Source organism: Pantoea sp. 1.19, assembly GCF_001922585.1.
Classification (GTDB): domain Bacteria; phylum Pseudomonadota; class Gammaproteobacteria; order Enterobacterales; family Enterobacteriaceae; genus 1-19.
In genome coordinates this window covers 57,672-252,181 of record NZ_MRBS01000005.1, presented here as the reverse complement: position 1 = coordinate 252,181, position 194,510 = coordinate 57,672, and the positions used below count along the sequence as shown (strand labels likewise).

Below are 194,510 nucleotides of genomic sequence, written 5' to 3'. Positions count from 1 at the left end.
TCCGGAGTCTCTACTTCAACCTTCATGATCGGCTCAAGCAGAACTGGTTTTGCTTTCTTAAAGCCTTCTTTAAAGGCGATAGAAGCGGCCAGTTTAAACGCCAGTTCAGAGGAGTCAACATCATGGTAAGAACCGAAGTGCAGGCGAACCCCCAGATCCACTACCGGATAGCCGGCCAGCGGACCAGACTTCAGCTGCTCCTGGATACCTTTGTCCACCGCAGGGATGTATTCGCCAGGAATCACACCGCCTTTGATGTCGTTGATGAACTCGTAACCTTTCGGGTTGGAGCCCGGCTCCAGCGGGTACATGTCGAATACGACGTGACCATACTGACCGCGACCACCCGACTGTTTAGCGTGCTTACCTTCAACGTCGGTAACTTTGGAACGGATCGCTTCGCGATACGCCACCTGCGGCTTACCAACGTTTGCTTCTACGTTGAACTCACGCTTCATACGGTCAACGATGATGTCGAGGTGCAGCTCACCCATACCGGCGATGATGGTCTGGTTTGACTCTTCGTCAGTCCATACGCGGAATGACGGGTCTTCTTTCGCCAGACGACCCAGAGCCAGACCCATTTTTTCCTGGTCAGCTTTGGTTTTCGGCTCAACGGCGATAGAAATTACCGGCTCAGGGAACTCCATACGTTCCAGAATGATTGGCGCGTTCGGGTCACACAGGGTGTCACCGGTCATCACGTCTTTCAGACCGATCGCTGCAGCGATATCGCCTGCGCGAACTTCGCTGATCTCTTCACGCTTGTTGGCGTGCATCTGAACGATACGGCCCAGACGCTCGCGCGCTGACTTCACGGAGTTCAGCACGGTGTCACCGGAGTTAACCACACCGGAGTAGACGCGGAAGAAGGTCAGGTTACCGACGAACGGGTCGGTAGCAATTTTGAACGCCAGCGCAGAGAACGGCTCTTTGTCGTCAGCATGACGCTCAGCCGGGGTATCTTTGCCGTCATCCAGCATACCGTTGATTGCCGGTACGTCAGTCGGTGCTGGCAGGTACTCAATGACCGCATCCAGCATCGCCTGGACACCTTTGTTCTTAAACGCAGAACCACAGGTAACCAGAATGATTTCGTTGTTCAGTACGCGCTTACGCAGTGCGCCTTTGATCTCTTCTTCAGTCAGCTCTTCGCCGCCAAAGAATTTCTCCATCAGCTCATCAGACGCTTCTGCCGCAGACTCAACCAGCTTCTGGCGCCACTCTTCGGCCAGTTCCTGCATGTCCGCCGGGATCTCTTCGTATACGAAGGTCACGCCCGCATCTGCATCGTTCCAGTTGATGGCTTTCATCTTGATCAGGTCAACAACGCCGGTGAAGTTCTCTTCCGCGCCGATAGCCAGCTGCAGAGGAACCGGCGTGGCACCCAGACGTGATTCGATCTGGCCAACCACTTTCAGGAAGTTCGCGCCCATACGGTCCATTTTGTTAACGAACGCAATGCGCGGAACTTTATATTTGTTCGCCTGACGCCATACGGTTTCAGACTGAGGCTGAACACCACCAACCGCACAGTAAACCATCACTGCGCCGTCGAGAACACGCATGGAACGTTCTACTTCGATGGTGAAGTCAACGTGTCCCGGGGTGTCGATGATGTTTACGCGGTGTGGCTCGAACTGCTTAGCCATACCAGACCAGAATGCCGTGGTTGCGGCGGAGGTGATGGTAATACCACGCTCCTGCTCCTGCGCCATCCAGTCCATGGTGGCCGCGCCATCATGAACTTCACCGATTTTGTGGTTAACACCGGTGTAGAACAGAATACGTTCGGTAGTGGTGGTCTTACCGGCGTCGATGTGTGCGCTGATACCGATGTTACGGTAGCGCGTAATGGGTGTTGTACGAGCCATTTGATTCCTCTGATTCTCGGACGTTCTAAGTTAGTCAATCCCAGCGGGTTGGCTTGCTTAGCGCCCGCTGGGTTAATAACAACTACTGAGCTGTTACCAGCGGTAGTGAGCGAACGCCTTGTTGGCTTCGGCCATACGGTGAACGTCTTCACGTTTCTTCACTGCAGTACCTTTGTTTTCTGCAGCATCAGAAAGTTCGTTCGCCAGGCGCAGAGCCATAGATTTATCACCGCGTTTACGAGCAGCTTCTACGATCCAACGCATTGCCAGCGCATTACGACGGACCGGACGGACTTCAACTGGTACCTGATAAGTCGAACCACCTACGCGGCGGGATTTTACTTCCACGGTAGGGCGGACGTTGTCCAGGGCGACTTCGAAAGCTTCCAGTTCGTTTTTACCAGAACGCTGAGCCAGGGTCTCCAGCGCGGTATAGACGATTGCTTCAGCAGTAGATTTTTTACCATCTACCATCAGGATATTTACAAATTTGGCCAGCAGCTCTGATCCGAACTTAGGATCCGGCAGGATTTTACGCTGACCAATGACGCGACGACGTGGCATGGAAATACTCCGTTGTTAATTCAGGATTGTCCAAAACTCTACGAGTTTAGTTTGACATTTAAGTTAAAACGTTTGGCCTTACTTAACGGAGAACCATTAAGCCTTTGGCTTCTTCACGCCATACTTGGAGCGAGCCTGCTTACGGTCTTTAACACCGGAGCAGTCCAGCGCGCCACGAACAGTGTGGTAACGCACACCTGGCAGGTCTTTAACACGACCGCCACGGATCAGGATCACGGAGTGCTCCTGCAGGTTGTGACCTTCACCACCGATGTAGGAGGTGACTTCAAAACCGTTGGTCAAACGAACACGGCAAACTTTACGCAGTGCGGAGTTCGGTTTTTTCGGGGTAGTAGTGTATACACGAGTACATACACCACGTTTCTGCGGGCAAGCTTCCAGCGCTGGCACGTTGCTCTTTGCAACTTTGCGCGCGCGTGGTTTGCGAACCAGCTGGTTAACTGTTGCCATTAAATAGCTCCTGGTTTTGCTTTTGCTTCGTAAACACGTAATAAATCCGCCTCGTAAGAATACGAGGACGCGGAATTTTAGGGCTGAGCGTTAAGGGTGTCAAGAAATAACCAGGTTTCCGCCATCACCAGGCCATCTGCTGACGGTGGCGGGTGGTCATTGCGACAAACTCAGTATAGCTGATCGCGGCAATGTCGCTCACTATTTGCTCAGACAGCCCCCGCGCCGCAACATCATCAGCCAGCACGCTTACCGCCACGCCCGTCTGCGACAGTTGCGCCCAGGCTCGACTCTGCGCCAGCGCGCCAAGTACACCATCCTGAAACAGCAGCAGCTCATCGCCGGCGCGCAGGCTGCGCAGCAATAGTTGAAAATCGCAGCGGGTCGGGGAACGGCTCAGCGTATGCAGCATCGGGACTCCTTAAAAGGTCAGCACTACGTCAAACCCGGCCAGCTTGTCGCGCCACGCGGCATCACCAAGCACCGCGGCCGGCAGCACAAACGGGCCGTTTACCGGCAGTCCGCGTTCAGCCAGTGAGGTGGCACACAGGTAATACTGCTCTACGTCATACAGCGGCAGTACCCCAAAGGTAGCGATATAATCGCGTGACCGAATACGCTGCGGCTGCTGTGCCGGCAACAGTTGCAATACGCCATCCCCGATAAAGAACAGGGCAATCTCCTCGCTCAGCGCCGACAGTGCCAGTACGGCGTCCAGCCCTTCCCGGCCGGCGCTGCTGCCGTGCGGCGGTTGGGTAAAAACGACGGCAACGGTATTCATCAGAATTGCACCACCCGGTCACAGGTCAGACTGGCTTCAGCCAGCGCTCCCAGGCCGCTGAGCATAAAGCCGGGCTGGAGATTAGCCGCCGGCAGCGCCAGATTTTGCGCCTCCTGCGCGTCAGCCACGCCGCGGCGCAGCGCGGCCGCTACGCAAATATTCAGGCTCACTCCGTGCTCCTCATGCAGCCGCTGCCAGCCACGTACCAGATCAAATTCATCACTGGCGGGCGACGTCAGCTGGTTCCCGTTGAGCACCCCTTCGCGGTAGAAAAAAACGCTCTCCAGCTGATGCCCGGCGGCAATCAGCGCCTCGGCGAAGCGCAGCGCGCTGCTGGCATGCTGGGTGCCATAGGCCGGGCCGGTCACAAGCAGGGCGTAGCGCATCAGCGATCCTGCCCGCCAACGTCGCCACTTTTAAACTGGCGAATGTACAGATAAACCGTGTGCTTAGAAATATTCAACCGCTCGGCCACCTGGTTAATCGCATCTTTAATATCGAAGATGCCCTTCTCATAGAGATTCAGAACAATCTGGCGATTCTTGGCGTTGTTGGAGACCGTGCGATCGGCACTCACCTCTTCGATGGTAAACTCCAGCGTCTGCGTCACCAAATCCTCTACCGAGCTGGCAAAGTTGACTGAGGAGGCCATCTCCAGCTGCTCCGGCGGCATAAAGGTCGCCATCACCTGTGAGAAAGGCACATCCAGGTTCATATTGATACACAGCAGGCCGATCACCCGCTGCCGGGCGTTGCGAATGGCGATGGTAACCGATTTCATCAGCACCCCGCTCTTGGCCCGCGTAAAATAGGCGCTCGACACATTGCTGTCCGCATCGGTCATGTCGTGCAGCATGCGCAGCGCCAGATCGGTGATCGGTGACCCCACCTGCCGTCCGGTATGCTCACCGTTGGCGATCCGCACCGCCGAACACTTTAAATCCTCCAGCGAGTGCAGCACGATCTCGCAGTGGGCGCCGATCAGCATCGCCAGGCCATCCACGACCGCTTCATACGACTTAAGTATCTCGCGATCGCCTGCGTTAAAAGGACGCGGTTCCAGTACCTCGGTGTCGGAAAACTCACCGGGCAAAAGCGAATTTGACATGACAAGACCATCCAGGGTGACAGAGAGTAAATTCAACACCGTCTCACTGCTGCAGCGTGGCGTCGACGTCAGGAGGCACGCGGCGGACAGCAAGGCCATTGCGACATTATGGGTTATTTGCCTGGCGGGCGGAAGGAAGAAAATCGGGGACAAGTGCCTGCCCCCGCGGGGGCAGGCGCAGGACTTATTTTGCCGCCGGTTTGGCCGCGTCAGCAGCCGGTGCGGCCGCTTTATCATTGCCTTTGGCAGCCGGCTTAATGTCCAGCAGTTCGACATCAAACACCAGCGTGGAGTTGGCCGGAATGCCCGGTACGCCGTTTTTACCGTAGGCCAGGTCCGGTGGGATAACCAGGGTAATTTTACCGCCTTTCTTCACGTGCTTAAGGCCTTCAGTCCAGCCAGGGATCACGCCATCAAGGCGGAAAGAGAGCGGCTCGCCGCGGGTGTAGGAGTTATCGAACTCGGTACCGTCGGTCAGGGTACCTTTATAGTTCACCACCACGGTATCGCTGTCTTTCGGTGCGCTACCGGTACCCTCTTTCTCTACTTTGTACAGCAGGCCGCTGTCCGTCTTTTTCACGCCCTTCTCTTTGGCAAACTTCGCGGCGTAGGCTTCGCCCTTCGCGGCATTCTCAGTGGCGTCTTTTTCCATCTTCGCCTGGGCTGCGCCCTTCACCTGGCCTTCAAAGGCCTGCAGGGTCTGCTCAATTTCTTTGTCGGACAGCTTGCTCTTACCGGCAAACGCATCCTGAACGCCGGCAATCAGCTGAGATTTGTCGAGCTTGATACCCAGTTTTTCCTGCTCTTTCAGAGAGTTATCCATATAACGACCCAGCGATGCACCCAGCGCGTACGCGGACTGCTCATCACTGTTTTTAAACGCAGCGTTCTTCGGCGCGGTCTGGGCAGCAGCGGCATCAGCCGGGGCCGCTTTATCGGCAGCGCTCACCAGCGGCGCATTGAACGCGGTGGCCATTACGGCGGCTAACATCGTGACTTTAAATAACGCTTTCATCCATTTTCTCCAAACCCGAAGCCTCTCACCTCGGAAATCATTATGCAGCCCTGTCGGGGCCGTCGATACAGGATGCGAGCAACCTGTGGTTGGCTCGCAACGCCTTCGCTGAGTTAACTTCGGACTCCGGTTTTTCCGGGAAGTTTCACCCCAGAGATGATGACGGTATCCTCTTTTTTCAAGCGCACTGGCGAAAGTAGCGGTAATTTGCTTCTTTGCGCAAGTGATTTCGCCTTAAAATAGCGTATACGCCCCGCTCGCGCGGCAACCGGTCACAAGAGGATACTACATGCCACATGCCAGTCTGGAAGATCGCCTGGAGATGCTGGAAAGCCGACTGGCTTTTCAGGAAGACACCCTTGAGCAGCTTAACGAAACGGTGGTCCAGCACGAACTGGAAATGGCGCGACTGCGGGAACAGATGCGTCTGTTAACCGACAAGCTGAAAGCGGCGGCGCCCTCGCTGATCGCCTCACAGTCCGAAGAGACGCCGCCGCCGCACTACTGAACCGTTCGGCGCAGCGCAAAAAAAAAGCCACCCGTCGGTGGCTTTTTTTGGTCGACAGCGATCAGTGCTTGCAGCCGCAGCCGCCCGTACCACAGCCTTCTTCGCCGTGATCGTGATCGTGATGATGATCGTGTTCGCCGTGGACGTGTCCGTGGGCGATCTCTTCTTCTGTGGCTGCGCGAATCGCGACGACTTCCACGTTGAAGTTCAGGTTCTGCCCGGCCAGCATATGGTTGCCATCAACGGTAACGTGGTCGTCTTCAACGGCGGTGATTTCTACCGGCACCGGACCCTGGTCAGTCTCGGCCAGGAAGCGCATGCCCACCTGCAGCTCGTCCACGCCCATGAAGACGTCTTTCGGTACGCGCTGCACCAGGTTTTCGTCGTAGTCGCCGTAGGCATCAGACGAAGCGATGTTCACTTCAAACTTCTCGCCAACGTCGCGGCCTTCCAGCGCTTTTTCCAGGCCGGAAATCAGAGAGCCATGGCCGTGCAGGTAATCCAGCGGTGCGCTCACCGGAGACTCATCAACCAATACACCGTCTTCTGAACGTACCTGATAGGCCAGGCTGACCACCAGGTCTTTTGCTACTTTCATGATATCTCCTAAGCGTTAAATTCTGTATACCCTGCCAGCGCGCCTGGGCCGCCGACACAGAGGGTATGGCGGCAATTGTAACGGAAATCAACGCCGCTGTATGGTTTCAGGCAAAAAAACGGCGTAAGTGCGCTATTTTGGGCGGAAAATACCGATTACCGTTTCCTGCGGACGCACCTGTTTCTGCGCCTGCTTATCCGCTTCACGCATCTGATGGCCGCATGTTACGCAAGCGACCACGTCCACATCGTTTTCCCGCCATAGGGCGAGCGTGTCTTGTTGTTGACACTGCGGGCAGGTAGCGCCCGCGATAAATCGTTTACGCATCGTATTACCTTTTCAGAGGCGGCGTGCCCCGGTCTGCCAGCGGATCATGCTCGTCCCAGTCGTCGATTTGCCGCCGTTCATGCTGCATCTCAGTCTGGAAGATATCTTCCAGTTCGCGCCGCGCTTCCTTCACGCGAGAGATCTGCGCGCTGTCGTCATGATTCGGCATCAGCTCGCGCAGCATGCGCATGTCCAGCCGGCGAAAATGCTGCTGCGCGCGAAACGCCTGATGCGGATGCATACCCAGCGTCATTAGCGTCTTGCGTCCCAGCTCCAGCGCACTGGAGAAGGTCTCTCGGGAGAACTGCGACACGCCGGCCTGTAGCAGCTCATGTGCTTCTACGCGTCCGCGCGCCCGCGCCAGAATTTGCAGATGCGAAAAGTGCTGCTGGCAGAGATGAACAATGGTCATCGCATCTTCCGGATCGCTGCAGGTAATGACGATCGACTGCGCGGTATCGGCACCGGCGGCCCGCAGCAGCTCCAGCTCGGTCGCATCGCCATAGTACACCTTATAACCGTATTTACGCATCAGGCTCACGGCACTGATATCGCGTTCCAGCACGGTGATCCGCTTTTTATTGGCCATCAGCAGACGCCCTACCACCTGGCCAAAGCGACCAAAGCCCACCACAATCACCTGCGGCTTATCGTCTTCCACCCAGGGTTTCTCATCATGGCCGTCCGGCTCGTTAAACCGCCGCGCCAGAATGCGGTCAATGCCCTGCATTAGCAGCGGCGTAGTCATCATCGACAGCGTGACGGTCACCAACAGCAGCGGCAGCTGATCGCCTGTAAACAGCTTCGCCGAGGCCGCCGCCTGAAACAGCACAAAGGCAAATTCACCGCCCTGGCTGAGCACGGCACCGAACTGCAGCCGCTCCGAACTGCGCAGGCCGTAGATCCGCGCCAGCAGATACAGCACCAGCGCCTTTACCGCCACCAGCGCCACCACGCCGATCACAATCTCCAGCAGGTGGGTGTACAGTACGCCCAGATTCAGCGCCATCCCGACCGAAATAAAAAACAGGCCGAGCAGCAATCCCTTGAACGGTTCAATCGCCACTTCCAGTTCGTGGCGGTATTCGCTCTCGGCCAGCAGGATCCCGGCAATAAAGGTCCCCAGCGCCATCGACAGACCCAACGTATTCATAAACAGTGCCGATCCCAGCACCAGCAGCAGCGAGGCGGCGATGAATACCTCACGCACCCCGGACGCCGCAATAAAGCGCAAGATGGGCCGCAGCAGGTAGCGTCCGCCCACCAGCATGCCGCCAAACGCCAGCACCTTCATCCCCACTTTCATCCAGTCAGTATGACCGCTGTCACCGCCGGCCAGCAGCGGTACCAGCGCCAGGGCAGGAATCACCGCGATATCCTGGAATAGCAACACGGAGAAGCCCAGCTGGCCGGATTCGTTATGATTCATCCCCTTATCGCGCATCAGCTGCAGCGCCATTGCCGTTGACGACATCGCGAGGCCGATACCGCCGATCAGCGCTGCCTGCCAGGCAAAATCCGTCAGCAGCAGCAGACTGCCCAGTACCGCTGCGCTCAGCAACACCTGAGCGGCGCCGACGCCAAAAATCGATCGCCGCAGCTGCCAGAGTTTGGCGGGATTCAGCTCCAGCCCGATGATAAACATCAGAAACACTACCCCCAGTTCGGAGAAGTGCAAAATCTCGTCGACGTCGCTGATAAAGCTCAGCCCCCAGGGGCCAATCGCAATGCCCGCCAGCAGGTAACCGAGTACCGCCCCAATCCCCAACCGCGAGGCGATCGGCACCATTAATACGGCCGCGCAGAGGAAAATCACGCCCGCGGTCAGTAAAGTATCTCCTTCCACTTACGCGCCTCCCAGCGGTAACGGCGACGCCAGCCAGTCGCCGTAGGCGCGCGCAGCGTGCTGCATCACCTCACGAGACTGGCGGCGCGCCCAGTAGATGATCATCGGCGACAGCCAATGCATTTGGCACATTTGTGCCGTCAGCTCAAACGGACGCATAATGTCCGACATCGGGTAGCGGTTCAGCCCGTGCTGGTGATAGGCCGTTTCCGGCTCGCCGGTGGTGATCACGCTGCGCCAGTACTTTCCCGCCAGCGCCGTGCCGTTAGCGCCATTGGCAAAGCCGCGCGACAGGACGCGATCCATCCACTCTTTCAGCAGCGCCGGACAGCTGTAGGTATAGAGCGGATGCTGAAACACAATCACCTCGTGCTCGCGCAGCAGCTGCTGCTCATGATGCACGTCGATGAAAAAATCCGGATAGTGCGCATACAGGTCATGTACGGTGACATGGCTTAAGCGCTGCGCCGCCTGCAGCAGGACGCGATTGGCGATGGAGTCCTGTGATTCCGGATGCGCATACAGCAGCAGCACCTTTGGTGGCTGAGACATCATTCCCCCTTAAATCGTCGTCACGGAAGCTTTTTTTCGCTACCATGCTGACGCAACTTCATTACGCCCGCAGGCGTAGAATACGTTCTGAATAAGACGATTAATTTAACACGATACGGCGCTTTATGATCCTCTTCTCCTCCCTGCAAATTCGCCGCGGCACCCACGTTCTGTTGGATAACGCCACCGCCACTATCAACCCGGGCCAAAAAGTGGGTCTGGTGGGAAAAAACGGCTGTGGAAAATCCACACTGCTGGCGCTGCTCAAGCAGGAGCTGGCGCCCGATGCCGGCAGCGTCACCTGGCCGGGAAACTGGGCGCTGGCCTGGGTTAATCAGGAGACGCCCGCCCTCGATGTACCGGCGATAGAGTATGTTATTGACGGCGATCGCGAATATCGTCAGCTGGAGTCCGAATTACAGCGCGCGAATGAAAAAAATGATGGTCACGCCATCGCCACCCTGCACGGCAAGCTGGATGCCATTCAGGCCTGGAGCATTCACGCCCGCGCCGCCAGTCTGCTGAGCGGGCTCGGTTTTGCACAAGAGCAGTTACAGCAGCCCGTACGAGCCTTTTCCGGTGGCTGGCGAATGCGCCTTAACCTGGCGCAGGCGCTGCTGTGCCGCTCCGACCTGCTGCTGCTCGACGAACCCACTAACCACCTCGATCTTGACGCGGTCATCTGGCTGGAGCGCTGGCTGAAAAGCTACCCCGGTACGCTGATTCTGATTTCCCACGATCGCGACTTCCTCGATCCGGTGGTCGATAAAATCCTGCACATAGAGCAGCAGTCGCTCTGTGAGTACACCGGCAACTACAGCGCCTTTGAAGTGCAACGCGCCACCCGGCTGGCGCAGCAGCAGTCACAGTTTGAAAGCCAACAGCAAAAAGTTGCGCATCTGCAGAGCTTTATCGATCGCTTCAAAGCCAAAGCCAGCAAAGCTAAACAGGCGCAAAGCCGAATCAAAATGCTGGAGCGTATGGAGCGGATCGCGCCGGCTCACGTGGACAACCCGTTCAGTTTCAGCTTTCGTCCGCCGGAAAGCCTGCCCAGCCCGCTACTGAACATGGAGAAGGTCAGCGCCGGTTATGGCGAAAAGGTCATCCTTGAGGCCATCAAGCTAAACCTGGTTCCCGGCTCACGCATCGGCCTGCTGGGACGCAACGGCGCCGGTAAATCAACGCTGATCAAGCTGCTGGCCGGCGAGATGCCGCCGCTGCGCGGTGATATCGGCCTGTCAAAAGGCGTCAAACTCGGCTATTTCGCTCAGCATCAGTTAGAGTTTCTCCGGGCGGAGGACTCTCCGTTGCAGCACCTGGCGCGCCTGGCGCCGCAGGTGAGCGAACAGCAGCTGCGTGACTATCTTGGCGGCTTTGGCTTCAGCGGCGATAAAGTGACCGAGCGCACTGCGCGCTTTTCCGGCGGCGAAAAGGCGCGGCTGGTGCTGGCGCTGATCGTCTGGCAGCGCCCCAACCTGCTGCTGCTCGACGAACCGACTAACCATCTCGATCTCGATATGCGTCAGGCGCTCACCGAAGCCCTGATCGATTTCGATGGCGCGCTGGTCGTGGTCTCGCACGATCGTCACCTGCTGCGCAGCACCACCGATGATCTCTATCTGGTCCATGATGGCCAGGTCGAGCCATTTAACGGCGACCTGGATGACTATCAGCAGTGGCTAAGCGATCGGCAAAAACAGGACGCTCAGCGCGAGGTGGCGCCCAAAAGCGACGGCGCTAACAGCGCTCAGGCGCGGAAAGAGCAAAAACGGCGCGAGGCGGAATTGCGCAGTCAGAGCCAGCCGCTGCGTAAGCAGATTGAGAGACTGGAAAAGCACATGGCGCAGTGCGAAGCCCAACTGGCCGAGGCCGAGGGCCAACTGGCCGATACCGCGCTATATGATCCGGCGCGGAAAGCGGACCTCAGCGCAGTACTGAAGGCGCAGGCAGAAGCGAAATCCGCGCTGGAAACGTGTGAGATGGCGTGGCTCGATGCCCAGGAGCAGCTCGAAGCCCTACTGAATAGCTGATATGCGCCGCGTGGCCGCTACACCGGCTTATCCCCCAAAATGGTCGCGCGGTGCATAATGCGCCGCGCGGGCAGATAGTCCGCATTCGCATAATGCTGCGTCACCCGGTTATCCCAGATCGCCACGTCATCCTGCTGCCAGCGCCAGCGCACCTGAAACTCCGGTTTTGTCATATGGGCAAACAGAAAGTTTAGGATTGCCCGGCTCTCTTTTTCGCTAAGATCCACTATCCGCGTCGTGAAGCCTTCATTAACGAACAGCGCCCGTTTCCCGGTCACCGGGTGAGTGCGAACCACCGGATGCCGCAGCGGAGGGTTATTTTTCACCGCCTGCTGCCAGCGTGCATGCTCTTCCGGCGTGGCGAGAAACGTCTGCTCCGGAAAAGCGTGCGCAAAGCTGTGCTCCGCCTGCAGGCCGCTCAGTAATTGCTGGAACGGCGCCGAAAGTGCCTGCCAGGCCGCAATGCCGCTAGCCCACAGCGTATCACCGCCGCTCGGCGGCAGCTGCTTCGCAGCCAGAATCGCGCCGGCGGGCGGTGTCTTAATAAACGTGACGTCAGTATGCCAGTTATCGTTATCAGGCGGGTTATCGTTATGGGTATCCAGCACGATAATCTCTTCCACACCCTCCGCATGCGGATAAACCGGATGAATATGCAGATCGCCAAAGCGCCTCGCCAGCGCCCGCTGCTGCAGTGGGGTCAGCGGCTGCTGACGTAAAAACAGCACCTGATGCCGCAGCAGCGCATGGTACAGCTGTTCGAACTGTGCGTCGCTGAGTGGACGGCGCAGATCCAGCTGGCTCACCTGCGCACCGATATGCGGCCCGAGCGGCGTAATGACAATTTTCTCTTTCATTATTCCATTCCATGCCAGGGGGTCAGACGCCGCTGCAGCACGCGCAGACCCAGTTCTACACCACAGGCTACCAGGGCTATCACCGCGATCCCTGCCAGCACCACATCCGTCGCAAGGAATTCCCCGGCGGATTGCACCATAAATCCGAGACCGCGCGTGGCGGCGATCAATTCGGCCGCCACCAGCGTCGACCAGCCGACCCCCAGCCCGATGCGAATACCGGTCAGCATCTCCGGTAGCGCGCCCGGCAGAATCACATACCACAGTACCTGCCAGCGGCTGGCGCCCAGCGATTGAGCAGCGCGCAGCCGCGTCTGCCGGGCGCTGCGGACGCCGGCCAGCGTCGCCAGCGCGACAGGTGCAAAAATAGCTAAATAGATCAGTAAGATTTTTGCGGTTTCGCCGATGCCAAACCAGATCACCATCAGCGGTAAATAGGCCAGCGGCGGCACCGGTCGGTAGAGTTCAATCAGCGGATCTAGCACGCCGCGCAGGGTGGGACTCAGGCCCATCGCCAGCCCTACCGGCACCCCAATCAGCACTGCGGCCACCAGTGCCAACACGATGCGCAGCAGGCTGGCCGCCAGATGCTGCCACAGCGTGGCGTCCATAAAACCCGACGGCCCGGCAACCGTGATCAGCTGGTGCAGCACCTGCTGCGGCGGCGGCAAAAACAGCGGATCAATCCATCCCCGCGCCGTTATCGTCCACCACAGCAGGCACACCGCGATCGGCGTAAGCAGGCTCAGGGTACGCTGTCGCGAGGGGCGGCGGCGCGGGGCGGCGTGTGCGGTCGGCTTATCTTCAGAAACCAGACTCATGCAAAAGCCTCCCGCTGCTGGAAAACGCGGGCTAATACGTGCTCACGGCAGGCGATAAACGCCGGATCGGACTTCACCGCGCGGCAAGGTTCACCGTCGGCCACGCGCCGGCCAAAATTCAGTGACAATCGCTCCACGATGCGTCCCGGCCCGGGCGACAGCACAATCAGCTCGGAGGCAAGGAACACCGCTTCTTCAATATCGTGGGTGATCAGCAGCACCTGTTTGCCGCTGTCGCGCCACAGCCCCAGCAGCAGCGTTTGCATCTGTTCGCGCGTAAACGCATCCAGTGCGCCGAAAGGTTCGTCCAGCAGCAGCAGTTGCGGATCGGCAACCAGCGCCCGGGCAATCCCCACCCGCTGACGCTGGCCGCCGGAGAGCTGCCACACCGCCTTCCGTTCGGCGCCGGCCAGCCCGACGCGTGCCAGCATCCGCTGCGCGCTGAGGTGGCGTGCCGGCTTCGACACGCCGGCCAGCTGCAGACCCAGCGCCACGTTGTCCAGTACGCTGCGCCACGGCAATAGTCCTTCATGCTGGAATACCACGCCGCGATCGGCGCCGGGCGCCATAATCGGCTGACCATTCAGCGTTAGCGTGCCGCTGTCTGGCCGTTGAAAACCGGCTATCAGGTTCAACAGCGTAGTCTTGCCACAGCCGGAGGGGCCGAGCACAACCAGCAGCTCCCCGGATGCGACGCATAGCGACAGGTCGCTCAGCGCCAGCTGCTGGCCGTAGCGCGCCGTCAGGTGGGAGAGATTCAGCATTTATTCCTCCCGCTGCGCCAGCGGTTTAACAAAGCGATCGGTGACGAAATCGCGGTAGTCCGTAGCGACCCGCGCCACTTTGCCCTGCGCCTGCAGGAAGGTCGCGGTATCCACGATCGCCTTATTGACCGGCTGGCCCAGCTGCACCACCTGCTGCTGGGCCGTCAGATAGGTGTTGCCCTTGACCAGCTCCGGTACCTGCTCAATCGGTACGCCGCTCAGCCGCGACAGCTTTTCAAGGTGAGTGCGGTCCTGCAGCCAGCCGCTGGGATCCGCCAGATAAGCCTGCTGGGCGGCCAGCGCGCTGCGGGCAAAGGCCGTGACCACCTCCGGATGCTGACGGGCAAAATCGGTGCGTACCACCCACACGTCAAGCGTCGGCGATCCCCATTTGCCCACCTGTGCCGAGTCGGTTAGCACGCGACCGTTTTTCGCCAGCGCATTGACCGCCGGCGCCCAGACGTAAGCACCATCGATATCCCCGCGCTGCCAGGCCGCCACGATCGCCGGCGGCTGCAAATTAACAATCTGCACCTGTTTTGGGTCGATCCCCCAGTGTTTCAGCGCCGCCAGCAGGCTGTAGTGAGTGGTCGAAATAAACGGCACGGCGATGCGCTTACCCCGCAAATCCTGCGGCGAGGAAAGGTTATTTTTCACCACCAACGCCTCCGAATTGCCGAGCTGCGACGCCAGCAGGAACACCGCGATCGGCAGTTTTTGACTGGCGGCTATCGCCAGCGGGCTGGAGCCGATATTGCCGATCTGGACATCCCCGGAGGCCAGCGCGCGCAGTACGCCGGCGCCGCTGTCAAACTTACGCCAGTTCACCGTCGCTCCACTCTCGCGGGCAAAGGTGTTGTCAGCCTGCGCCACTTTGGCGGGTTCTGCGGAGGTTTGATAAGCCACCGTGACCGTCACCGCCTGCGCACTCAGTGCGCTCAGCGACAGCGCGGCCGCCAGTAACGATTGTGCGATTTTTCCTGTTAACATCCTTCACCCCGGTAGATAAACGTGGCCAGTAAGGCTACGGCCTGCGTGTTGTTATGGGATGAGTTGTACCGACGGTGACGGGCAGAATGAAGGAATTAAAACTTATCGGTTATACCGAATTATCCTTAGAACTTATTGCGCATTCGATTGCTGACATCCGGCAAGCGTAACGACCTTGCGCAGGATGCGTAACCGAGGCCATAACAGAAGCAGACGCGGACAGGATTTCTCCTTTCCTGCCGCGCAGGATGAACGGTCAGATGCCATTGCCAGCCGCGCCCCGTCTGAGCAATGCGGACGTTGACAGAGGAAGAGGCCAGCCGGGAAGCAGGACGGCTCCGGGAACGCCGGACTTCCCCCTTATACCGTGTAAAACGCCTCAGTGCCAGATCAGCAGCACGCAGGCGGCCGTCAGCAGCCCCATCGCCACATTGAACAGGCGCCAGGCGCGCGGCGATCCTAACAGGCGGCCAATCAGCGTGCCAAAGCCCAGCCAGGCAATACCGGCAACCAGATTCACCAGCAGCAGACCGCCGCTGATCGCCAGCACCGAGCCGCGATACGCCTCGCCCACCAGGCTAAAGCTGGCGACCGCGCCCAGCGCCATCAGCCAGGCTTTGGGATTGATCACCTGTAGCAGGCCGCCTTGCCAGAACGGCATACTCTTTGCCGGGGCGCCGGGGGTATCCAGGGTTTCAAACGGCGCGCTGGCAATTTTCCACGCCAGCCACAGCAGATAGAGGCTGCCGGCGATTTTCAGCAGCAGATGCAGCGCGGGGTAGAGGAGAATCAGGCCGCCCACGCCAAATGCCACCAGCAGCAGGACGATTTGCATCCCAATCATGATGCCGATCATCAGCGGCAGAGATCGCAGAAAACCAACGTTCGCCCCGGAGGCAGTAAGTAACATATTATTAGGGCCTGGGGTGATGGCGGCGACCCACAAAAAACCCAGCATCGACAAAAACAGACTCAGCTCCATGAATACGGCATCTCCACGCCAGAAAGGTAGCGAACCGGAAAAAATTAACAGTGTGATATGAATCGTACAAGCCCCCAACGCATAATTACGCCGCGCGACGACACCGCATTTGTGCCGCTGCGAGGATTCAGTAATCCTCATCTGCAAACGCTACTTCCGCGCCTGCTGCGCCGTCGCGTCACTTTTCATCCGCACTGGCAGCGTCTGGAGCTGCCGGACGGCGATTTTGTCGATCTGGCATGGAGTGAGGATCCGGCGCAGGCGGCGCATAAGCCGCGCGTTGTCCTGTTCCATGGTCTGGAAGGCAGCCTGCACAGCCCGTACGCTCACGGCCTGCTCTCTGCCTTTCAGCAGCGAGGCTGGCTGGGGGTGGTGATGCATTTTCGCGGCTGCAGCGGTGAGCCTAATCGTAACGCGCGCATTTATCACTCTGGAGAAACTGGCGATGCACGCTACTTTCTCGACTGGCTGCCGCGCCGCTGGGGACGGGTACCCACCGCCGCGGTTGGGGTGTCCCTCGGTGGTAATATGCTCACTTGCCTGCTGGCCGAGATGGGCGACGCCTGCCCGCTGGAGGCAGCAGTGGTGATCTCGGCCCCGCTGCTGCTGGAGCCCTGTAGCCGCCGTCTTGAGCAAGGATTCTCGCGGATCTACCAACGCTATCTGCTGGGGTTATTGAAGCAGAATGCGCGCCGCAAGCTGCTGGCCTGGCCCGGCACGCTGCCGGTGGATCTGCATCAGCTGCGTAACGTACGCCGCCTGCGCCAGTTTGACGATGCCATTACCGCCCGCGCCCACGGCTTTGCCGACGCCAGCGACTATTATCAACGCGCCAGCGGTCTGCCACGCTTGCACGCGGTGCGCAAGCCGCTGTTGATCATTCATGCGCAAGACGATCCCTTTATGACCGACGCAGTGATCCCCGATCCCCGCACCCTGCCACCGCAGGTCACGTGTCAGCTGTGTGAACACGGCGGTCACGTGGGCTTTGTTGGCGGTACCTTACGCCAGCCGCAAATGTGGCTGGAACAGCGCGTGCCGCAGTGGCTCGCGCCCTGGCTGGAGTCCTGAATGATTATCCCCTGGCAACAGATTGATCCGGCAACGCTGGAAAATGTTATTGAGGCGTTTGTCCTGCGCGAAGGCACCGATTACGGGGCGGAAGAGCGCTCGCTAACGCAAAAAGTCGACGACGTTCGTCGCCAGCTGCAGAGCGGCGAGGCGGTGCTGGTATGGTCAGAATTACACGAAACGGTCAACATCATGCCGCGCGGCGCGTTTCGCGGTTAGCCCATTTGCCCCCGTCGGGCAGGCGTGTTAACAATGAACCTGCCAACCATTCAGGGAGTTCGCTATGTCTGCCAAACATCCGGTCATTGCCGTCACCGGTTCCAGCGGTGCCGGTACCACCACCACCAGCCTGGCTTTTCGCAAAATTTTTCAGCAGCTGGACCTGCGGGCGGCGGAAATTGAGGGCGACAGCTTCCACCGCTACACCCGTCCGGAAATGGATATGGCGATCCGTAAGGCCCGCGATGCCGGCCGCCATATCAGCTACTTTGGCCCGGAAGCCAATGACTTTTCCCTGCTGGAAGAGACCTTTGCCGAATATGGCCGCAGCGGCAGAGGGCAGTCGCGCAAATACCTGCACACCTACGATGAGGCGGTTCCGTGGAATCAAGTGCCCGGCACCTTCACCCCGTGGCAGCCGCTGCCGGAACCAACCGATGTGCTGTTTTACGAAGGGCTGCACGGCGGCGTCGTCACCCAACAGAATAAGGTGGCGGATAAAGTGGATCTGCTGGTGGGCGTCGTACCGATTGTCAATCTTGAGTGGATTCAGAAACTGGTCAGAGATACCAGCGAGCGCGGTCATTCCCGCGAAGCGGTCATGGATTCTGTGGTGCGCTCAATGGAGGATTACATTAATTTCATTACGCCGCAGTTCTCCCGGACCCACATTAATTTTCAGCGCGTGCCAACGGTGGATACCTCTAATCCTTTTGCCGCCCGCGGGATCCCGTCGCTGGATGAAAGCTTTGTGGTCATCCACTTTCGCGGTCTCGACGATATCGACTTTCCCTATTTGCTGGCGATGATTCAGGGATCGTTTATCTCCAATATCAATACGCTGGTGGTGCCTGGCGGCAAAATGGGCCTGGCGATGGAGCTTATCATGGCGCCGCTGGTGCGGCGCCTGATTGAGGGAAAAACCATCAGCTGATCGCGTCCGCTCCCGCCGCCATGACGGCAAAACTGTGGGTTACGGTCACGCCGGCGCCTCCGGCACCCAGCATGATTGCCACCGAACAGTACTTGTCGGCCGACAGGGCTACCGCACGCGCGACCGCGCTTTCCTTAAGCGCGCGGCCGCTAACAATGAAATGCAGGTTAATGGCGGTAAAAATGCGCGGCGCGTCGTCGCGGCGCGTGGAGGTAAGTTTTACCTCGCAGTCGGTCACATCGTGACGCCCTTTTTGCAGGATCGACACCACATCAATCGCGCTGCATCCGCCCGCCGCTATCAGCACCATTTCCATCGGGCTCGGCGCCTTCTCACCGGAATTACCGTCCATCACCATCTGGTGGCCCGACGCGGACTCTCCCAGGAAGGTCATCCCCTCTACCCACTTCACGCGTGCCTGCATGATTCTCTCCTCAACGCGGCTTTGATCCCGGTTCAGACTACGCTTTCTGGTAAAAAACGGCAATTGCGACCCGCCCTGCGGGTGCTGAAGCGAGACAACAGGAGACACTCAGAGAAAGCTGTGCTACAACCATGGCTGTAATAATTTTTGTCTGCGCTTGCCGCACGATAAAAAAAACAGGACGACACGAAGAGCCTTGCCACCCCAGAGGCCCGCGTCATTTCCTGCAGGAAACGCTTGATTATTTCAACGCCTGACGGGGTATCCCCCTGATTTAGGGCACGATTACAATAAGAGGATAACAGCGAATGGTTCTCGGCAAACCGCAAACAGACCCTACACTGGAATGGTTCCTGTCACATTGCCATATTCACAAATATCCATCCAAAAGCACCCTGATTCACCAGGGTGAAAAAGCCGAAACGCTCTACTATATCGTCAAAGGTTCAGTCGCCGTGTTGATTAAGGATGAGGAAGGCAAAGAGATGATCCTCTCTTATCTTAATCAGGGGGACTTCATTGGCGAACTTGGCCTGTTTGAAGAGGGTCAGGAGCGCAGTGCCTGGGTGCGGGCGAAAACCGCCTGTGAAGTGGCGGAGATCTCCTATAAAAAATTCCGCCAGCTGATTCAGGTCAATCCCGATATCCTGATGCGCCTCTCCGCGCAAATGGCGCGTCGCCTGCAGGTCACGTCGGAAAAAGTGGGTAACCTCGCCTTCCTGGACGTGACCGGACGCATCGCGCAGACGCTGCTGAATCTGGCAAAACAACCGGATGCCATGACCCACCCGGATGGAATGCAGATTAAAATCACCCGGCAGGAAATTGGCCAAATCGTCGGCTGTTCCCGCGAGACCGTTGGCCGTATTCTGAAAATGCTGGAAGATCAGAATCTGATTTCCGCCCACGGTAAAACCATCGTGGTCTACGGTACGCGTTAATTCTGCTCTGCGGCGCGACGGCTCGCCGTCGCGCCCTGTTCTACGGCTGATGCACCATGTGGCGCCGAATTATCTATCACCCGGAAGTCAACTACGCTCTGCGCCAAACGCTGGTGCTGTGCCTGCCAGTGGCGGCAGGCTGGCTGCTGGGCGATCTGCAAAAAGGGCTGCTGTTCTCACTGGTCCCCGCCTGTTGTAACATTGCCGGCCTCGATACCCCACACAAACGCTTTTTTAAACGCCTGATCGTCGGAGGCTGCCTGTTTGCGTTTAGCAGCCTGCTGATGCAGTGGCTAACCGCCGAACAGCTCCCGCTGCCGGCGATTTTGTTTATGATGGCGATGCTACTTGGCGTGACTGGCGAAATTGGCGCACTGCACGCCCGCCTGCTGCCCGCCTCGCTGATCGCCGCCATTTTTACCCTGAGCCTGATTGGTCGTGCCCCGGTGTGGGAAGCACCGCTGCTCTATATCCTCGGCACCATTTGGTACGGGCTGTTCAACTGGTTCTGGTTTTGGCTCTGGAAAGAGCAGCCGATGCGCGAAACGCTGAGCCTGCTCTATCACGAGCTGGCGGACTATTGCGAAGCCAAATACAGCCTGCTCACCGACCTGACCGATCCGGAAAAAGCCCTGCCGCCGCTGCTGGCCCGGCAGCAAAAGGTGGTGGACTTAATTACCCTCTGCTATCAGCAAATGCACATGCTGGCAGCCAACCGCGATACGCACTATAAGCGGCTCACCCGCGCCTTTCAGGTGGCGCTGGATCTGCAGGAACATATCTCGGTCAGCCTGCATCAGCCTGACGAAGTGCAGCGGCTGGTGGAGCGCAGCCACGCCGAGGCGGTGATCCGCTGGAATGCCCGCACCATTGCGGCGCGCCTGCGCGAACTGGCGGATGACATCCTCTATCATAAGTTTCCGCCGCGCTTTGAGATGGATAAGCCGCTGCAGGCGCTGGAAAAGATTGCGCGCCAGCACGACGATAATCCGGTTGGCAGCTTCTGCTACTACCACTTCAGCCGCATCGCCCGGGTGTTAAAAACCCAGCGGCCGCTGTTCCAGCGCGATCTGATGGCGGACCGCCAGCGCCGCCTGCCGCTGTTGCCGGCGCTAAGAAGCTACCTGAACCTGAAATCGACGGCGCTGCGCACCGCGGCGCGCTTTGCGGTCATGCTGGCCGTGGCCAGCCAGCTGGCGCAACTGTTTGATATTCCCAAACCGTACTGGATTCTAATGACGGTAATGTTTGTCAGCCAGAACGGCTACCGCGCCACCCGCGTGCGTATCCAGCACCGCGCACTGGGCACGCTGGCCGGCTTGATCGTCGCCGCCGTCACGCTGCGCCTGCAGGTGCCGGAGAGTTGGGTACTGATGCTCATGCTGGCGATCACGCTGATAAGCTACCTGTTCATTCGCCAGTATTATGGCTGGGCCACCATCGGCTTTACCGTGACGGCAGTCTACACCCTGCAGCTGCTGACGCTGAACGGCGCACAGTTTTTGCTGCCGCGGCTGCTGGATACGGTGATGGGCTGCGTGATTGCCTTTGGCGGCATGATCTGGCTGTGGCCGCAGTGGCAGAGTGGCCTGCTGCGACAGAACGCCCACGACGCGCTGGAGGCAGACCAGGAAGCACTGCAGCTGCTGCTCAGCGACGATCACGACCCGGTAAAACTGGCGTATCAGCGCATCCGGGTGAATCAGGCGCATAATGCCCTGTTCAACTCGCTCAATCAGGCGATGCAGGAGCCTGGCTTTGATGCTAACTATTTGAAGGACATGCGACTGTGGGTCACCCACAGTCAGTATATCGTCGAGCACATCAACGCGATGACCATCCTGGCGCGCGAACATACCATGCTGACGCCGCGGCTGGCAGAAGGCTATCTGCAATCGTGCGAAATCGCGCTGCAGCGCTGCCAGCAGCGCCTGGAATACGATGGTGCCGGTGGCAACAGCAGCAGCGTGCTGGATACGCGACCGGACGTGAATGAAGGACCGATGACCATCATGGAGCGACACGTTAAGCGCATCCTTAGCCACCTCAGCGCCATGCACACCATCTCGTCACTGGCGTGGAGCCAGCGGCCTCATCACGGCAGCTGGCTCAAGCGCACGCTGCGCCGTCGTCCCCAGGCCTGAGTCTCAGGCCGCGACCAGCTTACCGATGGCCGTCTCCAGGCGCGCCATGCCCTCAGCAATCTCCTGCGGTGTGATCACCAGCGACGGCGCCAGACGCAGCACGTTTGGCCCGGCGTTCAGAATCATCAGGCGTTCCGCGGTCGCGGCGTTAAGCAGATCGCGCGCTTTTCCGGCCCAGGCCGGCGTCAGCTCAGCGCCAATCAGCAGCCCCATACCGCGGATCTCACTGAACAGCCCGAAGCGGGCATTGATTGCCTGCAGGGCCTCCACAAACTGGTGGTGACGCGCGGAGACGCCCTGCAGCACTTCCGGGGTGTTGATCAGATCCAGCGCCGCCTCAGCCACCGCGCAGGCCAGCGGATTACCACCGTAGGTGGTGCCGTGGGTTCCCGGGGCCATCACCTGAGCAATCGCGTGGGTCGTCAACATCGCGCTGACCGGAAAGCCCCCGCCCAGCGCTTTGGCGGTGGTCAGAATATCTGGCTGGATGCCGTAATGTTCATGGGCAAACAGTTTTCCCGTGCGGCCCATGCCGCTCTGCACCTCGTCAACCACCAGCAGCGCCTGATGGGCATCGCAGAGCGCCCGCAGCCCTTGCATAAATGCTGGCGTAGCGGGCGTGACGCCCCCCTCCCCCTGAATCGGTTCCACCACTACCGCACAGGTATGATCGTCCATCACCGCCCTGACCGCATCAAGATCGTTAAAGGGTACGTGGACAATATCGGCCGGTTTTGGCCCAAAGCCATCGGAATATTTTGGCTGTCCGCCGACGGAAACGGTAAACAGCGTGCGGCCATGAAACCCGTGGTGGAAGGCGATGATTTTGCTCTTGTACGGCGAGTGGATGTTCGACGCATAATAGCGCGCCAGCTTAAACGCCGCCTCATTGGCTTCCGCGCCGCTGTTGGCAAAAAAGACCCGATCGGCAAAGGTGGCCTGGGTCAGGCGCGTGGCCAGACGCAGGGCGGGTTCATTGGTAAAGACATTGCTGACGTGCCACAGCGCTTCACTTTGCGCGTGCAGCGCCGCCACCAGCGCCGGATGGCAATGACCGAGCGCCGTCACCGCGATGCCGCCGGCAAAATCGATGTACTCATTGCCCTGCTGATCCCACAGTCGGCTGCCTTTACCTTTTACGGGCACGCACTGGGCAGGTGCATAAACCGGTACAATCACCTCGTCAAAGGTTTCCCGCGTCACCGCCATTTTTTCTGCCGCCATTTCCCACCTCACTGAAATTTTTCTCTACCGCTGATGTGAAAATATAATCAACAAATATGCATAAAAAATCAAATCAATTCACGATGAAGGAAATTTGCCAGCAGCTGGTGCCCCTGTTCACTGAGGATACTTTCGGGGTGAAACTGCACACCTTCCAGCGGCAGCGTGCGATGACGAAAGCCCATGATTTCATCCGGCTCGCCATCACGCACGGTCCAGGCCGTCACGTCAAACTCTGCGGGCAGGGAGTCTCGCGCCACAATCAGGGAGTGATAGCGGGTCACATTCAGCGGCTGATTCAGGCCGCGAAACACGCCGCGACCGGTATGAACCACCGGCGACACTTTGCCGTGCATCACCTCGCGCGCGCGCACCACCTCACCACCGAAAACCTGTGCGATAGCCTGGTGCCCCAAACAGACGCCGAGGATCGGGATGCGCCCGGCGAAGTGGCGAATAGCCGCCAGCGAAATGCCCGATTCGTTCGGCGTACAAGGGCCGGGCGAAATCACCAGATGACTGGGGGCGAGGGCCTCGATGGCGGCCAGCGCGATTTCATCGTTGCGCACCACGCGCACCGTAGCGCCCAGCTCACAAAAGTACTGGTAGAGATTCCAGGTGAAAGAGTCGTAGTTATCAATAATCAGCAGCATGGGAAATCCGAAAAGACGCCAGGCCGCTATTCTACGCGGACTCCAGCTCACTCACCACTTTGCGAAAGAGGCCGGTTAATCCGCTGAGATCGCCGCTGGCTCCGGCGCGATTGGCGGCGATCCAGTCGCTGCGTTCGATAGGTGCCCAGTCCACCTGGTAACCGCGATGGATCAGCAGCTGCTCAACAAAAATGCGCAGCGCGCGGCCGTTTCCATCGCGGAACGGATGCAGCATATTCAGCTCGCAGTAATAGTGGGCCAGTCGGGCGGCCAGTTTTTCCACGGGCAGCCCGGCCAGGTATCCCTCGTCGGCCAGCTGGCGCATCAGTGTATTACCCTGCTTCTCCAGATACTCAAAATGACAAAACGGCGTATCGTCGAGGTAGAGGTCTACCTGCCGCATTTTGCCGGCCCAGTCGTAAAGATCCTGAAACAGCGCCCGGTGAATGGCGCACAAATGGGGCAGCCCCGGCTCCAGCGGACCGAGGGGCAGCTGGGCAAGGCGCAGCGTGGTTAATGCGCCCTCCGCTTCCGCCAGCCGCTGCGCCTCACGGATATTCAGGCGATTTTTTAAAACCTGAATGTCCTGCCAGTAGTAAGGATCGTGCGCACTCATCGCATTAGCGCTCATAGTGCCTCCTTAACGCCATCAGGCGGGCCGGGAGCGCCGCGTCATCCAGCGTCACCGGTACAATACTGATCCCATCCAGCCGGCAGCTGGCCTGGAAACTGTGCATGCGACGCTGTTGCCACAGCGTCGCTTTCTGTTTGTCGGTCAGAGTTCGGGCCATCGGTGCCTCCCGGTATTTTCGGAGTGTAGCCCTTAGTATAATGAGCCATGACGATTTTGCCGGAGAGGGGGAGACGCTGCCGCGCCCGATAAGACGCGGCGGGAGGATCAGGGCAGGACTTTCGCAGAGAGAATCACGATCGGTTTCACCGGCACATTCTGGAACGGCCCGACGTTTTGCGTCTGAGTCTGGGCAATCTTGTCCGCCACGTCCATGCCTTTTACCACTTTACCAAACACAGCGTAGCCAAAGTCACGCTGGCCGTGGTCGAGAAACGCGTTATCCGCCACGTTGATAAAGAACTGACTGGTGGCGCTGTCTTTTTCAGCGGTACGCGCCATCGAGATGGTGCCGCGCTTATTCAGCAGACCATTATCGGCCTCGTTTTTGATCGGCGCACCGGTGGGCTTTTGCTGCATATCCGTGGTGAAGCCGCCGCCCTGAATCATAAATCCGGGGATCACGCGGTGGAACGTGGTGTTGTTATAGAAACCGTTGTTCACGTAATCCACAAAATTTTTCACGCTTACCGGAGCTTTCTGGCTGTTCAGCTCCAGCTCGATGTTGCCGGCAGACGTGGTCAGCAGCACGTGGGGATCGCCTTTCGCCGCGCTGGCCGGGAGTGAAACGGCGGAGAAAGCCAGAGCGGCCACGACCGCGGTCAAAGTACGTTTCAACATGAAGTGTTCCTTTCTGAATGGCAATAGCCCGAAATAGCCATTAATTGTAAAGAGGCTGTTATATAAGAGCCAGCCTTTTACCTTTTTTTACCTTGCGACGATGTTACAGATTATGAAGACCCGATCGCGCGGCTTGGGCAATTTTAGTGATACTTATCACATTTCGCATGAATCCTGACAAATGTGTTTCACAATAAATAGGTCTGAATCACGATTATCGGTAGAATTTTCGGGCACCATTCTCGCAACGCACGTTTTTCTCACTACAGGTACAAGATGACCAACTTCAACCGCATCGGCCTCACTTGGGTCAGCTTCCTCTCTTATGCGCTTACCGGCGCGCTGGTCATTGTCACCGGCATGGTCATGGGCGACATTGCCGCCTGGTTCTCACTGCCGGTCTCGCAAATGAGCAATACCTTTACCTTTCTCAACAGCGGCATTCTGATTGCCATCTTCCTGAACGCCTGGCTGATGGAGCTGATTCCGCTGAAGCGTCAGCTGATTTTTGGCTTTGTCCTGATGCTGGCCGCGCTGGTTGCACTGATGGGCAGCCACAGCCTGGCGGTCTTCTCTCTCTGTATGTTTGTCTTTGGCGTGGTCAGCGGCATCACCATGTCGATCGGTACCTTTTTAATTACCCATCTGTATGAGGGACGTAAACGCGGCGCCTACCTGCTGTTTACCGACTCCTTCTTCAGCATGGCCGGCACCGTCTTCCCGATCATTGCCGCAGCGCTGCTGGCGCGCCATTTGCCTTGGTACTGGGTCTATGTCTGCATCGGCGTCATCTATCTGGCGATTTTCATCCTGACCCTGTTTATCACCTTCCCGGCGCTGGGCAAAAGCGCGCCGCAGGCCGCCGTGGCGCAGCCGCGAGAGAAGTGGGGCCCGGGCGTGCTGTTCCTCTCCATCGCCGCCCTCTGCTATATCCTCGGCCAGCTCGGCTTCATTGGTTGGGTGCCGGAATACGCCACCCGCAGCCTCGGGATGACGCTGCAGCAGGCCGGTGGCCTGGTTGGCAACTTCTGGATGGCCTATATGGTCGGTATGTGGGTATTTAGCCTGGTGCTGCGCTTCTTTGATTTGCAGCGCATTCTGATGGTGCTGACCGGCGCCGCCACGCTGCTGATGTACTGGTTCGTAAGCGATCGCGATGCCAGCCAGCTGAAGTGGGTCATCATGCTGCTCGGCTTCAGCTCCAGCGCGATTTACACCACCATCATCACCCTGGGCTCGCTGCAAACCCGGGTAAGCTCTCCGAAGCTGGTTAACTGTATCCTGACCTGCGGTACCATCGGCACCATGCTGACTTTCGTCGTCACCGGACCGATCGTTGAAAAAGCCGGCGCTCACGCGGCGCTCATGACGGCGAACGGGCTGTACGCGGTGGTCTTTGTGATGTGCGTACTGCTGGGCTTTGTCACCAAACATCGCCGCCACGCAGCGGCCTGACAGGCCCGCCGCCCGGAGTGAACGCTACGGGCGGCTGAAATCGACCCGCTCCTCCTGCGCCAGCCAGATACGCGTTTGCGCCGGCTCCGTGGCGGCAATCACCCGCCCGTTCCGCAGCGACCAGCGCACCGGCACCTGGCGGCGTACCGCATCAAATCCGCTGATGGCAGGCAGAACGATCAGGCTGGCCGGGCGTCCCGCTTCCACCCCATAGTCCGTCAGATTCAGGGTGCGGGCGCTGTTGCGGCTAATCAAATCCAATCCGCTATCGATCTGTTCATAGCCCATCAGCTGACAGACGTGCAGCCCCATATGCAGCACCTGCAACATATTGGCCGTCCCCAGCGGATACCAAGGGTCAAAGACGTCATCATGGCCAAAGCAGACGTTAATTCCGGCCGCCAGCATCTCCTTCACGCGGGTAATACCGCGCCGTTTGGGATAGTCATCAAAACGTCCCTGCAGATGAATGTTCACCAGCGGATTGGCGACAAAGTTGATGCCGGAGAGTTTCAGCAGGCGAAACAGGCGCGAGGTGTAAGCACCGTTATAGCTGTGCATCGCCGTAGTATGGCTGGCGGTAACCCGCGCGCCCATCCCCTCTCGCAGCGCCAGCGCCGCGACGGTTTCAACGAAGCGCGACTGCTCATCATCAATCTCATCGCAGTGCACGTCTACCAGACGCTGGTATTTTTGCGCCAGCGCAAACGCAATATGCAGGGATTCAACGCCGTACTCACGGGTAAACTCAAAGTGCGGGATTGCGCCCACCGCGTCAGCGCCCAGCCGCAGCGCTTCCTCCAGCAGGGCGGCACCGTCGGGATAAGAGAGAATTCCCTCCTGCGGAAAGGCGACTATCTGCAGCGCTATCCACGGTGCGACCGCCTCCTTCACCTCCAGCATCGCCTTCAGCGCCGTCAGCGTGGGATCGGAGACATCGACGTGGGTTCGCACATGCTGGATACCATTGGCAATCTGCCAGCGCAGGGTCTGCATCGCCCGGGTTTTCACATCCTCGTGGCTGAGCTGCGCCTTGCGATCGGCCCAGCGCTCAATGCCTTCAAACAGCGTACCGGACTGGTTCCATGCCGGCTCACCGGCAGTTTGGGTGGTATCCAGATGAATATGCGGCTCAACGAAGGGCGGCAGCACCAGCCCCCCTTCGGCATCAAGGCTATCCGCCTGCGCGGCGCCCTTCGGCTGCGGGCCAATATGCGTAATTAGGCCATCGCGGATGGCCAGTTGCCATAGGCCTTCCCGTCCGGGAAAGCGGGCGTGATGAATCCAGTGAACGGGCGGGTGTGGCATCGTAACCTCCAGCAGAACGGCAGTCGTTGCCTTCACGCTAGCACAGGTTAACGAGCCATGCCGCAGAGAAACGCCGCGGTGGGGGAATACACCGCGCGCGACGTCTGCCCAGCGACGTCACGTGCGGTGAGCGGGGTTACAGCGGGCTGGCAACGAATCCGACGGCGTCGTAGACCTTTTTCAGGGTCTCCTGCGCCCGGGCGCGGGCTTTCGCTGCACCGTCGCGCATGACGGATTCCAGATAGGCCTCGTCATTACGAAACTGCGTAAATCTCGTCTGCAGCCCGGTCAGCATCTCGGATACCGCATCGGCCACTTCACCTTTCAGGTGGCCATACATCTTGCCTTCAAAGGATTTCTCCAGCTCGCTGACCGGTTTACCGGTCACGCCGGAGAGAATATCCAGCAGATTGGATACGCCGGCCTTCTCTTTCAGGTCATAGCGCACCACCGGCGGCTCATCGGAGTCGGTCACTGCGCGTTTGATTTTCTTCACTACCGATTTCGGATCTTCCAGCAGGGTGATGACGTTGTTGCGGTTATCATCCGACTTAGACATTTTCTTCGTCGGCTCCAACAGCGACATCACGCGCGCGCCCGATGTAGGAATGAACGGCTCCGGCACCGTGAAGATATCGCCATACAGGGCGTTAAAGCGCGCCGCCACGTCGCGGCTCAGCTCAAGGTGCTGCTTCTGATCTTCCCCAACCGGCACCTGCTGGGTTTGATACAGCAGAATATCCGCGGCCATCAGCACCGGGTAGTCAAACAGCCCGGCGTTGATGTTCTCTTCATAACGCGCCGATTTGTCTTTGAACTGGGTCATCCGGCTCAGCTCGCCAAAATAGGTGTAGCAGTTCAGCAGCCAGCCCAGCTGGGTATGCTCCGGCACGTGTGACTGGACAAAAATGGTGCTTTTGTTGGGATCGATACCGCACGCCAGGTACAGCGCCAGCGTATCCAGGGTCGCCTTGCGCAGCGCCGCCGGATCTTGTCGCACGGTGACCGCGTGCAGATCTACGATACAGTAAATGCAGTGGAAATCGTCCTGCATCTGTACCCACTGCCGCAGCGCCCCCATGTAGTTGCCAATGGTCAGTTCACCTGAAGGCTGTGCGCCACTAAATACGATGGGTTTGCTCATTTTTCTGTCCTGATAATGACTGCCCGACGACGGGCAAAAGCTGATTGAAGTGATCAAAAATAACGTCGGGGCTACTGTCGGCAATCGGTTCGTCGTAGTTGTAGCCATAGGTCAGGCCAACGCAGGGGCATCCCGCCGCCTGCGCCGCCTGAATATCATTACGGGAGTCACCGACGAACAGCAGTTCGCGCGGCAGCAGACCCAACCTGCCCAGCACCAGAAACAGGGGCGCCGGATGCGGCTTCTTCACCGGCACGTCATCACCGCCGATCGCCAGCGTAAACAGCGAGGTCAGGCCGAGATCGTGCAGCAGCGGCGCGACAAACCGCGTGGGTTTATTGGTGACCAGCGCCAGCGGCCAGCCCGCCCCGGCCAGCGTCGTTAGCGTGGTTTTCACGCCGGGAAACAGCCTGCTGCCACCGGCGGCCGTCTGTGCGTAATGCCGATCAAAGCTGGCGCGCGCGGTATTCGCCTGGGCGGCGGTCGGTGCCCGCCCCAGGGCCCAGCTCAGCGCGCGGACGATCATCACGTCAGCACCGTTGCCAATCCAGGTGGCCACCCGAGCGATACCCGCGGGAGGCAGTTGCTGCTCAGCCAGTGCGAGATCGACCGCGGCGGCCAGTCCCGGCGCGCTATCGACCAGCGTCCCATCCAGATCAAACGCCAGCGCACGTAACTCAGTGAAAGGCGCCATGACGTGACTTCTCCAGCTCGGTCCGCATATGATCAATCACCGTCTTATAGTCCGGCTGACCAAAGATAGCCGAGCCGGCAACAAACATATCGGCACCGGCCGAGGCGATTTCGGCAATATTCTCTACTTTCACGCCGCCGTCCACTTCCAGACGGATATCGTAGCCGCTGGCATCAATCCGCTTGCGCACATCGCGAAGCTTATTCAGGGTGCCGGGGATAAAGGATTGTCCGCCAAAGCCGGGGTTGACCGACATCAGCAGGATCACGTCCAGCTTATCCATGACGTAATCCAGCACGTTCAGGGGCGTCGCCGGGTTGAGCACCAGCCCCGCTTTACAGCCGTGCTCTTTGATCAGCTGCAATGTGCGATCAATGTGCTCAGAGGCCTCCGGATGGAAGGTGATATAGCTGGCACCGGCTTTCGCAAAATCGGGAATCAGGCGATCGACCGGTTTGACCATCAGGTGCACATCAACAGGCGCGGTAATACCGAAATCACGCAGGGCTTTCAGCACCATCGGCCCCATGGTCAGATTGGGAACGTAGTGATTATCCATCACATCAAAGTGCACCACGTCCCCGCCCGCTGCCAGCGCTCTGGCGGTGTCTTCACCCAGACGCGCAAAATCTGCCGACAGAATTGAAGGGGCAATCAAAAATTGTTTCATCCGTTTCTCCCAGTTTGCGCGCCAGTGCGAGCGATTAATGCAAGTTAACGCGGCGGGCGGCCATAGAGCGCCAGCAGCTCATCAACCCGGTTGCGACCCTGAATGCGACTGCTGATGGAGCGGCGGGCCGACACCACGTGCAGTTCTGCTCCGGCGTACCATTGCCGCGTCAGCGCGGTATCGTGATTGGAAATCAATACCGGGATCTGGCGCTCTCCGGACAGTTTTTGCGCCAGCGCCGCCAGGTGCTGCTGCTCATGCAGTGAAAAACTGTTGGTATGATAGGCGGTAAAATTCGCCGTAGCCGACAGCGGCGCATACGGTGGATCGCAATACACCACCGATCCGTCCGCGGCATTGCTCAGCGTAACATCGTAGGCTTCACAGACAAAGGTCGCCTGCTGCGCTTTTTCCGCAAAGGCATACAACTCTGCCGCCGGAAAATAGGGGCGAACATAGCGACCAAAGGGGACGTTGAACTCGCCGCTCAGGTTATAACGACAGAGCCCGTTGTAGCAGTGACGATTGAGATACAAAAAAAGCAGGGCGCGCTGATAGCCATCGCGGCTGCGGTTAAACGCCTGACGGTGGGCATAAAAGACGTCGGCATCATTCGTCTCAGCGGTGAAGTAACCGGCAGCCTCACGAATAAACGCATCCGCCCGGGTTTTCAGAATGTTATACAGATTGATTAAATCGCTGTTGATGTCTGCAAGCACGTAGCGCGCATAATCTGTATTCAGGAATACCGAGCCGGCCCCAACGAAGGGTTCGATCAGGACCTCACCCTCCGGCAAGTGGCGACGGATGTCGTCCAGCAGGGGGTATTTGCCACCGGCCCACTTTAAAAAAGCGCGATTTTTCTTCATGCAACGTAACTTTTATTCTCTTTATAGCCGGACTTCGCCGACGGCTTTGTGCGCTTTTAACAAAAAGCGGGTTATACAACCCGCTATCCGTCAGCTGTGATCCGTTACCTGTCTGAACTACTGCAACTCTTTCTTCACCTGACTGACCGGCTTCACCCACGGGCTCTGTGCTCGCACGTCCGCAGGCAGCGCGGCCGCGGCGCGCCGGGCCTCGGCTGGCGTAGCATACGCCCCACTCACCAACACATACCAGGGCTGACCATTGCGGGTGGTTTTATAGACATGGTAACCGGACAGATTTTGCTTCTTCGCCCAGGCATTCAGCGTATCCGCACGGGAGGCACTGCTCAACTGGAGCGTATAATTACCTGACGGCACGCCGGCACGGCTGCCGCCTGCCGCCGCGGTGCCGGACGGTTTGCTGCTCGCGGTTTTACCGTCGCGCACCGGTGCCTCGCGGGTCGGCGTGCGACCGGGAGATTTTGCCGCCGTCTGTTTAGGTGCCGCGCTGGCATGCGCCGCGGTTTCGTTCTTCTTCACCGGCTGCAGAGACTCACTTTTACCGCTGGCGGCGCTGACGGTTGCCGGTGCGGTTGGCAGGCCTGCGTGGGTTGAAGGGGGCGTGACGTTGGCCATCGCGTCAGGGGAATTGCTCAGCGCGGTATTCAGATCGCCGGGCAGATCCACCCGCTGCTGATCCTCTACGACGGGCTGAGCGTGAGCGTCGGTAGGCGATGAGGCTATCGGCGGCATCGCAATGTCCTGCGGCGCACCCGGCGCCGCGGCATTCTCAGCGGACGCCGCAGGGGCCGGCGTCTCGCCGCGGCTCTGGCTCATAGAAGAGGAGCCGGAAAGATCAATCGCTTTCTCCCCGGCGTTGCTACCCGCGGTTTGCGGGGCAGAGGACGTCGTCTCACCCGGACCTTTCAGCGCCGAGCCCAGGCCAATGACCAACAGTAACAGCACCAGGATGCCCACACCCATCATCAGATGCTGGCGTGATACCGGTACTTTCGGCGTGCTCGCCGGGCGACGGGCACGCGCAGGGCGACGATCGCTGCTGTCAGCTTTTAATTCATCTTCCGGTTTAAATTCATCCATTTAATCCCTCCCCTCTGCGGCATGACCGCCCTCATATCGTGGACAATCCTGAACGTTTATCAGAGTTTTCACTGCGACAGACAATCAGCAATCGCGGCTAAAACAATAGCATGCGGCACGCCAGCGCGCACTTCCGCATCGCCAATATTGCGCGGCAGCACCAGCCGCAGCTCGCCGGCCAACACCTTTTTATCACGCAGCATGTGTGGCAAAAACGCCTCAGGCGTCATACCCGCCGGGCCGCTTACCGGTAAACCCGCGCGCGTTAGCAGCGCCATAATACGGGCGGTTTGCTCAGGGCTACACTGACCGAGTCGCTCAGCGGTGCGGGCGGCCATCACCATCCCGGCGGCAACGGCTTCGCCGTGCAGCCAGTTGCCATAACCCATTTCGGCTTCAATGGCGTGACCAAACGTATGGCCGAGATTAAGCAGCGCCCGCAGGCCGGTTTCCCGCTCATCCGCGGCCACCACCTGGGCTTTCAGCTCGCAGCAGCGGCGAATACACCAGGCCAGCGCGACCGTATCTAACGCCAGCAGCGCATCCAGATTAGCTTCCAGCCAGCTGAAAAAAGTATCATCGAGGATAATGCCGTATTTGATAACCTCTGCCAGACCGGAAGCCAGCTCGCGCGGCGGCAGGGTTTTCAGGCAATCGAGATCGATCACCACCGAGGCCGGCTGGTAAAATGCCCCGATCATGTTTTTGCCGAGCGGATGGTTAACGGCGGTTTTTCCCCCCACGGAGGAGTCGACCTGTGACAACAGCGTGGTGGGTACCTGAATAAAACGCACGCCGCGCTGATAGCAGGCCGCCGCAAAACCGGTCATGTCCCCGATCACCCCGCCGCCCAACGCCAGCAGCGTAGTATCGCGCCCGTGCGGTTTTTGCAGCAGCGCGGTAAAGATCTGATCCATCACCGCCAGCGTTTTAAACTGCTCTCCATCCGGCAAGATCACCTGATCCACCCGGATACCCGCACCGGTGAGGGTGGCCCGCAGCGCCTCAAGATAGCGCGGAGCCAGCGTCTCGTTGGTTACCACCATGACATTATCGCCCGCTGTTAACGGCCAAAAAGAAGCCGGATCCTGAAACAATCCGGCAGCGATGGTGATAGGGTAACTGCGATCTCCCAATGAAACGGTAATGCTTTCCATATCGTGGACGACCCTCTGTGCGTTATGCCGGAGAGCGCTGGGCTCAGCGTTTTTCCAGCAGGGTAATGATTTGGTTTGCCACCACTTTGGCGCTCTGATCGTCAGTGCGGATGGTAACATCAGCAATCTCTTCGTAGAGCGGATTGCGTTCGTCAGCCAACGCTTCCAGCACCTCACGCGGCGGACTTTCCACCTGCAATAGCGGGCGCTTTTTGTCACGCTGCGTACGGGCCAGCTGCTTCTCAATGGTGGTTTCCAGATACACCACGACACCTCGGGCGGAGAGACGGTTGCGCGTTTCGCGGGACTTTACAGAGCCGCCGCCGGTCGCCAGCACGATGCCCTGCTTTTCGGTGAGTTCATTGATGATTTTTTCTTCACGATCGCGAAAGCCAGCCTCGCCTTCGACATCAAACACCCAGCCCACATCAGCTCCGGTGCGTCGCTCAATTTCTTGATCGGAATCGAAAAACTCCATATTGAGTTGTTGAGCTAACTGACGACCAATAGTGCTTTTGCCGGCACCCATGGGTCCAACCAGAAAGATATTGCGTTTCTCTGCCATTTTTTCGGTATTACTAAGACAATTCGTTGATGATTCCCTGTTCGCTTTACTTCAGCGCGGACAGGACATGAACTGAAACCTCATGAGCGATAGTGCGAGAGTCAGATAGAAAAAATTATCTCAACACTCAAGGTCGTTTGGCAACCGGAATCCAACGCGGTAGTGCCGATTAAGATCGGTCAGTTCCGATCGTTATGCGGGTCAGGGAGCGCCTGCCGGGGTGATACTGGCTCACCAGGGACATTGAGCCACCTCCCCAAACATGACGTCACCGTACTAAAATCGCTAAACCTTGTAAGCCAATTCGTCGGCCACGTCAAATTTGATGCTGTTTTCTGAGCGATTTTTACCGCCGCGGTTCGATCAGGCGCGCGGGCTCACAGGGCGATCGGCAATCAGCCGCGGGGTAATAAAAATCACCAACTCCCGCCGTTTTCCCTCATGCATGTCGTGGCGAAATAGCCGCCCAACCAGCGGCAGCGCACCGAGCAGCGGCACCCGCTCGTCTCCGCGCATTCGCTGACGCTGAAAGATGCCGCCCAGCGCCAGCGTTTCCCCGTTGCGGACCACTACCTGCGTGTCAATTTCCTGCTTATCAATGGTCAACAGCTCCCTCTCCTCACCGCGCAGGCTGCGACCGGGAATATTTTGACTGATGTGCAGCTTCAGCAAAATACGATCGCCGGCCTGCACCACCGGTGTGACCGCCATGCCTAATACCGCCTCTTTAAATTCAATGGCGGTCGCGCCACTGTTGCCGCTGGAAACCTCGTAGGGTATCTCCGTACCCTGCTTGATGCTGGCCGGCTGCTGGTGCGAGGTAAACAGCCGCGGGCTGGCGATAATCTCCAGTTGATTCTGCCGTTCCAGCGCGCTCAGCTGCACTTCCAGCCGACGCGAATCGATGCGCGCCACGTTCATGCCCAGCACGCCGGCCGCCCGGCGCGCCGCCAGGTTCACCGCCGCATCGCCGACGCCGGGGACGCGCCCAACGCCATCGGCCAGGCCCCAGCTCACCCCCAGTTCACGCAGCCGATCCGCGCTGATGGTGACCATATGCGCCGCCAGCTCAACCTGCGGTACCGGCACGTCTAAGTCAGTCACCCAACGCTGCACCCGCTCGACGGCCCGACGCGTATCGCGGATCAGCAGCGAATTGGTGCGGCCATCCAGCGTCAGGCTACCGCGCGGCGTCAGCAGCTTATCACGCTCCGCCTGCAGGCTGTCCGCCACCGCGCCGGCGTCGGCCCAGCGCAGTGCGATGCGGCGGCTGATCAGCGGCATCCGCGCCTGCGCCGCCTCGCGCTGCGCGGTCAGCCTTTGTTGCTCCGCCGCCTGCCAGCCAGCGGGGAAAACCAGCAGCAGTGTCCCCTCTCGCTGACTGACCACGCCGCTCAATCGGGTGATCACGCTCAGCGCCTGGGGCCAGGGAACCTGATGCAGGTTCAGCGATAGCTGCCCCTCTACGCCGGGTGCCATCACCAGATTTAACCCCTGATGCCGCGCCAGCGCCTGTAAAATGCTGCTTACCGGTGCGCGATCAAATACCAGTGAAATCTTCGGCGCCGCCGCGGCGTGCAGGGCGATCGTCAGCCCGATCCATACCATCCTTTTCATCACTCACTCCCTGAAGTGACAGCCAACGCTGCCCGTGCTGGCAGGGCGGCAGGCCTTGCAATGATACGCCTCGCAGGCTGATCCGGTGGATACGCCATGGCGTATCGCCGAGCTGCGCACCGCCGGCCAGCCCGATCAGGCGGCCGGAGTCCGCGTGAAACCAGGCGATGTCCTCACCGCCGCGTCGGGTCACCCCGAGTAATCGCCAGCCCACCGGTGCGGCTTGCTGCAGCGCACAACGGGCACCGGGCGGGGCATAAAATGGATCGCGTCCCCACGCCGCCGCCGCGCACGCCATCGCTATCCACGCTATACGCCACCCGCTACGTTTCATCAGCTATCGCCAGTTGCAGCCGGAACCGCAGCCCTGCAGGCTGTGGCTCCACGCTAAATCCCACCGGCCGCCAGCCCGGCGCTGAGGTTGCCAGCGCCCTCGTTAAGCGCAGCAGAGCTGGCCAACTGAGCAAAAAGCCGGTCTGGACACCGTCCGGCTGCACCTGCCAGTGCTCGAGGTCCGCGCCACTCTGTGCCACCAGCCACGCCCGCAGTGCCGACGCCGAGCGGGCATCTTCCAACCGTTGCCGCCACAGGCGCAGCCCGGCATCCAGCGACTGCAGCCGCGGTTTTACCTGCAGCTGATGCAGCTGCTCCTGCCAGCGCGTCGCCAGCGCGGGCTCGAAAGACGCCGGCAGCCAGTCGGTACTGGCCTGCCAACACCACGCGCAGGCCGCCACCAGCAGCAGCGCCAGCGGACGAAGGCTGCGCTGAAAATACCGTGCCCTACTCATCGTCACCTGCCGGCGTCAGCGCGAGCGTAAAGGCCATCCCGCCGTCGGTCTCGCGCTGACGCTGCACGACGCTCACCTGTGCCCAGGTTGGCGCCTGCGTCAGCGCGGTCAGCCAGGCGTCAAAGCTGCGTTCGCTGACGATGATGCCGCGCAGGAAGAGACGCGGTGGCTGCCAGGAGATCTGCGTCAGCCAACCATCATCCGGCAGGCTGTCGGCCAGCATATCCAACCGGCGAAACCACTCCCGGGACGCGTCCTGAGCGCTGACCATCTGCCGCCAGCGGGCCTGCAATGCCACGAGCCGCGCCTGCCGCTGAACGATCTGACGCAGTCGCGCCTGCCACTCTGCCGTCGCCAGCTGATACTGGCGGTGCCAGACCCGATTCATCTGCTGCTGCTGTCGATCCTGGATCGCCGCCACCAGCAGCAGCATCACCAGCAGCAGCAGCGGCGGCAGCAGCCAGATGAAGGCCGCACGCACGGCCTGCCGGCGCTGCTGCTGGCGCCACGGCATAAAATTGACCGGCGTCACTGCGAATCGGCGACGCGCAGGGCCAGTCCCAGCGCCAGGGTAAAAGCGTCGGGGTAGTCAGGCAGCGGCGGCTGCTGCAGCGCCACCGCGCGAAGCGGCTGCAGTGGGTGGCTTCCGGCAGGCTGCGGCTGCGGCGTTGATGCGCTAAACCAGAACGGTCCGCTCCCGGGCAGCATCTGCTGCCGCAACCGTTCAACATCGGCGATGTCATCGCGCGAGGCCCAGCCCCATACGGGGCCCTCGGCAGCACGGCGCAGCCACAGCCAGTGATCGGCCAGCGCATACACCACCGCCTGATCCTGGGGGAGCGCCAATGCACCGGCCGTGACGCTCAGCGCATTGGGGGTCAGTTCCAGCACCTCTGGCTCCAGTTCGGCATCGGCCAGGCCGCTCAGCCAGCTGTCTATCGTCTCGCGTCGGGTAGCGGTCAGCACCAGGCTTTCCGCCGCACCGTCGCGCGCATCAATGGCTAATCCCGCGGGATCAATTGGGAATAATCGCCTCGCGCTGGCGGCCAGATAATGTTTACGATCCCGCGCGCTGATGGCCGGTCCCGGTGCAGCCAGCCGGTGTTGCTGTACCGCGTGCGGCGGATAGCCAACGCGCAAACTGTGCCGGCGCGGCAGCCGCCGGCGCAAGATCCGCAGCGCGTGGGTCAGCGCCGGTGAGCGCTGCAACTGTCCGTTTTGCACTATGCTGTCAGGCAGCGGCGTTCGAAACCAGTGGCGTAATTGCCAGCCCTGGCGGCGGCGCAATACCGCAAGTGCGCACAATTGCCCATTTTGAATATCAATACCCACTTGCCATGTGTGATAAGTCATCTCCGCATTCTCCCTGGCATGAGATTGTTCAAGCGGACGTATCAAAGCGTCCACGTTGCCTTTATACTAGCGCGCGGTTGTTTATAAACTGCCCAACGGTCATTTAATGGGAATTCTCAGGTGAAGTTCGTAAAGTATTTATTCATCCTTGCAGTCTGTTGCATTCTGCTTGGAGCCGGTTTGGTATTTGGCCTGTACAAATACATCGAACCGCAGTTACCCGATGTCGCCACGCTGAAAGACGTGCGGCTGCAAACCCCCATGCAGGTCTACAGCGCAGACGGCGAACTGATCGCGCAGTATGGCGAAAAGCGCCGTATTCCACTCCGGTTGGATGAGATGCCGCCGCTGCTGACCAAAGCGTTTATTGCCACCGAAGACAGCCGCTTTTATGAGCATCACGGCGTGGATCCGGTGGGGATTTTCCGCGCCGCCAGCGTCGCGCTGGTGTCCGGCCATGCCTCACAGGGTGCCAGTACCATTACCCAGCAGCTGGCGCGTAACTTCTTTCTCAGTCCGGAAAAAACGCTGGTTCGCAAAATCAAAGAGGCCTTCCTCGCGGTGCGCATTGAGCAGCTGCTGAGCAAGGATGAGATTCTCGAGCTGTACCTGAATAAGATTTACCTCGGCTACCGCGCGTATGGCGTGGGCGCTGCCGCGCACGTCTACTTTGGCAAAGACGTCAAGGACCTGAGCCTGAGCGAAATGGCAATGATCGCCGGCCTGCCGAAAGCGCCGTCGACGTTTAATCCACTTTATTCCATGGATCGCGCGCTGGCGCGCCGCAACGTGGTGTTATCGCGAATGCTGGATCAGGGTGACATCACTCGCGAGCAGTACGACCAGGCACGCAATGAGCCGCTGGATGCGCGCTATCACGCTCCCGAAATCGCTTTTTCCGCTCCCTATCTGACCGAGATGGTGCGCCAGGAAATGGTGAAGCGCTACGGGAAAAACGCCTATGAGGATGGCTACCGGGTGACCACCACCATCACCCGCAAGCTACAGCTGGCCGCCCAGAAATCCGTGCAGGATAATGTTATCGCTTACGATATGCGCCACGGCTACCGTGGCCCGGCCAACGTGCTGTGGAAAGTCGGAGAAGGCGCCTGGGATCGCGATAAAATCGTGGCCTCACTGCGGGCTCTGCCGGTGTATGGCCCGCTGATACCCGCAGCGGTTAATACGGTAAACAGCGATGAGGCTTCCGTTACCCTGCGTGATGGCAGCTCTGTCAGCCTGACGATGGCGGGCGTACGCTGGGCGCGGGCTTATCAATCTGATACCGCACAGGGACCAACGCCGCGTAGCGTCAGCCAGGTGCTTCAGCCGGGCCAGCAAATTTGGGTTCGCCAGGTGGACGATGCCTGGTGGCTGGCGCAAGTGCCGGACGTCAACTCGGCGCTGGTCTCCCTCGATCCGCAAAACGGCGCCGTCCGCGCGCTGGTCGGCGGCTTCGATTTTAACCAGAGCAAATTTAACCGCGCCACCCAGGCGTTGCGCCAGGTCGGTTCTAACATTAAGCCGTTCCTGTATACCGCCGCCATGGATCGCGGCCTGACGCTGGCTTCAATCCTCAACGATGTGCCGATTTCGCGCTGGGATGCCGGTGCCGGATCCGACTGGCGACCGAAAAACTCTCCGGCGCGCTACGACGGTCCAATCCGCCTGCGGCAGGGGCTGGGGGAATCGAAGAACGTGGTCATGGTGCGGGCGATGCGCGCCATGGGTGTCGATTACGCGGCAGAGTATCTGCAGCGCTTTGGCTTCCCGGCGCAGAATATTGTGCATACGGAATCACTGGCGCTGGGTTCCGCGTCTTTTACGCCGATGCAGCTGGTGCGCGGCTACGCGGTGATGGCAAACGGGGGATTCCTGATTGATCCCTGGTTCATTGCCAAAATCGATGACGAACAGGGCAACACGCTGTTCGAAGCGCGGCCAAAAATTGCCTGTGAAAGCTGTAACCTGCCGGTGATCTACGGCCAGACGCAGAAATCCGTGGCGCTGGGCGAAGAGAGCGTAGAAAACGTGGCGGTTTCGCAACAGGCACCGGCACCGGGGCTGCCACAGCCGGAACTGGAACAGATCGGCAATGCTCAGGCGCAGCAGCAGGCGCAGCAGCAGTACGCGCCGCACGTGATCAATACCCCGCTCTCCTTCCTGATTAAGAGCGCGCTGAACAGCAATATCTTTGGCGAACCGGGTTGGATGGGAACCGGCTGGCGGGCCGGCCGCGAACTCGGCCGCAACGATATTGGCGGTAAGACCGGCACCACTAACAGTTCCAAGGATGCCTGGTTCTCGGGCTATGGTCCCGGCGTGGTCACCTCGGTGTGGATTGGCTTTGACGATCACCGACGCAATCTCGGCCGTACTACCGCCTCCGGTGCCATCCCTAACCAAATTTCTGGCTATGAGGGCGGCGCAAAGAGTGCGCAGCCGGCGTGGGATGAGTACATGAAAGCGGCGCTGGAGGGCGTGCCGGTGGCCCCGCTGACGCCGCCGGAAGGCGTCGTCACTGTGACCATCGATCGCAGCACCGGTAAGCTCTCTAACGGCAGCGGTAATACACGCCAGGAGTTCTTCATCGACGGCACTCAGCCGACGGAATACTCCGTACCTGATGCGGGCACCACGGTGATCAGTAACGGCGAGTCTCAGGAGCTGTTCTGACGGACGTCAGCATTCAGCGACAGAACCGATGCCGGTGGCCATAGGCCACCGGCATTTTTTTCTCCCGCGTTCGCAACTCAGGCCAGCCGCCCCTGTTCGCGCAGCCACTCGCGCACCAGGAACAACGCACTCACGCAGCGGGCCTCGCGAAAGTCGGGTTCGGCCAGCAGCGCCATCAGATGGGTCAGCGGCCAGCGCATTACCGGTAAAGGCTCAGGTTCATCGCCCTCCAGCTTCTCCGGATAGAGCCCCTCCGCCACCACAATGTGCATCTGGCTGGAAAAGTAGGAGGGAGCCAGCGTCAGCTTGCTGAGGGTGTGAAGCCGGGTCGCGCCGAATCCCGCTTCCTCTTTCAGTTCGCGATCGGCCGCCTGATGCGGCGTTTCACCCGGATCGATCAGCCCCTTGGGAAAGCCGAGCTCATAGCTTTCGAGCCCTACGGCATACTCCTGAATCAACAGCAGGTGATCGTCAACGATGGGCACAATCATCACCGCTTCGCGACCGGAGGGCCGCATCCGCTCGTATACCCGACGCGCACCGTTGCTGAAGGCTAAATCGACCGCTTCAATAGCAAACAGGCGCGAGCGGGCAACCGTTTCGACATGAAGAATGGTGGGTTTTTGTAATTGTCTGGTCATAATGGCCCCAGGCTAGCGCCGTCAACAGGCGGTCACCGTCATCACAACGGCGGCGGAATGGGTCATTGTGCATGGCGGCACGCAGGATGCAATCATTGCACGCTTTTAATTCCTTTTCTTATAACAAATTGCGTCGTAGTAAAAAAAAGGGTTTTAACTCCGCTCAGGATTAGGTAAAAACTCAGAGTATGCCGATACTTAAGCAAAATAAAGGCCGCTATCATTCCGGCAAGGCTACTTGTATTAATTAACTGACTGATTCCGTGCGCGATTTATGACTATATACGCAATACGGCCCAGCCCTCGCGGTTGCGCAAAGGTGAGAAACCTGCGCGGCGATCGCGCGACGCGGCACTCTGTCGGGCAGGGTCCCGCGGGATGAGCCGGCTATGACGACCCTTGCGCTGATCTTCGCGATCCTGGCCGCTGTCTCACTGGCGGCGGGCGCGCTGTTCTGGTACGCCATGCGCCAGAGACCACCGCTGTCCCGCCCCCTGCCGTTTATCAGCCCACCCTGGCGTAAGCTGACGTCGGAAGAGCGCGAGGCGGTGGAGCGCTACGTCACGGCACTGGCGACCGCTTCCTCAGGGGTGCTCCCCGGCGGTGCCAGTAAGCCCGCGGAAAAGCTGGTGCTCACCTCGCAAAGTCAGCACGTCTATCCGGTCACCCGTGCCATTACTCGCTACGGTTTATCGACCGATGAGCCGCATAAGTGGCGCTATTATCTTGATGAGATTGAAGTCCACTTGCCTCCGCAGTGGGAGCAATACATCACCGACGAAAATTACGTCGAAATTATCCGTACCCAAACGATGCCGCTGGTCATTTCGCTGAATGGCCACTCCCTGGTGAACTACGCCCAGGAACAGGCGGCCCTGCCAGGCGTGCCGCGTGCCGCCGCGCCCAGCGCCTCTATCCGTCAGGAGGAGAGCGAGCATGTGGATCTGCTGCGGGTACGCCGGGAGACGCCAGAAGAGATGGCTCTGCGCCGTCCGGAAGGCACTCGCGAAGCGCTCGCCGCCTGCGCCGCGCTGCTGCTGTTCTTCTGTGCCCTGCTGGCACCGGCGGTGCTGATGCCGTGGCTGCTGCTGATCGGCAGTGCGGTTTTGGCGGTCAGCCTGGCATCGTTGTGGCGCCCCCTGCGGGAAAAATCACGGCGTGATATTCACTGTTTACGCGGCTCACCCAAGCGCTGGGGGCTCTTCGGTGAATCGAATCAGGGACAGATGAATACCGTTTCACTTGGCATCATGGATCTGATTTACCCCGCCCACTGGCAGCCGTGGGTCGGGCACGATCTGGGGCAACAAACAGAGATCGACATCTATCCCACTCGCCACGTGGTTCGGCAAGGGCGCTTTTTATCGTTACAGGACGAAGTACGTAACTTTCCGCTTCAGCGCTGGCGGAAAAATCGGGTGCTGGCGCTGGGCTCCCTGTTGGTGCTGGTGCTACTGATTGTCTGGGTTCCGCTGGGCATGCCGCTGAAGCTGAGCGCGGCGTGGCTGAAAGGCAGCGATCGGGTCGAAGTGACCAGCGTGGACGAACTGGAAAAAACGCCGCTGCGCGTCGGCGACCTGCTGTCGGTGCAGGGCACGGGAATGTGCTCCGTCCCGGCCAGCTATCAACATAATCGCGCGTACGCTTTTATGCCGTTTGACTGTTCGGCTATCTGGTGGAATAACGCCCGGCCCCTGCCCGCCCCGCAGTCGGATGTGATCGATAAAGCCGCTGCGCTGCTGACCACCACCCGCGCGCAGCTGCATCCGCCCTCCAGCACCGATCCCAAGATTAACCCGCAGCTGGCCAGCGCGATCCAGAAATCAGGGATGACGCTGCTTGATGATTTTGCCGATATCGTCCTGCGCGCCCAGGAGCTGTGCAGCGATCGTCAGGATTGCGTACGGCTGAAAAATGCGCTGGTAAACCTCGGTAATGCCAAAGACTGGGAGGCGCTGGTGAAGCGGGCGGATTCCGGCGCGCTTAACGGTACCAACGTCCTGCTGCGTCCGGTGAGCGCTGAGGCGCTGGAAAACCTGGTGAATACGGCCACCTCCGCCTTCTTCTACCGTGAAACGCACCGCGCCGCGGAAGCGCTGAACAGCCCGCCGCCGGGGGGATTTTTGATTTACAGCGATGAGGGACGCCAGCTGGTGAGCCAGCAGCCCCCGACCACGTCGCTGTATGATCTCAATCCGCTGGAGCAGTGGCGCGAGCTACAGCGGCTCTCCGGGCAGCTGCTGCACACGCCTTTTGCCGCCAACGGCATCATTACCAGCCTGAGCGTGGACGCGAATGGCACCCGACAGATCGCTATTCACAGCGCGCCTGATACGCTGACGCTGGGACGCTATATCGGCACCGCACTGCTGCTGGCGCTGGTGACCCTGAGCCTGATCATTAACAGCATACTGGCGCTGGTCCGTCTGCGCCGCGACAGGCTGCGTCAGGCCGCCATTCAGCACTATTATGAAAAGTGTTTTAATCAGACGCTGACGCCGGTAAAAAATCTGCGCTCCCTGTTTTAATCCGGTGAACAGTGAGAGCCATCGCCCGTCATGACCTATTCGGTTCACCCGGCGAATATGCTACGCTGTTGGCCTTTTCGTCACCGGGATGCGTTATCCCCGCTCGCGCATCGGGTCTACGATTAAACGCTGACTGGCGGCTGGCTTTGGCTTTGGCTTTGGCTTTGGCTTTGGCTTTGGCTTTGGCTTTGGCTTTGGCTTTGGCTTTGGCTTTGGCTTTGGCTTTGGCTTTGGCTTTGGCTTTGGCTTTGGCTTTGGAGCGACGATGACTGCAAAACCGACCGACGGCGTGCGCCTGGATAAATGGCTGTGGGCCGCACGCTTTTATAAAACCCGGGCGCTGGCCCGCGAGATGATCGAAGGCGGCAAAGTCCATTACAACGGCCAGCGCAGTAAACCCGGTAAGCTGGTTGAGTGCGACGCCGTGCTGACCCTGCGGCAAGGCAACGATCAGCGCACGGTGGTGGTGCTCGCGGTCAGCGATCGGCGTGGACCGGCCAGCGCAGCGCAGCTACTGTATCGCGAGACGGCAGACAGCCAGGAAAAGCGTGAAAAACAGGCGCTGGCGCGAAAAATGTCCGCGCTGACCATGCCGCATCCCGACCGACGTCCGGACAAGAAAGAGCGCCGTGACCTGATAAAATTTAAAAGTTCTGGCGAATCGTGATCGCCACAGTGAGAGAGAGTTATGTCCCAGCAAGATCACATCTACCGTTATTTGTTTGCCCAGCACGCCGTTCGCGGCGAGCTGGTCAATGTCTCCGATACCTGGCGCGCCATCATCGAGGGCCACGACTATCCGCAACCGGTTCAGGCCCTGCTGGGAGAGCTGCTGGTCGCAACCAGCCTGCTGACCGCCACCCTGAAATTTGATGGCGACATTACCGTCCAGCTGCAGGGCGATGGCCCGCTGACGCTGGCGGTCATTAATGGTAACCATCAGCAGGAGATGCGCGGGATTGCGCGGATGCAGGGCGAGATCGCCGAGGGCAGCAGCCTGAAAGAGATGGTTGGTAACGGCTATCTGGTGATCACCATCAGCCCCAGTAAAGGCGAACGCTATCAGGGCGTCGTGGGGCTGGAGGGCGATACGCTGGCCGCCTGCCTTGAGGACTATTTCCTGCGGTCCGAACAGTTACCGACCCGCATCTGGCTGCGCACCAGCTTCACTCACCCAGGTGCCGCCGGTATCCTGCTGCAGGTGCTGCCCGCTTCGCACAGCGATCGTAATGAGTTTGAGCATTTGGCGACGCTGACCGAGACGATTAAAACGGATGAACTGCTGTCGCTGTCGGCGACCGATGTGATGTGGCGCCTCTATCACGAGGAAGAAGTGACGGTCTACGACCCGCAGCCGGTGGTCTATCGCTGCACCTGCTCCCGCGAGCGCTGCGGTGAGGTGCTAAAAACACTGCCGCAGCAGGAGGTGGATGATATCATCGCCGAAGATGGCGAAATTGATATGCACTGCGACTACTGCGGAACGCACTACGTGTATGACGCGGTAGACATTGCGGCGATCCGCAATGCGGCGAGCGCCAGCGACAATCAGGTACATTAATCCGCTCTGGCGGCGCCCGCAGACGGGAGCCGCCCATTTTCTTCACTTTACCGGGTAAATCCTCCCTGAATTTAGTTAATTAAGTTATTTAATTAACTAAACTGCCGTCTCGTTACCCATTGAATCCAGCCGTCTTTCCGGCCGGACTAACATCATCTCTTTCCTATTTGCATCCCTTTTTCATGTTTTTCTGTCCTGGCTCTCATTTCCACCGCGTGCCGCTTTTCCTCATCGGCTACAGGTGTACACTGCGCGCGATCGCTTGTGCAACCGCAGGCAATCAGGATAAACATCGTTAGCCCTACCCTACACTTAAAAAGCAGTAAAAAAAGCTAAGGAGCAGTATCATGCACGCGAACGGCCTGACGCCCCAGGATCTCGTTGCTTACGGCATCACTGATACGGTTGAGGTGGTGTATAACCCCGATTATGACACCCTGTTTCAGGAAGAGACGCGCCCCGACCTGGAGGGGTATGAGCGCGGCATCGTCACACAATCCGGCGCCGTAGCGGTCAATACCGGCGTCTTTACCGGCCGCTCACCGAAGGACAAATATATCGTGCGCGACGATACGACGCGCGACACGCTATGGTGGGCCGATCAGGGAACCGGAAAAAACGATAACCAACCGCTGTCTCCCGCCGTCTGGTCGCAGTTAAAGTCCCGCGTCACCGCTCAACTCTCCGGCAAGCGCCTGTTTGTCGTCGATGCCTGGTGCGGCGCCAACCCCGACAGCCGGCTGGCGGTCCGCTTTATTACCGAAGTGGCGTGGCAGGCGCATTTTGTCACTAACATGTTTATCCGCCCGGATGCCGCCGACCTGCAGGACTTTACGCCGGACTTCGTGGTGATGAACGGCGCTAAATGCACCAATCCTGACTGGCAGGCGCAGGGACTGCACTCCGAGAACTTTGTGGCTTTCAACCTGACGGAAAAAATCCAGCTGATTGGTGGCACCTGGTACGGCGGCGAGATGAAAAAAGGGCTGTTCTCGGTGATGAACTACCTGCTGCCGCTGCGCGGTATCGCCTCAATGCACTGCTCGGCTAACGTCGGCGAACGTGGGGACGTTGCCGTGTTCTTTGGGCTCTCCGGCACCGGTAAAACGACGCTGTCGACCGATCCTAAACGTCAGCTGATTGGTGATGACGAGCACGGCTGGGATGATGATGGCGTATTCAATTTTGAAGGCGGCTGCTACGCGAAAACCATTAAATTATCGGCCGAGGCGGAGCCGGAAATTTATCAGGCGATCCGCCGCGACGCCCTGCTGGAAAACGTGGTGGTGCGCGCAGATGGCAGCGTCGATTACGATGACGGCAGTAAGACCGAAAACACCCGCGTCTCCTACCCCATCAACCATATCGACAACATCGTCAAACCGGTCTCCCGAGCCGGCCACGCGAAGAAAGTGATCTTCCTGACCGCCGATGCCTTTGGCGTGCTGCCGCCGGTATCGCGCCTGACGCCGGATCAAACGCAGTATCACTTCCTGTCCGGATTTACCGCCAAGCTGGCGGGCACCGAGCGTGGCATCACCGAGCCGACGCCCACCTTCTCCGCCTGCTTTGGCGCCGCCTTCCTGATGCTGCATCCGACGCAGTATGCCGAAGTCCTGGTGAAGCGTATGCAGGCAGCGGGCGCGGAGGCTTATCTGGTGAACACCGGCTGGAACGGCAGCGGGAAGCGGATCTCGATCAAAGATACCCGCACCATCATCAATGCCATTCTTGCCGGTGAGCTATCCGCGGCGCAGACGACCACGCTGCCAATCTTTAACCTGGCCGTCCCGGTCGCGCTGAACGGCGTCGACAGCCAACTACTGGATCCGCGTAGCAGCTGGAGCAGCGAGGAAGCCTGGCAGGATAAAGCGCAGGATCTGGCACAGCGCTTTATTGCTAACTTTGCCAAATATACCGACACGCCCGCCGGTGAGGCGCTGGTGAAAGCCGGTCCTTCGCTGTAATCTTGCGGCGGCTTCGTATCCGGCGAGGCCGCCCGCTATTTTTTTTCCCGTCGCGCTGCTGACAGGTTACACTCTCGCCATTCCCCTTTAACTGACGTACCGTGACTCCATGACGCTTTCTGTTAAACGCTGGCTGAGGTGGCTGCACCCCGTGCCGCTGTTGGCCGCGCTGGTCGCGCTCAATGGCCTGCTATTTCTGCACCCCACGCTGAAGCAGGCGCAGCTGGCGCTGCCGGGAGCTATCACCGATGTTAACGACTGGAAAAGCGCGTTGGAGCTGGTCGGCCTGCTGGAAATTCCTCGCTTTATGCTGGGTATCAGCTTGCCGGTAATGGCCGTCGGGCTGCTGCTGCGCGCCCGGCTGGCGTGGGCGTTTTCGCTGCTGCTGCTGCTGGCGGTACTGCTGCTCAGCCGCAGTACCAGTGGCAACCTGCCGGGGCTGCAGCCCTTTACGTTGGGGGTAATGCTGCTGCTGTTTTTGGGCTGGCGCAGCTTTCATCGCGCCAGCCTGGCCGCCGGCAGTCTCTTCGCGCTGGTCAGCATCAGCTCACTGATGCTTTACAGCGTACTCGGCTCACTGTGGCTGGGCAGCCAGTTTTCACCGCCGATTGCCAGCCTGACGACCGCGTTCTATTACGCGATAGTCAGCATGTCGACGGCTGGATTTGGCGATATCGTCCCGCAGACGGCAGATGCGCGCCTGTTTACCGTGTCGATTATCGTGCTAGGAATCACCGTCTTCGCGACGTCGCTTACCGCCGTAATCGGCCCGGCGATCAGCGGTAACCTGAAACGCCTGGTCAGAGGCAGGATGCTACATATGATGCGTAAAAATCACACGATTATCGCCGGGGCAACGCCGCTGGCACACAGCGTCTACGACGGTTTGCGCCAGCGCGGCGAAACACCGACGGTGATTGTGCCTGAACGGCTGCCGCATCAGTACCCGCCAGATGCTGATATCATCGTCGGCGATGCGACCCTGAGCGATGTGCTGCAGGAGGCCGGCGTGGCCCGTGCTAAAACGGTGCTGGCGCTGCGCGGCGATGACTCTGAAAACGCCTTTATCGTGCTGGCAGTAAAAGAAGTGGCCGGCAGTGGTACCCGTACGGTCTCGCTGGTTAATGACAGCCAGCACCTGCAAAAAATTCGCCGCGTGCAGCCGGATATGCTGTTTTCGCTGCAGATGTTAGGCAGCGAATTTTTAGTCCGCTCGCTAAACGGCGAGCCACTGGATAGCCGTACCCTGACCGACCTGTTCTTTGGGCTGGCGGAGCCCGGCGAGCCGGGATCCCCCCGACAACAACGCTGACCGCCGTGCTTATGCCGAGGCGGGAGGCAGCGCGTCGGCGGGCAGCGGCAGCCAGGCGCGAATGCGCAGTCCGCCCCGCTCGCTGACGCCAATTTCCAGCGAACCGCGATGGGCATCGATAATACGTTGCACAATCGCCAGCCCCAGGCCGGTACCACTGGTACTGCGGGCGCTGTCACCGCGCACAAACGGCTGGAACAGGTGTGCCAGCTGGTCGGGCGGAATGCCCGGGCCGTCATCCTCCACCTGAAACCACGCGCGCTGCAGCTCGCAGCCCGAGCTGACTTTGATCCAGCCGTTACCGTAGCGGGCAGCATTGACCACCATATTGGCCGCCGCACGCTTAATCGACAGCGGGTTAATCTCCAGCAACAGCTCGTCCGTCATCAGCTCGCTGTCGATTTCGCGTTCGTAGCCGCTCTCGGCGGCCACCACCTCGCCCAGTACACTGTTCAGATCGGCGCGTTCAGTTTGCATCTCCTGGCCAGTGCGCAGATAGTCGATGAACTGCTCAATGATGGCGTTGCACTCTTCAATGTCTTTGTTAATCGACTCGGCAAGATAGCCGTCCTCCTGCGACATCATTTCTGTCGCCAGCCGAATACGCGTCAGCGGGGTACGCAAATCGTGACTGACCCCGGCCATCAGCAGCGTGCGGTCATCCGCCAGCTGCTTCACCCCGGAGGCCATCTGATTAAAAGCGCGGGTCACTGAACGCACTTCCGACGCGCCATATTCGCGCAGCGGCGGCGGGATAATGCCTTTACCGACCTGCAGCGCGGCGTGCTCCAGGTCGACCAACGGTCGGTTTTGAATACGAATAAATAGCCAGGCGCCGCCGATAGCCAGCAGCATGATAGCCAGCGTGTAGCGGAACAGCGGGGAGAAATCGCCCTGATGAATTTCGGTCAGCGGCACGCGCACCCAGATATCGGGCGAGAGCCAGGTTTTCAGCCACACCACCGGCGAGTTCTTGTTTACCTCGACACGCACATCGGTCGGTCCGCCGAGCTGCTGCGCCATCTGCTCGCTGAGGAATTCATAATGCTGCGCCCAGCGCAGCCCACTCTCTTCCGCGGCGGCATTGGTATAGAGCGAGATCCCCAGCTCGCGGTAAATTTCACGGCGGAACGCCGGCGGCACCTCCAGCTGCGTGCCATCTTCCAGCTGAAGGCGGTCGGTCATCAGCATCCGCACTTCGTACGCCAGCACCTTATTGAACTGCTGCAAACTTGGCAGAATGGCAAAATTCAGCACCACCAGGTAGGTCGTCACCAGACTGACAAACAGCAGCGTAACGATCAGCAGCAGCGTTCGGGCAAATGAGCTGCGTGGCGAGAAGCGCAGTCGCCTCATGCTTTACTGCCGTCCGGAACAAAGACGTAGCCCAGACCCCATACGGTCTGGATATAGCGCGGATGCGCCGGATCTTCTTCCACCATGCGGCGCAGGCGGGAAATTTGTACGTCGATGGATCGCTCCATGGCGCTGTACTCACGCCCGCGCGCCAGATTCATCAGCTTATCGCGCGACAGCGGCTCACGCGGATGGCTAACCAGCGCCTTCAGCACGGCGAACTCGCCGCTGGTAAGCGGCATCGGCTCGTCCTCACGGAACATTTCGCGGGTGCCGAGATTCAGTTTGAATTTACCGAACGCGATCACTGCTTCTTCCTGCGACGGTGCACCCGGCAGTTCATTAGCCTGGCGACGCAATACGGCGCGAATGCGCGCCAGCAGCTCGCGCGGATTAAACGGCTTAGGAATGTAATCGTCGGCGCCAATTTCAAGGCCGACAATGCGATCCACTTCTTCCCCTTTTGCGGTAACCATAATGATCGGCATAGGGTTGCTCTGACTACGCAGGCGGCGGCAGATCGAGAGACCATCTTCGCCCGGCAACATCAAATCCAGCACCATCAGGTGAAAGGATTCACGGGTCAGCAGACGGTCCATCTGCTCGGCGTTGGCAACGCTGCGCACCTGAAAGCCCTGCTCGGTCAGATAGCGCTCAAGCAGTGCTCGCAGGCGCATATCATCATCCACGACCAGAATTTTATAGTTCTCTTGCATTTTGCTACTCCCAAAGGCGCAATTGCCCGTCCCGGCTATTCTTAAAAAGATTGCTTACATCTGACAATCTTTATTGGTGTATATTCTAGCCGAAATTGTTACAAAGCATATAAAACAGCAAGTTATACTTCATTTTCAGCGAACAGTGCGAGGAAAAAACCCGTCAGTTCACGGTGTTAAGTTCAGCGCCTTGTTCGACCGCAGCAAATCTGAAAACCCGTGCCAGATTTGGGTAATGCGCGGTGCGGACACCGGCCAGCGACAGCAAAACGCACCGCGGTCGCGCCGCCAGCATCCCTCCGACGTGGCTTTACCCTGCCTGCCCCGGCGTTTGTTCGCGCAGCCGGTCAGCGGCAAGCTTTGAAACCGCAGAGGGGTCTGCGCGCCGCTGGCTTGGCGGTCAGCGCGGCGTAACGGGACTCTGCCAGGCTGTACCCGTTACTCACGGGTCTTACCATCCGAGTGCCGCGCGCGGCAAAACCGATCGCGCCGATCGCGCGAAGCTCCGTCACGGCGCGCAATCTGGCTTCCCGGCCGCACCGCGAGCGCCTGATTATCATTCGGCGCCGCTGAATACGCCGCGGCCGCCACGCCAGCGGCGAGATTCAGCGTCCGCGCACGCGGCGGGCCTGACTGCTCCGCCAGGCGTAATGCACGCTGCCGCATTATGCCATTGGCCCCGATCCTCGCCTCCCCGCTTTTTCCCGTGCTCAGAAACCGCTCTGATAGCGAATGGCGTTAATAAACCAGGTTTTTGCCCCTTCCGGCGTCTGCACCACGCACTCGTCGTCAACCGCTTTTTTAATCAGCGCCCGCGCCATCGGCGAATCAATCGAGATATAGCCTTTGGCCTCACCGTAAATTTCATCCGGGCCGACGATGCGAAAGCGCAACACCTCGCCGGTTTCATTCTCAATCTCGACCCAGGCGCCAAAAAAGACCCGCCCCTCCTGCTGCGGCGCGTAGTCGACAATTTTCAACTCGGCGAGGCATTTTCGCAGATAGCTCACCCGCCGGTCGATCTGGCGTAGCAGGCGCTTGTTATAGGTGTAATCGGCGTTCTCCGAGCGATCGCCCAGACTCGCCGCCCAGGAGACAATACGGGTAATTTCAGGCCGCTTTTCATGCCAAAGGTGGTCATGCTCGGCTCGCAGTTTGTTGTAGCCCTCACGGGTAATCAGCAGCGTTTTCACAGCGTTGCTCCTGCGGGTAAAAAGCTCACTATACCGCAGACTGGCAGGCCTGCGTGAGCGACACCACGCTCAGAAAGGGGTGAAACACCGGCCGGCCGCTGGCATTTTTATGCCGCAATCCGTATAACTGTCGACAATTTCTGAAGCCGAAAAGACCACTGATGATGAAAGATTCGCTGAGCCGCATTATTGCAAGTGAACTCCAGGCCAGGGCTGAACAGGTTGATGCTGCCGTTCGCCTGCTGGATGAAGGGAATACCGTGCCGTTTATTGCACGCTATCGTAAGGAAGTGACCGGTGGCCTCGACGACACGCAGCTGCGTCAGCTGGAGACCCGCCTTGGCTACCTGCGTGAACTGGACGATCGCCGCCAGGCGATTCTGAAATCCATCGACGAGCAGGGAAAACTCACCGAGGCGCTGGCCGCCGCGATCGGCAGCACGCTAAGCAAGACCGAACTCGAGGACCTCTATCTTCCCTACAAGCCAAAGCGTCGCACCCGCGGTCAGATTGCCATTGAGGCGGGTCTGGAGCCGCTGGCCGATCGCCTGTGGCAGGATCCCACGCAGCAGCCGGAAACGCTGGCCGCCGGCTACGTGGACGCCGACCGCGGCGTCGCAGATGTCAAAGCGGCGCTGGACGGCGCGCGCTATATCCTGATGGAGCGCTTTGCAGAAGACGCCGCGCTGCTGGCCAAAGTGCGCGACTGGCTGTGGAAACAGGCGCACCTGGTCGCGCGCGTGGTGCCCGGTAAGGAGGAAGAGGGCGCCAAGTTTCGCGACTATTTCGACCACCACGAAGCCCTCTCCAGCGTGCCATCGCACCGGGCGCTGGCGATGTTTCGCGGCCGCAACGAAGGGGTATTGCAGCTGGCCCTGAATCCCGACCCGCAGCATGATGAACCGCCGCGCGAAAGCTACGGTGAGCAGATCATCAGCGATCACCTCGGTCTGAGGCTGAACAACGCTCCGGCAGACGCCTGGCGCAAGGCCGTGGTCAGCTGGACCTGGCGTATCAAGGTGCTGCTGCATCTGGAAACGGAACTGATGGGCAGCGTGCGCGAGCGCGCGGAAGAGGAGGCCATTAACGTCTTCGCCCGCAACCTCAGCGATCTGCTGATGGCCGCACCGGCGGGCATGCGCGCGACCATGGGCCTCGATCCGGGTCTGCGCACCGGCGTTAAGGTGGCGGTCGTCGATGCCACCGGCAAGCTGGTCGCGACTGACACCATCTATCCGCACACCGGGCAGGCCGCCAAAGCGGCAGCGGCAGTGGCAGCGCTCTGCACCCGCCATCAGGTAGAACTGGTGGCGATCGGTAACGGCACCGCCTCGCGCGAAACCGAGCGCTTCTTCCTTGAGGTGCAGAAGCAGTTCCCGGCGGTGAAGGCGCAGAAGGTGATCGTTAGCGAAGCCGGCGCCTCAGTCTATTCCGCTTCCGAACTGGCGGCGCTGGAGTTCCCGGATCTTGACGTATCGCTGCGCGGCGCAGTGTCGATTGCCCGCCGCCTGCAGGATCCGCTGGCGGAACTGGTGAAGATCGATCCGAAATCCATCGGTGTCGGTCAGTATCAGCACGACGTCAGCCAGTCGCAGCTGGCAAAAAAACTGGATGCGGTGGTGGAAGACTGCGTGAACGCCGTCGGCGTGGATCTGAATACCGCGTCGGTGGCGCTGCTGACCCGCGTGGCCGGCCTGACCCGGATGATGGCGCAAAACATCGTTAGCTGGCGTGATGAAAACGGGCGCTTCCGCAATCGTCAGCAGCTACTGAAGGTGAGCCGCCTGGGGCCGAAAGCCTTCGAGCAGTGCGCGGGCTTCCTGCGCATCAACCACGGTGATAATCCACTGGACGCCTCCACCGTACACCCGGAAGCCTATCCGGTGGTGGAGCGTATCCTGGCCAAAACCGAGCAGGCACTACAGGCGCTGATGGGCAACGGTTCAGCGCTGCGCTCGCTGCACGCGTCAGACTTCACCGACGCACAGTTCGGCGTGCCGACGGTGACCGACATCATTAAAGAGCTGGAAAAACCGGGACGCGATCCCCGTCCGGAATTTAAGACCGCGCAGTTCGCTGAGGGCGTCGAGTCCCTGAGCGATCTGCAGCCGGGGATGATTTTGGAAGGGGCAGTCACCAATGTCACTAACTTCGGGGCCTTTGTCGATATCGGCGTCCATCAGGACGGCCTGGTGCATATCTCGTCGCTGTCCGACAAATTTGTCGACGACCCGCACAAGGTGGTGAAAGCCGGCGACATCGTGAAGGTGAAGGTGATGGAGGTGGATCTGCCGCGGAAGCGTATCGCACTGACCATGCGCCTCGATGAGCAGCCGGGTGAAGGCAGCGGCCGCCGCCCGCCGGCCTCCACCGGTCGGGACACCGCGCGCCCCGCGGCGGCGAAAGGACGGGCGCGACCGGCGGCCGCGTCCTCCGGCAACAGCGCGATGGGCGATGCGCTGGCGGCCGCCTTCGGCAAAAAGCGCTGAGTCGGAAAGCAAAAAACCTGCCGCAAGGCAGGTTTTAGTCAGACGCTGCGTCGCGACTTACTTGTAGACCTCAGCGAGTACGTGGACGCGGTCCTTCTCGTCAGCGGCAATGATCACGTAATATTTCCCTCCCAAAGCATCGGCCTTTTGCGACAGCCGCGCGTTGGCATCCATCGGCGAACTCTGGGTTTCCGTGGTCACCGAGCCGAGCTTAACCAGATTCATCTCTTCAGCCTGATCGCGGGTAATTTGCTCCGCGGCAAGGGCATTACCTGACAGAATGGCGGCCAGCGCCAGCGGTACAGCGGTGAGTAAAGCTTTCATTATTATCCTCTCCTTAGGTAACGAGCAGGCCAGAGGCGTTGTCAGGCAGGGCCTGCACAAGACGCTCCTGCTCATCTTTCTTTATAGCGCCATCCCCACAGTGAGTAAATACGCGCCCTATTCGATCAGCGTGCTTCCGCACTAAACGCCAGCAGCGCGTCACAAAACGCCTCGGGATGCGAGATAAACGGCGCATGCGCGGCCTTATCGATCACCTGACTTCGGCTGGATGGCCACAGGGTATCCAGCGCGGTGGCAATGCGCCGCGGCACCAGACCGTCCAGGTGGCCATACAGACGCAGCGCGGGCGACGTCAACGTTGCCAGCTGCGGACGCAGATCCACGTCGCGCAGTATAGCCAGACCGCCTTCCAGCACGGCCACCGGCGGCTGCGGCTGCGATAATACCACCGCTTTCAGCCGCCGCGCATCGCCGCGGGCACTGGCCGTCCCAAGGGTTTGCAGCGCCAGAAAGCGCTCAACCGTTCGGGCATAGTCGCTGCCCAGCTGCTGGCTAAACTGATCCAGCGTTTCCGGCGCGATACCCGGCCAGTCGCGACAGGCGGTAAAACAGGGCGATGACGCGACGGTAATCAGTCCGCGCACTTGCGCCGGCTGGCTGAGCGCAAACTGGGTCGCTACCAGCCCGCCGAGCGACCAGCCGAGCCACAGCGCCCGCGCCGGCGCCCGGGCGCTCAGCGCCGCGGCCATCTCCGTCAGCGGCAAGGCCGGCCAGCCGCCGCTGCGGCCATAGCCGGGCAAATCCACCAGGTGCAGCCGAAAATGCGGGCGCAGCCGCGGCACAATGTCTTGCCACACTTCGGCATTCAGCCCCCAGCCATGCAGCATCACAAGATCGGTATTCCCTTCACCCAGGGTCTGCCAGTAAAGCGTGGTCATAGGTTACGATTCCGGTTTGACTCAGGAGGCCGCTATGCTATCAATGCCCGCCCGCTGTTGGCTATGCGAAATGCCGCTGCGGCTGCCCGGACACGGCATCTGTAGTCTGTGTCTGCGCAGCCTGCCGTCCCTCGCGGTGTGTCCGCGCTGCGGCCTGCCGTCGGCGCACCCCGCGCTCGCCTGTGGCCGCTGTCTGCTGCGTCCACCGCCGTGGCAGCGGCTGGTGGCGGTGAGTGATTACAGCCCGCCGCTGAGCACGCTGGTGACGCGCTTTAAATTCCACCGGACCACCGCACTCACCGCTCCCCTCGCCCGACTAATCCTGTTACGCTGGTTGTCTCTGCGCCGCGCGCAGGCGATTGTTGCGCCGGATCTGCTGCTCAGCGTGCCGCTGCACCGCCGCCGCGTCCTGCGGCGTGGCTTTAACCAGGCTGCGCTGCTGGCCCGGCAGTTAGCCCACTGGCTGGGCTGCGAGTATGCCGCCGACGGCCTGCGCCGCATCCGCCACGGTCGCGCACAGCGCGCGCTGTCTGCCGCCGGGCGCCGCCGGAATCTGCGCGGGGCCTTTCGCCTGGCCCTCGCCGTCGCAGGTCGCCACGTGGCGATCGTGGATGACGTCGTGACCACCGGCAGCACCGTGGGCGAGCTGTGTCGGCTGCTGCAGGCCGCCGGCGCTGCCAGCGTGCAGGTCTGGTGCCTGTGCCGCACCTTGTAGGGCACCGGCGATGGGCGTATAATAACCCAGTATTTTACTCAACTATTAAGCGTGAGCACTGCCATGATCCGTATTACTGAACCTGCGCAAGACCACTTTGCCAAACTCCTTTCCGGTCAGGAAGAGGGGACACAAATCCGCGTATTTGTGATTAACCCCGGCACGCCAGGCGCTGAGTGTGGCGTCTCCTATTGCCCGCCCGACGCGGTAGAATCCACCGATACCGAGCTGAAATTTGACAAGCTGTCGGCCTACGTTGATGCGCTGAGCGCCCCCTATCTGGAAGACGCGGAGATTGATTTCGTCACGGATAATCTCGGTTCACAGCTGACGCTGAAAGCGCCCAATGCCAAGATGCGCAAGGTGGCGGATGACGCCCCGCTGCTGGAGCGCGTTGAGTACGTCCTGCAGTCCGCGATTAATCCGCAGCTGGCCGGCCACGGCGGCAAGGTCTCCCTGATGGAGATCACGCCGGAAGGCTATGCAATTCTGCAGTTCGGCGGCGGCTGTAACGGCTGCTCAATGGTAGACGTGACGCTGAAAGAGGGCATTGAAAAGCAGCTGCTGGAGCAGTTCCCGGAGCTGAAAGGCGTGCGCGATCTCACCGAGCACCAGCGCGGCGAGCACTCTTACTACTGAGCCCTGCCCGGCAGCGCGTCGCCTCCCGTAAACGCGAGGCGACGGCGCTTCCGGCTACAGCCGGATGGGCGAAATATGCCAAATCTCGTCGGCGTACTCCTGAATGGTGCGGTCTGACGAAAAGTAGCCCATATTGGCAATATTCATCACCGCGCGGCGCGTCCACTCCTCCGGCTGGCGGAACAGATCATCGACGTCATCCTGGGTATCAACGTAGCTGCGGTAATCTGCCAGCAGCTGGTAGTGATCGCCCAAATTCACCAGTGAATCGAAGAGATTGCGGTAGCGTCCCGGTTCGTCAGGGCTAAATACGCCGGTAGCGATCTGATTCATCACCTGCTGCAGCTCTGCGTCGTTGTCGTAGTAACTGTGCGGGTTATAGCCCTGACTGCGCAGCGCTTCGACCTCCGGCGTGGTGTTGCCGAAGATAAAGATATTCTCTGCGCCCACGTGCTCGCGCATCTCGACGTTGGCACCGTCCAGCGTACCAATGGTCAGCGCTCCGTTAAGGGCAAACTTCATATTACTGGTGCCCGACGCCTCGGTGCCCGCCAGCGAGATCTGCTCGGAGAGATCCGCTGCCGGAATAATGATCTGCGCGCTGCTCACGCCGTAGTTGGGGATAAACACCACCTTCAGCTTATTCTTCACCAGCGGATCGTTATTGATCACCTTCGCCACATCGTTGATCAAATGGATGATGTGCTTTGCCATGTAGTAGGCTGACGCCGCTTTACCGGCAAAAATTTTCACCCGCGGCACCCAGTCGGCGGTGGGATCGGCCTTGATCCGGTTGTAATGCGTAATGATGTGCAGGACGTTCAGCAGCTGACGTTTGTACTCGTGGATGCGCTTGATCTGCACGTCGAACAGCGCGGTTGGATCGAGCACGATGTCGAGATGTTTCGCGACCCATGCCGACAGCCGCTGCTTGTTCTCCAGCTTGGCCTCAATCAGCTGGTGAATAAAGCTGGGATAGTCGATATTTTTTTCAATCTCTTTTAGCTGGCTGAGATCGGTGCGCCAGGTCTGGCCGATGGCATCATCCAGCACCGAGGAGAGCGACGGATTCGCCAGTGCCAGCCAGCGGCGCGGCGTCACGCCATTCGTTTTATTGCAAAAACGCCCCGGGAACAGCGCGGCGAAATCGGCAAACAGCGACTGCACCATTAAGTCGGAGTGCAGCTCAGAAACGCCGTTGACTTTATGGCTGACAATCACCGCCAGCCACGCCATCCGCACGCGACGACCGTTGTGCTCGTCAATGATCGAAATGCGCGAGAGCAGGCCGATATCGTCCGGGTGCTGTTCCTGAACCGTCTTCAGGAAGTCATCATTGATCTCAAAAATCAGCTGCAGGTGGCGCGGCAGAATGCGGCCCAGCATATCGACCGGCCAGGTCTCCAACGCCTCGCTCATCAGCGTGTGGTTTGTGTAAGAGAAGATTTGACAGCACATATCAAAAGCGTCATTCCAGCTGAACTGATACTCGTCGATCAGCAGGCGCATCAGCTCCGGTATCGCCAGCACCGGATGCGTGTCATTCAGGTGGATAGCAATCTTGTCGGCCAGGTTGGCCATACTTTTATGCAGCCGATAGTGGCGATGCAAAATATCCTGTACCGTCGCCGACACCAGGAAATACTCCTGGCGCAGGCGCAGTTCGCGCCCGGAATTCGTTGAGTCATCCGGATACAGCACCCGCGAGACGTTTTCAGAGTGATTTTTGTCTTCTACCGCCGCAAAATAGTCTCCCTGGTTAAACTTACCCAGGTTGATTTCGTTACTAGCCTGCGCGCCCCACAGGCGCAGCGTGGCCGTGGCATCGGTATCAAAACCGGGGATGATTTGATCGTAGGCGGTTGCCAGCACTTCTTCAGTTTCCACCCAGCGCATCCGGTGGCCTTCCTGCTGCAGCCGCCCGCCAAAGCGCACCTTGTAGCGGGTATTAAAGCGGACGAACTCCCACGGATTGCCATATTCCAGCCAGTAATCAGGCGATTCCGCCTGCCGTCCATCGACGATATTCTGCTTAAACATGCCGTATTCGTAGCGAATGCCGTAGCCGCGGCCGGGCAACCCCAGCGTCGCCAGCGAATCGAGAAAACAGGCTGCCAGCCGACCAAGACCGCCGTTACCGAGGCCCGGATCGTTCTCTTCGTCGATTAACTCTTCCAAATCCAGCCCCATCTCCTCCAGCGCGGCGCGAATGTCCTCGTAAATGCCGATGGCCAGCAGGGCATTGGAGAAAGTGCGGCCAACGAGGAACTCCATCGACAAGTAGTAGACCTGGCGGACTTCCTGCGAGTGCTGGGCGCGATTAGAGCGCAGCCAGCGTTCCACCATGCGGTCACGCACCGCCAGCAGGGTTGCGTTCAGCCACTCGTGCTTGTTGGCAATCGAAGGATCTTTGCCGATGGTGAACATCAGCTTATAGGCAATCGAGTGTTTCAGCGCCTCGACCGACAGCGTGGGGGCAGCATAGCTAAAAGGTGCATTCATGATCACGTTTCCTGATTCAGTCCGATCTTCCCCCGACCCGACCGGCGGGGGATAAACCTACATCAAACGCTGATAAAGATCGCGGTAGTCCCTGGCGGCGACCTGCCAACTAAAGTCCATCGCCATCGCCTGCCGCTGCACGAAGCGCCAGAGAGAGGGACGAGACCAGAGCACAAATGCCCGTCGAATCGCCCGGAGCAGCGACCAGGCGTTGCTATCTTCAAACATAAAGCCGCTGGCGATGCCGTCGGCCAGATTTTCCAGCGAACTGTCATTCACTGTGTCCGCCAGGCCGCCGGTGCGCCGCACCAGCGGTAAGGTACCGTACTTCAGGCCATACAGCTGAGTCAGCCCGCAGGGCTCAAAGCGACTGGGCACCATAATCACGTCTGCCCCGCCCATAATGCGATGCGAAAACGCTTCATGATAACCAATCTGTACGCCGACCTGCCCCGGATGTTCGGCCGCCGCGGCGAGAAACCCCTGCTGGAGCGCGGCGTCGCCGGCGCCCAGCAGTACCAGCTGCCCCCCCTGCTCCAGCAGGCCCGGCAGCGCCTCGAGGACCAGATCCAATCCTTTCTGGCTGGTCAGGCGACTGACCACGGTAAAGATCGGCACCTTGTCGTCAATTTTAAGCCCCATTGCCACCTGCAGCTGGCGCTTATTTTCCGCCTTGTTATCCAGGGTATCACGGGTGTAGGTCGCGTTAAGCAGTGTGTCATGTGACGGATCCCAGATCTCCGCGTCGACGCCGTTCAGAATACCGCTCAGCCGCCCCTCCAGCTGGCGCTGCCGCAGCAGTCCCTCCATTCCACAGCCATACTCCGGCAGGGTGATCTCGCGGGCGTAGGTCGGGCTGACCGCGGTAATATGGTCGGCAAAAAACAGCCCGGCCTTCAGGTAGGAGATTTGCCCGTGAAACTCCATGCCGTGCATATTGAAAAATGACCACGGCAGCTGGATCTGATCGAGATGGTGCGCCTGGAATAATCCCTGATAGGCAAGATTGTGGACGGTAAATACCGACTTCGCCGGCCGTCCGCGCGCCGCCAGATACGCCGGTGCCAGCCCGGCGTGCCAGTCGTGCGCATGTACCACGTTGGGATGCCAGAACGGATCGAGGCCGCAGGCCAGTTCGCAGCCAACCCAGCCCAGTAGCGCAAAACGCAAAAAGTTATCGGTGTAAGCAAACTGCGACTCATCGTGATACGGGCTGCCCTGACGATCGTAAAGATGGGGCGCGTCGATCAGGTATACCCCCACGCCGTTAAACTGGCCGTATCGCAGCTGCATAAAACCGGCGAAGGTATGGACCTCCGCTACCAGCTGGGTTTCAACAATGCCCCTGCGGATCTCCGGATAGGCCGGAATCAGCACGCGGGCATCAACGCCTTCCGCGATTTGTGCCGCCGGCAGCGCACCGACCACATCGGCCAGCCCCCCGGTTTTTAACAGAGGGAACAGCTCCGAACAGACATGTAATACCTGCATTGCATCTCCTTAAAAAGAACGGGCGCCGGTCCACGGTCCCCGATCTAAATGCCGTTACCCGGCGCGCTCTCCAGTTTGGCCAGCATGCGTCGGGTCACCAGAACAATTCCCTCTTCAGAACGGTAGAAGCGGCGGCGATCCTCATCCGGATTCTCACCGATCACCATTCCCTCGGGCAGTACACAAGCGCGGTCGATCACGCAATTACGCAGGCGACAGGAGCGCCCGACCACCACATCAGAAAGTAACACTGCGTGATCAATATTGCAGAAGGAGTTGATACGCACGCGGGAAAACAACACCGAATGCACCACGACCGATCCCGAGATGATGCACCCGCCAGACACCAGCGAGTTCATGGTCATGCCGTGGCTGCCGGAGCGATCCTGGACAAATTTGGCCGGCGGCAGCGGTTCCATATGGGTACGAATCGGCCAGTGCCGATCGTACATATCCAACTCCGGCGTGACCGAGGCCAGATCCAGGTTGGCGCGCCAGTAGGCTTCCAGCGTTCCCACATCGCGCCAGTAAGCCGGGGCTCCGTCGGTTTCCTGTACGCAAGACAGCGTAAAGGAGTGGGCGTAGGCCGCGCCGCTGGCAACGATTTTTGGCAGCAAATTTTTACCGAAATCATGATCGGTATCGGTCTGCATTAGCTCCGCTTCCAGCAGCTCAAACAGGTAATCGGCGTTAAAGACGTAAATTCCCATGCTGGCCAGCGCCTGGGTGGGGTCGTCTGGCATGTGTGGGGGATTGGCCGGTTTTTCGACAAACTCCACGACGCGATTCTCGTCGTCCACCGCCATCACGCCAAACGCGCTGGCTTCTTCAATCGGCACCGGCAGGCAGGCCACGGTACAGAGCGCGCCCTTCTCGACGTGATCGATAAGCATCCGCGAATAGTCCATTTTGTAGATATGATCGCCGGCCAGAATCAGAATATATTGCGCGCCGTAGCGCCGCACGATATCGAGGTTCTGCGCCACCGCGTCGGCGGTGCCGCGATACCAGTGCTCCGCGGTAGAGCGCTGCTGCGCCGGGAGCAGATCGACAAACTCGTTCATTTCTACATTGAGAAATGACCAGCCGCGCTGAATGTGCTGCACCAGCGTGTGCGACTGGTATTGCGTGATAACGCCGATACGGCGGATCCCGGAATTGAGGCAGTTGGAGAGGGTAAAGTCGATAATGCGGAACTTGCCGCCAAAGTGCACCGCCGGCTTCGCTCGCCGGGCCGTCAGATCTTTCAGGCGCGTGCCGCGCCCGCCCGCCAGGATCAGCGCTACGGTTTGGGTCGGCAGCTGACGCGCCAGCATCAGGGCATTTTTTTCTAACGTGACCATGTCTGACTCCTTCTCATCGCTTGTGGAAGACGCACGCGGCGTGCGCAGCACCATGCCAGACCGCTAACAGGATGGTACCCGGCTCTCCGTCGTCGGACGTTACCGGCAGCCATTCCCCCTCAGGGAGGATAAAGGCGGCGGGCTCCGCTTCACCGTTCAGCACGATCAACCCGCGCCCGGAGAGCATGATTTGTAAATGGCGCGGCCCCTGTTCCCAGTCGTCGCGCGTCATCGGTGTACCCCGGCCATTGAGCCACTCGACATTGCCGTCTCCCTCCTGCCACCAGCGGTTACCGGTCAGGGCCGGAATCCGTTTGCGCAGTTGGATCACACGGGCGGTGAAGGCCTGCAGCGCGGAGTCTGCTTCCTGCCAGTGAAGCCAGGTAGTGGGATTATCCTGACAATAAGCGTTGTTGTTACCCTGCTGGCTGTGCCCCAGCTCATCCCCGGCCAGCAGCATCGGCGTGCCCTGCGCCAGCAGCAGCGTGGTTAACAATGCCTGCATACGAACGCGCCGGGCCTGCTGGACCGCCGGCGGCGCGTCCAGCCCCTCAACGCCCTGGTTGCCGCTGTAGTTGGCATCGTGGCCGTCGCGGTTCTCTTCGCCGTTGGCCTCGTTGTGTTTATGGTCAAAACTCACCAGATCACGCAGGGTGAAGCCGTCATGCGCGGTGATCAGGTTGATACTGGCCGCCGGTCGGCGCGGAGGATTAAACAGGTCGCGCGATGCGCTAAGCCGGTTAGCCAGTTCGCCGCAGCCCGCATCGTCACAAAGCCAGAAGCGACGCAGGCCGTCGCGAAAGCGGTCGTTCCATTCAGCAAAGGGCGCGGGAAACTGCCCCAGCCGGTACCCTTCCGGTCCGATATCCCAGGGTTCGGCAATCAGCTTGCACGTCGACAGCAGCGGATCGGCCGCCAGCGCCTGAAACAGCGGTGCCGCCGCGTCAAACGCCGGCGTACGTCCCAGTACCGGCGCCAGATCGAAGCGAAAACCATCGATGTGCGCGTGTTCCACCCAGAAGCGCAGGCAGTCCAGTGTCCAGTCAATGACCGCCGGATGGCTGAGGTTCAGCGTGTTGCCGCAGCCGGTCCAGTTCGCATAGCGCCCTTCCTCTTCGTGCCAGTAGTAGCTTTTGTTGTCCACGCCGCGCAGGGAGAGCGTCGGGCCAATCTCTTCCAGTTCGGCGGTGTGGTTAAACACCACGTCCAGAATCACCTCGATTCCCGCCTGGTGCAGTGCCCTGACCGCTTCCTGCAGCTCGCGCAGCGGATCCACGCCGGCGGCGTAGCGCGCGCTCGGCGCGCTGAGCGCATACGGGTTATAGCCCCAGTAGTTTCGCAGCCCGCGTGCCTGCAGGCGCGGTTCATCCGCGAAGGTCGCCACCGGCAGGAGCTCCAGCGCGGTGATCCCCAGCCGCTGCAGGTAGGCAATCATCACCGGATGGCCGAGCGCCCGGTAGGTACCGCGCAGCGGAGCGGGTATCTCCGGATGCAGCTGCGTCAGCCCGCGCACGTGCGCCTCATAAATCACCGTCTCGCCCCAGGGCGTACGCAGCGGCGCGTCTCCCTGCCAGTCAAAATCATCGGCAATCACCACGCTTTTCGGCGCTACCGCGGCGCTGTCCTGCTCATCGCGCTGCCACTCACCGCCATACAGCTGGGCCTCCTGGCCCACTTCGCCAATCACCTGCCGGGCGCAGGGGTCCACCAGCAGCTTTGCCGAATTAAAGCGGTGGCCCTGCTCGGGTTGCCAGGGTCCGGCTACGCGATAGCCATAGCGCTGACCGGGGCGCAGGCCGGGAACAAAAATATGCCAGCGGTCGCCTGTACGCGCGGTTAACGGAATTCGAATTTCCCGCTGCCGATCGTCAAACAGGCACAGGATTACCTGCTCAGCATGGGCGGAGAACAGCACAAAATTGACGCCGTCACCCTGCCAGTGTGCCCCCAGCGGTTCAGGCTGTCCGGGATGCGATGCCAATCGTTCGGGCTCAGGCGTCATCTTGCGCCTCCCGCACCAGCCAGATCGTCGACAGCGGCGGCAGCGACAGGGAGAGCGAGTGCGCCCGCCCGTGGCTGGGGATCGCCTCACTATCGGTGCCGCCGAGGTTACCCAGGTTACTGCCGTGATAGTGTCCGGAATCGCTGTTGAGCACTTCGCTCCAGCGGCCGGGTTGATGGATGCCAAACCGATAGTGGTGGCGCGGCACCGGAGTGAAGTTACTGGCCACGATTATCTCATTACCGTCACAGTCGCGGCGCACAAAGACAAACACCGCGTTTTCGTGGTCGTCAACCACCAGCCACTCAAAGCCGCGTGGGTCATAATCCTGCTGCCACATTGCCGGGAAGCGGCGATAGGTGTGGTTGAGATCTTTCACCAACCGCTGCACGCCGTGGTGCCAGCTGTCTTCCCCCTCCAGCAGGTGCCAGTCGAGGCTGATATCGTGGTTCCACTCGCGACCCTGAGCAAATTCATTGCCCATAAACAGCAGCTTTTTACCCGGGAACGCCCACATCCAGGCGTAATAGGCGCGCAGGTTAGCAAATTTCTGCCAGGCGTCACCGGGCATGCGATCCAGAATTGAGCGCTTGCCGTGTACCACTTCATCGTGGGAAAGCGGCAGTACAAAGTTTTCGCTGTAGTTATACAGCATGCCGAAGGTCAGCAAATCGGGATGATAACGTCGCCAGATGGGATCGAGCTTCATGTAATCGAGCGTGTCGTGCATCCAGCCGAGGTTCCATTTGTACCAAAAGCCGAGGCCGCCGCCAGAGGGCGGACGGGAGACGCCGGGGAAGTCGGTTGACTCTTCCGCGACGGTAACGGCTCCCGGCACCGTCTGGCCCAGGGTGCGGTTGGTATTGCGCAGAAACGCGATCGCTTCCAGATTCTCCCGCCCGCCGAGGTGATTGGGAACCCACTCTCCGGGCTTGCGGCTGTAGTCGCGATAGATCATCGACGCCACCGCATCCACGCGCAGTCCGTCAATGCCAAATCGTTCCATCCAGTAGAGCGCATTGCCGGTCAGATAGTTACTGACTTCGCGGCGGCCAAAGTTGTAGATCAGCGTGTTCCAGTCCTGATGGTAGCCTTCACGCGGATCGCTGTGCTCATACAGCGACGTGCCATCAAACTGCGCCAGACCAAATTCATCATCAGGAAAATGGCCGGGAACCCAGTCCAGCAGTACGTTGAGGCCTGCCTCATGGGCGGCATCGATAAAGGCGCGGAAGTCATCGCGGGTGCCAAAGCGGCGAGTTGGCGCATACATTCCCAGCGGCTGATAACCCCAGCTACCGTCAAACGGATGCTCATTGATCGGCATCAGTTCGAGGTGGGTAAAACCCATCTCTTTGACATAGGGCACCAGCTGCTCGGCCAGTTCCCGGTAGCTTAGCCAGAAATTATTGTCGGTATGACGCCGCCACGACCCCAGGTGTACTTCATAAATCGCGATCGGTTGGTCCAGCTGATTTGCACGCTGGCGGGACGGTGAGGGCGTGACTTTCGGCGGGAGGCCGCAAATCATTGACGCGGTTTGCGGACGCATCTGCGCCTCAAAAGCGTAGGGATCGGCTTTGATCCGCAGCTGACCGTGGGCGTCGATAATTTCAAATTTGTACAGCTGGCCATTGCGCGCAGCGGGCACAAACAGCTCCCAGACGCCACTCTCGCGGCGAAACCGCATGGGATGACGCCGGCCGTCCCAGAAGTTAAACTCACCAACCACTGACACCCGGCGGGCGTTCGGTGCCCAGACGCTAAAACGGGTACCGATTACACCGTCGATTGTGGCGGCGTGGGCGCCGAGATTTTCGTAGGGCCGCAGATGGGTGCCCTCTGACAGCAACCAGCTATCCATCGCCTGCAGCAGCGGCCCAAAACGATAGGCGTCATCGATCAGATTTTGCTGGCCATGCCAGGTGACGGCCAACTGATAGCGGAACGGTTTTTTTCGCTTCAGCGTACCGCTGAAAAAACCGCGGGAATCGTGGCAGGTCAGTTGTACACACTGACGGCCAGTTTGCGTCTCCACCACCCAGACTTCGGCAGCATCAGGCAGTAAAGCGCGGACGACCAGGCCCTGTTCGGTTTCATGCATGCCCAGGAAAGCGAACGGATCGGCGTAGTGTCCAGAGAATAGGGCATTAATCACATGACGATCGGGAAGCTCTGACATAACTCACCCTGTTATTCCGGCAGTCATCTCAGCGCACGGAGATGCTGCTCTTCTATTGAGCTCAACACGTAACCGCTTCCTTCCCCGGCGCGGGGCACAGCAGACAGCACGCAATACGGTCAAACGAACAACCAAAACGGCAAACATTCAGGCACAGCGATATAAGCATAGCCAGGGCTGTTGGAAAGCCGCGGCAAAAAATGTCGAAACGCGTCAGAAAGTTATTGCCTGGCGGTATCCGGCGTCGGACGCACCGGAGAGCACCGCCATGGCGGCCAGCGGGAGCTGGCCTCAGTACAACTCAATCAACCAGCAGGCGCAGCATACGGCGCAGCGGCTCTGCCGCGCCCCACAGCAGCTGGTCGCCGACGGTAAAGGCGGACAGATAATCCGGGCCCATGTTCAGCTTGCGCAGGCGTCCCACCGGGGTAGTCAGCGTACCGGTCACCGCCGCTGGCGTCAGTTCACGCATGGTCAACTCACGATCGTTTGGCACCACTTTCACCCAGTCGTTGTGACTGGCCAACAGCTGCTCAATTTCCGCGAGCGGCACGTTCTGCTTCAGCTTCAGCGTGAAGGCCTGACTGTGGCAACGCAGCGCGCCCACGCGGACACAGAGCCCATCCACCGGAATAGTGTGGGTAGTGGCAAGGATTTTGTTGGTTTCAGCCTGCCCTTTCCACTCTTCGCGGCTCTGGCCATTGTCGAGCGCCTTGTCAATCCACGGGATCAGGCTGCCGGCCAGCGGCACGCCAAAGTTATCGACCGGCAGGGAGCCACTGCGGGTCAGCTCGGTCACGCGACGCTCAATGTCCAGAATGGCCGACGCCGGATTGTCCAGCGACGGGGCCACCTCATGATGCAGGCGCCCCATCTGGTTCAGCAGCTCGCGCATGTGGCGCGCGCCACCGCCGGAGGCGGCCTGATAGGTCGCTACCGAGGCCCACTCAACTAAATCGTGCGCAAACAGGCCGCCCAGCGACATCAGCATCAGGCTAACGGTGCAGTTGCCGCCGACGAAGGTGTTTACGCCACGGTCCAGCCCCTGTTTGATCACCTGATGGTTAACCGGATCAAGAATGATGATGGCATCATCCTGCATGCGCAGCGTGGATGCCGCATCGATCCAGTAGCCCTGCCAGCCGCTGGCGCGCAGTCTGGGGTAGACCTCACTGGTATAGTCACCGCCCTGGCAGGTAATGATAATGTCCAGCGCGCGCAGCGCGTCCAGGTCATACGCGTCCTGTAAGGTGCCCGCTGTATGTCCACCCAACGCCGGCGCCGCCTGTCCGTGCTGCGACGTTGAAAAGAACACCGGTTTGATCACCGCGAAGTCCTGCTCTTCTACCATTCGCTGCATCAGGACCGAACCCACCATGCCGCGCCAACCAATTAGCCCCACAGATTTCATCTTTTATCCTTTTCACCCACCTGACGACCAGCCGCACCGTGACGGCCGGCGTGAACCATGTAGAATATCGCTCTGCGATGCCTACCAACGTTACAAATTGCGTCCGGACTGGCAAGTGAATTAATTCGATGCGTGCGTTTTTTTATGCAGCGCCGCTAATGGCGGCGCCGCGGGCCGTTTACCGCCCGTGACTATTGAGAGAGAGCTGATGACTGAATTGATTTCGGCGACGATATTACTGCTGCTGATCATGGACCCGCTAGGCAACCTGCCGATTTTTATGTCGGTACTGAAGCATCTGGAGCCGCGACGTCGGCGCATCGTTCTGATCCGCGAAATGCTGATCGCGCTGGCTCTGATGCTGCTGTTTCTGTTTGCCGGTGAACGCATTCTGGCGTTTTTGAATCTGCGTACCGAAACCGTGTCGATCTCCGGCGGCATTATCCTGTTCCTGATCGCGATCAAGATGATTTTTCCGTCTCACGACAATAACAGCAGCGGGCTGTCGGCCGGTGAAGAGCCGTTCCTGGTGCCTCTGGCCATCCCGCTGGTGGCCGGACCGTCGCTGCTGGCCACGCTGATGTTGCTGTCACACCAGTATCCGGGTCAGATGGGCTATCTGGTCGGCGCGCTGCTGCTGGCGTGGGGCTGTACGGCGGTGATTCTGCTGATGTCCGGGCTGTTTCTGCGCCTGTTGGGCAGCAAAGGCGTGGACGCGCTGGAGCGCCTGATGGGGCTGATTTTGATTATGCTGGCCACCCAGATGTTTCTGGATGGCATTCGCGCTTATCTGAAGCTGTAATCATCGTGGGCGGCGCCGGCTTACTGCACCGGCGGCAGATCAAATAGCAGAATTTCCGCGTCGCTGTCGGCGACGATGGTGAGCGCATGCTCCCCGGCAATCGCCAGCCCATCGCTGGCCGCTGCCGACTGACCGTTGATCGTCACCTCCCCTCTTACGACCTGAATCCACACGTGGCGTTCGGCATCCAGCGTCACGCTATCCTGCTCACCCTGCTTCAGCGTCCAGCGCGACAGGGTCATGTCCTGACAGACCTTCAGGGAGCCTTCACGAGCGTCCGGCGTCAGGACAAACTGGCGGCCGGAGACGTCGGCAAAGCGGCGCTGATCATAGCGCGGCGCGATACCGGTCTCCTGCGGCAGGATCCAGATTTGGTACAGATGCAGCGGCTCGCGGGAGCTGGCGTTGTACTCGGAGTGACGCACACCGGTACCGGCGCTCATTATCTGGAACTCTCCGGCGGGGATTTGCGCTTTATTACCCATGCTATCCTGGTGTTCGACCGTACCGGACAGCACGTAGGTCAGGATCTCCATATCGTTGTGCGGATGGGTACCAAATCCCTGATCGGGATTGAGAACGTCTTCGTTAATCACGCGCAGGGCGGAGAAGCCCATAAAATTAGGATCATAGTAGTTAGCAAAGGAAAAGGTGTGCCAGCTGTCGAGCCAGCCGTGGTTGGCATGGCCGCGCTCTTGTGCCTTACGCAGGTAAATCATCTTCAATTCTCCTCACCGTTTTTTAGCAGTCTGAACCTGAAGCGAATGAGAAGATAGCGGAGAAAATTAACGTCTTTGTTCAAATAATATGAAAGCATTCGCGGGGATGGCCCCAAAAAAAAAGCCAGCACCCGAGCTGGCTAAAAAATTGGAAGCAATGTGAGCAATGTCGTGCTTTCTCTGCCGGCCAGCGGCCATGCCGAGAACGCATCGCAATAATAATCATTATCATTCGCACTTGTAAAGCGTTTCTGCCAAATATTTACGCTGTCGATAAAAATAAAGACCCTGATTTTAAAGCGGATTTATCACTGAAAAACGACGCCATGCGCCCGGCCATGCCACAGCTTCTGCCCCGGCTGCCGCCCCCGACGCAGTGGCTTAGCCAGCATCCCCTCCCGCTCCGGCATTCTGGCAGGGCCGCTGCGGTGACGCCCTCCGCGGCCGGCACGCACGGGTGACAGGGTATGACGACGCGATGAGGTGGGGCAGCGTAACCATCGCACACGCCGCCGTGCCGTTCCCTTTCGCCTGGCGGTGGGCCAGCAGCACGCTGGTCAGCGCGCGGATGACCGATCACGGTGATCCCCGGCGGAGCGCGAGGCGGATTGAACAGACCATACCTGGTGGATAACGCGATCTATATCAACGCGTTGGCTTTGCGCGACAGGACGCGCTGCGCGAAGGTGGGCCGGCAGACGCGCTGGATATGGCCCGGCTGCGGCCATGATGAATCGCCCCGCCGCGCGGGCAGCGGGGCGGGAACGATCAGTATCCGGCGGTCAGATCGCCCGGCGTACGCGGATCGGATGCGCCAAACAGGGTGCCATCCGGCCCGATCATGATGCTCTGGGTGCTGCCCATCGCCGGTTTAACGGCCACGTGCTGCCCCTTCTCTCTCAGCAACGTCAGCGTATCCGGGCTGAAGCCCTTTTCAACCCGCAGCTCATCCGGCAGCCACTGGTGGTGAAAGCGGGGGGCATTGGTGGCTTCAGCAATATTCATGCCGTAATCAATACTGTTCATCACCATTTGCAGCACGGTGGTGATAATCCGGCTACCGCCGGGACTCCCGGTCACCAGCCAGGTCTTACCGTCTTTCGCAATGATGGTCGGTGACATCGAGGAAAGCGGGCGTTTGTAGGGTTGGATCGCGTTAGCTTCGCCGCCGACCAGGCCATATACGTTAGGCGTCCCCGGTTTTGCGGAGAAGTCATCCATTTCGTTATTCAACAGAATACCGCTGTTACCGGCGACAATGCCGCTGCCGAAGTTCGTGTTCAACGTATAGGTCACCGAGACCGCATTGCCCTCTTTGTCCACGACCGAGAAGTGCGTGGTCTGATTGCTCTCGTACGGTGCCAGCTTGCCCGGTTTGATCTCGCCGGAGGGACGCGCCTTTTCCAGAGAAATCTGCTGCGCCAGCGATCTGGCGTAGGCTTTGCTGGTCAGCGCCTGCCACGGTACTTTCACAAAATCCGGGTCACCGAGATACTCTGAACGATCGGCGTAGGCATACTTTTCCGCTTCGGCGGTCGCCTGCAGGGCATCGGCGCTGCCGAATCCCATTTTTGCCAGATCAAAGTTTTCAAGAATGTTGAGGATCTGCACGATATGGATCCCGCCGGAGGACGGCGGCGGCATCGAGAACACTTCGTAGCCGCGGTAGGTCCCGCTCACCGGCTGGCGCTCAACCGCGCGATAGGCCGCCAGATCTGCCTTACTCATCAGCCCATTGTGCTGCGCCATTTCGCCGGCGATAGCATCGGCGATAGCCCCTTTATAGAAGGCATCCGGGCCCTGTCTGGCAATCAGGCTCAGGCTGCGCGCCAGATTGCGCTGCACCAGCCGCTCCCCCTTCTGATACGGCGCCCCGTCCGCTTTAAAGAAGATCGCCTTGCTGTTCGGATGGCTCAGCAGCACTTCTTTACCGTAGGTGTTCAGATCATCAGCCAGCCCGTCGTTAACGATAAAGCCCTCTTTCGCCAGGGTGATAGCAGGCTGCAGCAGCGTGGCCAGCGGCAGCGTGCCATATTTTTGTACCGCCAGCGCAAAGCCGGCGACGGTGCCCGGGGTACCGGATGCGAGATGGGAGGTCAGCGACAGCTTACTGTCGGCTTCCCCACTGGCATTGAGGAACATATCGCGGCTGGCCCGCACCGGCGCCATTTCGCGGAAATCGATGGCCGTGGTGCGGCCCGACGCGGTGCGCAGCAGCATAAAGCCGCCGCCGCCGAGGTTCCCCGCCTGCGGATGGGTGACCGCCAGCGCAAAACCGACCGCCACTGCAGCGTCCACCGCGTTACCGCCCTGCCTGAGAATATCGACACCAACCCGGGTGGCCAGCGCATCGACCGACGCCACCATCCCCTGCTTCGCCCGCACCGGATGGAAGGTATCGGTCTCTACGCCGTAAGAAACTGGCGGTGCCTCTGCCCTGGCCCAGGCGCCGCCCTGCCAGAGAAACATACATACTGTCACCATTCCCGCCCAGCGGCGGACCTGCATTTTTTTTCTGTCCATTTTTCATCCCATTAGCATTATTGTCGTTTTTTTCGCTTTCTCAGTTAACGGGAAAACGGACTTTCAGTCCACTCTGAAAGGCGCAGATGTGATGCCAGGATACACTTATACTGGTGGGAAAGGTGTCCGCGGTCCCTCGCGGGCATCCGCACAGTTCCTGCCCGTCACACGGAGGATACCTTGATGAAATGGTTAGTAATCTTGAGCGCCTTGCTTCCGCTCAGCGGAATGGCCAATATGTTGAATAATAACAATAATAATCCGCAGCAGCCGGGTTACAACCCCAGCCAACAGCGGATGCAGACGCAGATGCAAATACAGCAGCAAAACCAGCAAAGTAAACTGCAGCAGGATCAGCAACGCGATAGCCAGGCGCTACAGCGCAAGCTGCAGGAGCAGCGCGACGCGGCCAGCCAGCGCATCACCCAGCCGCAGTCGGGACAGCGCCCACTGCTGCGTAACTGAGCACCGTGGGAGGCCAGTGCCTCCCGTTTTTTCAACTAAAATCCGGCCCGATACGATCAATATTGTCGGTACAGATCGCATCCACGCCCCACGCCAGCAGCCGCCGCGCCGTCGCCGGATCGTTAACCGTATACGCCAGAATCCGCCGCCCGGCGGCTTTGATCGCCGCGGTGCGCTCCGCATCCAGCAGCCGATAATTCAGGTGCAGCGATATGCAACCCAATCCGGTGGCCGTCGCCAGCCAGTCATCGCGCCACTCATCCAGCAGCAGCCCGCGCGGCAGATGCGGCACCGCCGCCTGCGCCGCCGCCAGCGCCTCGACAGAGAACGATGACAGCAGCGGGGCCGGCTGCCCCTGCCACAGCGATTCGGCCGCCAGGGCCACCGCGTGCCCGGTCAGGGCGTCGCGCCCCGGCGAGGGTTTGATTTCGATGTTGGCCAGCATTCGGTGCTGGCGGCAGCGCCCGGCCACCTCGCGGAGTAGCGGTAGCCGCTCGCCGCGAAAGGCGTCGCTGAACCACTCGCCCATATCAAAGGTCACCAGCTGTGACCACGGCAGCGCCCCGGCATCGCCCCAGCCGTTGCTGGTGCGATCGAGGGTGTCATCATGCAGGAGAAAAATTTCGCCGTCGGCGGAAAGTTTGGCGTCACACTCAATCATCCGGTGGCCGTACCGGGCACCGACATCGATGGCAGCGAGGGTATTTTCCGGCGCCAGTTTGCCGCCGCCGCGGTGGGCGACGACGCGGGGGTAAGGCCAGGCAGTCTTCGTCATGGCAGGCGATATTCCTGTTCAGCATCAAGTCAGTGCAGGGCGTCGGGCGACAGCCATCGGATCTCCGCAGTCGCAGGCAGGACAGGCGGTAAATCCGCGGCCAGCCTCTGCGGCGGCGGGCAGAATCGCCCGTCCGCTCCCTCCGGCGTCTTCACCCCAAGGGTACGCCACCCGCTTCCCGGCTGGAAAGCAGAATATGCCCGAACGGATTGTCCGGCGCAATCGCACGCATGGAGAAAAGCGCGGTATTACCGGCGATAAAAACATCGCCGATCCCCGGCTGGGCAACTCCTGCCGCCAGACAGGCGGCCGTGCGATACGGCAGTACGCCCTCCGCGCACACACGTTTACCAACCCGCTGCGATCGCGAGTCGCGCGGAGATGGGCAAGACGAAAATGTGAAGCAAAAAAGACCCACCGGTTTTCATTGGCGAAACACCGCGCGATGCAAGCACCATCGCCGGTACACTTCTCATGTTAAGCCACGTCGGCAGACGCCGTCAGTAGGCACCGCAATGACGTCACTCAGGATTAAAGCGCAAAGGAAGGCGCACGACAAACGAGACGCATAGCCTCAGAGCACATCGGCAGTTAGAAGGAGGGTCCCTGCTTTCTCACCCACGGTTTTCCCTGCGTCCAGCAGCGTCACATTCAGATTAAACGCTTGTGGACCAGCTCCTTCTACGGTGATGTTTTTTTCAGCGCCCTGACCATCAATATCCATATTCAGTTTGGCGTCCGCAATGTTTAACACGCCGGGGGAAGAGGCCTTATTGACCGGATCGGTAAGACTCACATTGACCGTTGCTTTTTTATCACAGGTAATGATGCCCTGCAGCGTAGAGGTCACTCTCTGACCCACCATGACCGTCCCCAAATTGATCTCGCCTGGGATGCTGACATCGCAAAACGGCGAATTTTCATCCACGGGGGGCACGATGAGATCGTAAGGCGTTACCCATCCCCACTGTTTGTCACGCGGAAAACTATCAGGGGTCGCGGCACAAACTACACTCAGATGATACAGCTCCCGCGGTGTGTACGAGGCATAGCTATTGAGTGGAATACCGTTACCACTCAGCATACGGTTGATTAAATTGAGGGTTTCAGTTTTATCTTGCGGGCAAATTTGCTTAACCGAAGAGACATAGTATCCACCGGGTTTGTACTCATACTGAAACTCGAGTGGTCTGAGAGAACCTTTCCTCACCATCAGATCATTGGGTTCTAAGTAACCCGTCATACTGTACGTGCCGTCTGGCATTTTTACGATCCGGAGATTCGCCGCCATCGCAGGCAACACCATGCAGAGCGCCCATCCCAATAGCATCATATTAATACGCTTCATAACTTATCCATTACATTACAAGGATGTTACTAACAGCCTGAATGCGCAGCGCGACTGTGCAGTAACGATATCAGATACGCCACTGGATTTTACTCGTAATATACACTCAGCGTCGCCGAAGCACTGAACTCGCCGCCAGGCAGCTTAGCCCCGGAAGTTTTTACCAAGACGGCCTCCAGCGTCGGCATGGCCGAATAATCCACCGAAACCCATGTGCCGACAGGGAATGTCTGGCCATCCTGAAGGACCCGTACGCCAAGATCGGTCATATTAGTCTGGATCGCATTAGCGTCAAACTGTGTCGGCTGACCATCCAGCTTCATTTTTACTGCGCCGTATGGACTGTCGCAGGCTACTTTATAATCAATCGGGACGGTGTTGTATTTTCCGTCAATCCCAGCCGTCGAAATGCTGTCACCAAAATTAACCGAAATAACATTTCCGGCGTTAATAGAGCAAGCCGCTGCCACCACATTAAAATTAACATGGATAAATTTATTGACCGTCGCATTCAGATTTGCACTGAAAGCCAAAAGCGACATAATGATAACAAGCGGAACCGTTGAAGCGGTCGAAAAATATTTCAACAACTTTTTCATTATCAATGACCCTCTTATTTCCCACTGAAATAATTAAGCGTCTTTTATTAATCACAGCAGATATCAAATAGCACAACTCACCATCTGTACACGCTGATATTAAAAAAGAGATTTTTGTTATATCAGCCGCTGATTAAGAAGCGCCATCGTTAACAGGCTGGAAAGATACCAAAATCCTGGGCAACAGGACACAAAATCCGTACACAAACATTCAAAATGATACGTTATATCGCTTTGAGATTTTACTAATATAAATAATCTGGAAACTTTTAAAAATTATAATAATATATCGCAAAAAAACGCAGCCTACGACAGCGCATAGAGGAAATAATTTATCTGATTGATTTTAATTGTTTTTATGGATTGATTTCTGACGCCATCACCCTATCGCCGCATCATGAAGAGCGTACCCGCCCCGAATGGGGCGGGATTGGGAAACGTCAGGCGCCGAGGTAGGCGCTACGCACCGCTTCGTTACTCAGCAGGGCCTCACCGCTGTCTTCCAGCACCACGCGTCCGTTTTCCAACACATAGCCGCGATCGGCCAGCTTCAGCGCCTGATTGGCGTTCTGCTCCACCAGGAAGATCGTCATCCCCTCCTGGCGCAGCTGTTCGATGGTGTCGAAGATCTGCTGAATGATGATCGGCGCCAGCCCCAGTGAGGGCTCATCCAGCAGCAGCAGCCGCGGCTGGCTCATCAGCGCGCGGCCAATGGCCAGCATCTGCTGCTCACCGCCGGACATGGTGCCAGCGCGCTGGGTGCGGCGCTCCAGCAGGCGGGGAAACAGCTCCCAGACCCGCTGAAGGCGCGACGCGTACGCGCCGCGCGCGGCAAAAAAGCCGCCCATCGCCAGGTTCTCCTCCACCGTCATGCGGGCAAAGACTCGCCGTCCTTCCGGAACGATAGCAATGGCTTCACGCATAATGCGCGCCGTTGGCCAGTCGGTGATCGTCTGACCATCAAAGCTGATGGTGCCCGCGGTGGCGCGCGGCTCACCGCACAGCGTCCCCAGCAGCGTGGTTTTTCCCGCGCCGTTGGCGCCAATCAGGGTCACTATTTCTCCCTGCCGAATATGGATGCTGACGTCGTGCAGCGCCTGAATGGGCCCATAGTGGGCGCTAACGTTACTGAGGCTCAGAATCGGATTTGCCATATTATGCCTCTCCCAGATAGGCACGGATTACGTCCGGATGATGACGTACGGCATCGGGCGTGCCGTTGGCCAGCGGCGTGCCCTGGTTCACCACATAGATGCGATCGGAGATACCCATCACCAGTTTCATATCATGCTCAATCAGCAGTACCGACACGTTGTGCTCACTGCGCAGTTCGGCAATCAGCCGATCCAACTCGTGGGTTTCGCGCGGATTGAGTCCGGCCGCCGGTTCATCCAGCATCAGGATCGAGGGCTGCGTCACCATGCAGCGGGCAATCTCCAGCCGCCGCTGCTGGCCGTAGGCGAGATTACCGGCCGGGCGGTTAGCCATCTCCAGCAGGCCAACGCGCGCCAGCCAGACCGCGGCGCGATCCAGCGCTTCGCGCTCGGCGCGGCGGAAGGCCGGCGTTTTCAACAAGCCGGAAAAGACCCCGCTCTTCAGGTGCTGATGCTGCGCCACCAGCAGGTTTTCAATCACCGTCATCTCACGAAACAGCCGCACGTGCTGGAAAGTACGCACCACGCCCAGCCGGGCAATTTGCTGGCCGGAGAGCCCCGCCAGCTCACGATCTGCCAGCCTGATGCTGCCGCTGGTCGGCTGATAAAAGCCGGTCAGGCAGTTAAATACCGTGGTTTTCCCCGCGCCGTTGGGGCCAATCAGCGACACAATTTCCTGTGGATAAAGTTCGAGCCTGACGTTATTGACCGCCAGCAGGCCACCAAAACGCATCATCAGCCCCTCAACGGCTAACAGCGGCTGATTCATGGCTGCTCTCCTTTCGCCGTGGTTTTCAATTTCAGCTGCGGGCGCTTCATCGGCAGCAGCCCCTGCGGCCGCCAAATCATCATCAGCACCATCAGAGCACCCAGCACCAGCATGCTGTATTCGTTCAGGTCGCGCATCAGCTCACGCGACACTACCAGCAGGATTGCCGCGAGGATCACCGCAAACTGCGAGCCCATGCCGCCCAGTACCACGATCGCCAGCACAAACGCCGACTCGACAAAGGTGAAGGACTCCGGACTGACGAAGCCCTGCCGGGCGGCGAACAGGCTGCCAGCAAAACCGGCAAAAGCCGCGCTAATGGTGAACGCCGTCAGCTTGATGCGCGTCGGACTCAGGCCCAGCGAGCGGCAGGCAATCTCATCCTCCCGCAGCGCTTCCCACGCGCGCCCCAGCGGCATGCGCAACAGTCGGTTAATCACAAACAGGGTGATCACCACCAGCAATAACGCGACTAAATAGAGAAAAATTACCCGGTCGCTGGGATCATACTTCAGGCCAAAAAAGTGGTGAAAGGTATCCCAGCCCCCCTCCCGCGGCGTGCGGCCAAACTCCAGCCCAAACAGGGTAGGTTTCGGAATCTGGCTGATGCCGTTCGGCCCGCCGGTGATCTCGGTGTTATTCAGCAGCAGGATCCGCACGATCTCGCCAAACCCCAGCGTCACAATTGCCAGATAGTCACCGCGCAGGCGCAGTACCGGAAAGCCCAGCAGCAGACCAAACAGCGCCGCCATCAGTCCGGCCAGCGGCAGGCACTGCCAGAAGCCAAAGCCGTAGTAGTGATTCAGCAGCGCAAAGGTGTAGGCGCCAATCGCGTAGAAGCCGCCGTAGCCCAGCACCAGCAGGCCAGACAGCCCCACCACCACATTCAGCCCCAGCCCCAGCATCACGTAGATCAGCGTCAGCGTGGCGATATCCACCGTGCCGCGCGATACCAGAAACGGCCAGACCGCCGCCGCGACGATAATGGCGGCCATCAGCCACTTCTGCCGCGGCGTTGAACCGTCAAAGCCCGGCAGGATCAGGCCACCTTTCGCGCCGCGATTCAGCCTGCCCTGCAGCAGCGGACGCACCAGCTGAAACAGAAAGACCACGCCGCAGGCGGCAAAAATCCACTGCCAGCGCACCTCGCCGGCGTTATTGACTACCAGCCGGGTGCCGTCGAGATCGAGCCTCAGCCCCATAAAAAAGGCGGCGAGCACCAGCAGCATCAGCGCCGACACGGCGGCGTTCAGCAGAACGGAGCGCTTCATACTTTTTCTACCTCCGGACGGCCGAGGATACCGGTAGGCATGACCAGCAGTACCACGATCAGCAGTGCGAAGGACACCACGTCTTTGTATTCTGTACTGAGGTAAGCGCTGGTCAGGGCTTCAGCAATGCCCAGCACCAGGCCGCCGATCATGGCGCCCGGAATGCTGCCAATCCCGCCGAGCACGGCGGCAGTAAAGGCTTTCATGCCGGCCATAAAGCCGATAAACGGATTGATCACCCCGTAAAACTGGCCGAGCAATACCCCGGCTACCGCCGCCATCGCCGCCCCAATCACAAAAGTCAGCGAGATCACCCGGTCAGTGTTGATGCCCAACAGGCTGGCCATTTTCAGATCTTCAGCGCAGGCGCGGCAGGCGCGGCCCATGCGTGAATAGCGAATAAACAGCGTCAGGGCCAGCATCGCGAGAAAAGTCACGACCCAGATAACCAACTGCATCGTGGAAAGCGTGGCGGAGAAGCCATTGCTTTCTCCCAGCGACCACTGCCCGGTTATCAGACCTGGCAGCGCCAAATCCCGCGATCCCTGGGTCAGGCTGACGTAATTTTGCAGGAAAATCGACATCCCAATGGCGGAAATTAGCGCGATCAGACGCTTCGAGGCACGCACCGGTTTATACGCCACGCGCTCAATGCTCCAGCCGTAAGCGCTGGCAATCACAATCGCCACGATAAAGGCCGCGGTGATCAGCAGCCAGCCTACGTCAATACCCATCATCATCAGGCCAGCAATGACGATAAAGGAGACGTAGCTGCCGATCATATAGACCTCGCCGTGGGCGAAGTTGATCATGCCAATGATGCCATACACCATGGTGTAACCAATGGCGATCAGCGCGTAGGTGCTGCCCAGGGTAACACCGTTGAACAACTGCTGAATAAAGTAGAGTAACTGCTCGGACATACCTGCATACCTTACAAAGAAGGGCTGGGCAAGCCCAACCCCTGGGGGAGATCATCACGCGTCCAGGGGCCGGGCAATCCGGCCCGCCTGCTTATTTCACCGCGGTAGAAGAACCGTCTTTATGCCACTGGAACACGCCAAATTCGAATCCTTTCAGATCGCCTTTTTGATCCCAGCTCAGGTTGCCCATCACCGTCGGCACCGGCGCGCCGGTTTTCAGGTTTTTAGCGATGTCAGCCGGCTCCTCGCTTTTGCTGCGCGTCATTCCGGCCGCCAGCGACTGCAGTGCGGCGTAGGTGGTCCAGACAAACGGTCCGGTCGGATTGCCTTTGCTGGCCTGGATAGCATCGACGATGGCTTTGTTCTCCGGCAGTTGGTCATAACGCTTCGGCAGCGTCACCAGCATCCCTTCGGAAGCGTCACCGGCGATGTTCGACAGCGAGGCATTACCGACGCCTTCTGGCCCCATAAAGCCGGCTTTTAGTCCGGCAGCGCGCGCCTGACGCAGGATCTGCCCCATCTCCGGGTAGTAGCCACCAAAATAGACAAAATCAACGTTCTCTTTTTTCAGGCGCGCGACCAGCGTAGAGAAGTCTTTATCACCGGCGGTGACGCCTTCGAACAGCACGACGTTAGCGCCATGCTTCTTCAGGCTGTCCTGCACCGAACGCGCCAGCCCTTCACCGTACTGCTGCTTATCGTGGATAACCGCAATGCGCTGCGGCTTCACTTCGCTCAGAATATATTTCGCGGCGGTCGGCCCCTGGTCGGAGTCCAGGCCGGTGGTGCGCATAATCAGATCGTAGTCGGGACGCGCGGTCAGCTCCGGTGCGGTCGCCGCCGGGGTGATCATCAGCACGCCTTCATCCTGATAGATATCGKATGCCGGCTGGGTAGAAGAGGAGCAAAGGTGGCCGATCACGTAGCGAATACCGTCATTAATCACCTTATTGGCTACGGCCACCGCCTGTTTGGGATCGCAGGCGTCATCGTATTTGACCGCCACCAGCTTATTGCCATTCACGCCGCCCTGGGCATTAATGTCCTTGATGGCCTGCTGCGCACCGGTAAATTGCATATCGCCATACTGCGCGACCGGCCCGGACATCGCGCCCACGACGGCCACCTTAATGTCTTCCGCCAGTGCGGAGTGGCTGATGACCAGGGCAATACAGCCCGCTAACAGCGTGCGACCTTGACTGAATTTCATGCGACCTTCCCCATCTGTTGTGATTGCTGGTTTTATCACCGCTGGCCAGCGCAAACTTGTTATGGAATAACGAGTTAAGAAAGCCTGCGACATTTTTTAGAATAAGCGCTTATATTTCAGGTTATTAAACAGGAGTTTTCTTCTGTAAATCAACTCAAGGATTGCTAAAATCGCGGATGAAATAGCATGATACGCTGGACTAAATGGGTGCTTTTCCGCCACAAGGCAGTGTGTTGTGCTGGCTAAATGGCATACCATACGGTGAATACTCGGAGTAATCCGATGCTGAAAAACAGTTTGCGCCGTTTTTACCTGCTCACAGCGACGCACTGCCTGTGGGTTAAATCGTCACCCTTCCCCACCACTCTGGATGGACTTGCATCATGAAACTGACCATTGTGCGGCTGACGCAGCCGAGCGAGCAGGATCGCTGCGACCTGGCAAAAATCTGGCCTGACGCGCCCCTGCAGATTCCCCAGCTGGATGATGCCACCCAGCTGTGGGCGGCACGCTTTAATGACCGTCTGCTGGCGGCGGTGATCGTCAATCTCGACGGCGAGCGCGGCAGGCTGATGCGGCTGCGGGTGCGCGAAGTGACCCGCCGTCGCGGCGTCGGTCAGTATTTGCTTCAGGAGGTCATTGCCCACCACTCGTCCGTACGCAACTGGCTGCTGAGCGCTGAACACAGCGAGGATCCGGCCGCGCTGACGGGGTTTATGCAGCATAACGGCTTTCAGCCCACCGCGGACGGCTGGCAGCGCCGCCTTTAATGCCAGAGCAGCAGGCTGACCAGGCTAATCAGCACCAGCCCGCACAGCGCGCTGGTGAGAACAAACTGGCGCCTGACCCGCTCGCAGCGGCGGATAAATTCATCGTCATGGTGATCGCGGTAGCGCTGCGCCCAAATGTAGGCCACCAGCCGCACCTGCTTGCCGGGCTGCCCGTGTGAGGTAAAAAAACCGCCACCGTCGACGTACTGATACAGCAGCGGATCGCAGCCGCGGAGCACCACCAGCAGCGCACGCAGCGACGAGAAATAGCGCACCATGTTCAGCACGCACACTAAAAACAGGGCCCAAAATAGCGCTACGGTGCTAATAGTCATGATCCCCTCCCGATCGCGCGGCCACCGCCCACCGCGACGCGGGTGTGCGAGCCACCACCATGAAGAAACAAGCATCAGTCAGACGGCGAAGCCCGCCCTGAACGGCCGGGCTGCATGCCGCGCCGTTCGCGGTCACGTCCTGTTGAGTGTAGAAGATCTGCGCAAATCTTTTCCAGTGCGTCAGAGGGCATTCGCCATCCAGGCACCCGATACAGGGTGATCCCGTTCGCAACGGCTTGTCCTGCCGACACATTTTTTTATCATTCACGTTATACTCAGAAGCTGAAGGGACGCGCTCCCTGGCCATTTTTAAGACAATGGAAGGAGATTTATCATGGCGTACAAACATATTCTGATTGCTGTAGACCTCTCTCCCGAAAGCAAAGTGCTGGTGGAAAAAGCGGTATCCGTCGCCCACGCTGGCGAAACTAAAATCTCGCTAATACACGTCGATGTGAACTATTCCGATCTCTACACCGGGCTGATTGACGTCAACCTTGGCGATATGCAAAAGCGTATCTCAGAAGAGACCCACAGCGCGCTGACGGAACTGTCCAATTCTGCCGGCTACCCCATTACCGAAACCCTGAGCGGCAGTGGCGATCTTGGCCAGGTGCTGGTCGATGCTATCAAACAATACCATGTCGATCTGGTGGTCTGCGGCCATCACCAGGACTTCTGGAGCAAACTGATGTCCTCCGCCCGCCAGCTGATCAACACGGTGCATGTGGATATGCTGATTGTGCCGCTGAAGGATGAAGAAGACGAGTAACCCGCACGGCGGGGCGCAGAACGCGCCGCCGTTCACAGCGGCGCGTAGATATCAAAACGGTGATTTTTGGTGGTGACGTGGTTAGGTGTTGCTACGCCGGCCAGCGGCGGCGCGTAGTCTGGCCGCTTGACCACGACCCGCTTTTGCGCCAGCTGGCGCGCCGGTAACAGCAGCCCATCGGCGTCATGATCCGCGCCGACCAGCGACTGAAACACCCGCATCTCTTTCTTAACCAGCGCGCGCTTCTGCTTGTGGGGGTACATCGGATCGAGATACACCACCTCCGGTCTGGCCTGCAGGCTGCTCAGCGCCTGCAGGCTGGAGGCATGCAGCAGGGTCAGCCGATCGCGCAGCCAGCCGCCGATCTCCGGGTCACGGTAGCCGCGGGTCAGGCCGTCGTCCAACAGCGCCGCCACGACCGGATGGCGCTCCAGCATCTGCACCCGACAGCCGATCGCCGCCAGCACAAACGCATCGCGGCCCAGCCCGGCGGTGGCATCGACCACCTGCGGCAGATAATCCCCTTTGATGCCCACCGCTTTTGCCACCGCCTCGCCGCGCCCGCCGCCGAAGCGACGCCGGTGAGCCATCGCCCCGTCGACGAAGTCGACCCAGATGCCGCCAAGCTTTGGCTCATCGCGTTTGCGCAGCTCCAGATGGCGGGCGGTAAGCACCAGCGCCATGGGGCTGCTGTCGTCGTGGAGCAGCTGCCAGCGGGCGGCCAGGACAGATAAGGCGCCGTCACCGGCGCCCGTTTCATCGATCAATGCAATTTTCACGCGACGGCCGGTTCCTCAATGCCGTAGCTTTTCAGCATCGCATCCAGCTGCGGCTCGCGGCCGCGGAAGCGTTTAAACAGCGTCATCGGCTCCTCGGAGCCGCCGCGGGTGAGGATGGCGTCCAGGAACGCCTGCCCGGTCTGGCGATTGAAAATCCCCTCGGCGGTAAAGCGCGAGAAGGCATCCGCCGCCAGCACATCGGCCCACAGATAGCTGTAATATCCCGCCGCGTAGCCGCCGGCGAAGATATGGCTGAAAGCATGCGGGAAACGTCCCCACGCCGGTCCTGGCATCACCGCCACCTGTTTTTTCACTTCGGCGAGGGTGTCCAGGATCCGCGCACCGCGCGCCGGGTCATACTCGGCGTGCAGGCGGAAATCGAACAGGCCGAATTCCAGCTGACGCAGAATAAACAGCGCTGCCTGGTAGTTCTTCGCCGCCAGCATTTTCTCCAGCAGCGCCTGCGGCAGCGGTTCACCGGTTTCGTAATGGCCGGAAATAAACGCCAGCGCCTCCGGCTCCCAGCACCAGTTCTCCATAAACTGGCTGGGCAGTTCCACTGCATCCCACGGCACACCGTTGATTCCGGCCACGCCGGCGGTCTCAATGTCGGTCAGCATATGGTGCAGGCCGTGACCAAACTCGTGGAACAGGGTAATCACTTCATCGTGGGTAAACAGCGCCGGCTTCCCTTTCACCGGACCGTTAAAGTTACAGGTGAGGTAGGCCACCGGCTTTTGCAGACTGCCATCGGCTTTGCGCAGTTTGCCGACGCAGTCGTCCATCCAGGCGCCGCCGCGCTTGTGTTCGCGCGCATAGAGATCCAGATAGAAGCTGCCGCGCCGCTCGCCCTGCTCATCAAACAGATCGAAGAAGCGTACGTCCGGATGCCAGACGTCAACGTCTTTACGCTCTTTCGCGGTGATGCCGTAAATGCGTTTGACCACCTCAAACAGGCCGCTCACCGCCCGCGCTTCGGGAAAGTAAGGGCGCAGCTGCTCGTCGCTGATGGTATAGAGATGCTGCTTTTGTTTCTCAGCGTAGTAGCTCAGATCCCAGGGCTGCAGATCGTCCACGCCGTACTCCGCTTGGGCAAACGCACGCAGACGTGTCAGTTCAGCCTCTCCCTGAGGGCGCGCGCGCGCGGCCAGATCGCTGAGAAACCCCACCACCTGCTGCGGTGACTCGGCCATTTTGGTGGCCAGTGATTTTTCCGCAAAGGAGCCAAAGCCCAGTAGCTGAGCCAGCTCGTGGCGCAGTGCCAGCTCCTCCTCCATCACCGGCGTGTTATCCCACTGGCCCGCATTGGGCCCCTGATCGGAGGCGCGGGTGGAGTAGGCGCGATACAGCTCTTCGCGCAACGCCGCATTGTCGCAGTAGGTCATCACCGGCAGATAGCTGGGGATGTCCAGCGTCAGCAGCCAGCCCTGCAGGCCTTTAGCTTCGGCCTGCGCCTGGGCGGCGGCCAGCGCGCTTTCCGGCATACCGGAAAGCGCGTGCTCGTCGGTGATCAGCTTGCTCCAGGCCATCGTCGCATCCAGCACGTTATTGCTGTAGGTAGAGCCCAGCTCGGACAGCCGCGCGGCGATCTCACCATAGCGCTGCTGTTTCTCTTTGGGCAGGCCGATACCGGAGAGTTCAAAATCGCGCAGGGCATTGTCCACCGCCTTCTTCTGCGCCACGCTGAGTTCCGCGTAGTGCTCGCCCTCTTTCAGGTCGCGATACGCCTGGTATAGCCCTTCATGCTGGCCCAGCCAGGTGCTGTATTCTGACAGCAGCGGCAGCGTCTGCTCATACACTTCGCGCAGTGCCGGACTGTTTTGCACCGCGTTCAGGTGGCTGATGGGAGAGAAAATGCGGCCCAGTCGATCATCACTTTCGGCCAGCGGCTGGCACAGTGTCTCCCAGCGGTACGGCGCCCCCTGAGCCACCACCGCTTCGACCGTTTGACGGCAGTCGGCCAGCGCGGACGTCACCGCCGGCACCACATGCTCAGGCTGAATGGCGGAAAACGGGGGAAGCGAGAAATCGGAAAGTAATGGATTGGTCATAGCGCCGTCCTTATCTTTATCAGGTGTCGCGCGAGGCGCGCAATTCACTGAGCATGGGGGCAGCGTGGGGGAAAATCAATGCCGCACGGTAATTCCGCGCCGGCGGAGTGACGTCAGGGGCAGACTGGCCTCCGCTTGCTAGCCATGCTACCGACCCGGCCCGCAGCTTCACTGGCCGTTCGCCCGATAGGATCAAAGAACATAACGAGACAGGAAACGCCCTCCCTCTGCGTCAGCCGAAGTAATAAGGGCAGAAACAATGGCGGGGAGTCGCGCCATTACGGAAACGACCAGCGATCGGCTTTATACGCACCGTTAACAGGCGATCATTGAAATCGTAGGCAAAAAGTACAGGTTTACTGAACAAACGAAGGGGGAGTATCCACCAGTGCTTCACCGTTATCTGCAGACCATGAGGCGGGGTTTGAACCGATAGATGGCGGGGCGGCGCAGCACGTGCCGCCCGCTAACATCAGGATGAGGCAGCCTGAATAAGCAGCCTGGAAAGTTGATTTCTGATGCGAAAGCACAGTTCTCGCGACATGTATTCGTAACGAGGCGCAACCAAACGAACAATATCCGGACCAATGCTATCTTTTACCTGCATAAACTGCGTGTTTTTCATACCAATTAGCTGATATTCAGCAAGATACTTTTCATAATCAGCCTGATTGTAAGCGCGTATAACATCCAACTCCTGACGACACTGCTGGACGCGAGTGAGATTTGCCGACTCCATGTCGTCACGTGGCAAACTTCCCGTCAGCGTCCCTGACATCGGCGGCGCTTCAGCTTGAGCGGACGGCGGCGTCACCAGAGAACGCGGAGAAGAATGAGAGAGACATCCCGTTAACAGCACGATACTCACCGCTATCACGATCATTTTTTTCATCAGGTCATCACCAAATTATTTTCCGTTTTCACCGCCGCGCCAAAGAGTAAACCGGCAGAAGATGATTAAATGTAATAATATAAGTAATCTATACAAATAACTTATTCAGTTTACACATCAAGGTAATTCCAGACTACCACTATTTACTGATGGAAATCGGCTCAACTGCCTCCCGGCTAACCTGCCCGGTGATGAAGCGCACCCCCCGCTTTTGAGCCCGCTGCGAGGCATTACGAGACCACCTTGCGGCACCATCACCTCCCGGTAAGGCTTTTAACGGGTTGGTCAGGGAGCCAGTGCGGCGCCGGTAATTATGCTGATACCCACTGCGCGGGTGGTAGCGCCCGGGTGAATCCATCAGCGGAGGACTGACACCCGCCGGCCTTTCGTTATATACTGGCGACTCTTCGCGCGCCGGACGGCCGGTGCGCGCGCTGACGCCCCTCACCGGATTGATCCCAAGTTATGCTGAGTTATCGCCACAGTTTTCATGCCGGCAACCACGCCGACGTTTTGAAGCACACCGTACAGAGCCTGATTCTCACCGCGCTGAAAGAGAAAGAGAAACCGTTTCTCTATCTGGACACCCACGCCGGTGCCGGACGCTATCAGCTGAGCGGTGAACACGCAGAGCGAACCGGTGAGTATCTGGAGGGCATTGCCCGCCTGTGGCAGCGCGACGATGTGCCTGACGAACTGGCGCCGTATCTTTCGGCGGTGCGGGCGATGAATGCCAACGGCACCCTGCGCTACTACCCCGGCTCGCCGCTGATCGCCCGTCATCTGCTACGCGCTGACGACAAGCTGGAGTTGACCGAGCTGCATCCCAGCGACTATCCGCTGCTGCGTCAGGAGTTCGCCAAAGATGAGCGTGCCCGCGTCGCGCGCAGCGATGGCTACCAGCAGCTTAAAGCCAAACTGCCACCACCGACGCGCCGCGGCCTGATGCTGATCGATCCGCCGTACGAGCTGAAGAGCGATTATCAGACGGTGGTGAAAAGTATCCAGGAAGGCTACAAGCGCTTCGGCACCGGCGTCTTCGCCTTATGGTATCCGGTGGTATTGCGCCAGCAGATCAAACGCATGGTGGCCGATTTCGAAGCCTCCGGTATTCGGCGGATTTTACAGATTGAACTGGCGGTGCGCCCGGACAGCGACCAGCGCGGCATGACGGCTTCCGGCATGATCGTGATTAATCCGCCGTGGAAGCTGGAACAGCAGATGAACAGCCTGCTGCCGTGGCTGCATAAGGTGCTGGTCCCGGCCGGCACCGGGCACACCAAAGTGAGCTGGATCGTCCCGGAATAAGCGCCGGCGCCGCGCTAGCCCTCGCGGATCGCGGCCGGCAGACTGAACAGCGAAAAGTCATAGGCCAGCTCCGTCGCCGGAAAAATCGCCTGGCACTCCGCCAGCAGGCGCTGGCAGTCGCCGATGCTATAACGGGCGCTAAAGTGGGTCGCGATCAGCCGACGCGCCCCGGCGGCTTTTGCCAGCGCAGCGGCCTGTTCGGTCGTGGAGTGACCCCGCGCATTGGCCTTCTCCGCCATCGCCGCCTCCAGCGTGGTTTCATGCACCATCAAATCGACACCTTTCGCCAGCGCCAGCGCCGCCTCGCAGGGGGCCGTATCGCCAAAAATGGCCAGCTTACGCCCCTCCAGCGATCGCCCCAGATAGTCAGCGCCGCGCAGCACGCGTCCATCCTCCAGCGATACCGTCTCTCCCCGCTTTAGCCGCTGATAGACCGGACCCGGCGGTATTCCTTCGGCGCGAAGCCGCTCAACGTCCAGCCCGCCGGGGCGGTGATGCTCTTCAATGCGGTAGCCGTAACACGTCACCGGGTGATTGAGCGGCCAGGCGGTGACGCGAAACTGGCCGTCGTCACAAATCTCCCCGCCGCTGACCTCCACGATCTCCAGCGGAAACGTCAGCCAGGAGCCGCTCAGGCTGAGGGTGCTTTCCACCCAGGTTTTCAGCCCGGCCGGGCCGTACAGCGTCAGCGGCTCGGTGACGCCGAGCATCGAGCGGCTGGTCAGCAGCCCCGGCAGCCCAAAAAGGTGGTCACCATGCAGGTGAGTGATGAACAGGCGGGTGATTTTGCCCGGACGGATTGCCGTGCGCAGAATCTGATGCTGCGTGCCCTCACCGCAGTCAAACAGCCAGCTGATATTACGGTTGTCCTGAATATTCAGGGCAATACTGGTCACGTTACGCGCTTTGCTGGGTGTGCCGGCGCAGGTGCCCAGAAAAAGTAATTCCATGGATGACGTCCTGTGAGATGGCCTGTGGCGACAGTGTGGCAGTTTGTGTCGCCCGCTGACACCGCCGCCAAAACCATTCTGGCGGCCTATCGCAATCATAGACGCAAACTTTGCGATAAGCAGGGACCTGGCGTTACACTCTGTAGCCAAAATCACGACTAATCAGGACTGGATGATGACCCGACATTATGACTACCTCGCCATCGGCGGCGGCAGCGGCGGTATCGCCTCAATCAACCGCGCGGCGATGCACGGCCAGAAGTGCGCACTGATCGAAGCTAACGCGCTGGGCGGCACCTGCGTCAACGTCGGCTGCGTACCGAAGAAGGTCATGTGGCACGCGGCGCAAATTGCCGAGGCGATTCATCAGTATGGCCCCGACTACGGCTTCGATACCACCGTTAACCACTTCAGCTGGGACACGCTGGTGAAAAACCGCAGCGCCTACATCGATCGGATTCACGCGTCTTACGATAACGTACTGGGTAAAAACCAGGTGGAGGTCATCAAAGGCTTCGCCCGTTTTGTTGACGCCCATACGGTAGAAGTGAACGGTGAGCAGATCACCGCCGACCATATTCTGATCGCCACCGGCGGCCGTCCGGTGCACCCGTCGATCCCTGGCGCCGAATACGGTATTGATTCTGATGGCTTCTTTGAACTGACTGCTCTGCCAAAGCGCGTGGCGGTGGTCGGCGCCGGATACATCGCAGTGGAAATTGCGGGCGTGGTGAACGCGCTGGGCGCGGACACCCATCTGTTTGTGCGTAAGCATGCGCCGCTGCGCAGCTTCGACCCGCTGATTGTCGATACGCTGGTCGAGGTCATGCACAGCGAAGGGCCCACGCTGCACACCAACGCGACGCCAAAAGCAGTGGTGAAAAACGCCGACGGCAGCCTGACGCTGACCCTCGAGAACGGCGCCGAACACACCGTAGACTGCCTGGTGTGGGCGATCGGCCGCGAGCCGATGACCGACAACCTGAATATTGCCGCCAGCGGCGTAGCGCTGGATGAGAAAGGCTACATCAAGGTGGATAAGTTCCAGAATACGTCCGTGCCCGGTATCTACGCGGTGGGCGATAACACCGGCGCCATCGAGCTGACGCCGGTGGCGGTGGCGGCAGGACGTCGCCTCTCCGAGCGGCTGTTTAATCACAAACCGGACGAGCATCTGGATTACAGCAACGTGCCGACCGTGGTGTTCAGCCATCCGCCGATTGGAACCGTCGGCCTGACGGAACCGCAGGCGCGCGAGCAGTTCGGCGACGATGCGGTGAAAGTGTATCAGTCCGCTTTTACCGCCATGTACACCGCGGTCACGCAGCACCGCCAGCCGTGCCGCATGAAGCTGGTTTGCGTCGGTAAAGAGGAGAAGATCGTCGGCATCCACGGCATCGGCTACGGCATGGACGAGATGCTGCAGGGCTTCGCCGTGGCGCTGAAAATGGGCGCCACCAAAAAAGACTTCGACAACACCGTCGCAATCCACCCCACCGGCGCGGAAGAGTTTGTCACCATGCGCTAACGCACAACGGGCCGCCAGGCCCGTTTTTTATTGCATCAGCCGTGCACTGACGCAATCGCGGTTTCCTGCAGATAGCGCCAGCGCGGCTGGCCCCCCGCCACGTCAATCATCGCCAGCGACCAGCGTGACGATTCGCCCGTCGGATCGCAGTGCGTCTCGCGATAGCGGCACACAACGTGGCTGGCCGACTGCTGCAGGATGTCGCCGCAGTCAATGGTGATCTGCAGGCCGGGACGCGCCCCGCGCCGCCGGTGAAACAGCGCCAGTACCTCGCTCAGCCCCACGGTCGCGCCCGCGGTCGTCACCATGAGAAAGTCCGGATGGAAACTGACTGCCAGCTTCTCAAGCGATGCGTCCGCGTCCTCCGCCCCGTTAAAAACCGCCGCAATCCACTGATGTAACTCTGTCACGCTGCGGAGCGCGCAGCTGGCTTCGGGTGATAACATCGTGCCTCCTGATAGGTTTTCGCCACCATAGCGATTGCCGTCCGGACTGTCCAGCCGCCCGCACGCCGCTCCCGCCCCTTTACGCCGGGCGAAACGGAATATTCTGCCCCTTCCCCTTTATTCACCGGTGCGGAAATACGCCCACTGAAGATTAACCAATTGAAAAATAAGTGAAAACCATACTACAACCGATGAGTTAGCCCACGTAACTTACTAAAAAATCGGGCGTTTCATTTAATATTCGGCTAATTCGTCTGCATAGTGGCATTCATTCAACTTATCCGCGTTCATCACGCTTTTTTAAATTGGCTTCCGCAGTGCGGCGCAGGGAACGGAACACACACCGGCTGACGTCATGCGGCATGCCCTTATTGAGCCCAACACCATGAAATATCGTCTTGACCATCAGGTCATTTTTGATCCCGATGCCGGAACGCTTAACTCGACCCGGCACGGTAATGATCCTATAGCCATCTCCAATCCCACCAAGCGCCTGCTGCTGCTGCTGATCGCCCATCAGGGTGATGCCGTCAGCCGGGACCTGATCTTTAAAAAAGTGTGGGACGATTTCGGCATGATATCGAGTAACAACAATCTCAATCAGTGCATCAGCAAGCTGCGCCGGGTGCTCAAAACGCTTGGCCTTGAGCAGGATGCCATCATCACGGTGCCGAAGCTGGGATTTATGTGGCACGAAAATATCCGCGTCGAACCGCTGCCGGAGGCCTCACCGGGCACGTCGCGACCGGCGATCCCGGCGGCGGCCGCGCCGCCGCCGAAAAAAGAGCCCACACCGCCCACTACGCCGGCGGCTCCCGCTCGCCGATCGATCATGCGTCTGCGTTCCCTACTGCCACTGCTGCTACTGCTGCTGTGCACCGGCCTGCTGGCCGGCGGCGCCGTGCTGTATCATGAACAGCAGCATCGCGCGGCGCGCATCGAACTGTATATTGGCCAGGCCGGTACTTGCCAGGTCCTGGTCTCGCAAAATGTACTGCAAGACCGCGATCCCGCCCTGCTGCAAAACGGCCTGCTGGATTACGCCCGCCGCCTTGATCCGCACTGTAACAGCGGCGAATATCTGCTGGTGATCCGCAGCGAGGCCATTAAAAGCTGGGTCAGCGATCTCGCGCGCTTCTACTTTATGCGCTGCGGTAACCTGCGGGAGAGTAAAGCGGAGGTGTGCTGGAGCCTCACCGCCCCGCCGAAACCACTGCCCTGATCTGGTTGTGGCCGGCGATCTCCCTTATGCTGTCGGCCCGCAACTTTACAGGAGCTCAGCTATGAGCATCACTATTCGTTCCGCCACCGCCGCTGATGCACCAGCGATTTATCAGATGATTGTCGAGCTGGCAATGTATGAAAAGGCGCCGGAAGCGGTTGAAACCAGCGCGGAAGAGATAGCCGCGACGCTGTTTGCACCGGGCAGCCAGACCGAAGCGCTGATCGCGGAAGTCGATGGGCAGACCGCCGGGTACGCGGTCTTTTTTACCAGCTACTCCACCTGGCTGGGGCGCCACGGTATTTATCTGGAGGACGTCTACGTTTCGCCTGACTACCGCGGCGCCGGTGCTGGAAAAGCGCTGCTCCGACATATCGCCGCGCTGGCGGTGGCGCGCCGCTGTGGTCGTCTCGAGTGGAGCGTACTTGACTGGAATCAGCCAGCGATCGATTTCTATCTCAGCCTCGGCGCACAGCCGCAGGATGAGTGGGTACGCTATCGCCTTGACGGTGAAGCCCTGCAGGCCTTCGCCCGCTCCTGATCCCACGACCAGAACGCCCCCGGTCTCGTTTCGCCCGCCCCTGCTGCCAGCGTAGGTGCGGAGGTCGTAAAACCAGCAGGGTCGCAAGGACGTTCAGGCGCACCGCGGCGGACAACAGGCACAAAAAAACCCGCACAAGGCGGGTTTTTTTTCAACGGCGGCCTGACTGCTCAGGCGCTGGCCTTCATCGCTATCGCAGGCGGCCGCTGGGTTGTCGTCACTTACAGTGCGACAACGTTAACCGCTGACGGGCCTTTAGCGCCGTTCTCGGTAGAGAACTCCACTTTCTGACCTTCGTCGAGGGTTTTGAAATCGTTGCTCTGGATAGCAGAGAAGTGTACGAACACATCTTTGCTGCCGTCAGCCGGAGTGATGAAGCCAAAACCTTTCTCAGGGTTAAACCATTTTACTAAACCAGTCATTTTGTTAGACATTGAACTTTCCTTTCATGCATTTTGAGGCTGCGTTAAAGCAGCAAAGATGGCCTGTATTCCAGAATTTAACTTATGGGCGCTTAGGAGGAGGCTCATGATGAAAGGTATCAATGGATAACTCTGAGATGAGGACTGCTTTACTAAAACTGCTGTCATAAGGTCTGTATTCCAAACCGGTAAGGGCATACTACGCGCCGCCTGATGCTTTAACAAGCATTACTTTTATTAATTTCTTAATCGCGGCGCGAGGGAGGCTGCACGCGCAGATAAGCGGCCCGCCCGGCGCTGCGCCATACTGAGGTTTTGCCACCAGGAGAATGCCATGTCTCACTTTCAGCCCGTCGCCTTGCAACACGCTTCACGCCTGCTTAACCATGGCCCGACCATTTTAATCACCAGCCGGCTGCCGGAGACCGGCGAACGTAACGTGATGGCCGCCGCGTGGTCGATGCCGGTCGAGTTTGTCCCCCCGCGCGTCGCCATCGTGGTCGATAAAAAGACCCGTACCCGCGAGCTGATTGAACAAAGCGGCATGTTCGCGATTTGCATTCCGCTGGTGGCGTTTCGAGAGCAGACGGTGGCCGTTGGCAATGTCAGCGGGCGCGAAGGCGATAAATTTGATCGCTACGCCATTCCGGACATTCGCAGCCCGCAGCTGGGACTGCCGGTGATTGAGGAGGGCTGCGCCGCGTGGCTGGAGTGCAAGCTTCAGCCACTGTCCGACGCTCAGCAGCGCTTTGATACCTTCTTTGGTGAGGTGATTTCCGCCGCGGCCGATGCGCGCCTGTTTCAGCAGGGGCGCTGGCAGCTGCAGGACGCCCCCGCCGATCAGCAAACTCTGCATCATCTTGGCGCGGGCAACTTCCTCACCAGCGGACCGCTGATCGCGGTGAACAAACCCGATCAGTAACGCACTCGCCGACAGCGTACCGCGGCGGGTGCCTGGCTTAGCAGCGTCAGTGCATGCTCCTCGTCCTCCCCCGCCTGTAGCCGCTGTAAAAACTGTGCTGCCCACCAGTGGATATCATGCCGCCGTACGTCCATCAGCATACTGGCGTGGCGGCTGCGGCGCTCGGCCAGCGGCATACTCAGCGCCGAATGCAGCGCCGCCGCCATCGCGTCGGCGTCGTACGGATTAACAATCAGCGCGCCGGACAGGCTCTCCGCCGCCCCGGCATACTGCGACAGGATCAGCACGCCGGGATTTTGCGGATCCTGCGCGGCGATCCACACCTTAGCCATCATGCTCATTCCCGCCGACAGCGGAGTAACCAGCGCCACCCGCGCCGCGCGGTAAAGGCCGCACAGCTCATTGCGGGTAAAGGGCTGCTTCAGGCAGCGTACCGGATACCAGTCCAGCGCGCCGTGCTGACCATTGAGCTGTCCGCACAGCGCTTCCAGCTGGTGATCGATCGCGCCGGCGCGATGTGAATAGCCGGAGTCCGGATCGGCCAGCTGCAGCAGCGTGGCGCGGTGCGCATAATCCGGGTGCTGCTCCAGCAGCCGCGCCATCGCCGCCAGCCGGAAGGGGATCCCGCTGCTGTCATCAAGATGCCCGCTGCTGAGGATGATATTGGGCGGCAAACTTTCCCGGCACTGCGCCTCCAGCGCCTGGCTGCTGTTGCTTTCTTGCTGCCACAGCACCTCCTCACAATCGATCCCCATCGGGAATACTCCGACGGTCACCAGGCGCCCCTTGATGCGAAACCGCCGCGCGCTCAGTCGCTCCGGTCGGTATTCGCTTTCGAGAAACGTCATAAAGTTCAGCATATCCTGCACGGTCTGAAAACCGATCAGATCGCTACACAGCAGGGCGTCGGCCAGCATCCGCCAGTCGGGGATGGCGGTGAAAAACTGCGCGGGTGGAAAGGGCTGATGTAAGAAGAAGCCAATGCGCTGGGTTAGCCCGGCATCGCGCAGCTGCCGCAAACAGGGAATCAGGTGGTAATCCTGCAGCCAGATAGCCTCATCCGGCAGCGCATAGCGGACGATCGCTTCACTAAACAAGCTATTGACCTGCAGCCAGGCGCGGCGAGCCCGATCGCTAAACTGTGCCAGGTCAGGGCGAGAGTGGAAAACCGGCCACAGCCCCTGATGGACATACTGCTGATAAAAGCCATGTGCTTCATCGAGCGTCAGGGCGAAGCTTAACCGGTCACCGTCCTTACCGCTCTGATAATGCAGCGGCCGTGCGGCAATGTCTCCGCTGGCATCTGTACGGCCATTCCAGCCGATCCACAGCCCACCGCGCCGCGCCACGATGCTCGCCAGCGAGGCCGCCAGGCCACTCTGCTGACCCTGATGATGTGAAACCAGTAACAGTCCGGACATCTAATACGCCCTCCCGGGGTAACGGTGATAGGGCATGGCCAATGCGTCGGGCATCTGTCATGCAACCAGACGCTGATTACAGCGAATCACGGATAAAAAAGGCGTAAAAAAGGCGTTTAGCGGCGTAAAAATCCACTAAACGCCAGGATGCGTCAGGTTTAGGTGCGGGGAGGCGTCTCTTCCTCCTCCCCTTCTGGCGGATCTTCATCAGGCTCTTCCACGGGCGCATCGGTGAGCATCGCATCCTGAATCACCTCTTCATCCAGCGTGGGGTTGAGCGCGGCCGCCAGCGGTGAAGAAGCGAGACCCTCCGGCATCACTACGTGCGGCAGCGGCGCATCGACAATGATTTCCGGTCGGCGCTTCACCCAGCTCAGCGCGGCAATCAGGCCGCCGCACAGCGTGAAGAACAGGTACAACACGTTGGCACCAAACGGCTGCATCACCGCCCCGGTCACCAGCGGACCGATACTCGCCCCCACGCCAAAGGCCATCAGCAGGCACGCAGTGAGCGAAACGCGACGTTCCGGAACCACCTGGTCGTTAGCCAGCGCGACCGCCAGCGGATACAGTGAGAACTGCGCCATGCTGGCCACAAACGCCATCGCCAACAGCAGGCCAAAGGGGAGGTCGGCCAACAGCGCCAGCGGCAGCGAGGCTACGGCATACAGCACTGCGGTATAAAACAGCAGGCGCTGGCGGTCATAGCGATCCGACAGCCAGCTCAGTGGAAACTGGGATACCAGGCCGGCAAAAATGGTCACCGCCATAAACAAACCGGTCTGGCCAGTACTCAGTCCCAGCGCGCTGGCAAATACCGGCGCCAGTCCGTAGAACGCCCCGACCGCCATGCCCATCACCAGCGTGGTCGCCAGCAGCTTGGGGATGGTGGTAAAAAAGTAGCCCAGCTCCATCGGAGCCGGCACCATTGGCTTGGCGTTGGTACGGGTCGTGAGCGCAATCGGCACCAGGCAGAGGGAGAAGCAGAGCGCCACGATCAGGAGCATGGTGATGCCAAAACCGGTGGCCAGCATCAGGATTGCCTGCCCACCGCACAGCCCGAGGTAAGTTGCCACCATATACAGGCCGAAAATCGTGCCGCGCTGCGACGACTCCGCCTGGTCGTTCAGCCAGCTCTCCAGCACCATGTACTGGCACATCATGCACAGACCGATAATCAGTCGCAGAAAAATCCACAGCGGAAGGGTATCAGTCAAACCGTGTCCGATCACCGACGCGGTGATCACCCCGGCGCACGACACATAGGCGCGGATGTGACCGACCCGGGCAATCAGGTTATGACCCACCTTGCCGCCGATCACCAGACCAACGTAGTTGGCCGCGGTAATGGCACCGATCAGGGTGCCACTCACCTGTTCGTGGGCCAGCCGTAATGACACATAGGTGGTTAACAAACCGGCGCCGAGCAGCATCAGCAGGGTCGTGGTGTATAATGGCAGGAAAGCATTGAGGACTTTTTTCATACGACTCCCTGTCTGGCAGGCTTCCGGAGAAAGGACACGTTATAGCCTGGTCTGTTTTACCGCAGTGGGCAAACGGAGAAATCTGAGAACCTCCGCCGCGGTGGCCGGAGGAAAAAAGCGGCGGGCCTGCGCCCGCCGTTTCTGCACTCAAACGTGCGGGAAGGTGATGTTATTTCCCGGCGCTTCGCGGTGCAGGTGAATAAAGTTAAGGTGACGTTCGTACTGATCGAGAATATCGATAATCACCTGCTCTTTGGTGTAATCCATCAGGTCGTTACCCTGACTTCCCTCCAGCAGGAAGGTTTCCAGCCGGTAGTAGGTCGATTTACCGCTACGCGCACGGTAGGTAAAGCCCGGTACCGAATACTGCTGCGGCCAAATCTGGTAGACGAAGTTTTGCTCTTCGCCGAGGTTGACCAGCAGCTCGAGGTGACCCAGGTTTTCATCCTCCGCCGGCGGCAAACTCTGCAACTCGACTTTGGCACCGCGCAGCTCCAGCTCCTTCGCGACCTCTTCCATCGCCGGGAAGCAGACGGTTTCCATCATCTGACGGGTATAGCGGCTGCCCGGGTAGTTCATCAGACGGGAAACCCGCTTTTTCCAGCTCAGGCGATCCTGACCGACCACCGGATACGGGGCGGTATCCCGTCCGGCACTGACCCGGCGGAAATCTTCCACCTTCAGCGATTTATACAATCCGGCCATCACGAAGAAGATCACAAAGCTGAACGGCAGCCCCATGATGACCGTCGCATTCTGCAGCGCAGAGATGCCGTTGGTCATCAGCATTCCCATGGTCAGTACACCGATAGTGATCGACCAGAAAATGCGCAGCCAGTTCGGAGAATCGCTATTAATATCCTTCAGTTTCGACGTGAAGTTACCTAACACCAGTGAACCGGAATCCGCTGAGGTGACGTAAAACAGGAAGCCGGTAATGGTGGCCACCGATGCGCTGAAGGTAAAGGCCGGATACTGCGCCAGCAGGCTATAGAAACCGCGCTCGGCGTGTGCCAGGGTTTCCTGAGCAAAACCAATGTTGCCGTGCATGATCTCATACAGCGCCGCGTTGCCGAATACCGACAGCCACAGCAGAGTGAAGGTAAACGGAATGATCAGCGTGCCCAGCACAAACTCACGGATGGTGCGGCCGCGGGAAATGCGCGCGAGGAACAGCCCGACAAACGGCGACCACGCCACCCACCAGGCCCAGAAGAACAGGGTCCAGCTGTTCATCCACTCCACCGGACGGTCGAAAGCAAACGTATTGAGCGTCATGCCCATAAAGCGATTGATGTAATCGCCAATGTTCAATACCAGTGCGTTAAGCAGGAATTCGGTATCACCCACGAACAGCACAAAAATGATCAGGCCCAGCGCCAGCAGCACGTTCAGCTCGGACAGGATACGGATCCCTTTATCCACCCCGGAGGTCACTGAAATGGTGGCGATGATCACCGACAACGCGATCAGGCCGGCTTTAGCCGCCAGGCTATCGGGAATATCAAACAGTACGTTCAGGCCATAGTTAAGCTGTACCACGCCGATACCCAGGGTGGTGGCAATCCCGAAAATAGTACCGATCACCGCGGCGATATCCACCGTATGACCGATGGGGCCGTTGATCCGCTTACCAAAGATCGGATAGAGCGCGGAACGAATGGTCAGCGGCAGATTGTAACGAAAGCTGAAGTACCCCAGCGCAATGCCCATCAGCGCATACATCGACCAGCCGGTCATGCCGTAGTGGAACAGCGTCCACACCATCGCCTGCCGTGCGGCCTCAATGGTCTGCCCGGCCCCTTCCGGTGGCTGCATGTACTGGGTCACCGGCTCGGCTACCGAGAAGAACATCAGATCGATGCCGATACCGGCGGCAAACAGCATCGCTGCCCAGCTCAAGATACTGAACTCCGGCTTGGACTGCTCCGGTCCCAGTTTTATCGAGCCATAGCGCGAACAGGCCATAAACAGGACGAACACGATATACAGGGTCGCCGCCAGCATGTAGTACCAGCCAAACGTAGCGGACACCCAGTTAACGGCGCGTAAAATCCAGGCAGCAGACGCGCTGGAATAGAAGATGGTCATCAGAGAAAACAACAAAATCAGCCCTGCCGAGGTGTAGAACACCACGGGATTGATTCTGTCTTTTTCACTGGCGGGTGGTTGAGTCATCGGATACCTCTGGTTCAATCACGAAAAAAGCGCAGGAACACAATGTGCCGACGCAAGGCGAGCGGGACGCCGCGGTTAAGAGAGCGCTGAGCGCACGCTTTATTGGATCATCGTTAACAAAGTAGCACTAAATCTCCTAACCTTAGGTGACCGTCTCACCAAATAACTATAACAATTTTTCTTTTTTGATTGAACGTTCAATTAAAAAAAGTTTAAATGGTTAGCAGAGCACAGGGTGAGGAGTGAGAAATGCCCAAGGTAGGTATGCAGGTAATCCGGCGGCGTCAGCTGATCGACGCTACCCTGAATACCATTAACGAGGTGGGGTTGCAGGATGCCACCATCGCGCAAATTGCCCGGCGGGCGGGCGTCTCTACCGGCATCATCAGCCACTACTTCAGGGACAAGAACGGCCTGCTGGAGGCCACAATGCGCGATGTGACCGCCCAGCTGCGTACTGCCGTGCAGCAGCGCTTACGCGCGCTGCCCGATGCATCGACCGAGGTGCGCCTGTGCGCCATCGTCGATGGAAATTTTGACGATTCACAAGTACATAGCGCGGCGATGAAAGCCTGGCTCGACTTCTGGGCCAGTAGTATGCATCAGCCCATGCTCAATCGCCTGCAGCAGGTCAGTAGCCGACGGCTGCTGACCACGCTGGTGGCAGAATTTCAGCGCGACCTGCCGCGGGCTGAGGCCCGTCGTGCCGGTTACGGTTTAGCGGCCATGATCGATGGCCTGTGGCTTCGCGCCGCGCTGAGTGGCGACCCCTTTGATCAGCCACAGGCGAAAACGCTGACCACGCGCTTTATCCGCCAGTGTCTGGCGGATACCCGGACTTAACCAGGAGGAAAATCGATGTCCCGATTCACTGAACAACGCCTGTACATTGACGGCGGCTACGTTGACAGCACAACTGGAAAACATTTCGAAACAATTAATCCGGCCAGTGGCGAAGTATTGGCCAAGGTTCAGGCTGCCGGCGCTGAGGATGTTGATCGCGCCGTCGCCGCCGCGCGCAAAGGCCAGAAAATCTGGGCGGCGATGACCGCCATGGAGCGCTCACGTATTCTGCGCCGCGCCGTGGACATCCTGCGCGAGCGCAATGACGAACTGGCCGCGCTGGAGACCCTGGATACCGGTAAGCCTTATAGCGAAACCGCCAGCGTCGATATCGTCACCGGTGCCGACGTACTGGAGTATTACGCGGGTCTGATCCCGGCGCTGGAGGGCCAACAAATCCCGCTGCGCGACACGGCCTTCGTCTACACCCGCCGCGAGCCGCTGGGCGTAGTTGCCGGCATCGGTGCCTGGAACTACCCGATTCAAATCGCGCTGTGGAAATCCGCTCCGGCGCTGGCCGCGGGCAACGCTATGATTTTCAAACCGAGCGAAGTGACGCCACTGACCGCCCTGAAGCTGGCGGAAATCTACACCGAAGCGGGCGTGCCGGACGGCGTGTTCAACGTGCTGCCTGGCCTCGGTGCTGAAACCGGGCAGGCGCTGACCACGCATCCGGGGATCGATAAGGTGTCGTTCACCGGCGGCGTAGTCAGCGGTAAGAAAGTGATGGCTAACGCGGCGGGTTCCACGCTGAAAGAGGTCACCATGGAGCTGGGCGGTAAATCCCCGCTGATTATTTGCGACGATGCCGATCTCGATCTGGCCGCCGATATCGCCATGATGGCCAACTTCTACAGTTCCGGCCAGGTCTGCACCAACGGTACCCGCGTGTTCATTCCGCAGGCGCTGAAGGCCGAATTTGAAGCCAAAATTACGGAGCGCGTGGCGCGCATTCGCGCCGGTGACCTGATGGATGAGGCGACCAACTTTGGTCCGCTGGTCAGCTTTGCCCACCGCGATAACGTGATGCGCTATATCGAAAGCGGCGTCAGCGAAGGGGCCCGCCTGCTGTGTGGCGGCGAGCGTCTGAGCGGGGACGGCTTCGACCAGGGCGCCTGGGTCGCGCCGACCGTATTTACCGACTGCCGCGACGAGATGACCATCGTGCGTGAAGAGATCTTTGGCCCGGTGATGTCCATCCTGAGCTATGACAGCGAAGAGGAAGTGATTGCCCGCGCCAACGCGACCGACTTTGGCCTGGCGGCCGGCGTGGTGACCCGCGACCTGAATCGTGCCCATCGCATGATTCACCAGATTGAAGCCGGAATCTGCTGGATCAACACCTGGGGCGAATCGCCGGCAGAGATGCCGGTTGGCGGCTACAAGCATTCCGGTGTCGGCCGTGAAAATGGCCTGATGACGCTGCAGCACTACACTCAGGTGAAGTCTGTTGAGCTGGAACTGGATCGCTTCCAGTCCGTATTTTAATCACGGCTGCTGTCCCTGCGCGGGCGTGCGAATGGCCTGATGGCCTGCACCCCGCTCGCCGCGCCGGTCGTGTTGCCGGCGCAGCCCATCTGAACAGAGGGCACACCGCCTGACTGAGGAGAACATAATGGAATTCGATTATATCGTCATTGGTGCGGGTTCAGCCGGTAACGTGCTGGCGACCCGCCTGACTGAAGATGCTAACGTGAGCGTCCTGCTGCTGGAAGCGGGCGGTCCCGATTACCGTTTTGACTTTCGCACCCAGATGCCGGCGGCGCTGGCCTTCCCGCTGCAGGGTAAGCGCTACAACTGGGCTTATGAAACCGAGCCTGAGCCGTACATGAATAACCGCCGCATGGAGTGCGGACGCGGCAAAGGGCTGGGCGGCTCTTCGCTGATCAACGGCATGTGCTATATCCGCGGTAACGCCATGGATCTGGACAACTGGGCCAAAGAGCCGGGTCTGGAGAACTGGAGCTACCTCGACTGCCTGCCCTACTACCGTAAAGCAGAAACCCGCGATATCGGCCCGAACGATTATCACGGCGGCGACGGCCCGGTGTCGGTCACCACACCCAAAGCCAACAATAATCCGCTGTTTGAAGCCATGATTCAGGCGGGCGTTGAAGCCGGTTATCCGCGCACTGACGACCTGAACGGCTATCAGCAAGAGGGCTTTGGCCCGATGGATCGCACCACCACGCCAAACGGCCGTCGCGCCAGCACCGCGCGCGGGTATCTCGACCAGGCAAAAGGGCGTCCGAACCTGACCATCGTGACACATGCCACCACCGACCGGATTCTGTTTGAAGGCAAACGTGCAGTGGGCGTGGAATACCTGCAGGGATCGCATCACGAGAAGCACACCGCGCGCGCGCGCAAGGAAGTGCTGCTCAGCGCCGGGGCCATTGCTTCGCCGCAAATTCTGCAGCGCTCCGGCGTCGGCCCGGCCGACCTGCTGAAAAAATTCGATATCCCGGTGGTTCATGAGCTGCCCGGCGTGGGTGAGAACCTGCAGGATCACCTCGAAATGTACCTGCAATACGAGTGTAAAGAGCCGGTTTCGCTCTACCCGGCGCTAAAATGGTATAACCAGCCGAAAATCGGCGCGGAGTGGCTGTTTAACGGCACCGGCATCGGCGCCAGTAATCAGTTCGAGGCCGGCGGTTTTATTCGCAGCCGCGAAGAGTTTGACTGGCCAAACATTCAGTATCACTTCCTGCCGGTCGCCATTAACTACAACGGCTCAAACGCCGTCGATGCACACGGTTTCCAGTGCCACGTCGGCTCGATGCGCTCACCGAGCCGCGGCCGCGTTCAGCTGAAATCGCGCGACCCGCATGCGCACCCAAGCATCCTGTTCAACTACATGGCAAGCGAACAGGACTGGCAGGAATTTCGCGATGCCATCCGCATTACCCGCGAGATCATTAATCAGCCAGCGCTGGACAAATACCGCGGCCGTGAGATCAGCCCGGGCATTGACTGCCAGACCGACGAGCAGCTGGACGAGTTCGTACGTAACCACGGCGAGACCGCCTATCACCCTTGCGGCACCTGTAAAATGGGTACCGACGAGATGGCGGTAGTCGATGGCGAAGGCCGCGTCCACGGTCTGGAAGGGCTGCGGGTGGTAGACGCGTCAATCATGCCGCTGATCATCACCGGTAACCTGAACGCGACCACTATCATGATCGGTGAGAAGCTGGCCGATGTGATTCGCGGTCAGCAGCCGCTGCCGCGCAGCACCGCCAGCTACTATGTGGCCGGCGATGCCCCCGCGCGTAAAGAGCCGGCGCGCAAGGCGTCATGACCGACAGGGGCAGCGTAAGCTGCCCTTTTTTTTCCCTTTTTCCCACCAGACAAACGCCCCATATCGCAATTGCGAATATTTTTGAGACGCATTATCATCAACGCCCTTTCCCCAGCCCAACGGCGGTATGATGCGTATTCTGTGGTTATTCCTGCTGCTATTCTGCAGCGTCGCCTCGGCGCGTCAGGTGATCGATATCAGCGGCCGTCAGGTCACCCTGCCCGACACGCCGCAGCGTATCGTACTCGGTGAGAGCCGCATGCTGTATACCCTGGCGCTGCTGCTGCCGGACAATCCCGCCGCCCGGATCGTGGGCTGGCCCGCCGACCTGAAAAAATACGATCCGCAAAGCTGGGCGCAATATGCGGCGCGTTTTCCGGCGCTGGCGCGCATCCCGCAGCTGGGCAGCGGCAGCGTGCGCGACATGAATCCGGAGGCGGTACTGCAGCTGCGCCCGGACCTGGTGATTCTGCCGCAGCTGGCGAAAAGCGGCGAGCAGGAAGCCCATTTTATGCAGGTCATGGCTCAGGCCGGCGTGCCGGTAGTCAAGGTCGATCTGCGCGTCGATTTACTCCATCACACCGTGCCCAGCGTCAAATTGTTGGGAGACATCTTCGGCCAGCCCGCTCGGGCCGCCAATTTTATTGATTTTTATCAGACGCATATGGCGCGCATTCGTCAACGCCTTGCTTCCTACCACGGCGAGAAGACCCGGGTAATGCTGCAACTGCATCTTGGCCGCCGCGATACCTGCTGCACCACGGCAGTCAACGGCAACCTCGGGCAGCTGCTGGCGTTTGCCGGCGGCGACAACATCGCCGCCGCATCGGTACGCGGGGTGTTCGGCGAACTGAATCCGGAGCGGGCGCTGGCGGCGAAGCCGCAGGTGTATATCGCGACCGGCATGGCGGGCGGATCGGCCGATGAAACGCTGGCGCTTGGCCCGCAGGTTAGCGAGTCGGACGCCCGCAGTAGCCTGAGGCGTCAGCTGGCGGCGCAGCCGCTGCTCAGCCAGCTGGCAGCGGTGCGCAACGGCCGCACATTTGGCCTGTGGCACAATTTTTATCTCAGCCCTTACCACGTGGTGGCGGCAGAGTAGATGGCTAAGGCCCTGTATCCAGAGCTGTTTGCGGACGTTGATCCGCAGCAGACGCTGCAGCAACTTTACCAGCGCTTTCTGCCGCTGGATTTCACCGGGACCTTCTGGGTAGCACTGCATAATGAAAAAAACCTTCACACTGATCCTCGCCCTGCTGCCGCTGGCGGTACAGGCGGAAGAGACGCTGGTCGTCAGCCAGCAGGCTGATAGCCCCTCCTCCGACTATCAGTCGCTGGACAGCGTCACCGCCATGCGCGCGCCGGCGCGACTGCTGGATACGCCGCAAAACGTCACCGTGGTGCCTCCGGCGCTGCTGGACGACGACGACGCCCGCTCGCTTGACGAGGCGCTGGGCTACGTCAGCGGCGTCACTCAGGCCAATACGCTGGGCGGCACCCAGGACGCCTTTATTAAGCGCGGCTTTGGCGATAATCGCGACGGTTCAATCCTGCGCGACGGTGTGCGGTCGGTGCAGGCGCGCAATTTTACTCCTACCAGCGAGCGGGTCGAGGTGCTGAAAGGCCCGTCGTCCATGCTGTATGGCATGAATGAGCCGGGCGGACTGGTAAACATCATCAGTAAAAAACCGCTGCTGACGCCGCGCATTCACCTGGACGGGCGTACCTACGGCGAAAGCGGCGGCGGCGGCGGCCAGCTGGACGCCAGCGGTCCGCTGGGAACCAGCGGCTTCGCCGGCCGGCTGATCGTGGATCATGACGAAGTCGACTACTGGCGAAATTTTGGCCGCAGCCGGCAAACGGTGGTGGCTCCGTCACTCAGCTGGTACGGCCCCAGCACTACGGTCAATCTGAGCTGGGAACACATGGAGTACCTGCTGCCATTTGACCGCGGCACGGTGATCGATCCCCGCACCGGCAAGCCGGTCAGCACGCCGCGGGAGCGCCGCTTTGACGAAGCGTTTAACGCCACCCGCGGCGATCAGGATACGCTGCGCGCCGGCGTCGAGCAGATCCTCAGCGACCGCTGGACGACTCAGCTGAACTACGCGTTTAGCCGCAATCGCTACCGTGATAATCAGGCGCGCGCGACGGCGTTTGACGCCGTCAGTGGCCTGCTGACCCGCCAGCCCGATGCGACCGCCGATGCGCAGAGCCGCTCGCAGCTGGTGCAAGCGACCCTGAACGGCGATCTCGACTGGGGGCGAATTCACCATCAGCTGCTGGTCGGCATGGATTATGAGGCAGATCGCACCTTCCGCGGTGATATGATCCGCGGTACGCGCACCCGCGACCAGTTTGATATCTGGCATCCGCAGTACGGCGTCCTGAAGCCTGCCACCGCGATCAGCGCCAAAGACAGTGACCAGCGCGAAAATATCGACAGCCGTGGGGTGTTTGTGCAGGACGCGATGCGCCTGAATGATCATCTGCAGCTGATCGGCGGCCTGCGCTACGATCGCGTCGCGGTGATGGCCGGTAAGGGGCGGCCCTTTATTACACGTACCGAAAGCCGCGACAGCCAGCTGGTACCGCGCGTCGGGGTGGTGTGGAACCTGAATCCACTCTCCAGCCTGTACGCCAGCTACACCGAATCCTTCAAGCCAAACTCATCGATTGCCTCAGAGATCGGCGCGCTGCCGCCGGAGCGGGGACAGGCGTGGGAGGTCGGCTATAAGCTGGCGCTGGCGCAGGGCATTACCGGCACGCTGGCGCTGTATGATATCCAGAAGCGGAACGTGATGGTCAGTGAGCTGGTGGCCGGTGAAGCGGTCACCCGCACCGCCGGCAAGGTGCGTTCGCAGGGTATCGAACTGGATCTGGCGGGCCAGCTCACCGAGCGGCTAAGCCTGGTGGGCAGCTACGCCCTCACGGATGCACGGATAACCGCGGATCCGGAGAATAACGGTAACGCGCTGGCCAACGTCGCCCGCCACACCGCCGCCCTGTTCCTCACTCGCGATTTTGGCAGCACGTCCCTGCTGGCGGCAGATAACCTGCGCGCCGGCATTGGTGCCCGCTACGTCGGACGCCGCGCCGGTGATGCCGCCAACGGTTTTTACCTTGATGATTACACGGTTGCCGACGCCTTTGTGCGCTGGACCCTGCCGCTGGGGCAGAGCCGGATCGGCTGGCAGCTCAACGTAAAAAATCTGTTCGACAGCACGTACTATCCGTCCAGTGGCGGGGACCTGCGGGTGGCCGTTGGAGAGCCGCGCGAGGTAGTGTTAAAGGCCAGCGTAGATTTTTAATGGGTCGCAGTCATGCCAACGTTACACGCTGCCTATCTCCCTTCATAGGGAGACAGGCGTCTCAGCGGAGCTTATTTCTCACGTCGTCAACTTCTTCGGGTCACATCGGATGACGTTCGGTGATCCGGTATAAACCGGGCACGCGCCTCATCCCTCTCCTTTCCCATTAATGCCCATAAAAACGCAAAATAAAACGACCGTATGATAAAGAAACGGTAATCTTTTTTCTTTATCACCCAAAAGTCTGCCCGTAATACCCTTCCTTCGAAGGAATGAAATTAACTTTAAAAATTAGATAGATAGATTAAATATTCACGTATTTCTCAGCGCTGGAAGTACATATCATTTTTAGCGATAAGATATAATAAAGAAGAATATATGCTAGCCTTTTTGAAAAAAGAGGTATTTTAAGCATATTCAACTAGTTAAACACGTAAGCTCGTCTGCGTTCTGACTTATCGCCTTAGCCAGAGTTACGAATACGCTGCGGCTACACCGTGCGATACTGATAGCATTCAGCCGCCCTACTGATTGTGCAGATGCCATGATTCCCCGCGCGGGCGCCGGAATTCACGGCGAAAGAACATCAGCAGTGAGGAGCAACCTGCTGCGCGGTCCCGGGGGCCTTGCCAGATGAAAAAAGCAACCGTAAAGCGTCTCGGCTCTGATACCCCTCTTCGCCGGACTCTCGCGGTGCAAGAGCCACGGTATCAACACCGCCGGAAACATGACGCCGCCCCCCCTGCAACAAGGGTGCGAATGGGTCAGGAAAGGGAGGAAAACGCAGCCCGCATAGCTGTCAGATAAGGCGGGCCAACTGACGCGATGAGCATCAGACTGACGCCGCTTGTTTCAGAAACGAAGGGTTATTTGGTGCCTTTGTCCCGGGACATCTTATCCAGCCAGCCCATCACAAACGCCGACAGCACAAAGGTAAGATGAATGATCACGTACCACATCAGCTTGTTGTCTTCGATATTGCGGGCATCCATAAACACCCGCAGCAGGTGGATGGAGGAGATGGCAACGATCGAGGCCGCCACTTTATTCTTTAGCGAGCCGGAGTCCATTTTGCCGAGCCAGCTGAGCTTCTCTTTGCTGTCATCAATATCCAGCCGCGAGACAAAGTTCTCATAGCCGGAGAGCATCACCATCACCAGCAGTCCCCCCACCAGGGTCATATCCACCAGCGACAGCAGCACCAGAATCAGGTCTGCCTCAGCGATCGACAGAATATTCGGCAGAATGTGAAAAATTTCCTGGAAGAATTTAATGGCCAGCGCCAGTAACCCCAGAGATAAACCGATATAGACCGGCGCCAGCAGCCAGCGCGAAGCGTACATCAGATTTTCGGCGAAGCGTTCCATAATGTCCCGTTCAAAGTTCAACACGGCCGCCAGTATAGCGTAAGCCGACGTCGGCAGGGCAAGGGGGGATGGCCGCTTGCGATGAAATTTAATCCTTTTTACACTGACGGCAGCGGCGTATCCTGGCCGCTACGCCTCTTCCCATTCTGCTGCTGTGGAAACCGCCATGTCCCTGACTGCTCTGACCCACCTGCGCGCGCTGCCCGCCGCCGAATGGGATGCCCTGCTGCCTTCCCCTCAGCCCTTTCTACGCCATGCGTTTCTCAGCGCGCTGGAGGAGAGCGGCAGTCTCGGGCCGCGCAGCGGCTGGGCACCCTGCCACCTGCTGTGGCACGCGCAGGGCCGGCTATGCGCGGCCGTGCCGGGCTATGTGAAAGGACACTCAATGGGGGAATACGTGTTCGATCAGCGCTGGGCGGAAGCCAGCGAGCAGGCGGGGATCCCCTACTATCCCAAATGGCTGGGGGCGGTACCGTTCTCTCCGATCGGCGGCGCGCGCCTGCTGGGTGACGCCAATGCCGCCGCGGCGCTGTTGACCGCGCTGCCGGACTTTCTGGCGCAGCGACAGCTGATGAGCGCACACCTCAATTTCATCGACGCGACCGCCCATACCCTGCTGGCCGCGCAGCCGGCACGCTGGCTGTCCCGTATAGGCTATCAGTATCACTGGCATAACCGCGGCTATCGCGACTTTCAGGATTTTCTCGACGCGCTCAGCTCGCGCAAGCGTAAGCAGATTCGCAAAGAGCGTCAGCGGGTACGTGAGCAGGGCATCACCTTCCGCTGGCTTGATGTGGCGCAGGCGCAGGAAACCGACTGGGATACGGTCTACCGCTGCTATGCCAACACTTATGCGGTGCGCGGTCGCGCCCCCTATTTAACCCGGACATTTTTTAGCCTGCTGGCGGAGCGGATGCCAGAGGCAATCCGCGTGGTGTTCGCTGAACGGGCCGGGCGCCCGCTGGCCATGGCGTGGAGCCTGGTGGATGACGCGACCTTTTACGGCCGCTACTGGGGCTGCAAAGAAGAGGTAGATGGCCTGCACTTTGAAACCTGTTTCTGGCAGGGCATTGAGGCAACGATCGCCAGCGGGCGCCAGCACTTTAACGCCGGGGCGCAGGGGGAACACAAGCTGCTGCGGGGCTTCGAGCCGGTGTTGACGCACTCCTGGCATCTGCTGCGCCATCCCGGGCTGGCGCAGGCCGTGGAGGCGTTTCTCGCCCGGGAGCGTCCGGCGGTGCGCGCGTGGGCCGACGAAGCGCGCGCCGCCCTGCCCTATCGCCTCGGCTAATTGGCGCCGACAAAGCCGCCGGTCTGATGCTGCCACAGGCGGGCATATAATCCGCCCTGCTGCAGCAGCTCGCGGTGGCTGCCCATTTCGACGATTCGTCCCTGATCCAGCACCACCAGCCGGTCCATTTTGGCGATGGTCGACAGGCGGTGGGCAATAGCAATCACCGTTTTGCCCGCCATCAGCGTCTCCAGGCTCTCCTGAATCGCCACCTCCACTTCCGAGTCCAGCGCCGAGGTCGCCTCATCCATAATCAAAATCGGCGCATCTTTCAGCAGCACGCGCGCAATCGCAATGCGCTGACGCTGCCCCCCGGAGAGTTTTACCCCCCGCTCGCCAGCGTGGGCCGCCAGCCCCCGCCGCCCGGCGTCATCCGCCAGATGCGGAATAAAGTCCTCCGCTTTCGCACCGCGGATCGCGTGTGCCAGTGCGGCGCCATCGGCGTCCGGTCGCCCGACCAGCAGGTTATCGCGAATCGATCGGTGCAGCAGCGAGGTGTCCTGAGTGATCATGCCAATCTGCGCGCGCAGGCTCTCCTGGCTGACGCCGGCGATGTCCTGCCCGTCGATCAGAATGCGACCGCCATCAAGGTCATACAGGCGCAGCAGCAGGTTCACCAGCGTGGATGTCCCCGCGCCGGAGGGGCCAATCAGCCCCACTTTTTCTCCGGGGCGCAGGGTCAGGGTCAGGCCGTCGATCACCGGACGCGCCGCACCGTAGTGAAAGCGCACCCGCTCAAAACCGATCTCGCCGCCGCGCACCACCAGCGGAGCCGCATCCGGTGCGTCGGTGACGGTAAGCGGCTGGGTAAGGGTCTTCAGCCCGTCCTGCACCGTGCCGATATTCTCAAAGATGCCGTTCACCACCCACATTATCCAGCCGGACATATTCACGATGCGGATCACCAGCCCGGTGGCCAGCGCAATGGCACCGACGCTGATCCGCGACTGCGACCATAGCCACAGCGCCAGCCCGCAGGTTATGCCGATCAGCAGGCCGTTCAATACGCCGAGGCTCACGTCCATGGCGGTCACCATCCGTCCGGAAGCCCTGGCGCGGTCGGCATTTTCCTGCATCACCTCGCGCGCATGAGCCCGCTCCAGGTCGCGATGGGCAAACAGCTTCAGGGTAGTGATATTGGTGTAGCCATCCACGATACAGCCCATCAGCCGCGACCGCGTTTCCGACGCCGCCACCGAACGCGCTTTGACGCGCGGCACGAAATAGCGCAGAGCCAGACAGTAGGCCACCAGCCACACCAGCAGCGGCAGGCCCAGCCGCCAGTCGGCATCGGCAAACAGCACCAGTGAGGTGACGATATACACCAGCACGTGCCACAGGGCGTCTACCGCCTGCACCAGCGAATCCCGCAGCGCCTGGCCGGTCTGCATTACCCGCTGGGCAATCCGCCCGGAGAAATCGCGCTGAAAAAATGACAGGCTCTGCTGCAGTATCCGGCTGTGATTTTGCCAGCGGATCAGCCCGGTCATCCCCGGGTTAATGGTTTGATGGACCAGCACATCATGCAGGCCGGTAAACAGCGGGCGCAGAATCAGCGCCACCGCGAGCATCGCGAGCAGCTCTCCGCCGTGATCGGCAAACAGCCGCGCGCCGGAGGTGCCGTTAACCAGATCGATAATCCGGCTCAGATAGCCAAACAGCGACACTTCGATCAGCGCCACCACCAGCCCGACGCCGAGTAGCAGCGCAAAGCTCGGCCAGACCTGCCGCAGAAAAAACAGGTAGAAGCCGCTCAACCGCGCCGGCGGCTCCTCGCCCGGCGCGGGCGCGAACAGATCGATCATTTTTTCAATACGGCGAAACATTATCCATCCAGATGCGGGGAAAAGCCTCAGCATAGTGCATGGCAGACGGGAGGGGTAGGGGCCGCTGTGGGTGATACAGCGCAGCGAAAAAACGGCCGCGCGTCAGGACGGCGAGGGAGACGGCAGCCGAACGCGGCGATCGGGCCCGCTGCCAGTGGAGACCGGACGCCGTCGGCGGCAGATGCCACCGGTGTGCTTAGCCGGCCAGCAGACCAAGATGTTCGACCAGGATCGATCCGCCGATGCCAATCAGCACTACTCCGCCGACAATTTCCGCCCACTTGCCCACCGCCGCGCCGAGAAAGCGGCCCAGCAGGATACCGGCGGCGGCCATCAGGGTAGTGGCCGCGCCAATGGTCAGCGCGGTCGTGACAATATTGACCTGCAAAAACGCCAGCCCGACGCCGACGGCCATCGCATCCAGGCTGGTCGCAACCGCAGTCGTGGCCAGCAGCCAGAATCCGTGACGGCGCGGCGCCTCTGCCGGCTCACTGTCGTCTTTGCGGAAACCTTCGACGATCATGCGCACGCCAAGCACGAACAGCAGCGTAAACGCCACCCAGTGATCCCACTGCATAACAAACTGGCTGGCCGCGAGGCCAATGCCCCAGCCGATCAGCGGGGTGATCGCTTCAATGCAGCCGAAAATGATGCCGGTGCGCAGCGCTTCTTTCACCGATGGCCGGTGCAGCGCCGCGCCTTTACCGATCGCCGCGGCGAAAGCGTCCATCGACATGCCAAAAGCCAGAATTAAGGTCGCGTAGAAGGTCATACATGTGCCTGATATCTCCCCCTTTTCCTCTGAAATGCGCAGAAAGGAAAGCTGAACGGGGCCAAATGCGTTAAGGGAGCGTATCCTGGCATAAAAAAGAGAAATAAAAAAGAGTTTAAAATCATGCAGTTAATTATAGCCAAGGCTATAATTATTACCCTCAGCTAAAAGCGCTGCAAAAACGCGCGGCCTGATGCCGCGCTGCGTTACCATACCCGATACACCTGCCCGCTCTGGATGCCCTGCACGCTCCGGCGATAGGCCAGCGCCACCCGACTGGCCGCCGCGCTCTCAAAGCCGGGGAAGTACGGACCATAATGCTCCAGCGCTTCGGTCAGCACCGTTGGACTGACGGCGTTAATCCGCTGACGCGGAAGCTCGTTCGCTGCCGCTTCGACAAAGCCCTCCAGCGCGCGATTGACCGCCATTGCACTCACGCCCTGAGCAATGGGTTGCTGAGCGAGAATGCCGCTGGTTAACGTAAAGGAGCCGCCGGCGTTAACATAATGCTGGCCGATCAGGACCAGGCGAACCTGTCCCATCAGCTTATCATTCAGCCCCAGCGTGAACTGCGCCGGCGTCATCGCCCGCAGATCGCCAAAGTGGACGTTGCCGGTCGCGGCAATCACCGCGTCCACCGCGCCGACGGCGCGAAACAGCGCCTCCACACTCTCATCGCGGGTTAAATCAACCTGTAAATCTCCCGACGTACGCCCTGCGCTGATGATGTCATGATCGCGCGCCAGTTCAGTAACGACGCCCTGCCCCACGGTGCCGGCGGCACCCACCACTAAAATTTTCATACGGTTCTCCTCAGTGAACGGAATCACCATCATCCGCTAACGCAATCCGGTGAAAAACCGGCCATAATTTCCATCACCTGAAACCTGGAGTTTGCAATCATGGATAATTTGCGGGCGCTGGCAGCGTTTGTTGCTGCCGTAGAAGGCGGCAGCTTTAGCGCCGCTGCCAGACAGCTGGAGATGACCGCGGTGATGGTCGGCAAACACGTGCGACAGATGGAGCGCGAGCTGGGCGTGCGCCTGCTGGAGCGTAATACCCGTCGCCAGCACCTGACCGAAGCCGGTCAGCTTTGGTATACGGAAGCCAAACACATCCTGTCACGCCTGCAATGGGCGCGCGGACGCGTAGACGCACTGAAGCGCTTCCCCTCTGGCTGCCTGCGCCTGTCGGCCCCCACCACCCTGGGCAGTACGCTGATTGCCTCGCTGGCCGCCCAGTATCAGCAGAGTTGGCCCGATGTGCGTATTGAACTGACCCTGAGCGATCGCTACGTTGATCTGATTGCCGAGGGGTTTGATCTGGCGATCCGCATCGGCGATCTGCCGATAGACAGCCCACTGGTGGCATGCTATCTCGGTGAGTATCAGATGGTGATTTGCGCCACGCCGCACTACCTGGCACAGCACGGCACGCCGCGGCAGCCCGGCGATCTGCCCGGCCACCGCTGCCTGGGCAATCTGCTGTGGAACAAACGCAATGCCTGGCGCCTGGGAGAAATACCGCTGTGGCCCGACACCACCACTTTCGACTGTAACGACGGTCAGGCACTGCGCCAGGCGGCGCTGGCCGGAGCGGGACTGATCTTGCAGCCGCTGGTCCTGCTGGCAGAGGACATTGCCGCCGGGCGACTGGTACGCCTGCTCGATCACGCGCTGCCCGCCGCCCGGCCAATTCATCTGCTGTGGCATCAGGATCACCACGCCAGCGCTAAACGCCGCAGCTTTGTCGACTTTTTAGGTGCGCACGCCCCGCCCCGGCTGGCGCCCTCCCTTGCCGCCGCGGCGCATTTCCCGGACAATGCCGGCTGACAAGAGGAAGCGATCACCATGAAGAGTCATTTCGACACCCTGCTGTTCCCGATGTGGACGCTGATGCTGGGGTTTTTATCGGCGCTGCTGCTGCCCGCGCCCCAGTTTAGCCTGACCCTGACCCGCCGGCTGATGGACCTGTTTCACTTCAGCGACCTCAGCCAAATGTACACGCTGGTATTCTGCCTGTGGTTTCTGCTGCTGGGCGCGCTGGAGTACACGCTGATTCGCTTTATCTGGCGCCGCTACTTCCGCATTCAGTAGCGCCAGCACCGCTCAGGGGTGGTCTGCCAGAATCATCAGCAGGCCATTACTGAGGATCACCACGCCAATGAAAAACAGAATGATCACGCCGTAGATATCGATCTTTTTCATCCCTTGCTCCTTATTCACACAGCACGCGCCAGTTCACCGCGCTGACGCTTTTTTCCAGGCTGATGCGGCAAACAATGTGCTCTATCTCTCGCTGCGCCGCCGGTAACGCAAGAATGTCAGCGCTGACTTCCATCCGGCAGGGATCGGCGGTGTCGGCGCTGTTCAACCCCTGCAGCCGCAGCGGTGCGCCGTTGATTGCCTGTAAAATCAGCGTACGCACCAGTATTTCATCCTGGCCACCGCAGACAATCTGCAGGCGATAACGCTGTTCGGCTTCGCAGTCCGGTGCTTTTGGCTGCAGGCTAATGCGCGCGGCGGCCTCACGCAGCAGCACGTTGGCACACAGCAGTACCAGCGTTGCTACCAGCGCATTGGCAAACTGCCCCAGTCCGCAAAGCACGCCAACGGCGGCCGAGCACCACAGCGTGGCGGCGGTATTCAAACCGCTGATGGTCATGCCCTGACGCATGATCACCCCCGCACCAAGGAAACCGATCCCCGACACCACCTGCGCCGCAATGCGGCCCGGGCTGTCCGGTGAGGTGCTGACCGAGCTGAGAATAAACATCGCCGCGCCGGTAGCGACCAGCGCATTCGTACGTAATCCGGCAATACGCTGACGCCACTGACGTTCAGCACCAATCAGGGCGCCGAGCAGCAGCGCCAGCGCCAGATGCGCGATAAAGGGAGTCCAAGCCATATTCAGGCCCTCCGTTGCGGCGCCGCAGCGCCTGAGCAATAACGGGCGTGCACAGGCACGCCGGGACACAATCCACGATTAACGCGGCGCGCCGCCCGGAGGGAACAAGCTGTGAAAGAGAAAACAGTGACGCATAGCCCGCTCCTGCATGAGGGGATGTGATCTGTATCGGGAATGCGTATCGGTACTGCGATGACGACATTGCCCAGCCGGTATGGCAGGCAATATCAGACTGGCCTGCCTCAGACGTTTTTACGGGGTCGATAACTGTCCAAGGGGATGCTCCTGAAGAAAATCTGCCGCCAGCATAGTGCTCAGGGCCTACACCAAAGCTAAACAAACCGGGTGATTGTGACATCGGATAGCCGGTACGGACCGGCAAGTGAGAAAAAAACACTTAAAAAAGTTACAAAAGCTCAACATTTTTTTATTTCTATTATCGAAATGTTATATTCCCCGCCGCATGTATAACATGCAGTTAACCCGCGTCCGCCGTGGGTGTTGTTGTGAGTACCCGTATCGCTTGTATTGAAGCAGAGAATGGCCCGTCAGAGGCGTACCTGCTTCACCTGCAAACCATGTTGCATGAAAACACTGGAGAAATCGCCACATGCGCAAGATCGCAGTTCTATTGGCCCTCTGTATGAATGCCGTCGGCTTCAGCAAACAGGCCATGGCCGAACAGGAAAAAAACGTCGATGTCCTGCTAATTGGCGGCGGTATCATGAGTGCCACGCTCGGCACCTACCTGCAAGAGCTGGAGCCTGACTGGCGTATCGGCATGGTCGAGCGTCTTGATGCCGTAGCAGAAGAGAGTTCTAACGGCTGGAACAACGCCGGCACCGGCCACTCCGCGCTGATGGAAATGAACTACACGCCGGAAAAAGAAGACGGTACCGTCACCATCAAAAAAGCGGTCGAAATCAACGAAGCCTTCCAGGTCTCTCGCCAGTTCTGGGCGCATCAGGTCGAGCGTAACGTGCTGACCAACCCGCACAGCTTTATCAACAGCGTGCCGCACATGAGCTTCGTGTGGGGTGATGAGAACGTTAACTTCCTGAAAAAACGCTACGCGGCCCTGCAGGCCAGCACCCTGTTCCGCGGTATGGAATTCAGTGACGATCCCGAGCAGATTAAAAAGTGGGTACCGCTGGTCATGGAAGGGCGCGATCCGCAGCAGAAAGTGGCGGCCACCCACATTACCATCGGTACCGACGTAAACTACGGGGAAATCACCCGTCAGCTGGTGTCTGCGCTTCAAAAGCGCGACAACTTTAGCCTGCAAACCGGCCATGAAGTGCGCGACCTGACGCGCAATGACGATGGCAGCTGGAGCGTCACCGTTCACGATCTGAAAAACGACAGTGACAGCGTGATTAAGGCGAAATACGTCTTTATCGGCGCCGGCGGTGCGGCCCTGCCGCTGCTGCAGAAAACGGGCATTCCGGAATCGAAAAAATATGCTGGCTTCCCGGTGGGCGGCGAATTCCTCGTGACGGAAAACCCGGAAGTGGTGAAACGTCACCTGGCGAAAGTCTACGGTAAAGCCTCCGTTGGCGCGCCGCCGATGTCGGTTCCGCACCTGGATACCCGCGTACTGGATGGCAAACAGGTTCTGCTATTTGGCCCGTTCGCCACCTTCTCCACGAAGTACCTGAAAAACGGTTCGCTGTGGGATATGTTTGGCTCGATAACCACCAGCAACCTGATGCCGATGGTACACGTGGGCCTGGACAACTTCGACCTGGTGAAATACCTGATAAGCCAGGTGATGCTGTCTGACGACGACCGCTTCGCCGCGCTGCAGGAGTACTTCCCGGACGCGAAGAAAGAGGACTGGCGCCTGATTCACGCCGGCCAGCGCGTGCAGATCATCGAGAAAGACGCGGAAAAAGGCGGCGTACTGAAGCTGGGTACCGAGGTTGTAGCGTCAGAAGATGGCACCATGTCCGCGCTGCTGGGCGCCTCACCGGGTGCCTCCACCGCCGCCCCGATCATGTTGCACCTGATGGAAAAAGTGTTTAAAGACCAGGTGCAGACGCCGGCATGGCAGAGCAAGCTGAAAACCATTATTCCGTCTTATGGCACCAAGCTGAACGGTAACGTGGCCGCCACCGAGCACGAACTGGCCGAAACCAGCCGCGTGCTGCAGCTGGACTACCAGCCGATGCAGGCCGCCAATGACGACGCCGGCGCGCCGGCGGCTACGCCAGCCGCCCAGAGCGCCGCGCAGTAATCCTGCCTTATCCCCTCAGGGCCAGCTTGCTGGCCCTTTTTTATGCCGCAGCATCAGACCAGCGCGCTCAGCATCATCCACAGAGTGGTGGCCACCAGCATCAGCGCCATCACCGTGTTAAATGCCCGCCGCTTCCACGCTACCTGCAGATGGCGCCCCAACCGATCGCCCATCAGCGCCCAGATAAAGATGCAGGGAAAGTTTACCAGCGAAAACCCGACGATCACCGACCAGACGCCGTGGGCGGCATAGAGCAGCGCCACATTGCTACACATCAGCCACGCCTTCGGATTGACCAGCTGAAACAGCGCCGCACCGGTCAGCGTCATGGGTCGGCCCGACGCGCACGCCGCGGGTGCGCCGGCGCGAAACAGCTTCCACGCCAGCCACAGCAGGTAGCCACCGCCAACCAGCGTCAGCGGCAGGCGCAGGCTCTCCATCCAGCGCAGCAGCTCATCAAGCACGCGCCAGATAAGCAGCGTCTGGACAGCGCAGCCAACCACAATTCCCAGCATCATCGGCAGCGTGCGCCGGAGACCGTAGTTAACGCCGGAGCTGGCTAACAGCAGGTTGTTCGGTCCGGGGGTGATGGACATCACCGTGACATAACTGAAAAATGAGGGATCTAACATCGTGGCACTCCTTGGCAATAATGAGACGCTCAGGCTACTGCGCGCGATGAAATGGAAACAGTGACAAAAAAATAATATTGTTAAGGTAACAATTTTGTTTTTTACAAACTGTACCCTCTTTTTTAAGGAACCACTGTGCCCCCGACCTCGTCCCGCGATCGCACCCGCTATCAACAGCTGGCCGATGCACTGTCCGCCGCCATTCATCAGGGCACGCTACCGCCAGGCAGTCGCCTGCCGGCAGTGCGTCAGTGCGCCGCTCAGCAGCAGCTCAGCGTGAATACCGTGCTGGCCGCCTACCGACTGTTAGAGAACCGCGAGCTGATTGAGGCGCGTCCGCAGTCCGGCTATTACGTGCGCGGCGTGCTGCCATCCCTCAGCACCCGCCCCGCACAGCGCCCACAGGTCAGCGTTCCGGGCAGTGAACATCGGGATTTGATCGCGGCCGTTTTCGCGGCGCAGAATCATCCGGACTACACCAATATTTCGCTTGCCTGCCCGCAGAACAGCGACTTTTATCCAGTGGTAAAACTGGCGCGGATCACCGCGGGGATCCTGCGCCGCCATCCGGCGCTCACCGGCCGCTACGCGCTGCCACCGGGCAGTGCGGCGCTGCGCGGCGAAATCGCCCGGCGGGCCGCCCAGCTGGGCATGACGCTGTGCGGCGACGATATCACCCTGACCCACGGCTGCATGGAGGCCCTACAACTGGCGCTGCGCGCCGTTACCGCGCCGGGTGACAGCGTCGGCGTGGAGAGTCCAACCTATTTTTATCTGTTCCCGCTGCTGTCCAGCCTGGGGCTAAAGGCCGTGGAGATCCCCACCGATCCCGAGCAGGGTATCGCGCTGGATGCGCTGGAGCTGCTGCTGCGCGAAGGCCGGCTGCGGGCGATAATTGCCATGCCGACGGTACAAAATCCGCTGGGCTTTACCATGCCGCTGGCACATAAGCAGCGCCTTGCCGCGCTGGTGAATCAGTGGCAGGTACCTCTGATAGAGGACGGACTTTACGGTGAGTTGCAATTCCGTCAGCCGCTGTCGCCGGCGGTAAAAAGTTTCGATCGCGGCGGCTGGGTGCTGTACTGCGCCAGCTACACCAAAACGCTTGCGCCTGATTACCGGCTGGGCTGGATCGCCGCCGGTCGCTTTGCTGAACAGCTGGCCCAGTTAAAGAGTGTGTCTTCCATGAGCGAGTCCGCACTGCTCTCCGAGGCGCTGGCGGAATTTCTGATCGGTGGCGGTTACGATCATCATTTGCGCCGACTGCGATTGCGCTACGCGCGCCAGCTGGACGAGGCGCGGGGGCTGATTGCCCGCCACTTTCCGCATGGCACCCGCGCCACCCTGCCGACCGGCGGCTTTGTTTTTTGGGTAGAGCTCCCTTCCGGCATCGACACCGTTGCCCTGTTTCACCGGCTGCTGGCGGAAAAAATTTGTGTCACACCGGGCGCGCTGTATACCCTGAGCGAACGCGGCAGGCACGCTTTGCGTCTGTCCTGCTGCTATCCGTTCGATGAACGCTATGTTGCCGCCATTCGCCGCACGGGCCAGCTGGCCAGCGAAATGTTGACTCTCAGGAGCCCAAAATGAGCCCACGCACGTTTAAACAAGTGGATGTTTTTACCGCTGAACCACTGCGCGGCAACCCGCTGGCAGTCGTGCTGCAGGCCGACGGACTGAGTGATAGCCAGATGGCGGCAATCGCCCGCTGGACCCACCTGTCGGAAACCACCTTCGTGCTGCCCGCCAGCCACCCGGACGCCGACTATTCCCTGCGTATTTTTACGCCGGGTGGTGAACTGCCGTTTGCCGGCCATCCGACGCTGGGTAGCGCGCACGCGCTGCTGGAGTCGGGACTGCGCCCCCGACAGCCGGGCCGGCTGGTGCAGCAGTGCGGCATTGGGCTGGTGACCATTCGCGCTGATGGCGACGGATCGCTGGCGTTTGCCGCTCCGCCCGCCAGCCTGATGCCTTTCCATGACGCCCGGCTCGACGCGGTGCCGGGTACCGGGCACGCCTGCAGGGTGGACATGGGGATCCGCTGGCTATTGGTACCGCTGCCCAGCGCCAGCGCGGTGCTGGCCGCGGAGCTCGACAGCGTAACGCTGAGCGGACTACAGCAGGCGGCCTGTGCTGATGGCGTGGCGCTGTTTGGCCCGCACGCCGGAGGTGAGGCGGATTACGAAGTGCGTGCGCTGCTGATGGAGGCCGGCGAGCGAGTTGAAGATCCGGTCACCGGCAGCGCTAACGCCTGCCTGGCGCGCTGGCTGGCGGCGCAGGGTAAGACACGGGATTATCGCGTGCGCCAGGGGACCCGCCTGCAGCGCGCAGGCCTGGTGCAGGTGCGCTTTCGCGATGACGCGATCTGGGTTGGCGGCCGCTGCGTCACGGTAATCGACGGCACGCTGCGCGTCTGATCGAGGCAGAACGACTATACTTTTTTTACCTTCGCAAAACAGGATGCACAGAGTTCATGACGGACAATCACCCGGAGAAACACCCGGCGGAGCAACCGCTGATCACTATCAAAACCGGCGTCAAACAGGTAGACCACTCCATTACCCTGCTGTCGCGCTTTATCAGCTGGTTCCAGGCCATACCGGCGGTGGCGCACTTTATTCGGGCGGTGAACCGGTTTAATGATCGGCTGGGTAGTCAGTTTGGTGCCGCCATTACCTACTTTTCGTTTCTGTCGCTGATTCCGATCCTGATGGTATCGTTTGCGGCGGTCGGCTTTATTCTCGCCTCCAATGAGTCTCTGCTGACGGAGCTTATCAATAAGATCGTGAGCAGCATCAGCGATCCGGGGCTGGCCAACACGCTGAAAAGCACGGTCAATACCGCTGTACAGCAGCGCACCACCGTCGGCCTGACCGGCCTGGCCATTGCGCTCTACTCCGGAATTAACTGGATGGGTAATCTGCGGGAAGCGATCCGCGCCCAGTCGCGCGACGTCTGGGAGCGGGCCCCCGACGATCTGGAACCGATCTGGAAGCGTTATCTGCGCGACTTTGTCTCACTCACCGGCCTGATGCTGGCGCTGATTATCACCCTCGCCCTGACCTCCGTGGCCGGTTCGGCGCAGGCGGCGATTGTCAACGCGCTGGGGTTACAGGACATAGACTGGCTGCGTCCGGCGATGACGCTGATTGCGCTGACCATCTCCATTAGCGCCAACTATCTGCTTTTTTTATGGATTTTTTGGATACTTCCGCGGCACAAACCGCGCAGGAAGGCGCTGCTGCGCGGTACGCTCCTCGCCGCGATCGGTTTCGAAGTGATCAAATTTATCATGACGCTGACCCTGCCGAAGCTGGCCAGCTCGCCCTCCGGCGCGGCCTTTGGCTCAGTGCTCGGCCTGATGGCGTTTTTTTACTTCTTCGCTCGCCTGACGCTGTTTTGCGCCGCGTGGATAGCCACCGCGAAATATAAAGGCGATCGCGAAGTGCACGCGCCCGACGATCATCACGGTTGAGCCATCAGGCCACAGGGAGGTGGCCTGAGTCTCCGACGCATTTTGGCAGAAAAAACTGCCCGCTGGGCAGATAATAGACTAAAAACAGGATATTCAGCCGGGATAACACTTTTATTTTGTCATTTTGCAGTGGTTATCGCCATAAAACTCGCTATTCGCACTGCCATTCTCCATAAATAAACCACTGACGGAAATTATCGACTTTTCCCCGCCTCTTCCCGACTGACGACCGCCTTTTCGCCATTGAACCCACCATTTTCACTGCGTAAGATGCCTGTTTATGTTTATTTACAAATAAGAAACAGTTATGCAAGCCACCCTCACAGCCCCATCCGAACATGAGCAGGACGCCACGCCGGTAAATTCACGCGGTAAAGTGGTGATTGCTTCGCTGGTCGGCACCGCCATTGAGTTTTTTGATTTCTATATCTATGCCACCGCGGCGGTCATTGTATTTCCGCACATCTTCTTTCCGCAGGGGGATGCGACCGTCGCCACGCTGCAGTCGCTGGCCACCTTCGCTATCGCCTTTGTCGCCCGCCCGATCGGCTCCGCCCTGTTTGGCCACTTCGGTGACCGCGTTGGCCGGAAGGTGACGCTGGTTGCCTCGCTGTTGACCATGGGCGTCTCTACCGTAGTGATCGGCCTGCTGCCGGGCTACGCGACCATTGGCGTCTGGGCACCGCTGCTGCTGGCGCTGGCGCGCTTTGGTCAGGGCCTCGGGCTCGGCGGCGAGTGGGGCGGCGCGGCGCTGCTGGCCACGGAAAATGCCCCGGCGAAAAAGCGTGCGCTGTACGGCTCATTTCCACAGCTGGGCGCACCGATCGGCTTCTTTTTTGCCAACGGTACCTTTCTGCTGCTCTCCTGGCTGCTGACGGACGATCAGTTTATGAGCTGGGGCTGGCGCGTGCCGTTTATTTTGTCAGCGGCGCTGGTGATTGTGGGCCTTTACGTTCGCGTCTCACTGCATGAAACGCCGGTGTTCGCCAAGGTGCAGAAAGAAAATAAACAGGTGCGGGTACCGATGGGTGCGCTGCTGAAGCACCATATCAAACCCACCGTGCTCGGCACTTTTATCATGCTGGCGACCTACACCCTGTTCTATATCATGACCGTCTATTCAATGAGCTACGGCACCGCGCCGGCGCCCGCCGGGCTCGGTTTTTCGCGCAACAGCTTTTTGTGGATGCTGATGGTCGCGGTAATTGGCTTTGGCGTGATGGTACCGGTGGCCGGTCTGCTGGCCGATCGCTTCGGCCGCCGCAAAACAATGATCACCGTAACGCTGATGATTATCGCCTTCGGCCTGCTGTTTCCGCTCCTGCTCGGCTCCGGCAGCCAGCTGGTGGTTATGCTGTTCCTGCTGGTGGGCCTGAGCGTAATGGGGCTGACGTTTGGTCCGATGGGCGCCCTGCTGCCGGAGCTGTTTCCGACCGAAGTGCGCTACACCGGTGCGTCGTTCTCCTACAATTTATCATCGATTCTGGGCGCCTCCGTGGCCCCCTATATCGCCACCTGGCTGAACAGCCACTACGGGCTGACCGCCGTAGGACTCTACCTGGTGGCCATGGCCAGCCTGACGCTGATTGCGCTGCTGTTGTGTAAAGAGACCCGGCACCAGACGCTGTATTGAGCCGTGGACCGGCGGATTAGCGCCGGTCCTTGCCCTGCTTCAGCACGTTGGTGCACTGATTGTTGTCGCCCTCACTGGGGGAGATCAGCGCCAGCAGGGCCGCCGCCGGCGCCACCACCGCGCCCAGCGCCACCGCCGCCGCGCCGCGTGCAAGCAGCGGACCGGTTTTCACCCCGGCATCCGGGTTCTTAAAGGTGCCGCGAACGTACAGCGGCGAGCGCAGGGTCAGAATGCGGATACCCTTGCTCTCCGGATTGATCGACAGATCCAGTCGCTCGTTCGCAAAGTTAGCGGTACCGGTAATGTTGATCAACGCGTTTTCGGTATCCAGCACGAAAAGCCGACTGCTGGCCAGACCGTTTCGCACGTCGAGATCCACCGCTGCGCAATTAATTTTTACCTCATCATCGCCGAACAGTTTGCCGACGATATAGTTCCCCACGTTCAGCCCGACAATCTCCATCAGGCTGCGGCTAATCAGGCCATCATTCATCAGCAGCTTCAGATCGCCATTGCTGGTCGCCAGCAGGTCGGCCACCGAATTACCGCTGCCGCTCAGGGTAGCATCGCCGTTAAGCTGACCGAGGCTGCTCTGCATCGCCGAGACGTCGGCAAACAGCTGCTTCAGCCTCAGGTTGCGCGCGTGCAGATCGGCGCGGCCGCGCATCGGCGAGCGGTCGCCCTCCAGCCGAATGCTGGCATTCAGCGTTCCCCCCGCCAGTGCAAAACGCAGCGGATCCAGCCGCAGTACCCCGGCCTTCATCATCAGATGCGTGTACAAGTCGCCAATGGGCAGCCGCTCGCCATGCTCAATGCGTTTACCGCGAAACGTCACGTCGGCATCCATTGTGTCCCAGCTGCGGGTATCGAACCGGTCATGCGGTAACACGCGGTCGGCGGGCTGGGTTGAGGCATCGCCGCGCGCGGCCTTTGCCCGCGCCGTTTTCTCACTGCCCTTACCGGAATCCACACCAATCAGAGGCCCCAGGTCCGCCATCCGCAGCTGCTGCGATGTCAGCTCACCCTGCAGCCGCGGACGCGGCTTCGCCTGAGTCCAGGTCAGCGTACCGTGGATGTCGCTATCACCAATGTGGCCATTGAAATCTTGATAACGAAAGCGCATGCCGCCCGGCGCGTTTAAGCGCGCGCTCAGCCGACCGTCCGTGGCGTACGGCGGCGTATCCGGCAGGAGCACGCCGGTAAGATCGAAGAGGTCAGCCAGCGTGTCGCCGGAGAAGCGCAGGCGCAGGTCCAGCCCGCCTAAGTTCAGCGGATCGGTGAGCGTCCCGGCCAGCCTTACCCGGGTCGCGCCATTACGGATATCCGCCTGCAGCGGAAACGGCGTGCTGCTGCTGCGTAACGCCAGCATACCGCCCACTTTTCCCTCACCGTTCAACCGCGCGCGCTGCCAGGTACCTTCCGCCAGCCAGCCAAACACGAAGTCCCCGGCGCGGCCGTCGTGACTTTCCCCACCGGCCAGCTGCGCAAAGGGCACCGGTTTCCCCAGCGGATCGATCCGAATGGTCACATCAGCCTGATTGATCGCATCGCGATAGCGGATCCGCCCGCGATCGAACATCACGTTATCCAGCCGGAAGGTCCACGCCGACGGCGTACTGTCGCCCTCTTCCGGACTGTCAGCCAGGGTAAAGGTCCAGTTATTCTGTTTCCCGGCGGTTTGAATCAGCTGCGCATCGGGCTGAACCAGCTTGATCCACGGCAGATAAACCTGTTTTCCCAGTAGCGCCAGCGGCGCAAGCGTAGCTTCCACCCGCTGCAGGTGTACCATGGTCACCTGCGGGATGGCCGCAGGGTTGCCCAGCACAATATCCTCGGCGTGCACGTATGGCCAGGGCACCCAGCTGCGCCAGCCCGGTTCATCGCGCTGCCGTGCCCAGTGGACGCCTAAGTCGCCGCGAATGGCGAAGGGTCGGTTCAGCTCAGCTGACACTTTCTTATTGATCATCGGCTTCAGGCAATTCCAGTCAAAAGTCGCGATAATCACCGCCACCACCACCAGGATGACTCCCACGCCACCCGCCGTCCAGCCCACCACTTTTCCCGTGCGCGACATGCCTGTCTCCATGAAATTATCGTTCAGTAAAGATAGACGATCGCACGGCAGCACGAATCTCTGTACAGAAATACCCTACCGACCGCCAATGACGCTATGCTGTCAACATACCATTGACCACGTGATTGGAAGGATATCGTATGATGGAAGTTTGGGGACGCCGCACCTCATCGAACGTGCAGGCCGTCATGTGGTGCCTGGCGGAACTCAATCTGCCGGTAACCCGTTACGATGTGGGCCACCGTTTTGGCGGCAACGACACGCCCGCGTTTCTGGCAATGAATCCAAATGGTCTGGTACCGGTGTTGAAAGACGGCGAGGCGCCGCCACTGTTCGAGTCGGCGGCCATTAATCGCTATCTCGCCAATCGCTATGGTCAGGCTCCCTTCTGGCCGGCAGATCTGGCGACGCGAACCCGGATAGATATGTGGGCTGAATGGGCCAAAGTGAGCGTTTCTCTGCGCTTTACCGCACCGATTTTCTGGCAGCTGGTGCGGGTACCCGCCGCCGACCGCAATCTTACCGCCCTGAATCAGGCCATTGATCAGCTGAGCAGACTGCTGGCGATTGCCGATGCGCAGTTGCAGCAGCATGATTATCTGGCCGGCGATGCGCTCACGCTGGCGGATATCCCGTTTGGCTCACTGCTGTATCGTTACTACGATCTGGATATGCCCCGCGCGCCGCTGCCCGCGCTGGCAGAGTATTACGCCCGCCTGTGCGAACGTCCGGCTTATCAGCAGCACGTGATAGTCAGCTACGATGAATTGCGCCTCTCGCCGCCCTGAACTGACCGGGCGGCACGATTTGACCGCGGGAGCAAACGCGTCGCGCAGTGAAAGAATGGCGCTGCTCCGCCCGTAATTAAGGGTGGGCTTCCCCGTGGATTCAGTATCCGGAGACGCTATAAAAGCGGCTATCCTCTCCCTCTCTCCCGGCGATGAAGCTTCCGGTGCCAGCGAGTCTCACGCCTCACCGCGGATCCTTGAGAAGCCCGGCCGTGCCCTTGGGATCGCGCGGCCTGGGCGAGCGCTGAGCGGAAATCGCCCCGTGATGTCCCCTGCGGATAACGGGGTCACGCTGCTGGTTGCCCCGACGGCGGTTAAGAACGCATCATGATCGATCGCGAGAGCAGCAGCTGGGTAGCCCTCTTTACGGCGATGGACTTCAGGCTGGTGGGAATGGTCCCACGTCTGCCGGATGAGGGGCAGCAGGATGGACCCAACGCGCTTTGCTAAGCCTGTCAGCCCGCTCCACGACCCCATCGCGCAATACCGCGCCCATCCCAATCCGCTGATTTTACTCTCTCCACTCATCAGCATGCGCGGCGGCCCGGCGCCTGCGGGATCGCGCTGACGCCTGACGCCGTGCCCCTGGCAGAACGCGTCCATTTTGCTCCCCACCGGCGCGGCGGCTCCACGCCGTTGACGATGCCATCGCCTCGCTGGATAAGCGTCTGGCGTTTTTTAACGCATTGCGCGCAGCACAGGTTCCTGTTGACGCGCGCTTTTTTAAACCAGCCGGCCACAGTTTTGGTCTGCGCAGCCTGGCCGACAGCCCGCAGACAAGCTGGCCGATGCTGGTCGACGCATGGCGACGTCCACGTGCGTCGTTACCGGCCTGAGAGCGGTGATTCCACACGCCCCGCCGATCGGCATCTCCCCTGGCACACGCGAACAAACTGAACATTTTCTGGAAAAAGTAGTAAGTGCAGGGACTAACCGTTTCAACCAATAGCGAAATAAAAGGCAGTTCAACATATCGAGAAGAAGCTTTTTTCGATTATAAATATCTCATGAAATCCTTAACGCCGCCCAGCCTGGAGTTATGTTTTAATTATATTAGGAAATGACAAAATTCCTTCTCGACGCATATGAATTTTGCGAGAATACCCCCGACAGAAGATGGCTTTTCTGTCATGCGCATCAGTGTTGACGCGCAATAAGGAACCGTTCTTTTCATGAATTTTCTGCAAATGCGAACTTATTAAGGACTGAATGGTTCCATTATGCTTCTGAGCATGTCTTGTTTGCTGCCCAGACCTTATCATTCATCAATGAATAACTTATATAAGGATGTATATCAATGAACCTGAATAAAACTCTTCTCGCCGCAATGATCGTGTTAGGTTGCACATCCGTGGCGCAGGCTGCCGATCAGGGTCACGGCAAGGTGACGTTTAAGGGAGCCATTATCGATGCCCCGTGCTCCATCAGCCCGGATTCTATCGATCAATCCGTCGAGCTGGGCCAGATCTCTAAAGTTGCCCTGAAAGACGGCGGTAAATCTACGCCGCGTAACTTTAGCGTCGCGCTGGAAAACTGCTCCTTCGGCACACCGGCCACAAAAAATAAAGTCGCGCTGACCTTTACCGGCATGGAGTCTCAGTCAGGCAACGGCCTGCTCGGTATTACCGGCTCCGCCTCAGGCGCCAGCATCGCCATCACCGATGGCTCCGGTGCGGTCATCAAGCTGGGGCAGCCGACCAAAGAGCAGATCCTGCAGGACGGCAACAACTCCCTCAATTTTGCCGCCTACGTTCAGGGCGACAGCGGTGACACTGCGGTGATCACCGAGGGTGAATTCCAATCCGTAGCGGACTTCACTCTGGCTTATAACTAACAGGCCATCCCTTTAACGTTCTCCGTTTTTCATCATGCATGTGGGCTCCCCACATGCATGTTCTGACGCACCATCACGGATATTATTACCGCCATGCGTATGAAAAAGATCGGACTGGCCACGTTTATTTGCCTGTTTTCCCTGGTGCTATGTCAGGCAGCAACCGCCTTAACCCAGCAGGGGCAAGGCCGGGTCAACATGCAGGGTAGCATTGTGGATACTGCCTGTGCGATTGCCGTCGACAGTCAGAGACAAACCGTCGACATGGGTGCCATGTCAACAGCAGAGGTGCTACATCTTAACACATCGCACGATCGGCCATTCACCATTCGGTTAGTAAAATGCGTAACCGAACGACCGGGAAAACCCGACTGGCGTCAGTTTCAGGTTACTTTTGATGGTGATGCCGATGGGACTTTCTTTTACGTACACGGCAGCGTAGGTGGTGTGGCGCTGGAAATTAAAGATCGACAGGGGAACATTGCTATTCCCGGTAAAGCTATGCCTTTAATTGATATAACAGCGGGGAAGATGGATTTAGTCTATACGATGAGGCTAATAAGCAACCATCGCCCATTAAAAACCGGAAAATTTTTCTCCGTAATTCGTTTCAAATTAGATTATTTCTGAAAAGCGGGTGCAGGAAGCCGCCCTGAGCGTTAATAAATCATGTTGTCAGGGAAGAAAAATGAAACACTTTTCGGCAGATAAAAGACTATCCCCCTACCTTTACAGGTTATGTGCTTCTTTATTGTTTAGCACTTACTTTGCTACGGCGCTGGCCAGTGCGGATGTCGAGTTTAATACTGATGTCCTTGACCTCAATGACAGAAAGAATATCGATCTCAGTCAGTTTTCCCGCAGTGGCTATATCATGCCCGGCACTTACAGCATGACGGTGCACATCAATAAAACGGAACTGAGTGAGCAGCCGGTGCCGTTCTATCACCCGGAAAACGATCCATCGGGCAGCCGCGCCTGTGTCGACCGGGCGCTGGTCGATCGGCTGGGGCTCAAATCCGGGGTGCTCAAAAAGCTCACCTGGTGGCATGACAACCAGTGTCTTGATGAAAACAGCTTGCAGGGGATGACCGTCCGCGGTGATCTGGCCACTTCCTCACTGTACCTTAATATTCCTCAGGCTTTTCTTGAATATACCGCGGACAACTGGGACCCACCGTCGCGCTGGGATGACGGGATTCCCGGCCTGCTGCTCGATTACAATATGAATGCGCGCAGTCAACATGAACAGCGGAGCGGCACCACCACCAATAACCTCAGCGGCAATGGTACCGCCGGTTTTAACCTCGGCGCCTGGCGTATGCGCGCGGACTGGCAGGGCAACGTTGAGAAACGCTCTTCTGCAGGCTCCATCCGATCCTTTAAGTGGAGCCGCTACTACGCCTGCCGGGCCATTGCCGCCCTCCGCGCCAAATTGAACGTTGGCGAGAATTATCTGGATTCAGGCCTGTTTGACAGCTTTCGCTTTACCGGAGCCAGTCTGATTTCCGACGATAATATGCTGCCGCCTAATTTGCGCGGCTATGCCCCGGAAGTCACCGGCGTCGCCAAAACGAATGCAAAAGTGGTTATCCGTCAGCAGGGACGCGTGCTGTATGAAAGCACCGTCGCGGCGGGGCCATTTCGTATTCAGGATCTGAACGACGCCGTGACCGGTGAACTGAACGTGCGCGTTGAAGAACAGGACGGCAGCGTTCAGGAGTTTACGGTCAACACCGCCAGCATTCCCTATTTGACCCGCCCCGGCACCCTGCGCTTTAAGCTGGCCGGGGGGAAACCGAGCGACTGGCGCCATCGCGCCCAGGGCCAGTGGTTTGGCAACGGCGAGTTTTCCTGGGGGATCAGTAACGGGTGGTCGCTGTTTGGTGGCGCCCTGCTCGGCGGCAATTACAACGCGTTGGCGCTGGGGATTGGTCGTGACCTGATGGCGTTCGGTGCGCTCTCATTTGACGTCACTCAATCGCGTGCGCGCCTGCCGCAATACAGCGATACCCTGACCGGAGGCTCCTACCGCCTGAGCTATTCCAAAACCTTTGATCAATATGACAGTCAGGTGACCTTCGCCGGATATCGCTTCTCAGAAAAGAACTTTATGAGCATGAGCGATTACCTCGACGCGCGCTACTTCGGCAACCTCTCCGGCAACGGCAAAGAGATGTATACCGTGACGTTCAACAAGCAGTTTCGCGACTGGGGGCTGAGCGCCTTTATTAACTTCACGCACGAAACCTATTGGGATCGCCCGACCAATGACCGTTTGAACCTGACGCTGTCGCGCTATTTTGACCTGGGACGCTTCCGCAATCTGAGCCTCTCGCTGTCGCTGTTTCGCAATGCCTATAACGGCATGAAAGACGACGGTGGCTATCTGTCGCTTTCGGTGCCGTGGGGAGAGACGGCGACGGTGAGCTACAACGCTACGGCTAACCACGGCGATACGACGCATGAGGTGAGTTACTACGATCGCCTGGATGAACGCAGCAACTACCAGCTGAGCGCCGGGGCTTCGCCCAGCGGTGCCAGCGCACGCGCCTGGTACAACCGCGAGAGTGATGTAGCCCGGGTGAGTGCCAATGCCAGCTATCAGGAGTCGCGCTACAGCGCCTTTGGCGTCAGCGCTCAGGGTGGACTGACCCTGACGGCAAAAGGGGGAGCTCTGCATCGAATCGGCATTCCCGGCGGTACTCGCCTGCTGATCGATACCGAAGGCGTCGCCGATGTTCCGGTGCGCGGTTACGGCCGCACCACCAACACTAACGCCTGGGGCAAAGCGGTGATCGGCGACGTGAACAGCTATTACCGCAATCGCACCAGCATCGATCTCGATAAATTAAGCGATCGCGTTGAAGCCCCGCATTCGGTGGTGCAAGCCACGCTGACCGAGGGCGCAATAGGCTTCCGGCAGTTTGACGTCATCGCCGGCGAAAAAGTGATGGCGATCATTAAGCTGGCCGACGGCAGTGAACCGCCATTTGGGGCGACAGTCCGCAACGCCAATCAGCAGCAAACCGGCATAGTAAACGACGGCGGCAGCGTCTACCTCAGCGGGGTGAATCCCAGTGAAAACATGACGGTCAACTGGGATGGACATGCGCAGTGTGAAGTGCGCATCCCCGCGGCGCTGCCTGAGGAAGTCGTGAATAACCCGTTATTGCTGCCCTGCCACGCGCTGCACTCCCGTGCAGCCGGAGCAGGCAACACTTGAAAAGCTTAATCGCTCATGCAGGAGACATCTCCGTCATGGCATATCACATTGACCAAAGAGAGCCCATAATGAAAGACCAGTACAGCGTTCCACCCGTCGTTATCACGCCATCCCGTCACGGCAAGATAATTACGACTCTTCTGCTTGCCGCATGGATAGCGCCTGCGGCCCAGGCCGCCATCGCCCTGGATCGCACCCGCATCGTTTTTGACGGTGGTCAGCAATCCGTCAGTCTGAGCGTCAGTAATGAAAATAAATCGCTTCCCTACCTGGCGCAGGGCTGGATTGAGGATCCCCAGGGTAACAAAATTCAGGGACCGCTGACGGTGCTGCCGCCGGTACAGCGAATCGAGCCCGGACAGCCGAGCCAGGTCAAGGTGCAAGCGTTACCTGCCGCCCGGCAGCTGCCGCAGGACCGCGAAACGGTGTATTACTTTAATCTGCGCGAAATCCCGCCCAAGAGCGCGAAGCCCAATACGCTGCAGATTGCGCTGCAAACGCGCATCAAACTGTTCTATCGTCCGGCGTCCATCGCCATCGATCCCAATGCGCCCCCGCCGCAGGAGAAGCTGACGCTCTCGCGACAGGGTGCACAGTACATCTTGCATAATCCTACGCCCTATTACGTCACGATTGTCGACGCCGGTAGCAGTGCGAAGCAGGCCGCCAGCGGATTTAAACCGCTGATGGTAGCCCCCAAAGAGAGTCAGCCTCTCAACGTGAGCGCCGCGGCGCTGGGGGATCATCCGGTGTTGACCTACGTTAATGATTACGGTGGACGCCCACAGCTGCACTTTCGCTGCGGTGGAAGCAACTGCAGCGTCACGAACAGCAATCAAGGTCACTAATTTATCACGCTGATGACGGGCAGGCTGCACCGCGTCGTCAATCAGCAGTCGCTATCAGGGAGGAAGAACGTGGCCCAACAACACCATGTCTGTACCGCACTCCGCCGCTGGCCGCAGACATATCTGACTGCGCTGCTGTGTGCGGGCGCAGTGTGCCTGAGCGAGCCTGCGCTGGCCCGAGTCGACAATTGGGACGTGGACGGCGCTAACGGCGTGATCTATGTCCACGGTGAGCTGCATGAAAGCGCCTGTCGGCTGGAGATGACCAGCTCGCGCCAGGAAGTCGCCCTTGGCGACCTGGCGACCGCCAGGCTGTCCACGCCCGGTGCGCGCGGGGCATCGGTGCCTTTCCAGCTGCGTCTGCGCGACTGCCAGCAGGCGCCACCGGCCAGTGCCCTTGACGAACGCACCGGCAACCGACTCGCCTCCGGTCAGCAACCGGCGGTGACGGTCAGCTTTAACGCTGCCCGCGACGCGGATAATCCGCAGCTGGTGCAGGCGCACGGCACATCCGGACTCGGGCTGCGCCTGCTGGATGTCTCCGGGCGGGATGTACGCCTTGGAAGCCGGGGAATACCACTATGGTTAACCCGCGGGCAAAATACACTGAATTTCACCGTCACGCCCGAACGCACCTCCGCGCCGCTGAAGCCGGGTTATTTTATGGCCATGGTCAATGTGAATCTCAGCTATGACTAGGCAAACCCGTGGTTCAGATGGAATACGCCGGGTGGCCTTCTCCTCCCTGCTGGCCGTGCGCGCCACCCGCACCGCGCGGCCGCGGGCGCCCCTGTCCCTAATCCGGAGTAAATCATGCGCACACTCCTGTTGATCGCCTCGCTGTTGATGGTTCCCGCGGCATCCGCCGATAAGGGCGCGACGACGACTGCAAATATTGCCTTTCGCGGTACGTTAGTCCTTCCCCCCGACTGCACCCTGAATAATGGTGCCAACATCGAGGTGGACTTCACCGATCGGGTCGGAGTGAACAAAATCGACGGGCAAAATTACCGCGTGCCGGTGAACTATCAGCTGCACTGCGAATCGGGCGCCGATCCGCAGTGGCAGCTGCGATTGAGCCTGTCGGGTACAGTGGCCGGATTTGATAAGCAGGCCCTGCAAACCAGCAAGGCCGATTTGGGTATCCGTATCTACCTTAATGACCGCCCTTTTACTCCCGGCAGCAGCGTGCCGATTGGCGATCCTGACCAGCCACCCACGCTGGAAGCGGTACCGGTAAAAAAACCCGGCGCCACGCTGAAAGAGGGGCCGTTTGAAACCTGGGCGACCCTGCGTGCGGATTACTACTGAGGAGCAAACATGCATTCTGGTTCTGGACGTATAACCGCCCGCCGAGGGCGTGCTCTGGCGGGCATTCTCGCGCTGCTGATCTCTGCCGGCGCGCAGGCGCAGGATAACGTGAATAATTTGCATCTGTTTGGCACGCTGGTGGCAGAGCCTTGCACCCTACCCCCAGGCGCAGAGGATATCCCGCTGAATTTTGGTTCCGTGATCAATAAATACCTCTATACTCACGGCCGCAGCGCCAGTCAGGCATTTCATATTCAGCTGGCAGACTGCGATTTAACGCTTGGAAAAACCGTCAGCGTGCGCTTCTATGGTACGGAAAGCGCGGCGCTGCCGGGACTGCTGGCGATTGACAGCACCAGCGGCACGCAGGGTATTGCGATTGGTCTGGAGGCGGAAGATGCCAGCCCGCTGCCAATCAATCAAGCCGGTAGCAAAGTGACACTGAGTCAGGGAAGCAATCAAATTACCGTAAAGGCCTATGTGCGTGGTGAAGCGGATGCGATTGCCACACAGAGTATTCAGCCCGGTCCGTTTAGCGCCACGGCTACCTTTAGTCTGGAGTATGAGTGAGGTTGACTGGCCACGCCGGTGACGCGGCGTGGCAAACGGGTCGCGCGGCTCGGTTCAGAATACGCAGGGGGGACGGGAGCCACAGCTTTAATGCTACCTGCGGAGCAGGTTGCCGATCCGCCGATGGCGGATCGGCACGTTGCGCAATCAGGAGGCGGGCGTCGGAATGTCTGATACTTCGGGCTTCAAATCGTCTCCAGACGCCGCCGGCGCGACTTCCGCCGGGGTCATCACTTTATCCCACTCGGCCTGCAGCTGACGTACGTTAGTCTCAGGCTCGCCCTCCGGCTGCATCAGCACCATCGTCAGCTCCTGCGAAAGCTGCTGCCGCAGTTCCTGATTCAGCATTGCCAGCGTCAGCGAGCTGAGAAACTGCTGCCGCAGCTGTTGATACTGCTCCGGAGCAATATCCACCACCGCATTTTGCTGCGAGCGCAGCCGCTGGCTCATTAACACATCGGTGTCGGTACGGGCGTAGGTAGCAAACAGCTTGTTGAGTTCGCTCGTCTTTTGCGCCATCAGCGCATCAAACTCCTCCTGCGGCAGCCCGTTATCGCGAATGTTCACCAGCTCGCGGGCAATCAGCGTCAGGTTGCCCGGCAGCGCCGCGTTGGCGCTGTCCAGATTGATCGTGCACTGGGCCCGCTGATAGATCACCCGGCAATCGAAGCCCACCTGCACGTTCTGGGCTTTGCTGTCGCTGAGCACCCGCTGGACATGCCAGAACAGCGCTTCGCGCGCCAGGTCGCTCTGCCAGTAGCGCTGCAGATGCCGGGATTCGCGAATGGGCTGCCAGGCGCTGTCCCACACCAGCGACAGCCGATCCTGACGAAGCGTTTTGTTGACCAGATTGATCGGCTGGTGTGGCAGAGGTGACAGCGTGGGCACCGCCGCCGGCGTCTCCCGTTTCCCCTTCAGACCGGAAAACGTTTTGCCGATCTGCTCGGTCAGCGCGCGGCCATCGACGTTGCCGACTACAAACAGCGTCATGTTATCCGGGGTGTACCACTGCTGATAAAACGCGTTCACGCCGGCTGCGTCGACGGGGGCTTTCAGCGGTTCAGCCGGATCGTGCGCCAGCAGCGTTGAGCCCTTCAGGCGGTAGCGCCACCAGACATCCTGCGGATTACCCGGCCAGGTCGCCACCGGGTCGCTGGCCGCCACGGCGGCATTTACCGTCTGTGGCGTGATATCCATATCGCCGGCGGTGGCCGCCAGCCAGTTTAGCGCCTCTTTTAACAACTCGGGACGGTTATTCGGCAGGCTGAGATTGTAGAGGGTGAAGTCATAGGAGGTGACGGCAGGCGGCAGTGGGCGACTGGGGTCAATGCCCTGCTGCCAGAGCGCACGCTGGCGAGCGGGATCGAGACGTGCGTTGTGCACCAGCGCCAGCCGCGGTAGCAGGTGGCTGTAGCCGGTCTGCTGGGCACTTTCCACCAGCGAGCCGGTATTGACCAGTAAGCGCAGTTCGATGCGGTCACTCGGGCGCTGCGGGGTCGTTAACACCTGCCAGTTAAAACCGTTCTCCAGCTTTCCCTGCTGCCAGGCCGGATCGGGTTGCAGTGTTTCGGCCTGGACGCCGCCGCTGATGCTGGTCAGCAGCCAGCCCCCCACTAACAGACGCATTCTGGTGCCCTGCATGTGAACTCCCGGTTATCACAAAAGCAAAAAAAGTGTGCGATGCTCACCGCGCGGCGCGCTGCGGCAAACCCCAATGGGGGTTAGACCACAAATCCTAAAGGATGTCACATCATCAGGTGAAAATAGTTCGCGATCAGCAGCCTGCAACGCGGTGCCAGGTTCACTGAGCGCAATACTGAGGGGGCTTATTATGCAAATGCCCGCTGCGAGGGCAAGTCGCAGCGGGCATTTAAGCTGACATTTCTTGATTTAGTACTTAATGCGTCGTTTCGGCGATGCTTTTCGCCTGAGAAGGATTGTCCAGCGTCGCTTTCATCTGTTTATGATCCAGTTCGCCCACCCAGCGAGCGACCACGACCGTGGCGACGCCGTTGCCCACCAGATTGGTCAGCGCACGCGCTTCTGACATAAAGCGATCAATCCCGAGGATCAGCGCCAGACCGGCAACCGGCAGGTGCCCCACGGCGGATAAGGTGGCGGCGAGAACGATAAAGCCGCTGCCGGTTACACCGGCCGCCCCTTTGGAGGAGAGCAGCAGCACCACCAGCAGGGTAATTTGATGCCAGATATCCATGTGGGCGTTGGTCGCCTGCGCAATGAACACCGCCGCCATGGTCAGGTAGATTGAGGTGCCATCAAGATTGAAGGAATAGCCGGTCGGAATCACCAGCCCCACCACGGATTTTTTACAGCCCAGCCGCTCCATCTTGTCGAGCATGCGCGGCAGCGCCGACTCGGAAGAGGAGGTACCCAGCACAATCAGCAGCTCTTCACGGATATAGTTAATAAACTTAAAGATATTAAAGCCAGCCAGCCGGGCGATAATCCCGAGCACCACAACCACAAACAGTACGCAGGTGATATAGAAACAGATAATCAGCTGTCCGAGCTGTACCAGCGAGCCAACGCCATATTTACCAATGGTGAAGGCCATGGCGCCAAATGCGCCGATCGGAGCCAGACGCATGATCATATTGATGATGCCGAAGATCACCCGCGAGAAGCTGTCGATAACGTTAAAGATCAGCGTACCTTTGTCACCCAGGCGGTGCAGCGCAAACCCAAACAGTACGGCGAACAGCAATACCTGCAGAATATTGCCGCTGGCAAAGGCGCCAATGACGCTGGAAGGGATGACATCAAGCAGAAACGCCACGATGCCCTGCTGCTCGGCCTGCTGGGCGTATACCGCTACCGCTTTCGCATCCAGCGTGGCCGGATCGATGTTCATGCCGGCGCCGGGCTGAATGATATTGACCACCAGCAGGCCGATGATCAGCGCGATAGTGCTGACCACCTCGAAATAGAGCAGCGCCACTGCACCGGTGCGTCCAACGGCCTTCATGCTCTCCATCCCGGCGATACCGGTCACCACGGTACAGAAAATCACCGGGGCGATAATCATCTTGATCAATTTAACAAATCCATCACCCAGCGGCTTCATCTGCGCGCCGAGGTCCGGCCAGAAGTGCCCCAGCAGCACACCGGCCGCGATGGCAACAAGTACCTGAAAGTACAGACTCTTAAATATGGATGTTTTCATTTGACGGGTACCCGCTCACGACAGAAGGACGGCTTAACGCCGCTTTAATTATCATCAGTAACGGAAAAAAAATAACACCGTGATAACCTGAAGAGTAGTTAGTCAGCGGGTGTCAGGCCGGCATTCATGAACTGAAACGCTTCAGCTGACGGTTTTAAAAGTAAAGTTATTGTTAAGAGCCGCCTTACGCCGGCTCTTCGTCACTGCGGGTGGGAAAATAACGCAGGTTGAAGGCCTGCCAGCTCAGCGGTTGGGCATAGAAATAGCCCTGTGCCAGGGTGATGCCACGCGCCAGCAGCCAGTCGCGCTGCTCAGCAGACTCAACGCCTTCAGCAATCACGCTCAGCCCGGTGATGTGGCCGATAGCCGCCACGATGCGCACCATCGAGTCATCCTCTGGCAGTGCGGCAACGAAGCTGCGATCCATTTTTAGCTTGCTGATCGGCAGCGACTTAAACTGACTCAGGCAGTGCAGATTGGCATACCCCATCCCGAAATCGTCAAGGGCAATCGCTACCCCGGCATCGCAAATCTCCTGCAGCAGCGCCAGCGCCTGCTGCGGCTCACCCACCTGCGCCGTCTCGGTCAGTTCCAGAATCAGCTGGCCAGGCCGGATGCGATGGCGCTGCAGCAGTTCGCGCAGATGCCCCACCATACCGGTATCACGCAGCTGCAGCGCCGACAGGTTGACGCTGAGCGGCAGCGTAATGCCGCGCGCCTGCCAGCCGGCCAGCAGCCGACAGGACTCTTCCAGCACCCAGCGTCCCAGCTCGCCCATCATACTGGTCTCTTCGGCGTTGGTGATAAATTCATCCGGCAGGCCATAGCTGCCGTCGGCTAACCGCATGCGCAGAAGTGCCTCCGCGCCGACCAGCGCGCCGTCGCGCATGTCCGTCTGCGGCTGAAGAAACAGGACAAACTGCTCCTGCTCCAGCGCGGTCAGAATACTGTGCTCAATATTCAGGCGGTTTTGCGCCCGCTCGGTCAGCTGCGGATCGAAAAACAGAATGGGCTGCGCGTTGTGATGCCGGGCGCTCATCATCGCCGATATCGCCCGCCGCAGCAGCGCCTCCGCGCTCAGACTCTGGCCGTCGCGTTGTGCAATGCCAATGCTGGCGCGCGGCCGCAGACGAATCCCCTCCAGCGGCAGCGGCTGCGACAGCAAATGCTGCAGCGCGCGTGCCAGCTGCATGGCGCGAAACGGCGTGCCCGCGCGCCGCGCCAGCACGGCAAAATCAGTGTCATTAAGCTGTGCCAGCACGGTACTGGCATCCAGCGTACCGCGCAGTCGCCCCACCAGCGTGAGCAGCAGCGCGTCGCGCTGGACGTCGTTCATCATCCCGCCGTCGTGCAAAGTGTCGATACGTATTACCAGCACCGAGAAGGGCGCCAGCGCGCTGCTGCCGGCCAGATACTGCTCGAGCAGCGCCAGAAACAGCGTGCGGTTTGGCAGTTCACTGAGCGGATAGTGGGTCGCCTGACGACCATAATCCGCGTGCAAACGCGCCAGCACCTGCTGGTTGCGGTTGTAGCTGCGTACCAGCATTCCCAGCTCATCATCGCGATGCAGCGGCGGCATCGGTAGCTGATGACCGGCCACCGCATGCGTCGGCAGCGCCTGCAGTTCACGGGCAATTTTTCGCAGCGGGTGCACCATCAGTCGATTCAGGCACCAGCCAATCGCCACTGAAAGAATCAGCGCCAGCAGCAGATAAGTCGTCACCATGGTGGCCAACGCGCTGAGGATAAACTGGTAGACCCGCCATGAATCCGCCTGCAGGACCAGATAGGCCAGCGGCTTCGGATTGGGCGGATCGACCGAGTAGAGCGGAACGGTGATCTGCACCGGCAGTTCAAACAGTCGGGCGACCAGCCGCGGCACGGCTTTTTCTGACGCGAAATCACTGCGCAGCGCCTGAAAGGCGTTCGGCAGCACCACGTCGGCGCGGGAGAGAATGCCGGCCGGCTTCAGCGAGGCGAGAATACGTTCCGCCTGTGGAATATCGGCTTTTAGCACTGCCTCCGATAGCGGTTTGCGCACCGTGTGAGCAATATTTTCCATTTGCGTGGCGTAGTCCATTCTGCGCTGCTGCACAAAGTGAAAAAGCTGAATGACGATAAAGATTGAAATGACGATGACCGCCAGACCGGACACCGTTGCCATCTGTTTTATCGTTAACGAGCGACTGACGACACGCAACGCGAACTCCCTGAAGCGGAATAAGGGGATGGGCACACGGACGGCGCCAGACCGTCCGTGAGAAAGTATATCCTATCTTATTCCCACGCTTCTCGCTTTCAGAATTGGCCGCTACTTAAAGTCAGCATACGGAATCAGCGGCTGCGGGGGCAGATCCAGATCGCCCTGCCAGCCGGCCATCGAATAGCGGACATACAGCAAACCGTGGCTGGGGGTGTAATCTTTTGCCTGCTGAATATCAATGCCGAGCCCAACCGTCCAGTGGCTGCTGACCCGGCGCTCAATCAACGCGTGGGCCGTATAACCGACACCACTGCTGCTGCTGGCGCGGCTGCCGCGCTGACTGATCGCCGTAATCAGCGCATCCCGGCTGGCGAACGGATTGTCCACCCCGGCATTATTCAGCTGCTCAATGACGTTGCCCGGTACCCAGTCGGTGCGCGGATAGTCCGGGGAAGCATCGGTTCTTGAACGTGACCAGGAGACCGACCCGCCCACCTCGAACGACCAGTTGTCGGTACGCTGGCGATAGTTAACCGGCACGGCCAGCGAAAAGTAACGCTGCGGGCTATAGTAGCCGCCCTGACTGAAGTAGTAATCGCTCAGATCTTTCTGGTAGTGCCAAAGCATCGTATTCAGGCCGATCGTCGCGCGGCGGTTATCTTCATTAATCCATTTGTAGTAGTAACCGGCCATCAGCCGCTCGCGGCGGTTATCGGCCACGTTCTTACCGGTCAGCTGATGGGCGCTGAGATCGGCCCACACGCCGTGGTCGCCGCCGCGATCATAGCTGAGGCCAAGGCCCCCGCCGGTGGCGCGCACGCCGCCCCATTTTTGTCCGGTATTAGGATCGGTTGCACCGGCGTAAGAGAGCATGGAGCTGGAGATCGGCCGGCGTGAGGCCGTCAGCGACACGCCAACGTTGTGCACATCACTGTTCCAGGTTACGCCGCCGACCCAGTCAACGACATCAAAGCCCATCGGCGTGGTACCGATGTCGGCAGACCAGCGATCGTTAGCCCAGCCGGTCGCCACGCTGACGCCGTCGGTCTTCTGGTGGTAGCCGCTGCGGCAGTCCACGATATCGCAGGTACCAAAGTTTGCGCTGTAGTTGCCGTCGGCGTCCGGCGAGAAGCGTCCGGCGTCCAGCTGCACGCGGTCGGCGCGAAAAAAGCTTTTGCCGTCGGCCAGCGGGGTATCCACCTGCAGCATGGTGGTCCAGCCGGTAAAGTCGGAATAGCCGCCGGTGCCTTTATTGCGCGAGTAATCCTGCTCAAGCGTTACCGTCGTCTCCTGACGTCGATACAGCGCCGCCGCATCGCTGCGAATACTGCGCTTCAGCCAGTCGTCACCGGGCTGATTGCGGCTCAGCCGCGTATAGCCGTCATCATCGGTCGGCAGCGTTGGCGCAATACCGCTGGCTACCATCGCCTGCGCATAATCATCCCGCGCCAGCTGCGGCGGCTCGAGCCGCGCGGCGTCCCGCCAGACCAGTGCCCGACTCTGCGCCTCTGCCGGCGGCTGCGCGCGCGCTTTCAGACTGGCAAACCGCGTCTGCGCCTGCTCAGTGTCGCCCAGACTCTGCCAGGCGTTGGCCACCCGGCGACCGCTGTTCAGGCTCTCCGCCGCCACCGACGGCGGCAGCGCCGCCAGCGCGGTACGCGCCTCGGCCTGACGCTGCAGGGCAATCAGCGCCTCCACTTCCCCCAGCTGCGCATCCGTATTCTGCGGCGCGCCGGCTTTCACCCTGCGATACCCGGCCAGCGCCCGTTCGGCGTCGCCGCGCTGCAGCGCCCAGTCGGCCAGCGTCAGCTGGATACGCGGCGTCGGCGGCGACTGACGCAGCAGCGCCCCGGCCCCTGCCTCATCGCCAGCGTCCCGCAGCGCGTTGGCCCGGTCGAGCAGGGCATTGGCTTCCAGTCGCGTCGCCAACTCCTGCATGTTGGGCGTCCACTGCGCTTTGGGCAGGCGCTGCAGCTGTTGCAGCGCCTGCGCATCGCGATCGGAACCGGACAGATAGAGCCCCCAGGCGTAGATAAATTCCGCATCCTGCCCGCGCCGCGTTGCCATCGCGGCCATCACCCGATCGGCTTCAGCCGGTTGCCCCGCCTGGCGAAGCGCACCGGCCAGTCGGTAGTTCAGCCAGACATCGTCCGGATTATCCTGCTGCGCCTGGCGATAGCGCGCCGCCGCCTGCGCCCAGCTACCCTGCCGGGCCAGCGCCTCTGCTTGCGCACGCAGGCCGTCGCTGCGCAGGCTTTTCACTGTTGTACTCAGCGTCCGCTGCTGCGCGGCGGGCAGCTCGTTAATAAAGGCCATTGCCCGCTCGGGCGATTGCTGCTGATAGAGCGCCGCCAGTCGCCTGACCGCCGTCGCATTATCCGCTTCCAGCCGCAGCGCCTGGCGGTAGAACGTTTCCGCTCGCGCACTGTCATGGCGCGCCAGGGCCACGTCGCCAAGGCCGATCGCCGCCCAGGGGTCGCGGCCATCCAGCGCCCGCGCCTGCTGATAGCGCTGCTGCGCCGCGGCGGTATCGCCGCGCTTCAGGGCCGCATCGCCCTGCCCGATCGCCAGCCAGTACTGGTTGGAGGCCTGCAGGCTACGCCACTTATCAATACGCCAGCTCTGCGCATCCGCGGCGATGGCGCGCTGGTAGTAATCCTGAGCCGCCGCGCGCTGATCGGTGCGCGCCAGCGCCTGGCCCATCGCGCCCAGCAATTCACCATCATGCGGGTTGGCCTGCAGGGCCGCGCGCAGGGCCGGGATCGCCGCCGCGCCGGCGCCGCGATCAATCAGCGTCAGGCCGCGCTGGCGCTGCTGCCAAACCGGATCGGTCAGCTGCGCCTGCTGACGCTGCAGCTCAGCGTCGCCGCGCGCGCGCGCGTCGCCGCGGGTGAAGGTTTGCAAATACTGCTGCAGAGCCGCGACGCTCTGCGCGCTGACCGGCATGGCTTTAATGGTTGTCAGCCAGGTCTCCGCCGCCTCATCGCGTCCGGCCGGGACCTCTGCCGCACGCTTCAGCTGACCGATCGCCTCGTCCGGTTTATTCTCGCTCAGCGCAATTCTTGCCAGCGCCAGCCGCACCCCGCTGTTACCGGGATAGGTCTTATCCAGCGCCTGCAGCGCCGGCTGCGCCTCGCGCTGACCGCCGGGCAACCGCGCGACCAGCTGCCAGTACTCCAGCGCCACGTCAACCCCGGGAAAGTTACCGTTAAACAGCGCATCGTATTGCGCCCGCGCTGCTTCTAAGCGGCCGGCCGTGGCCAGTAGCCGCGCCTGCTGCCATTTTTCCCGTCCCTCAGGCGTCGCCAACAGCATGGCGGCATCGGCTTCGCGGGTAGCATCGGCGTTCGGCGCGCTGCGCCGCAGGCTTGCCATCAGATCGCGGGCTTTCTGACTCTCGCCCTGATGAAGCGCAAGACGAATTTTTGCCGCCAGCACCTCGGGGTTATCCGGATCGATTTTATCGAGGCGATAGAGCGCCTGCGTGACCAAATCGTAGCGGTTGCTTGCTTCAGCCTGGCGTACCTGCTGCAGCAGCAGCTGCTGCGGCGAAGCGGCGTTAGCCAACGGCGAATGCTCCTTCGCCCGCAGCGCGGGAGACGTGAACAGCGCCCCGGCGATGCTCAGGGCCAGCAGACTCAGTGTGTGTTTACGCATTGTTCCTTCCAGGCCGGGAGTAACGCCCCCTGCGGCGAAAAGCGGTAGAGTCGGTGGTCCCATCCCAGACCAAACAGTGTTAATACGGCACTGTAGTAGGCATCCTTACCGGGTAACTGTGCAGTGACCTGCCGGCGCAAAGCCTCCTGCACCGGCGAATCCTGCATAAACGGCAGCAGCGCGGCGGAAAAACCGACCGGACCGCGGTTCTGCATCTCGCCGGTCAGCACGTTTACGCGCTCCGGCGGCTGGCCCGCGCGTTCAGTTTCCGCCCGCATCGGCGCGAAATGCTGCAGCAAGGCCGCGCGCGCCGGATCGTCAGGGTGCAGCATGCCCGCCCACAAGTAGACGCGTATGGCATCATAGCTGCCGCGCGGCCCTTTTTGCGCATCAGGCTCCCAGCCTTTGTCGCGACGCCAGCGGTACCAGTCGGGGGAAAATCCCCGCGGAGCACTGCCGGTAAGCAGCGTAACCGCGCTGTTGCCCATCGCGCGCCACGGCCCGGGCAGCGCGGCAAAGCTGCGGATCAGCTGCAGCGGCACATAGCTGGGATTCACGTCCCACTCCTCTGCGCGCTGAAAGCCGGTTCGCCCCGGCAGCAGAGTCGGTCCGACACCGGGAATATCGGCTACCTCTTCGCGGGCGATCCGGCTCAGAAGCAGGGTTCCCAGCACCTGATAATGACGGCTTTGCCACAGACGAGCGGCCTGCAGGAGCGAATAAGCAATCCATAAGTCGGCGTCAGAGGCGGAGTTGCTGTCCAACACCTGCCAGCGCCCGTCGGGGCTTTTTCCCCATACCCAGGCCGGCAGATGGGCGGTCAAATCGCCCTGAGCCAGATTGTTTTCCGTCCACCCCAGCACGCGGTCAAAGGTCTCACGATCGTTGGCCACCAGCGCAAAGAACAGCGCATAGCTCTGCCCTTCCGAGGTGGTTATCGCACGCGCGTCGCTGGGATCGATGACCCGTCCGTCGGCGCTGATGTAGTCGCGGCTGAAACTCTGCCACAGCGGCCACTCACAGGCGGCCAGCGCGCTACTGCTCAGCAGCAGCGCCACCAACATCCCGGAGAACCGCCTCCCCATCAGTGACGATCCTCATCGCTCAGGCGACGACGGCTAATGATGCGCATCAGGCGCCACAGCATCACGGCAAAGATCACCACTACCAGCAGCGCCGCGGTCGCCAGCAGCACCGGATGGGTGGCCAGCATATTCCACAGGCGCTCCCACCACGGCAGATGGCCAACGAAGTAAGTGTCACCCACGCGCAGGCTGTTAACACCCGACTCGCGAATCAGGCTGGCGGAACCGAAGACCACCGCGCGCTTACCCGAATCGAGCAGCGCATTGTTGAGTAACTGCCAGGCGCGCGGGCTGTCGGCCAGCAGGGCCACTACGCTACGCTGCTCATGGAACGGCGACTGGAAGCCGACAATGGCGGCCAGCGGACCGTCGGAGACAATCGTGGTCTGGCTCTCCGCTTCGCGATCGGCCGCCGGTGCAATCGGTGAATCCTGCATATTTTGTCGGATCGGTTTTTTTACCCAGCCGCGCACCGTCTCTACCAGTGCATTTATTTGCTGGTCATCGCGCAGTTCCGCCGGCACGTTGCCAATCAGCAGCAGATCGCTGTCGCGCTGCTTCGCCTGATTCCAGTCGTCAGTGAGCTGAACCTGCAGTGCCGGATAGCCGGTTTGCGCGCCAATGTTACCCAGCGCGTTTAACAGCGCGCTGACCTGTTCGGGCTTCGGCTGCGCGTTTACCAGCACCAGTGTTTGCGACAGATCGGCATAGCGGCTGAACGGAAAACCGGCGTTGGCGTAGGCCCGCAGCGACGGCATCTCAATAAAGTGACGATAGCCGGAGAAGTCGAGCGTCGAATCGCCGTCCACCACCACCTTCTGCTCCACCGGCAGAACGGTTTCACAGCGACCGTCTGCCGCACCGCCAAGAAAGGTCGTGGCATAGTCGAAATCGAACCGCAGCTGATTCACCACGCCGAGGCGCAGCGCCGGGATGGTGATCTGCGTACGCCCATCCAGCAGCCCCTGTACCAGTGGAATACGCAGCAGCGCTTTACCCTGCTCGCCGCGGGTCGTGAGCGGATAGTCCTGAATGAACTGGTTGTTCAGGCTGATCGCCAGTCGCGAACCGTCGTTCTGGATTGGTGAGGTGTAGCGGTACTTGATATTCATATCAATGCCGCGCGCGCGCACCAGGAACAGGTCCGGCGGCAGATTCATGTTCAGCGCAATCGGCCACGGCTGCAGCCCGCTGGATTGCAGCTGCTCCTGGTACTGCGTCAGCTCGCTAAAGCGGGTAGGACGATCGGTACGTACCCAGTTGGGGGCATCGTAGGGCTGGCGCGGCGCCAGCTGCCTGACCGACTCAATCGTCGAAGACTGGCCGCGCAGCAGCACGTCGCCCTGGGCAATGCCCTGAACCGCGGTAACCAGATCGTTACTGTCACGCCCGAGCACCAGCAGCATTTTCTGATACGGATTATCCGGTTGGCTGATGATCTCAACCGTTGGCTTCTCAACCGGCGGATAGTCTTTGAGAAAATCCGGGCGCTTATCATTGGTAGCAAAGACTACCGCGTGATGTTGAGCCGGCAATTGACCGTAACTGACCGGGAAGCTCTGCCCACGCCAGTTAGCGTGCATGCCAAACCACGAAGCCAGCATCGCCGCGGCCCGCTGCTCGGTGACGTCCGGCGCGCCGGCAAACACCATCGGCAGCGTTAGCGTGCTGTTATCGCGCGCGTCAAAGAAGGGCTCAGGAAAGGCCGACAGGTCGTTTTTCAGCGGCAGTTTTTCCAACGTTAAATTGAGCGCGCTCTCCTTGCCAATGTCCAGCCAGATGGTGCTGTTCGCCGGGTTCTCACAGACGTTGGCGTAGTGACCAACCAGCTCAAAGCGTACGCGGTTGAAGTCGCCAATGAAGCGCGGATCCAGCGCCATCTGGGTTTGGTTCTCTTTTCCCAACATCTCTGGCGTGACGGTCACCAGCCCGACCAGCTCATCGTTCAGATAGACTTTGAGCTGTGACAGGGTCGGCAGCAGCGCCGGTGACGGGCGGAAATGCAGATTGAGCATCGCCCGCGTGACCACTTCATCGCTGCGCACGCCAAACTCTATCTGACCACCAGGCCGGGTGCCTTTGAGCGCAAAGGTGCCGGGCGCCGGCGCAACGCGTGAGAAGAGCAGATCGGACTGACGCTGCGGTGCAGCCGCGTTGGCTGCACTGTTATTCACCGCCGGATCTGCAGCGCTGGCGTCCGGCGCCGCGCCGGCCGCCGCGGTAACCGCTGGATCGGGCGCCGACGGCGCAGCATCGGGCACAGCCCAGCTGAACGGCACCATGCCCATCATCAGGGCGGTAAACCAGCTTAGTGTTCTCGTCATTGGTTTCATCGTCTTTTGCGTCATGATTTCGTCCCTGCCAGGCCAGCAGGTAAGCGACCCAGACCTTGTGGTAAGAAAGAGGCCAGCCAGGCCAGTAAACGTGTTGCCGCACCGAATACCGCGCGCAGCTGCGGTGGACCATACTCCGCGAGGCGGATATAGCCCTTAAAACCCAGCACAACGATATCCAGCAGGCTTTGTACCGGTTTGTCTTCCGGGAAGCCGTCTTGCCACAGCGCCCACGTATCGGCACGGGCAAAGGTGCACTGAATAAACTCAATGTGCTCTTCGGTCGTCAGGTTATGCAGGCGGATACCGACCCGGCGACCAAAGGTGCGCTGGACGCGGCAGGGAAAGCTAAACTCTTGCTGGCCGCGGCGCAGTAGCAGCCACACTTCGTCGTCGTCGGCCAGCTTGTCGGTCTCGCGCAGCTCCACGCCCACCCCGCCGTCGGAGTAGTCACGCAGCGTGCAGGGCAGCATATGGCCATCTTTTTTGGCCAGCGCCGCCGGCATCGCAATCTCCACGCGGTGCGCCTCGCGGATCTGTCGCGCTTCCACCGAAACGGCGACCGCGCCGCCGAGAATAATCAGGTTATAGAGGACCCAAATCAGGCTGACGATCACCGTGAGCACCTCATTAGCCGGCCCCCAGCCCAGCCGCCACACCGCCGCCGCTACGCCGGCGACGTTCAGCAACACCAGCATCATATAGGGGCGAGTGATCACCCAGTCGAGATGCTCCTCTTCAACCAGACCGCCCTTGGCGGTGACGTTGAATTTGCCTTTGTGCGGATTAAACAGCGCTACGGTGGTCGGGCGGGCGATATACCAGGCCAGCACGGTTTCGTACACCTCGCTCCAGAACGAATGGCGCCAGCGCCCCTGAATGTGCGAATTGGTCAGGCTGGTGTGCAACATATGCGGCAGGACGTAGATGGCAATCGCCAGCGCCGGCGCGAAGATGATGTAGGCATGACAAAGCAGAAACGCCAGCGGCGCCAGCAGGAAGATCAACCGCGGGATGCCGGATAAAAAGTGCAGCATGGCGTTGGCGTAGCACAGACGCTGTACCAGCTTCAGACCTTTCCCCAGCAGCGGATTATCAAGACGGAAAATCTGCACCATACCGCGGGCCCAGCGGATACGCTGGCCGATGTGCGCCGACAGACTTTCGGTCGCCAGTCCCGCCGCCTGGGGGATGCGGATGTAGGCTGAGGTATAGCCGCGCCGGTGCAGACGCAATGACGTGTGCGCATCTTCGGTCACTGTCTCCACCGCTATGCCACCAATCTCATCTAGCGCGCTGCGGCGAATGACCGCACAGGAGCCGCAAAAGAACGTGGCATCCCACAGATCGTTGCCGTCCTGCACCAGGCCGTAAAACAGCGTGCCTTCGTTGGGCGTGCGGCGAAAACGGCCAAGGTTACGTTCGAACGGATCCGGCGAGAAGAAGTGGTGCGGCGTTTGCAGCATGGCCAGCTTAGCGTCTTTGATAAACCAGCCGAGCGCCACCTGCAGAAACGAGCGGGTCGGTACGTGGTCGCAGTCAAAAATGGCCACAAACTCGCCGCGGCAGTGATGACGTAGCGCGTGATTGATGTTGCCGGCTTTGGCGTGTTCATGCGTCGGTCGCGCGACGTAGCCCACACCAACGCTGGCGGCGAACTCGCGAAACTCGCTGCGGTTGCCATCATCCAGAATCCAGATGTTGAGCTTCTCGCGCGGCCAGTCGATGCCCAGCGCGGCGTAAACAGTGGGTTTCACCACGCTCAGAGCTTCGTTATAAGTGGGCACCAGCAGATCGATGGTCGGCCAGCTGCTGATGTCTTTCGGCATCGACACCGGCTGGCGATTGAGCGGCCACAGGGTCTGAAAATAGCCCAGCACCAGTACAACCCAGGCGTAAGTTTCAGCGATGATCAACAGCAAACCAAACATCAGGCTGGCCGGATCGTCCCAGTTCAGCGTCTGCGTATAGCGCCACCACAAATAGCGGCAGGAGACGGTCAGTGACAGTACAATCAGCATCAGGGTAGCCAGCCGCCCGGGAATGCGGCGTACAAACATCGCCAGCCCCCACAGGAGCACCACAAAGATAAACTGGGTGAAAATATCAAACGGTTGGCTGATGCACAGCAGCGCCAGCAGCGTGGCGGCAATGCCAAAGAGAATAAACAGCAGCCTGCGCGCCCAGCCGGACAGGCGGTTTACCCGCCGTTCGGCGCGCTCCGGGATTGCCCGGCGCCACATCGCCTGCGGAAGGGCATCCAGTTTGCGCAGCAGGCGCTGACGCCAGCCAAACAGCGGACGAAATGCGTTCAGCCGCCGGCGTTCGCTGCGTGCGCTGTCGTCACGCGGCAGAAACAGCAGCAGTCCAAGGGTTTGCGACAGAAAGCGAATCGCGTCCAGCGGTCGCGGCCGATCCGGGGAAATTTGCGGATAGAGCCGACGGCGGTCGTCGCGGATCGCGCGCCACGCGGGCGACTCAAAACGAAGCAGCGTCCAGCCAAGCAGCAGCCAGACCATCTGCAGCCCGGCGGCCAGCGGCGAGGCGCCATGGCGGCGCCAGCCCTGCCAGCGCGCACGCAGCGTCTGCCAGACCGGCGGAATCAGCAGCCAGCGCAGCGGGTTCATGCGTCGCTCCCGGAGGCATGCACCCGCAGCCAGTTTGCCAGCGTATTCACCTCTTCCGCCGCCAGCGAGTGCGGCCGGTACTCTCCGATCGGCTGCTTGATGAGCAGCGCTTCGGCCAGCGCCTCATCGCGGTGCACCATCACCGGCAGCAGCGGGCTGACAATGCTTAACCACAGCTGCTGCAGATCCTGATGGGTGCGGCTGTGCGTGTTGTACTGATTGATAACAAAGCGGGTATTCCCGGAAAAGGGGCGCTGGTGCAGCCGCAAATGCGTATTGGCATCGGGGACGATCACCCGCAGGACCAGGTCGGCCAGCCCGCTCGCCTGACGGCTCCAGCGGCTGTTCTCTGCCGGCACATCCAACAGGATCCAGCGGTAGTCGCTGCTCAGCTGCCGCAGTCGATCGGGCCAGGGACCCAGCGCGGTGTCACTTTGCGCCTCAAAGGCGCTCACGGCGTCGTCGCTGAGCTCGCCAAACGGCAGAAAGTCGAGACCGGGCATATAGCGCAGCGCGCTGCCCTGCCAGTCGCCGCCCTGATGGATGGCCTGCGCCCAGCCGCGCGTCTCCTCCCGCGGAGTATTAAAGTGCAGCCGCAGCTGGTTGATCGGGCAAAAGTCGATGGCCAGCACCGACGCGTTCAGGCTGGAGAGCGCCCAGGCCAGCGCTGCGGTCAGCGACGTTGCGCCGCTACCGCCGCGCAGCCCTTGCAGAGCAATGATCGGCATCGTTAGGGCTCCTGCCGGTCTGCGGCAAATTCCGCCAGCAGCGGCCAGCGGGTGAAGAGCGCCTGCAAGCGATCCTGCCGGGCAATATCGATATAGTCGAAAGCCGTCAGCGCAAAAGCCTCGCCTAAAGAGCGGATATCATCCGCAGCGTCACCCGCCACGGTAATCACAGAAGACGTGTCGTGTTGATTCATTTACCCACCGCCATAAACAAAAAAATGAATCGTAGAGAAAAGTTCTGATGTTAAAAAGTTTATCCGTTAAGAGAAGTATGATTGGATCACGTTGTAATATGTCTTGGTAAGATTACAATTAGTCTTTATATTTATCCACACAATATAGTGGTCCCGATCACTTTCTTTTGCGAAGCTGACTATGATGCCAACAAGCACCCTTGGTTTTGAGCACGTTCGTCAAGAATTCATGCTGATGCAGCCTGCTGGATGCTACTGGATCACCACCCATCGTGCGGAAGATGCCCGCGCATTGGGCCGTCAGGCGATCGCGGCACAACAGTCACTTACCCTCATCAGCGTGGGTGAGGCGCCGGGTGACTATCTGACGCCACCGCTGCCCTCAGGGCCGGACCGCATTGCGCTCTGGTCCCTGCCCGATTCGCGTAAGGCCCTGATCAATTTGCATGAAGATTTTCGCCGTGCCCTGCCGCATAAATCTGGCGTGATCTTATTTATCACTCCCGTCTCACTTTGGGAAAAATTATCTGCTGCTGAAAAGTCGGCCTGGATCAAAAAAATTCATGCCTGGCTGATATCGCAACAATCAACGTTATTAATAATCACCTGGGGTGCCAATACTAATAACCTCAGAAATCATTTACAGGGTACGTTTCGGCAACTTGATGGCTTGGCACATCTGGAATGGCAGCAGGATTGCTGGGATTACCGTATCCACTGGTGGAGCAGTGAGCAGCATCTGGTTGCCGATCGCTCGCTGCCGCTGGTCTGGGAGGCCGACCGCTTCAGGCAGCCGGACAACACGCGCCAGGCCGAACCGCTAACTCAGGACGATGCGCACCGCTATCTGGCGCACCAGCAGGTGCTCGAAGGCGCACCGCCGCTCTCAACTCACTGGGCGCTCTATCCGGACAATGATGATCTGGCACAGCACGCGCAGCAGGCCAGCAGCGCGACGGTGATTTTTTGCCTGAGTCATAATGCGCAGATTCAGGCTCTGGCCGCGGATATCCATAGCCTGCGGCGCAATCGCGGCAGCGGCCTGAAGATTGTGGTACGCGAAATGCAAACCAGCCTGCGCTACAGCGATGAGCGTCTGCTACTGGCCTGTGGCGTCAACGTCATCGTACCACACAGCGCGACGCTATCGCGCTTCCTCACCACGCTGGAAGGGGTGCAGGGGCAGGTGTATCAGCGCCACGTGCCGCAGGATCTTGATGCGCTTCTGAAGGGGCTGCAGCCGATGCAGGAGAAAGGGTTCCAGCCGCTGGAGACCTTCTGCCGATCAGTGATGCTGTTGGTCAATAATCCCCTGCTGCCGGAAAACGACAAGGGATTGCTGGTCGCACTGCGTCCGGTGCCGGAACTGAGCACCGGGCAGGCGCTCAGTTTATGCAAGCCGCGACGCTTTGGCGATCTGGTCACCCTGGTTGACGATCGGCTGTACCTGTTTCTGTCGTCCTGTCGCCTGAATGATCTGAACACCGCACTGAAGTTTATTTTTCGTCTGCCGCACGATGAGATTTTCAGTAATCGTCTGGTATGGCACGACGATCAGCAGATCCTTTCGGAGATGCGTCAGCTACGCGATCGGGCCCCCTCCGTCTGGCAGGAAGCACCGGCCGCACCGGCCAGCGCACAGCCGCAGCCGGCAATCGAGGCGGCGCGACGGATACCCCACCCCCTCACGCTGGGTGGCTCACCCGCTAAGGCCAACCCTTAATGACTCTGACGCTGATGGATGGCGTGCAAATCGCCCTGCTGCTGCTGCTGCTGCTGCTGCTCTGCAGGCCCTTCTGGGCCGGCTGGCTGCCGCGCCGCTGGCGTGGACTGACCCGGCGTTGGCTGCCGCCGCGCGCGCTGAAATACGAGGGCACCTGGAAACGTCACGCTTCACCAACGGATAACGCGAAGAAATGAGTACACCCCAATCCACTCCCCCTACGCCCTCCGTCTGGCGGCACTGGCGCGGTCTCGGCGGCTGGAACTTCTACTTTATCGTGAAGTTTGCACTGCTGTGGTTCGGCTACCTGAATTTTCATCCGCTGGTCAACCTGGTGTTTCTGGCCTGGCTGCTGTTCCCCCTGCCCTCGCTGCGACTGCATCGCTGGCGCAATCTGATCTCTCTGCCGATCGGTATCGGCCTGTTTTATTACGATACCTGGCTACCCGGAATACAGAGCATGCTGTCGATGGGCAGTCAGGTGGCTGCGTTCTCAGCAGATTATCTGCTGGAGCTGGCGCAGCGCTTTATTAACTGGCAAATGGTTGGGGCGCTGTTCGTTTTGCTGGTGCTGTATCTGTTTGTTTCGCAGTGGATACGCATCACGGTGCTGGTCAGCGCCCTGCTGATCTGGCTGAACGTGCTGAGCATATCCGGTCCCTCCTTTGCTTTCTGGCCAGCGGCGGATATCCCCAGCGCCGTCACTGCGGCCTCTGCAGCGACGGAGACCTTACCTGCCGACGCGGCCGCGCAGGCGACGCCAGCGGCGAGCGATCCGTTGAGTCAAACGGCGCCACCGACCAGCGCCAATCTGACCGCCTGGCTGCAGCGCTTCTACGACAGCGAAAAGCAGCAGATCACCCGCTTTCCTGACGCGCTGCCGGCCGATGCGCAGCCGTTCGATATTTTGCTGATCAACATCTGCTCGCTGTCGTGGGCTGACCTGGATGCTAGCCAGCTACGTCATCATCCACTGTGGCGACAGTTTGATATTTTACTGACCCAGTACAATTCGGCCACCGGCTACAGCGGTCCAGCCGGGATCCGCCTGCTGCGCGCCAGCTGTGGGCAGAGTTCGCATCACGACCTGTATCAGCCCGCACCGCAGCAGTGTTATCTGCTGGATAATCTGGCGAAGCTCGGGTTTCAGCAGCAGCTGATGATGGACCACGACGGCGTGTTTGGTGATTATTTAAAACAGATGCGTGAGGCCGGTGATATTCAGGCACCGCTGATGTCGCAGGCCGGTCTGGCAGCGCATTACACGTCGTTTGACGGTTCGCCCATTTACGATGACGCACCGCTGATGCGGCGCTGGCTGACGGAGAGGCAGAACAGCCGCGACGCACGCACCGCGACCTTCTTCAATTTGATTCCGCTGCATGACGGTACGCGGGAGCTGGGCAGCAACAAAACCGCACCGTGGCAGCCGCGGGCGAAGACGCTGCTCGATCAGCTGGATGCCTTTCTCAGCGAGCTGGAAGCCTCGGGCCGTCAGGTGATGGTCGTGGTGGTACCGGAGCACGGCGCCGCGCTGGTGGGCGATAAGATGCAGATGTCCGGTTTACGCGATATCCCCAGCCCGGGTATCACCCACGTCCCGGTAGGCATCAAGTTCGTTGGTATGAAGGCACCGCACCCGGGCGAGCCGGTGACGGTGACCACGCCAACCAGTCTGCAGGCCATCTCGGCGCTGATTGCCCGCGCGGTAGACGGTAAAGTGTTCAGCGCACCGGAGGTGAACATGGCGGCGCTGGCCAGCAGTCTGCCGACCACGCCGGTGGTCTCAGAAAACGATAACGCAGTCGTGGTGATGTATCAGGGCAAACCGTGGATTCGGCTGAATGGTGGCGACTGGGTGCCCTATCCTCAGTAAAGCAGCGGGCCGGACGCTGTCCGGCCCGCTCAGTCAGGCGCGATAAAGGTGGGATTCCCGCCTTTTTACGCCGGCTGTTTTTCCTCTTCGTCGACCGCAAAGCAGGCGATCTGCTGAGCGCCATACTGCTTCAGCTGTGGCTGCAGCTGGGTGCAGGGACCAAAGCGGCGGCTGCAGCGCGCATTAAACGCGCAACCCGGGGGCGGATTCAGCGGACTGGGCAGCTCGCCGGTCAGCTTGATACGCTCGCGGCGATCGTCCGGATTGAGGCGCGGCGTGGCCGACAGCAGCGCCTGGGTGTACGGATGTCGCGGGTGGCTGAAAATCGCCTCTTTACTGCCGCGCTCGACGCAGCGGCCAAGGTACATCACCATCACCTCATCGGCGATATGCTCCACCACCGAGAGATCGTGCGAGATAAAGACGTATGAGAGGCCGAGCTCCTGCTGCAGGTCCATCATCAGATTCAGCACCTGCGCCCGCACCGACACGTCCAGCGCCGATACCGGTTCATCGGCGATCAGCACGTCGGGATCCAGCATCAGTCCGCGGGCTATGGCGATACGCTGCCGCTGTCCGCCGGAGAACATATGCGGATAGCGGTCATAGTGCTCGGTCTTCAGGCCCACTTTGGCCATCATCTCCAGCGCTTTTTCCCGCCGTGCGGCCTTGCTCAGATCGGTATTGATCAACAGCGGCTCTTCGAGGATCTGGCCGACTTTTTTACGCGGGTTGAGCGATCCGTAAGGATTCTGAAAAACGATCTGGATCTTCTGCCGGCGCAGCTTTTGCGACTGCGGATCGGGCTTAAGCAGATCCGTTCCCTGCCAGTACAGCTCCCCGGCCGTCGGCGTTTCAATCATGGTCAGCAGGCGACCGAGCGTTGATTTGCCGCAGCCTGACTCGCCGACCACCGCCAGCGTTTTGCCGCGCTCGAGGTTGAACGAGACGCCATCCAGCGCTTTTACCAACCGCTCAGGCGAAAAGAGCCCTTTCTTCACCGGATAGTGTTTTTTCAGATCCACCGCCTGTAGCAGCCACGGCTGACCATTTTCAGCATTACGATTCATAAACAGGTCTCCCGGCATCATCCAGTGGGAAGTGGCATTTGGACTGACGCCCGTCAACAGCACGCAGCGCAGGTTCTTCAGTACGGCAACGATCGGTGGCATACGGGCAGCGCGGGTTCAGCAAACAGCCGTTCGGACGGTCATATTTACCCGGCACCACGCCCGGCAGCGACGCCAGTCGCGCCTTGTCGCTGGCAAACTCCGGCAGCGCGCGCAGCAGCGCCTGCGTGTAGGGGTGACGCGGTGCGCGGAACAAATCGGTGGCCTTTGCCACCTCCACTACCTGACCGGCATACATCACGATAATGTCTTCGGCGGCTTCCGCCACCAGCGCCAGGTCGTGGGTGATCAAAATCAGCGCCATATTCTCCTGACGCTGTAGCTCCAGCAGCAGCTCGATGATCTGCGCCTGAATGGTCACGTCTAACGCGGTAGTCGGCTCATCGGCAATCAGCAGTTTTGGCCGGCAGGCAATCGCCATCGCGATCATCACGCGCTGGCTCATGCCACCGGACAGCTGATGCGGGTAGACATCGAGTCGCGAGGTCGGATCGGGAATGCCCACCTGGGTCAGCAGGTCAATGGCGCGCTGGCGACGGGTGCGGCGGTTTCCGCCCTGATGCACCTTCAGCGCCTCCATAATTTGGTAACCCACGGTGTAACAAGGATTCAGGCTGGTCATCGGGTCCTGGAAGATCATCGCCACTTCCGACCCCACCAACTGCCGCTTTTCTTTATCCGACAGGGTTTGCAGGTCGCGGCCGTTGAACGCCAGCTTATCGGCGCTGACGCGGCCGGGATAGTCAATCAGGCCCATGATGGCCAGTGAGCTGACCGATTTACCGGAGCCGGACTCGCCAACAATACCGACCACTTTGCCCTGATTAACCTGATAGCTAATGCGGTCTACGGCGCGAAACGGTGCGCTTTCGTCGCCGAAATGCACCGATAATTTATCTACATTCAATAATGCCATGTCGGTGCCTCTTACTGCTTCAGTTTCGGATCGAGCGCGTCGCGTAAGCCGTCGCCCATCAGGTTAAAGGCCAGCACGGTGAGCAGGATTATCACACCGGGGAAGGTAACCACCCACCAGGCACTTTGCGCATACTGCAGGACGTCGGAGAGCATGGTGCCCCACTCCGGCGTCGGCGGCTGCGCCCCCATTCCGAGAAAGCCCAGCGCGGCCATATCGAGGATCGCGTTGGAGAAGCCCAGCGACGCCTGCACAATGAGCGGTGCAAGACAGTTAGGCAGAATATTGACGAACATCTGGCGCAGGGTACCCGCACCCGCCACGCTGGAGGCGGTAACGTAGTCGCGATTGACTTCCACCAGTACCGCCGCGCGGGTCAGGCGGATATAGTGCGGCAGCGCCACGAAGGTCAGCGCCAGCGAGGCATTCACAATCGACGGGCCAAAAATGGCCACCAGCACCAGTGCCAGCAGCAGGCTCGGCAGCGCCAGCATGATATCGACCAGACGCATAATGGTGGCATCCACCGCGCCACCGAGGTAGCCGGCCAGCAGGCCGAAGATGACCCCGAGAACCAGCGACAGTACCACCACCAGGCAGCCGACCAACAGCGACAGCCGTGCGCCGTACATCAAACGCGACAGCACGTCGCGTCCCACATCATCGGTGCCGAGGATAAATTGCCAGCTGCCGCCTTCCTGCCAGACCGGTGGCCGCAGCAGCGCGTCGCGGAACTGTTCGGCCGGCAGGTGCGGCGCCAGCACGTTGGCGAAAACGGCGATCAGAATCATCGCCACGACGTAGATGAGGCCAATTACCGCGCCTTTGTTACGTTTGAAATAGTGCCAGAACTCCTGTAACGGGGTCATCGGCTTCGGTGCAGCAACGGTGCTGCCAGAGTTGAGCTGTGACATGCTGGCCCCTTATTTCTTGTGACGAATGCGCGGGTTAACCACGCCGTACAGCAGGTCAACCAGCAGGTTAACCAGAATAATCAGGATGGCAACCATCAGCACCCCACCCTGCACCACCGGATAGTCTCGCCGCTGCAGCGCTTCGATCAGCCAGCGACCGACGCCAGGCCACGAGAAAATGGTTTCGGTCAGAATGGCACCGGCCAGCAGGGTTCCCACCTGTAAGCCGATAACGGTAACCACCGGCAGCATGGCATTGCGCAGCGCATGGACCACGATCACCCGCATCCGGCTCAGGCCTTTGGCGCGCGCGGTGCGAATATAATCCTCGCCCAGCACTTCCAGCATTGAGGAGCGGGTCATGCGGACAATCACCGCCAGCGGAATGGTGCCGAGCACAATCGCCGGCAGGATCATATGCATCACCGCATCTTTGAAGTCGCCGGGTTCGCCCCAGATCAGGGTATCGATCAGTACGAATCCGGTCAGCGGCTTACTATCGTCAAGGAACACCGCGTCGCCCAGCCTGCCGGAGACGGGCGTCAGGTTCCAGTGGACCGATACCAGCATGATCAGCATGATACCCCACCAGAAAATCGGCATAGAGTAGCCGGTCAGGGAGATACCAACAGCAGTATGGTCAAAGACGGAGCCGCGCTTTACCGCCGCCAGCACCCCCACCGGGATCCCGACCGCGACGGCAAACAGCATCGCGCAGATGCCCAGCTCCAGCGTGGCTTTAAAGCGCGGAACGAATTCGTCCCACACCGGCGTGCGGCTTTTCAGCGACATGCCGAGATCGCCATGCAGGACGCCGTTGATGTAGGTCAGATACTGTTTCCACAGCGGCTGGTCGAGGCCCATCGCCGCCATTAGCTGCGCGTGACGCTCGGGTGAAATACCGCGTTCCCCGGCCATAATCAGCACCGGGTCACCCGGGATCATATGTACAAACGCGAAGGTTAAAAGGGTAATACCGATAAACGTCGGGATCACAAGTCCCAGACGTCGGAGTATGAACTGCAGCATATTCCGGACTCTCTCATTATCCTGCCGCCGTAACCGCAGGATTTATTATTGCTCACTGATTGTCGGGCCAGCCCGACGACAGCACAGGTTACTGCGCTTTTTTGCATCCAGTAAAACAGGGAAAATCCGGGACAGAGACCTGCCCCGGATAGCGTGGGTTGTTACTCGTCGATATCAACCTGCGCGAAGTAGTGACCGCCCAACGGATCCACTTTATAGTTTTTCACCTTCTTGCTCACCGGCTCATACACCGTTGAGTGGGCGATCATCAGCGCCGGCACCTGATCGTGCATCACCATCTGGGCCTGCTTGTAGTACTCAATGCGCTTCGCCTGGTCGGCGGTAGCGCGGGCAGGCTGGATCTGATCTTCAAACGCCTTATCGCACCAGCGTGAATAGTTCGAGCCATCTTTGGCCGCCGCGCAGCTGAACAGGGTGGCGAGGAAGTTGTCCGGGTCACCGTTGTCACCGGTCCAGCCCATCATCACCGTCTGATGCTCACCGGCTTTGGCACGCTTCAGGTACTCGCCCCACTCATAGGTAACGATTTTGGCTTTTACGCCAATCTTCGCCCAGTCAGACTGAATCATTTCCGCCATGCGGCGTGCGTTCGGGTTGTATGGACGCTGCACCGGCATCGCCCAGAGGTCGATGCTGAAGCCGTCCGCCATGCCCGCTTCTTTCAGCAGCGCTTTGGCTTTCTCCGGGTCGTAGGTGTAGTCCTTCACCGCGTCGTTGTAGCCCCACATGGTCGGTGGGATCAGATTTTTCGCCGGCTGACCGGCGCCCTGATACACCGCATCAATGATCGCCTGCTTGTTGACCGCATAGGTCAGCGCCTGGCGGACTTTCAGATTATCCAGCGGTTTCTTCTCCACGTTATAGGAGAGATAACCGACGTTCAGGCCGGCCTGCTCGTACAGGTTGATATTTTTATCCTGCTTCATGCGCGCGATGTCAGCCGGATTCGGGTAGGGCATCACCTGACACTCCCCCTTTTGCAGCTTGGCATAGCGCACTGAAGCATCCGGCGTGATAGAGAAGACCAGACGATCGATCTTCGGCTTCTCACCCCAGTAGTCAGGATTGGCCTTGTACAGGATACGGGAATCTTTTTGATACTGCAGCAGCTGGAAAGGTCCGGTACCGACCGGATTCAGATCCACTTTCTCCGGCGTACCGGCCTTCAGCATATTATCCGCATACTCCTTCGACAGAATCGAGGCGAAATCCATCCCCAAATCGGCCAGGAAGGGTGCTTCCGGGCGCGTCAGCGTAAAGCGCACGGTGTGATCGTCCACTTTTTCTACTTTGCTGATCAGGTTCGGCATATCCATGCCTTCGAAATACTCGTACGTGCCGCCAGAAACATTGTGGTACTTGTTATTTTTATCCAGCTGACGTTCGAAGGTGAAGACCACATCGTCGGCGTTAAAGTTGCGGGTCGGCTTGAAGTCTTTGGTGCTGTGCCACTTCACATCGTTGCGCAGATGGAAGGTGTAGACCTTACCGTCGTCGCTAATGTCCCATTTTTCGGCCAGCGCAGGGTGCAGTTCGGTGGTGCCAACGGTAAATTCCACCAGGCGGTTATACAGCTGGCGCGAGCTGGCGTCGTATGTGGTGCCCGAGGTAAATAATTGAGGATTAAATCCTTCCGGAGATCCTTCAGAGCAGTAAACCAGGGTTTTTGCCTGTACGCTGGTGGCGATCAGCAGCGCGATCGCGCTCAGGCCAACCTTCAGCATCCCGGATTTGGCCAGGGAAGTTGTCATGCGGTTACTCCATCGTGATGTGTTGTTGTGCGTATATCCGCTGCGGTGGCAGGCGGAGTGCGCGGGCCGGTTTATTATGGGTGGCCTCTGTGCGCGATTGCCCGAAGGCGCGTGGCGGGAAGAAGACAGTTGCTTTCGTCTGAGACCGTGGAATTTTTCAGATAAAACCACTTCATCCCGCACACTCAGGCATCAATTTGTCAACAGACACGGGGAACGTCAATATGGCGCGCAGGTATTTGCGCAGAGTGTGAGAAACCGCAAGCAAATTTTAAAAAAACCCGAAGCGGGTTTAAACAGTGTTTAACACTGCTTCATACGTACAGCCCAGCGTAAGTGCCTGGTTTATGACGCCAGTATGACCATTTTCTCCGACAAAAAACTTTTGCTATTTTGTTGTGAACGGTGAAGCTTCGAACAATATATTTCGTTATATCGTGCTCATTTAGCAAAATATTCTGATAAAAACGCATAAGTAACGTGCAAAAAAGAGTGCGCCATCATAAGAAAACGTTGCGCGAATTAAGCCGACCCGCCGCGTCTCCCGCACAGGCTTGCCGGCTGTGCAGCGGAGGCCGCCGCGTGTTCGCCGCCTCCGATGCCAGCTTCTCAGAACGCCCAGTTAAATCCGGCGTACACGCTATTGTCCCGGTGACTGGCCGATAGCAGTCCGCCGTAGCCGAGCGACAGCGTCGTTCGTGCGTCCACGTTCAGCGCTACATCCGCCTTGACCACCAGCCCGTCGCGCGACGCGCGCGCGCTGCCCACCGCAAACGCCTGCCGGACGTCAGTGAAATACAGCCCGACCTCACGCTCCCGCGCGCCCAGCGAGCGCTGCCATCCCAGCTCCAGCCGGGAGCCCAACGTGCTATGACGCCCCAGCAACCAGCGGCGGTCTGCCCGCACCCCCAGCGTCGAGGCCGCCGCGCTCAGATGCTGCCGATCCGCGCCCAGCGCCGCCGCGCCGCCCGCCTCCTTCATGCCGCCCAGCGCCAGTGTTGCCGCCGACAGGTTGATAAACGGCTCAAGCGTCGCCCACTCGTCCTCCAGCGCGTAGCCCGCCTCCGCAAACGCCTGCGTGCTTCCCGCGTTATATTTCGACGTCTCACGGTCGCGCTGCGCACCGTAGCTTACCGTCCGCGACGTCTCTATCCGGTGCCACGCATGGCTGACGCCGGCGCGCAGCCCCAGCGCCCCTGACCGTACGCCGCCGTACGCTGCGAGCTGCACGTTATGGCTGTCCGCCTGCGCCCCCGCGAGGCCGTGCAGACCGGTCCGCGTAAAGCCGGTGCTGACGCCCAGCCATGCCCCACTCTTCAGCGCTGCGTCCCAGCCGAGTACCACGCCGCGCGTCGAGCTGCGGTATCCTTCTTCTCCGTCCGCGCCATCACCGTGTCCCCACGTTCCCAGCAGCTGTCCCCAGGCCCCGCCCTCATCGCTGCGCCGCTCCGGTGAATCTACCAGGCCCGCCACCTGACGCAGGCGGCCATTCAGCGCGTCGCGCAGGTGGCGTCCGTCGTTCAGCAGCGCCGAGGCCATGTCCGCGTGGAGCTGGCCGGACAGCTGGCTGAACGCCTGCTGCGCGGCCTGCGCTGACTCGCTGAGCAGCAGGCTTTCGTAGACCGGGTGTCCCGCGGGCAGTCCGTCCGCCGCCTGCGCCACCGCCTGCTGGTTAGGCGTTTGTGCCACACTGACAAACGCGGTGTCGTTACGTCCTATCCGCAGCGTCACCGTCTCCGGCTGATAGCCCAGCGCGGCGCCGAGGAACAAGTAGTTTGGCGTAACCCGCTCAAACTGCCCGCTGATGCCCCGGCGCGCGCGCAGCAGGGTATAGCGCTCACCGCGCAGGCTGTATACTTCACGCTGCGACAGCAAATTGCCACCGCTCTCCGCCAGCACCGCGACCTCGCCACCGTCGAGATTCGCCGCACCGTCACTCTCAAGCCGATCGCTGCGGCCGTCCGCCGCCACCTCCACGGCCAATCGCGATCCGGGTTGAAAATTCACGTCACCGTTGACCCTCAGGGTACCCACGGAATGGCCAGGAGCCACCGTCCCCCCGGCGGCGGCGTCCAGCGACCCCACGCGCCCGCTGCCGCCAACAATACCGCGCCGCTTCACGGTCACCGCCGAAGCCACGCTGCCGTCGACAACCAGCAGCCCGTCGAGCACCTGGGTGATGCCGCGCCAGGTGTTGTTTCCGGTCAGAAGCAGGGTACCGGCGCCGCGTTTACTCAGGCCGCCGTGGCCACCGATATCATTGCTATACACCTCCTGTTGACAGTGAATATCGTCGCAGCGCCGGGCGTAGCGAGTACCCGCGTCCAATACAGCTCCGGCGCCGGGAATATCGGCGATAAACTGGCCGGAGCCATAAGCAGTTTGGCTGGGATCGGGGACGCGAAGCGCGGCGGGAATATCGTCCTCGGTAATAAACATGCCTGGACCGCGCATCGCTTTATCAAGATCGATCATTCCCCAACCATAGAGTGGATCGATACCGGGATCGCCGAGGTCGACGGCAGTGGTTTTCAGAATATCCGCAATGTGTGCCACATCCAGGTAGGGAAAGCGCTGCATCAGTAGCGCAGCCGCACCGGCTACGTGCGGGGCTGCCATGGATGTTCCTGATTTTAAAACATATCCTGTCTGAAGCTGCTTGGGTTCTGTCCCTATCACTGTCGCGTTGTAAATACCCGTTCCCGGCGCCGAGACGCAAAAGCTGGCTGCATATCCACAGCGGGATGAACCGAGACTGATTGCGTAACTTTTTGACGCTTCGCGATTAACCAATCGCCGTACGTTGGCTACGGTCAGCCAGCGTGGTACCACATCGGGGGTAAAATAAGCCAAACCTGACATTGCGTCGGGATGATTAAAATTGGCGTCATTACCCGCCGCGAAGATCATCAGGATACCCTGTCGGGCAGCGTCCAGCGCCCCCTGAAAGCCCGCACCATCCAGCGAGCCCAACAGGGGTTTAATCTGATCATACTGCTGTTGCGCCTCTTTCAGCGTAAAATGCGGCAGATTCCACTTTGAACCATTACGCGAAAGCTCATCGGCAATACTGATGCCCCAGCTATTGTTTATTATGCGCGTGCCACTGTTAACCAACGCCTGCCATGCGGCCTGGGTAACGGCACCATCCAACGCCAAAAACTCTCCGTGACCGGGACCGTCATTATCATTGTCGGCACTCATGATTTGAGCGTCAAAAGCCACACCGTGCGTTCCCACACCATCACGATTAGCCGCCGCAATACCCGCAACATGGACACCATGATCCCCCAGCAAACCATTATTATCGTAAAAATGCAGCGTACCATCAAAATAGAATGGATCGCCCGCATTAATATTCGGCCGGTACTTATCGCCGATCGCTCTGTAACCTTGAGTGATAAGCTGATGCAGCTTATTGGGCCCGGCAAACTCTGGGTGTGGCGCAACGGGATAATCCAAAATACCAATAATCTGTCCCCGCCCGGTATAACCTGCAGCGTAAGCGCTATCTGCATGTATGGCTGATAGTCCCCAGTTTTTATCAAACTCATTTCCGCGCCAGCTGGCGGCATCGCCAGAATGACCTTGCCCCGTCGGCGGTTCGGCCCTGGCAATCAGAGCTGTCATCATTGCCGCACTCAACGCCATAGCCCATCGGGCAGTGCTGAACGCCCGAGCTTTATTCAACGACGCATTATTCATATATTTCTCCTTAAAAGAGTAAATGACGCGTTCGCAAAATGGATTTGTCATCCTTCAGAGCGCTCAGCTAACGCCGTATGTAGACTGTTGAAACGATCGCCATCCTCCAAAGGCGCCAGATGCTGTTGCTTATCAAAACAGCACGCATGCATTTTTCATTTAAAACGGTAAAAAGGAAATACCCCCTGCTCTAGGCAGGAATTAAATGATCACTGGAGGTAAAAGGGTCAATTATCAGCTAACATACGGCCAACACTTAATATGATCAGACATTATTGACAGCCAGCACAAGTCTGCCACCCGAACAAAAAAAAATCTATCAGATGATTCGCCAGCACCATCGGAAGCAGGCAGGAAATGACAGTCCATAAAGTGTATAAATAGGGTGGGATAAATCTTTAACATTTTACTTAATACATGCAGGAAAAATAAGAATAATGAGTTTTTTCCATCAGTAAGACTGGATAATTTACCGAACAATCCCATGACTTTCGTCAACCATTTGCTACTACGGCGTTCGGAAAGTCGGCAGGTACTGCACAGGGGCCATGCTCCGCGGCAGCGATTGCAGCGAGGATTGATACACCGGCTTCACGTACCTCACTTCACCCGGTTGTCCTCCCGAAAACGTTCATCGTTGTAAACGCCGGGCGAAAAAAATCGGCTATTAGCGAGCAGGTTGGCGAATCTGGTCGGTTGAGGTAGCTAAGACGGGATACCGATGCCCTGTGGGCCGCGACGGCGCAACGCTGTCTCGCTTCGCCCGGCGCTATCCCCCTTCGGGATCTGCATTCACTCCGGGCGAAGCAACCGGCTGTTAGCGGGCAGGTTGGCGAATCTGGTCGGCTGTGGTGGCTAAGACGGGATGCCGATGCCCTGTGGGCCGCGGCGACGCAACGCTGTCTCGCTTCGCCCGGCGCTATCCCCCTTCGGGATCTGCATTTTTATTAACTCTGGACGAAAAAAAACCTGCTTGTTATAAGCAGGTTTTCGAATTTGGTCGGTGAGAGAGGATTCGAACCTCCGACCCCTTCGTCCCGAACGAAGTGCGCTACCAGGCTGCGCCACTCACCGATGGGGGCGAATGTTACTGCGCCCGTTTTTTAGCGTCAATGCCTTTTTGCCCCGCGGCGGCTGATTGCCTGAAAAGCAGCCAGATCGCTGCCTTTTCCCCGCTCTGCCACCGCCGGTCAGGGTTTTTGACACCAGTTATTTTTGGGATTGATGCCCCCATTAGGCGAGGTGTAGCCCAGACAACCCATGATGGTATCAAACAGCTCCACGTGGCGGTGCGTTTTGCCTGCTGCCTGCTGCGCTTTCAGCCGGGCAAACGCCGCCTGATGCGTCGGATCCGCCAGCCAGCGGTCAGAGGCCCAAACCACCATCGGCACCCGGAACTGCTCCGGCGGCGCGACGTCGCGCGGGGTGCCGTGCAGATGCATATTTTCGTCAATCGACTCGCCGTGGTCGGCAGCGTAAAACACGATGGCTTTCTTATCGCGCAGCGTATCGAACACGCTGCCCAGCATGTGATCGACATACAGCACCGAGTTGTCATAGGCGTTGATCAACTGCGCTTTACTGCAGGCGTCATCCACCCCCATACATTCCGGCTGATAGCGCGCAAACTCGCGCGGATAGCGCTGAGAATAGAGGTAGTGTGAGCCTTTGGTGTGCAGAATAACCAAGTGTTTACCCCGCGGATGCTGGTCCACCGAGTCCTTCAGCTCCGGCACCAGTAGCATATCGTCGACCGATTTCCCCTGATTACGCTTTTCTGATCCAATCTGCTCACGGAACTCATAGTTGTCCGCATCGGCGTTATTGTAGAACCATACCTCGCTTTGCATAGCGAACAGCTCTGAGCTGAAGCCCAGCGATTTCAGCACCGCAAAGACGTTCTGCTCCTTCAGCGTCCGACCCGGATTGTCTTTGGTACCGCCTTCGCGTACGAACATGCAGCGCAGCGACAGCTTGGTTGAGGTGTCACAGGATTCGCCGCGGAACGCCACCAGGTTTTTCTCCTGCGACAGACGCGGCGTGGTGTTACGCTCATAGCCGAGAATACCCATATGATCCCAGCGGGTGGTTTCACCGATCACAAACACCACATAGGTGTCCTCCAGTCCGGGCGGAGTCTCCCAACTGAAGGCTTTGGCCGGATCGAGCAGGTTCTCGCCGTCCATACTTTCATCGTAGCGGGTATAAGCAAACAGTCCGAGCGCCGACAGCCAGTTTGACGGCAGGTAGGAGTGGGCCACCACTCCGCCGTAGCTCGGCAGATCGACATTGGTCTGTTTTTCATGCGCCGACTGGCGCTGATCAAAGTAGCGAATCGGTAACCATACCAGCGCCACCGCCAGCCCCAGCGTCAACAGAGGCACTAATCGCTGCCCCGGCGTCTTTAGTTGCTCCAGCAGGCCCATCCGCAGGGGACTGCGCCAGAGTGCGAACAGCGGCAGCGCGCTGACCAGCACCATCCAGATGATAAAGTGGAGCCCCACAACCTCTTTGGATAAATCAATGTCGGTGGTCATCACCGAAGCGACAATACCGTAGCCGATCACCACGTTGAAGAAGGTCATGTAGTAGCTGGCCGCCACAGAGATAACAATCAGTAGCGTGGCGGTCAGGCGAAAGCCCCATCTTCCGGTCAGCGACAGCAGCCGCAGCAGGAAAAAGCACAGCAAGACTACCGCGACCACTTCTGCCAGCGCAGAGAGCCACTGCATGGCGTCAAATCTAATCAGGAAAGGATCAAATCGGCGGTAGAAAATGGGAAGATTGAGAAATATTCCAATGTAAATCGCGAGCAATAACGAGAGTTTTTGTTGCGAAAAGATTTTTAAAAAATTCATTAAGCCTGTATTCCCGGCGTAAGTACGGACGGTTGTGTCGGTTTTCTGACTGCCAGAACCGGTCAGAGTTCGCCAGGATAGCAAGATTAGGCCTAAATGTTCAGAAAAAAGGAATCATCTGGCACTTTTAGTGGCGTATAACAGCTCAGAGGGGGCTGACGCCCCCTGCTGTCAGGCGGTAATGATGTTGAAATTGACGTCGATATTGTTGCGAGTGGCGTTGGAGTAAGGGCAGACAATGTGCGCCGCTTCTACCAGCTGTTTCGCCTGCTGCTCGTCCATGCCCTCAAGATGAACGTGCAGCTGCACCTCAATGCCAAACCCATTGGGAATCGGACCAATACCGACATCTCCTTCAACAAACGCCTCTTTCGGCAGGGCGACTTTATCGCGGCCGGCGACAAATTTCATGGCACCCAGAAAGCAGGCGGCATAGCCGGCGGCGAACAACTGCTCCGGATTGGTGAACTCTCCCCCCATGCCGCCCATCTCTTTTGGAACGCCCAGCTTCACGTCCAGCACGCCGTCTGAAGAGACCGCACGGCCATCACGTCCGCCGGTGGCTTTTGCATGCGCCGTATAAACCACGTTGTCTAAACTCATTCTTTTCTCCTGAGATTATCATTGCTCACGATCATATCGTGCACTACTTAATTGAGCACATCCGTCGGGACCGGAGTGGCTCGGTTACTGTTGCAGCGTGCCGCGCAGTTTTTCCAGTCCGGCTTTCAACGACAGCAGCTCATCCACGTCACAGGCGGTCGCACAGCGCACCGCTTCCGGAATGGTGACCGCCCGCTCACGCAGGGCCACACCGCGATCGGTAAGGGTCACCGCGACCTGGCGCTCATCGCGGCGGGAGCGCTGACGCTGGATAAGCCCCGCGCTTTCCAGGCGTTTTAGCAGCGGTGTCAGCGTGGCCGAATCAAGAAACAGCTGCTCGCCAATGGCGGAGACGGTCACGTCGTCCTGCTGCCACAACACCAGCATCACCAGGTATTGCGGATAGGTCAGGTTCAGCGGTGCCAGCAGTTGACGATACAGTTTATGCAGTGCCAGATTAGTCGAGTACAGGGCAAAACAGAGCTGCTGTTCGAGCATCAGTGGCGCTGCCTGCGCTTTTTTGTCATCTTGATGTGTAGTCATACCGATCAATATAGATAGTCCACTATATAATTGCAAACGACTTTATTCCGCAGGGGTTAATGATGCAGTCGAGGGAAGAACAGGCGCGCCGTTTTGCCACGCACGCCCACGCGGAGGCCGGTCAGCGCCGCAAATACAGCGATGAACCCTATATCGTTCACCCCGCGGCGGTAGTGGAACTGGTGCGTAGCGTGCCTCACAGCGAGGCGATGCTCCTCGCCGCCTGGCTGCATGATACGGTGGAAGACACCGCGACCACCCTCCAAGACCTTCGCGCGCAGTTTGGTAAAGAGGTCGCGGCCCTGGTGGAGATGCTGACCGATGTGCCGCAGCCGCAGGCTAAAAACCGCATGGCCCGTAAGCTGGCACACTTTCAGCACACGGCACAGGCCTCACCGCCGGCGCAGACCATCAAATTGGCTGATATCATTGATAACACGAGAAATATCGTGCGTGTCGATCCGGATTTTGCCCGCGTTTATCTGATGGAAAAACGCCTTCAGGTTCAGCTGCTCAGCGCCGGTGACCCCACGCTGTTGCGTCAGGCACAGCAGGTGATAGAGGGCGGGATAGCCCAGCTACAGGAAAAGCCCTGGCGGGTACCGGCGGCCTGGTTTGAGGCGCTGGAAGCGCGCTACCGCGGGAGATAGTTATCGCCGCGAACGGTGCCGGCTCGCCATGCCTTAAAAATTAAGCTAGTACTTACAAACCAATTGTCCGCCGGCAGCGAACGGCGGTCATCCGCAGCGGCCGGGGATGATGCGGGCCAGCCGTGGCCGGTTCCGTCTGCCATGCCCCGCGCCCGCCGACGTCGATCTGAGCAGCGTCTCGTTGGCGCTGCCGAAGCCTGCCCGACCGTGGTGTGCCATAATATGGATATATACCTGACAGCCTGTAGTATATTGATAGTGTACACTCACTTCATTCAACCCGTCGCGCCCTCAGCGCGAAGGCAAGGGCGACTACCGCACCCAACCGGCTTCGCCGCTCGCCAACCGTGGGCAGCCGTTAGCGTGATGCCCGTGCCGCTGCGTCACATCTTTTCTCTGAAATCGGGGCAGTTTGACCCGCGCCACCGCGGTAAAAGCGCATTTTTTCCCCCCCGGCGTTTGACCTGCCTGGCAAAAAAATTTGCGCAAAAAACGTCAAAAAAAAGCATAAATTCAGAGAGTAAGCGTCAACTTACGCACAGTTATCCGCTATTTTTCCAGCGCATTAAGCGCCTACGTCGCGCCGTCTCAGCGCCGGGTATAATTTACCGCGTGCTCAGGGAGAAGATTATGGAAAAGGATTTACTGCTGATTGCCAGAAAAGTGAGCGTATGGGGCCTGAGCGCCCTGTTTATCGCCGCGATGGCGGGCGTCATTTTTCTCGATGTCCGCTGGATGCGAGACACAATAAGTGAGTATTCACTTACCGAAATCACACAGGAACTGCTGCTACTGGTGATTGTGCTGCTGTGGTTTAACGATGCCCGCCGGTACCCCGCACGACGCGAACTGGGGCTGCTTCTCGGCGGTCTGTTTTTGTGCATGCTGATCCGCGAACTGGATTTTCTGTTTGATACCCTTCGACACGGCGCCTGGTTCTGGTTTGCCCTGCTGGCGAGCCTGGTGTGTATTGCCGGCGCCGCCCGCGCTCCGCATCGGGCCGTTCACGCTCTGGCAGATTTTTTACGCCATCCCTGTTGGGGAATGATGGCGGCCGGCCTGCTGACCGTGCTGGTTTTTTCCCGCCTGTACGGTATGGGTGCCCTCTGGCAGCAAATGCTGGGGGAGCACTTTATCCGCACGGTGAAAAATATGGCCGAAGAGGGGTGTGAACTGCTCGGCTACAGCCTGTGTATGCTGGCCACGTTGCACTGGACGTATGCGGTTAAGCAGGATAATAAACAAGCGCAGCTTGCTGATTAACCGGCTATTTTTATATTTTTTTTACACTCCTTCCTGCGAAATTAACACCATCTTTACGGCCTCCCGCTCACACTATTTACATCATGTTACTGGATGGAGGTGGTTGTGAGCGCAACCCTGATCGCCGGCATTGTGCTGGTGTTTTTACTGTTGGGCTACCTGGTGTACGCCCTGCTGAACGCGGAGGAGTTCTGATGACCAGCGCCGCGTTTTTACTGATTGCCACCTTTTTGGTGGTGCTGCTGCTGCTGGCCCACCCGCTGGGCCGCCTGCTGGCGCATTTTATTGACGATCGCCCGCTGCTGGCGTCCGTTGAGAAAGCGCTGTGGCGGCTGTGCGGCACGGGCAAGGGAGAGATGGGTTGGCAGCACTATCTGCTGGCCATTTTGCTGTTTAATGCGCTGGGATTCGTTCTGCTGTTTACGCTGCTGCTGGCGCAGGGTGCGTTGCCGCTGAATCCTCAGCATCTGCCCGGCCTGAGCTGGGATTTAGCGCTGAATACCGCCATCAGCTTCGTCACCAATACCAACTGGCAGGCCTACTCTGGTGAAAGCACCATGAGTTACTTTAGCCAGATGGTCGGCCTGACCGGGCAGAACTTCTTCTCGGCTGCAACCGGTATCGCCGTGGCTTTCGCACTGATTCGCGGTTTTACCCGCCGTGAAACGCAGCAGCTGGGCAACGCCTGGCGCGACCTAACCCGCATTACCCTGTGGGTTCTGCTGCCGATCGGTCTGTTGCTGGCGCTGTTTAATCTCAGTCAGGGGGTAATTCAGAACCTGGACGGTTATCTGACGCTGACCACCCTTGAGGGCGGCAAACAAACCCTCGCAATGGGTCCGGTGGCCTCGCAGGAGGCCATTAAGATGCTCGGCACCAACGGCGGCGGCTTCTTTAATGCTAACTCAGCCCATCCGTTTGAAAACCCCACCAGTCTGAGCAATTTCGTACAGATGCTGTCGATTTTCCTTATTCCATCAGCGCTGTGCTTTGCCTTTGGCCACAGCGCGCGGGATAACCGCCAGGGACATATGCTGCTGTGGGCGATGTCACTGATGTTTATCGCCGCCGTCGCGGTGGTAATGTGGGCCGAATTTCGCGGCAATCCGCACTTTCTAACGCTGGGGGCCGACAGCGCCATCAACATGGAAGGCAAAGAATCACGCTTTGGCATCCTCAACTCCAGCCTGTTTGCGGTGATCACTACCGCCGCGTCCTGCGGTGCAGTCAACGCCATGCATGACTCCTTTACCGCGCTGGGCGGCATGATCCCAATGTGGCTGATGCAGCTGGGCGAGGTAGTGTTTGGCGGCGTCGGCGCGGGCCTGTACGGCATGCTGCTGTTTGTCCTGCTGGCGGTCTTCATCGCCGGTCTGATGATCGGCCGTACGCCTGAATATCTGGGTAAAAAAATTGAAGTGCGCGAAATGAAGCTGACCGCCATCGCCATTCTGATCACCCCGTCGCTGGTGTTGCTGGGCGCCGCGCTGGCGATGATGACCGATGCCGGTCGCGGCGCCATGGCGAATCCCGGCGCACACGGATTTAGTGAAGTGCTGTACGCCGTGTCGTCCGCCGCCAATAACAATGGCAGCGCCTTCGCCGGCCTGAGCGCTAACTCCCCGTTCTGGAACCTGCTGCTGGCCTTCTGCATGCTGACTGGTCGCTTTGGCATCATCATTCCGGTGCTGGCCATTGCCGGCTCGCTGGCGGCGAAGAAAATTCAGCCGGTAGGTAACGGTACCCTGCCGACCCACGGGGCGCTGTTTGTCAGCCTGCTGGTGGGTACGGTGATCCTGGTGGGGGCGCTGACCTTCATCCCTGCGCTGGCTATTGGGCCGGTCGCAGAACACCTGCAGCTTATTTCACGTTAATCGCCGGAGTCGAATTATGAGTCGTCATCAACAGCCGCTGTTTGACGCAGCCCTGATGCGTAACGCCCTCGGCGACGCAGTCAAAAAACTGGATCCCCGGGTGCAGTTCCGCAATCCGGTGATGTTTCTGGTGTATCTCGGCAGCGTGCTGACCTCCCTGCTGGCCATCGGCATGGTCGCCGGCCAGTTGCAGGGTAGCGCAGGCTTTACTGCCGCTATCGCCCTGTGGCTATGGTTTACCGTGCTGTTTGCCAACATGGCCGAAGCGCTGGCCGAAGGACGCAGTAAAGCACAGGCCAACAGCCTGAAAGGGGTGCGCAAAACCCACTACGCCAAAAAACTGGCCGCGCCGCAGTACGGTGCGGCCCAGCAAAAGGTGGTCGCAGAGACCCTGCGTAAAGGGGACGTCGTACTGGCAGAAGCCGGTGACATCATTCCCTGCGACGGCGAAGTGATTGAAGGAGGGGCCTCGGTGGACGAGAGCGCCATCACCGGTGAATCCGCCCCGGTGATTCGTGAATCCGGCGGTGACTTCGCTTCGGTGACCGGCGGGACGCGTATTTTGTCTGACTGGCTGGTGATCCGCTGCAGCGTCGATCCGGGTGAAACCTTCCTTGACCGCATGATAGCGATGGTGGAAGGCGCCAAGCGCCGCAAAACCCCTAACGAAGTGGCGCTGACCATTCTGCTGATCTCGCTGACGCTGGTGTTCCTGCTGGCTACCGCTACCCTGTGGCCATTCTCCGCCTGGGCCGGTACCCCGGTGAGCGTTACCGTACTGGTGGCGCTGCTGGTCTGCCTCATCCCAACCACCATTGGTGGCCTGCTGTCGGCGATCGGCGTAGCGGGCATGAGCCGGATGCTGGGCGCTAACGTGATTGCCACCAGCGGCCGCGCCGTAGAGGCCGCCGGTGATGTCGACGTCCTGCTGCTGGATAAGACCGGTACCATCACGCTGGGTAACCGCCAAGCCACTGAGTTTCTGCCGGTCAGCGGCGTCAGCGAAGAGCAGCTGGCCGATGCTGCTCAGCTCGCCTCACTGGCGGACGAGACGCCGGAAGGACGCAGCATCGTGGTGCTGGCCAAACAGCGCTTTAACCTGCGCGAGCGCGATCTAACCCAAATGGGAGCCACCTTTATCCCCTTCTCGGCCCAGACGCGCATGAGCGGTGTAAACGTGCAGAACCGCAGCATCCGTAAAGGGGCCGTAGACGCGGTACGCAAGCATATCGCGGCCAGTCAGGGCATCTTCCCGGCCGAAGTGGATGCGCAAGTCGAAGCCGTGGCGCGTACCGGCGGTACGCCCCTGGTGGTGGTCGAGGGAGCCCAGGTGCTGGGCGTGGTGGCGTTAAAAGATATCGTAAAAGGCGGCATTCGCGAACGCTTCGCCGAGCTGCGCAAAATGGGGATTAAAACGGTGATGATCACCGGCGATAATCCTCTGACCGCCGCAGCTATCGCGGCCGAAGCCGGCGTGGATGATTTTCTGTCAGAAGCAACGCCGGAAGCCAAGCTGGCGCTGATCCGTCAGTACCAGGCCGAGGGACGACTGGTGGCCATGACAGGAGACGGCACCAACGATGCTCCGGCACTGGCCCAGGCGGACGTGGCGGTAGCGATGAACTCCGGCACCCAGGCGGCAAAAGAGGCCGGTAACATGGTCGATCTGGACTCCAATCCGACCAAACTGCTGGAAGTGGTGCACATCGGTAAGCAGATGCTGATGACCCGCGGCTCACTGACCACCTTCAGTATTGCCAACGACGTCGCCAAATACTTCGCCATTATTCCGGCCGCGTTTGCCGCTACCTGGCCGCAACTGAACATGCTGAATATTATGCACCTGCACTCACCGGCCTCGGCGATTTTGTCGGCGGTGATCTTTAACGCGCTGGTGATCGTGTTCCTGATTCCGCTGGCGCTACGCGGCGTAAGCTATCGTCCACTGAGCGCCGCCGCGCTGCTGCGCCGCAACCTGTGGATCTACGGCGTAGGTGGTCTGGCAGTGCCGTTTATCGGCATTAAAGTGATTGATATTGTTCTGACCCTGCTGGGTCTGGCCTGAGGAGGCCTGAAATGAGCCTGTTACGTCCCGCTCTCTCTCTACTGGTGCTGCTGACGCTGTTAACCGGTGGTATTTACCCGCTGCTGACCATGCAGTTTGGCCAGTGGTTTTTTCAACACAATGCCCAGGGCTCGCTGATTATCCGCGATAATCAACCGATAGGATCGGCGCTGATCGGTCAGATCTTTACCCGTAATGATCTTTTTTGGGGCCGCCCGTCCGCAACCGGCGATGCCCCCTATAATGCGGCCGCCTCCTCCGGCAGTAACCTGGCCGGCAGCAATCCGGTGCTGGATGAGGCAGTCAGCCAGCGCGTGGCGGCGCTGCGTGCGGCGAATCCGCAGGCTGCAGGCGCGGTACCGGTGGAGCTGGTAACCGCGTCCGCCAGCGGTCTCGATCCGCACATTTCACCGGCGGCGGCGCGCTGGCAGGCACCGCGAGTAGCGGCAGCACGTCAGCTGTCGCTGGCCGAAGTGGAGCGACTGATTGAGGCGAATACGACCCGTCCGCTGCTGCCTTTTCTCGGCGAACCGGTGGTCAACGTGCTACAACTCAATCTGGCACTGGATGCGTTAACGCCGGATAACAGGTAAAGCATGAATGACGATCTGACCCGTCCCGATCCCGATGCGCTGTTGCAAAACAGCCTGCATGAACAGCGGGGCAAGCTGAAAATTTATTTTGGCGCCTGTGCAGGCGTCGGTAAAACCTGGGCGATGCTGCAGGAAGCGCGTCGCCTGCGCGAGCAGGGCCTGGATGTGCTGGTCGGGGTGGTGGAAACCCATGGTCGGGTAGAAACGGCCAGCCTGCTGGAGGGGCTGACCATCCTGCCCCGCCGCCGGTTTGGTCAGGCGCGGCACGACGAGTTTGATCTCGATGCCGCTCTTGCCCGCCATCCGGCAGTGATCCTGATGGATGAGCTGGCGCACACTAACGTCAAAGGTTCACGTCATCCCAAACGCTGGCAGGATATTGAGGAGCTACTGGACGCCGGGATCGATGTGATCACCACCGTGAATGTTCAACACCTTGAGAGCCTGAACGATGTCGTCAGTGGGATCACCGGGATCCAGGTACGGGAAACCGTGCCGGATCCGTTTTTTGATCGCGCCAACGAAGTGGTGCTGGTGGATCTCCCGCCGGACGATCTGCGCCAGCGGTTAAAGGAGGGCAAAGTCTACATCGGCGATCGCGCGGAGCGCGCGATCGAAAATTTTTTCCGCAAAAGTAATCTCTTTGCGCTGCGCGAACTGGCGCTGCGCCGTACGGCCGACCGGGTGGACGATCAGATCCGCGCCTGGCGCGATACTCAGGGTCAGGAACGCGTCTGGCATACCCGCGACGCCATCCTGCTGTGCATCGGCGACAGCGGTGGCAGTGAAAAGCTGGTGCGCACCGCCGCCCGGCTCGCCGCTCGGCTCGGTAGCATCTGGCATGCGGTCTATGTAGAAACTCCGCGTCTGCACCGACTGGCGGAAGGGCGCCGCCGCGCTATTTTGCGTAACCTGCAGCTGGCCCAGGAACTGGGGGCGGAGACCGCCACGCTGTCCGATCCCGATGAGGCACAGGCGGTACTGCGCTACGCCCGTGAGCATAACCTCGGTAAAATCGTCATTGGCCGCCGCCCGCCGCGCCTGTGGCGCCGCGAGAATTTTGCCTCCCGGCTGGGTCAGCTCGGGCCGGATCTCGATCTGGTGGTGGTCGCGCTGGATACGCCCGCACCGGTACAGGCCACCAGCACGCTGACCGATCACCGCACGGCGGTAGAAAAATGGCGTCTGCCACTGCGCGGATCGCTGATCGCCCTGCTCGCCTGCCTGCTGATCACGCTGCTGGGGCAATTTCTACTGACCGGCTTTGACGCCGCTAACCTGGTCATGCTCTATCTGCTGGGGGTCGTGATTATCGCCCTTCGCTACGGTCGCTGGCCCTCCGTGGTGGCCACGGTGGCCAACATTATTGCCTTCGATCTCTGTTTTATCGCGCCGATTGGTACCATGGCGGTGTCAGATGCGCAGTATCTGGTCACCTTTGGCGTGATGCTGGCGGTGGGCGTGATTACCGGTAATCTGACGGCCGGCGTGCGTTATCAGGCCAGGGTGGCTCGCTATCGTGAACAGCGCGCTCAGTCACTGTATGAAATGGCGAAATCGCTCAGCAGCGCCCTGACCCGGAAAGATATCGCCGCTACCTGCCAGCGTATGGTCAATGCGACCTTGCAAGCCCGCAGCACCCTGCTGCTGCCTGATGAACGGGGCGAGTTGCAGTTTGCGGACGTGCAGGCACTGACGCTGCCGCCGGATCACGCCATTGCCCGCTGGAGCTTCAGCCGCGGCCAGCCGGCCGGAGCGGGCACGGATACCCTGCCCGCCGTGCCGTACCAGATACTGCCGATTAAGCGTGGCGAACAGACCCTCGGCCTGTTGGTGGTTGAGCCGGATAATGTCCGTCAGCTGATGATCCCCGAGCAGCAGCGCCTGCTGGAAACTTTCACTGTGCTGCTGGGCAGCGCGCTGGAACGTATTGCTCTGACCCACAGCGCCGCGGCCGCCCGGCTGGCCGCCGAGCGCGAGCAATTGCGTAACGCGCTGCTGTCGGCACTGTCCCACGATTTACGGACGCCGCTAACCGTCCTGTTTGGCCAGGCAGAAATCCTGATGATGGAGCTGGCGGCGGAGCAGTCGCCACTGGTGTCGCAGGCAGCGCACATTCGCGAGCAAACGCTCAGCACCGTGCGTTTGGTGAGTAATATGCTGGATATGGCCCGGATTGAGTCCGGTGGCCTGGCACTGCGCGAAGAGTGGGTTGCGCTGGAGGAAGTGATTGGTAGCACACTGCACGCGATGGCACCCCTGTTGAAAGATCGTCAGATCGCGCTGGATCTGCCGGATCGACTGCTGCTGATCCGCGGCGATAGCACCCTGCTGGAACGGGTATTTACCAACCTGATCGAAAACGGCCTGAAGTATGCCGGTCCGAATGCGCAGCAGGGCATTACCGCCCAACAGGAAGGTCCGTGGCTGACTATTTCGGTATGGGACAGTGGTCCGGGTATCGCCCCCGAGGCACAGTCACGCATCTTCGAAAAATTCACCCGGCTGGATAAAGAGTCGACTATCCCTGGTGTCGGACTCGGTCTTGCCATTTGCAAAACGATTATTGAAATGCACGGGGGTACGATTACAGCGTACAACCGGCCGGAGGGAGGGGCCTGTTTTATGATTTGCTTACCTGTGGCTTCCCAACCTGAACTGCCTGATAACGTTGATCGTTAATTATTGTTTTGCCGGCGGCGTGCGGGTCAGTAACCAGCGCCAGTCCTCCGCAGAGGCGTTACCGACGCGACGCCTACGCGCACCGCGCACCAGCGCGTTCGCTGGCAACTCTGACTTATCCTCTTCTAACGACACCTGCTCAATCAGAACTTCGTGCTGACAAAACCAAGGGGCCTGCCGTGACGTTATCCGGGTCTTACACTGGATGCGCTCTTTCTTTTTAAGAATATAGGAGATTAAAAAAGAGGCCCGACGTTTATCAATATTGAACTCATTTGCGATTTCCTGCCGACTGATCCAGCGCTTTTGCAGGCTGCACCAGATAGCCACCAGCATGTAGAGAGGCTGATCGGCCCATTGCCGAACATCGTAGGGTACGACGCTATCACCATGATTACTTTGATGCGCCTTTCTACGCTCGGGATGTCCCGCCAACTTATCACTCATTCCGTCACCTTCCTTAGTTTTCGTGAGAGGGAAAAAGCCCCCATCCTGTAGGCTCGCAGAGATGGGGGAAGGTGGTATTGTCAATTACCAGGTGTAGCTCAGGCCTACGTTAGCCTGCCACGGGCGCTCAATGTCGCTACCGGTGGTGTAGTTAAAGCCGGCATAACCGCCGATGTTTTCCATCAGTTTCACCTCGGTACCCAGACCAATCTGGAACGCAGCACCATCGATGCTGTTATCCACGGTCACGTTGTTAAGGCGCATGGTGTTGCCGTCAGCAAACTCGTTCAGACCCGCCAAATGGACGTATGGCTTCACGTAGCTGCTGCTGTCCAGCGCGAAGGTGTAGCCGAGGTCCACACCCAGCTCTCCCTGCACCGATTTATAGTCATCCCCGTTCACCACCATACCGTTGCTCAACGCATACTTCGCGCCGTCAAAGGTGCGGCCAGTTGCCTGCAGGTACGGCTCAGCAAAGAAGCCCTCCTGCTCCCAGGTATAACCCAGCTTCATGCCCAGACCGTAGCCGTTACCGGAGTAGTCAGCCATTGCGCGCTGGCCGTCCAGCATGTGTACGCGAGCGTCGTTGCTAAAGTGGTTGAATTGCGCCTGGGTATCGACAAAGACGCCGTTATCCCAGCGACGAGATACGTAGAACTGCATACCATAGCTGTCGATATCGCCAGAGCTGTTCATGGTATTCACGTCGGAGTTACCGGACGAGAACGCCAGGCCTGCCAGCCAGTTTCCGCCTTTCTGCGCATCCAGTCGGGTATCCACACCCAGCATCATGCCGTTAGTCCGTACGCGATAAGCCGCACCGGAGTTCGTTTTGTTATGCTCGCTACCGCCGAAGTAGGAGGCCCAGACGCCGCCCTCATCGTTGGCGTGACGCGAGGCATTCAGACGCTGATGCAGCGCATCCGTTTCCATGTTGGCAATGCTCACCTGAGAAGCCTGCAGGCTCTGGGCCAGCGAAGCACTGTTGGAGAGGTGGCCGTTATTTTTGAAGTACACGTTGTGCTCGTTATGCACGGTGTCATTCAGCTCATCCGACACATCGTACTGATACACGCCCAGTTCGGTGCGGCCGGTGAAGGTGGCATCACTGCCTTTGTCGAGATAGTTAACAAAGCTGTGCGCCTCGGTATAACCGGTTCCGCTGTCCGCCAGATAGCCATCTTTTACGTACGGTTCAACGCCGGAGTTAGCAATCGCCAGCTGATAATTACCGCTCGCGCTGCCTTTTACCTGCATTGAGCCGAAGGCATACTGGCCGCCGACATCCAGCAGCGGGTTCACCACTGACTTACCAACATGAATCAGCGAGGTGAGATAGCGGCCATCGCTGTCTTTATCCTGAGTCAAGTTGTTGTGCACCACTACGCGCGCAGAGCCCAGATCTTCGTTACGACCCTGCCCGCCCAGCGTTGGTCGGTTAGTTTCCAGATTCACCAGGTTCAGCGTTGAGCTGCTGAGGTTGAGATCATGTACGTCGCTGACCACGCTGTTACGGCCATTCGCCGTCGCGGCCGCATTCCAGACCGAGCCATCCTTCATGGTGAGATCCGGGTTCCAGGAGGCGATCAGAGTGCCATCCGGCTGACGAACATTGGTAATACCGCCCACTGCACCGTTCAGCGTGCTGTGATCAAAATTGATCGCTACTGGCGTCATGGCATGGTTTGCGTTGGCCAGGAAGGCCTGCGCGGCGCTGCCTACGGCGTTACCGTAAATCGCATTCGCTGAATTCGACGCCAGCACTTCGGCACGGCTCATTTCTACCGGCGCATCGGCGTTGGTGACGTCAACCAGCTGGATGTCGTAGCGGGTTTCTCCGCTGGCGCGGATATCGCCGTTCACCACGCTGTTGTTGCTGACGTTCAACGTGGTGCCATTGTGCTCACGGTTCAGCAGCGTGTGATCGCTGGTAAATGCACCGGTTGCAACGTAGTCACCGTTTTTGTCTTTGGCGACGGCCACACGCAGCACCGGCGTATAGCCATCGTGGCCGATCAGCACCGCACCGTTCAGGGTGCTGTTATCGACATCAACGCGGTTTGCATGGCCTGCCAGGGTCAGTGATTTACCGGCATTATTCACGCCACCGGTCAGAGTCGATTGATTCGCGATGGCCACGAACAAACCGGAACCGCTGATTGCCACGGCGGTGGATTTGGTATCACCCAGGTAGTTGTAATCCTCCTGATGATGCCAGGTGTGATCGTCTTTGCGTACTGCCGCCAGGTTACGGGCAGTGATCTGCGCGTTATCCAGCACGACGTTGGGCGTGGCGGCGACATCGTGACGCAGGGTCGCTCCGCTTCCCGGTACCAGATTGTTTTGACCGTCTACCTGATAGTCAACGCTGTTGGCGTTAATCGCCAGGCCCGTTGCCCAGGGACGGGTCGTGAATGTGGTTTCATCACCGGAGCCATTGCCGGTCGGCGAATGCACGACCGCATCCTCATCCAGCGTGTTGTTGATAGTGGTATTTTTCACCACAAACACATCGCGCTGACGATTGTTGGCGTTGTGTTCTTGCAGGTTGCCGGACATCGTGACCGCGGCAATGTCAGACGTCAGACTTTTCACTTTGGAGTAGATAGCGCTGTCCTGCAGACCTACCGCACCGCCGACGCTGGTCACCGGACGAACATAAACATCCGAGTTCTGATCCAGCTCCACGACTTTGCTGACGGTCAGCGGAATACGATTACCGTTGCTATCCACGCGGAAGTTGCCATCCGCATCTTTTTCATACTGAATGTTGCCCGACGCATCACGCTGATAGAGCGTAACCGACTGCGTCTTCACATAGCGGCTCTCTTCTGACCCCATACGCAGGCCATTGATTACCCCGGTGGGCACCGAGTAGGTATTTTTATCGCCGCCAACGGAGGCCTGGCGCTCACCGTGGACGGCACGCTGGTAATCTTCATCGATCACGTAATTGACATCCCCAGGCAGGCTGGGCAGTGATGGTGTCAGATAGCCTTTATAACCGCTACTGGTGACCAGTTGGTTAAACCCGTTGGTCTCAGGATTAATCGACTCCCAATAGCCACCGGTGAGGGTATCTTTATTGATGGTTAAGTCACTGCCACCGATAAAGACTGCGCCGCCGCCAGAATAGGCGCCCTGCGCGTCTTTACTCAAGGAAGCAACATCTTTCACCGGCCAGCTGGTTTCAGCCAGGGCGGCACCGCTAAAGCCGACCAGGACAGATATCGCGACAGCGCTCAGCTTAAAGCTGCATGTTTTCATCACTGCAATTCCTTTTTATAGAGAATAACGAAATAAATGTGTTACGCCTCTTTGTTACATCCAAAAAAATTCAACAACACGCCATCCTCTTTTTATAAAGAGGGATGAATGAAGCGATAACATGAAAGCGTCACATTTTATTAAAACAAATGAAGAGATATACCGCAGGGATCTTCCCTGATGCGTGTAATTTCTTCTTGGAGAATTCTGCGGATTGCAGATGAAACAAGTAAAACAAGAAAAAGAGATCTTGATGATCAATTTTTTTAATTGATTGAACCTGAAAGCGGCTGCACAGAGATTAGTATTACAAACCAAAAAATATCAGAATAAAACATCGCTAGATATGTGGAGTCAAGTGAAAACACATTACAAAAATTAGCTAAAATAGTAACTTACAGATCATATCAATAAATTTGACATGGCGACACCTATTATCTGGTGATTTTTAAATACCTCTAGTTGATTCATAAAACGCATCGCGGTCATCGTGCGGCACGATTTCTGCCGCCAGACAAGCTAACTATCCTTCACTATTCATATTATCAGGAAACTTTATTGGCAATACTGGTTAAAAACCACCAACAGCACACTTAAAAAATCCGATCAGGCCTGATAACATTACATAAGTGACTGTAATGGTAAAAACAGGGAATACATTACTCCATTCAGAATGAATAGTTAATAGTTATGAATCCAGCCATATGAAAAATGGCTTATACCCGTTGTCAGATGGAGGAGAGGAGACATTATAATGGCGTGAAAGACATGAATAAATATTGATTGCACGTCTTGTCAAGCAGGTAGAATAAAAATAATGCAGATTCATTACCACGCTTATATCGCTCAAATTATAACAGCGATATATTCTTTCAGACTGGCCTGACGGCAGCGTCGGGTAGCGTGAATAGAAGGGAAAATGACGTCAACGGCACTCTAAGGATGGATCGTTGCACATCATACAGCACAACAATGAGGCGATATTTTCCAGGACGTTTCTCAGCCGCTCTATTCTATAAAATTTACTTAACTAACATTAACCTGTTCACCCCCAACAACGCTGGTGGATCCCGCGATATGCTCAGAGCAACACGCGTTCTTATCGATCAATTACCGTGGCACATCACCGGCGGTACGATGGCAGGACCGTGGGGCTATAGCGTCGCATCTGCCCTGCGGGTACTGCCGTCTGATGCTTGCGGACCGATCGAATGCGCCCGTTGTCTGTTTCTGTCCTGCCGGGCAGTGGCGCACCGCATGCACGGCGAAAAGGGCGAATGTTCCTACCCCGGGGCTGATCGCCAGGCGCGAAGTGTCGCAACAGTGCTAACGGGTAGCGTTGGACGTTGTCAGCACGGCAGAGGTGATAACGCAGGGGAGTGGCGGAAGACCACAGGAGTCGAACCTGCCCGGAGCCGCTGGCGGCCCCAACTGGATTTGAAGTCCAGCCGCCTCACCGGAGACGACGATCTTCCTCTAAAAGTGCGCCGTGAGTATAGCATTACCCGCGGAGAAACCCAGCCCCGTTGGCGTCTTCCTGCCGGCGGCAAAGATGTCCGGAATGGTTCTGTTAAAGCCGCTTAAGGCGCGGCATGATAAGCACCGCAGTCCAATCCGGGGACGCAATGTCTCCGCTACTGTGCTGCCCGCTATTGACGTACAGCGCGCTTTTTATGCGCGTGTTCATCAGCCATAACCAGAAACGCCAGCGTGTGTGGCAGCGCTGTCGCCGCTGTTCGCGCGTGTCAGCAGCCGGTCAAGTCGGTGGCGGATATTTCACGTCGAAGAGGGAGTCCCTTGTCGCTGGTATCCGGGCAGATGGCACGATAGCCAGCTCTGAACCACCATCCCGTCGCGGGGTGGTATAAACCGGCGCATAATGCCCTGACGGGGCCCGGTCCGGATCGATGGCTTCGTCAGCGCGAGGGGCCCGGCGGCTGGCGCAGCGAGATGACCGCCCGGGTGCCCGCGGTGACCGACGCCGCGCTGACCGTACCAGCTCTGCTGGCAGAGCTTTACCGTCAGCGTTGAGGCGCTGCGGCAGCGTGCTGAAGGTACTGTCCGCAATGCTTTGCCGATCTCCAAACGGTGGCAGCACTAACAGAAGCATAAAGGATGGCGTTACCGGAGTGGATCGCGACTCTGCCGGGCATGCTGGCGCCGGATGTTGCCGCTCCGGCAGAGGCGCTGATGCTGGCCGGGGATGCCTTCTGCCTGCACGGTATGGGGCCCGCCGCTGAGGCCGTGGCCGCCCTGGGGGGATAGCGACTACCCGTTTAACGGGCGCCGCTGCGTCGGGTACAGCAGCGCCTCAGCTGACGAAGCGGCGCGTATCGATACGCTGCAACAGCATCGCCAGCAGCAGGCTGCCGGCCAGCGTAACGGTGAAGATCACCGCAATATCCAGCAGCGGCTGCGCCTTATTATCCAGCCCGTGGGTGCGAAAATAGTGGATAAATAGCGCATGGAACCCGTACACCGGCAGCGAATAGCGGGAGATCAGCGTCAGTCCGCGAATCGGTCGATCCAGCGCCTGTTTAAACCAGATAAACAGGCTCAGCGCAGCGAAAAACACCAGCGGACCGCAGTAGAGATACCAGGTGTCAGCGAACGCGCCGTTGATATGCAGCTGGTTTTTGGTGCCGATTGTGATCCCGGCGACGCAGATCGCGAACATCCCGGCCGCGCCCCAGCTTACCCCGGTACCCGCCCGCGGCAGCGTGCCCAGCGCCCGTCCCAGCAGGGCATACAGCAGGTAATACACCGTGTCGCCGCTGATATAAAGGTTCAGCGGCAGCCAGTGCATCGGCCCAATGGACTGATCCACAGTGTTGGGATTCGCCAGCAGCGCCACCACCAGCGTCAGCACGCACAGATAGCGCACCCGCACGGTTTTTACCTGCACCAGGGGCGAAAAGAGATAAACCGGGATAATGGCAAAGAAAAACCACAGATGATAAAACACCGGTTTTTCAAACAGCTTTTGCAGCGAAACGCCCTGGCTTATCGGCGTTAGCAGTGTGATATAGGCCAGCGCCACTGCGCTGTAAAACAGCAGGCAGAGGACGATCCGCAAAAAATGGCGCCCCTGCGCGCTGCGCTCGCCGTAAAACAGAAAGCCGGAGATCATAAAGAAGAGAGGCACGCAGACCCGCGAGGCCGAATTCAGCAGGTTGGCCACATCCCAGTTCAGCGCCCCAACCTGCGGTCCGGTGGTGACATACCAGGTCGTGGTATGGATAACGATGACCATCAAACAGGCGACGGCGCGCAGGTTTTCGATCCAGCCAATTTTTTGCGACATCTCGCCCTCTTAACACGCTCACTTCCAATACGTTAATTACTGTAGTGATTGAATCAGACCGCCACCAGCGCCGCAGTCCGAATCTTTGCGCTCTGTGACTGGAACCAGATTTGTCCGGGCCCCGAAGAAACGCCGCTGCTTAAAAACCGGACGGGACAGGCCGCGCCCCAACGGGGTATACTGGCGCACACTTTTTTCACTACCTCGACTCGCGTGCGAACTCAACATGCAAAAGTTTGATACCAAGACCTTTCAGGGCCTGATCCTGACCTTGCAGGATTACTGGGCGCGTCAGGGCTGCACCATTATCCAACCGCTGGATATGGAAGTCGGCGCCGGCACCTCACACCCCATGACCTGCCTGCGCGCCCTCGGCCCGGAGCCGATTGCCGCCGCTTACGTGCAGCCGTCACGCCGCCCCACCGATGGCCGCTACGGGGAAAACCCCAATCGCCTGCAGCACTACTATCAGTTCCAGGTGATCATCAAGCCATCGCCGGACAACATTCAGGAGCTGTACCTCGGCTCACTGAAAGCGCTGGGTCTCGATCCGACCATCCATGACATCCGCTTTGTGGAAGACAACTGGGAAAACCCGACGCTGGGTGCCTGGGGGCTGGGCTGGGAAGTGTGGCTGAACGGGATGGAAGTCACCCAGTTCACCTACTTCCAGCAGGTTGGCGGTCTGGAGTGTAAGCCGGTTACCGGTGAGATCACCTATGGTCTCGAGCGCCTGGCGATGTATATCCAGGGCGTCGACAGCGTCTACGATCTGGTGTGGAGCGATGGCCCGCTGGGTAAAACCACCTACGGTGATGTGTTCCATCAGAACGAAGTGGAGCAGTCCACCTATAACTTTGAATACGCCGATGTGGATTTTCTCTTTACCTGCTTCGAGCAGTACGAAAAAGAGGCTCAACAGCTGCTGGCGCTGGAAAAACCGCTGCCGCTGCCGGCATACGAGCGCATCCTGAAAGCCGCCCACAGCTTTAACCTGCTGGATGCCCGCAAGGCGATCTCGGTTACCGAACGTCAGCGCTATATTCTGCGCATCCGCACCCTGACCAAAGCCGTGGCAGAAGCCTACTACGCCTCCCGCGAGGCGCTGGGCTTTCCCATGTGCAACAACGTAAAAAAATAAGAGGCAGGCATGACTGAGAAAACTTTTCTGGTGGAAATCGGCACCGAAGAGCTGCCACCGAAATCCCTGCGCAGCCTGGCAGAAGCCTTTGCCGCCAACCTGACCGCCGAGCTGGATGCCGCCGGTCTGGCACACGGTGACGTTAGCTGGTTTGCCGCGCCGCGTCGTCTGGCGGTAAAAGTGGCGGCGCTCAGCGCCGCCCAGGCGGATCGCGAAGTGGAGAAACGCGGGCCAGCGATTGCCGCAGCCTTTGACGCCAGCGGTGCTGCCACCAAAGCGGCCGAAGGCTGGGCGCGCGGCTGCGGTATCACCGTCGACCAGGCCGAGCGTCTGAAAACCGACAAAGGTGAATGGCTGGTCTGGCGCGCGCGGATGAAAGGAGAAAGCGCTCAGGCGCTGCTGCCAGCCATGGTGAGTACTGCGCTGGCCAAACTGCCGGTCCCGAAGCTGATGCGCTGGGGTGCCAGTGACGTGCAGTTTGTCCGCCCGGTGCATACCGTAACGCTGCTGCTGGATGACGCGCTGATCCCGGCCACCGTGCTGGGCATCGCCGCCGACCGCACCCTTCGCGGGCACCGCTTTATGGGGGAGCCAACGATAACCCTGGAGCACGCCGATCACTACCCGCAGATCCTGCTGGAGCGCGGCAAAGTGATGGCCGATTACGAGGCGCGTAAAGCCAAAATCAAAGCCGATGCCGAAGCGGCCGCGCGGCAGATTGGCGGCACCGCCGATCTTAGCGACAGCCTGCTGGAAGAGGTCACGTCGCTGGTAGAGTGGCCCGTGGTGCTGACGGCCACTTTTGAGGAGAAATTCCTTGCCGTTCCGGCCGAAGCGCTGGTTTACACGATGAAGGGCGACCAGAAATACTTCCCGGTGTACGGTGCCGACGGCACACTGCTGCCGCATTTTATCTTCGTGACCAACATCGAGTCGCGCGATCCGCAGCAGATTATCGACGGTAATGAAAAAGTGGTGCGTCCGCGTCTCGCCGACGCCGAGTTTTTCTTTAATACCGATCGTAAACAGCGTCTTGCAGACAATCTGCCGCGTCTGGAAACCGTGCTGTTCCAGAAACAGCTGGGCACCCTGCGCGATAAAACCGATCGCATCCAGGCGCTGGCAGGCTGGGTTGCCGCACAGATCGGTGCCGACGTGAACCACGCTACCCGCGCGGGCCTGCTCTCCAAATGCGACCTGATGACCAATATGGTGTTCGAATTTACCGACACCCAGGGCGTGATGGGGATGCATTACGCCCGCCATGACGGCGAAGCGGAAGATGTCGCCGTGGCACTGAACGAGCAGTATCAGCCGCGCTTTGCCGGCGATGCCCTGCCCGCCAGTCCGGTGGCCTGCGCGCTGGCAATTGCCGATAAGATGGATACCCTCGCCGGTATCTTTGGCATCGGCCAGCATCCGAAAGGCGATAAAGACCCGTTTGCCTTACGCCGCGCCGCGCTTGGCGTACTGCGTATTATCGTTGAGAAAAACCTGCCGCTGGATCTGCAAACCCTGACCGAAGAAGCGGTGCGCCTGTACGGCGACAAGCTGACCAATGCGCGGGCCGTGGATGAGGTGATCGACTTTATGCTGGGGCGCTTCCGCGCCTGGTATCAGGAAGAAGGCCACAGCGTCGACACCATCCAGGCGGTACTGGCGCGTCGTCCGACTCGTCCGGCAGACTTTGATGCGCGGGTGAAAGCGGTATCGCACTTCCGCACGCTGGAGGCAGCCGCCTCGCTCGCCGCGGCCAACAAGCGCGTCTCCAACATTCTGGCGAAATCAACCGAAGCGCTGAATGACAGCGTGCAGGCGTCACTGCTAAAAGAGAATGCGGAAATCACTCTCGCCACCTACGTCACCGCGCTCAGCAGCAAGCTGCAGCCTTATTTCGCCGAAGGGCGCTATCAGGATGCGCTCAACGAGCTGGCGCAGCTGCGCGACGCGGTCGATAACTTCTTCGATAACGTGATGGTTAACGCGGAAGAGACCGACGTGCGCATCAACCGCCTGACGCTGCTGTCACAGCTGCGCGCGCTGTTCCTGCAGGTGGCGGATATCTCCGTTCTGCAGTAACGTTTCCACACTGTGGCCAACCAAGGCAGCCTTCGGGCTGCCCTGGTTATATCGGTTGTTACATTTCAATCTTGCACTCCCACCGGGCAATCCCTACCCTGTGTCGCTTTTGACACCGAGGAGCCCCCCATGCAATCAACCGGTATGGCGGCAAAAGCCGCAGATACGCCGCTGGAACCTTTCACGTTTGAACGCCGCGAACTGCAGGCTACCGACGTTCTGATTGATATTCACTACTGCGGCGTATGCCATTCCGACTTGCACATGGCGCGCAATGAGTGGGGCGTCAGCCAGTTTCCGCTGGTGCCGGGCCATGAAATCGTTGGCCGCGTGCTGGCCACCGGCGACGCCGTCAGCCACCTGAAGATCGGCGATGTGGTTGGCGTAGGCGTGATGGTCGACTCCTGCGGCCACTGCCATTCGTGCAGCCGCGGCGAAGAGCAGTACTGTGAGACCGGTTTTACCGCGACCTATAACGGCGATGAGAACGTCATTGGCGGCAAAACCTTTGGTGGTTACGCCGACAATATCGTGGTGAACAGCAAATTTGTCGTCGCCATTCCCGCCTCGCTGGAGCTGAGTGCCGTTGCCCCGCTACTATGCGCCGGCGTGACCACCTGGTCCCCCCTGCGTCACTGGAACCTGCAGCCGGGACAGCGCGTGGGCGTTATCGGCCTGGGCGGTCTCGGCCATATGGCGGTGAAGCTGGCCAGTGCAATGGGTGCAGAAGTGGTGCTGTTTACCACCTCGCCGCATAAAGGCGTTGATGCGCTGCGCCTCGGCGCGCACCAGGTGGTGGTCTCCACCGAGCCAGAGCAGATGGCCGACGTGGCGAACTCGCTGGACATGATCCTCGACTGCGTCGCGGCGCCGCACGATCTCGATCCGCTGCTGGCGACGCTGAAAACCAATGGTCATCTGGTGCTGGTAGGGATCCCTGATGCGCCGCACGCGGCCCCCAACGTGACGCCGATGGTCTTTAAACGCCTGAGTATTGCCGGCACCTCCATTGGCAGCATCAAAGAGACGCAGGAGATGCTGGATTTCTGCGGTCAGCATGGCATCGTCGCTGATGTGGAGCTGATTGCGCTGAACGAGGTGGAAACGGCTTTTGAGCGGATGCTGAAAGGCGAGGTAAAATACCGTTTTGTGATCGATATGAAAGCCGGCCGCGCCTGAAGTAACGCGGGCGGCACGCACGGCCGCCCGCTTTACCGGTCACTGTAACAATTGCCGACCCAACCAGGGTTTAGCATGCAGCAATTGCATCAGTTTTTGTGCGGTTGCTGACGGTTTTGTCCGCTTTGCTTCCCAACGTTTCACCGAAGAAACGCTGACGCCCAGTACGCGGGCAAATTCGTCGACTTCCAGCCCGGTCATGGCCCGCAGCTGCTGCGGTTCAGGCATGGGCTCAGCCCTCGCTGCGCGCGAGGATAAGGACGGAGTATCTTCACAATTAAACACGATCGCCTCGAGATTATTCAGCAATTCTCCCAGAGGATATTCGTCGACCATAGCAACTCCTCACACTCAATTAATGCAGAGAAAACAGAGGGTTATTTTTATATCCGGTATTCGGATTGAGGCTTCTGCCGCGTGTGATACTTTAACCGGAGCGTTTAACGTCCCTACCGCGGCAGAACTTCAGTATGGGATCGTTTAAACAAAATGAACACTGCTAAAACGGGTAATTCTGCAACTTTTTACTGACGGTTTAGCTTTCTTTTTTATCCACAGTTGCTTAGCTGTCCAGACCAATATTCCTCTGGATGGCGTGCCGCCTTTCGTCGCGCTTTGGTGTATCCTGTGCGGCAATTCCGTTAGACAAAGTCAGGTTTATCTATGAAAGAGCAGGTTAACGCCGAAATTAAACGCCTTAGCGATCAGCTGGACGCCCACAACCATAAAGCGACAGCGCTGCAGGAGAGCGGCGACGCCGAAAAACTGGGCGAGGTGGTCAAAGAGATCGAGACGCTGGAAGTGGAACTGACCCGACTGCGTGGGGTGCGCGACCAGACGCTGAGCAAAGAGGCGCAAAAGCTACAGTCGCTGCCGTTCAGCCGCGCGATTACGAAAAAAGAGCAGGCGGATATGGGCGCCCTGAAGAAAAAAGTGCGCGGCCTGATAGTGGTCCATCCGATGACCGCTCTGGGTCGCGAAATGGGCCTGACGGTGATGACCGGTTTTGCCCGCAGCGCCTTTTAAGTCCGCACGGCGTCGATCGCGATTGCGGACGCGGGCTTGCCTATCGGCCGGCGGTGTCTGCGCCGGCTTAGTCCGCCAGCGTCCGGATTGCACAACCATTAGCGGCTTTCTATTACTATCCGTTTCGTCTACGCTTTGCACGAACTTCAGCACCCAATCCGCTGGTCAGTACTTTTACAGGAGTAATCTATGTCCGCGACACGCTCTACCCTTTTATCCCGTTTTCGCCTGCCTCTGCTGATGCTGTTCGCCGCGGTGCTGCTGAACGGCTGCGGCGATAGCGAGTCCGATCAGCGCAAAGCCTTTATCGATTATCTGCAAAACACCGTGATGCGCAGCGGAGAACAGCTGCCGCGGCTGAGTGAAGATCAGAAAAAACAATTCGGTAACTACGCGAACGATTACTCCCTGCTGTACCGCTTTGCCTCAGAGGTAAATAACGCCATTGAGCAGGGCCTGAAGCCGGCCGTGAGCACGCTAAACACCATTCGTACACCGCAGGATTACCTTAGCCAGCGCGATGCGGTGCGTCATGCCAGCGGCACGCTGTCGGTCATGGCGCAGCAGATTCAGCAGGCGAAAAGCGAAGCGGAAAAAGGCAAATCGGCTCTGCAGCAGCCGGAGGATTTGAAAAAAGTCTATAACACCGTCTGGCAGCAGGTGGTTACCGTTCCAGCCAGCCAGCTGGCCCCGGTACTGCCGGCACTTCAATCGCTCAGTCAGGATGTGGTCCAGACCGGTGATTTCCTGCAGCAACAGGGTACCAGCGTCAGCTTTAAAGATGGCGGCGTGCAGTTTCCGACCCAGCAACAGGCCACGCAGTACAACATGTTGATGAGCGCCCTGATTGCCAAAAGTCAGGCGCTAAGCCAGGCCACCCAACTGATTCAGAGCCAGTAAATGCCTGCGACCAGCCGGGAGCGAAGTGTGATCTGGCGCATTTCTACACAAAATTAATTGTGACTATCATCACATTTTAAAAACAAAGCTCTTCGTAAAAATAGTGACGCCGATCACATAAATAGCCTCTTTGCGATGATTACTTCACCCGCAAGGAGGCCATTACGCCCATTTATGTGACATGGATCACCCATTAACCCCCACTTACCCCCGATTAAACGTGATCTGAATCACAATCAGGCCCGGCGCTACGCAGCGTTCTAAACTGGTGGTAGAGTCCGCGTGCAGGCAGTTATCTGACGGTTCCCTCCGTCCTCTCAAACAAAAAATTAACGCGCTTCTTATTGCCGGCGCGTAACAATAGGGGTGCGTGATATGTCCTCATCCGTAAAGGTCAAAGTGCAGAGCTTTGGTCGCTTTCTCAGTAATATGGTGATGCCCAACATCGGCGCGTTTATCGCGTGGGGGATCATTACCGCGCTGTTTATTCCTACCGGCTGGCTGCCCAACGAAACGCTGGCGAAGCTGGTTGGCCCAATGATCACCTATTTGCTGCCGCTGCTGATTGGCTTCACCGGTGGCCGACTGGTGGGAGGCGATCGCGGCGGCGTCGTCGGCGCAATCACGACCATGGGCGTGATCGTCGGGGCCAGCATGCCCATGTTCCTTGGCGCGATGATCGCCGGTCCGCTGGGCGGCTGGGCCATTAAACGCTTTGACCAGCTGGTCGACGGCAAAGTGAAAAGCGGCTTTGAGATGCTGGTTAATAACTTTTCTGCCGGAATCATCGGCATGCTGTTGGCGATATTAGCATTCCTCGGCATTGGACCGCTGGTACAGGCGCTATCACACGTACTCGCTGCCGGAGTCAATTTGATGGTGCAGCATAACCTGCTGCCGCTGACCTCGATTTTCGTTGAACCGGCAAAAATCCTGTTCCTGAACAACGCCATTAACCACGGTATTTTCTCACCGCTGGGTATCCAGCAGGCCAGCGAATCCGGAAAATCCATCTTTTTCCTGATCGAAGCAAACCCCGGCCCCGGCCTCGGCGTGCTGGTCGCCTACATGCTGGTTGGCCGCGGCAGCGCCCGTCAGTCTGCCGGCGGTGCAGCGATCATCCATTTCTTCGGCGGGATTCACGAAATTTACTTTCCGTACGTGCTGATGGCACCGCGCCTGTTGCTGGCGGTTATCCTTGGCGGGATGACCGGGGTGTTCACCCTCACCATGCTGAATGGCGGGCTGGTGTCCCCGGCGTCGCCCGGATCGATCCTGGCCGTACTGGCGATGACGCCGAAAGGCGCGTACTTCGCCAATATCGCGGCAATTGCGGCGGCCTTTGCGGTCTCATTTGTGGTCAGCGCCATTTTGCTGAAAACCAGCAAGGTAAAAGAGGATGACGACATTAACGCCGCCACGCGCCGGATGCAGGAGATGAAGGCCGCGTCAAAAGGCCAGGGGAGTGGCGCCGTCGCGGTGAACGACCTGCATGGCGATCTCAGCCACGTGCGCAACATCATCGTAGCCTGCGATGCGGGCATGGGCTCCAGCGCGATGGGAGCAGGCGTGCTGCGTAAAAAGGTACAGGACGCCGGGCTCAGCCATATTTCGGTGACTAACAGCGCCATCAACGCCCTGCCCGGCGATGTTGACATCGTCATCACCCACCGCGATTTGACCGAGCGGGCGATGCGCCAGGTGCCGCAGGCGCAGCATATCTCGCTGTCTAATTTCCTCGACAGCGGGCTCTACACCGATTTAACGGCCCGCCTGGTACACGCCAGCCGCAGCGACGCCCATCGCGTAAAAGTTGAGGAGACGCTGGGTGACAGCTTTGACGCACCGCAACCGCAGCTGTTTACCCTGGGTGCCGGCAACGTTTTCCTCGGGCTGACCGCCAGTAATAAAGAAGACGCCATTCGCTTTGCCGGAGAGCAGCTGGTCAAAGGCGGCTATGTACAGCCGGAATACGTTGACGCCATGCTGGCGCGCGAGCAGCTGACGCCGACCTATCTCGGTGAGTCAATCGCCGTACCGCACGGTACTGTGGAAGCCAAAGATCGCGTGCTGAAAACCGGGGTGGTCTTTTGCCAGTATCCCCACGGCGTCCGCTTTGGCGACGAAGAGGACGACATTGCCCGGCTGGTAATCGGCATCGCGGCACGGAACAATGAGCACATTCAGGTGATTACCAGCCTGACCAATGCGCTGGATGATGATAGCGTCATTGAAACGCTGGCCAATACTGACGACGTACAGCAGGTGCTTCGCCTGCTGAACGGCCATTCACCGGCCTGATCGTAGTTGGGTCGGGCCAGCCTGACCCCTTTCTATTCAGGAGTCGGCTCCTGCAGAGGAAAAAGCATGAAAGCATTACACTTTGGCGCAGGCAATATTGGCCGCGGATTTATCGGCAAGCTGCTGGCCGATGCGGGGATTGAACTGGTGTTCGCCGATGTGAATCCGGCGATTCTGGATGCCCTTAACGCTCGCGGCGGCTATCCCGTTAGCGTCGTTGGCGAACAGAGCAGCGTCGAACAAGTACGCGGTGTGAGCGCGGTGAACAGCAGTAGCGAAGCCATCGTGCCGCTGATTGCCGAGGTCGATCTGCTTACCACCGCCGTCGGTCCGCAGATTCTGCCACGCATCGCCGCCAGCGTTGCGCACGGCCTGAGCCAGCGTCGCGCCAACGGCACAGTGCGACCGCTGAATATCATTGCCTGTGAAAATATGGTGCGCGGTACCAGTCAGTTAAAAGACCACGTGATGCAGGCGCTGAGCGCGGCCGATCGCGACTGGGTTGAGCAGCACGTCGGCTTCGTCGATTCGGCGGTAGATCGTATTGTGCCACCGTCGGCGGTCGGCGAGCCCGATCCGCTGGCGGTGACGGTGGAAACCTTCAGCGAATGGATTGTTGATCAAACGCAGTTTGTCGGCCCGCCGCCGCAGATTGCCGGCATGGAGTTGACCGACAACCTGATGGCCTTCGTTGAGCGTAAGCTGTTTACCCTGAACACCGGGCACGTGATTGCCGCCTACCTGGGGAAACTGGCCGGACACGCGACCATCCGCGAAGCCATTCTCGATCCGGCCATTCGCGCCGTGGTGAGAAGCGCCATGACCGAAAGTGGAGACGTGCTGATCGCCCGCCACGGTTTCGATGTCGAGCAGCACGGCAGCTACATCCGCAAAATTATTACCCGCTTTGAGAATCCCTATTTGCAGGATGATGTGGAACGCGTTGGCCGCCAGCCGCTGCGCAAACTCAGCCCGGAGGATCGACTGATCAAACCGCTGCGGGGCACGCTGGAATTCGGTTTGCCCCATGCCGGTCTGGTGCAGGGCATTGCCGCCGCGATGCACTATCGCAGCGATGCCGATCCGCAGGCACAGGAACTGCAGGCGCTGATTGCCCGCCAGGGCGCCCGGCATGCACTGGCGCAGATAAGCGGGCTGGCGCCGGAGAGTGAGGTCATCGCCGAAGTGGTACAGGCCTACAACGCCATGTCATAATGCGCGCGCGACTTTCCACAGCATCAGCAGGCAGTCAGCAACACGGGCACGCGTTCGGCGTGCCCGCAGGCAACATGTCGACAGCGCAGCAGGCAACCATGGAAGACACACGGGCGTTTGAAAATCGGGTACTGGAGCGTCTGAATACCGGCAGGACGGTGCGTGCATTTTTAGTGGCCACGGTAGACCTGCTGGCAGAAGCGGTCAATATTCTGGTACTGCAGGTGTTTCGCAAAGACGATTATGCCGTCAAATACGCCGTTGAGCCGCTGCTGCTCGGGGACGGTCCGCTCGGCGAGTTGACCGTGCGCCTGAAGCTAATATACGGCCTCGGCGTGATCGCCCGCCAGGAGTATGAAGACGCCGAACTGCTGTTAGCGCTGCGCGAAGCGCTCAACGACGATCCCGGTGACTACCGCTTTACCGACGATGAAATCCTCGGCCCCTTGAGTGAACTCCACTGCGTCAGCGCTTTCCCTCCCCGCCCACACGATATTAGCGACGATGCGGCACTGCGCGCCATGCAGCAACAGCGCTACACGCAGATGGTACGCTCCACGCTGGTGCTGTCGCTGACCGACCTGATTGCCGGGATCAGCCTGAAACCCGCCTTTCGGAAATCCACGTCACAATAAGTAAAGGGATATATTTTAAATTAGCGATACTTTATATCGCCCAAGATAACTAAATATAAAAATATATCGAATATAGCATGATAGCCGATCATGCTATATTTACCCCGCCGTTCTACCGCTAGAATCTCCTCTCCACCGGTCAAGCTGACTGCCCGCTAGTATCATTTCGCATAAAAACACGGTAAGGATTCGCCATGGAAGCGCGCCGCATTGTGATTTATTTACAGGATGAAGATCGATTTTATCGTGAAGGTTTAATGGATTTTTTAACGCACTTCTTTAACCAGCGGGGTATTTTTACACAATTTACTCACGACGTGGGTGGGAAAAATATCGGTCTGAGTTTCATCGCCCATCGAGCCGCCGCCAGCCACGGCAGCGTGCTAACCACCCTGCGGCGCCTGGGACCGGTGTTTATTCTGCAGAATGCGCCCGGAGCGAGGGCCGCAGCCAGCACGCTGTTGCGCACGCTGCCGTTGGCCGAGCTGCAGCGGCGGCTACTGGACGTCATACCGCACTGCCGCCTGACCAGTCTGGCACCGCCGCCCGACGCAGAGGAGAGCCACGCACCGCTGACGCTGCGAGAGATAGAGACCCTGCGCTATCTGGCGCGCGGACTGAATAATGCCGCCGTGGCGCGTTGTTTACGCATTAGCGAAAAAACCGTCAGCTCACACAAACGCAATATTATGGCCAAGCTCAGTATCGGCCGTCGCCCTGACTTTAATTACTGGCTGCTGAAACAGCGTGACTTCTTTCATTAATAACCCGCAGCCTGCGCCGTAAGCATGTTGATTATGGACCGTATCTATGACTAGCTGTTTTTTTTCCGCGCCATCGCGGGTCTCCGCGTCACTGTTACTGGCCGCGGCGTTAACGATGCTCACCGGCTGCCTGAGCCGCGATGAAACAGGGCTGGCCGGCAGCAAAACCCGCACCGATCTGCAGCTGTGCAAAGCGCAGCTGGATGCGATCAAGCAGGTGGCGCCTGAGCAGTTCGGTCCATTGCAAAAAAGCTTCGCCGGCCTGATGCGTAACGCCGCACAGTATAAACAGCTGCGTACCGGCGTCACCAACGGGACCCAGGAAACGGTCGATGCGCTCTATCTGTACCGGGTCAATCTGCTTTGTGCAGACATCAACCAGACGCTGCTGCTGGGATTGTCTAAAAAAGGAAACGCTGAGTAATGCGTCCACCCTTCTCTTCCCGCCGTGACTGGCTAATCGCCAGCACCCTGCTGAGTTCCACTCTTGCGCCAGCGCACGCGGAATCGCCGCCGGCTACTGCCGCCCAGGCGGTGCTGGACTTTGCCGAAGAGTATCAGCAGCAGCACGCAACAACGCCCCCGTTAGCACCGCTGCCTACTTCTGTCTCTGCGCATCCTGCCGCGCCGGGCACGCCCAAAAAACCGCTGGCGGCGGCAATCGCGGCCTCCCGATCCTCACCGAACAGCCGTGAACTGATCGCTTCGCTGAGCGCGCGTAACCGCGCGCTGGAAAAGGCGCTGCGTCAGGCCAAAGCGGCAGCGGTTGCTGCTCCGCCGTCCGCTCCGTCACCCGCCGCTACCGCACCCACGCTGAAGCTAAACGGCGGGAACATGCTGCACTCGCTGTGGCAGCGCCTGGCACCCAAAAGCGCCGCCCTGCTGCTGACGCAGGCGCAGCACAGCATCAACCGCTATCAGCAGCAGATAGCGGCGCTGCAGCAGCGCATCAGCGAACTGGAACAGCACACCACCGTGGCTTCTGCTGAGGGCCGCCGCGCGCTCGCGCAGAAGCTGGCGACGCTGCAGCACCAACTGCGCGAGGCCGAAGCGAGAAACGCCGCGCTGGAAAAACAGCAGGCGCTGGCTGCGGCCGAACGTCGTACTCAGGATGCCGAACTGGCCCGCCTGCAGGCTCATCAGCGCCAAACGACTCAGCAACAGCAACGACAGGAAGAGGAAAACCGTCGCCTGACCGATCAACTGGCGGCGCTCACGGCCGCACGGGATCGGGCCGTTGCATCGCGTCAGCAGCTCGAGGCCGACGACGCCACACTGCAGGCCGGGCAGAAACAGGCGCTGGCAGCGCAGATGTCGCGGGACGTTCAACTGCTGCACATGACCGCCCAGCTGAATACCGTTCAGCAGCAAAAACAGACCCTTGAAA

At 59.4% G+C, this 194,510-nt stretch carries 167 protein-coding genes, 2 tRNA genes and 1 pseudogene (1 of these 170 only partly in view); 71 read left to right on the top strand and 99 right to left on the bottom strand.

Translation table 11 applies throughout. The features are described 5' to 3' along the window. The 8 genes from fusA to fkpA form a co-directional block, all read right to left on the bottom strand. Positions 1-1,874: elongation factor G (fusA, locus tag BS626_RS11845; protein ID WP_075182599.1), on the bottom strand; the 1,874-nt coding region annotated here is incomplete at its 3' end. Positions 1,875-1,967: 93 nt separating this feature from the next. Next, on the bottom strand, positions 1,968-2,438 hold the full coding sequence (gene rpsG, locus BS626_RS11840; RefSeq protein WP_017803037.1) for a 30S ribosomal protein S7: 471 nt from the start codon (positions 2,436-2,438) through the stop codon (positions 1,968-1,970). 96 nt (positions 2,439-2,534) lie between these two features. Further along, the gene (rpsL, locus tag BS626_RS11835) at positions 2,535-2,909 is read right to left on the bottom strand and encodes a 30S ribosomal protein S12 (protein ID WP_075182598.1); all 375 of its coding nucleotides are present in this window, start codon (positions 2,907-2,909) and stop codon (positions 2,535-2,537) included. Positions 2,910-3,033: 124 nt separating this feature from the next. Then, complete coding sequence (gene tusB, locus BS626_RS11830) at positions 3,034-3,321, bottom strand: sulfurtransferase complex subunit TusB (RefSeq protein ID WP_075182597.1); 288 nt, start codon at positions 3,319-3,321, stop codon at positions 3,034-3,036. Positions 3,322-3,330: 9 nt separating this feature from the next. Then, positions 3,331-3,690, bottom strand: a complete 360-nt coding sequence (gene tusC / locus BS626_RS11825; protein WP_075182596.1) for a sulfurtransferase complex subunit TusC — start codon at positions 3,688-3,690, stop codon at positions 3,331-3,333. Then, positions 3,690-4,076, bottom strand: coding sequence for a sulfurtransferase complex subunit TusD (gene tusD / locus BS626_RS11820; RefSeq protein ID WP_075182595.1), 387 nt, complete (start codon positions 4,074-4,076; stop codon positions 3,690-3,692). Before tusD ends, tusC begins: the two co-directional genes overlap by 1 nt. Continuing rightward, complete coding sequence (locus tag BS626_RS11815) at positions 4,076-4,798, bottom strand: transcriptional regulator (protein ID WP_075182594.1); 723 nt, start codon at positions 4,796-4,798, stop codon at positions 4,076-4,078. The genes tusD and BS626_RS11815 overlap by 1 nt, the downstream gene beginning before the upstream one ends. 184 nt (positions 4,799-4,982) lie before the next feature. Next, positions 4,983-5,813 (bottom strand): FKBP-type peptidyl-prolyl cis-trans isomerase, encoded by an 831-nt coding sequence (gene fkpA, locus BS626_RS11810; protein ID WP_075182593.1) that lies wholly within the window; start codon positions 5,811-5,813, stop codon positions 4,983-4,985. 289 nt (positions 5,814-6,102) lie between these two features. On the opposite strand from fkpA, the gene BS626_RS11805 reads away from it, so the two are divergent. Continuing rightward, the gene (locus BS626_RS11805; RefSeq protein ID WP_075182592.1) at positions 6,103-6,321 is read left to right on the top strand and encodes a SlyX family protein; all 219 of its coding nucleotides are present in this window, start codon (positions 6,103-6,105) and stop codon (positions 6,319-6,321) included. A 61-nt stretch (positions 6,322-6,382) separates the two neighbouring features. Here the strand turns inward: BS626_RS11805 and slyD are convergent, their stop codons facing one another. The 4 genes from slyD to kefG all read right to left on the bottom strand — a co-directional run bounded on the left by slyD (position 6,383) and on the right by kefG (position 9,644). Next, positions 6,383-6,919, bottom strand: coding sequence for a peptidylprolyl isomerase (slyD, locus tag BS626_RS11800; protein ID WP_075182591.1), 537 nt, complete (start codon positions 6,917-6,919; stop codon positions 6,383-6,385). Between the two features lie 132 nt (positions 6,920-7,051). After that, positions 7,052-7,246: a YheV family putative zinc ribbon protein gene (locus tag BS626_RS11795; protein ID WP_075182590.1), complete on the bottom strand. Its 195-nt coding sequence runs from the start codon at positions 7,244-7,246 to the stop codon at positions 7,052-7,054. 4 nt (positions 7,247-7,250) lie between these two features. Then, positions 7,251-9,092 carry a glutathione-regulated potassium-efflux system protein KefB gene (gene kefB, locus BS626_RS11790; RefSeq protein ID WP_075182589.1) on the bottom strand — a complete coding sequence of 614 codons (1,842 nt, stop codon included), beginning with the start codon at positions 9,090-9,092 and terminating at the stop codon, positions 7,251-7,253. After that, a complete protein-coding gene (kefG, locus tag BS626_RS11785; RefSeq protein ID WP_075182588.1) occupies positions 9,093-9,644 on the bottom strand; it encodes a glutathione-regulated potassium-efflux system ancillary protein KefG in 552 nt (183 codons plus the stop codon). 125 nt (positions 9,645-9,769) lie between these two features. On the opposite strand from kefG, the gene BS626_RS11780 reads away from it, so the two are divergent. Then, complete coding sequence (locus BS626_RS11780) at positions 9,770-11,674, top strand: ABC transporter ATP-binding protein (protein WP_075182587.1); 1,905 nt, start codon at positions 9,770-9,772, stop codon at positions 11,672-11,674. 17 nt (positions 11,675-11,691) lie between these two features. Here the strand turns inward: BS626_RS11780 and tauD are convergent, their stop codons facing one another. The 5 genes from tauD to BS626_RS11755 form a co-directional block, all read right to left on the bottom strand. After that, positions 11,692-12,531 (bottom strand): taurine dioxygenase, encoded by an 840-nt coding sequence (gene tauD / locus BS626_RS11775; RefSeq protein WP_075182586.1) that lies wholly within the window; start codon positions 12,529-12,531, stop codon positions 11,692-11,694. Beyond that, the gene (tauC, locus tag BS626_RS11770; protein WP_075182585.1) at positions 12,531-13,352 is read right to left on the bottom strand and encodes a taurine ABC transporter permease TauC; all 822 of its coding nucleotides are present in this window, start codon (positions 13,350-13,352) and stop codon (positions 12,531-12,533) included. The genes tauD and tauC overlap by 1 nt, the downstream gene beginning before the upstream one ends. Then, positions 13,349-14,116, bottom strand: a complete 768-nt coding sequence (gene tauB / locus BS626_RS11765; protein WP_075182584.1) for a taurine ABC transporter ATP-binding subunit — start codon at positions 14,114-14,116, stop codon at positions 13,349-13,351. The genes tauC and tauB overlap by 4 nt, the downstream gene beginning before the upstream one ends. Then, the gene (tauA, locus tag BS626_RS11760; RefSeq protein WP_075182583.1) at positions 14,117-15,106 is read right to left on the bottom strand and encodes a taurine ABC transporter substrate-binding protein; all 990 of its coding nucleotides are present in this window, start codon (positions 15,104-15,106) and stop codon (positions 14,117-14,119) included. It lies immediately after the preceding gene. A 379-nt stretch (positions 15,107-15,485) separates the two neighbouring features. Beyond that, positions 15,486-16,088, bottom strand: coding sequence for a LysE family translocator (locus BS626_RS11755; protein WP_075182582.1), 603 nt, complete (start codon positions 16,086-16,088; stop codon positions 15,486-15,488). Between the two features lie 57 nt (positions 16,089-16,145). Here BS626_RS11755 and BS626_RS11750 point away from each other — a divergent pair, with 57 nt between their 5' ends. The 3 genes from BS626_RS11750 (at position 16,146) to BS626_RS11740 (ending at position 18,312) form a co-directional block, all read left to right on the top strand. Then, positions 16,146-17,159: a hydrolase gene (locus BS626_RS11750; RefSeq protein ID WP_075182581.1), complete on the top strand. Its 1,014-nt coding sequence runs from the start codon at positions 16,146-16,148 to the stop codon at positions 17,157-17,159. Continuing rightward, positions 17,160-17,378, top strand: coding sequence for a YheU family protein (locus BS626_RS11745; protein ID WP_075182580.1), 219 nt, complete (start codon positions 17,160-17,162; stop codon positions 17,376-17,378). 64 nt (positions 17,379-17,442) lie between these two features. Beyond that, positions 17,443-18,312: a phosphoribulokinase gene (locus tag BS626_RS11740; RefSeq protein WP_075182579.1), complete on the top strand. Its 870-nt coding sequence runs from the start codon at positions 17,443-17,445 to the stop codon at positions 18,310-18,312. On the opposite strand, the gene BS626_RS11735 is transcribed toward BS626_RS11740, so the two are convergent. After that, positions 18,305-18,736, bottom strand: a complete 432-nt coding sequence (locus BS626_RS11735; RefSeq protein ID WP_075182578.1) for an OsmC family protein — start codon at positions 18,734-18,736, stop codon at positions 18,305-18,307. The two genes, BS626_RS11740 and BS626_RS11735, sit on opposite strands and share 8 nt — an antisense overlap. 308 nt (positions 18,737-19,044) lie before the next feature. Between BS626_RS11735 and crp the strand changes: the two genes are divergently transcribed. Both crp and BS626_RS11725 read left to right on the top strand, forming a co-directional pair. After that, positions 19,045-19,677: a cAMP-activated global transcriptional regulator CRP gene (gene crp / locus BS626_RS11730; RefSeq protein WP_000242755.1), complete on the top strand. Its 633-nt coding sequence runs from the start codon at positions 19,045-19,047 to the stop codon at positions 19,675-19,677. Between the two features lie 56 nt (positions 19,678-19,733). Continuing rightward, on the top strand, positions 19,734-21,821 hold the full coding sequence (locus tag BS626_RS11725) for a YccS/YhfK family putative transporter (protein ID WP_075182577.1): 2,088 nt from the start codon (positions 19,734-19,736) through the stop codon (positions 21,819-21,821). Positions 21,822-21,824: 3 nt separating this feature from the next. Here BS626_RS11725 and BS626_RS11720 read toward each other — a convergent pair whose 3' ends face one another. The 5 genes from BS626_RS11720 to ppiA form a co-directional block, all read right to left on the bottom strand. Continuing rightward, the gene (locus BS626_RS11720; protein WP_075182576.1) at positions 21,825-23,045 is read right to left on the bottom strand and encodes an aspartate aminotransferase family protein; all 1,221 of its coding nucleotides are present in this window, start codon (positions 23,043-23,045) and stop codon (positions 21,825-21,827) included. A 68-nt stretch (positions 23,046-23,113) separates the two neighbouring features. Next, the gene (locus BS626_RS11715) at positions 23,114-23,698 is read right to left on the bottom strand and encodes an aminodeoxychorismate/anthranilate synthase component II (RefSeq protein ID WP_075182575.1); all 585 of its coding nucleotides are present in this window, start codon (positions 23,696-23,698) and stop codon (positions 23,114-23,116) included. Between the two features lie 31 nt (positions 23,699-23,729). Then, positions 23,730-24,329, bottom strand: coding sequence for a putative adenosine monophosphate-protein transferase Fic (locus BS626_RS11710; protein ID WP_075182574.1), 600 nt, complete (start codon positions 24,327-24,329; stop codon positions 23,730-23,732). Next, positions 24,319-24,489, bottom strand: a complete 171-nt coding sequence (locus tag BS626_RS11705) for a YhfG family protein (protein WP_075182573.1) — start codon at positions 24,487-24,489, stop codon at positions 24,319-24,321. The genes BS626_RS11710 and BS626_RS11705 overlap by 11 nt, the downstream gene beginning before the upstream one ends. Positions 24,490-24,596: 107 nt before the next feature. Beyond that, the gene (gene ppiA, locus BS626_RS11700) at positions 24,597-25,169 is read right to left on the bottom strand and encodes a peptidylprolyl isomerase A (RefSeq protein WP_075182572.1); all 573 of its coding nucleotides are present in this window, start codon (positions 25,167-25,169) and stop codon (positions 24,597-24,599) included. Between the two features lie 276 nt (positions 25,170-25,445). Between ppiA and tsgA the strand changes: the two genes are divergently transcribed. Continuing rightward, positions 25,446-26,624, top strand: coding sequence for an MFS transporter TsgA (gene tsgA, locus BS626_RS11695; protein ID WP_075182571.1), 1,179 nt, complete (start codon positions 25,446-25,448; stop codon positions 26,622-26,624). A gap of 24 nt (positions 26,625-26,648) precedes the next feature. Here the strand turns inward: tsgA and BS626_RS11690 are convergent, their stop codons facing one another. The 13 genes from BS626_RS11690 to BS626_RS11630 all read right to left on the bottom strand — a co-directional run bounded on the left by BS626_RS11690 (position 26,649) and on the right by BS626_RS11630 (position 37,890). Then, on the bottom strand, positions 26,649-27,932 hold the full coding sequence (locus tag BS626_RS11690; protein WP_075182570.1) for a cytosine deaminase: 1,284 nt from the start codon (positions 27,930-27,932) through the stop codon (positions 26,649-26,651). Positions 27,933-28,068: 136 nt separating this feature from the next. Beyond that, positions 28,069-29,076, bottom strand: a complete 1,008-nt coding sequence (gene trpS / locus BS626_RS11685) for a tryptophan--tRNA ligase (protein ID WP_075182569.1) — start codon at positions 29,074-29,076, stop codon at positions 28,069-28,071. After that, positions 29,054-29,770: a phosphoglycolate phosphatase gene (locus BS626_RS11680; protein WP_075182568.1), complete on the bottom strand. Its 717-nt coding sequence runs from the start codon at positions 29,768-29,770 to the stop codon at positions 29,054-29,056. The genes trpS and BS626_RS11680 overlap by 23 nt, the downstream gene beginning before the upstream one ends. Continuing rightward, the gene (gene rpe / locus BS626_RS11675) at positions 29,754-30,440 is read right to left on the bottom strand and encodes a ribulose-phosphate 3-epimerase (protein WP_075182567.1); all 687 of its coding nucleotides are present in this window, start codon (positions 30,438-30,440) and stop codon (positions 29,754-29,756) included. The genes BS626_RS11680 and rpe overlap by 17 nt, the downstream gene beginning before the upstream one ends. 44 nt (positions 30,441-30,484) lie before the next feature. Next, the gene (gene dam / locus BS626_RS11670; protein WP_075182566.1) at positions 30,485-31,309 is read right to left on the bottom strand and encodes an adenine-specific DNA-methyltransferase; all 825 of its coding nucleotides are present in this window, start codon (positions 31,307-31,309) and stop codon (positions 30,485-30,487) included. A 117-nt stretch (positions 31,310-31,426) separates the two neighbouring features. Then, positions 31,427-32,410 (bottom strand): SPOR domain-containing protein, encoded by a 984-nt coding sequence (locus BS626_RS11665; RefSeq protein WP_075182565.1) that lies wholly within the window; start codon positions 32,408-32,410, stop codon positions 31,427-31,429. Positions 32,411-32,478: 68 nt separating this feature from the next. Continuing rightward, complete coding sequence (gene aroB / locus BS626_RS11660; protein WP_075182564.1) at positions 32,479-33,567, bottom strand: 3-dehydroquinate synthase; 1,089 nt, start codon at positions 33,565-33,567, stop codon at positions 32,479-32,481. Between the two features lie 43 nt (positions 33,568-33,610). Next, entirely contained in the window at positions 33,611-34,132 is a 522-nt protein-coding gene (gene aroK, locus BS626_RS11655; protein WP_075182563.1) for a shikimate kinase AroK, read from the bottom strand. A 363-nt stretch (positions 34,133-34,495) separates the two neighbouring features. Continuing rightward, positions 34,496-35,749: a DNA uptake porin HofQ gene (gene hofQ / locus BS626_RS11650; RefSeq protein WP_075182562.1), complete on the bottom strand. Its 1,254-nt coding sequence runs from the start codon at positions 35,747-35,749 to the stop codon at positions 34,496-34,498. Then, entirely contained in the window at positions 35,673-36,083 is a 411-nt protein-coding gene (locus BS626_RS11645; RefSeq protein WP_083615955.1) for a HofP DNA utilization family protein, read from the bottom strand. The genes hofQ and BS626_RS11645 overlap by 77 nt, the downstream gene beginning before the upstream one ends. Further along, a complete protein-coding gene (locus BS626_RS11640; protein ID WP_075182560.1) occupies positions 36,073-36,537 on the bottom strand; it encodes a hypothetical protein in 465 nt (154 codons plus the stop codon). Before BS626_RS11640 ends, BS626_RS11645 begins: the two co-directional genes overlap by 11 nt. Further along, positions 36,530-37,069 carry a PilN domain-containing protein gene (locus BS626_RS11635; RefSeq protein WP_075182559.1) on the bottom strand — a complete coding sequence of 180 codons (540 nt, stop codon included), beginning with the start codon at positions 37,067-37,069 and terminating at the stop codon, positions 36,530-36,532. The genes BS626_RS11640 and BS626_RS11635 overlap by 8 nt, the downstream gene beginning before the upstream one ends. Next, positions 37,066-37,890, bottom strand: a complete 825-nt coding sequence (locus BS626_RS11630) for a hypothetical protein (protein WP_075182558.1) — start codon at positions 37,888-37,890, stop codon at positions 37,066-37,068. The genes BS626_RS11635 and BS626_RS11630 overlap by 4 nt, the downstream gene beginning before the upstream one ends. 120 nt (positions 37,891-38,010) lie before the next feature. On the opposite strand from BS626_RS11630, the gene mrcA reads away from it, so the two are divergent. Beyond that, the gene (mrcA, locus tag BS626_RS11625) at positions 38,011-40,566 is read left to right on the top strand and encodes a peptidoglycan glycosyltransferase/peptidoglycan DD-transpeptidase MrcA (protein ID WP_075182557.1); all 2,556 of its coding nucleotides are present in this window, start codon (positions 38,011-38,013) and stop codon (positions 40,564-40,566) included. Between the two features lie 77 nt (positions 40,567-40,643). On the opposite strand, the gene nudE is transcribed toward mrcA, so the two are convergent. After that, on the bottom strand, positions 40,644-41,207 hold the full coding sequence (nudE, locus tag BS626_RS11620; RefSeq protein WP_075182556.1) for an ADP compounds hydrolase NudE: 564 nt from the start codon (positions 41,205-41,207) through the stop codon (positions 40,644-40,646). Between the two features lie 389 nt (positions 41,208-41,596). Here nudE and BS626_RS11615 point away from each other — a divergent pair, with 389 nt between their 5' ends. The 6 genes from BS626_RS11615 (at position 41,597) to kch (ending at position 48,575) form a co-directional block, all read left to right on the top strand. Beyond that, positions 41,597-43,735, top strand: a complete 2,139-nt coding sequence (locus BS626_RS11615; protein ID WP_075182555.1) for an IgaA/UmoB family intracellular growth attenuator — start codon at positions 41,597-41,599, stop codon at positions 43,733-43,735. 146 nt (positions 43,736-43,881) lie between these two features. Then, complete coding sequence (locus BS626_RS18990) at positions 43,882-44,004, top strand: hypothetical protein (RefSeq protein WP_256374846.1); 123 nt, start codon at positions 43,882-43,884, stop codon at positions 44,002-44,004. Then, positions 44,001-44,402 (top strand): ribosome-associated heat shock protein Hsp15, encoded by a 402-nt coding sequence (gene hslR, locus BS626_RS11605; RefSeq protein ID WP_075182553.1) that lies wholly within the window; start codon positions 44,001-44,003, stop codon positions 44,400-44,402. Before BS626_RS18990 ends, hslR begins: the two co-directional genes overlap by 4 nt. 21 nt (positions 44,403-44,423) lie before the next feature. Continuing rightward, entirely contained in the window at positions 44,424-45,296 is an 873-nt protein-coding gene (gene hslO, locus BS626_RS11600; RefSeq protein ID WP_075182552.1) for an Hsp33 family molecular chaperone HslO, read from the top strand. Between the two features lie 347 nt (positions 45,297-45,643). Then, positions 45,644-47,263, top strand: a complete 1,620-nt coding sequence (pckA, locus tag BS626_RS11595; protein ID WP_075182551.1) for a phosphoenolpyruvate carboxykinase (ATP) — start codon at positions 45,644-45,646, stop codon at positions 47,261-47,263. A 109-nt stretch (positions 47,264-47,372) separates the two neighbouring features. Next, positions 47,373-48,575, top strand: a complete 1,203-nt coding sequence (gene kch / locus BS626_RS11590; RefSeq protein ID WP_075182550.1) for a voltage-gated potassium channel protein — start codon at positions 47,373-47,375, stop codon at positions 48,573-48,575. A 9-nt stretch (positions 48,576-48,584) separates the two neighbouring features. Here kch and envZ read toward each other — a convergent pair whose 3' ends face one another. From envZ to greB, 3 genes are all read right to left on the bottom strand, one after another. After that, positions 48,585-49,931 (bottom strand): two-component system sensor histidine kinase EnvZ, encoded by a 1,347-nt coding sequence (gene envZ / locus BS626_RS11585; protein ID WP_075182549.1) that lies wholly within the window; start codon positions 49,929-49,931, stop codon positions 48,585-48,587. After that, positions 49,928-50,647, bottom strand: coding sequence for a two-component system response regulator OmpR (ompR, locus tag BS626_RS11580; protein WP_001157751.1), 720 nt, complete (start codon positions 50,645-50,647; stop codon positions 49,928-49,930). The genes envZ and ompR overlap by 4 nt, the downstream gene beginning before the upstream one ends. Before the next feature lie 710 nt (positions 50,648-51,357). Next, entirely contained in the window at positions 51,358-51,840 is a 483-nt protein-coding gene (gene greB, locus BS626_RS11570; protein ID WP_075182547.1) for a transcription elongation factor GreB, read from the bottom strand. Between the two features lie 164 nt (positions 51,841-52,004). Here greB and BS626_RS11565 point away from each other — a divergent pair, with 164 nt between their 5' ends. Continuing rightward, the gene (locus BS626_RS11565; RefSeq protein ID WP_075182616.1) at positions 52,005-54,329 is read left to right on the top strand and encodes a Tex family protein; all 2,325 of its coding nucleotides are present in this window, start codon (positions 52,005-52,007) and stop codon (positions 54,327-54,329) included. A gap of 57 nt (positions 54,330-54,386) precedes the next feature. On the opposite strand, the gene BS626_RS11560 is transcribed toward BS626_RS11565, so the two are convergent. Both BS626_RS11560 and bioH read right to left on the bottom strand, forming a co-directional pair. Next, on the bottom strand, positions 54,387-54,653 hold the full coding sequence (locus BS626_RS11560; protein ID WP_075182546.1) for a YdgH/BhsA/McbA-like domain containing protein: 267 nt from the start codon (positions 54,651-54,653) through the stop codon (positions 54,387-54,389). 125 nt (positions 54,654-54,778) lie between these two features. Beyond that, positions 54,779-55,552 carry a pimeloyl-ACP methyl ester esterase BioH gene (bioH, locus tag BS626_RS11555; protein ID WP_075182545.1) on the bottom strand — a complete coding sequence of 258 codons (774 nt, stop codon included), beginning with the start codon at positions 55,550-55,552 and terminating at the stop codon, positions 54,779-54,781. 34 nt (positions 55,553-55,586) lie between these two features. Between bioH and gntX the strand changes: the two genes are divergently transcribed. Beyond that, positions 55,587-56,267: a DNA utilization protein GntX gene (gene gntX / locus BS626_RS11550; protein ID WP_075182544.1), complete on the top strand. Its 681-nt coding sequence runs from the start codon at positions 55,587-55,589 to the stop codon at positions 56,265-56,267. A gap of 63 nt (positions 56,268-56,330) precedes the next feature. Further along, complete coding sequence (gene nfuA / locus BS626_RS11545) at positions 56,331-56,906, top strand: Fe-S biogenesis protein NfuA (RefSeq protein WP_075182543.1); 576 nt, start codon at positions 56,331-56,333, stop codon at positions 56,904-56,906. Positions 56,907-56,960: 54 nt separating this feature from the next. On the opposite strand, the gene glgP is transcribed toward nfuA, so the two are convergent. The 6 genes from glgP to asd all read right to left on the bottom strand — a co-directional run bounded on the left by glgP (position 56,961) and on the right by asd (position 67,837). After that, positions 56,961-59,408: a glycogen phosphorylase gene (gene glgP, locus BS626_RS11540; RefSeq protein WP_075182542.1), complete on the bottom strand. Its 2,448-nt coding sequence runs from the start codon at positions 59,406-59,408 to the stop codon at positions 56,961-56,963. Positions 59,409-59,465: 57 nt separating this feature from the next. Continuing rightward, positions 59,466-60,899 carry a glycogen synthase GlgA gene (glgA, locus tag BS626_RS11535; RefSeq protein ID WP_075182541.1) on the bottom strand — a complete coding sequence of 478 codons (1,434 nt, stop codon included), beginning with the start codon at positions 60,897-60,899 and terminating at the stop codon, positions 59,466-59,468. Positions 60,900-60,943: 44 nt separating this feature from the next. Next, complete coding sequence (gene glgC, locus BS626_RS11530) at positions 60,944-62,242, bottom strand: glucose-1-phosphate adenylyltransferase (RefSeq protein WP_075182540.1); 1,299 nt, start codon at positions 62,240-62,242, stop codon at positions 60,944-60,946. Between the two features lie 13 nt (positions 62,243-62,255). Next, complete coding sequence (gene glgX, locus BS626_RS11525; protein WP_075182539.1) at positions 62,256-64,244, bottom strand: glycogen debranching protein GlgX; 1,989 nt, start codon at positions 64,242-64,244, stop codon at positions 62,256-62,258. Further along, complete coding sequence (gene glgB / locus BS626_RS11520; RefSeq protein ID WP_075182538.1) at positions 64,234-66,426, bottom strand: 1,4-alpha-glucan branching enzyme; 2,193 nt, start codon at positions 66,424-66,426, stop codon at positions 64,234-64,236. The genes glgX and glgB overlap by 11 nt, the downstream gene beginning before the upstream one ends. A gap of 301 nt (positions 66,427-66,727) precedes the next feature. Next, complete coding sequence (asd, locus tag BS626_RS11515) at positions 66,728-67,837, bottom strand: aspartate-semialdehyde dehydrogenase (RefSeq protein WP_075182537.1); 1,110 nt, start codon at positions 67,835-67,837, stop codon at positions 66,728-66,730. Between the two features lie 208 nt (positions 67,838-68,045). On the opposite strand from asd, the gene BS626_RS11510 reads away from it, so the two are divergent. Then, a complete protein-coding gene (locus BS626_RS11510) occupies positions 68,046-68,639 on the top strand; it encodes a YhgN family NAAT transporter (protein WP_075182536.1) in 594 nt (197 codons plus the stop codon). Positions 68,640-68,659: 20 nt separating this feature from the next. Here the strand turns inward: BS626_RS11510 and BS626_RS11505 are convergent, their stop codons facing one another. Together BS626_RS11505 and ggt are read right to left on the bottom strand one after the other, a co-directional pair. After that, positions 68,660-69,358: a pirin family protein gene (locus tag BS626_RS11505; RefSeq protein WP_075182535.1), complete on the bottom strand. Its 699-nt coding sequence runs from the start codon at positions 69,356-69,358 to the stop codon at positions 68,660-68,662. Positions 69,359-70,126: 768 nt separating this feature from the next. Further along, positions 70,127-71,842, bottom strand: a complete 1,716-nt coding sequence (gene ggt / locus BS626_RS11500) for a gamma-glutamyltransferase (protein ID WP_075182615.1) — start codon at positions 71,840-71,842, stop codon at positions 70,127-70,129. 222 nt (positions 71,843-72,064) lie between these two features. Between ggt and BS626_RS11495 the strand changes: the two genes are divergently transcribed. Continuing rightward, positions 72,065-72,346, top strand: coding sequence for a DUF2756 domain-containing protein (locus tag BS626_RS11495; RefSeq protein ID WP_075182534.1), 282 nt, complete (start codon positions 72,065-72,067; stop codon positions 72,344-72,346). Between the two features lie 31 nt (positions 72,347-72,377). Here BS626_RS11495 and ugpQ read toward each other — a convergent pair whose 3' ends face one another. The 8 genes from ugpQ to BS626_RS11450 all read right to left on the bottom strand — a co-directional run bounded on the left by ugpQ (position 72,378) and on the right by BS626_RS11450 (position 80,395). Beyond that, the gene (gene ugpQ, locus BS626_RS11490; protein WP_075182533.1) at positions 72,378-73,121 is read right to left on the bottom strand and encodes a glycerophosphodiester phosphodiesterase; all 744 of its coding nucleotides are present in this window, start codon (positions 73,119-73,121) and stop codon (positions 72,378-72,380) included. A 574-nt stretch (positions 73,122-73,695) separates the two neighbouring features. Further along, positions 73,696-74,469: a hypothetical protein gene (locus BS626_RS11480; protein ID WP_075182531.1), complete on the bottom strand. Its 774-nt coding sequence runs from the start codon at positions 74,467-74,469 to the stop codon at positions 73,696-73,698. Between the two features lie 89 nt (positions 74,470-74,558). After that, positions 74,559-75,068 carry a fimbrial protein gene (locus BS626_RS11475; protein WP_083615953.1) on the bottom strand — a complete coding sequence of 170 codons (510 nt, stop codon included), beginning with the start codon at positions 75,066-75,068 and terminating at the stop codon, positions 74,559-74,561. Positions 75,069-75,508: 440 nt separating this feature from the next. Further along, positions 75,509-76,222: a high-affinity branched-chain amino acid ABC transporter ATP-binding protein LivF gene (gene livF / locus BS626_RS11470; protein WP_075182530.1), complete on the bottom strand. Its 714-nt coding sequence runs from the start codon at positions 76,220-76,222 to the stop codon at positions 75,509-75,511. A 1-nt stretch (position 76,223) separates the two neighbouring features. Next, positions 76,224-76,991, bottom strand: coding sequence for a high-affinity branched-chain amino acid ABC transporter ATP-binding protein LivG (livG, locus tag BS626_RS11465; protein WP_075182529.1), 768 nt, complete (start codon positions 76,989-76,991; stop codon positions 76,224-76,226). Further along, on the bottom strand, positions 76,988-78,262 hold the full coding sequence (locus BS626_RS11460) for a high-affinity branched-chain amino acid ABC transporter permease LivM (protein WP_075182528.1): 1,275 nt from the start codon (positions 78,260-78,262) through the stop codon (positions 76,988-76,990). Before BS626_RS11460 ends, livG begins: the two co-directional genes overlap by 4 nt. Further along, positions 78,259-79,185 carry a high-affinity branched-chain amino acid ABC transporter permease LivH gene (gene livH / locus BS626_RS11455; protein ID WP_075182527.1) on the bottom strand — a complete coding sequence of 309 codons (927 nt, stop codon included), beginning with the start codon at positions 79,183-79,185 and terminating at the stop codon, positions 78,259-78,261. The genes BS626_RS11460 and livH overlap by 4 nt, the downstream gene beginning before the upstream one ends. Before the next feature lie 91 nt (positions 79,186-79,276). After that, the gene (locus tag BS626_RS11450) at positions 79,277-80,395 is read right to left on the bottom strand and encodes a branched-chain amino acid ABC transporter substrate-binding protein (RefSeq protein ID WP_075182526.1); all 1,119 of its coding nucleotides are present in this window, start codon (positions 80,393-80,395) and stop codon (positions 79,277-79,279) included. Positions 80,396-80,778: 383 nt separating this feature from the next. On the opposite strand from BS626_RS11450, the gene panM reads away from it, so the two are divergent. Further along, a complete protein-coding gene (panM, locus tag BS626_RS11445) occupies positions 80,779-81,165 on the top strand; it encodes an aspartate 1-decarboxylase autocleavage activator PanM (RefSeq protein ID WP_075182525.1) in 387 nt (128 codons plus the stop codon). Here the strand turns inward: panM and uspB are convergent. Then, complete coding sequence (gene uspB / locus BS626_RS11440; protein ID WP_075182524.1) at positions 81,162-81,500, bottom strand: universal stress protein UspB; 339 nt, start codon at positions 81,498-81,500, stop codon at positions 81,162-81,164. The two genes, panM and uspB, sit on opposite strands and share 4 nt — an antisense overlap. 334 nt (positions 81,501-81,834) lie before the next feature. On the opposite strand from uspB, the gene uspA reads away from it, so the two are divergent. Next, on the top strand, positions 81,835-82,272 hold the full coding sequence (gene uspA / locus BS626_RS11435) for a universal stress protein UspA (protein WP_075182523.1): 438 nt from the start codon (positions 81,835-81,837) through the stop codon (positions 82,270-82,272). Between the two features lie 32 nt (positions 82,273-82,304). On the opposite strand, the gene rsmJ is transcribed toward uspA, so the two are convergent. The 3 genes from rsmJ to BS626_RS18825 form a co-directional block, all read right to left on the bottom strand. Continuing rightward, the gene (rsmJ, locus tag BS626_RS11430; RefSeq protein ID WP_075182522.1) at positions 82,305-83,051 is read right to left on the bottom strand and encodes a 16S rRNA (guanine(1516)-N(2))-methyltransferase RsmJ; all 747 of its coding nucleotides are present in this window, start codon (positions 83,049-83,051) and stop codon (positions 82,305-82,307) included. Further along, entirely contained in the window at positions 83,048-85,102 is a 2,055-nt protein-coding gene (gene prlC / locus BS626_RS11425) for an oligopeptidase A (RefSeq protein ID WP_075182521.1), read from the bottom strand. The genes rsmJ and prlC overlap by 4 nt, the downstream gene beginning before the upstream one ends. Before the next feature lie 472 nt (positions 85,103-85,574). Further along, positions 85,575-85,994 (bottom strand): lipoprotein, encoded by a 420-nt coding sequence (locus tag BS626_RS18825; RefSeq protein WP_240494298.1) that lies wholly within the window; start codon positions 85,992-85,994, stop codon positions 85,575-85,577. 465 nt (positions 85,995-86,459) lie between these two features. Here BS626_RS18825 and BS626_RS11415 point away from each other — a divergent pair, with 465 nt between their 5' ends. Beyond that, the gene (locus BS626_RS11415) at positions 86,460-87,302 is read left to right on the top strand and encodes a 23S rRNA (adenine(2030)-N(6))-methyltransferase RlmJ (protein ID WP_075182520.1); all 843 of its coding nucleotides are present in this window, start codon (positions 86,460-86,462) and stop codon (positions 87,300-87,302) included. 14 nt (positions 87,303-87,316) lie between these two features. On the opposite strand, the gene rnz is transcribed toward BS626_RS11415, so the two are convergent. Then, complete coding sequence (gene rnz, locus BS626_RS11410; protein ID WP_075182519.1) at positions 87,317-88,252, bottom strand: ribonuclease Z; 936 nt, start codon at positions 88,250-88,252, stop codon at positions 87,317-87,319. A gap of 175 nt (positions 88,253-88,427) precedes the next feature. On the opposite strand from rnz, the gene gorA reads away from it, so the two are divergent. Further along, a complete protein-coding gene (gorA, locus tag BS626_RS11405; protein WP_075182518.1) occupies positions 88,428-89,780 on the top strand; it encodes a glutathione-disulfide reductase in 1,353 nt (450 codons plus the stop codon). A gap of 35 nt (positions 89,781-89,815) precedes the next feature. Here the strand turns inward: gorA and BS626_RS11400 are convergent, their stop codons facing one another. Continuing rightward, the gene (locus BS626_RS11400; protein ID WP_075182517.1) at positions 89,816-90,226 is read right to left on the bottom strand and encodes a hypothetical protein; all 411 of its coding nucleotides are present in this window, start codon (positions 90,224-90,226) and stop codon (positions 89,816-89,818) included. Between the two features lie 385 nt (positions 90,227-90,611). Between BS626_RS11400 and BS626_RS11395 the strand changes: the two genes are divergently transcribed. Together BS626_RS11395 and BS626_RS11390 are read left to right on the top strand one after the other, a co-directional pair. Then, positions 90,612-91,448: a winged helix-turn-helix domain-containing protein gene (locus tag BS626_RS11395; protein ID WP_075182612.1), complete on the top strand. Its 837-nt coding sequence runs from the start codon at positions 90,612-90,614 to the stop codon at positions 91,446-91,448. 61 nt (positions 91,449-91,509) lie between these two features. Further along, positions 91,510-91,989, top strand: coding sequence for a GNAT family N-acetyltransferase (locus BS626_RS11390; protein WP_075182516.1), 480 nt, complete (start codon positions 91,510-91,512; stop codon positions 91,987-91,989). Positions 91,990-92,210: 221 nt separating this feature from the next. Here the strand turns inward: BS626_RS11390 and cspA are convergent, their stop codons facing one another. After that, positions 92,211-92,423 carry an RNA chaperone/antiterminator CspA gene (cspA, locus tag BS626_RS11385; protein WP_075182515.1) on the bottom strand — a complete coding sequence of 71 codons (213 nt, stop codon included), beginning with the start codon at positions 92,421-92,423 and terminating at the stop codon, positions 92,211-92,213. A 322-nt stretch (positions 92,424-92,745) separates the two neighbouring features. Between cspA and BS626_RS11380 the strand changes: the two genes are divergently transcribed. Next, complete coding sequence (locus BS626_RS11380; protein WP_075182514.1) at positions 92,746-93,333, top strand: flavin reductase family protein; 588 nt, start codon at positions 92,746-92,748, stop codon at positions 93,331-93,333. Here the strand turns inward: BS626_RS11380 and BS626_RS11375 are convergent. The 3 genes from BS626_RS11375 to BS626_RS11365 all read right to left on the bottom strand — a co-directional run bounded on the left by BS626_RS11375 (position 93,327) and on the right by BS626_RS11365 (position 98,416). After that, positions 93,327-94,754 (bottom strand): trehalose-6-phosphate synthase, encoded by a 1,428-nt coding sequence (locus tag BS626_RS11375; protein WP_075182513.1) that lies wholly within the window; start codon positions 94,752-94,754, stop codon positions 93,327-93,329. The two genes, BS626_RS11380 and BS626_RS11375, sit on opposite strands and share 7 nt — an antisense overlap. A gap of 158 nt (positions 94,755-94,912) precedes the next feature. Next, positions 94,913-96,238, bottom strand: coding sequence for an MFS transporter (locus BS626_RS11370; RefSeq protein WP_075182512.1), 1,326 nt, complete (start codon positions 96,236-96,238; stop codon positions 94,913-94,915). A gap of 147 nt (positions 96,239-96,385) precedes the next feature. After that, a complete protein-coding gene (locus BS626_RS11365) occupies positions 96,386-98,416 on the bottom strand; it encodes a choline transporter (protein WP_075182511.1) in 2,031 nt (676 codons plus the stop codon). Between the two features lie 249 nt (positions 98,417-98,665). On the opposite strand from BS626_RS11365, the gene betI reads away from it, so the two are divergent. The 5 genes and pseudogenes from betI (at position 98,666) to BS626_RS11340 (ending at position 105,868) form a co-directional block, all read left to right on the top strand. Beyond that, positions 98,666-99,259: a transcriptional regulator BetI gene (gene betI, locus BS626_RS11360; RefSeq protein WP_075182510.1), complete on the top strand. Its 594-nt coding sequence runs from the start codon at positions 98,666-98,668 to the stop codon at positions 99,257-99,259. 15 nt (positions 99,260-99,274) lie between these two features. Next, on the top strand, positions 99,275-100,747 hold the full coding sequence (betB, locus tag BS626_RS11355; protein ID WP_075182509.1) for a betaine-aldehyde dehydrogenase: 1,473 nt from the start codon (positions 99,275-99,277) through the stop codon (positions 100,745-100,747). 127 nt (positions 100,748-100,874) lie between these two features. Next, positions 100,875-102,560, top strand: coding sequence for a choline dehydrogenase (gene betA, locus BS626_RS11350; RefSeq protein ID WP_075182508.1), 1,686 nt, complete (start codon positions 100,875-100,877; stop codon positions 102,558-102,560). A 130-nt stretch (positions 102,561-102,690) separates the two neighbouring features. Continuing rightward, positions 102,691-103,785, top strand: a pseudogene (locus tag BS626_RS11345) (ABC transporter substrate-binding protein); the annotation flags it as partial. Next, positions 103,781-105,868: a TonB-dependent siderophore receptor gene (locus tag BS626_RS11340; protein WP_075182506.1), complete on the top strand. Its 2,088-nt coding sequence runs from the start codon at positions 103,781-103,783 to the stop codon at positions 105,866-105,868. The pseudogene BS626_RS11345 and the gene BS626_RS11340, both read left to right, overlap by 5 nt. A gap of 866 nt (positions 105,869-106,734) precedes the next feature. On the opposite strand, the gene BS626_RS11335 is transcribed toward BS626_RS11340, so the two are convergent. Beyond that, positions 106,735-107,235: a TIGR00645 family protein gene (locus tag BS626_RS11335; protein ID WP_075182611.1), complete on the bottom strand. Its 501-nt coding sequence runs from the start codon at positions 107,233-107,235 to the stop codon at positions 106,735-106,737. A gap of 166 nt (positions 107,236-107,401) precedes the next feature. Between BS626_RS11335 and BS626_RS11330 the strand changes: the two genes are divergently transcribed. Further along, entirely contained in the window at positions 107,402-108,526 is a 1,125-nt protein-coding gene (locus BS626_RS11330) for a GNAT family N-acetyltransferase (RefSeq protein ID WP_075182505.1), read from the top strand. Here the strand turns inward: BS626_RS11330 and BS626_RS11325 are convergent. From BS626_RS11325 to BS626_RS11315, 3 genes are all read right to left on the bottom strand, one after another. Further along, the gene (locus tag BS626_RS11325) at positions 108,523-110,355 is read right to left on the bottom strand and encodes an ABC transporter ATP-binding protein (protein ID WP_075182610.1); all 1,833 of its coding nucleotides are present in this window, start codon (positions 110,353-110,355) and stop codon (positions 108,523-108,525) included. The genes BS626_RS11330 and BS626_RS11325 overlap by 4 nt on opposite strands. Before the next feature lie 193 nt (positions 110,356-110,548). Next, positions 110,549-111,124 (bottom strand): manganese efflux pump MntP, encoded by a 576-nt coding sequence (gene mntP, locus BS626_RS11320; RefSeq protein WP_075182504.1) that lies wholly within the window; start codon positions 111,122-111,124, stop codon positions 110,549-110,551. Positions 111,125-111,330: 206 nt separating this feature from the next. Beyond that, positions 111,331-111,927 carry a short chain dehydrogenase gene (locus BS626_RS11315; protein WP_075182609.1) on the bottom strand — a complete coding sequence of 199 codons (597 nt, stop codon included), beginning with the start codon at positions 111,925-111,927 and terminating at the stop codon, positions 111,331-111,333. 99 nt (positions 111,928-112,026) lie between these two features. Here BS626_RS11315 and BS626_RS11310 point away from each other — a divergent pair, with 99 nt between their 5' ends. After that, positions 112,027-112,956, top strand: a complete 930-nt coding sequence (locus BS626_RS11310; protein ID WP_075182503.1) for a LysR family transcriptional regulator — start codon at positions 112,027-112,029, stop codon at positions 112,954-112,956. An 18-nt stretch (positions 112,957-112,974) separates the two neighbouring features. Continuing rightward, positions 112,975-113,220 (top strand): DUF1158 family protein, encoded by a 246-nt coding sequence (locus tag BS626_RS11305; RefSeq protein WP_075182502.1) that lies wholly within the window; start codon positions 112,975-112,977, stop codon positions 113,218-113,220. A 121-nt stretch (positions 113,221-113,341) separates the two neighbouring features. Here the strand turns inward: BS626_RS11305 and BS626_RS11300 are convergent, their stop codons facing one another. Then, the gene (locus tag BS626_RS11300; RefSeq protein WP_075182501.1) at positions 113,342-114,031 is read right to left on the bottom strand and encodes an MgtC family protein; all 690 of its coding nucleotides are present in this window, start codon (positions 114,029-114,031) and stop codon (positions 113,342-113,344) included. Positions 114,032-114,641: 610 nt separating this feature from the next. Between BS626_RS11300 and BS626_RS11295 the strand changes: the two genes are divergently transcribed. Continuing rightward, a complete protein-coding gene (locus tag BS626_RS11295; RefSeq protein ID WP_075182500.1) occupies positions 114,642-116,267 on the top strand; it encodes a malate:quinone oxidoreductase in 1,626 nt (541 codons plus the stop codon). 53 nt (positions 116,268-116,320) lie between these two features. On the opposite strand, the gene BS626_RS11290 is transcribed toward BS626_RS11295, so the two are convergent. Continuing rightward, positions 116,321-116,899, bottom strand: coding sequence for a LysE family translocator (locus tag BS626_RS11290; RefSeq protein WP_075182499.1), 579 nt, complete (start codon positions 116,897-116,899; stop codon positions 116,321-116,323). A gap of 135 nt (positions 116,900-117,034) precedes the next feature. Between BS626_RS11290 and BS626_RS11285 the strand changes: the two genes are divergently transcribed. From BS626_RS11285 to BS626_RS11270, 4 genes are all read left to right on the top strand, one after another. Next, complete coding sequence (locus BS626_RS11285; protein WP_075182498.1) at positions 117,035-118,489, top strand: PLP-dependent aminotransferase family protein; 1,455 nt, start codon at positions 117,035-117,037, stop codon at positions 118,487-118,489. Then, positions 118,486-119,316, top strand: coding sequence for a PhzF family phenazine biosynthesis protein (locus tag BS626_RS11280; RefSeq protein ID WP_075182497.1), 831 nt, complete (start codon positions 118,486-118,488; stop codon positions 119,314-119,316). Before BS626_RS11285 ends, BS626_RS11280 begins: the two co-directional genes overlap by 4 nt. 56 nt (positions 119,317-119,372) lie before the next feature. Next, positions 119,373-120,374 (top strand): inner membrane protein YhjD, encoded by a 1,002-nt coding sequence (gene yhjD, locus BS626_RS11275; RefSeq protein WP_075182496.1) that lies wholly within the window; start codon positions 119,373-119,375, stop codon positions 120,372-120,374. A 307-nt stretch (positions 120,375-120,681) separates the two neighbouring features. Beyond that, positions 120,682-122,007, top strand: coding sequence for an MFS transporter (locus BS626_RS11270; RefSeq protein ID WP_075182495.1), 1,326 nt, complete (start codon positions 120,682-120,684; stop codon positions 122,005-122,007). A 16-nt stretch (positions 122,008-122,023) separates the two neighbouring features. Here BS626_RS11270 and BS626_RS11265 read toward each other — a convergent pair whose 3' ends face one another. After that, the gene (locus tag BS626_RS11265; RefSeq protein WP_075182494.1) at positions 122,024-124,081 is read right to left on the bottom strand and encodes an AsmA family protein; all 2,058 of its coding nucleotides are present in this window, start codon (positions 124,079-124,081) and stop codon (positions 122,024-122,026) included. A 140-nt stretch (positions 124,082-124,221) separates the two neighbouring features. On the opposite strand from BS626_RS11265, the gene BS626_RS11260 reads away from it, so the two are divergent. The 9 genes from BS626_RS11260 (at position 124,222) to BS626_RS11220 (ending at position 132,658) form a co-directional block, all read left to right on the top strand. Beyond that, complete coding sequence (locus BS626_RS11260) at positions 124,222-124,869, top strand: glutathione S-transferase family protein (protein ID WP_075182493.1); 648 nt, start codon at positions 124,222-124,224, stop codon at positions 124,867-124,869. Positions 124,870-125,196: 327 nt separating this feature from the next. Next, positions 125,197-125,319: a hypothetical protein gene (locus tag BS626_RS18985; protein WP_256374844.1), complete on the top strand. Its 123-nt coding sequence runs from the start codon at positions 125,197-125,199 to the stop codon at positions 125,317-125,319. An 847-nt stretch (positions 125,320-126,166) separates the two neighbouring features. Beyond that, on the top strand, positions 126,167-126,703 hold the full coding sequence (locus tag BS626_RS11250) for a fimbrial protein (protein WP_075182491.1): 537 nt from the start codon (positions 126,167-126,169) through the stop codon (positions 126,701-126,703). A 93-nt stretch (positions 126,704-126,796) separates the two neighbouring features. Continuing rightward, on the top strand, positions 126,797-127,333 hold the full coding sequence (locus BS626_RS11245) for a fimbrial protein (protein ID WP_240494297.1): 537 nt from the start codon (positions 126,797-126,799) through the stop codon (positions 127,331-127,333). A gap of 58 nt (positions 127,334-127,391) precedes the next feature. Further along, the gene (locus BS626_RS11240; protein ID WP_083615950.1) at positions 127,392-129,929 is read left to right on the top strand and encodes an outer membrane usher protein; all 2,538 of its coding nucleotides are present in this window, start codon (positions 127,392-127,394) and stop codon (positions 129,927-129,929) included. A 68-nt stretch (positions 129,930-129,997) separates the two neighbouring features. Continuing rightward, positions 129,998-130,777: a fimbria/pilus periplasmic chaperone gene (locus tag BS626_RS11235; RefSeq protein ID WP_083615949.1), complete on the top strand. Its 780-nt coding sequence runs from the start codon at positions 129,998-130,000 to the stop codon at positions 130,775-130,777. A gap of 69 nt (positions 130,778-130,846) precedes the next feature. Then, on the top strand, positions 130,847-131,476 hold the full coding sequence (locus tag BS626_RS11230) for a fimbrial protein (protein ID WP_371328497.1): 630 nt from the start codon (positions 130,847-130,849) through the stop codon (positions 131,474-131,476). Between the two features lie 114 nt (positions 131,477-131,590). Continuing rightward, on the top strand, positions 131,591-132,088 hold the full coding sequence (locus BS626_RS11225; RefSeq protein WP_083615948.1) for a fimbrial protein: 498 nt from the start codon (positions 131,591-131,593) through the stop codon (positions 132,086-132,088). Positions 132,089-132,097: 9 nt separating this feature from the next. Next, complete coding sequence (locus BS626_RS11220) at positions 132,098-132,658, top strand: fimbrial protein (protein ID WP_075182488.1); 561 nt, start codon at positions 132,098-132,100, stop codon at positions 132,656-132,658. 147 nt (positions 132,659-132,805) lie between these two features. Here BS626_RS11220 and BS626_RS11215 read toward each other — a convergent pair whose 3' ends face one another. The 9 genes from BS626_RS11215 to bcsR all read right to left on the bottom strand — a co-directional run bounded on the left by BS626_RS11215 (position 132,806) and on the right by bcsR (position 148,669). Beyond that, positions 132,806-134,299: a pitrilysin family protein gene (locus BS626_RS11215; protein ID WP_075182487.1), complete on the bottom strand. Its 1,494-nt coding sequence runs from the start codon at positions 134,297-134,299 to the stop codon at positions 132,806-132,808. A gap of 256 nt (positions 134,300-134,555) precedes the next feature. Beyond that, complete coding sequence (locus BS626_RS11210; RefSeq protein ID WP_075182486.1) at positions 134,556-135,842, bottom strand: dicarboxylate/amino acid:cation symporter; 1,287 nt, start codon at positions 135,840-135,842, stop codon at positions 134,556-134,558. Between the two features lie 184 nt (positions 135,843-136,026). After that, the gene (gene hmsP / locus BS626_RS11205) at positions 136,027-138,042 is read right to left on the bottom strand and encodes a biofilm formation regulator HmsP (RefSeq protein WP_075182485.1); all 2,016 of its coding nucleotides are present in this window, start codon (positions 138,040-138,042) and stop codon (positions 136,027-136,029) included. A 111-nt stretch (positions 138,043-138,153) separates the two neighbouring features. Next, a complete protein-coding gene (gene bcsC / locus BS626_RS11200; RefSeq protein ID WP_075182484.1) occupies positions 138,154-141,702 on the bottom strand; it encodes a cellulose synthase complex outer membrane protein BcsC in 3,549 nt (1,182 codons plus the stop codon). Continuing rightward, complete coding sequence (gene bcsZ / locus BS626_RS11195) at positions 141,684-142,787, bottom strand: cellulose synthase complex periplasmic endoglucanase BcsZ (RefSeq protein WP_075182605.1); 1,104 nt, start codon at positions 142,785-142,787, stop codon at positions 141,684-141,686. The genes bcsC and bcsZ overlap by 19 nt, the downstream gene beginning before the upstream one ends. Next, positions 142,787-145,111, bottom strand: coding sequence for a cellulose biosynthesis cyclic di-GMP-binding regulatory protein BcsB (gene bcsB, locus BS626_RS11190; RefSeq protein WP_075182604.1), 2,325 nt, complete (start codon positions 145,109-145,111; stop codon positions 142,787-142,789). Before bcsB ends, bcsZ begins: the two co-directional genes overlap by 1 nt. A 20-nt stretch (positions 145,112-145,131) precedes the next feature. Then, positions 145,132-147,747, bottom strand: a complete 2,616-nt coding sequence (gene bcsA / locus BS626_RS11185; protein WP_075182483.1) for a UDP-forming cellulose synthase catalytic subunit — start codon at positions 147,745-147,747, stop codon at positions 145,132-145,134. Further along, complete coding sequence (gene bcsQ, locus BS626_RS11180; RefSeq protein ID WP_075182482.1) at positions 147,744-148,475, bottom strand: cellulose biosynthesis protein BcsQ; 732 nt, start codon at positions 148,473-148,475, stop codon at positions 147,744-147,746. Before bcsQ ends, bcsA begins: the two co-directional genes overlap by 4 nt. Positions 148,476-148,477: 2 nt before the next feature. Further along, complete coding sequence (bcsR, locus tag BS626_RS11175; RefSeq protein ID WP_075182481.1) at positions 148,478-148,669, bottom strand: cellulose biosynthesis protein BcsR; 192 nt, start codon at positions 148,667-148,669, stop codon at positions 148,478-148,480. A 181-nt stretch (positions 148,670-148,850) separates the two neighbouring features. Here bcsR and bcsE point away from each other — a divergent pair, with 181 nt between their 5' ends. From bcsE to bcsG, 3 genes are read left to right on the top strand one after another with little or no spacing between them, the layout of a single operon-like run. Beyond that, positions 148,851-150,392: a cellulose biosynthesis protein BcsE gene (gene bcsE / locus BS626_RS11170; RefSeq protein ID WP_075182480.1), complete on the top strand. Its 1,542-nt coding sequence runs from the start codon at positions 148,851-148,853 to the stop codon at positions 150,390-150,392. Further along, positions 150,392-150,589 carry a cellulose biosynthesis protein BcsF gene (locus BS626_RS11165; RefSeq protein ID WP_371328496.1) on the top strand — a complete coding sequence of 66 codons (198 nt, stop codon included), beginning with the start codon at positions 150,392-150,394 and terminating at the stop codon, positions 150,587-150,589. Before bcsE ends, BS626_RS11165 begins: the two co-directional genes overlap by 1 nt. Beyond that, positions 150,586-152,268, top strand: a complete 1,683-nt coding sequence (bcsG, locus tag BS626_RS11160; RefSeq protein ID WP_075182479.1) for a cellulose biosynthesis protein BcsG — start codon at positions 150,586-150,588, stop codon at positions 152,266-152,268. Before BS626_RS11165 ends, bcsG begins: the two co-directional genes overlap by 4 nt. A 65-nt stretch (positions 152,269-152,333) precedes the next feature. On the opposite strand, the gene dppF is transcribed toward bcsG, so the two are convergent. The 10 genes from dppF to BS626_RS11110 all read right to left on the bottom strand — a co-directional run bounded on the left by dppF (position 152,334) and on the right by BS626_RS11110 (position 165,738). After that, a complete protein-coding gene (gene dppF, locus BS626_RS11155) occupies positions 152,334-153,338 on the bottom strand; it encodes a dipeptide ABC transporter ATP-binding subunit DppF (protein WP_075182478.1) in 1,005 nt (334 codons plus the stop codon). Next, complete coding sequence (dppD, locus tag BS626_RS11150) at positions 153,328-154,314, bottom strand: dipeptide ABC transporter ATP-binding protein (RefSeq protein WP_075182477.1); 987 nt, start codon at positions 154,312-154,314, stop codon at positions 153,328-153,330. The genes dppF and dppD overlap by 11 nt, the downstream gene beginning before the upstream one ends. An 11-nt stretch (positions 154,315-154,325) precedes the next feature. Then, positions 154,326-155,228, bottom strand: a complete 903-nt coding sequence (gene dppC / locus BS626_RS11145) for a dipeptide ABC transporter permease DppC (protein WP_075182476.1) — start codon at positions 155,226-155,228, stop codon at positions 154,326-154,328. 9 nt (positions 155,229-155,237) lie between these two features. Then, positions 155,238-156,257: a dipeptide ABC transporter permease DppB gene (dppB, locus tag BS626_RS11140; RefSeq protein ID WP_075182475.1), complete on the bottom strand. Its 1,020-nt coding sequence runs from the start codon at positions 156,255-156,257 to the stop codon at positions 155,238-155,240. Between the two features lie 161 nt (positions 156,258-156,418). Continuing rightward, positions 156,419-158,029, bottom strand: coding sequence for a dipeptide ABC transporter periplasmic-binding protein DppA (dppA, locus tag BS626_RS11135; RefSeq protein WP_075182474.1), 1,611 nt, complete (start codon positions 158,027-158,029; stop codon positions 156,419-156,421). A 609-nt stretch (positions 158,030-158,638) separates the two neighbouring features. Further along, positions 158,639-161,734 (bottom strand): autotransporter serine protease, encoded by a 3,096-nt coding sequence (locus BS626_RS11130; RefSeq protein ID WP_075182473.1) that lies wholly within the window; start codon positions 161,732-161,734, stop codon positions 158,639-158,641. A gap of 997 nt (positions 161,735-162,731) precedes the next feature. Next, positions 162,732-162,808 (bottom strand) — tRNA-Pro (locus tag BS626_RS11125). 116 nt (positions 162,809-162,924) lie between these two features. After that, the gene (eptB, locus tag BS626_RS11120; RefSeq protein ID WP_075182472.1) at positions 162,925-164,592 is read right to left on the bottom strand and encodes a kdo(2)-lipid A phosphoethanolamine 7''-transferase; all 1,668 of its coding nucleotides are present in this window, start codon (positions 164,590-164,592) and stop codon (positions 162,925-162,927) included. A 171-nt stretch (positions 164,593-164,763) separates the two neighbouring features. Continuing rightward, entirely contained in the window at positions 164,764-165,195 is a 432-nt protein-coding gene (locus tag BS626_RS11115) for an organic hydroperoxide resistance protein (protein WP_075182471.1), read from the bottom strand. Between the two features lie 84 nt (positions 165,196-165,279). After that, the gene (locus tag BS626_RS11110; RefSeq protein ID WP_075182470.1) at positions 165,280-165,738 is read right to left on the bottom strand and encodes a MarR family winged helix-turn-helix transcriptional regulator; all 459 of its coding nucleotides are present in this window, start codon (positions 165,736-165,738) and stop codon (positions 165,280-165,282) included. 59 nt (positions 165,739-165,797) lie between these two features. Here BS626_RS11110 and BS626_RS11105 point away from each other — a divergent pair, with 59 nt between their 5' ends. The 7 genes from BS626_RS11105 to kdpD all read left to right on the top strand — a co-directional run bounded on the left by BS626_RS11105 (position 165,798) and on the right by kdpD (position 174,865). Beyond that, positions 165,798-166,388: an HD domain-containing protein gene (locus BS626_RS11105; RefSeq protein ID WP_075182469.1), complete on the top strand. Its 591-nt coding sequence runs from the start codon at positions 165,798-165,800 to the stop codon at positions 166,386-166,388. A 630-nt stretch (positions 166,389-167,018) separates the two neighbouring features. Further along, positions 167,019-167,651 carry a hypothetical protein gene (locus tag BS626_RS11100; protein ID WP_075182602.1) on the top strand — a complete coding sequence of 211 codons (633 nt, stop codon included), beginning with the start codon at positions 167,019-167,021 and terminating at the stop codon, positions 167,649-167,651. 105 nt (positions 167,652-167,756) lie between these two features. Then, positions 167,757-167,846 (top strand): K(+)-transporting ATPase subunit F, encoded by a 90-nt coding sequence (kdpF, locus tag BS626_RS18125; RefSeq protein ID WP_139308822.1) that lies wholly within the window; start codon positions 167,757-167,759, stop codon positions 167,844-167,846. Further along, entirely contained in the window at positions 167,846-169,525 is a 1,680-nt protein-coding gene (kdpA, locus tag BS626_RS11090) for a potassium-transporting ATPase subunit KdpA (protein WP_075182468.1), read from the top strand. Before kdpF ends, kdpA begins: the two co-directional genes overlap by 1 nt. A gap of 16 nt (positions 169,526-169,541) precedes the next feature. Beyond that, positions 169,542-171,590, top strand: a complete 2,049-nt coding sequence (gene kdpB / locus BS626_RS11085; protein WP_075182467.1) for a potassium-transporting ATPase subunit KdpB — start codon at positions 169,542-169,544, stop codon at positions 171,588-171,590. An 11-nt stretch (positions 171,591-171,601) separates the two neighbouring features. Continuing rightward, positions 171,602-172,183 (top strand): potassium-transporting ATPase subunit KdpC, encoded by a 582-nt coding sequence (kdpC, locus tag BS626_RS11080; protein ID WP_075182466.1) that lies wholly within the window; start codon positions 171,602-171,604, stop codon positions 172,181-172,183. A 3-nt stretch (positions 172,184-172,186) separates the two neighbouring features. Beyond that, the gene (gene kdpD, locus BS626_RS11075; RefSeq protein WP_075182465.1) at positions 172,187-174,865 is read left to right on the top strand and encodes a two-component system sensor histidine kinase KdpD; all 2,679 of its coding nucleotides are present in this window, start codon (positions 172,187-172,189) and stop codon (positions 174,863-174,865) included. Here kdpD and BS626_RS11070 read toward each other — a convergent pair whose 3' ends face one another. From BS626_RS11070 to BS626_RS18625, 3 genes are all read right to left on the bottom strand, one after another. Continuing rightward, a complete protein-coding gene (locus tag BS626_RS11070) occupies positions 174,866-175,312 on the bottom strand; it encodes a CaiF/GrlA family transcriptional regulator (RefSeq protein WP_075182464.1) in 447 nt (148 codons plus the stop codon). An 84-nt stretch (positions 175,313-175,396) separates the two neighbouring features. Further along, the gene (locus BS626_RS11065; RefSeq protein WP_075182463.1) at positions 175,397-178,579 is read right to left on the bottom strand and encodes an autotransporter outer membrane beta-barrel domain-containing protein; all 3,183 of its coding nucleotides are present in this window, start codon (positions 178,577-178,579) and stop codon (positions 175,397-175,399) included. A gap of 1,380 nt (positions 178,580-179,959) precedes the next feature. Further along, positions 179,960-180,054: transfer RNA gene (locus tag BS626_RS18625), tRNA-Sec, on the bottom strand. A 640-nt stretch (positions 180,055-180,694) separates the two neighbouring features. Between BS626_RS18625 and BS626_RS18620 the strand changes: the two genes are divergently transcribed. Beyond that, complete coding sequence (locus BS626_RS18620; RefSeq protein ID WP_170870459.1) at positions 180,695-180,844, top strand: hypothetical protein; 150 nt, start codon at positions 180,695-180,697, stop codon at positions 180,842-180,844. Between the two features lie 46 nt (positions 180,845-180,890). On the opposite strand, the gene BS626_RS11055 is transcribed toward BS626_RS18620, so the two are convergent. Beyond that, positions 180,891-181,883 carry an acyltransferase gene (locus tag BS626_RS11055; protein ID WP_075182462.1) on the bottom strand — a complete coding sequence of 331 codons (993 nt, stop codon included), beginning with the start codon at positions 181,881-181,883 and terminating at the stop codon, positions 180,891-180,893. A 226-nt stretch (positions 181,884-182,109) separates the two neighbouring features. Between BS626_RS11055 and glyQ the strand changes: the two genes are divergently transcribed. The 3 genes from glyQ (at position 182,110) to BS626_RS11040 (ending at position 186,282) form a co-directional block, all read left to right on the top strand. Next, complete coding sequence (glyQ, locus tag BS626_RS11050; RefSeq protein ID WP_075182461.1) at positions 182,110-183,024, top strand: glycine--tRNA ligase subunit alpha; 915 nt, start codon at positions 182,110-182,112, stop codon at positions 183,022-183,024. A 9-nt stretch (positions 183,025-183,033) separates the two neighbouring features. Further along, entirely contained in the window at positions 183,034-185,103 is a 2,070-nt protein-coding gene (gene glyS / locus BS626_RS11045) for a glycine--tRNA ligase subunit beta (protein WP_075182460.1), read from the top strand. Between the two features lie 129 nt (positions 185,104-185,232). Further along, a complete protein-coding gene (locus BS626_RS11040; protein ID WP_075182459.1) occupies positions 185,233-186,282 on the top strand; it encodes an NAD(P)-dependent alcohol dehydrogenase in 1,050 nt (349 codons plus the stop codon). A 39-nt stretch (positions 186,283-186,321) separates the two neighbouring features. On the opposite strand, the gene BS626_RS11035 is transcribed toward BS626_RS11040, so the two are convergent. Beyond that, positions 186,322-186,618, bottom strand: a complete 297-nt coding sequence (locus BS626_RS11035) for an HTH-type transcriptional regulator (RefSeq protein WP_075182458.1) — start codon at positions 186,616-186,618, stop codon at positions 186,322-186,324. Between the two features lie 327 nt (positions 186,619-186,945). On the opposite strand from BS626_RS11035, the gene BS626_RS11030 reads away from it, so the two are divergent. The 8 genes from BS626_RS11030 to BS626_RS10995 form a co-directional block, all read left to right on the top strand. Continuing rightward, positions 186,946-187,308: a YibL family ribosome-associated protein gene (locus BS626_RS11030; protein ID WP_075182457.1), complete on the top strand. Its 363-nt coding sequence runs from the start codon at positions 186,946-186,948 to the stop codon at positions 187,306-187,308. Positions 187,309-187,497: 189 nt separating this feature from the next. Beyond that, on the top strand, positions 187,498-188,208 hold the full coding sequence (locus BS626_RS11025; protein WP_075182456.1) for a DUF3053 domain-containing protein: 711 nt from the start codon (positions 187,498-187,500) through the stop codon (positions 188,206-188,208). A 375-nt stretch (positions 188,209-188,583) separates the two neighbouring features. Continuing rightward, complete coding sequence (locus BS626_RS11020) at positions 188,584-190,509, top strand: PTS mannitol transporter subunit IICBA (RefSeq protein ID WP_075182455.1); 1,926 nt, start codon at positions 188,584-188,586, stop codon at positions 190,507-190,509. Between the two features lie 66 nt (positions 190,510-190,575). Continuing rightward, on the top strand, positions 190,576-191,724 hold the full coding sequence (locus BS626_RS11015; protein ID WP_075182454.1) for a mannitol-1-phosphate 5-dehydrogenase: 1,149 nt from the start codon (positions 190,576-190,578) through the stop codon (positions 191,722-191,724). A gap of 74 nt (positions 191,725-191,798) precedes the next feature. Beyond that, positions 191,799-192,359 (top strand): MltR family transcriptional regulator, encoded by a 561-nt coding sequence (locus BS626_RS11010; protein WP_075182453.1) that lies wholly within the window; start codon positions 191,799-191,801, stop codon positions 192,357-192,359. Between the two features lie 194 nt (positions 192,360-192,553). Next, positions 192,554-193,123, top strand: a complete 570-nt coding sequence (locus tag BS626_RS11005) for a LuxR C-terminal-related transcriptional regulator (protein ID WP_075182452.1) — start codon at positions 192,554-192,556, stop codon at positions 193,121-193,123. Positions 193,124-193,169: 46 nt separating this feature from the next. Next, complete coding sequence (locus BS626_RS11000; protein WP_075182451.1) at positions 193,170-193,547, top strand: hypothetical protein; 378 nt, start codon at positions 193,170-193,172, stop codon at positions 193,545-193,547. Further along, positions 193,547-194,510 carry the 5' end (the start) of an FKBP-type peptidyl-prolyl cis-trans isomerase N-terminal domain-containing protein gene (locus BS626_RS10995; protein WP_075182450.1) on the top strand. 1,802 nt of this gene lie beyond the right edge of the window, so only the first 964 of its 2,766 coding nucleotides appear in the window; it begins with the start codon at positions 193,547-193,549; its stop codon lies off the right edge, out of view. Before BS626_RS11000 ends, BS626_RS10995 begins: the two co-directional genes overlap by 1 nt.

Coding starts and splice junctions, on each gene's coding strand:
- rpsG (WP_017803037.1), bottom strand. CDS start 2,438: ATGCCACGTCGTCGCGTCATTGGTCAGCGTAAAATCCTGCCGGATCCT.
- rpsL (WP_075182598.1), bottom strand. CDS start 2,909: ATGGCAACAGTTAACCAGCTGGTTCGCAAACCACGCGCGCGCAAAGTT.
- tusB (WP_075182597.1), bottom strand. CDS start 3,321: ATGCTGCATACGCTGAGCCGTTCCCCGACCCGCTGCGATTTTCAACTA.
- tusC (WP_075182596.1), bottom strand. CDS start 3,690: ATGAATACCGTTGCCGTCGTTTTTACCCAACCGCCGCACGGCAGCAGC.
- tusD (WP_075182595.1), bottom strand. CDS start 4,076: ATGCGCTACGCCCTGCTTGTGACCGGCCCGGCCTATGGCACCCAGCAT.
- BS626_RS11815 (WP_075182594.1), bottom strand. CDS start 4,798: ATGTCAAATTCGCTTTTGCCCGGTGAGTTTTCCGACACCGAGGTACTG.
- fkpA (WP_075182593.1), bottom strand. CDS start 5,813: ATGAAAGCGTTATTTAAAGTCACGATGTTAGCCGCCGTAATGGCCACC.
- BS626_RS11805 (WP_075182592.1), top strand. CDS start 6,103: ATGCCACATGCCAGTCTGGAAGATCGCCTGGAGATGCTGGAAAGCCGA.
- slyD (WP_075182591.1), bottom strand. CDS start 6,919: ATGAAAGTAGCAAAAGACCTGGTGGTCAGCCTGGCCTATCAGGTACGT.
- BS626_RS11795 (WP_075182590.1), bottom strand. CDS start 7,246: ATGCGTAAACGATTTATCGCGGGCGCTACCTGCCCGCAGTGTCAACAA.
- kefG (WP_075182588.1), bottom strand. CDS start 9,644: ATGTCTCAGCCACCAAAGGTGCTGCTGCTGTATGCGCATCCGGAATCA.
- BS626_RS11780 (WP_075182587.1), top strand. CDS start 9,770: ATGATCCTCTTCTCCTCCCTGCAAATTCGCCGCGGCACCCACGTTCTG.
- tauD (WP_075182586.1), bottom strand. CDS start 12,531: ATGAAAGAGAAAATTGTCATTACGCCGCTCGGGCCGCATATCGGTGCG.
- tauC (WP_075182585.1), bottom strand. CDS start 13,352: ATGAGTCTGGTTTCTGAAGATAAGCCGACCGCACACGCCGCCCCGCGC.
- tauB (WP_075182584.1), bottom strand. CDS start 14,116: ATGCTGAATCTCTCCCACCTGACGGCGCGCTACGGCCAGCAGCTGGCG.
- tauA (WP_075182583.1), bottom strand. CDS start 15,106: ATGTTAACAGGAAAAATCGCACAATCGTTACTGGCGGCCGCGCTGTCG.
- BS626_RS11755 (WP_075182582.1), bottom strand. CDS start 16,088: ATGGAGCTGAGTCTGTTTTTGTCGATGCTGGGTTTTTTGTGGGTCGCC.
- BS626_RS11750 (WP_075182581.1), top strand. CDS start 16,146: ATGAATCGTACAAGCCCCCAACGCATAATTACGCCGCGCGACGACACC.
- BS626_RS11745 (WP_075182580.1), top strand. CDS start 17,160: ATGATTATCCCCTGGCAACAGATTGATCCGGCAACGCTGGAAAATGTT.
- BS626_RS11740 (WP_075182579.1), top strand. CDS start 17,443: ATGTCTGCCAAACATCCGGTCATTGCCGTCACCGGTTCCAGCGGTGCC.
- BS626_RS11735 (WP_075182578.1), bottom strand. CDS start 18,736: ATGCAGGCACGCGTGAAGTGGGTAGAGGGGATGACCTTCCTGGGAGAG.
- crp (WP_000242755.1), top strand. CDS start 19,045: ATGGTTCTCGGCAAACCGCAAACAGACCCTACACTGGAATGGTTCCTG.
- BS626_RS11725 (WP_075182577.1), top strand. CDS start 19,734: ATGTGGCGCCGAATTATCTATCACCCGGAAGTCAACTACGCTCTGCGC.
- BS626_RS11720 (WP_075182576.1), bottom strand. CDS start 23,045: ATGGCGGCAGAAAAAATGGCGGTGACGCGGGAAACCTTTGACGAGGTG.
- BS626_RS11715 (WP_075182575.1), bottom strand. CDS start 23,698: ATGCTGCTGATTATTGATAACTACGACTCTTTCACCTGGAATCTCTAC.
- BS626_RS11710 (WP_075182574.1), bottom strand. CDS start 24,329: ATGAGCGCTAATGCGATGAGTGCGCACGATCCTTACTACTGGCAGGAC.
- BS626_RS11705 (WP_075182573.1), bottom strand. CDS start 24,489: ATGGCCCGAACTCTGACCGACAAACAGAAAGCGACGCTGTGGCAACAG.
- ppiA (WP_075182572.1), bottom strand. CDS start 25,169: ATGTTGAAACGTACTTTGACCGCGGTCGTGGCCGCTCTGGCTTTCTCC.
- tsgA (WP_075182571.1), top strand. CDS start 25,446: ATGACCAACTTCAACCGCATCGGCCTCACTTGGGTCAGCTTCCTCTCT.
- BS626_RS11690 (WP_075182570.1), bottom strand. CDS start 27,932: ATGCCACACCCGCCCGTTCACTGGATTCATCACGCCCGCTTTCCCGGA.
- trpS (WP_075182569.1), bottom strand. CDS start 29,076: ATGAGCAAACCCATCGTATTTAGTGGCGCACAGCCTTCAGGTGAACTG.
- BS626_RS11680 (WP_075182568.1), bottom strand. CDS start 29,770: ATGGCGCCTTTCACTGAGTTACGTGCGCTGGCGTTTGATCTGGATGGG.
- rpe (WP_075182567.1), bottom strand. CDS start 30,440: ATGAAACAATTTTTGATTGCCCCTTCAATTCTGTCGGCAGATTTTGCG.
- dam (WP_075182566.1), bottom strand. CDS start 31,309: ATGAAGAAAAATCGCGCTTTTTTAAAGTGGGCCGGTGGCAAATACCCC.
- BS626_RS11665 (WP_075182565.1), bottom strand. CDS start 32,410: ATGGATGAATTTAAACCGGAAGATGAATTAAAAGCTGACAGCAGCGAT.
- aroB (WP_075182564.1), bottom strand. CDS start 33,567: ATGGAAAGCATTACCGTTTCATTGGGAGATCGCAGTTACCCTATCACC.
- aroK (WP_075182563.1), bottom strand. CDS start 34,132: ATGGCAGAGAAACGCAATATCTTTCTGGTTGGACCCATGGGTGCCGGC.
- hofQ (WP_075182562.1), bottom strand. CDS start 35,749: ATGAAAAGGATGGTATGGATCGGGCTGACGATCGCCCTGCACGCCGCG.
- BS626_RS11645 (WP_083615955.1), bottom strand. CDS start 36,083: ATGAAACGTAGCGGGTGGCGTATAGCGTGGATAGCGATGGCGTGCGCG.
- BS626_RS11640 (WP_075182560.1), bottom strand. CDS start 36,537: ATGAGTAGGGCACGGTATTTTCAGCGCAGCCTTCGTCCGCTGGCGCTG.
- BS626_RS11630 (WP_075182558.1), bottom strand. CDS start 37,890: ATGACTTATCACACATGGCAAGTGGGTATTGATATTCAAAATGGGCAA.
- nudE (WP_075182556.1), bottom strand. CDS start 41,207: ATGACCAGACAATTACAAAAACCCACCATTCTTCATGTCGAAACGGTT.
- BS626_RS11615 (WP_075182555.1), top strand. CDS start 41,597: ATGACGACCCTTGCGCTGATCTTCGCGATCCTGGCCGCTGTCTCACTG.
- hslR (WP_075182553.1), top strand. CDS start 44,001: ATGACTGCAAAACCGACCGACGGCGTGCGCCTGGATAAATGGCTGTGG.
- hslO (WP_075182552.1), top strand. CDS start 44,424: ATGTCCCAGCAAGATCACATCTACCGTTATTTGTTTGCCCAGCACGCC.
- pckA (WP_075182551.1), top strand. CDS start 45,644: ATGCACGCGAACGGCCTGACGCCCCAGGATCTCGTTGCTTACGGCATC.
- kch (WP_075182550.1), top strand. CDS start 47,373: ATGACGCTTTCTGTTAAACGCTGGCTGAGGTGGCTGCACCCCGTGCCG.
- envZ (WP_075182549.1), bottom strand. CDS start 49,931: ATGAGGCGACTGCGCTTCTCGCCACGCAGCTCATTTGCCCGAACGCTG.
- ompR (WP_001157751.1), bottom strand. CDS start 50,647: ATGCAAGAGAACTATAAAATTCTGGTCGTGGATGATGATATGCGCCTG.
- BS626_RS11565 (WP_075182616.1), top strand. CDS start 52,005: ATGAAAGATTCGCTGAGCCGCATTATTGCAAGTGAACTCCAGGCCAGG.
- BS626_RS11560 (WP_075182546.1), bottom strand. CDS start 54,653: ATGAAAGCTTTACTCACCGCTGTACCGCTGGCGCTGGCCGCCATTCTG.
- bioH (WP_075182545.1), bottom strand. CDS start 55,552: ATGACCACGCTTTACTGGCAGACCCTGGGTGAAGGGAATACCGATCTT.
- gntX (WP_075182544.1), top strand. CDS start 55,587: ATGCTATCAATGCCCGCCCGCTGTTGGCTATGCGAAATGCCGCTGCGG.
- nfuA (WP_075182543.1), top strand. CDS start 56,331: ATGATCCGTATTACTGAACCTGCGCAAGACCACTTTGCCAAACTCCTT.
- glgP (WP_075182542.1), bottom strand. CDS start 59,408: ATGAATGCACCTTTTAGCTATGCTGCCCCCACGCTGTCGGTCGAGGCG.
- glgA (WP_075182541.1), bottom strand. CDS start 60,899: ATGCAGGTATTACATGTCTGTTCGGAGCTGTTCCCTCTGTTAAAAACC.
- glgC (WP_075182540.1), bottom strand. CDS start 62,242: ATGGTCACGTTAGAAAAAAATGCCCTGATGCTGGCGCGTCAGCTGCCG.
- glgX (WP_075182539.1), bottom strand. CDS start 64,244: ATGACGCCTGAGCCCGAACGATTGGCATCGCATCCCGGACAGCCTGAA.
- glgB (WP_075182538.1), bottom strand. CDS start 66,426: ATGTCAGAGCTTCCCGATCGTCATGTGATTAATGCCCTATTCTCTGGA.
- asd (WP_075182537.1), bottom strand. CDS start 67,837: ATGAAATCTGTGGGGCTAATTGGTTGGCGCGGCATGGTGGGTTCGGTC.
- BS626_RS11510 (WP_075182536.1), top strand. CDS start 68,046: ATGACTGAATTGATTTCGGCGACGATATTACTGCTGCTGATCATGGAC.
- BS626_RS11505 (WP_075182535.1), bottom strand. CDS start 69,358: ATGATTTACCTGCGTAAGGCACAAGAGCGCGGCCATGCCAACCACGGC.
- ggt (WP_075182615.1), bottom strand. CDS start 71,842: ATGGTGACAGTATGTATGTTTCTCTGGCAGGGCGGCGCCTGGGCCAGG.
- BS626_RS11495 (WP_075182534.1), top strand. CDS start 72,065: ATGAAATGGTTAGTAATCTTGAGCGCCTTGCTTCCGCTCAGCGGAATG.
- ugpQ (WP_075182533.1), bottom strand. CDS start 73,121: ATGACGAAGACTGCCTGGCCTTACCCCCGCGTCGTCGCCCACCGCGGC.
- BS626_RS11480 (WP_075182531.1), bottom strand. CDS start 74,469: ATGAAGCGTATTAATATGATGCTATTGGGATGGGCGCTCTGCATGGTG.
- BS626_RS11475 (WP_083615953.1), bottom strand. CDS start 75,068: ATGAAAAAGTTGTTGAAATATTTTTCGACCGCTTCAACGGTTCCGCTT.
- livF (WP_075182530.1), bottom strand. CDS start 76,222: ATGGCAAATCCGATTCTGAGCCTCAGTAACGTTAGCGCCCACTATGGG.
- livG (WP_075182529.1), bottom strand. CDS start 76,991: ATGAATCAGCCGCTGTTAGCCGTTGAGGGGCTGATGATGCGTTTTGGT.
- BS626_RS11460 (WP_075182528.1), bottom strand. CDS start 78,262: ATGAAGCGCTCCGTTCTGCTGAACGCCGCCGTGTCGGCGCTGATGCTG.
- livH (WP_075182527.1), bottom strand. CDS start 79,185: ATGTCCGAGCAGTTACTCTACTTTATTCAGCAGTTGTTCAACGGTGTT.
- panM (WP_075182525.1), top strand. CDS start 80,779: ATGAAACTGACCATTGTGCGGCTGACGCAGCCGAGCGAGCAGGATCGC.
- uspB (WP_075182524.1), bottom strand. CDS start 81,500: ATGACTATTAGCACCGTAGCGCTATTTTGGGCCCTGTTTTTAGTGTGC.
- uspA (WP_075182523.1), top strand. CDS start 81,835: ATGGCGTACAAACATATTCTGATTGCTGTAGACCTCTCTCCCGAAAGC.
- prlC (WP_075182521.1), bottom strand. CDS start 85,102: ATGACCAATCCATTACTTTCCGATTTCTCGCTTCCCCCGTTTTCCGCC.
- BS626_RS18825 (WP_240494298.1), bottom strand. CDS start 85,994: ATGAAAAAAATGATCGTGATAGCGGTGAGTATCGTGCTGTTAACGGGA.
- BS626_RS11415 (WP_075182520.1), top strand. CDS start 86,460: ATGCTGAGTTATCGCCACAGTTTTCATGCCGGCAACCACGCCGACGTT.
- rnz (WP_075182519.1), bottom strand. CDS start 88,252: ATGGAATTACTTTTTCTGGGCACCTGCGCCGGCACACCCAGCAAAGCG.
- gorA (WP_075182518.1), top strand. CDS start 88,428: ATGACCCGACATTATGACTACCTCGCCATCGGCGGCGGCAGCGGCGGT.
- BS626_RS11400 (WP_075182517.1), bottom strand. CDS start 90,226: ATGTTATCACCCGAAGCCAGCTGCGCGCTCCGCAGCGTGACAGAGTTA.
- BS626_RS11395 (WP_075182612.1), top strand. CDS start 90,612: ATGAAATATCGTCTTGACCATCAGGTCATTTTTGATCCCGATGCCGGA.
- BS626_RS11390 (WP_075182516.1), top strand. CDS start 91,510: ATGAGCATCACTATTCGTTCCGCCACCGCCGCTGATGCACCAGCGATT.
- cspA (WP_075182515.1), bottom strand. CDS start 92,423: ATGTCTAACAAAATGACTGGTTTAGTAAAATGGTTTAACCCTGAGAAA.
- BS626_RS11380 (WP_075182514.1), top strand. CDS start 92,746: ATGTCTCACTTTCAGCCCGTCGCCTTGCAACACGCTTCACGCCTGCTT.
- BS626_RS11375 (WP_075182513.1), bottom strand. CDS start 94,754: ATGTCCGGACTGTTACTGGTTTCACATCATCAGGGTCAGCAGAGTGGC.
- BS626_RS11370 (WP_075182512.1), bottom strand. CDS start 96,238: ATGAAAAAAGTCCTCAATGCTTTCCTGCCATTATACACCACGACCCTG.
- BS626_RS11365 (WP_075182511.1), bottom strand. CDS start 98,416: ATGACTCAACCACCCGCCAGTGAAAAAGACAGAATCAATCCCGTGGTG.
- betI (WP_075182510.1), top strand. CDS start 98,666: ATGCCCAAGGTAGGTATGCAGGTAATCCGGCGGCGTCAGCTGATCGAC.
- betB (WP_075182509.1), top strand. CDS start 99,275: ATGTCCCGATTCACTGAACAACGCCTGTACATTGACGGCGGCTACGTT.
- betA (WP_075182508.1), top strand. CDS start 100,875: ATGGAATTCGATTATATCGTCATTGGTGCGGGTTCAGCCGGTAACGTG.
- BS626_RS11340 (WP_075182506.1), top strand. CDS start 103,781: ATGAAAAAAACCTTCACACTGATCCTCGCCCTGCTGCCGCTGGCGGTA.
- BS626_RS11335 (WP_075182611.1), bottom strand. CDS start 107,235: ATGGAACGCTTCGCCGAAAATCTGATGTACGCTTCGCGCTGGCTGCTG.
- BS626_RS11330 (WP_075182505.1), top strand. CDS start 107,402: ATGTCCCTGACTGCTCTGACCCACCTGCGCGCGCTGCCCGCCGCCGAA.
- mntP (WP_075182504.1), bottom strand. CDS start 111,124: ATGACCTTCTACGCGACCTTAATTCTGGCTTTTGGCATGTCGATGGAC.
- BS626_RS11315 (WP_075182609.1), bottom strand. CDS start 111,927: ATGAAAATTTTAGTGGTGGGTGCCGCCGGCACCGTGGGGCAGGGCGTC.
- BS626_RS11310 (WP_075182503.1), top strand. CDS start 112,027: ATGGATAATTTGCGGGCGCTGGCAGCGTTTGTTGCTGCCGTAGAAGGC.
- BS626_RS11305 (WP_075182502.1), top strand. CDS start 112,975: ATGAAGAGTCATTTCGACACCCTGCTGTTCCCGATGTGGACGCTGATG.
- BS626_RS11300 (WP_075182501.1), bottom strand. CDS start 114,031: ATGGCTTGGACTCCCTTTATCGCGCATCTGGCGCTGGCGCTGCTGCTC.
- BS626_RS11295 (WP_075182500.1), top strand. CDS start 114,642: ATGCGCAAGATCGCAGTTCTATTGGCCCTCTGTATGAATGCCGTCGGC.
- BS626_RS11290 (WP_075182499.1), bottom strand. CDS start 116,899: ATGTTAGATCCCTCATTTTTCAGTTATGTCACGGTGATGTCCATCACC.
- BS626_RS11280 (WP_075182497.1), top strand. CDS start 118,486: ATGAGCCCACGCACGTTTAAACAAGTGGATGTTTTTACCGCTGAACCA.
- yhjD (WP_075182496.1), top strand. CDS start 119,373: ATGACGGACAATCACCCGGAGAAACACCCGGCGGAGCAACCGCTGATC.
- BS626_RS11270 (WP_075182495.1), top strand. CDS start 120,682: ATGCAAGCCACCCTCACAGCCCCATCCGAACATGAGCAGGACGCCACG.
- BS626_RS11265 (WP_075182494.1), bottom strand. CDS start 124,081: ATGTCGCGCACGGGAAAAGTGGTGGGCTGGACGGCGGGTGGCGTGGGA.
- BS626_RS11260 (WP_075182493.1), top strand. CDS start 124,222: ATGATGGAAGTTTGGGGACGCCGCACCTCATCGAACGTGCAGGCCGTC.
- BS626_RS18985 (WP_256374844.1), top strand. CDS start 125,197: ATGATCGATCGCGAGAGCAGCAGCTGGGTAGCCCTCTTTACGGCGATG.
- BS626_RS11250 (WP_075182491.1), top strand. CDS start 126,167: ATGAACCTGAATAAAACTCTTCTCGCCGCAATGATCGTGTTAGGTTGC.
- BS626_RS11245 (WP_240494297.1), top strand. CDS start 126,797: ATGCGTATGAAAAAGATCGGACTGGCCACGTTTATTTGCCTGTTTTCC.
- BS626_RS11240 (WP_083615950.1), top strand. CDS start 127,392: ATGAAACACTTTTCGGCAGATAAAAGACTATCCCCCTACCTTTACAGG.
- BS626_RS11235 (WP_083615949.1), top strand. CDS start 129,998: ATGAAAGACCAGTACAGCGTTCCACCCGTCGTTATCACGCCATCCCGT.
- BS626_RS11225 (WP_083615948.1), top strand. CDS start 131,591: ATGCGCACACTCCTGTTGATCGCCTCGCTGTTGATGGTTCCCGCGGCA.
- BS626_RS11220 (WP_075182488.1), top strand. CDS start 132,098: ATGCATTCTGGTTCTGGACGTATAACCGCCCGCCGAGGGCGTGCTCTG.
- BS626_RS11215 (WP_075182487.1), bottom strand. CDS start 134,299: ATGCAGGGCACCAGAATGCGTCTGTTAGTGGGGGGCTGGCTGCTGACC.
- BS626_RS11210 (WP_075182486.1), bottom strand. CDS start 135,842: ATGAAAACATCCATATTTAAGAGTCTGTACTTTCAGGTACTTGTTGCC.
- bcsC (WP_075182484.1), bottom strand. CDS start 141,702: ATGCGTAAACACACACTGAGTCTGCTGGCCCTGAGCATCGCCGGGGCG.
- bcsZ (WP_075182605.1), bottom strand. CDS start 142,787: ATGGGGAGGCGGTTCTCCGGGATGTTGGTGGCGCTGCTGCTGAGCAGT.
- bcsB (WP_075182604.1), bottom strand. CDS start 145,111: ATGACGAGAACACTAAGCTGGTTTACCGCCCTGATGATGGGCATGGTG.
- bcsA (WP_075182483.1), bottom strand. CDS start 147,747: ATGAACCCGCTGCGCTGGCTGCTGATTCCGCCGGTCTGGCAGACGCTG.
- bcsQ (WP_075182482.1), bottom strand. CDS start 148,475: ATGCCGATCATTGCTCTGCAAGGGCTGCGCGGCGGTAGCGGCGCAACG.
- bcsR (WP_075182481.1), bottom strand. CDS start 148,669: ATGAATCAACACGACACGTCTTCTGTGATTACCGTGGCGGGTGACGCT.
- bcsE (WP_075182480.1), top strand. CDS start 148,851: ATGATGCCAACAAGCACCCTTGGTTTTGAGCACGTTCGTCAAGAATTC.
- BS626_RS11165 (WP_371328496.1), top strand. CDS start 150,392: ATGACTCTGACGCTGATGGATGGCGTGCAAATCGCCCTGCTGCTGCTG.
- bcsG (WP_075182479.1), top strand. CDS start 150,586: ATGAGTACACCCCAATCCACTCCCCCTACGCCCTCCGTCTGGCGGCAC.
- dppF (WP_075182478.1), bottom strand. CDS start 153,338: ATGAATCGTAATGCTGAAAATGGTCAGCCGTGGCTGCTACAGGCGGTG.
- dppD (WP_075182477.1), bottom strand. CDS start 154,314: ATGGCATTATTGAATGTAGATAAATTATCGGTGCATTTCGGCGACGAA.
- dppC (WP_075182476.1), bottom strand. CDS start 155,228: ATGTCACAGCTCAACTCTGGCAGCACCGTTGCTGCACCGAAGCCGATG.
- dppB (WP_075182475.1), bottom strand. CDS start 156,257: ATGCTGCAGTTCATACTCCGACGTCTGGGACTTGTGATCCCGACGTTT.
- dppA (WP_075182474.1), bottom strand. CDS start 158,029: ATGACAACTTCCCTGGCCAAATCCGGGATGCTGAAGGTTGGCCTGAGC.
- BS626_RS11130 (WP_075182473.1), bottom strand. CDS start 161,734: ATGAATAATGCGTCGTTGAATAAAGCTCGGGCGTTCAGCACTGCCCGA.
- eptB (WP_075182472.1), bottom strand. CDS start 164,592: ATGAATTTTTTAAAAATCTTTTCGCAACAAAAACTCTCGTTATTGCTC.
- BS626_RS11115 (WP_075182471.1), bottom strand. CDS start 165,195: ATGAGTTTAGACAACGTGGTTTATACGGCGCATGCAAAAGCCACCGGC.
- BS626_RS11110 (WP_075182470.1), bottom strand. CDS start 165,738: ATGACTACACATCAAGATGACAAAAAAGCGCAGGCAGCGCCACTGATG.
- BS626_RS11105 (WP_075182469.1), top strand. CDS start 165,798: ATGATGCAGTCGAGGGAAGAACAGGCGCGCCGTTTTGCCACGCACGCC.
- BS626_RS11100 (WP_075182602.1), top strand. CDS start 167,019: ATGGAAAAGGATTTACTGCTGATTGCCAGAAAAGTGAGCGTATGGGGC.
- kdpA (WP_075182468.1), top strand. CDS start 167,846: ATGACCAGCGCCGCGTTTTTACTGATTGCCACCTTTTTGGTGGTGCTG.
- kdpB (WP_075182467.1), top strand. CDS start 169,542: ATGAGTCGTCATCAACAGCCGCTGTTTGACGCAGCCCTGATGCGTAAC.
- kdpC (WP_075182466.1), top strand. CDS start 171,602: ATGAGCCTGTTACGTCCCGCTCTCTCTCTACTGGTGCTGCTGACGCTG.
- kdpD (WP_075182465.1), top strand. CDS start 172,187: ATGAATGACGATCTGACCCGTCCCGATCCCGATGCGCTGTTGCAAAAC.
- BS626_RS11070 (WP_075182464.1), bottom strand. CDS start 175,312: ATGAGTGATAAGTTGGCGGGACATCCCGAGCGTAGAAAGGCGCATCAA.
- BS626_RS11065 (WP_075182463.1), bottom strand. CDS start 178,579: ATGAAAACATGCAGCTTTAAGCTGAGCGCTGTCGCGATATCTGTCCTG.
- BS626_RS18620 (WP_170870459.1), top strand. CDS start 180,695: ATGGCGTTACCGGAGTGGATCGCGACTCTGCCGGGCATGCTGGCGCCG.
- BS626_RS11055 (WP_075182462.1), bottom strand. CDS start 181,883: ATGTCGCAAAAAATTGGCTGGATCGAAAACCTGCGCGCCGTCGCCTGT.
- glyQ (WP_075182461.1), top strand. CDS start 182,110: ATGCAAAAGTTTGATACCAAGACCTTTCAGGGCCTGATCCTGACCTTG.
- glyS (WP_075182460.1), top strand. CDS start 183,034: ATGACTGAGAAAACTTTTCTGGTGGAAATCGGCACCGAAGAGCTGCCA.
- BS626_RS11040 (WP_075182459.1), top strand. CDS start 185,233: ATGCAATCAACCGGTATGGCGGCAAAAGCCGCAGATACGCCGCTGGAA.
- BS626_RS11035 (WP_075182458.1), bottom strand. CDS start 186,618: ATGGTCGACGAATATCCTCTGGGAGAATTGCTGAATAATCTCGAGGCG.
- BS626_RS11030 (WP_075182457.1), top strand. CDS start 186,946: ATGAAAGAGCAGGTTAACGCCGAAATTAAACGCCTTAGCGATCAGCTG.
- BS626_RS11025 (WP_075182456.1), top strand. CDS start 187,498: ATGTCCGCGACACGCTCTACCCTTTTATCCCGTTTTCGCCTGCCTCTG.
- BS626_RS11020 (WP_075182455.1), top strand. CDS start 188,584: ATGTCCTCATCCGTAAAGGTCAAAGTGCAGAGCTTTGGTCGCTTTCTC.
- BS626_RS11015 (WP_075182454.1), top strand. CDS start 190,576: ATGAAAGCATTACACTTTGGCGCAGGCAATATTGGCCGCGGATTTATC.
- BS626_RS11010 (WP_075182453.1), top strand. CDS start 191,799: ATGTCGACAGCGCAGCAGGCAACCATGGAAGACACACGGGCGTTTGAA.
- BS626_RS11005 (WP_075182452.1), top strand. CDS start 192,554: ATGGAAGCGCGCCGCATTGTGATTTATTTACAGGATGAAGATCGATTT.
- BS626_RS11000 (WP_075182451.1), top strand. CDS start 193,170: ATGACTAGCTGTTTTTTTTCCGCGCCATCGCGGGTCTCCGCGTCACTG.